Source organism: Luteimonas sp. YGD11-2 (genome assembly GCF_004118975.1).
Taxonomy (GTDB): Bacteria; Pseudomonadota; Gammaproteobacteria; order Xanthomonadales; family Xanthomonadaceae; genus Luteimonas; species Luteimonas muca.
On sequence record NZ_CP035376.1, the window covers coordinates 1,359,649 to 1,586,225 of the forward strand.

A 226,577-nucleotide genomic window follows, 5' to 3' on the forward strand; every position below is an offset into this window, starting at 1 on the left:
CGGGCATTCGCCGGCTCCGGCACGAACATCACAGTGGTTGTGTCGGCGTCGCCTACCGCTGAACGTGCCTGCGTTCGCAGGTCCGGCATGGGAGGTCGGCAGGTTGCGGCAACAGTGACAGCGACGGCAGGCCGGGAGTCGCCGCCACGACGGCCTACGTTCTTTGCAGTGGACCTCCCGGATCCCACGACGGTTCGGGGGCCCGCCGCGGCCACAGGGGGATGTCCAGAGCCGGCCATGGATGGCCGGCGGCCGGATGTGGTAGCAGGACGCGGAGATATCCGGCTGGGCATCCCCCTGTGGCCGTGGTGGGCCGCCCGCGGCCCAACCTGACCCGGCCGTGCTCTGGCTCTTGCTCGGCTCGGCTCCGAACTTACGAACTTCCGGAACCTCCGGGCTTCCGGGCGCGAGGCTCCGCGCTTGCATGGACGCCCCTCTATCGGGAGGAGAACCTCCTTCGAGCCGCAGTCCCGCGGCCTGCACACCTGACGACCGCCCGTTGCCTCAACGCTTCCCGACGCGGGCCTGCAGCGCCTGCTCCATCGTCAGCCGCCGGGCGAGGTCATCCGCCGACAGCCCTGGTGCGAACAGGAAACCCTGGCCGACCGGCACGCCGAGTTCCAGCAGGAAGCGCCGCTGCGCTTCCGACTCCACACCTTCGGCGACCAGCCCGAGGCCAAGACTCCGTGCGATGCCGGCGATCGCCTGGCAGACCGCGACGTCGGAATGGTTGTCCGGCACGCCCGCCACGAACAGCTGGCTGAGCTTGAGCCCGTGGATCGGCAACCGGCGCAGGTAGTTCAGGGCGCTGTAGCCCTCGCCGAAGTCGTCGATGCTCAGCATCACCCCGAGGTCGCGCAGGCCCGCGAAGGTGCGCAGGGTGTCGGGCGCGTCCTCGATCAGCGCGCGCTCGGTGAATTCCAGTTCCAGCGCGGAACCCGGCAGGGCGTGCTCGGCGAGCATCGCGCGCACGGCATCCGCGAGGTCGTCACCGATGAACTGCCGGTACGACACGTTGACCGCAACGCGTACGATCCCGTGGCCGGCGGCGCGCCATGCCGCGACCTGCGCACAGGCCTGCTGCAGCACCCAGCGGCCGATGCGCACGATGTCGCCGGTGTTTTCGGCGTGGGCGATGAAGTGGTCGGGGCGCATCTCGCCCTGCTGGCTGCGCCAGCGGATCAGCGCCTCGGCGGCGACGATGCGGCCATGGTGCAGGTCCACCTGCGGCTGGTACACCAGCCGGAACTCCTCGTTCTCCACCGCGCGGCGCAACTGCGTCTCCATGCGCAGGCGGTCCTCGCGCAGCTGCCCGAGCTCGGCGGTGTAGGCCTGCCAGTTGTTGCGCAGCCGCCGCTTGCTGTCGTACATCGCCGCATCCGCGTTCTGGATCAGCGTCTGCGGGCGGTCGCCGTCCTGCGGCGCGCGCGCGATGCCGATGCTGGCGCTGATGTCGAACTCCTCGCCGTCGAAACGGAAGTTCTCCGCCAGCGCCGAGAGGATGCGTTCGGCAAGACGCTCGGGCGTACCGGCATCGTCGCGGATGCCGCACACGACCAGGAACTCGTCGCCCCCAACGCGGGCGATCAGCCCCTCGGTGCCGACCGCGTCGGCGATGCGACGTGCGGCGAAGTGCAGCAGCTGGTCGCCCGCCGCGTGGCCCAGCACGTCGTTGACGGTCTTGAAGCGGTCGAGGTCGATATAGAGCACCGCCAGCCGTGACTGGGTGGGGTCGCACAAGCGGCCGTCGAGTTCGGCCAGAATCGCATCGCGGTTCAGCAGGCCGGTCAGCGGATCGGTGCGCGCCTGCACGCGCAGGGTTTCCTCGGACTGCTTGCGTTCGCTGATGTCCTGCAGCGTGCCGGTGATGTTGATGGCGCCGGACTCGTCGTGCTCGCGCTCGCCGATGATGCGCACCCACAGGGCGCGACCATCGTCGCGGCGCCCGCGCAGCTCGAGGTCGAGCGGCTGGCCACGATCCACGGCCGAGTGCAGCGCCTGTTCCAGCCGGTGCGCATCGTCCTCGCGCAGGCTTTCCAGCATGCCCGCCATGTTCACCGGCAGCGGCAGGTGGTCGAGGATGCGCGCGCCCTCGGCGGTGAGGTAGAGCGCGTCGCGGCCGACCTCCCACTCCCAGCCGCCGATGCGTGCCAGCGCCTGGGCGCGGGCGAACAGCGCATGGTCGCGCTTGAGGCTGGTGATGTCGTTGAAGAACGAGATCACCTGGTGCGGCTGCTGCGCGCCCGGCGCGAACACCGGCACGGTGGCATAGGACATCCAGCGCAGGCGCCGTTCCGGCTTGTGGTAGAAGCCGAGCACGCGGGTGCCGGTGGGGCGGCCGCTGCGCAGGGTCTGCGCGAACGGCGAGGCGTCGGGCGGAATCCTGCGGCCGCTTTCGTCGAGCAGCGTCCAGTCCTCCGGCACCAGGTGCTCGCCCAGGCTGTGGTCGGCATTGATGCCGAGGATGCGCATGGCCGCGGCGTTGGCCTGCAGCGGGCGGCCGGCGGCATCCTGCACCAGCACGCCCTTGTCGATGACCTCCAGCAGCTGCCCGTAGCGCGCTTCGGCCTCGCGGCGGGCGCTGAGGTCGCGTGCCACCGCCACCACGCAGGGGCGCCCATCGAGGCTGAAACCCGCCGAGTGCACCTCCACCGGGAAGCGGGTGCCGTCGGCGCGCATGTTGTAGACCTCGATCACATAGGTGCCGCCGCGGTGCAGGGTTTCGAGCACCGGTTGCATGTGGTCGGTGGGGAGGTCGGGATTGAGCACCTCGATCGGCTGGCCGACGATCTCCTCGCGCGGGCGCCGGTAGGCGCGTTCCCCGGCGCGGTTGAGGTCGAGCACGATGCCGCGCTCGTCGAGGATGCTGACCGGGTCGGGCACCGCGTCGAACAGCGCGGCGTAGCGCAGGCGTGCGCGCTCGGCATCGACGCAGCTGTGGCGCAGGGCATCGGCGGCGCGGGTGAGCAGTCGGCGGGTCTCTGCCGGAATGCCGGGATCGCCTGCAGCGGCGTCGAGCGATGCGGCGATCCGCTCCGGGTCGGTCCCGGGCGAGGCGTCGTCGGCATCCGCTCGACGCGGCGGATTCATGACACCGCCGGATCCGGTGCCGCGGGTGCGGTGGCCTGGCCGACCCTGCTGCCGGTTCCGCGCCCCAGGCACGCCGCCAGCCAGCGCCCGGTGTCGGCGAGCGCCTCGAGGTCGATGCCGGTCTGCATGCCCATGCCATGCAGCATATACACGACATCCTCGCTGGCGACATTGCCGCTGGCCCCATGTGCATAGGGGCAGCCGCCGGTGCCGGCCACCGCGGCGTCTATCACCCGCGCGCCCTGCTCCAGGCAGGCGAGCACATTGGCCAGCGCCTGCCCGTAGGTATCGTGGAAGTGCAGGGCGAGCGCCGGCACCGGCACCTCGGTGGCCACCGCGCGCAGCATGGCCGCGGCCTTCGCCGGCGTCCCCACGCCGATGGTGTCGCCGAGCGAGACCTCGTAGCAGCCCATGTCATGCAGCGCACGCGCGACGCGCACCACGTCGGCCAGCGGCACCTCGCCCTGGTAGGGGCAGCCCAGTACCGTCGAGACATAGCCGCGCACCCGCACGCCATCCGCGCGCGCCCGTTCCATCACCGGCGCGAAGCGCTGCAGCGACTCGTCGATGCCGGCGTTGATGTTCCTGCGGTTGAACGCTTCCGATGCCGCGGTGAACACCGCGATCTCCTCCACGCCGACTGCGCGTGCACGCTCGTAACCGGTTTCGTTGGGTACCAGCACCGGATAGGCGATGCCCGGGCGGCGCGCGATGGCGGCGAACACCTCGGCGGCATCGGCCAGCTGCGGCACCCACGTCGGGCTGACGAAGCTGGTGGCCTCGATGGTGCGCAGGCCGGTGCGGCCAAGCCGGTCGATCAGCTCGACCTTGACCGCCGCCGGCACCAGTGCCTTCTCGTTCTGCAGTCCGTCACGCGGCGATACCTCGACGATGCGTACCTGGTCGTTCATTGCCTCTCCCGCTGGGATGTACGTCGCCTGCGCCCGGTTCAGGCCAGGCGGGCGAGGGTGGCGTCGGCCTCGACGAATTCGCCCTCGGTGACCGGCAGTTCCGCGAGCTCGCCATCGCGCGGCGCCTTGATGGAGATCTCCATCTTCATCGCCTCCATCACCAGCAGTTCCTGGCCGGCGGTCACCGCGTCGCCCGCGGCTGCGCGCACCACCACGATGCGGCCCGGCATCGGCGCACGCAGGCGGCTGTCGCTGCCTGCGGCGGCGCCGGCGGCGCGCTGTTCGCGGCGCAGGAAGCGCAGCGCGCGACGGCTGTCGCCGTCGTGGATCAGCAGATGGTCGCGGTCCCCGCCGATGCGGAAGGCACGCGCACTGCCGTCGGCCTGCAGCCACAGGCGGTCGCCCTCGCGGCGCGCGGCGGTGACGTCCACCGGCGCGGCATCGCCGACGGTGATCGTCCAGCGCCCGCCACGGCCACTGGCATGCACGTCGAGCACGTCGTCGCCATCACTCAGCCGCAGGCGCGTGGCGGCGCCACCGGCACCATGCCAGCCGTCGCCGGCAGACCATGGCGAATGCGGATCCCCGGGCTGCGCGCCGGTCGCCTGTTCGAGGGCGAGCAGCTCCGCCACGACTGCGGCCACGCGCTGCATCGCCATGGCCTGCGGGCGCTCGGGCTGGCGCAGCGCATCCGGCTGGCGGTCCAGGTAGCCGGTATCGATGGTGGCATCCACCACCGCCGGGTCGCGCACCAGGCGTTCGAGGAAGCCCACGTTGGACTTCGGTCCTTCGATCTCGCACGCCGCCAGCGCCTCGCGCAGGCGCGCCAGCGCACGCGGGCGATCGGCGTCGTGGACGATCAGCTTGGCGATCATCGGGTCGTAGAAGATGGTGACGGTGTCGCCCTCGACCACGCCGCTGTCCACGCGCACATGCGCATCGGCGTCCGGCAGGCGCAGCCGGGTCAGCGCGCCGGAGCCGGGCAGGAAGCCGGCATCCGGGTCCTCGGCGTACAACCGCACCTCGATGGCATGGCCCTGCTGGGTGATCGCGTCCTGCGCCATCGGCAGCGGCTCACCGGCGGCGACGCGCAGCTGCCATTCCACGAGATCGAGGCCGGTCACCAGTTCGGTCACCGGGTGCTCCACCTGCAGGCGGGTGTTGATCTCCATGAAATAGAAGGCGCCTGCCGGGTCGACGATGAATTCCACCGTGCCGGCATTGGCGTAGCCGATCGCGCGCGCGGCGAGCACTGCGGCTTCGCCCATGCGCGTGCGCAGGTCATCGGTCAGGAACGGCGAGGGCGATTCCTCCAGCACCTTCTGGTAACGGCGCTGCGCGGAGCACTCGCGCTCGAACAGGTGGATGGTGTTGCCGACGTGGTCGCCGAACACCTGGATCTCGATATGCCGCGGCTGCTCGATATAGCGCTCCAGCAGTACGCGGTCACGACCGAAGGCGTTGGCGGCCTCGCGCTGGCAGCTCTCCAGCGCGGCCGCGAACTCGTCCGCAGCGCGCACGATGCGCATGCCCTTGCCGCCGCCGCCGTGCGCGGCCTTGATCATCAGCGGGAAGCCGATGCGCTGTGCCTCGCGTGCCAGCGTCGCGCCGGACTGGTCCTCGCCGGTATAGCCGGGCACCACCGGCACGCCGGCCGCCGCCATCAGGTCCTTGGCGCCGGCCTTGCTACCCATTTTCCGCATTGATGCCGCCGAGGGCCCGATGAAGCGGATACCCGCGGCGTCCACCGCGTCGGCGAAGTCCGCGTTCTCGCTGAGGAAGCCGTAGCCGGGATGGATCGCCTGCGCGCCGCGTTCGCGGGCCACCGCGAGGATCGCATCGCCGCGCAGGTAGCTGTCCTGCGGACGCGGCCCACCGATCGGCCACGCCTCGTCGGCCATGCGCACATGCAGCGCCTGCGCATCGGCCTCGGAATACACGGCGATGGTGCGGATGCCCAGCCGGCGGCAGGTGCGGATCACCCGGCAGGCGATCTCGCCGCGGTTGGCGATGAGTACGGAATCGAACATGGGTTCAGCCTTCTCCTCCGGATGGAGGGGTGGATGCGGATGCATGGAACGGCGAAGCGACGGGCTCAGCGCTGCACCCATGCCGGCGGGCGCTTGTCCAGGAACGCGGACAGGCCTTCCTGGCCTTCGGTGGAGACACGCAGCGCGGCGATCAGGGTGGCGTTGTCGTGGTCGCGGCGGTCGCGGTCGGGCTCGGCAAGCACTTCGCGCACCAGACGCTTGGCGTCGGCGGCGGCGAACGGGCCCGCCTTGAGCAGCAGGCCGATCTGCCGGTCGACCGCGGCGTCGAGCTCGGCTGCGGGTACCACCTCGTGCAGCAGGCCCATGCGATGTGCCTGCTCCGCATCGAAGATCTCGGCGGTTGCGAACCAGCGGCGCGCCTGGCGCGGACCGATCGCGGCGATGACGTACGGCGAGATCACCGCCGGCAACAGGCCGAGGCGGCTTTCGGTGAGACCGAACTTCGCCTCCGGCACGCCGATGGCGATGTCGCAGCAGGCCACCAGGCCGACGCCGCCGCCGAAAGCCGCGCCGTGCACGCGGGCGATGGTCGGCTTCGGGAGTTCATCGAGCGTGCGCATCAGGCGCGCGAGCGCCATCGCGTCATCGCGGTTCTCGACCTCGCTGGCGCCAGCCATCGCGCGCATCCAGTTGAGGTCGGCACCGGCGGAGAACGAGGCGCCGGCGCCCTCGATCACCACCGCACGCACGTCGGCGTCGCGGGCCACCTGCTCCACCGCGGCGGTGAGCGCGGCGATCAGGCCGGCATCGAAGGCGTTGTGCAGGTCGGGGCGATCCAGGCGCAGCCGGGCCACCGGGCCGTGGGTGACGAAGGTCAGGGCATCGGACATCGATACGGACTCGCGGAAACCGACCGGCATGATACCCGCGTCGTCCACGCCGGCCGGCGCAACGGCAGGCGTCGACCTGTGGCGGCGTCCACGACGTCGACTGGACGATTCCCGGTGCGCCCGGGGCGCGCGGTTGCCTGCAGGCCTATCTAATGGCGCATCCCGCGCTTGCCCGGACGCCGCGTGTCATGGGTGGGGGTGACCTCGACGGCGAGGCTGAAACTGCGCTCGTCACTGCCGAAGAGCGCGCCGACGCCCACCACCTGGCGGTTGAGCTCCTTGCCGTCGCCATCGCGCACGACCAGTACCACCGAATATTCCCAGGCGCCGCCTTCGGCGGGGTGGCGGATGGTGCCTTCAACCTGCAGTGCATTGGTGGATGCACCGGCCACGCTGGCCGGCGCATCGAAGCGCAGGTAATGCCGGCACGACGGGCAGATCGTCGCGCTCTGCAGGATGGTGGTCTTGCAGTGCGGGCAGATGCGGGTCGCGCCGGCCTCGCCGGGCCGGCTGTTGCTCACGGGGTGGCGGGTTCGAGGTCGGCCCTGTCGGTCTTCTCGACGCGTGCGCCCTTGGCCGCTGCCGGGCTCTCCCAGCCGCACTCGACATGCCCGCGGATCTTGGACCCGGCCGCCACGGTGAGCGTGCCGGCCTTGAGGTCGCCGCTCATCACCGCGGTGTCGAGCAGTTCCACGCGCTGGGCGGATTCGATATTGCCCTCCAGCTCGCCGGCGACGATGACCTTGTCCGCGCGCACGCCACCATCGAGTTTGGCGCCGCGCTCCAGGGTGACATCGCCCTGCACGTTGACGTCGCCCTTGAAGCGGCCGGCGATGCGCACGTGCCCGGTGCCCTCGATCTTGCCCTCGATGGTGAGGTTCGAGGCGATCAGCGATTCCTTGGCTTCCGGCTGGCTACTGCGCGGTGGCGCGCTCTGGGTCGGACGGAAGTCGGCCGCAGCGGGCGCAGGCGGCGGGTTGTCGCGCACGGCGGCAGGGGCGGGTTCATTGGCGAAGGACGGCACGTCCTTCCTGGTTTGACCGGGCGGGTTGAAGATGGCCATGGAGTTCCTCGGCAGGACGGTGGCGTGCGGGCCGGACAGGGAAACGCGCGGATGCCGCGCGACGGCGAAGCCGCTGCCCGAGACTAGCACGCAGCCCGCACCGCCCCGTTGTGACCGGCTGCCCCGAATGACCAGCGCAGTCAACACCTTACGCGTCGGTATTCACTCGGGACCTGCGCTGTATACACATGTCATCTACGCCAGTACCCGCGCCCTGTTACATCCGGAACACGCCGAACTGGGCCGGCTCCACCGGGGCATTGAGGGCGGTGGACAGGCCCAGGCCGAGCACGCGGCGGGTGTCGGCCGGATCGATGATGCCGTCATCCCACAGCCGGGCAGTCGCGTACCACGGGCTGCCCTGGTGTTCGTACTGCTCGCGGATCGGCTGCTTGAAGGCGTCTTCCTCGTCCGCGCTCCAGCTGCCGCCCTTGCCCTCGATGCCATCGCGCTTCACGGTCGCCAGCACGCTCGCGGCCTGCTCGCCGCCCATCACGCTGATGCGCGCGTTGGGCCACATCCACAGGAAGCGCGCGCCATAGGCGCGGCCGCACATCGCGTAGTTCCCGGCGCCGAAGCTGCCGCCGATGACCACGGTGAACTTCGGCACGCTCGAGCAGGCGACCGCCGTGACCATCTTCGCCCCGTCCTTGGCGATCCCCGCGTTCTCGTATTTGCGCCCGACCATGAAGCCGGTGATGTTCTGCAGGAACACCAGCGGAATGCCGCGCTGGTTGCACAGCTGGATGAAGTGCGCGCCCTTGAGCGCGCTCTCGCCGAACAGGATGCCGTTGTTGGCAACGATGCCGACCGGGTAGCCATGCAGATGGGCGAAGCCGGTCACCAGGGTCTTGCCGTAGCGTGCCTTGAACTCCTGGAACTCGCTGCCATCGACCACGCGTGCGATCACCTCGCGGATGTCGAACGGCCGCCGCGTGTCCTTGGGCACGATGCCGTACAGCTCGTCGGCCGGGTAGAGCGGTTCGACCGGCGCACGCACCGCCACCGGCACGTGCTTGGCGCGGTTGAAGCCGGCGACGATGTCGCGTGCGATCTGCAGCGCATGGCGGTCGTCCTCGGCGAAATGATCGGCGACGCCCGACACGCTGGTGTGCACGTCGGCACCGCCCAGCGATTCGGCGTCCACCACCTCGCCGGTCGCGGCCTTCACCAGCGGCGGGCCGCCGAGGAAGATCGTGCCCTGTTCCTTGACGATGACGCTCTCGTCGCACATCGCCGGCACGTACGCACCACCGGCGGTGCAACTGCCCATCACCACGGCGACCTGCGGGATGTTCTCCGCCGACAGCCGCGCCTGGTTGTAGAAGATGCGGCCGAAATGCTCCCTGTCCGGGAACACCTCGTCCTGCAGCGGCAGGAACGCGCCGCCGGAGTCCACCAGATAGACGCAGGGCAGGCGGTTCTCGCGGGCGATCTCCTGCGCTCGCAGGTGCTTCTTCACCGTCATCGGGAAGTAGGTGCCGCCCTTGACGGTGGCATCGTTGGCAACGATCACCACTTCCTGGCCCATCACCCGGCCGATGCCGCAGATCATGCCGGCGGCGGGCGCGGCGCCGTCGTACATCTCTTCGGCAGCCAGTGGTGCGATCTCGAGGAACGGCGACCCCGGATCCAGCAGAGCGAGCACGCGCTCGCGCGGCGGCAGCTTGCCGCGCGCCGCATGCCGCTGCTGCGCCGCCTCGCCGCCGCCGGCCGCCGCCCGCCGCAGGCGCTGCCTCAGCTCGTCGGCAAGCGCACGGTGGTAGTCCGCGTTTTCGCGGAAGTCGGCGGAACGCGGGTCGATTTCGGTCGCGAGAACGGGCATGGCATCGGGGCGGTGTGCGAAAGGCCGACAAGGATACCCGTTGCCCGGTCCGCGCCTGCCGGACGGTGCAGACGGACCTGGAGGATGTCGGCACACGACCGGTCACGGCGAGGTGCTCGGAAGGGCTGATCGCTCACCGCGCGTGGGACGTGGCCGCCCATCGCGGCCACAGGGGGATGCCCGGCCGGGTATCCCGCGTGTTGCTCCCGAATCACCGGCCATCCACCGCCGGCTCCGGGAGAACAAAAGAAAGGCCCACACGAGGTGGGCCCTGAAGGACGTCAGCCGGACTCCGGCTGCGAACCGGAGGCTCAATCGCCGTCGGTGCGCGCGTCGCGCGCGGCGGCGTCGGCGTTCTCAGCCGCACGATCGAGTGCGTCGGAGGTGTTGCGTGCAGCGGCAGCGGCACCCTCGGACACGTCGGCTGCCGCCTCGCGGGTGGCGGCCTCGGTACGGGCGGCAGCTTCACGGCTGGCCTCGCGTGCGTCGGCGGCGGCTTCGCGCGACTGCGCGGCGGCAGCGTCGGCACCGGCGGAGATCGCGTTGCCCGTTTCGTCGAGCGCCTGCGCCGCGTTGGCCCGCGCGCGCTCGGCGGCGGCGTCAGCCTCGGCGGCGTTGGCGCGCGCCTCCGGCGAGTCGCTGTTCTGGCAGGCCGACAGGGCCAGGGTCGATGCAATGGCGAGCACGATCAGTTTGCTGTTGAGCATGGTCTTCTCCGCGCCGGTGGCGCTTGGTGGTAGGCGGGCGCAGTGTTTGCGGCCTGCGGTGAAGAGTGCGTTGAAGGCGGCTTCGCGTGTTCAGCAAAGGCCGCGGACAGAAAAAAAGAGACCGCCCTTGCGGGCGGTCTCCTGTACTACCAGCTGCAGACTGCGGATCCGGGGATCCGCGGCAAGCGGCTTACTGGCCGTCGGCAGCCTGCTCGGCGTTGTCGGCAGCGTCCTCGGCCACGTCGGCCGCGGTCTCGGCAACGTCGGCAGCAGCGTCGGCAGCGTCGTTGGTCGCGGCAGCGGTGGCGTCGGTCGCGGCGTTGGCAGCAACGTCGGCGGCGACAGCGGCGGTGTCAGCGGACTCCTGGGCGGCGTCAGCGAACGGCGCAGCAGCGGCGTCGGCCTGGGCCTGGGCTTCGGCAGCGGCGTCAGCGGCGTCGGCAGCGGAGTCCTGGGCGGAGTTCTGGTTCGAGCACGCGGCCAGGGCGAAGCCCATGGCGAGGGCGAGCAGAGCCTTGTTGATGGACATGGTGAATTTCCTCGTCGTTGTTGAAACAAACGCGCTCGATGCGCGCCGGGCAACATGATGACAAGCCGATGATGGCTGTCAAGCAGGCGTTTGGAAACTTTCGTAAAGAGCGCGTTAACCCTGTTGCGGCAACTCGATCGCAATGGCCGTGGCCTCGCCGCCGCCGATGCACAGGGAAGCGATTCCACGGCGCAGATTGCGCGACTTCAGCGCGTGCACCAGGGTCACCACGACGCGTGCGCCGGAGGCTCCGATGGGGTGGCCGAGGGCGCAAGCGCCACCATTCACATTCAGCTTCTGGTGGGGAATCCCGAGGTCCTTCATGGGCGCCATGGCCACGCTTGCGAAGGCCTCGTTGACTTCGAACAGGTCGACGTCGTCCACCGTCCAGCCGGCCTTCTCCATGACCGCACGGATCGCCGCCACCGGGGCGGTGGTGAACCATTCCGGCGCCTGCGCATGGCCTGCGTGCGCGACGATGCGCGCCAGCGGCTCCAGCCCGCGCTTCGCCGCCTCGTCGGCCGACATCAGCACGGTGGCGGCGGCGCCGTCGGAGATCTTCGACGACGACGCGGCGGTTAGCCGGCCTTCCTTGCCGAACGCCGGGCGCAGGCCGGGGATGCGCGAGGGGTCGATCTTCCCGGGCTCCTCGTCGGTGTCGACCACGGTGTCGCCCTTGCGGCCCTTGACCGTGACCGGGACGATCTCCGCCTTGAAGGCACCGTTGCCGGTGGCTTCCTGGGCGCGGCGCACGCTCTCGGTGGAGAACCCGTCCAGCGCCTCGCGGCTGAAGTCGTAGGCCTCGCACATGGCATCACCGAACACGCCCATGGCCTTGCCGTCGTAGGGGTTGGTCAGGCCGTCCCAGGCCATGTGGTCGAGCATCTCGGCACTGCCGTAGCGCACGCCGGTGCGCGAGCCGTTGAGCAGGTGCGGCGCATTGGTCATCGACTCCATGCCACCCGCGACGACCACCGACGACGAGCCGGCCTTGATGAGGTCGTGGGCGAACATGATCGCCTTCATGCCCGAACCGCAGACCTTGTTGATGGTGGTGGCACCGGCGGCATCGGGAATGCCGGCCGCGCGCGAGGCCTGGCGCGCGGGCGCCTGGCCGAGGCCTGCGGGCAGCACGCAGCCCATGATCACTTCCTCGACCTGGTCGGCCGCGAGGCCGGCGTGGGTCAGTGCGCCCTCGATCGCCGCGGCACCCAGGGTGGGCGTCGGCACGCCGGTGAACTGGCCGAGGAAGGAACCGATGGCCGTGCGCTTGGCGCCGACGATGACGACATCTTGCATGGAGAACTCCGGAAGCGGGCCGCGTGGGGCGGACTGATGGCGCCATTATCCGGGCCGCGCCGGAGCCCGGCAAACCTGAAGGGGTCATCTGCACCGCGAATGCGCGGCACGGTTCAGCCGCGCGGCGCTGGCGGCCGCGCGTGGCGACGGTATAGATTCGCGTGATCGCGCGCGGCGCGGCACATCAGGAAGGGAAGGGGACCATGACGAAGCACAACGGAATGCATGCATGGCGCGCGCTGCGCCGCTCGGCGCTGGCCGCCGCGGTGGTGGCGACGCTTTCGGCCTGTGGCGGAGGCGGTGGCGACACGATCCGGCCGGAAGTCCCGCCGCCGGTGAGCCCGCCGCCCACCACGCCGCCGCCCACGCCGCCGCCGACCGTGGTGCAGCCGCCGAACCCCGCCTACAGCCGCCACCTCGAGCTCACCAATGCCTATCCGGCACTGGGCGCCGGGCTGACCGGCGAGGGCATCGTGATCGGGGTGATCGACAGCGGCGTCAACCGCAACCATCCTTCGCTGCGCGGCCGGGTCGTCGACAACCTGGTCTACGTCAACCGCAACATCAATGACATGTCGGTGGACGACAAGGACGGGCATGGCACCGCGGTGGCACAGGTGATCGCCGGCGGCCCGTTCGGCGAATGGCCGGGTGGCCTGGCGCAGGGCGCGAGCATCGTGTCGGCGCGGATCATCAATGACGAGCCGCCGGAGGACGACGGCTCCGGCGACGGCAACCCGGTCAGCGGCGCGCTCGGTCTGGAGCCCATCCACAACGACCTGATCGCGCGCGGCATGCGGATCATGAACAACTCCTGGGGCGGCCTGTACTGGAACGACGCCAATGCGACCGCGCCGATCGCGGCCGAATACCGTCGCTTCATCACCCAGACCGACGGCCTGGTGGTGTTCGCCGCCGGCAACCGCGATCCCGACTCCAACGATTCGATGGCACTCACCGACATGGCCGGGCTGCCGAGCCAGGCCGGGCCGAACGACAGCAGGCCGGCCGCGGACCTCGAGCGTGGCTGGCTGGCGGTGGTGGCGGTGGATACCGACAACCCCTCGCAGCTGGCGTCGTTCTCCCGCACCTGCGCCTATGCCCGCAGCTACTGTCTGGCCGCGCCCGGAACGGTCATCGTCACCGGTACCAACGATGCCCCGGACGATCCGGAGTACTGGCGCTGGCGCGGCACCTCGTTCGCCGCTCCGCAGGTCTCCGGCGCGGCCGCACTGGTATGGGAAGCGTTCCCGTACTTCAACAACGACCTGGTCCGGCAGACCCTGCTGGGCACCGCCACCGACATCGGCGAAGCCGGCGTGGACGACGTGTTCGGCTACGGCCTGCTCGATGTCGGCAAGGCGATCCAGGGGCCGGGCCGCTTCGACTGGGGGCGCGTCACCGTCGACTTCGACGGGCTGGAGTCCGACTGGTCCAACGACATCGCCGGCGCCGGCGGCCTGACCAAGCGCGGCGACGGCAGGCTGGTACTAACCGGCGACAACACCTACCGCGGCGATACCCGTGTCGAGGAAGGCACGCTGTGGGTCGGAGGTGCGCTGCGCGACTCCGACGTGGCCATTGCCAGCGCGGGCACCCTCGGCGGCGGTGGCCGCGTGGACGGCAACGTCGACAACCAGGGCACGATGGCGCTCGACGCAGGCAACGGCTTCAGCATCGGCGGCAACTACGTGCAGGGCGCGAATGCACGGCTGGCGGTCACGCTGGGTCATGGCGCGCTGCAGGTGCAGGGCAATGCCAGTCTCGACGGCACCGTGCACGTGGCCGGCGCACGCCAGGGCTACGTGACCCGTGACCGCGAGGAGATCCTGCGCGTCGCCGGCACCCGCAGCGGGTTCTTCGAAGGCGTGACCTACGACGCCAACCGCGTATTCTTCCAGGGTTCGGTGAGCTACGACTTCGAGAGCGTGTGGCTCAACATCACCCGTCTCGACGTGCAGGCCGCGGCCTCCGCGATGGGCAACATGACCCCGGCCGCGCTCTCGGCGGCCGAACGCGTGGAAGGCGCGTTCCGGCAGATCGACGGGCAGCTGGATGCCGGTGGCCGCGGCCCGATCGCCGACGGCTTCATCCGCACCGCGGGCGACTTCCAGTCGCTGGCCGACGCCAACACCGCGCGCACCGCACTGTCGAGCCTTTCCGGCGAACTGCATGCGCTGGCCTCCAGCGCGACCTTCGACCATGTCGACATCGGCCGGCGGGCGCTGTCGTCGCAGCTGTCGGGGAGCCTGGAGCGCCCGCAGGCCGTTGGCGGCTGGCAGAAGCGCCTGGGTGCGGGCGGCGAGGGTGGCTTCGCGGCCGGGCAGTCGTCGTTCGACGGCTGGCTGCTCGGGCAGGATTTCCGCCTCGCCGACGGCACGATTGCCGGTTTCGCGTTCGGCGAGATGCAGGCCGACAGCCGCCGCGCCGACAGCCGTGACCGTGGGCAGGATCGCCAGGTGCAGGCGCAGATGTTTGCCGGCAAGGCGTTCGGCAATGCGCACGTGCTCGGCCAGGCCGGCGTCGGCCGCTTCGACCGCGAGCTTCGCCGCGACCTCTACACCGGTGCGCAGTGGTCGGGCGTGCACAGCAACTACGCCGGCGACATCACCACCGCGGCCATCGAGGGCGGCTACCGTTTCGATCTCGGTGCCGATGGGCGGCTCACCCCGTACCTCGGTGCCGAATACACCCGCATCGACAGCGACGGCTTCCGCGAACTGGGCGCCGAGGGCTTCGGCCTGCGCACCGATGCCTGGACCTCGAGCCGCAGCCAGGCGGTCGCGGGCCTGCGCGGGGCGTGGGAGCTGTCGCGCTTCAGCGTGCATGGCTATGCCGAATGGCAGCACACGCTGTCGGCGCAGGGCCTCGATATCGACGCCAGCTTCGTCGGCGTGGACGCGTGGTCGGCACTGCGCGGCCTGCAGCCGGGTCGGTCCGGCGGGCTGTTCGGCATCGGCATCGATGCCTGGGCCGGTCGCGACGCACGGGTGAACTTCGGCTACGACCAGCGCTTCGGCCCACGCGGCGACGACCGCATGCTGTCGATGCGTTACGTCAAGGGTTTCTGGTAACCACAGGGCGCTTCGGCGTAACCCCTCTCCCGCGTGCGGGAGAGGGTGCCCCGAAGGGGCGGGTGAGGGCCGTTGCCGGCCTCATCGCAGTGGTGGGCCCGGATAAGCGACGCGCGTTCGGGCATCAGGTCGCTAGCTGCGGTCTTCGAACAGCTCGCGGCCGATCAGCATGCGGCGGATCTCGTTGGTGCCGGCGCCGATGGCGTACAGCTTGGCATCGCGGAGGATCCGGCCGGTGGCGAACTCGTTGATGTAGCCGTTGCCGCCCAGTGCCTGGATGCCTTCCAGCGCCACCTGCACCGCGGCTTCCGATGCATGCAGCAGGCAGCTGGCGGCGTCGACGCGGCTCCTGTAGCCGGCGTCGTAATCGCGCGCGACCTGGTACGCGAACGCGCGGCTGGACTGCAGCGCGGTGTACATGTCGGCGATCTTGGCCTGCATGATCCCGAACGTGCCGATCGCCTGGCCGAACTGGCGGCGCTCGCGCACGTAGGGCAGGGCGATGTCGAGCGCGGCCTGCATCAGGCCGAGCGGGCCGCCGCTGAGCACCACGCGCTCGGTGTTGAGTCCGCTCATCAGCACGCGCACGCCGTTGTTGACGTCGCCAAGCACGTTTTCGGCGGGAATCTCGCAGTCCTCGAACACCAGCTCGCAGGTGTTGGACCCGCGCATGCCGAGCTTGTCGAGCTTCTGCGCGGTGCGGAACCCCTTCATGCCGCGCTCGACGATGAAGGCGGTCATGCACTTCGAGCCCAGTTCGCGGCTCGCGGTGCGCATGTAGACGATCAGCACATCGGCCTCGGGGCCGTTGGTGATCCACATCTTGTTGCCGTTGGCGACCCAGGTGTCGCCGCGCAGCTCGGCGCGGCAGCCCATCGAGCCGACGACGTCGGAGCCGGCGCCCGGCTCGCTCATCGCCAGCGCGCCCTTCCACTCGCCGCTGCACAGTTTCGGCAGGTACTTCGCGCGCTGCGCGTCGTTGCCGTTGACGTGGAGGTTGGACACGCACAGGTTGGAATGCGCGCCGTACGAAAGACCCACGGAACCGGACGCACGCGAGATCTCCTCCATCGCCACCAGGTGGGCGAGGTAGCCCATCCCGCTGCCGCCGAACTCGCCGGGCACGGTCATGCCGAGCAGGCCCATCTCGCCGAGCTTCGGCCACAGCTCCTGCGGGAAGGCGTTGTCGTGGTCGATGGCCTCGGCACGCGGCGCGATCTCGGCTTCGGCGAAGCGCCTCACCGCATCGCGCAGCGCATCGATGTCCTCACCCAGCGGAAACGTACGCATGCAGCACCTCGTGGAATTCGATCGGAAGGAAACCTGCAACCGGCATTGCGCAGCGCGCTGCCCTCATCCGGCCCTGCGGGCCACCTGGACTCGCAACATCCATGTGGCTCGCCCTGCGGGCGGCTGCGCCGTCCAAATCGGCAGTCCATGCCGATTTGTCTCCCGCACGCGGGAGAAGGGTCGAGATTGTGCCAGCCTGTGCCGTTACGAGCCCCATGCCCCCTTGAGTCAAGGGGGCGGCGCCGCAGAGCGGCGCGGGGGATGTGGAAACACCAGGTGGGGCCCGAAGTCCGCGCAAGGCGCGGACTTTGGGATTGAGAGCCGGCAAGACCGGCGCTCAATCCGAGTCAAGGGGGTGCCGCCGCGGCAGCGGCGGCGGGGGATGTGGAGATCAGGCTGGGGCCCACGTTCTGCGCGTCGCGCAGAACGTGGGATTGATCACCGGCAAAGCCGGTTGATCAATGCCCGCCGCGCACCCGGCCCTGGAAGCGCGGCTGGGCACGGCCCAGCGGCAGCTTCAGCTTGCCGATGACTTCGATGCGCTCCTCGGCCAGGCGGTCGGCGGCCTTGTAGGTCGGGATGCTGTCGCGCTCGGAGATCTCGAAGATGCGCGTCAGGTTGTGGTAGATCGTGCGCATCATGCGCATCGCGCGCTCGCGGTTGTAGCCGTCGATCTCGAGCGACACGTTCATCACGCCGCCGGCGTTCACCGCGTAGTCCGGCGCATACAGGATGCCGCGCTTCTCGAGCTCGTCGCCGATCGCATTGGTGGCCAGCTGGTTGTTGGCCGCACCGCAGATCACCTTGGCCTTGAGGCGGGGCAGGGTGTCGTCGTTGAGGGTGCCGCCCAGCGCGCAGGGCGAGTACACGTCGGCATCGACGTCGTAGATCTCGTCCAGGCCCACGGCCTCGGCGCCGTACTCGCTGACCACGCGGTCGACGCGGTCCTTGTTGATGTCGGTCACGAACACCTTCGCGCCACGCTCGGACAGCAGCTTCACGAACTCGCTGCCGACATGGCCCAGGCCCTGCACGGCGTAGCTGTAGTTGCCGACTTCCTCGTTGCCGAACTTGCGCTGCAGCGTGGCCAGCAGGCCCTGCATCGTGCCGTAGGCGGTGAACGGCGAGGGGTCGCCCGAGCCGCCATGCACCTGGTGCACGCCGGTGACGAACTGGGTCTCGCGGTACACGAATTCCATGTCGTTGACGTCGATGCCGACGTCCTCGGCGGTGATGTAGCGGCCGCCCAGCGATTCCACGAACTGCCCGAACGAGCGGAACAGCGCCTCGGACTTGTCGGTGGCCGGGTCGCCGATGATCACCGCCTTGCCGCCGCCCAGGTTCAGGCCGGCCACGGCGTTCTTGTAGGTCATGCCGCGCGACAGGCGCAGCACGTCGTTCAGCGCTTCCTGCTCGCTCTTGTACGGCCACATGCGGGTGCCGCCCAGCGCCGGGCCCAGCACGGTGTTGTGGATCGCGATGATGGCCTTCAGGCCTGCGTCCTTGTTGTGGCAGAAGACGACCTGTTCATGGCCGTAGGTATCGAGATGTTCGAAGATCATCGCAAACTCCGCTGCGGCGCGATTCGCGGGCGAACCGGGCCGGTCGCTGTGGGTGATGGGATTACTGCGGGGGCGCGGCGGCCGCGAACGGCTGCCGATGGGGGCCGCATTCTACGCGCCTGCCCCGGCAATTGCCTGCACGCCCACCGTGCGGCCCCGTATGCGGTACAGGGGTTACAGCTGGGATTCGATCGGCAGCCAGGTCATGAACCACACCAGCAGGCGCTGCAGGCGGGTGGATTCCGGCTCGTTGTCCAGCACCTCGGGGGGCGTGGCCGCGGCGTCCAGCCAGCGCAGCCGGCCCTCGTCGTTGATGTACACCCAGTACGCCAGTTCCGGGCTGGACAGGTGCACGTACAGCTCGCGCAGCGCCGCGCCGAGCGCCGGGTCGTCGAAGAACAGCCCCATCTCGGTGTTGAGGTCGATCGAGCGCGGGTCGACGTTGAACGAGCCGACGAAGCCACGGCGGTCGTCGACGATGTAGGCCTTGGTGTGCAGGCTGGCGCCGCTGCTGCCGAACATGCTGGATTCGGTGGCCACGCCGGGCCTGGTCTCGTACAGCGCCACGCCGTGGCGCAGCATCTGTTTGCGGTAGCGGCTGTAGCCGCTGTGCACCGCCAGCACGTCGTTTGCGGCCAGCGAGTTGGTCACCACGCCCACGTGCACGCCGGCGCGCACCGACTGCGCCATCTGCGCCACGCCTTCCGGGCCTGGCACGAAGTAGGGCGACACCACCAGCGCCTTGCCGCGCGCGCTGCGCAGGTCGTCGAGGATCGGGGTGATCAGCCAGCCGTCGCGGCGGTCGCCGTTGGCCTTCACCGGCGGGTCTGACATGATCCTGAGGCTGCTGATCCAGTACGGCTCCAGCGTCTGCAGGAAGTAGCGGCGCACGCTGTCGGAGGTATCCACCCGGTCCAGGAAACGCCTGGCCGCGGCGCTCTGCACTTCCTGGCGGATGCCCGCCATCACCTCGTCCAGGCGCCGGGCCGACTTGCTGTTGAGGGCGCTGATCGGCACCACCGCCTCGCTGTTCCAGAAGTCGTCGAAGATCGCGTTGGCCGATGCCACCTCCGGCCCGAACACGACCGCGTCGAGGTCGATGAAGTTCACGTCCTCGGCGGCGTCGAAATACTCCAGCCCCACGTTGCGTCCGCCGACCACCGCCACCCGGCCATCGGCGATCCACGCTTTGTTGTGCATGCGGTGGGTGATGCTCCAGGCGCGCTGCACCATTTCCAGCAGGCGGCCGAGACCATCGCGGTTGCGAAACGGGTTGTAGACGCGGATCTCGATGTTCGGGTGCTGGTCGAACGCCAGCAGCGCGCCGTCCTTGCCGCGGGTGCTGATGTCGTCGAGCAGCAGGCGCACGCGCACGCCGCGCTCGGCGGCCTGCCACAGCTCGTTGAGCAGCAGGTGCCCGGCGAGGTCGTCCTTCCAGATGTAGTACTGCACGTCGAGGCTGCGCCCGGCCTGGCGTGCGCTGATCGCGCGCGAGGCGAAGGCATCCAGGCCATCGGGCACCAGGATCACCCCGCTCATGCCGGGGTTGCGGTCGAGCAGTGGCATCAGCTCGCGGTCGATGGCGGTGGCGTCGCGCTCCAGCGGCAGCGTCCACGAGGGCGCGCCGGTGGCCTGCGGCGTCAGGTGGTCGGCCAGCAGCAGGCCGCTGGCGATCAGGGCCACCAGCCCCACCAGGCCCCAGGCGAAGATCTTCTTCAGGCGCTTGCGCATGTCGTCCCCGTATTCACGGCCCATTGTAGGGGCAGCGGCATGCCGGCAATGGGCAGCCCCGATCGGTGGCACGCGTCGCGGACCGCGCGACGCCGCACGCGCATGCTCGGTGCCGGGCGCGGTGGCCTGTCCCGGCGCCGCCGCCCAGCGCGTTGCCTGTTTCCGATTCGCCCGCTTCACCGCACCCGTTGCCCGGAGGGATCCGCAATGTCCGCACGCACCGCACGCCAGCCCGAGCGCCTGCTCGATGCCCGCCCCGACACCGCCGATTTCCGCGACCGCATGTTCGAACCCACGCTGGTCGACGTGCCGCCGACGACGCCGCTCGACCGCCATCTGAAACGCCGGGTGCCGGTGCTCGACCAGGGCGGCGAGGGTGCCTGCACCGCGTTCGCGCTGGTCACCGTCGCCCACACCCTGCTGCGCAGCCGCCGCCCGCGGCCGGTGGCCACCCGGCTCAGCCCGCGCATGGCCTACGACATGGCGCGCCGCTACGACGAATGGGAAGGCGAGGACTACGCCGGCTCCAGCTGCCGCGGTGCGATGAAGGGCTGGCACCGCCATGGTCTCGCCACCGAGGCGGTGTGGCCGTGGAGCGATACCCACGAGCCCGACGCCTACACCGAGCGCCGCGCGCGCGATGCGCAGCGCCATCCGCTCGGCGCCTATGCGCGGGTCAACCACCGCGACCTCGTCGCCATGCACGTGGCGATCGCCGAGACCGGCGTGCTGTACGCCTCGGCCGCGGTGCACGAGGGCTGGCTGAAGCCCCCGGCCAGCGGCGTCATCGCCTGGCGCCAGCAGCCGGTCAGCGGCTACCACGCGTTCGCCATCGTCGGTTACGACGCGCGCGGGTTCTGGATCCAGAACAGCTGGGGCACCCGCTGGGGCCGGGCCGGGCATGCGCATGTCAGCTACGACGAATGGCTCGAGCGCGGCACCGACACCTGGGTCGGCCGGCTGGCGGTGCCGGTGGAGGTGCGGCGCCCGGCCACCACCGCGGTGTTCAATTCCGCGCTGGCCGCGCAGTCCACCGGCTATTCGCAGGCCGACCTGCGCCCGCATATCGTCAGCCTCGGCAATGACGGCCGCCTGCGCAGCGGCGGCCGCTTCGGCAACAGCCAGGACGACATCCGCAACCTGGTACGCAACGACCTGCCACGCATCACCCGCGGCTGGGCGCGCAAGCGCATCCTGCTGTACGCCCATGGCGGGCTGGTGCCGGAGCAGGGCGCGGTGCAGCGCATCGCCGACTACCGGCAGAACCTGCTGGGGCAGGAAATCTACCCGCTGGCCTTCGTCTGGAAAACCGACTTCTGGACCACGCTCGGCAACCTGCTGCGCGACGCCGCGCGCCCGCGCACCGAAGGCCTGCTCGACCGTGCGCGCGACCTGCTGCTGGATCGTCTCGACGACACCCTCGAACCGCTGGCGCGCGTGCTCGGCGGCCGCGTGCTGTGGGAGGAGATGAAGGAGAACGCACTGCTCGCCACCACCGCGGTGTCGCGCGACCCGCAGGGCGGCCTGCAGGAGGCCGGCGGTGCCGCGCAGGTGGCGCGCCTGCTGCACGAGTGGCAGCAGCGCGACCCGACGGTGGAGATCCACGTCGCCGCGCACAGTGCCGGCTCGATCCTGATGGCGCCGCTGGTGCAGCTGCTGACCACGCCGGGCCAGATCGCCAGTGGCCCGGCCGCCGGCATGCTGGGCCTGGGCGCGAAGATCGAAAGCGCGCACCTGTGGGCGCCGGCACTGACCACCGAGCTGTTCCTGCAGACCTTCGGCACCGCGCTGCGCGAACGCCGTATCGACCACGCCAGCCTGTTCACCCTGACCGACCGCGCCGAACGCGACGACCACTGCGCACGGGTCTACAACAAGTCGCTGCTGTACCTGGTCGCGCACGCCTTCGAGGCCACCGCCCGCAACTGGATCGACCGCAGCCGCCGCCACGGCACCCCGCTGGCGGGCATGGCGCTTTTCATCGAGCACGCCGAGTTCGGCAGCCCGGAAATGCGCGCGCTGATCCGCGACGGCCTGCTCGACTGGATCCAGGCGCCCACCGTCGACGAACCCGCCGGTTCCGCGGATGCCTCGGAGGCCAGCAACCACGGCGCCTTCGACGATGATGCCGCGACCCTGTGCGCCACCGTCACCCGCATCCTCGACATCCCGCGCACCGGGAGCGGCGCCGTCGACATCCACCGCTCCAGCGCCGGCCTCGACGAACGCCGCCGCAGACTCTACCGCGCGATCTGCGAGACGCCGTAGCCCGACCGGCGCTTTTCCGCGTCCTATTCACGCACCCCGCACGACGCCCCCGACACCATGCAACCCAACCGGTTCATGCAGCGCGCAGGGTCCACCCGGGTGGAACACGCGCCGCGCAACCGGTCCCTCTTCAAACAAGGAGCCGCCATGATCAAGTGGGCCATCATCTTCGCCGTCATCGGCCTCATCGCAGGCGCGCTCGGCTTCTCCGGCGCCGCGGGCGCCATGATGGGCATCGCCCAATTCCTGTTCTGGGCCGGCATCATCGTCGCCGTGATCCTCTTCATCCTCGGCATGACGGTGTACAGAAAGGTCACGAAGTAGCCGTTTGGCGGTTGTGGCAGGATTGCCCACCACCCGCATGGAGCGCAGCAAGTGTCCGCAGTCAGAGTCCTGTTCGCCGGTATCACCATTCTTGGCGCCATGGCGACCGTGTTCTTCGTCGCCCTGTATTCCAGCGGGATTGCCGGCGCCGCGACGAATATCGCCCTGATCCTTGCTGCCTTCTTCGGCATCTGCAGCGTAGCGGCCGCCATCGGCTGGAAAAGGTCGCCGCGTCGCCCGGACCCGGCAGGGGTCACTCAACGCTGACGCCTTCTTTCCTGATGTGTACCCGAAGCCGCCGGCCCTCCGGCGGCTTCGTCGTTTCCGTACCGGCGACGTGGCAGCACCGCGTAATGCCAACAGCACGGAAGCGCCGCCACACCGCGCACCATCCGCACCCGCACGGATCAACCACCCACGCGCCGGCCGCACCATTGCGCGGCTTTCCCCGCGCGCGATCCCTGTACAGGGCCGCGCAGCGGCGCGCTTCTCTACAATGGCGGGCATCGTTTTGACGCTTCCAGGGAGCGCGCCATGAGCACGCCAGCCAGCAACGCCCTCGACCAGACCCCCGCCGCCCAGCCCGACGCCACCCCGCTGCGCTTCGTCACCGCCGCCAGCCTGTTCGATGGCCACGACGCCGCCATCAACATCATGCGCCGGCTGATCCAGGGCCAGGGCGCCGAGGTCATCCACCTCGGCCACAACCGCTCGGTGGAGGACGTGGTGCGCGCCGCGCTGCAGGAAGACGCCGATGGCATCGCCCTGTCGAGCTACCAGGGCGGCCACGTCGAATACATGAAGTACATGGTCGACATGCTGCGCGAGCGCGGCGCCGGCCATATCCGCGTGGTCGGCGGCGGTGGCGGCACCATCACCCCGGAAGAGATCCGCGAACTCGAGGCCTATGGCGTCGAGCGCATCTACCACCCCAACGACGGCATGAAGATGGGGCTGGTGGAGATGATCGAGGACGTGGTGAGCCGCGTCTCCAACGCGCGCAATGCACGCAGCGACGAGGCGCAGGCACTCGCCACCACCCGCCCGTCGCTGGACGACGAGATCGCCATCGGCCGCGTGCTCTCGGCCATCGAGGATGGCGCGCACTCCGAAGCGGAGCTCGCCATGCTGCGCAAGCAGTGGGCCTCGCAGGGCCAGGCCGCGCCGGTCATCGGCATCACCGGCACCGGTGGTGCCGGCAAGTCGTCGGTCACCGATGAACTGCTGAACCGCTTCCTCGCCAGCTTCCCGCAGATGCGCATCGCCGTGGTCTCGGTGGACCCGACCCGCCGCCGCACCGGTGGCGCGCTGCTGGGCGATCGCATCCGCATGAACTCGCTTAGATCCCACCGCGTGTACATGCGCTCGATGGCCACCCGCCGCCAGAACGTGGCCACCAACGCCGTGCTCAAGGACTGCGTCGGCTTCCTGAAGGGCCTGGGCTACGACCTGGTGATCGTGGAGACCGCCGGCATCGGCCAGTCGGACTCGGAGATCGTCGATCTCGTCGACTTCCCGATGTACGTGATGACCAGCGACTACGGCGCCGCCAGCCAGCTGGAGAAGATCGACATGATCGACTTCGCCGAGCTGATCGTGCTCAACAAGTACGACAAGCGCGGCGCCGAGGACGCCCTGCGCGACGTGCGCAAGCAGTGGAAACGCAACCGCGTGGCCTTCCAGATGGCCGACGAGGACGTGCCGGTCTACCCGACCATCGCGTCGCAGTTCAACGACCCCGGCATCAGCTGGATGTTCGCCAACCTGTGCCGCCTTCTGCGCGAGAAGATCAACGCCGAAGCCCCCGGCTGCGATTTCCAGCCGCAGATCGACACCAGCCTCAAGGAACCGCGCGCCACCGTGCTGATCCCGGGCAGCCGTGTGCGTTACCTCGCCGAGATCGCCGAACAGGGCCGGGCGATCAACGCCTCCATCGAAAAGCAGGCCGAAGCCGCCGACCGCGCGCAGTCCTTCTGGCAGGCGCTGAAGGAACTCGACGACCCGAAGCTGCCCAAGCAACTGGATCTCTACGACGGCGCAGATCTGCACCCCAGCGCGCAGAACACCCTTCTCCCGCCTGCGGGAGAAGGTGCCCGCAGGGCGGATGAGGGCGCCTTTGAACCCGACCGCACCCTGCTGACCCTGCGCCAGCGCTACAACGACGCCGTGCAGTCCCTCACCAGCGAGAACCTGCGCAACCTGCGCGAATGGCCGGCGCGCCTGAAGTCGATCACCGACGAAGTCACCGAATACCAGGTGCGCGGCAAGGCCATCCGCGTCGAGAACTACCGCGAAAGCTTGAGCCACCAGAAGATCCCCAAGATCGCCGCGCCTTCCTACAAGAGCTGGGGCGAACTGCTGACCTTCCTCGGCAAGGAGAACCTGCCGGGCTACTACCCCTACACCGGCGGCGTGTACCCGTACCGCCGCACCGGCGAGGACCCGATCCGCATGTTCGCCGGCGAGGGCACGCCCGAGCGCACCAATCGCCGCTTCCATTACCTCTCGGTCGGCCAGCCGGCCGCGCGCCTGTCCACCGCGTTCGACTCCGTCACCCTGTACGGCGAGGACCCGGCGCCGCGCCCGGACATCTACGGAAAGATCGGCAACTCCGGCGTCAACATCCCCACGCTGGATGACATGAAGAAGCTCTATTCCGGCTTCGACCTGTGCGCGCCCACCACCAGCGTGTCGATGACCATCAACGGCCCGGCGCCGATCATCCTCGCGCTGTTCATGAACTGCGCCGTCGACCAGCAGATCGAGAAGTACCTCAAGTCCGATCCTGATCGCTGGTCAGAGGCGCAGAAGAGGATCGATGCGTTCTTCGAAGGCCGCGAGCGCCCGCGCTACCACGGCGAACTGCCGCCCACCAACGACGGCCTCGGCCTGGCGCTGCTGGGCATGACCGGCGACCAGCTGGTGGACGCCGAGACCTACGCGCGCATCAGGGCGGAAACGCTGGCCACCGTGCGCGGCACCGTGCAGGCCGACATCCTGAAAGAAGACCAGGCGCAGAACACCTGCATTTTCAGCACCGAATTCGCGCTGCGGATGATGGGCGACATCCAGCAGTTCTTCGTTGACAACCGGGTGCGCAACTTCTATTCGGTGTCGATAAGCGGCTACCACATTGCCGAAGCCGGGGCGAACCCGATCAGCCAGCTCGCCTTTACGCTTTCGAACGGCTTCACCATCGTCGAGTACTACCTGGCGCGCGGGATGAAGATCGACGACTTCGCGCCCAACCTGTCGTTCTTCTTCTCCAACGGCATGGACCCGGAATACACCGTCATCGGCCGCGTGGCCCGCCGCATCTGGGCGCGCGCCATGCGCGAGCGCTACGGCGCCAACGAGCGCAGCCAGATGATGAAGTACCACATCCAGACCAGCGGCCGCAGCCTGCACGCGCAGGAGATCCAGTTCAACGACATCCGCACCACGCTGCAGGCGCTGTACGCGCTGTTCGACAACTGCAACAGCCTGCACACCAACGCCTACGACGAAGCCATCACCACGCCCACCGAAGAGAGCGTGCGCCGTGCCGTGGCCATCCAGATGATCATCAACAAGGAGCTGGGGCTGAACTTCTGCGAGAACCCCTGGCAGGGCAGCTTCATCGTCGACCAGCTGACCGACCTGGTGGAGGAAGCCGTGTACAAGGAGTTCGAGGCCATCAGCGAGCGCGGCGGCGTGCTGGGCGCCATGGACACCATGTACCAGCGCGGCAAGATCCAGGAAGAAAGCCTGTACTACGAACACAAGAAGCACGACGGCAGCCTGCCGCTGGTGGGCGTGAACACCTTCCTGCCTAAAGAACATGCAGGCGAAGTCGCTACCGAGATCGAACTGATCCGCTCAACGGAAGAGGAAAAGGGCCAGCAGATCGAGAACGTGCGCCTGTGGCAGCAATCCCGCAACGTGCTGGCGCCGGTGGGCGAGACCGAACACGCCCATGTGGTGGAAGACGATGCCGCCGCGGCCACCGAGCCGCACGACGGCCACGGCCTGGGCTACCTGCAGAAGACCGCCCGCGAGCGCCGCAATGTGTTCGAGGCGCTGATGGAAGCGGTGAAGACGCACAGCCTGGGGCAGATCAGCCACGCGCTGTATGACGTGGGTGGGGAATATCGGCGGAATATGTAGAATCTAGTCAAGACGCATGATGCAAAGGGAGTTGCTTGATGAAAAAACATAACGCCGAAGCATTTCTTCGATCGCTGAGCGCCAAGCTGGCCCCACGCTCCCGGCACGTGTGCGTTTTTTTGGGTGCGGGTTCCTCAAGGGCCTGCGGACTGCCTGATATAGATCAGCTCAAGGCGCGTGTCTTAGAAAAGTTGGAGGCCCCACACAAGGAGCTTTTTTCAGCTCAGCTAGAGTGTAGAAATGTCGAAGAGGCGCTAAGTCGCGTCCGTCGAATCGCTGCGCTGCTGGAGGATGATCAGCAGATCGAGGGGCTGACTGCGCCGGCTGCGGAAGCGCTTGATCGCGCCGTCTGCGCGAAGATCGTTGCCGAGTTGGACGTATCACTCGCGAACCTAGTGCCCGCGCGCAATTTCGCCGTCTGGGCTGGTAGATCTAGATATTCGAGGCCAATTGAGGTTTTCACCGTCAACTATGACTTGCTCATCGAGTCGGCGTTCGATCGGCACAAGGTTGCCTATTTTGACGGTTTTTTGGGAAATCTTCGAGCCCAGTTTCAAAATGATTTAGTCGAGAGCGCGTGGGGAGCAGTTTCGGAAGCGATTCCGCATTTCTTTGTGCGGCTTTGGAAATTGCATGGTTCTGTGAACTGGGCGTGGGAGGGCAGCAAGAAAGTCGTTCGGATCGGTGCGCCAGTCGTTGAGGGGCAGCCCGCTGCTATATATCCCTCCGACATGAAGTACGAGGAGTCTCGACGCGTACCCTTCCTTGTGCTTCAAGACAGATTTCGTCGCGCGCTCAATGAGCCTGAGACTTTTGTGATGGTTTGTGGATACTCATTCGGCGATGAGCATCTGAATGAGCTGATCTTTGACGCAGTCGAACGACATGAGCGTACTGAAATAGTCGCGTTCTGCTACGCGGAGATCCCTGACGTACTTAGTGAGAAAGCAGCTACCACGCCAAACCTGCAAGTGGTCGGACGCCAGGAGGCCATTTTGGGTGGGTTGCGGCTTGAATGGTCGTTCCCTGAGGATCAGGACAGCGAGTTTTGGGGCGAAGATAAACTTAATCTGCCTGATTTTACGATTTTTGCACGCTTTCTCGCGAAAAGTACTGGCAACATGAGTGAAAAGGACCCAACGCTGAAGGATCTTTTGGCCGCTGCGGTTGTGGCAGCTGAGTCAGGTGGCTGAGCATGAACTCACCGACTCAGATTGGGACGGTCAAGCACGTCCTTGGTTCCACCGTAACTGTTTCGCTCGATCCAAGTATGGCCGGTGTAGCACCTTTATATCGAGGAGAAGTATTGGGCGTCGGTCAAATTGGGTCGCTTGTACGTATTCCTCAGGGCGCGGTTGATCTGGTTGCTAGCGTGACCTTGGTGGGGATTGCCGAGCTTACGGGGCCGATCAAACCTGCAGAGCTGATTCAGACTGGCGAACGCTGGCTTCAGGTGCAATTGCTTGGCGAGATTGATCGAGTTTCTTCCGTGTTTAGACGTGGTGTGGGTTCGTATCCGGCGCTTGACGACCTTGTGCATTTCGCCACCGCAGACGACCTTCGCTGCATATTTCCTCCAGCAGACTCGAGCTCCGTCAGAGTCGGCTGCCTAGCGGCGAGCGAGGCACTACCGGTATCGATGAACTTAGAAAAGTTTGTAGTTAGGCATGCGGCGGTGGTTGGGTCGACCGGTTCTGGAAAAACGAGTGCGGTGGCTTCGATTCTGCAGAATATCGTCCGGGGTGGGTGGCGCGCCGCGAACATCGTTGTAATCGATCCTCATGGTGAGTATGCCCATGCGTTGGAAGAGCACGCCTCTGTAAGGAGTGTTCTTGGAGGGGGTGACAATAAACTACGAGTGCCTTACTGGGCTTTGCCCTCGCTCGATGTGCTTCGTGTTTTCTGCGGCGCTACGGGGGGAGCAACGTTCGCGAATCGGTTCTCGGAGTTGGTAACTTTGGAGCGGAGGGCGTTCGTCGAAGCATGTGATTGGCTTGAAATGGAGGCTTCAGCTATTACATGCGACACGCCTGTTCCTTTTGATATAAAGAGGGTCTGGCATCGACTAGATTCAGAGAATCGGGAAACACGGATGGTTAAATCCGATCCGGCGACTGCGCAGATGATTGAGCCTGGCGATCCCGCAACGTTAACATCCGCGGTTTTTGCGCCCTATGCCGCTGGGGGGGGAGCACCTCACCAATCTCCTACGTTCAACCTATACGGCACCATGCCGGCGTTGTTAAGACTGGGATTGCTGGATCCGCGGCTCGCTTTTTTTCTAGAGCCCACTGGCGATGGTGTCGATGCAGATCCACTGCTTGAGGTTGTGCAAGAGTGGGTCGGAAAGCTGCGTCCAATTTCGGTTCTGAATTTTAGTGGGGTTCCCCATGTGGCTGCCGATCTCGCGATCGGCGTAGTGTTGAACCTGCTGTTCGAGCTCTCTTTGAGGAGCACCAAGGGCGGCCAAGGGATTGGGCGTCCGTCGCCTGTGTTTATTGTGCTTGAAGAGGCACATCGCTACTTATCAGATACTGCCTGCGACATGACGAGGGCTTCCGTCAATAAGATTGCTAGAGAGGGCCGCAAGTATGGAATCGGCCTGCTACTTGTTACGCAGCGTCCGACTGAACTTCCGGATACTGCGTTGGCTCAGTGCGGAACGATAGTTGCTCTCAGACTGACCAATGCCGCAGATCAGGGGGCCATACGATCGGCGCTACCTGACAATGTGTCTGGCTTGGCTTCAGTGCTGCCGTCACTCAGAACCGGCGAGGCCGTGATAAGTGGAGAGGGTGTGATCCTCCCGTTGCGTGCGCTGTTGGATTTGCCGAGACCGATGCCGCTTGCGGAAGACCCCTCGTTAAAAGTCTGGAGAGATAGTCCTGCGTTAGTCAACGTCGAGTCGGCTATCGCAGCGTGGCGAGGTATCAAAACGGAGGGTTTAGGGTGATTGAATGGATTGCTGTGGAAGGGTCTAGTTGGGTCGCTGCTGAAGCATATGTGCCTGAAGAAGAAGCCATCTTGGTTAAGTTTGCTGATGGTGGCGCTTGGAAATATCTCGCTTGCCCGCCGCACGTGTGGGCGGAGTTTACTGCCCCCGGGCAGTCACGGGGGCAGTACATTCATAAGGTTCTCAAGGTGAAGCCTGGAGGGAAGTTCATCGAGTAGGTAAGAGCGGAATAAAGGCCTGGAAGACTGACGAGCGACAAATGGGGTCAGGTTCAATTGACTAGGATGACGCCGTCGCGGCGAAGCACGGCAGCGTAGGTCCGTCAGGGGGGACGGCATGCGATATGGACTGAAAGGGGTCTCGCGTCGGCGTGATGACGTATTGACGCGAGTGCGGTGGGATCGGCTTGAGCATCTGCTCGCCGATTGGTACCGCGATGCGGGTTATGCGGTTGAGCATGTGGGCACGGGCGCCACGTCCTCTGCGTTCGACGGCGGCATCGATCTCAAGCTGCGGCGCGGCGACGAGTACCTGCTGGTGCAGGTGAAGCACTGGAACGCCTACAAGGTTCCGCACAACGACGTGCATCAGTTGATCGGGCTGATGGTCAACGAAGGTGCGAGCGGAGCGATCCTTGCGACGAGCGGCGAGTTCACCCGCGCTGCTATCGAAGCGGCGACACGACACGGCCATGTGCGGCTGATCGATGGCGATGAGCTGCGCACGATGCTGGGCCGCTTGCCCGAGGCGGGTGGCAACGCGGTCGCCGGCTCAAGGGGTGAGCGGATCGCCGCCGCAGTGGGCGAGCACCTCCTGCATTCCGCGATGGATCGCTTGGTCCCGGGAACGCGACGCCGAGGGAGTGATGGCATCAAGGTCACGCTGGGCCTGATGGCCGCGAAGGCTGTCTTCTCTCTCATCGTGCTGGCAGGTGCTTTCTTCCTGCTCAGGTCGGCGATCGAATCCTTCACGACAGGCGTGACACAAGCGGCCGGCTCACCGCGCCCCAGCGTTCCGTCTACGGGATCAAACGTTCCGCTATCCCCACAGCGGGCGGTAACGGTCGCCGGGCCACGCCCGACGGATGCTGCCCACACCGGCCCCGCCTCCAACCCCTGCCACGAAGTGATCGATCACTTCTCCGGCACCTATATCGACCGTTGCGCGAAGAACGCGCCGCGCAGACCTCTCTCCGAGGCGGAGGCGCGCGGGGCGCGCCGCAAGGCGGATGCGGCGATCGAGCTTCTGCGGGATTCCACGCCGGAGATGTAAGGCCAGACACCACACGGCGTTTGCCGATATCCACATCGAACAGGGGAAAAAGATGAGTACACCATTAGATCAGGGCGCCACTCCGGCACCATCCATCGCGAAGCAGGGCGCCATCGGCGCGTTCTTCGACACGGTTCTCGGCGTCATCATGGTCACGTTGCTGGCTGCCGGCCTGATCGCGCTGACATTGACGTGGCGTTCCAGTGACCTTGAGTTCCTGGGCGACAACGAAGTAAAGGTCACCAAAGCCACCTGGTGGGGACTGATGGAAACAGTGACCAGGCTTGAGGTCTCGCCGCAGGGCGGTTGGATGGTGATCGGCGACGATGGTGTACGGGTTCCACTCCGGAACCGCGCGATGCGGTTGGAAGAGTGATTGAAAGGGCGATGCGGGGGCGACTCAAGCACCAATGGTACCCTCGATTGCGCTGTGGCGAATTCCCGGGTTGATAGATTCTGAGTATAAGGGGGTAGATTTTGGCTCATTGGCAGTTTCGCCCGCTGAACCCCAACGAGACATCGGGGTCGAGCATATCCGACGATAACTTCGCGGATGAGGAGCGCACTAGCGTTGAAATTCTGGTCCGCGAGACGCTTCAGAACCCACTCGATGCCCGCGCTGGGGAGGGCGTCGTCCATGTCCAATACAGGCTGGTAACCGTTGACCTAGAAGCCAGCAGCTTTGTGCGATCAATATTTTCGGACAACTGGCTGGCACACTTCAGGGCTGGTGATCTCATTGAGGGCGCCGAACGCCCAAAGACGATGACATTCCTCCTCGTAGAAGATTTTGGGACTACCGGTCTCGAGGGCTGTTACACGGACTCCTCGCGCGAGGGCTCAACGGAGAATTGGAATGCTTTCTGGTTCAGGGAAGGTGAAGGGGCCAAAACCACGAAATCCAATGGAGGCGCCGGGCAGGGTAAGATCACTCTCTATTTGGCCAGCCACTTGCGCAGCGTTTTTGCGCTTACGCGCAGGAGGTCTGACGGCAAAGATCTGCTGTTCGGCTGCTGCCGATTCAAGCGCAACTATAAGCTGCCTGGTGATGACAATAGGTGGGCCAAAGAGGCTCGATGGGGAGCGACCTCGGACTACACGCAACTCGCAGTTCCGATCACGGACGATTCAATCATTGCTGGATTCAAATCAGAACTGGGCCTCAGGAAGACTTCCGATCCCGGGACGACATTTGTGGTTCCGATGCCCACGGATGAGATGACGGAAACGAGTCTGCGGAATGCGGTCGTCAACGAATTCTACTTCGCAATAAGCCGCGGCCGCCTCGTCGTGGATGTCGGGGATACACGGATCGAGGCGGCGAGTATCGCTGGCGTCGCTGATCAGATGGGCGCAGCGTTCCGTCTCTCGAAGCGTTATCGGGAGTTTCTTGAGCTGGCCGCTAGGAATATTGATGGACCAGCCACAAGCTCAGTGAGACCCGGTTGGGATAAAGAGAGCGCTTTGGCAGTGGCGCGCTTTGACCAGATGGAGCTGACGGAACTGAAGGAGAAATTCAGTAAATCAGAAATCGTCTCCGTAGACTTCCCCGTCACCGTCAAACGTAGGCCACGGGAGGACGTAGCAGCTACCTTCCGGGTCTTCCTTCAGCTGGATGAGAGTGCGGAACAAAGCCAAGAACTGTTTGTGAGGCAGGATCTTGGTATCGATGGGGAAAAAAGGCTCAAAGCGATACGGACCCTGGTGCCTGTAATGGCGCTTACGTTTGTACAGGATGCGCATCTTTCGGATTTTCTGGTGGCGGCAGAAGAGCCGACTCATCGGAATTGGAATGCGCGACGACCCAAGCTGGTAGCCCAGTACCGGTCGCCGAATGACCTGCTCAACGCCGTCCGTAACGCTGCCCTGCGGTTGGTAAAGTTGATCTCGCCCGAGGGCAGTCGAGATGAAACCGCGCTGGCAATGTACTTCGCGGATCCGGCTTCTGAGCTAGTCAAGCGCCAAGGGGGCGATGGTACGACGGAGGCTCCCCACGGTGATCCCCGACCGCCTCTAGACATTCCGAAGCCGCGTCCAAAGCCCGTCTCCATTCGGGCGAAGGCTGATGGCTTCGAAGTCATAGCCCGGCCAGTAGAAAGTGTAGTTTTTCCTCTTGAGTGCGAGGTCACGCTCGCATACGCCACCGTTGTAGGTGACCCTTTCAAGTCCTGGGATGCGGCCGACTTCTGGGTCGCGGATACGCAATCCTATCCCCGGGAGGAGGTCGGCATCTCCGAGGTGTCTACGAATCTGAATCGGTTGAAATTTAGATTGGAGACGGAAACCTCATCGCTGTCCATGTCCGGGTTCGCCCAGGATCGGCAGTTGCAACTCCGCGTAAAGTACAAGGAGGTGTCCGATGGGACAGATCACGAGGACAACTAACCCCACTGGCCTGGCGAAAATAGATAAGAAGCACTTCGTGGTTCGCGTCGCAGTATCGGACACAGCCAGAGAGTTCTGGCTGGAGAGCTTTGACTATTCGGCGGCTCAGCTGAGTGCCGATGTGGATATGGCATGTATCGCTCATGCCGGCAATACCGAACAGTATTTCGATCTGGGGCCTGTCTCGGGATTTAATGGTCAGCGCCTCAGTCTCCGTGATCTTGCTACGGACAGGCCGCTGCGGTTCCGGTTCGTCTTCAACAACCCGGGTGAGGCTCGACTGATCGGTTACACGGATGGCGTCCGGGCATTGGACGAGGCTGGCCAGCTGGGGTCAAGTCTGGTCGACATCGAACCTGCCGATTTGCAAGGCATTGCGTGGCACTTGGTTCTCCCTGAAGGGGCTGGTGCCGGGGAGAAGCCGAACGTGCTTGTTGAAAGGTCTTTGTTCCAGACAGCAATATCGGCCGCGAGACATCCCTGGTTCGGTGTGCTGGTAATGCCTGAAGTGATGCGCCAGATCGCAATGGAAATTGCTAGTAAGCCAGCCGCTCTGGACGACACGGAAACTTGGATCGCTCCTTGGGCTGAATTCCTCGCGGCGCTCGGGATAGAAGTGCCTCCGGAGACCGAGGATGACGATGACGCCGCTCGGCAGGACTGGGCCAGTCAGGTCGTCACGCGCTTTGCTGCCAAAGGCGTTTTCCGCCAGCACATGAACAAAGCAATGGACGAGCTTGAGGGTAAGCCTGCATGAAGACGGAAATCCGTTCGCTTAATAATACCGGCCTCGCCACGTTCTCATCTTGGCTGGAGGATCCCTCCGGGCGTGCCCCGATCCAGATTCTCAACGACGTTGCATTCACCGAGGCGGTGGATGGCGGCTACATGGTAGACCTGTCTCGAACGTTCGCGACAAGCTACCATTTTGGCGAGTATCTTGCGATGGAAGTGTTTCCTTCGGACGTGGACAGGTTTTCCTTACTCGCGAACGCTGGAATGTGGTCATGGCTCTCACTGGCCTTCATCAACAGCTTGTTGAAGAAAGGTGGCGTGGGGGCCGGCAAGCCATTGGCGAAGCCGCATTATATTTTGCAATCGCCACGCCTGGCGTACCGGCTGATTGGCCGTACTGCGTGGGACCTGGTGAACCTTCACGGGGAGGCCGCCAAGATCGCACTCGGGTCGTTGAGGTCACCTTGGGGAGAGATGGCGGAGCAGATGACGGCACGGCAGGAAATCTATGCACATCGGAGTTTCTGGCCCGTAGCCAATGCCCTGTATTCCGCGCCAAACGGGATTCCCAAGAGAGGGGCGACCTCGCAGCGAACAACGAAGGCGCGGCAGGACCCTAGAAACCAGGCGGGCCTAGGAGGGGTCCGGCGTCTACCGCTTACGTTCAAGCAGTTCGAGAGAACATACAATCTGCGAAAGATGACGGATGAGCAGATTCTGGCTCTTCTGCCCAAGGAGTATCAGCGCTGGCTGGCGAGCTGAGTGAAAGTAAGAGGCCGCGGATTGGCGCCTTCAAGGTTTCACTGGTTGTCGGCTTCAGCGCGGGATCTGCTCGACCAGTGCCGGCCGTTCATCGCGGATCGCTCGGTCAAAGAATTCCCTGAAGGAAAGTACGCTCTCCTGCCCCTTATAGAACGCCTCGTCGCTGTTCTTCAGCATTTCGGGAACCACGAGGCGGATCCCCAGCCCGGCCATTTCCCGGATGGAAGCTGCGGTGACGCGATCGTCCACCGTTGCCAGGTAGACATCGCAGTTGAGCTGTTCGCTCGACACCTGCTTCCAGCGCTCGCGGAGCGTCGTTTTAGCGGCGAGCACCAGAGCTGCGGAGCGCTCCCGCTTTTTCTGCCTGAGGGTCGCGAGATCGGGCAGTACAAAGTCCGGGCGTCGCCCGCCGGTGACCGCCTGTTCTTGGAAGCGCACATTTCCCGCGGTCAGGGCGGCGGCAATGTGGTGCTCGAAGGATCTACCTGCGCGGGTCTTCCGCTGCTGACTCGCGCTCAGTAGTACAGCGTCGATATCAGGGTATCTGCGTACGACGGTCGAGGCGAGGTCGGCCCCTCCGACGAGGATGGTCAGCAACTCTGAGGCACGGCGCTTTAACTCGTGTGCCCGATAGAGCTGGTACTCGATCTCCCGGCTGATCTTCATGATGGCGTCGCCCGGCGTGCTGATCTGCCATGGGTCGAACGACTCACGACCGTTGGCCTGCAGCCATTCGTTGCGCGCCTGGGTTGCGATCGTGGCCGGATCCGGGATGAGCGAATACGTTGCCGCCAGCTCATGAAGCGTCCCGTTCCTGATGGCGGACCGGAACTGTTCGATCAGACGCTCCAGCTCGTCCTGGTCGGCGCGGTGCGCAGCGGCGAATCTGTCCGCCGCGAAAATCGCGTGGTGGAAGTCGACGCCAAGGTCCAGCACGGTTTCGAGCAGCTCCGCCTCTTCACCGGCCGAGTCAAGGATCACCGCCCACCATCTGCAGGATCCGACCGGGCGAACGAGCCTTCCTGCCAGGAAGAGCGAGGCGGGCGTCAGCTCGCGAAATAGAGGCCTGGGGAGTCTGGTGAGATGGGTCTCGGCGCCCTTGTTGCTGTAATGCCGGAGGTTGGACCGGGTCACCTCACCGGTCTGCGGCCACAGTACGTCCAGTCCGGCAACGAAGATATGGGGCTTTTCGGAGTTGGTCGCCTCAAGCGGGGGGAAGAATCCCGACTGCCTGAGCTCGGTCGGGATGTACAACCCGGCCTGGTGCATTCCGCGATCATCCGCCCACGATGTGTCGTTACGCGACAGCTTCTTGACCAGCAACTGGTCGCTGTCATTCACAAGCGCCTGGATCTTCCACCAGAGGGGAGAGCCATCCGCGGCCTCTTCAGCCACGCGACCTGTCTCCCCCAGCTCAAGCATCCCCTGCTGTGTCATTCGAATCCCCGTTCCGAATGCGATCTGCCAGCGCGATGATGGCGGCACTGCGCACTTCCGTCGAGAGACCGCGTAGCTGGCACTCCCAGATCGTTTCCACGCGCCAGCCCATCGCGATCAGTTCCGATTCCTTCCGTCTATCCCGCGCCACGTTGGCGTTGATCTTCGCTTCCCAGAATTCCGGCCGGGTCTTCGGCAGCCGGAAGAGGTGACAGCTGTGGCGATGCCAGAAGCAGCCATGCACAAAGACCACGGTGCGATAGCGGGGCAGAACGATGTCCGGCCGTCCCGGCAGGCCCGCGCCACCGAGGCGGTAGCGGAAGCCAAGAGCGTGCAGGCCGCGTCGGACCTCCAGTTCGATCTTTGTGTCCTTGCCCTTGATGCGTGACATCAAAGCGGAGCGTTGCTCCGGGCCGATGATGTCCGCCAACGTCAGGCCACCCGACGCGTGGGACAGTCCTCGGCGATCGCGTCCAGCCGCGGAACGATCAGCTCGGCCACTGCGCCGATCACCGGCACGACCACCGAGTTGCCGAACTGCTTGTACGCACGGGTGTCCGAGACCGGAATACGGAACGTGTCGTCATATCCCATCAGACGTGCGCATTCGCGCGGCGTCAGCCGACGCGGGTTCTTCCGCGCGCCCTGGTCCACAAGGATCTCGGAACCATCCTTGTAGTAGCGTGCCGACAGGGTGCGTGCCGTGTCCTTCTTGGTGACGAGGCCGAAGCCGAAGCCGTTGCCCTTCTCGCGATGCTTCATCGCGTAGTTCTGCAGGTAGGCCCACAGCTTGTCCGAGAGCGTGTAGCAGTCGCGCACCTTGCCCTTGGCACCTTCGATGTATGGAGTGCCGTCGGTTTCCGAACCATCCTGCGGATGGAGGATCGAGGCGAGCTTCGGCCCCTCTGCCAGCGGCGGGAGTTCGAGTTCGTCCCAGCTGAAAGGCACCGGCTCACGGAAGCCGACGATGATGATGCGCTCGCGATGCTGCGGGACGAAGTGCTTGCCGTTGATCACCCGGGTGTGGACGGTGTAGCCCAACTCGTTCTGCAGCACGTCGATGATGGTGGAGAACGTGCGGCCCTTGTCGTGGCTGACCAGGTTCTTGACGTTCTCGAGCAGGAAGGCCTTCGGTCGCTTCTCGGCGATGATCCGGGCCACGTCGAAGAACAGTGTGCCCTGTGTCTTGTCAGCGAACCCGTGCGGTCGCCCGAGCGCGTTCTTCTTGGAGACGCCAGCGATCGAGAACGGCTGGCAGGGGAAGCCGGCAAGCAGCACGTCATGGTCCGGCACGTCCTTCTCGTCCACCTGGGTGATGTCACCGGCGAACATGTGATCCGGGCCGTCATGGAAGTTGGCCGCGTAGGTCTTCTGCGCGTAGGCATCCCATTCGCTGGTGAACACGCAACGCCCGCCCAGCTTCTCGAACGGGATGCGGATGCCGCCGATCCCGGCGAACAGGTCGATGAAGCGGAAGGTCGCCGGTTCCGTCGAAGGCTCGCCCAGCGGCAGCAGCCGCTGCCGGATGGCATCGGCGATGTAGGGCTTGGGTTCCGTCTCGCGGACCTGCCACCGCCGGACGGTCTTGGGGTCCACGCCGAGCGCCAGAGCGACCTCCTTGTGACTGAACTGCCTGAGGGCGCGGTCGAGCAGGGCGTAGACGTCCATGGAGCACTCCGGGAAAAGTCGGGACATTCTGTCTGGAAGTGTCCCGTGGGGGAAGGGCCCGAAAAAAGAGCGCCTACATGCGGCGCCTCGAGCGGGAAGATCGTGCCGGTCGTTCGTCGCAGGCCCTGCGATCAGGTCCGCCCGAAGCGTTCTCGTGCGCGAAGGGACAGACAGCATCGGACGGATCCCCACCCATCTTTCAGAAAAATCCGACACCCCATCCCGGCATTTCAGTGCCCCCCGTCGCCGAAATCCCCCTTGACCCTCTGCAATACTCCCTCCCGCTCCGTCGCCTCTGGCACGGATGTACGCCACGGACCGGCGGGGCAGGGATGCGCGGGCGGGCGCCCGCGTGACGACCACACGGAAGCATAGGGAGATGGATGTGTCGCAGAACCTGATTTCACTGGATGTCACGGACGAGCAGGTGCAGGCGTCCGAATGTATGGGGGCTTCGGCACCTGCGGTCTCTCGCCCCATGCCGTTGCTGCGCTCCCACCGCATCGCCTTGCTCGCCCTTACCGCAATCGCGCTTATCGGGTGCAATAGACCCGCTCCGGTGGAGCCTCCAACGAGACTGGAGCCGCACAGCCACTTCGAGGTCAGCCACCGACCCTCGATGAACAGTGCCCATGTCGTGGCGAATCTGCTGCAGGGCAGCGGTCTTGGCCTCGAAGGTATGCAGGTGCCGGGCTACGCCGACCTCGAATTCTTCCCGATTACCCGGCCGCACATGTTCGAGCTGTCGCCGGCAACGCGGCGGCTGCGCCGCCACGAGCAGCCACCCGATCTCGACGGCATCGACTTCGGCACGCAGTTCCCCTTCCTGGTGGCGCACCCGGATGGGAATTCCTCCGCCGCCCTGCGCAGCGGCTGGACGGCGCAGTTCTTCTCCGACGTGGCGGTGTCCTATACCGACGAGGCCGTCGTGCTGCACCTCGAGGCCAGCCGGCTCGGCGGGCTCGATCCAATGGCGGCGATATCCGCCGGCTGGAAGGGGGACATCTATGCGGTGCCGCGGCGCGACCGCGACCAGGTCGAAGTGCATCTGGACGGCCAGGTGTATCGCTATTCGTTGCTCGACGATTCCGGCGACACTGATGCGGATACAGATGCAGATACAGATACACGTGGCGACAGCGGCTCGGCCCACACCGCCGGCTGATGAAGCCTCGTCGGCATGCCTTGCGCGTGTGTGAATGAGCCGCGTCCCGCTGGCCCAGCGCGCCACGATGCATGCCTGGGTCGGCCCGCAGGATGCAGAAGTGGCGGTTGCAGCTGCGGGTGAGCGCGGACAACAGTTCGGGCCGATCCTGTCGGGCCGCCGCACAGGGCAAGGCCCTGTGGCGGGCGCAGCATGGTGCGCTGTTCGCGCAGTTCTCGCGCGGCACCCACCGGTACCTGGACACCGGCCACAACCTGCATCACGAGGACCCGGCGGCCGTGGTCGACGCGATCCGGGACGTGGCGGCGACGAGGTTGGCGGCCGACTGAGGAACGCGCCTGGCCGCGGGTCGGCCGGTCGATCCTTGGCCCATCAGGCAACGCGGGTTGTCCTGGCGGGAACAGCCGCGCCGGCGTGTAGGAAAAGGCCGCCTCCGGGCGGTCTTTTTGTACCCGCCGGCTCGTCGGGCATGTGCCCGGCGCTGCGCGGCATGTCCGGGACCTCCCGCGTGAGGTCGCGGACGCCATCGATGAGGTCGCCGACGTCATCCACGAGGTCGCGGACCTCATCGTTGATATCGCAGACCTCATGCATGACGTCGCGGACTTCATGCATCAGGTCGCGGACGTCATCGATGAGGTTCCGGACGTCATCGATGAGCTCTTGGACGTCATCAATGAGGTCGCAGACGTCACGCATGAGGTCCGCGACTTGAACGATGACGTTGCTGACGTCATCGATGAGGTCTTTGACCCAATCAGTGGAACGTATTGCCAGCTTCCGGTGACGGGAGCCGCTTCATTCGATCGTTGCGGCCCGGCCTCCAGGATGGGGCTCCCTTGTTTAGGAGCGTCATCCATGGGCCTGTTCTCCAAAATCTCCGACCGCATCTTCAACCGCAGAAAGGCGTCCGCACCGGCCGCCGCGCCCGCCTCCGGCACGCCGGCGCCGGTCATCTTCACCGGCAGCAAGAACGACCCCAAAGTCTCGCCGCCTGCACGCAATCCCGCGCCGGCCGCCACGCCGGCACCCGCGCAGCCCGCTGAGCCGGTCGACGTCGAGGCCGTGCTCGGCGGCATCGCCGAAGAAAAGGGCGGCACGAGCGACTGGCGCAATTCCATCGTCGACCTGCTGAAGCTGCTCGACCTCGATTCCAGCCTCGACGCGCGCAAGGAACTTGCCGCCGAACTCGGCGTCAACGCCGGCGCGCACGGCAGCGCCGAGCAGAACATCGCGCTGCACAGGGCGGTGATGCGCAAGCTGGCCGAGAACGGCGGCAAGGTGCCGGACGAACTGAAGGACTGACGGCTGCGGCGGTTGCGGCGACGCTCAGTCGCCGCGATCCCCCGTGGCGTCCCGGGCCAGCTTCGGGATGCCGGCGATATCCGCGGGCCCATCGCACTGTCTTCCTGCAGCGACGATCCCGCCGTGCGTCAGTCCGTAAACGCCTGCAGCAGCGCGTCCGCGGCCATCGGCCGCCCGGTGAAATAGCCCTGCACCTCGTCGCAGCCCCAGGCGCGCAGCACGTCGAGCGTGGCCTGGTTCTCCACGCCTTCGGCCACCACGCGCAGGCCGAGGTCGTGGGCGATGCCGATCATCGCGCGCGCCAGCGGGCGGGCGTCGGGGTCGGGGCCGAGGTCGCTGACGAAGCTGCGGTCCAGCTTCACCGCGCGCGCCGGCAGTTTGCGCAGGTAGTCGAAGTTGCTGTAGCCGGTGCCGAAATCGTCGATGGCGATGGTCACGCCCATGTCGCGCAGGCCCTCGAGCTGCACCAGCACCTGTTCGGCGTTGCGGATCAGCGCGGTCTCGGTGAGTTCGAGTTCCAGGCCTTCGGCCGGCAGCCCGCGGCGGGCGAGGTGTGCGGCCAGCCGCGGCAGGAAATCGGCTTCCTCGAGGTTGCGCGCCGACACGTTGATCGACACCACGACCGACGCGCCCCGGGCACGCCAGGCCAGCTGCTGGTCCAGCGCCGCGCCCAGCACCCATTCGGTCATCGGCCGTGCCAGCGCGGTCTGTTCGACCAGCGGCACGAATTCCGCCGGCGGGATGTCGCCCAGCGTGGGGTGGCGCCAGCGCAGCAGCGCCTCGGCGCCGGCATGGCGGCCGCTGCGCAGGTCGATGCGTGGCTGGTAGACCAGTGACAGCCCGCCGGGCCGTGCCAGCGCATCGCCGAAATCGGCCAGCAGGGTGAGCCGGCGGCGGTTGGCGGTGTCGCTGGCGGGGCTGTAGACCGCGGAGTCCAGCCCGGTGGCACGGGCGTCGTTGGCCACGCTGATGCCGGTGCGCAGGGCATCCTCGGCCGCGGCCGCGCCCACCTCGAACGGCGAGACCCCGAACGCCGGCATCATCTGCACGGGGATGCCGCTGCTGGTCACCGGCACCGCCAGCGCGCTGGCCAGTTCCGCCATCACCGTGGGCGACGGGCCGGCTTCGGCCTCGTCGAGCAGCAGCGCGTAGGACACCACGTCGACGTGGTAGGCGCTCGAGCCCGGGCCCAGCCGGTCCTTGAGGATGCGGCTGCTGGCCTGCACGAGGTCGTCGATGCAGCGGGTGCCCATCACGCTCACCAGTTCCTGCAGGCGGGCGGGGTCGAGCAGGCTGACCAGCAGCAGCACGCGCGGCACGCCGGGGCGGGCGCGGGCGAGGTCGGCCACGTCGTTGGCGAACTGGTTGCGGTTGGGCAGGCCGCTCAGGGGGTCGCGCCGGCCGTAGTCGTGTTCGAGCTCGACCTGCGCCATCACCATGGCGGCGAAATCGCGCAGCGAGGCGCGTTCTTCCGGGGTGGTCTCGCGCGGCTTGCTGTCGAGCACGCACATCGCGCCCAGGGTGTGGCCGTCGCGGGTGACCAGCGGCGCGCCGGCGTAGAAGCGGATGCCCGAGCGCGCCAGCACGCTGTCGGAAAAGCGCGGGTCCTGCTGCAGGTCGGACACCACCACCGTGCCGGCCTGCGCGGTGACTTCCGCGCACGGCGCCTTGTCGCGCGGAATCTCGCGGCCGGCGGTGCCGACGTGCGACTTGAACCACTGGCGGTGGGCATCGGTCAGCGACACCGCGGCGATCGGCACCCCGAACAGCCGGCTGGCCATGCGGGTGATGCGGTCGTAGCTGTCGCTCTCGGGCGTGTCGAGCAGGTCGAGGTCGCGCAGCGCGGCCAGGCGCGCGGCTTCGGCGGCGTCGTCGGTGCTGTCGGCGGCCATTGGCGGGGAGGCAGGTGCCGGGCCGGCATCGGGGGCGGGGGGCTGGGGCAGGCGGGGGTCGGTCATGACGGGCCAGCCGCCGCCGTGGGCGGCGAACGGGTGGCGGGCCAGTATCCCCCGATCCGCCGGCCGGCGCGCAGGGGCCGCCCGTGCGTCCTGTCACCTGCCGCGGCCCGGCGTGCCGTAAGATCGGCCTCCCTCCGCTACCAGCCTTTTATATGGAATGGCTTTCCGACCCGACCATCTGGATGGGTCTCGCGACCCTGGTGATCCTCGAGATCATCCTGGGCATCGACAACCTGGTCTTCATCGCGATCCTGGCGGACAAGCTGCCGCCGCATCAGCGCGACAAGGCCCGCATCATCGGCCTCTCCCTCGCGCTGCTCATGCGCCTGGTGCTGCTGGCGGCGCTGTCCTGGATCATGCGGCTGACCGCGCCGCTGTTCTCGATCTTCGACCACCCCTTCTCCGGCCGTGACCTGATCCTGCTGGGTGGCGGCCTGTTCCTGCTGTTCAAGGCCACGATGGAGCTGCACGAGCGGCTCGAGGGCACCAGCCACGTCAACACCGGCAACAAGGCCTACGCGGCCTTCGGCGTGGTGGTCACCCAGATCGTCATCCTCGATGCGGTGTTCTCGCTGGACTCGGTGATCACCGCGGTCGGCATGGTCGACAACCTGGGCGTGATGTACGCCGCGGTCACCATCGCGATGGCGGTGATGCTGCTGGCGAGCAAGCCGCTGACGGCGTTCGTCAACCGCCATCCTACGGTGGTGGTGCTGTGTCTGGCGTTCCTGCTGATGATCGGTTTCAGCCTGGTCGCCGAAGGCCTGGGCTTCAAGATCCCGAAGGGCTACCTGTACGCGGCCATCGTGTTCTCGATCCTGATCGAGGGCTTCAACCAGTTCTCGCGCTTCAAGCGCGAGAAGAAGGACCTGGCGCTGCCGTTCCGCCAGCGCACGGCCGAGGCGCTGACCCGCATGCTGGGTGCGCGCACCGGGGACCAGGAGGCCGCCACCGAGAGCACGGGCAATGGCCACGGTTCCATCGAGGAGCGGCTGGCGCCGGCCGAGCACGACATGATCCGCAGCGTGCTGACGCTGGCCGAGCGCTCGGTGGCCAGCGTGATGACGGTGCGCACCGACCTGGAATGGATCGATGCCGCGCGCGGCGGCGAGCACGCCACCCAGCGGCTGATGGCATCGCCGCACACCCGCCTGCTGGTGAGCGATGGCGAGCTCGACAACCTGCAGGGCGTGGTGCAGAGCCGCGACGTGCTGGCCGGGCTGCTGGCCGGCAAGCCGCTGGCCCTGGCCGACTACCTGCGCGAGCCGCTGATCCTGCCCGAGGGCACCTCGGCGCTCACCGCGCTGGAGCGCATCCGCGAGCACCCGATCCCGCTGGCGGTGGTGGTGGACGAATACGGTGGCGTGACCGGCCTGGTGACGGCCAACGACCTGCTGGCGGCGATCGCCGGCGATCTCGCCGACACCCGCGATGCGGAATACGGCGCCGAGCGCCGTGCCGATGGCACCTGGCTGGTGGACGCCTCGATGTCGATGGAGGACCTGCAACGCGCCACCGGCATCGCGCTGCCGCGCGACTCCACCTACGTCACCCTGTCCGGGCTGTTCCTGCACATCCTCGGCCGCCTGCCGATGCAGGGCGACACCGTCGATGTCGCCGGCTGGACGATCCAGGTCGAGTCGCTGGAACGCCGCCGCGTCGGCAAGGCCCTGTTGGCACGCCAGGAGCCGCAGGCGGCGACGTGACACGCGGCCGGGCTGCACCGCCCGCCTGACGGGAGCGGCGCAGCGGCAGTACGCAACACGGAAGGGCGGCCTGCGGGCCGCCTTTTCCGTTGTGGTGTGCGGCACGTGCGCGGGGGCTGCCAGCCGCTGCCCGCGGCCACGGGTCAAGCTTCCGGGGTTGCGGCCGATACCCTGCCAATGCCGCGCCTTCCGCGCGCGCACCACGGGTTCCGGGCCATGCAGTCAGTCGACATGCTCTTTGCCTACGTCATCGGCGGTGTCGGTGCATGGGCGGCTGCGCTGATGATGCTGGTCGCTGTGCAGGGCGACCGCCTGCATCGCGGCGTGCTGTCGCGCTGCGCGCTGGGGTTCGCGCTGCTGGGCGTGGGCATGGTGCTGAGCGGCGTGATCGATCGCGCCGCGCGGTGGCCGATCCTCACCCTCGCGATGGCGGCACTGGTGGCAACGCTGGTGATCTACCGCGCATTGCGCGAGCTGGTGGGTGCACCCGCGGTGGGCCTGCCGCGGCGGATGGCCGAGATCGCCGCGCTGTGCGTCGTGCTACTGCTGGCCTGGGCCGCGGGGGCGCGTAGCTTCGCGCTCGTATTCCACCTCGTCTGCCTGGCGGTTTCGCTGGGCATCGTCTTGGCCGTGCGCCGGGCACTGGTGGCGCCGCGCAATGCGGCCGAGGCGGCGATGGCGGTCACGCTGCTGTTCTATGCCGGCACCTGGGTCTTCGCTCTGTACGCCGCGGTCCGCCATGACGGGCCCGAGCACCGCCACCTGCTCTATGTCGAGCCGCCGTTCCTGGCCGCCTATGGCGTGATCTATGCGCTGGTGCCGCTGCTGGTGGGCGCACACGTGCTCAACCTCGCCAATGCGCGCCTGGACCGGCGCCTGCGCCAGCAGGCCAGCACCGACGAACTCACCGGCCTGCTGACGCGCCGTGCCCTCAACGAGCGCGCTACGGCGTGGCATGCCGACGTGCTCGAACGCGAACGCCTGCCGGCGGTGCTGCTGCTGGACGTCGACCACTTCAAGCCGATCAACGACACCCACGGCCACGAGCGCGGCGACGACGTTCTGCGCGCGGTCTCGGGGCGCCTGCGCGGCACGCTGCGCGAGGGCACGCCGCTGGCACGCTGGGGCGGCGAGGAATTCCTGGTGCTGCTGGACGCGGCCAACCTCGACGAGGCGGGCGCCACCGCCGAGCGCATGCGTACGGCGGTGGGCGCAACACCATTCGCCTTCGGCGAGGAGCGACTGCCGGTCACGATCAGCATCGGCGTGTCGGCATGGCCCGCCGGCGGCGTGTTCGCGCGCGCGGTCGCCGAGGCCGATGCCGCGCTCTACACCGCCAAGCGCGAAGGCCGCGACCGGGCACGGGTGGCCGGGGCGGAGCAGGGGCGGCAGTGAGAGCTGGCGCTGGATCCGCGCATCACTGAAAAGGTGAAGTGGAACGCGCCCAGCTTCCGCGTCGGCGACCACTTCGCCACCTTCCGCCTGCACCCGCCCAGGGGCATCCAGCTGGTGCTGCACACCGGCGCGAAGGCCAGGAGCGACACCCGCGCGTTCGCGATCGATGACCCGGCCGGCCTGCTCAGGTGGCAGGCCAGCGACCGCTGCGTGCTGATGCTGGCGTCGGCCGAGGCGCTTGCGACCCATGAGGCCGCGGTGATGCGGATCCTGCGCCAGTGGATTGCGCAGCTTTGAGGTGGTGGCTGCTTCGACGTGCCGCCGCTGTTGGGCGCCACTGCAGCGCCTGGCAGCGGCATTGCCGCCGCGTCGACGCCCGCCGCATAAGCTCGGCGTCCATCTCCCACGTCGAGCCGCCGATGCGCATCCGCGTACACCACGCTGTCCTGCCCCTGTCGATGTCCATGGCCATCGCGCTGGCCGCCACCTCCTGCGCCGCGCCTCACGAAACGTCGCCCGCACCCGTTGGCGACGTCGCCGTCGAAGGCCGCGTCGCCTCCATCGACACCCGGCCGTGGATGTATGACGGCCATGCGGTGGTGGAGGTCGATGTCGATGGCCGCGGCCGCATGGCGGTGCAGCTGCCGGCGCGCTGGAACCTCTGCCAGGCCATGCCCGTCGACGTGGAAGCGCTGGCGGTTGGCATGCGCGTGCAGGCGGTCGGTGCAGCCGAGGGCGATGACCGGTTGACGGTCTGCAGCGACGCCGGGCACCGGTTGGCGCCGCTTGCAACCGACGGCGATGCCACCCGTGGCGGAGATGGCTCGGCCATCGAGCTTGGGCCGCTGTCCAGGCAGGAGATCGAGGCCGCCGCGCTTGCGGGCGAACTCGGCTGCAGCTTCTCTGTCGAGGCAGGGAAGCCACCTCTGCTGCTGGCGATGGGCAACGTCGCTTCGAAGGAGCCTGCGCGTGGCGTGGTGAAAGTCGGCGACTACGTGGAGCCGGTGGCGGCGCCCGGCGGCTTCGATGGCATGTTGCGCGGCGCGCGTTTCTCCGGTGCCGGCAAGACGGTCGATATCGAGGTCACCGGCGCGGCGAGCGGTGGCGCTGAGTCGCCCGCGCAGCCCGCAACACTCACCTACCACCGCGCCGACGGCGCGCAGCGCAGCTGGACCGGCTGGTGGCAGTGCGGGCCCTGAGGCGGACGCGCGCATCACCTGCACGTCGGACGCCATTACGATGGCGCGATGAAAACCACGACCCTGCTGTTCCTCCTCCTGGCGTCCGCTGCCTCCACCGCAGCGGAGCCGCAACATTCCTATGCCGGCCAGCAGACACGGCCGATCAAGGCGCTCGACGCGGAGCAGGTCGCCGGCCTGCTGGCCGGGCGCGGCCTGGGCTATGCGAAGGCCGCCGAACTCAACCGCTATCCGGGTCCGATGCACGTGCTCGAGCTGGCACAGCCGCTGGCGCTCACCGATGCGCAGCTTGAATCCACCCGCGCGATCCGTGCCCGTGTGGAAGCACGCGCCAGGGCGCTGGGCGCACAGCTCGTGGCGGCGGAGTCGGAACTCGACGTGCTCTTCCAGTCCGGCGCTGCGGATACGGACAACGTGGCGGCCGCACTGGAAGCCATCGGCCAGCTGCAGGCGCAGCTGCGCGGCGTGCATCTCAACGCCCATATCGAACAGCGCGAGGTGCTGACACCGGAACAGGTGGAGCGCTACGTGCAGCTGCGTGGCTACGGCGGCGATGGGCATGGCGCGCATGGGCACGGCCATGGGCATTGAGCGAGCGCGCCGGGTACGGTGATCGCCTTGTTGCCTGGTGCCGTGGCGTTGGGCCTGCAGCTTGGTAAGCCGGACAAGGCGGAAGGTCGCATCCGGGACGCGGCGTGACGTGCCGTCATGCGTGGAACGCGCCTGGATTCCCGGGCGATGTGTCAGCGACACCCGGCCACCTGCCAGTACGGCGACCGCGGTTGTAACCTGCGGTTTCTTCTCCCGGTCATGGATGCCCTGCGATGAGTGTTGCGATCGAGCTGCGTGCGGTCGACAAATCCTTTGGCGGGCACGCCGTGTTACGTCAGCTCGATCTGCAGGTGCCCGAGCGCAGCGTATTCGCGTTCCTCGGCAACAACGGCCATGGCAAGTCGACGACCATACGTGTGATCGCCGGGCTCGCTGCCGCCGACGCGGGCAGCGTGCAGGTGCTGGGCCGCGACATCCGGCGCGAGCGGCGGCAGGCGCTTGCCGGGATGGGCTGCCTGATCGAGGCCCCGAGCCTTTATCCGAACCTCACCGCGCCCGAGTTCCTGTCGATCGCCACGCGCCTCAAGCGGTTGCCCGGTACCGAAGCCTCGCGCGTGCTCGAACTGGTGGGGCTGCGTTGCGACCGGCGGCGCCGCATCGAGCATTACTCGCTCGGCATGAAGCAGCGGCTGGCACTCGCCTTCGCGCTGGTCGGCAGGCCGCGGCTGCTGCTGCTCGACGAACCCACCAACGGGCTCGACCCCGACGGCATGCAGGACGTCCGCCAGCTGCTCTGCGCGCTGCCGGAACGCGCGGACTGCACGATCTTCTTCGCAAGCCACCTGCTCGACGAGGTGGAGAAGACCGCCACGCATTTCGCGGTGCTGCGCGATGGATCGACCCGGCTGCAGGCCTCGGTGCGTGAACTGATGCAGGCGCTGCCGAGCGTGCTGTCGCTCGACGTCGATGCGCCCGACCGGGCCGCCAGCCTGCTGCAGGCCAGCGGTCATGCCGCCGAGGTGGATGGGGCGGGGCGCGTCACCATTGCGCTTGTCACGCGCGAAGCGGCCGGGCGGCTGCATCAGCTGCTCGTGGATGCCGGCGTGACGCTGTTCGAGTCGGTGCACCGCAAGCCCAGCCTCGAGCAATGGTTTCTGCGCACCGCGTTCGGCGACGGTGACGCGCGATGATCGGGCAGCTGCTGGTCGTGGAAATGCTGAAGATGCGCCGCTCGCTGGTGCTGGGGATGACACTGGCCTGTCCGCTGGCGGTGGTGGCGCTGGTCTTCGTGGTGACGCTGCACCAGACGCCGGTCGAGGACATGACAGGCGCGCGCATGTCGCAGCTGTGGGTGGCGGTCTCGGCGATGTGGACAGCCTTCATGTTGCCGCTGTACATCGCCTTGGCCACCAGCCTCATCAATGGCAGCGAGCACCGCAACCACACGTGGCGGTTGATGCTCAGCCTGCCGGTCCGCATCGAGGAGCTCTACCTCGCAAAGACGCTGGCTGCCGCCGGGTTGATGCTGTGCGCGCACTTCGTGCTGCTCGCCGCTACCGCGGTCGGCGTGGCGGCATTGGGGCTGTTCGGCTATGAACTCGCCGGCGCGTTCGACCTGCACTCGTCGCGACTGCTGTGGGCCGCGCCGGTCGCGGCGCTGCCTGTGCTGGTGATCCAGCACGGCCTCGCCTGGCATCACCGCTCGATCGTGCTGCCATTGTCGGTGGCGGTGATCGCGACCTTCATCGGGCTGCAGGTGGGCAACTCGCAGCACTGGCCATGGCTGCCCTGGGCCTATCCGCTGGTATCCACTAACGCGACGGCCGTGGAGACACAGGTCCTCGCAGTGCTGATCGCCCCGGTGCTGGGCGTAGTGCTGTTGGTGGCGAGCCTGCAGCTGCTGCGGCGACAGGAGATCGTGTAACCACTTGCCAGTGGACGGCGGGTTTGCGCACTGCCGTGCTCGATAGCGCAGGCGCATACACCGCGCTTGTCCGCGAGGATGGCCGCCACGCCGGTCACGGGGCACAATCCACCCCGGGGAACACGCGGGTCTGCATGGCGATGGCGGCTTTCGGCGCGTCGTCAGCGCTGTTGTGCACGCGTGTGGAGCCCCACGCGAACCACTTTCCAACGTGTCCATGGAGTGACTTCAGAATGAAACATGCGTTCCGTGTCGTGATTGCAGCCGTCGTCACCACGCTCCTGTCCGGCTGCTACGCCGTGCAGAAATCCGACAACTATTACGGCGTCAGGACGGCCAACCAGAACGTCGTGTTCCTGCTCGACCGCTCCGGCAGCATGGAGGGCAAGGACGAAGGCGTCGCGAGCGCGGCCGTCCAGGCCCAGGTGCTGAACCGCTCGGCCGACACCGTGCAGCGGAAGATGGGCGGCGTGGTCGGCAACTTCCTCGGCAACCAGATCCGCAGCGAGGGCAGCAAGATGGGGGCGGCCAAGCGCGCGCTCATTCCAGCCGTGCGCGGGTTGGAGCCCCCGAGCCGCTATGCCGTGGTGACGTTCGGCGGCCAGGTCGACACCTGGCATGACCAGATGGTTCCAGCAGCACCCGCCCAGCAGAACATCGACATGGTGCGCATCAACCAGGTCGCCGCCAGCGGCGGCACCCCGATGCTGGGGGCACTCGAGCGCGGATTCCTGTATCCCGAAGCCACCGCCATCTTTCTGCTGACCGACGGGCAGCCCACCGATGCGGGCAATGCCGCCATCCTGTCGAGGGTTGCGGCGCTCAACAGCAACCGCCGCGTGGCGATCTACACCATCGGCTTCGGCGATGACAAGGACATCGCGTTCCTCCAGCGTCTGGCGCAGGAGAACGGCGGCGAATACATCGACCAGACCAACGCAGGCAACTGGCTGCCGTTCTGAGGGTCGAGCGCGTGTCCAGGTGCGGTGCACCGGCGACAGCTGATCGACAGCGAAAAGGGCGGCCCGGCGTGATGCCGGGCCGCCCTTCGATTGCAGTGCTCAGCCGACCTGGATCGAGCCGCGCATCACCGCCCAGTGGCCGGGGAAGCTGCAGAAGAACTCGTACGGGCCGCCGCCCTGCAGGGCGCTGACCGGGAAGGTGACCGAGGTGGTCTGGCCGCCGCCGATCAGTTCGGTTGCGGCGATCACGCGGTCGTCGCCTTCCGGCACATAGCCGCCGTCGAGGCCCGCGGCCATACCGTCGGTGGCGATGCCCTGGCGGTCGGAGGCCTGCGAGATCACGACGTTGTGGCCCATCGCGGCCACCGGCAGCTGGCCGGTGTGCTCGAGGTTGATGGTGAACTCGCTGCACGAGGACGGCACGGTGATCGAGCCGACGCTGAACTGCATGGCGTCGTCACCCTGGATGGTGGTGGCGCAGTTGGAGACGGTGGCCTCCGGCTTGTTGCTGGCCGGCGATGCGGTGTCGGCGCCGGCGGTTGCGGCCGGGTCCTGACTGGTGCTCATGCCCGTGCCGGTGCCCATGCCGTCGCCGCGCTCGAGGCCGGTGTTGGCGTCGGTGCCGGTATCCGTTGCGGGTGCGGTGGCGGGGGCGGGCGTGGTCGCAGCGGTCCTGTCCTGCTGGCCGTTGTTGTCGCCGCCGCAGGCGGCAAGCGCCAACGCGCAGGTGAGGCTGAGGGTGGTCAGCTTGAGATGCATCGCGTTCTCCTTCGTCAATGACGCGCCCATGATGGCGAGCGGCCGATAGCATCGGGTGAAGACGGCCGGAAAAGTCTGGTCCCGGCCGAGGAAAAAGACATCCGGCGTTGCATGAAAGCCCGCTGAATGTCAGAGTCGGCCACTCGCGAATCCTCTCGACCCATCCGGGGAGCAGTCGAATGAAGGCGAGCAAGCTGATTTCACCCGTGCGCTGGCTCGGGATCGTGGTGTTGCTGCTGATGGCGGTGGCGGTGATCTACGCCGGTTACACGGCGATTTCCTACTGGCCCGCGATCGCTGTCTGAGGACCCATCCCATGAACAAACGGCAATCGCGCATCTTCGCCATCGTCGCCACCGGCATTGCCGCGCTGGCGTTCATCGGCCTTACGCTGCACAGCCACACGCGGTTCGACGAGCTGACCAACGCCGCCGACATCACGCCCGAGATCACCCACGGCAAGGATGTCTGGCACAAGTACAACTGCATCAACTGCCACACGCTGTTCGGCGAAGGCGCCTATTACGCGCCAGACCTGACCAAGATCGCGCAGCACCGCGGCGAGGCCTATCTGACGGCCTATATGCGCGACCCCTCGCAGTTCTACGACGAGCAGCGCCATCGGCGCCTGATGCCGACGCAGAACCTGAGCGAGGAGGAGATCGCCAACCTCATCAAGTTCCTCGACTGGGTATCCAAGGTCGACAACCAGGGCTGGCCGCCGCGGCCGATCCTGGTGGCCGGCGGCACCATGAACGTGGCCGCGCAGGGCGCCGGACAGGGTGCAGCCACCTCGCAGGACGTGCGACCGGTAGCGGCGGGCAACGACCCGCGTGCACTCGGCGAGCACCTGTTCCGCACGGTCCAGCCGGTATGCACCGCCTGCCACTCGCTGCAGCCCGGCGTGACCCTGGCCGGCCCGTCGATGGCGGGCATGGCGGAACGCGCGGCACTCACGCTGGCCTCGCCGGAATACACCGGCACCGCCACCGACGTGGAGGGCTACATCCGCGAATCGATCGTGGCACCCAGCGCGCACCTGGTGCCGGGTGCGATGTTCTCGGCTGAGGGCGTGTCGTTCATGCCTACCACCTATACGGAAAGCCTGACCGACGAGCAGGTCGAGCAGCTCGTGGCCTTCCTCGGAACGCTCAAGTAAGACAACGCTCAGCAGAAAGCACGCTCAGCCAAAGCACGCCGGCGCGCTGCGCCGAACGGGGAGATCGTCCATGCGTTACAAGTCGCAATCGGTGGCCTGGTGGTACTTCGCGGTGGCCATGGTGCTGTTCGGGCTGCAGATCGTGTTCGGGCTGCTGTCGGCCACCAAGTATCTCGGCCCCGACCCGCTGCTCTACATCCTGCCGTTCGACGTCACCAAGACCATCCACACCAACCTGCTGATCGTGTGGGTGCTGACCGGCTTCATGGGTGCCACCTACTGGCTGGTGCCGGAGGAGTCGCGCACCGAGCTGCACAGTACGAAGCTGGCCTACATCCAGCTGATCCTGTGGACGCTGATGGGCGTGACCGCGGTGATCGGCTACCTGTTCCGCTACGGCACCGGCAACAAGCTGCTGGAGCAGCCGCTGCCGCACAAGATCGTCATCGTGATCTGCATGCTGATCTTCCTCTACAACATCGGCATGACGATCAAGAGGTCGGGGCGGCTGACCACGACCGAGGGCGTGCTGCTGCTGGGACTGGCGCTGTCGGCGGTGCTCTACATCCCGGCGCTGCTGCACTACGAGAACTACACCGTCTCGATCTTCTACCGCTGGTGGACGATCCACCTGTGGGTGGAAGGCGTGTGGATGATGATCATGGCCGGCTTCCTCGCCTACCTGCTGATCCGCCTGTCGGGCGTGGACCGCGAGGTGATGGAGAAGTGGCTGTACGTGATCGTCGGCCTGGTGTTCTTCGCCGGCATCCTCGGCACCGCGCACCACTACTACTGGGTGGGCGTGCCGCAGTACTGGCTGCCGATCGGCGGTTTCTTCAGCGCTCTCGAACCGCTGGCGCTCGCCGCGATGGCGATCTACGCCTATGCCGCGATGCGCCGCGGCGGCGTCAGGCATCCCAATATGCTGGCGCTGCACTGGACCATCGGCAGCGCGATCTTCGCGCTGTTCGGCGCCGGCCTGCTGGGCCTGGCCCATACCTGGCCGAGCGTGAACAAGTGGACGCACGGCACGCTGATCACCGCGATGCACGCGCACTCGGCGTTCTACGGGGCCTACGCGATGATCATCATGGCGATGATCACCTACGCGCTGCCAGGGCTCACCAACCGCCCGCAGAACCGCTATTCGCCGCTGGGCTACTGGGCGTTCTGGCTGCAGGTGTCGGGCATGTTCGGGATGACCCTGTCGTTCGGCACCGCCGGCATCGCCCAGGTGTACCTGGAGCGCATCATGGGCATGGGCTACCTGGATGCGCAGCTCAAGATCCAGGTGCACTTCCTGATGCTGATCCTCACCGCGACGGTGTTCGCCACCGGCGTGGCGATGTTCATCTACGACTTCTTCCGCTACCGGCCGCAGTTCGTGGTGACCGACGACGCGGTGCTCGCCGACGATGCGGTCGAGGCGGACCTGCGCGCACAGGCGGGGCGCTGACCGGTGGATGCACGCACGGGCCCTGCGGACGCGGGGCCGTACTACCTGCCCACCGGCAACGAGGTGGGGATCGTCGAGCAGTGCCATGCCGGCGGGCTGGCGGTGATGCTCAAGGGGCCGACCGGCTGCGGCAAGACACGCTTCGTCGAACACATGGCCTGGCGGCTGGGTCGGCCGCTGATCACCGTGTCCTGCCATGACGACCTGACCGCCAGCGACCTCATCGGCCGCTTCCTGATCCGTCATGACGACACCGTCTGGCAGGACGGCCCGCTCACCCGGGCCGTGCGCGAAGGCGCGATCTGCTATCTCGACGAGGTGGTGGAGGCGCGCCAAGACACCATCGTGGTGCTGCATCCGCTCACCGACTACCGCCGCATCCTGCCGATCGACCGCACCGGTGAGACCCTCGAGGCCGCGCCGGGTTTCCAGCTGGTGATCTCCTACAACCCCGGCTACCAGCGCATGCTCAAGGACCTGAAGCCGAGCACGCGCCAGCGCTTCGTCGCCATCGAACTGGGCTTTCCCGAGCCGGCGGCCGAAGCCGCGATCGTCGCGCGCGAAAGCGGGGTGGAACGGGGCACGGCGGTTGCACTGGTGGAACTGGCGGGGCGGCTGCGCTCGCTGCGCGACCGCGGGCTGGCGGAAGTGCCGAGCACGCGACTGCTGATTGCCGCGGGACGGCTGGTGGCCAGCGGCATCGGCGTGCGTGATGCCTGCAACGCCGCGGTGATCGCGCCGCTGAGCGACGATCCGACCCTGCTCGGTGCGATGCGCGAACTCGTCGACGCGATGTTTCCATAGGCGGATGCCGGGGTGGCCGAAGCCGAAGACCTGGTCGTCGATGCCGCGCGGCACGCGACCGTTTTCATCCGTGATACCTGGCGACGCCACTACGCAACCGAGCCCGATGCACCGGTCGCGCTCGCCTCGCTGGCGCGCCGTCTCGACCTGCTGATCTCCGCGGCCTGCGGCATCAGCCTGCCCATGCGTTCGGCGCTGCCGCCGGCGCGGCCGACCCTGCTGCACCGGGTGTTCCATCCGCGCGCCTATCCGCGACACCGCCAGGCGGTGCCCGCGACCAGCGGTGACACCCTGTGGCTGCCGGCGCATCTGGGCACCTGCGACACGGCGGAAGCCTCGGCGCTCTACCGCGCCATGGCGTTGCAGCAGGCGCGCCGGGCGATGCGCGGTACCGCGCAGGCGCTGCTCGGCGAACCGGATCCGCTGCTGCGCGATACCGCGCTGGTGCTGGAGGCACGGGCCGCGGAGTTCGAGATCGCACAGGGCTTTCCCGGGCTGCTGCCGGACCTGTACCGCCTGCGGCGGCTGGCGCTTGCAGCGCGGCCGTCGCTGGAGGGCTTCGCGCCGGCGCGACAGCCGCTGGAACGCCTGCTGCGCGCGATCCTGGAGCGCGACATCGGGGCCGACGTGGCCACCACGTCCGCCGGCAGCGTTGGCGATTCGCTCGCACGTGCAAGGCAGCTGCTGGCGGAGTGGGCGATCGATGCCGACGATGTGCGCCGGCTCGGCCCGATGCCGCTGTATCGCGACTGGTGGACAGGCGAACTGCGTGCAGGCGGCGGCACCGCGCGGCTCGTGGACGGCACGGCTGCAACCACCGCCGATGACAACGAAGGCAAGGTGCGCAGCGCCCGCATGGAGCGCCGGCCCGACGAGCGCGACGCGAACGAGGACGAGGACAGGCCCGGCGAGCCCGGCGTGTGGATGATCCAGCAGGACGCCCCGCACGAAGTTGCCGAGGACCCCTTCGGCCTGCAGCGCCCGGTGGACCGCGACGACGAGACCAGCGCCGACGAATACGGCGACATGCTGTCCGAGCTCGCGTCCACGCGTATGGTGGCCGCGCCCGACCCGCCGCGCGAAGTGCTGCTGTCCGACGACCCGCCCGCCAGCCGCGCGCAGCTGGAGTTCGACGCGCAGGACGAGGCCGGCACCTCCTTCCGTTACCCCGAGTGGGACCACGCCGACGCGTCATACATCGAACACGGCACCACCGTGCGCATGCTGCCGCCGGTGCACGGCAACCCGGCGTGGATCGACGCCACGCTGGCGCGGCACCGTTCGCACCTCGACGGCATCCGCCGACAGTTCGAAGCGCTGCGCCCCGAACGCGTGCGCCTGCGCAGGCAGAGCGACGGCGAGGACATCGACATCGATGCCTGCGTGGAGGGTCGCGCCGACATGCTGGCCGGTGGCTTCCTGCGCGAGGGCCTGTACGAGACGCGCCGCCCGGGCCGCCGCAGCATCGCGGTGACCTTGCTGGTGGACGCCAGCGGTTCCACCGACGGCTTCATCGGCAGCGCCCGCCGCGTGATCGACGTCGAGCGCGAAGCACTGCTGCTGGTGTGCATGGCGCTGCAGGGACTGGGCGAACCGTTCTCGGTGATGGCGTTTTCCGGAGAGGGCCCGCACGGCGTGACCATGCGCCTGCTCAAGGGCTTCGACGAGGCGTATGGGCAGGAGGTCGCCCTGCGCATCGCCGGCCTGGAACCGGAGAACTACACCCGCGCCGGCGCCGCGATCCGCCATGCCACCGCGCTGCTGATGCGCCAGCCCGCCGAACACCGCCTGCTGCTGATGCTGTCCGACGGCAAGCCCAACGACGCCGACCGCTACGACGGCCTGTTCGGCGTCGAGGACATGCGCCAGTCGGTGACCGAAGCGCGCCTGCAGGGCATCTTTCCGTTCTGCCTCACCGTCGACCTGCAGGCGCCCGGTTACCTGCCCAAGGTGTTCGGCCCCGGGCATTACGCGCTGCTGTCGACCCCGGAACGCCTGCCGCTGGTGCTGCTGGACTGGACCCGGCGGTTGCTGGCGCGCTAGCAGCACGGGATCGAGGGTGATCCAGGTGCGACAGGTGCTGGACGTGCCTGCTCCGGGCTGGCGCCGGATGGCCCCGATCCGCAGGCGGTCGATTACCCTGTGGCGCCTTTCCAGCGAGTGGTGTCCATGAAGCTGCAGTTGTCGCTCGAGTGGTTCCTCAATCCCGATCACCTGCCGATGATTGCCGGCATCGAACTCGGCTGGTACCGCGATGCCGGGCTGGAGCTCGAACTGCTGGTGCCCGACGACCACTACGACGGGCTGGCGGCGACGGTCAGCGGCGATATCGCCTTCGCCTGCAACGAGCCGCTGCACATGATCGATGCGCATCGCCCGGGGCTGAAGGCGCTGGGCTGCTTCTTCGAGACCGACGGCGGCATCCTGCTGCAGCGTTCTGCCGGCCAGCGGCTGCTCGAAGGCGGCACGGTGCGGCTGGCATCACCGGTGGCCGGTGGGGTGACCGATGCGATCGCGGTCGAGATCCTGTCGCGCTGGTGCCAGCGCCAGGGCGTCGCGTTCGATGCCGGGCAGGTGCGGATCGAGGAGGCGGGCTTCGCCCATCTCGACAACCTGCGGGCTGGTTACGACGGCGCGTGGCTGTGCTTTGCCAACTTCGAGGGCGTGGAAGCGCGGCTGGCGGGGATGGACGCGCACTTCATCGCCACCCACGACGTCGGCATGCACAACTTCTCGGCGTTGGAGCTGTTCACGTCCGAACGCTTCCTCGCCGAGCATGCGGACGTGGTGGCGACGGTGGCCGGGCTGATCGGGCAGGGCGCACAGCTGTGCCGCGACGATCCGGCGCAGGCCGCCGCGATCTGGTACCGCTACAGCGGCACCGAAGCCACGGCGCTGATGGACGCGATCATCGCCGACACCTGCCCGCGCCTGGTCGCTCCGGTGCAGCGCGACGCCGCGCGCTGGCACGGCATGTGGGAGCAGTTCGACCGCCTCGGCCTGAGCCAGGTGGATCGCGAGGGCTACGCGGCGCTGTATCGCTGATCCACCGGGCGGCCAGGCGCAGGCGGTATGGCTGCGGCGGGTCCAAAGTCGACACCACGCGGCTCCCTCCGGATCGCCCTGCGGTGATCAGCGTTTCGCCCGCGCCAGGGCCAGCACGCCGGCGGCGGCCGCGATCCCGAGGCCGAGCGTGACGCCCGGGTAGAGCCGTGCCCTGGTGGTGAGGCTGGTGCGGATGCCCTTGTGGTCATCGTCGAGATAGACCCGGCCATCCTCGCCGGCCGAATGCAGGTTGTCGGTGGGCATGGGGGGGTTGCCGGTGGACTGTGCCTTGGGGAGCGCCCAACCGACCACGCGGCTCATGATCGACGGCACCGTATTCCAGGCCAGGGTGGATGCCTTGCCGGTTTCGCCGATGGTCACGGCGCGCACGTAGCGCTGCGCGGCGTTGAGGATGGTCGCCGCCACCAGTTCCGGGTCGTAGAGCGGAGGCATGACCTTGCCGCGTTCGCCCATATGGGTACGGCCGTGCTCGGAGATGGGCGTGGCGATGCCGGACGGTTTGATCACCGTGAGCCGTACCGGCGCGCCCTCGTTGGCGAGTTCCATCCGCAGTACGTCGGAGAACGCCTTGACGGCGGCCTTGCTCGCCGAATAGGCGCCCAGGATCGGCACCGGCATCTCCGCGTTGATCGATGCCACGTTGATGAGCGTGCCGCCATCCGGGCGTTGGCGGAAATGGCGCACGGCCGCATGCGAGCCGTACACCACGCCCCAGTAATTGGTCTGGAACAGGCGCTGGTGATCCTCGGTGGGAAGATCCTTGAGTTCCGAGAACACCACCACGCCGGCGTTGTTGATCCAGGTATCGAAGCCGCCGAACTCGCGTACCGCGGTGTCGACGATCCGCTCGACATCGGCTTCCTCGCCGACGTCGGCCACGACACTGACGGCCCTGGTGCCGCATGCCGTCGCTTCGTCGCAGACCTGTCGCAGCATCTCCTCGTTGCGGGCAGCCAGCACGAGGCGGGCCCCGGATTTCATTGCGCGTCGCGCGGTGGCGAGGCCGATGCCCGAGGTGGCGCCGGTGATCACCAGCGTCTGTTCGTCGAGCTTTCTGTAACGATGCCTGTGCATTGTCGTCCTCCCGGACTGTCGGTAGGACAGTCCATTCTGGCCGCCGCGCCCGCATCGCAACGTGAAAAACAGGCGCGGTCCTTGTCGCATCCGGCGGCTGCCGCGACCATGTGCGCTCCAGGCGACCGCGGGTCGCGCGTGATACGGCGAAACCCGATGTCATCGAGAGCCCGTGCGCTGATGCTGATGCTGGCAGTGGCCGCGATCGCAGCCGGTTGCGCCGGTGTGTCCGGCCCGGGGGCCGGGATGTCGCCGCGCGGTACCGTGCACCAGCGCATGCTCCACCCCATGCCGCGCACGGTGGTGCGCGCACGCCAGCCCGTCGCAGGGCAGGGCGCACCCGCGGCGCCGGCATTCGAGTACGCGTACATGCCACCGCGCAGCCCTGCGCTGCAGCAGATCCAAGAGCGCGTGCGCGATGCCGACATGTGGCGTCGCCTGCCCGAACTGCAGGCGATCGACGGCATGTTCGCGCTGCCGCGGCGGCTGCGCTACGTCACCGCCGAGTGCGGCGAATTCGGCGCGTTCTACCTCCCGGCCGAGGCCGAGGTGGTGCTGTGTTACGAGACCCTGCGCACCCTGTACGAGCGTGGCCAGGAGCAGCAGCACGACCTCGGGCTGGATGCCGGTTATCCGCAGCGCTATGTGCTGGCCAACGTGCGTTTCATCGTGCTGCACGAGACCGGGCACGCACTGGTGCACCTGCTGGACCTCCCGGTTACCGGGCGCCAGGAGGATGCGGTGGACCAGCTGGCGGCGATCCTGATGCTGCGGTTCGCGGGCCTGGATGAAACCCCGGCGCAGGTGATCGCCAACCTGCAGATGGCCGCCAACTGGCTGCTGTCGCGCAGTACCGGTGCCTACAACCTGTTCGCCTACGCCGCCGAGCATGCGCTGGGCGAGCAGCGCTACTTCAACCTGCAGTGCCTGATCTACGGCACCGACCCGGAGGAGTTCGCCGGCATGGTGGACGCCGGCGACCTCACCGCGGCACGTGCCGCCAGCTGCCCGCGCGAGACGCGCATGGCGAGCCGCGCATGGGTGCGCCTGCTGCTGCCGCACCTGGCGCCGGGCTACGAGGTGTACGGGGAAGAGGCGGAGCGCTGGTTGGGCGAGGGCGACTGACGGCAGCCGTCCGTCATGCATGCGCGGGAACGGCCCCGCCAGGTGGCGTGTCGCCACGGCAGCGGCGTCCGGATTTGACGTCCCCTTCCCGCGCGTCGGTCCAGACTGCGTCGCCGACCTGGCCTGCAACGGCCGCCACTTCTACTGGAAGGTGCAATGGAAGGCTCTGGACTGACCGTCGACCTGTTCCGCTGGCTTCTGGCTTTGCTGCCGATCGTGGTGCTGCTGGTGCTCATGGTGCAGCTGCGCTGGACCGCGCCGCAGGCCGGGCCGATGGGAATGTTCGTCGCTGCGGCGGTGGCATTGTTCGCATTCGCCACGCCCTGGGAAACCGTGGCCGTCGCCGGCGCCAAGGGCGTGTGGGACGCGGTGTTCATCCTCTACGTGGTGTGGCCGGCGCTGCTGTTGTACCGGGTGACCGACCAGGCCGGTGGTTACGAGGCCCTGCGCCAGGGCATCACCCGCTTCAGCCGCAACGAGTTGTTCCTGGTGGTGGCGCTCGGCTGGGTGTTCTCCTCCTTCCTGCAGGGCATCGCGGGCTTCGGCACGCCGATCGCGGTGGTGGCGCCGCTGCTGGTCGCGTTCGGCGTGAGGCCGGTGTATGCCGTGGTGATCCCGCTGATCGGACACCTTTGGGCCAAGTTTTTCGGCACGCTCGGCGTGAGCTGGTTCGCGACCCTGCAGGTGGTGGATCTCGCCGATCCGGTGGCCACGGCGTTCCAGTCCGGCCTGCTGCTGATCATCCCGTGCGTGCTCGGCGGCTTCATGGTGGTGTGGATGTACGGGCGCTGGCAGGCGCTGCGCCATGGCTGGCCGCTGGTGCTGGTGATCGCGGCCATCCAGGGCGGCGGGCAGGCGTTGTTTGCCCTGTGGGATCCGGTGCTGTGTACCTTCCTCGCGGCGGCCGCGTCGGTGCTGGCGCTGTATCCACTGTCGCGCTGGAAGCGCTATGCCGAGCCGGCCGAAGGCATCACCGAACGCCCGGCGATGCGCGACGACAGCCAGAAGGAGGACATCGCGCGCGAAGCGCCGATGGGCCTGGCGATGTCGTTCGTGCCCTACATCGTGCTCAGTGCGGTGGCGGTGGGTACGCTGGCCATCGACCCGCTGAAGGACGCACTGGGAGCCTTCACCATCGGCATGCCGTTCCCGGCGGTCACCACCGGCTTCGGCATCGACAACGCAGCGGTCGAGCCGTACTCGCCATTCGCGCCGCTGACCCATCCGGGCACCTTCCTGCTGCTGACCTCGATCGTGACCTGGCTGGTGTTCTCCGCCCGCGGCTACTACCGCACGTGGGCTTCGGGCGAAGGACCAACGGTGCTCAGGGCCACCTTCAAGGACGCGGTGCCGGCGTCGGTACCGGTGATCGCGTTCCTGGTGATGGCGCGGCTGATGGATCACTCCGGACAGAACGAGATGCTGGCGCTCGGCATCGCCGAAGTGGCCCCGGCGTACGTGTTCGCCGCCCTGTCGGCCAGCATCGGCGCACTGGGCGCGTTCATGACGTCGAGCAGCACCTCGTCGAACGTCCTGTTCTCCGACCTGCAGCACACGGTCGCACGCCTGAAGGGCCTGCCGGAGGCGGCCATCATCGCCGCGCAGAGTGCGGGTGGTTCGATCGGCAACGCGATCGCACCGGCCAACGTGGTGCTGGGTGCCAGTACCGCGGGCATCGCCGGCAGGGAAGGCGAGATCCTGCGCAAGGTGATTCCGTGGACGATCGTCGCGCTGCTGGTCACCGGCGCGGCAACCGTACTGCTGGTGCTGGCGACCGGTGGCCTGGCCATGGGGGGGCAGTCATGAGCAATCTCGCCGCGCTGACGCTTTCGCTGGTGCTGCTGCTGGTGGCGTTTCCGCTGATCAGCCTTGGCACCTGGAACGACAACCCCGCGCTGTGGTGGGCGGGCCTGCTGGCGCTTGCCGCCGGGGGCCTGCTGCCGCCGCTGCGGCGCTTCATTGGTCGCCTGCGCGCCGACCCCCCGACCGCGGTGGGCCTGTGCGAGGACGAGCGCGTTTCCTGAAAACGCGTTCCTGCAAATAGGAGGATCACGATGAGCCATCCCGACGGGCCCCGGACAGGCCGCCCCCCTACCTACGCTTCGCGCGGCATGGTGAGTACGCCGCATGTGCTGGCCAGCTCGGCCGGGCTGGAGGCGCTGCAACGCGGCGGCAGCGCGGTGGACGCGGCGATCGCCGCCAATGCGGTGCTGTGCGTGGTGTATCCGCACATGGCCGGGCTCGGCGGCGACGGCTTCTGGCTGATCGGCGGTGGCGGAAGCGACGGCGTCGCGGCGCTGCATGCCAGCGGCCCGGCCGCGCGCGCGGCGACACCGGAGTTCTACCGCGAGCGTGGCTGCACCGACGCGATCCCGATGCGCGGCGCGATGGCCGCGCTGACCGTGCCCGGCGCGGTCGACGGCTGGCGGCTGGCACATGAGCGCCATGGCCGGCTGCCATGGGCGGACCTGTTCACTGCGGCGATCCACTACGCGCGCGAGGGCATGCCGGTCAGCCGCTCGCTGGCGGACTGGCTGGTGACCGATGCGGCGCTGCTGCGCGACTACCCGCGGACCGCCAGCATCTTCCTGCCCGAGGGCGATCCCCAGCGCGAGGGCGCCAGGCTGGTGCAGCAGGCGTTGGCGCGCACGCTCGAGACCATCGCGCAGGGCGGCGCACGCGCGCTTTACGAGGGCGAGCTGCCCGCGCGGATCTGCGCCGGCCTGCGCGAGGCGGGTTCGCCGCTGGAGGCCGGCGACTTCGCCGCGTACCACGCGCGCTGGGTGGACCCGATCCGCTCCAGCTACCGCGGCTACGACGTGGTGCAGATGCCGCCCAATACCCAGGGCTTCGCCGCGCTGCAGATCCTCAACCTGCTGGAAGGCTTCGACGTGGCCGCATGGGGCGAGGGCACCGCGGACTATTACCACCACATGGCGGAAGTGGTGAAGGTGGCCTTCGCCGACCGCGACGAATGGCTGACCGACCCCGCGCACGTGGACATCCCGCTCGAACGCCTGCTGTCGAAGGAATACGCCGACGAGCGCCGCCGGCTGATCGACCCCCGGCGCGCGCTGGGCAAGGTCGAGCCCGGCGTCCGCTTCGGCGGCCATGCGCAACGCGAGGCGCCCGGTGGCGACACCTGCTATTTCTGCGCCGTGGACGACGACGGGCTGGTGGTTTCGCTGATCCAGTCGATCTACCACGACTTCGGCTCATGCGTGACCGGCGGCGATACCGGCGTGATCCTGCAGAACCGCGGCTCGTTCTTCTCGCTCGATGCCGCGCATCCCAACTGCCTTGCACCGGGCAAGCAGACCTTCCATACCCTGGTGCCGGCGATGCTGCTCGACGACGGCGCGCCGGTGCTTGCCTTCGGCACCATGGGCGGCGAAGGCCAGCCGCAGACCCAGGCCGCCATGCTGACCCGGCTGATCGATTTCGGTTATGACGTGCAGCAGGCCATCGAGGCGCCACGCTGGCTGATGGGCCGCACCTGGGGCACCGCGACCAGTGCGCTGTCGCTGGAGGCGCGCATTCCCGAGCAGGCGATCCGCGAACTCACCCTGCGCGGGCAGCCGGTGCAGGTGGTCGCCGGCTGGAGCGGCACCATGGGGCATGCGCAGGCGATCCGCATCCATCGCGACACCGGGTTCCTCGAAGGCGGCGCCGACCCCCGTGGAGACGGCGCGGCTCTGGGATGGTGAGCCCGTCCGGGCTGCCACTGACCCTGCCGCTGTGGCTGGCGGCGATCGCCCCGCTGGGCCTGGTGCTGGTGCTGTTGATCTGGCGTCGGTGGAAGGCGCCCAGTGCGGCCGCGGTGGGCTGGTTTCTCGCAGCGGCGCTGGCGCTTTGGGTATTCGAGGCGGCGCCGGCGATCATTGCGTTGCAGTCGGTCAAGGGCGTCTGGGACGCGTTGTTCATCGCCTACGTGATCCTGCCGGCGCTGCTGCTCTACGAGATCTGCGACGAGGCCGGCGCCTTCCGCGCGATCCGCAGCGGGATCGAGGTGATCACGCCGAACCGCCTGCTGCACGTGCTGGCGTTCGCGTGGGTATTTCCCTCGTTCCTGCAGGGCATCACCGGCTTCAGTGCGCCGATCGCGGTGGCGGCGCCGTTGCTGCTCGCCATCGGCGTGCGGCCGGTCTGGGCGGTGGTGCTGCCGATCATCGGCCATGCCTGGGGCAAGACCTTCGGCACCCTGGGCATCGCCTGGGAGGCGCTGGTGCGGGTGGCCGACACCGCCGATCCGGCGCTGCTGGTGCTGGTGACCGGCATCATGCTGGGGCTGGCCGCGGTGCTTGGCGGCGTGGCCATTGCGTGGCTGTTCGGGCGCTGGCGGGCGATTGCCGAAAGCTGGCCGGTGCTGGTGGTGTGCGGGCTGCTGATGGCGGGCGGGCAGCTGGCGATCGCCTACGTGGCCCCCAACCTGTCGGCGCTGGTACCGAGTGCCGCGGCGCTGCTGGCGATCCTGGTGTTCGCACGGCTGCGCTACCGTAGCCCCACCAGGATCGATTCCGGCCTGCTGGCCGAAGACGGCGGGCAGGCGCGGCACGAGGCGACGGCGCACCCCACGCCATCGCGACACCCGCCGATGCCGCTCTGGCTGGCATTCGGCCCGTACCTGCTGCTCACCGTGCTGATGATGGTGGTGGAACTGGTTCCGGCGATCCGTGACCCGCTGGCGTCGCTGCGTTTCGGGCTGCCGTTTCCCGGCTATGCCACCGGCTACGACGTCGAAACGGCGCCCACCCCGGCCTACCGGGCGTTCTCGCCGCTGGTGCATCCGGGCACGGTGCTGCTGCTCACCAGCGTGCTGGCCTTTGCGTATTTCCGTATCCGCGGCTACATCCCGGGCCGGCGCATCGACGACATCACCGTGGACGCGCTGCGCACCTCGATCCCCACGGTGATGGCGCTGGCGGCGTTCGTGCCGCTGGCACTGGTGATGGAAGGCGCGGGCATGACCCTGCAACTGGCCGCCGGCCTGGGCGAGGTGGCGACGCCGCCGGTGTACGTGCTGCTGTCACCGCTGGTGGGTGCACTGGGCGGCTTCCTGATGGGCAGCAACCTGTCGGCCAATATCCTGTTCGGGCCTTTGCAGGAACAGGCCGCGCAGGCACTGGGCGTCGAGCCCGCGTTCGTGCTGGCAGCGCAGACCGCCGGCGCGGCGATCGGCTCGTCGCTGGCGCTGCCGGCGGTGCTGATGGGGCTCGGCGTGGTGGGTGCGCACGGGCAGGTGGCCGATGCGCTCAAGCGCATGTTTCCGTTCGTGGCGGTGACCCTGGCGCTGCTGGCCCTGGTCGCGCTGGCGGGCACGATGCTCCATCCGGTGGGAGGCTGACATGGCGTGGTGGAAGGACCCGGTGTGGGAGCAGGGCATCGCGCTGGTGCTGGTGATTATCGGCGCGGGGTTGATCTGGTCGGGTGCGTCCCAGTCTGGAAAGCTGGATGTCCACGCCTTCTGGGGCGCGGTGCTGTTCTCGATCGGCCTCGCCCTGCCCATCGCGGCGCAACTTGGCCTGCGCCAGCGTCTGCGTCCGGACCGTACGGACGACATCTGACCGCGATGATGCCGCGGGGCAGGACGGCCGCTGAGCTCTACGCCCTGGGCGGCCTATGCTGGCGTCATGAAGGAGCCGGCCAAAAACGTTCTGGAATCTCCGCGGGTGCACCGGATAGGCTGCTCGTCCCTGTACGCCTCGGACGCCGCATGCGCAGACCACCGCACAATCCCTACGACCTCAGCCGCGTGGACCTCGACGATATCCTCGGCACCATCAATGACGAGGTCCGCAAGCGCTTCGGCGAAGGCAGGGTGGCCGATTACATTCCCTCGCTTGCCGACGTGCCCAAGGACCGCTTCGGCATGGCGCTGGCGCTGCTGGACGGCACGGTGCATGAGGTGGGGCACGCGCGCGAGCGGTTCTCGATCCAGAGCGTGTCGAAGGTCTACACGCTGACGCTTGCACTGGAGGCCATCGGCGGCCGGCTGTGGGAGCGCGTGGACCGCGAGCCTTCCGGCGACTCGTTCAATTCGCTGATTCAGCTCGAGCACGAGAAGGGCATCCCCCGGAATCCCTTCATGAATGCCGGCGCCCTGGTGACCGCCGACGTGGTGCTGTCGAGCTACGACGACGCCGAAGCCACGCTGCTGGACTTCATGCGTGCACGCTCGGGCAACCCCGACGTGGGCACCGACGAGGTGGTGGCGAAGTCCGAGCGCGAGAGCGGCTACCGCAACGTGGCGCTCGCCAACTTCATCCGCAGCTACGACAACCTGCACAACGACGTGCAGGACGTGCTGGATTTCTATTACCTGCAGTGCTCGCTGCGGATGGACTGCGTGGACCTTGCGCGCAGCGTGCAGTACCTGGCCGATGGTGGCCGTTGCGGACCGTCGGGTGCGCAGGTGACCACCAGCGAAGGGGCCACCCGCATCAACTCGGTGATGATGACGGCGGGCACCTACGATGCAGCCGGGGATTTCGCCTACTACGTGGGGCTGCCGGCCAAGAGCGGGGTCGGCGGCGGCATCGTCGCGGTGGTGCCGCACGTGATGGGCCTGTGCGTGTGGTCGCCGGCGCTGGACGACAAGGGCAACTCGCTGCTCGGCCGCTATGCGTTGCACCGTTTCACGCGGATGACGGGCTTGTCGGTGTTCTGAGCGCTGCCGGTGCTGCCCGCATCTGCGACTGGCGCCATTGCCGGGCGCGTTGCCGCTTCCAGGCCGGTCTGATCCATGCGTGGATCGCGCGGAGGGGGGAGGCGTAAAGCATCGGGGGGCCGGGCCGATAGAGAACTGGCGTTCGCACACCGACATGGACGAACAGAAGGAAGGGGCAGGGACGATGGGACTGGATGGATACCGGTACGCAGCGGCGATTACGGCGTCGGGCGTGTTGGCCGGGCGGATGCTGGCGATCGGCCTCTCGCTGATGATTGCGGCGTGCGCACCGCGCGACGCCGAGACCACCGGGGAGCGTCCGCCACGTGCCGGCGAACCACTGAATCCGCTGCGAACGGCCGCACAGGTGGCCAGCATCCGCAGCTCGGCCCTGCTCGGTGATCGCGACGGTGTGCAGGCGGGTATGGAGGCGCTCAACGACGACTTCCGACGGTCCATCCGGCTCGCCGATGTGTCCAGGCCCGTGGATCGCGAAGCCGCGCGCGCGGCCGCCCGCGAGGTGCCGGGTGTGCGTTCGGTGGCATGGATCGATCGCGAAAACATTTTCGCGATCGTGTCCCATGATGCCGCGCGCAGTCACGACACCATCGATGCGATCTGCGTAGCGCTCGATCCGTTGGGAGACACGCTGGGCGTGGTGGTCAATCTCCAGAGTGGCGCGGCCACCACCGGCGACGCACTGGAGATCCTGAGCCGGAACTGCCAGCTCGAGCCGGGGGAGCGCGCGATGTTCCAGCGCAACCGCCAGGTGGACGTCATCGCGCCGGAGTTGCGGGCGCTGCACAAGCGCAACAACGCCAGTGCGGAGCCGGACCTGCATGCACTTCGCCGCAGGCAGGCCGAGGCCATGAAAGTGATCGAAGACACGACGCCGACGTTCTGACCCGCCCGGCATCGCGGCTTCACGCCTGGCGCCTATGCTTGCGCGATGAAGCAGCTGGCCGAAACGTTCTGGAATCTCCGCGGGGTGTACCGGGTGGGCGGCGTGCTCGATATCGGCACGCATATGTCGATCGTGCGGCGGCCGGACGGCCGATACGTGGTGATCGATGGCTGCGCACTCGATGAGCCGCAACGCAGGGCGCTGATGGCACTGACCGGCGACGGCGCGCTGGTGGGTGCGGTGGTGCATGTGCACCCGTTCCACACCCTGCATGTGGAAGCCACGCACCGGCTGTTCCCGGCGGCAGCCCTGTATGGCACCGCGCGGCATCGCCGCAAGGCACCGTCGCTGCCGTGGGCCGGCACGCCGGTGGAGGAATGGGGTGGCGACCACCCGCTGGCGGACGTGTTCGATCTTTCAGTGCCCGATGGCGTCGACTTCGTCTGCCCGGACGAGCGCGTGCACGTGGCCTCGGTGCTGGTGCGACACCGAAGCGAAGGCCTCGTCCATGTCGACGACACCTTCAATGTGGTGGCAGCGCCGGGAATCCTGCGCGGTGTGCTTCCACAGTCGTCGCTACGCATGCACCCGATGCTTGCGCGTGGGCTGAAGCAGACCGCGGGCGCCGCGGATGCCTACGCGGCGTGGGCCCGGCGCGTGGCGGTGGAGTGGGCCGATACCCGGATCGTGTGCGCCGCGCACTCGGCCGTGCGGACACTTCCAGCGGGCGGCTTCAGGGAGGAAGTGCATGCGGCGCTGGCGCGCGTGTCCCGCACGCTGGAGCGCCATCGCGCCCGACACGGGTAACCGGCAAGGTGCGCGGCAGGCGCGCGTACGGCGCGCCCGCGGGTATCGGCAAGCGTGGTGCCTCAGTAACCGCGTTCCTTCTCGATGCGCGAATCCAGCAGCCCCTTGAGCTTGTCGCAGGCGCCGCGCACGGCACGGTCGATGTCCTGCTCTTCGTGGCTGGCCGCTATCGGGTCGTCATTCTGCATACGCACTTCGATCGCACAGCGCTTGTCCTGGCCGCCCTTGATCGAATTGGTGTCGGAGATGAACACCTCGATCCGGCTCAGGCGCGGGAAGAACCGCCCGAGATGCTGCTCGAGCATGCCGTTGATATGCGTCTCCAGCGCATCGGTGCCGTCGATATGGTTGTCGGTGTTCAACTGGATGATCACTGGGCGGCTCCTCTGGTTGCGAAGGTTTCCGCCACCATCGCATCCGCCGCGCGGGCCTTACGTGAAGCGTGCACCGCGCGCCGCCACCGGAAAAACGTGCATCGCCCGGTTCCCATGCGCATGGCACGCGCGGCTCACGCGGCGTCGCCGTCGCACAGGGCAGGTTGCGATCCTTGCCGGCCGCACCCATCAAGGGTCCGTCCCCACGCTCACGGAGTTGTCATGCATTCGCACCTGCTGTCGCCGGTCCAGGCCGGTTCGCTCACCCTTCCCAACCGCGTGGTCATGGCGCCACTGACGCGTTCGCGCGCGGGCCAGCCCGGCGACGTGCCCACGCCACTCAACGCCACGTACTACGCGCAGCGCGCCAGCGCCGGGCTGATCGTCTCGGAAGCGACGCAGATCTCCCCACAGGGCCAGGGCTATGCGTGGACGCCGGGCATCTACAGCGACGCGCAGGAAGCCGGCTGGAAGCAGGTGACGGATGCCGTGCATGCCAGGGGCGGACGCATCGCCGCGCAGCTGTGGCACGTCGGTCGCATCTCGCACCCGCTGGCGCAGGTGGATGGCGCGACGCCGGTTGCGCCGTCGGCGATCGCCGCGGAAGGCGCGAGTGCCTTCGTGGTGCAGGAGGACGGCACCCCGGGCAACGTGCCCACGGCGGTGCCACGTGCGCTGGAAACCGACGAGATCGCCGGTGTCGTGGCCGATTATGCGAGCGCCGCGCAACGCGCCGACCGTGCCGGTTTCGACATGGTGGAGGTGCATGCCGCCAACGGCTATCTGCTGCAGCAGTTCCTGTCGACCAACAGCAACACCCGCAGTGATCGTTACGGCGGATCGCTCGAGAACCGTGCGCGGATCGTGCTGGAGGTGGTGGATGCGGTGGTGGACGCGCTCGGTGCGGGCCGCGTGGGCGTGCGCCTGTCGCCGCATTTCAGCGGGCATGGCATCGCCGACGCGGAGCCGGAGCAAAGCGCGCTGTACCTGGCGCGGGAGTTCAGCCGCCGCGGCATCGCCTACCTGCATATCGCCGAGCCGGACTGGGCCGGTGGCCCGAAGCTGGACGAGGCGTTCCGCCGCGCATTGCGCGAGGCTTTCCAGGGTGTGCTGGTCTTCTGCGGCGGCTATACGGCCCGGACCGCGGATGCGCTGATCGCATCGGGCATCGCCGATGCCGTGGCGTTCGGGCGGCCATTCATTGCCAATCCGGACCTGATCGAACGCTTCCGCGCCGGTGCCACGCTCAACGAGCCGGACCCCTCGACCTTCTACGGCGGCGCCGAGCGCGGTTATACCGATTACCCGACGATGGAGCAGGGCTGAGCGCCCCCCGCACAGGTTCCAGGCGCAGGCATTCCCGAAGCGGGGTGCCTGCGTCGGCCAGGTCGTTACCGGATGCTGCTCAGAAGCGCTCGCCCACCGGCAGGTAGCGCCACGTGCCGACGGGCATCTTCGCCAGCGCGATCCTGCCGATGCGGATGCGGCGGATCGCCACCACCTCCAGGCCGACCTCCGCGCACATGTGGCGCAGCTGCCCGCCCTGCACGCCCTTGAGCGCGAAACGCAGGCGGATCTCGTTCTGCCAGCTCACCTTGCAGCGCGGGATCGCGCGGCCGCCGTACTCCAGGCCGTGGTTGAGGCGTGCGAGGCCCCATGGCGGCAGTTCGCCGCTGACCTCGACGATGTATTCCTGCTCGATCCCGTCGCGGTCCTCGGTGAGGCGGCGCCACACGCGGCCGTCCTGGGTAAGCACCATCAGCCCGCTGGCTTCGGCATCCAGCGGCACCAGTGGGGTCAGGCGGTGGAAGTGGCGCTGCAGCATGCGCACGCCGGATGGATCCTCCGGCCAGCGCGTGTCAGGCTGCACCAGCGGAGCGGCGGGCTGCGGGCCGCTGATGGTGTCGTAGCCGGCCGGCTTGTGCAGCAGGATGGTCGCCGGCTCCGCCGCGGCCAGTTGCGCGGCGGGGTCGACCTCGATGGCTTCGGTGGTCACCCGGAACGCCGGATCCTCGACCACTGCACCGTCGACCGAGACCCAGCCGCCCTTGATGTACTGCTCGGCATCGGCGCGGGAACACCCGGTCAGTTCGATGACGCGTCTGGCCAGGCGTACGGGGTCGGACATGGAAGGCTGCCGTGGATCGGGCCGCGCAGTGTACCGGCCGTCCCCTTGCGGGGTCGTGGTGCCGCACCCGTGCGGCTATCCTGCGCCGATGGCCGGGTCACCTCCGATACTGGAATTCGCGCATCCGGTGTTCCTGGCCGGCCGCAACACCACGGTGCGGCGCGGCACCCGCTGGCATGGCGTGCCGTTCGCCCGTCTGCGGCTGGGCGACGGCAGCCTGTCGCCGCCGGTGTGCCTCGAGACCGCGGTGCGGCTGTTGCGCGACATCGATGCGGACGCGCTGAGGTTCGAGCACGACCCCGCCTGCCGCACGCCGGCAGGTCTGCTCGCGGTGCTGCGGATCCACTACCCGGGAATCCGCGAGGACGAGGCGGTGACGCTCTGCCACTTCGATCTCTGACCGGCCACCGGCGCACCGGCAGCGGTAGCCGCCTGTCTCAACGCCGGAACCAGCTGTGCAGGCGCGCCAGCAGCAGTTCCACGTCGCCCAGGGCTGCGCGCCCGGCACGCACGCGCACCGCTTCTGCCGGGACGTCGGTGCTGATGTCGTTGACGCCCAGGTCCATGTAGCGGGCCATGCGTTCCGGGTCGTTCACCGTCCATGCCTGCAGCAGGTAGCCGTGGCGGCGGGCATCGGCCACCGCGGCGGTATCGATCTGCAGGTGGTTGAGGCCGAGCATGTCGAAGTCGGTGCGGCGCGAGGCGCCCGGCAGCGCGGCCGTGGCGAACAGAGCGAGCTGCACTTCCGGAGATGTCTCGCGGGCCGCGCGCACGAGCTCCGGCGACAGCGAGGCCAGCATGACCACGTCGTCCCGGCCGCCATGCCCGATTTCCCGCAGGGTCGCATCGAGCAGCGCCTGCGCGTTGTGCGCGTCGGGCTTCAGCTCGACCAGGGCCAGCGCACGGCCGTCGATGAAGGCGAGCGCTTCGCCAAGCGTCGCGATGCGTTCACCGTGGAAAGCCGGGTCGAACCAGCTGCCGATGTCGATGTCGCGCATTGCGGCCAGTGGCAGGTCCTCCACCGCACGCGGGTCGTTGGCCACGCGGCGGAAGTCGCTGTCGTGGAACACCACCACCTCGCCATCCGCACTCAGGCGCACGTCGAACTCGATCGCATCGGCGCCGGCATCGACCGCCGCCTGGAATGCGGCGAGGGTGTTCTCCGGCGCCACGGTGGATGCACCGCGGTGCGCGGTCACGGTCACCTCGTTGCGCAGGTTCATGCTGGCCACCGCCAGCGACGCCTGCACCAGCGCCACCACCAGGAACGCCGCTTCCGCGCCCCATACGAAACGCCCGGGGTGGGCGGGCGTGGCATCGACGGCGCGGCCGCCCCGGGCACCGCCAAGGCGGTGGAACAGGGCACGCACCAGCAACGTGTTGAGGGTGGTGCCCAGCAGCAGCACGCCGAGCGCGGTGGCGGCATACAGCGTCAGGTAGACCACCATGCCGATGTTGGCGAGCACGCGATGGGGTGGGATCCAGTCCAGCAACGGTGTCGCCGTGCGGTCGTACAGCGCGGTCACCAGCAGCGGCAGCGCAGCGACGGTGAGCGCCACGCCCACCACCAGCGCCGCGATGCGCAGGTGCCGGCCGCGGGTGAGGTCGCGGCTGCGCACCAGCGCAGCCACCGGTGAACGGCCTTCCAGCACCAGCGCGGGCGTGGCCAGCAGCCAGCGGAAGTACAGCGTGGCGTGCAGCAACAGCCCGGCGACCAGGACCGGCAGGAAACCGGCAAGAAAACCCCAGAGTGCCGGCGGCCGTGTAGCCACCACGAAGTAGGGGTCGTATCCGCCCAGCAGCAGCCAGTACAGGGTGCCGCCAACCACCAGCCAGGGCACGGCAAGCAGCGCGTGGGCGGACACCTGCAGGGCGGCCAGCACCGCCAGCGGCAGTGCGCGGCGCAGCATGCCCAGCAGTGCCGCGGCGGCGGTGCGGTAGCGGCAGCCGCGGCTGGCGGAGACCAGCAGCATGCCGGCCTGCTGCAGCATCACCACGTACCACGACAGCGCACCGGCCAGTGCCAGCCACGCCAGCGCCAGAAGGTCGCGGGCAAGGTCGTTGAGCTCGCCTGCCAGCGGCCCCTCGACCCAGTGCAGCAGCGCTGCCAGCGACCAGGTGGTCAGTGGTGCCGCGGCGATGGTCGCGAACGCGGTGAACAGCAGGTACCAGGCCAGCATCGGCCGGAGGTGGCGGCGCAGGTCGCGGCGGATGTCGTGGACGAGGATGCCGCGCAACAGCCGGCGGTCATCGGTGATGACGGCGGTCGCGCGGCCGCCGCCGTCGTGTCCGCCACCCTGCATGTCCCGGCCGTTGCGCATCGCCGGAAGTGTAGTCACCGCGCGCGAAGCCGGAGTGGGTAGACTGCGCGCCCCACCTCCCTGCCGGTCCGATGATCAACAACGACGTCCTGCGCAGCATCCGCTACATGCTCGACCTGGGCGACCAGAAGCTCATCGACATCGCCCGGCTCGCCGACCCCGCCTTCGACGTCGACCGCGACACGGTGCGCGCGATGCTGCTCAGGGAGGACGAGCCCGGCCATGTCGCCTGTAGCGACGAGGTGCTGGCGCACGTGCTCGATGGCCTGATCGTGCACCTGCGCGGGCGCGAGGAAGGCAGGCCGCCGCGGCCGGTGGAGAAGCGCATCACCAACAACGTGGTGCTGAAGAAGCTGCGGGTGGCGTTCGAACTGACCGATGCCGACATGCATGCGATCTTCGACGCTGCCGGCTTCCCGGTGACCAAGCCGGAACTTTCCGCGCTGTTCCGCCAGGCCGGGCACCGCAACTTCCGCGCCTGTGGCGACCAGCTGCTGCGCAACTTCCTCAAGGGCCTGACCCTGCGCGTGCGCGGCGGCCAGGCCAGCGGCTGAGGCCGGTCGTCAGCGCTGGTCCAGTTCGTAGTGGATCAGCACCACGCACTGCGATGCGAACAGCATCCTCGGTCCGAGCGCCAGTTTCCGCGCGCCCATGCGTTCCAGGCCGGGAATGACCTTCTTCGGCATCGGGATGTGGTCGGTCAGCAGGAAACAGGGGTTGTCGGCGAACACCTGCCCGCGGATCGGCGTGCCCTTCGGGTCCATCAGGAACAGCTGGTGGTCCACCGACAGCGCCTGTACCAGCCGCTCGAAGCTGGTGGTGCTGACGGTGACGCCGGGCTCCACCGGGCGGGTCTCCTCCTTGGCCATGCCGCGCGAGACATCCAGCGCATGGGCGATGCGGCCGAGCAGCGTGCGCTCGTCGAAGCCGCCGATGTCCTGCATGGCGTTGGCCTCGAAGCGGATGCTGCGCGAGTAGTCGCGGGTGCTTTCGAGCACCAGGTGGACGATGACGTCGGCGCGGTGCGATTGCGCGACGAACACGGCGTTCATCAGCGTGTGCGCGAGGATCTCGCTGTGCGCGTCGCGGCCGACCGAGGCCAGCAGTGCCTGGCTGTCGGTCGGCGCCGCGCGCGCTCTGAGTACGAAGGTTCGCATCCGGGTCCTGGTGGTGTGGCCGTTCGCACCGCAGCGGCGCGCCGGCTGCCATTGTCCCCGTAAATCCGTCCGACCGTTCCACCACCAGAGCCCATGCATGCTGCGTCAACTGCTGCCCCGTGATCTCGGCTTCGAAGTGCAGCCGCGCGACGAGACGTCGCTGTTCCGCTGGTTCCTGGCCAGCTTCCTGTTCGGCAACCGCATCTCCCAGGCGGTGGCGGCGCAGACCTGGCGCGTGCTGGTGGTCACGCATGGTCTCGATACGCCCGACAGGCTGTGTGCCTGCAGCCACCGCGAACTGGTGCGCATGCTGGGCGAGGGCGGCTACCGGCGCTACGACGAATCCACCGCCGAACGCCTGACGCTGCTGTGCCGGACGCTGATCGACCAGTACGGCGGGCGCATCCTCGGCATTGCCGAGGCGGCGACGGACCGCGAGGATTTCGAGCGTCGGGTGCTTGCGTTCAAGGGCGTCGGCCCGGTGACGCTGGGCATCTTCATGCGCGAGGCGGGGCCGGCGCTGTTCGACGACCCGGGGTGATGCCTACCGGCGCGTCGCCCGCCATTGCGCGCGCGCGTCGGCCTCGAGGAAGGTCCACGCCACGAACCGGCTCTGCTTGTTGCCCTGGGCCATCGCGACCTCGCGCACCTCGACCGCACCCGCCTCGCGCAGCTGCCGGCGCACGCCGGGCAGGTGGGCGGACTTCGCGACCAGGCTGCTGAACCACAGCACCTGCGCGCCGTAGGCGCGGCTTTCGCGCACCATCCGGCGCAGGAACTCCGCTTCGCCGCCCTCGAACCACAGCTCGTGGTCATGGCCGCCGAAGTTCAGTGCCGCTGTCGTCGAAGGCCGCTCCGGCGTGGCCAGCTGGTGCCGCTTGCGCTGGTTGGCCTGCGCGGCCTCCTTCGCGGAGGCGTGGAACGGCGGATTGCACAGGGTCAGGTCGAAGCGGTCGTCGTCGTGCATCACCCCGCGGAACACCTGCCCGCGGCGCGGCTGGTGGCGCAGCGTGATCGCCCGGTCCAGGCGGTTGGAATGGACGATCGCCGCGGCCACCTGCAGCGAGGTGGCATCGATGTCGGTGCCGACGAAGCGCCAGCCGTACCCGGCATGGCCCAGCAGCGGATAGATGCAGCTGGCGCCGACGCCGATGTCGAGTACGCGGACCCCGGCGCCGCGCGGAACCGTGCCGTCGCCGGTGTCGGCCAGCAGGTCGGCGAGGCCGTGCAGGTAATCGGCGCGACCGGGGATCGGTGGGCACAACGCACCGTCGGGCAGGTCCCAGTGGGCGATGCCGTAGTCGACGTGGAGCAGCGCGCGGTTGAGTTCGCGCACGGCCGCCGGATCGCTGAAATCGAGGCTGGTGTCTCCGCGCGGGGTGGTGACCAGGTGCGGGGCCAATGCGGGCCACGCCTGCAGCAGCCGCGCGAAGTCGTAGCGCCCCTGGTGGCGGTTGCGCGGGTGGAACCTGCGGGCCGGCCGCTGCGATCCGGGTGTCTTCGCCGTCATGCCGCGATCAGTTCTCGTCCTGCGCCTCGCGCCCCTGCTGGCGGATCAGTGCCAGCTCGCGTGCGTCGTTGATGGCGTCGCGCACGCCGTCGAGATCGATGGTGCCTTCGTCGAACGTGAACTCGCCGGTGAGCACGGTGTCGGGCTGCAGCGCACCGGCCTCGAACAGCGCCCACATTTCCTCGCCGTACCAGGTGTCGAGCAGTTCCGGCGCCCAGCGACCGAGGGTGGCGGTGAGGTTGTTGACGTCGCGCAGCAGCATCGTGCGCGCGGCGTTGTTGCCGGCGGCGCTGACCACCTGCGGGAAGTCGATCACCACCGGGCCATCGGGCCCGACCAGCACGTTGTAGGCCGACAGGTCCCCATGGATCAGGCCGCAGCACAGCATCCGCACCACCTGGCGCACCAGCACCGCGTGGAACTCGCGCGCCTGCTCCGCGGTGAGCTCGACTTCGCCCAGGCGGGGCGCGGAGAAGCCGGCGGCATCGGTGACGAGCTCCATGACCAGCACGCCGTGGAAGAAGCCGTGCGGCTCGGGCACCCGCACGCCGGCGGCGCGCAGCTGGTACAGCGCATCCACCTCGGCGTTCTTCCACTCCGCCTCCTGCTGCCGGCGGCCGTAACGGCTGCCGGTGGCGACGGCGCGCGATTCGCGGCTGCCGCGCGACTTGCGGCCTTCCTGGTACTGCACGCGCTTCTGGAAACTGCGGTGCGCCATGTCCTTGTAGACCTTGGCGCACCGCACCTCGCCGCCGGAGCGGACAACGTAGACGGCGGCTTCCTTGCCGCTCTTGAGCGGTCGCACCACTTCATCGATGACGCCTTCTTCGATCAGCGTCAGCAGGCTTGCAGGAGTTTTCACGGGGTCCCGGGGCTGGGTCGCGCGGGCAGGGCCCCGCGACGGGCGTGCAGTGTCGCCGAAAGCGCGCCCGAACGCGCCGGGTGCGTGCGGCGGGAGTTCACGTTCCGCCGGTCCGACGGCACGTCGCGCAAGGTTCATCTCCTGACACCGGGGGAATTGACACGGTTGGAGTGCGGCGTGCGCGTCGTGCGCCCCATGGCGCACAGCGTGGCCTCGTCCGCGCTCGTCTCCATGCGGCGGCGGCGCAAGCCCGGGTGCCGGGTTCCGGTGCCGGGTCGCGGGTGGCGGTGAGGTGCTTCGTTCCGGGCGGCGCTGCCCGTCGCGCGCACCGGGGGGTGTGCTCCCCCGGCCGGAGTCCGCGTCCAGCTACCACGGCCGGCCGCCGGCCATCCATGGCCGGCTGGGAGCACACCCCCCGGTGCACGCGACGGGCCCGGGCATTCGCCGGCTCCGGTACGAAAATCCACAGCCGTTGTACCGGCGTCGCCGGCGCGCTGACACGCACGTGCATTCGGCAGCTTTGGCATTCGAGGTCACGAGCAGCGGTTGCTGCGCTCGCCTGCAACCGGCCACGCGTGCGTTCCTCGTCCTGACGTTCTTCGTCCGGACCCAGCGACGGTTCGGGCCCGCCGTGGACGCAGGGGGATGTCCAGAGCCGGCCATGGACGGCCGGCGGCCGGATGTGGGAGCAGGACGCGGAGATATCCGGCTGGGCATCCCCCTGTGGCCGCGGCGGGCCGCCGGCGCCGCCATCCGGCCCGCGCTCCGGCTCTGGCCCCGGCTCTGCTCTGGCGCCTGGCTCGGCTCCGGCTCTAGCCCTGGCTCCGGCTCTAGCCCTGGCTCCGGCTCTGGCTCTGGCCTGGTCCGGTTCAAAGCTTCCGCACGCGAGCCTCCGCGCTGGGATGGAATCCCTCGATCGGAGACGACCAAAGAAAAAGGCCCGGACATGCCGGGCCTCGCGAGCGTCGCTGGAGCGCGGTCAGACCGGGGCGAAGCCCTTGGTCGCGGTCTTCTCGCGCTTCTCGGCCTTCTTCTCCTTCATGGTCTTGGCCGGTTTCTTCTTCTGCTCTTTCTTCTGGTTGAGGCCCTTGCTCATTTCGTCTCTCCTCGGCGCATCGGCGCTGGACTGCGGCGCAGTCGGCCCGCCCAGTATGCGCCCGCGGTGCCACAACGGCGCGACAACGCCAGCGCGGACCGGCCCGTCAGACCAGGTCTTCACCGGTGCGCCGCGCGCGCCGGATGTCCATCAGCACGCCGCGGCCGATCACCACCATCATGATCGCCACCAGCAGCGGCCACAGCAGCACGTAGAGGGTCATCAGATACACGTTCATGGGGTGGTCTCCGGTTGCTGGAACGCACGCACGCGTTCGCCAATGAGGTCGAAGTCGAAGGAATCCCGGTTGCGCAGGCTCATCAGGGTGCACACCACGGTGCTGATGCCGTAGGCATTGAGCGAGCTCAGCAGCACCACGTAGTCGCGCAGGAAGCCGACCATAAATGGAGCCAGCACGATCGCGGCGATGGCGCCCACCAGCAGGCCCACGCGCCTGCCGCAGAAGCCGAATGCCATGAGCCCGAGCACCACCCCGGCACCGACGGCCGCGAACAGTTCGAACACCACCACCGGCAGCCCGTCCAGTGGCAGCAGTTCGAAGCGCAGCAGGGTGAACACCACCAGCGACACCAGCACCGACGAGGTGAACGCACGGTTGTCGATGCGACCCCAGTAGAAGCTTGCGATCACCGGGAACACGATCGAGCCCCACAGTGCGCCCACGAATACCAGCAGCGAGAGGATGTCCACGCGCATGCTCGCGAAGACCAGCCCCGCGGTGGTGGCCACGATCATGGTGGTACGCCCGACCAGCAGCATCGTCGCCGGGTTGACCCGCCCCTTGCGCGCGAGGTTCTTGCCGTAGACGTCGGTCATCATGATCGCCGACAGCGCCGAAAGATCGGAGTCCGCGGTCGACGACAGCGAGCCGATGACCATGATGAAGAACACGCCGATCATCACCGGGCCGAGATAGCTCGAGGCCATCTGCGGGATCAGGTTGTTGTGGTCGCCACCGTTTGGCTCCATGCCCACCAGCAGGGCGATCACCCCGAGCATGCCCAGCCCGATCACGGTGGCGCCGTAGGTGAGGGTGGCCGCCAGGAACGTCGGCCTGATCAGGTCCTCGCGCACCGCGAACAGGCGCTGGGCAATGGTCTGGTTGCCGATGGCATAGGCCAGCACCGCGACGAAATAGGGCGCGCCCTGTTCGAGGAAGGCGGTCTTCGAGAAGAAGGACGCCTGCTCACTGCTCAGGCGTTCCCAGCCCTGCGCGATCACGTCGCTGCCGCCGGCGTTGAAGAACACCAGCGGGATGATCAGCGCGGCGGCGCCGAGCAGTGCGGCAACCTGGGCGACATCCGTCATCACCGATGCGCGGAAGCCCGACCACAGCGAGTAGGACAGCGTGCCGAGGCCCGCGATCAGCACGCCGTGCACGAAATCCAGCGGCGACAGCATCGCCACCAGGGCACCGGCGGCGGTGAAGTTGGCCATCAGGCTGATGATGCTGCCGACGATGTTGGAGCCGGCCAGGATCATCTGGCTGCCACGCCCGTGGCGTGCGTGCATGATCTCGGCCAGGGTGTGCGCGCGCGGGGCGACTTCGCGGAAGCGGCGCCCGAAGGGATAGATGAAGAGGATCATCAGCGCGCCCCACAGGCCATAGTGGATCGGCCCGGAAATGCCGTACTTGTAGCCGGAGGTGGCCGCCGCGTAGAACGAGGCCGCCCAGATCCATGTCGCGGTCATGCTGGCGGCGGAGATGCCGAAGCCCACGGCGCCGTTCGCGTTCATGTAGCCATCGACGTTCTCGTGCCGGCGGCCGATGCGCGTGGACATGAGGAACGTGCCGCCATAGAACGCGAACAACAGCAGCAGGGCGGTGGAAGTCTGCAATTGATAGAACGGGACGTCGTCCACAGGCGGGCGGTTCCTCCGTGCACGCGCCCGGAAGGCGCGCGATGACGGCGCAGGAACGGCTGACGCCGGACGTGCAGGTCGCACATCCTCGTAAGGCATCGACGGGGCGGACACGGTCCGCGAAGTTCGACTGCGCCGGAAATGCGGCCCCGGGTGCGACCGTGACGGTCGCTCGCGCATGGGTCGCGGCGATGCGGTGGAGTCTACCAGCTGGGGGCAGGGACTTCACCCCGTCTTCATGTCGGCAACGCGGCGAGCGGCGCGCACGCGCAGCGAAAAACAGCGGAAATCGCCGGCGTTTCCTGTCTTGTCGTGCAGCCGGGGGCGGGCGCGCGGCGCCCGGCAGGACCTCAGCCGTCGCGCTTGAGCAGGGCACCCAGTGCGGCGAACGGCTGCGTCGTCGCGGCGGCCACTGCATCCTCGGCACGGCCCGCGGCAACGCCGGTGTGATCGTTGTAGCGTGAGTGCTCGTTGTCGTGGCAGTACACGCACAGCAGTTCCCAGTTGCTGCCGTCGGGCGGGTTGTCGTCGTGGTTATGGTTGCGGTGGTGGACGGTGAGTTCCGACAGGTTGGCGCGGGTGAACCCGCGTGCGCAGCGGCCGCAGACCCACGGATACATGCCGAGCGCGCGTTCGCGGTAACCCCTGGCGCGCTGTTCGGCATCACGGCGTGCCTCGGCGACGATGCGGTCGAGGCGGGCGTTGTCGGGCTGGCGCGGGGGCGTGGCCATCGGGGTTGCGGGTGGTGGGCAGGCGTCGAGCATAAGCCGGGGGGCGCGACGCCGCACAGGCTGCACATGCGGCAGCCCGGCCATATCCTCGCCGGATGACGAAACCATCGATCCGGTCCCAGACCGCACGGGCGACCCGCGACGGAGTCCCGGCCAGTCGCCTGCAGCTGCCACCCGGCCCGTGGGCGACCGTGCTCGATGCGCTGTGCGCGCGGTTCCCGCAGGTGGGGCGCGATACCTGGCGGGAGCGTTTCGCGCGCGGCCGCGTGCTCGATGCCGATGGTGCGTGTCTCGACGTGACCGCGCCCTACCGCGTCGGTGCCGACGTCCAGTACTTCCGCGAGGTACCCGACGAGCCGGCGATCCCGTTCGTCGAGACGCTGCTGCATGCCGATGCGCACCTGGTGGTGGTGGACAAGCCGCATTTCCTGCCGGTCGCGCCCACGGGTGCGTACGTGCGCGAAACCCTGCTGACCCGCCTCGTGCAGCGCCTCGGCAATTCCGCGCTGGTGCCCCTGCACCGCATCGACCGTGACACTGCCGGGCTGGTGCTATTCTCCGCGGACCCGGCAAGCCGGGCCGCCTACCAGGCACTGTTCCGCGAGCGCCGGATCCACAAGGAGTACCGGGCGTTCGCAGCGCCGCTGCCTGCGCTGCGGTTTCCGCATGTGCACCGCAGCCGACTGGAGCGCGGCGAACCGTTCTTCCGCATGCGCGAGGCCGACGGAGTGCCCAACAGCGAGACGCGCGTCGACGTCCACGCGCGTGGCGGCGATGCATGGTGCTATCGCCTGGAGCCGGTGACCGGGCGCAAGCACCAGCTGCGCGTGCACATGGCCGCACTTGGCGCACCGATCGTGGGCGACCGCTTCTACCCCGTGCTCGATGACCGCGGCGACGACCATGCCCGGCCGCTGCAGCTGTTCGCGCACGCGCTGGAATTCGACGATCCGTTGAGCGGTGAGCGCAGGCGCTTCTCGCGCGGTGCGCACGCCGCCACGATGAACGCGGCCACCGCGGGGATGCGGTAATTCACGTCTGCGGGACGCCGGCACGCAAATGATTCGGCATCGCGACCAGAGGCCTGCCGCATGTCCAATCATCCGCTCACCGGAGAAGTCTCCAACAGCAAGCTGGCCGCCGTGTTCGACACCGCGGCCGCCGCACGCGAGGCCGCTGAAGGGCTGGTGCAGGCACTCGCCCTGCATCCCACGCAGGTCAAGGTGGTCACCCCGGACGAGCCCGATGCCGCCATCAAGCTCGAGCCGGAAGGGGGCGGCATCTGGCGCACGATCGTCGTGGCCCACATCCGCATGGGCCTGTTCGGCGCCGCCGCCGGCGCCATCGCGTTCGCGATCATGATGTGGGCCGCGTTGCCCTTCGTCGTGCAGTCGCCGGTGGCCGCAGCGCTGGTGACGATCGCCTTCGGTGGCGTGGGCGGGCTGATGCTGGGCGGGCTGATCGCGATGCGTCCCGACCACGACCGCTACGTCGACGCCGCGCGGTCGGCCATTGACGCGCATCGGACCACCGTGCTCGTGCACGCGCGCTCGAAGGATGAACAGCAGCGCGCACGGGAGCTGCTGACCGCGCGCGGCGGCGCGGTCACCGGAACGCTGTAAGGCGTCGACCCACGCCGGGGGAGGGGCGTGATGGCGCACTCATCTCCATGAATCCGCGCCGCTGTTCGCACCGGGACATGTTGCTGAATATACATCGCGGTCGCTACCGCCTGCCTAACCTCGGTTGCATGCCAATCCGGCGAAAGCAGAGCCAGTCCCCGCATGACCTCCTGTCCCCGCGCCACCCGCGGCACCGCCCGTGCAGCGGCAGTTCCGGTACCCGTGACCATCGAAGCGACGGGTACGATCGCCGCCCGCTTTCTCGACTTCGTGGCCGATCCCACGTTTCCCTGCGTCGGTGCCAAGGCAGCGCTGGCACGGGGTGCGATCGAGACCGGCGAGTTCGGCCGGCTCGGTGACCGCGGCAACGATGTGGCGCTGCTCCAGAGCCTTGCGGTGTTCGCCCGTCGCGTGGACGCAATGGACCCCGGCGACAGCACCATCCATTCCTTCGTCGCCCTCTTCGACGGGCCGCCGGACACCGACGAGCGCCGTTTCGAGGCACTGCTGTGGTCGCAGCTGCAGCGCCTGCACGAGATCGACGCCCGCCGTGGCACGCCGTGGGCGGCCGATGTCAGCCGGGACCCCGATGACCCGCGTTTCAGTCTCAGCCTCGCCGGGCACCCGTTCTTCGTGATCGGCCTGCACCCGGGAGCCTCGCGGCTGGCGCGGCGGTTCGAGTGGCCCGCGCTGGTCTTCAACTCGCACCGCCAGTTCGAGCGGCTGCGCGCGGACGGGCGCTACCCGAAGATGCAGGCCGCGACCCGTGCGCGCGATATCGCGCTGCAGGGCTCGATCAACCCGAACCTGGCCGATTTCGGCACCGCAGCCGAAACCCGCCAGTACAGCGGACGCGCCGTCGACGATGGCTGGACCTGCCCGTTCCGCGTGAGGAGCCGGGCATGACCGCGGCCGGATGGCATCTGGATGCGCAGGTGCAGCGGATCCCGCCGTGCTCCGGCCACGCCGTGGAGCTGGACGCCGGTGACGAACTGATCGTCATCGACCCGATGGGCCAGCAGGTCAGCGACCTCACCGCCTTCGCACGCGAGGACCTCGCGGAGTACCTTTCGTCGGGCCGGTCGATCGACTATGCATCCAGGCTCTGGCTCAGCACCGGCGACGTGCTGTACTCCAACCGCAGCCGCCCGATGTTCACCATCCTCGAAGACACCTGCGGACGCCACGACTTCACCCTGACCCCGTGTTCGAAGCGGATGTTCGAGATCATCTACGGCGAAACCGAGGGCCGGCCTGGTTGCGAAGGAAACCTGGCGGCCGCGCTGGCGCCGTATGGCATCGGCATCGACCGCATCCCGGTGGCGTTCAACATTTTCATGAACGTCACCGTGGACGGTACGAGCGGTGAGGTGGCGGTGCTGCCGCCCCTGAGCCAGCCGGGCGATTTCATCCGCCTGCGCGCGGAGATGCCGATGGTGGTTGCGATGACTGCGTGCTCGGCCGGGCAATCCAACAATTTCAGCTATAAACCGATCGACTATGTGCTGGAGCGCCGCTCGCGCGGATAAGCAGGAGCCCCAATGACCATGACCTTCCAGTGCAGCTGCGGGCAGTTGCAGGGAACGCTCGAGCCGCGCGACGCCTATGCCCGTGTCGTGTGCTACTGCCGTGACTGCCAGGCCTATGCGCGGCTGCTCGCACGCGAGGACGTGCTGGATGCGCGCGGCGGCAGCGACATCGTGGCGATGCAGCCGGCAGGCCTGCGGGTCACCACGGGCCGTGAGCAGCTCACCTGCCTGACGCTCAGCCCGCGCGGGCCGCTGCGCTGGCATTCGGCGTGCTGCAACACGCCACTGGTCAATACCCCGCGTGATCCGCGCCTGCCCTATGCGGGCGTGCTGGTGGGCTGTGTCGCGGCGGATCCATCGGTCGTGGACGGCAGTCTTGGTCCGGCGCAGGCGGCAGTGAATACCGGTTCCGCGACGGGTATCGTGCCGCGGAGCCGGTTGCGCACGGCGCTGACCGTCGCCCGCATCGTGGCCGGCGTACTGGCGGCGAAGCTGCCGGGCCGGCAGCGCGACAACCCGTTCTTCGTCGCGGATACCCCGCGGCCCGTCGTCGAGCCGCGGGTGGTGTCCAAAGCCGAGCGCGAGGCGGCCACGCCGGCACCCCGGGGGAACCCGGCGGACTGAAACGGGTCATCCACCGGATCGGGCGCGGGCGGCCGGGCCGCCCGCGAACACGTCAGCGCAGCGGCACGTCGCCGACCTTGTCGTCGTAGTCCTTCTTCGGATCCACGCCAAGCAGCATTTTCACGCCCGCCAGCAGGCTGTTCTCGTTGAGCCATACGTGCGCTTCCGCCGCGTCCATGCGCAGCAGGCGCAGCTTGGGGTCGTCCTTGCCGTCCTCGTACCAGGCGGCGACGAAGGGGTTCCACAGGCGGTCGATCACCGCGCGGTCGTTGTCGATCATCACCTGGCCGGTGATGGTGGCGAACAGGTCGTGGTCCTTCGACACGAACGAAGCGCTGGCTGCGTGGCCGGCGCCAGTGCCTTCCAGCGACTGCGCAAGCTCGGTATCGATCGAGGTGAAGAACCACAGTGGCGCGTGCTGGTCCTCGGCCATCGCGGTCATCGGCCGCGGCTCGACGCCGGATGCGCCGAGCATCACGGTGCGGTCCTTGTCGAGCGCCTTCCAGAACTTCTTCTCGAGGTCGCGGGTATCGGTCATGGGTGTCTCCATCGGTCACAAGGCCCCACAGGGTCCGGCCCGCGCCGTGACGGGGCCGCCAAATGCGCAGCGGAGCCTGCGCACAACACGGCGGGTGCAGCAACGTCCCCCGTGTAGCACGATGGCCGCATGCACGAATCAAGCCCCAGACCCCACCCACCCGCCTGCGAGCGCAATCGCGAGCCGATCCTCGGCGTGTTGCGCGAACACTTTGCCGGTCGCAGGCACGTGCTGGAGATCGGCAGCGGCACCGGCCAGCACGCAGTGCATTTCGCGGCCGCGATGCCATGGCTGGTCTGGCAGGCATCGGACGTCGCCGACAACCTGCCGGGGATCCGCGCCTGGCTCGATCATGCCGGCCTGCCCAACACGCCGCCACCGCTGGCGCTGGACGTGCTGCAGCCGTCGTGGCCAGCCGTGGCGGCGGATGCGGTGTTCACTGCCAATTCGCTGCACATCATGGGCATCGACGCGGTGGACGCGTTCTTCCGCGGCGTGGGCCGGGTGCTTGCCGACAGGCCGGGCGGGGTACTGGTGGCCTACGGTCCATTCAACTACGACGGACGCTGGACCAGCGACAGCAATCGCGAGTTCGACGCATGGTTGAAGGCGCGCGACCCGCGCTCCGGCATCCGCGATTTCGAGGATTGCGACGCGCTCGCCGCGCGTGAAGGCCTGCAGTTGTTGGCCGACCTGGCGATGCCGGCCAACAACCGCTGCCTGGTCTGGCAACGTGCCCACGTGTGACCGGCGCGGCTCGCGATCACGGCCCCGACGCAGCAGGTTTCGCTAGGCTGGCCCGCCTGCGGGCAACGGGTGGCGGATACGCGGCATGGTTCCAGTGAAGCGAGGCAGGGCCGGTAGGGGGTGGTTGCGGTCGCACGTTCCGGCGCTGGTGAGGCGGCTCGTACAGGTGGCGGTGCTGTGTGCCGCGGGTGCATCCGCTGCGTGCAACGGAGCCGATCCGCCGTCGCCTGCGGGTGGGACGCAGGTGCCTGTGCAGGCGGCGATGCCAGCCGTCCCGCCCGCAGCGGATCCGGCGGCGGTGCGGGCCGCGCTCGATGTCCTGCTGGACGAAGCCGCCGCGATCGAACCGCTGAAGGCGGTGGCCATCGCGCACGAGGGCGACGTGATTGCCGAGCGCGGTTATCGCGGCTCCACCCCGGCCACGCCGACCAATATCAAATCCGCATCGAAGTCGGTGATGTCGGCACTGGTCGGCGTCGCCATCGACAGGGGCGTGCTCGAAGGCACCCACCAGCCGATCGCGCCCCTGCTGCGCGACGACCTGCCGGCGGATCCCGACCCGCGGCTGGCGCAGGTGACCATCGGGCACCTGCTGTCGATGCAGGCGGGGCTGGGCCGCACCTCCGGCGCGAACTACGGGCGCTGGGTATCGAGCCGCAACTGGGTGCGTTCGGCGCTGGCGCAGCCGTTCGTGGACGAGCCGGGCGGCGCGATGCTGTATTCCACCGGCTCCACGCACCTGCTGTCGGCGATCCTTGCCGGCGCGACCGGCCGCAGCACGCTGGATCTCGCGCGCGAGTGGCTGGGCCCACAGCAGGGCTTCGCGATCACCGCGTGGGACCGTGACCCGCAGGGCATCCATCTCGGCGGCAACAACATGGCGATGAGCACCCGCTCGCTGCTGGCCTTCGGCGAGCTGTACCGCAATGGCGGCCGCAGCAGGGACGGGCAGCAACTGGTCCCGCCGGAGTGGATCGAGGCCTCGTGGCAGCCGCGCACCGCATCGCGCTTCACCGGTGATGCCTACGGCTACGGCTGGTTCCTGCGCGATATCGCCGGCGAACCGGTGCGCTACGCCTGGGGCTACGGCGGGCAGATGCTCTACATCGTGCCGTCGCTGCGGCTCACGGTGGCAATGACGTCCGACGACAGCGAAGCGTCCGCGCGCAGCGGCCACCGCGATGCGCTGCACCAACTGATGGGCAGGATCCTCACCACCGTGCGCGACGGGCCATTGGCGGAGTAGGGAGGCAGCGGCACGGTGTGCGGTGCCTACCGGTCAGCCGCCCAGTGAGCGGCCCAGCCTGTCCTCGGCCTCGCGGACCTGGTCGAGCAGCGTGTCGCGATCATCCAGGCCGGGCATGCCCTCCAGCAGCGTCCGCAATACGTCGAGGTCCTGGCGGCGGCCGAGCCGGTCGCTCAGCGCGTGCAGCCGCTCGGCCTGGTCCGCGTGCCGCTCGCCACCCAGGCTGGCGACCAGTGCCGGTTTGATCGTGGCCACCGCTTCCACCTGCATGCGCAACTTGCGCACACGGCGGCGCCAGCGGTGCAGCGCATCGGCATCGGCGTCGCGGCGCGCGCGCTTGCGTGCCTTGTCGGCGCGGCGCCGGCCACGTTCCAGTGCACGGCGCAGGTCGGCGGCCTTGAGCCTGTGCCAGGGCGCCGCCTCGATCCGCGCCAGCGCGCGCCGTACCCAGCTGCGTCGCCGTTCGAAACCCGGGTCCTGCACCAGTGCCGTGGCAAGCAATGCGTCGCGGCGCTGCGCCAGCGTCACCACGACCGGCTGCCAGCGCTCGTGATCGCGGCGCGCGAAGCGCTCGGCAGTGCCGATGGTGGCGTGGGCATCGCGCAGCGCGGACAGGCTGTCCCCGGTGCGTTGCAGGATGCGGTCGGCGATGCCCACGTCCAGCCGCTGGTCCACCAGCTGCAGCAGTGCGCGCAGCCGGCGGATCGCCTTGCGCGCCTCGTGGATCGAGCCGTGCACATCCGCGGTGGGCACCAGTCCCGCAAGCACGGCGTCGGCTTCCTCGCGGGCACGCGCGAGGGCGCGCGCGGCGGTGCCGGTGGGGGCGAGGGGCGCAGGGTCGTTCACGGCTGTTTTCGCACCCGGCGGTTGGAAGGTGGGGGTGGCAGCGCGGCGTCGGTTGCGACGGCTTCGCCGTACAGGCGCTGGCAGGTGTCGCACCAGAATGCGCGCCGCTGCGCCTGGCCGAGGTGCTTGCGGTAGCTGAGCGGCGTGCCGTCGCGCGGACAGCTGGTCTTCGCATGCACCTGCCAGTGCTTCTTCAGCACGAAGGCCTTTTTCCAGTTGTAGAAGTCGAAGCTGTACTCGCGTGCCTGCGCGACCAGTTCCGACAGCTTGCGCGGTGGCAGTGCGCCGACGCGGCTCTCCGGATGCACGCGGATGCGGTGCAGCACCTCGTTCTTGATGATGTTGCCGACCCCGGCGAACACGTCCTGGTCGAGCAGCGCGTCGGCGGCGAGGCTCTCCGGCTGCAGCCGCAGTTTGCGCCGCGCGGCCGCAGCATCCCAGTCGTCGTTCATCACGTCGGCGGTCCAGTCATAGGTGTCGTCGAGCTCGCCCTCGATGAAGCGCACCGAGCAGGCGTAGAAGTTCAGCACCTCGCCCTTGCTGAAGCCCAGCGACAGCAAGGGCGCGGTGGCCTTCTCCTCGTTGATCCGGTAGCTGCCGAACAGCAGCAAGTGGATGCGCAGGCCGAAGCCGTCGAACTGCAGCAGGAAGTGCTTGCCCCAGGTGCGCACCGCCAGCACCTTGCGACCGCGCATGCGCTCGATGTCCTGGGTGCTGTTGCCCGAGACCCGCAGCACCTTGCGCCCGGCGAAACGGGCCGCGGCTTCGCGGAGGATGACCAGCGATGGACCTTCAGGCATGCGCGGCAGTATCGCCATGCCCGATGAGGCAGGCGTCAACGGTGCCGACGCCGTGGCATCCGCCGGCAGGATCCGCACCGTGGGCCGGCGGTGGCCGCCACCATCACCGATCCACGTTGGCCCGGCTGCGCCGTGCCCCGGCACGCCCAGGCTCCCGCCAGCGGGAGGCCCCACACAGGAGAGCACCACGATGAGCTACCACACGGGGTCGATCGCGGCCGTACCCACCGCGAACCGCCAGCAGTACCTCGACCACGCGCGCGAGTGCTGGTCGCTGTTCCAGCGCCACGGCGCGACACGGATGGTCGAGACCTGGGGCGAGGACGTGCCGCACGGCACGCTCACCGACTTCCATCGCGCGGTGGACGCCCAGGACGACGAGACGGTCACCTTCGGCTGGATCACCTGGCCCGACCGTGCCAGCGCCGACGCCGCATGGCAGGCGATGAGCGTCGACCCGGCGATGCGCGACATGCAGATGCCGTTCGACGGCAGCCGCATGATCTGGGGCGGGTTCGCCACGGTCTACGAGCAGGGCGACGCGGTGGGCGGCGGGTACTACCAGGGGTTCGCACTGGCGGTGCCGGCGGCCAACCGGGACGCGTATGTCGACATGGCCGGCAAGGGCTGGGAGATGTTCCGCAAGTGCGGTGCACTGGGCGTGGTGGAGGCCTGGGGCGAGGACGTGCCGCACGGCAAACGCACCGACTTCCATCGCGCGACACAGGCACGCGACGACGAGGTCATCGTGTTCTCCTGGATCAACTGGCCCGATCGCGCCACCTGTGATGCGGCCGCCCGGGCGATGGAACAGGACGCCGGCGACACGGCGCAGTGGGAGATGCCGTTCGACGGCAAACGCATGTTCTGGGGCGGCTTCGTACCGCTGTTCGATTCCGCGTCGCCAGTGCGTTGACGCGCGCCGAGGTATGCAGGGGGCCCGTCCTGGAATGACCGTCCCATGCCTGCACGTATCCGCACCTCCGGCTGTCTGGTCAGCATCATCGCCTCGGTGGTGCTGACCGTGGTGCTGAACCTGCTGCTGCGCGCGTGCATGGCATGACGGCGGCGGAACGTCGCGGCGGTCGGTTACTGGTGGGCTGCGCGGGGTGGTCGATCCCGTCGCAGCACATGCACCTGTTCGGCCCGGGCGACAGCCACCTGGCGCGTTATGCCACGCGTTTTTCCATCGTCGAGATCAACTCCACGTTCTATCGCCCGCACCAGCCGCGCACCTTCGAACGCTGGGCCGCCAGCGTGCCGAAGGAGTTCCGCTTCTCGGTCAAGGTGCCACAGGCGATCACCCACCACGCGCGCCTGCATGGGGTGGGGGATGCGCTCAGCGCCTTCCTCGACTCGATCGCCGGGCTGGGCCCGAAGCTCGGCGGCCTGCTGGTGCAGCTGCCGCCGGGCCTGGTCTTCGACGCGCGCACCGCCGGTACCTTCTTCACCATGCTGCGGCGTCGCACCGACGTGCCGGTGGCCTGCGAACCCCGCCATGCCAGCTGGTTCGAACCGGCGGTGGACGTACTGTGGCAGCGCCACGGGGTGGCACGTGTGGCCGCCGATCCGGCGCGGTTGCCATCCGCCGCACAGGCCGGAGGCTCGCAGCGGGACTGGCGCTACTGGCGCTGGCACGGCTCGCCGCGCATCTACTACAGCCCCTACGACGATGCCGCGCTGGGCGCGCTGGCTGCGGCGATGCGTGCGGGCACGCGTGGCGCTCCGGCCGGCTGGTGCATCCTCGACAACACCGCGGGCGGGCATGCGATGGGCGACGCGGCACGCCTGCAGGCAATGCTTGCAGGGAAATGAAGGCGGTGCCGGGCCTCAGAGCCGTGGCGTTGCGAAGCCCTCCGCCGGAATGCCCGCGGAGCGGCCGCTGAGCTGCTCGAACTCGGCGATGTCGTGCGAGCAGAAGATGTCGACGTCACGGCTCCCGCGCGCCAGCGCCCGCAGGCGGTCCTGGTTGTGCAGCCGTGCGTCGCGGTCGAGCTCCATCATCCACTGGTAGAAGCGCAGTCCGGGCGGGCAGACGGGGGTGGAGGCCATCTCCCCGGCATGGAAGTAGGCATCGGCGGCGAGGAACTTCCAGCGGCCACCGGAATACACCGCGATGCCCGCATGCCCGTGGGTGTGCCCGGGCAGCGGGACCATGAGGATCTCCGGTGGCAGCCCGTCGGGGGTCCGCACCCCCTCGAAGCCGTTCCATCTGCTGCCGCCTTCGGTGCCATAGGTGCGCCAGCTCGGCTGCGTCGACCACTGCTGGGGCCGGAAGCGCTGGCGATCGAGCCAGCTGCGCTGCCGCACTGCATGTTCGCGTTCGCTGGCCAGCATGTGCACGGTGGCATTCGGGAAGTCATCGAGTCCGCCGGCGTGGTCGAAATCCAGGTGGCTGAGCAGGATGTGGCGGACGTCGGCCGGGTCGAAGCCCAGGCGCTCGACCTGGCGCACCGCGGTCATCTGTTCGCGGAATTCGGGCCGCAGCAGGGTGAGGAAGAACCGGCTCAGGCGTGACTGCGGGTCGGCCACGTCGCGCAACCCCAGGCCGGTGTCGACGAGCACCAGCGAGTCGGGCGTTTCGATCAACAGGCAATGGCAGGCGAGGTGGCCACGCTCGAGCAGCGACCGCGAGCGGCCGTCCATCAGCCGGCCCCCCAGCGGACAGGTCGAGATGCAGTTGAGGTGATGCACGCGCATGGACATCGGTTCGGCTCCACGGGCAAAGCGCGAGGGTGCGATGGCCGCGGTGGGCTCGCGGTGAATCCGGCGCCCCGCGCACCGCGCTGGACGGCCGTCGTCGCGGGCCGGGGAACGCGTGGCATGCGCCATCTCGGACCGTTCACGCCTGCGGCGGGAAAGTGCCGTCCCCCCCCCTTTCCAGGAGATGCACCGATGACGACCGAAGCGCGTGAACACCTGCTCGACTGGCTGCGCGATGCGCACGCGATGGAGCTGCAGGCCGAGAGCATGCTCAAGGCGCAGGCCGGGCGGATCGAGAACTACCCGAAGCTGAAGATGCGCATCGAGGAGCACCTGCAGGAAACCCTCGGCCAGCAGCGTCTGCTCGAGGAATGCATCGAGCGCCTCGGCGGGTCGACCTCGGCGGTCAAGGACACGATGGGCAAGATCGCGGCAATGGGCCAGGCGATCGGCGGGATGACCGCGTCCGACGAGATCGTCAAGGGTTCGATGGCCAGCTACGTGTTCGAGAACATGGAGATCGCCTCGTACACCACCCTGATCGCCGCCGCGGGCGCGATCGGCGACACCCAGACGCAGCGCGCCTGCGAGCAGATCCTCGAGCAGGAGATCGCGATGTCGAAGTGGCTGCTCGAGCACCTGCCGGAAACCACCCGCGAGTTCCTTGCCCGCTCGGAAATGCCGGGCGAAACCGCGAAGAAGTGATCGACGCCGGGGCGCCATGCCCCGGTGCGTGCGCCCGCAACAATCCGCGCGCGGCTCAGGCCACGGACGCGGCCGGTGCCCAGTTTGGCTGGGTCCGGTCGCGGCCCGCGGCCTTGGCGAGATACAGGCAGCGGTCGGCCTCCGCGATCAGGCGGCTCAGGCTGCTGTCCGCCGACACCATCGTCATGCCGATGCTGACGGTCACGCGCAGCTCCTCCGCCCCCACCGGGATCCGCAGCCCCGCGATGCGCTGCCGCAGGGCCTCGAAGTAGCCATAGGCCCCGTCCTGCGGCAGCCCGGGAACCAGCATGCAGAATTCCTCGCCGCCGAAGCGCGCGACGAGATCCTGCGGTCGCGCATGGCCGGCCACCGCGGCGGCGATCGCACGCAATGCGTGGTCGCCGGCCTCGTGTCCCCAGGTGTCGTTGATGTGCTTGAAGTGGTCGATGTCGAGCATCGCCACGGTCGCGGTTTCGCGCCCGGCCTGCAGCCGCGCCAATGCGTGCTCGCCCTGTTCGAGGAAGTGGCGGCGGTTGGCCAGCCCGGTGAGGAAGTCGCGGGTGGCGAGGTCCTGCAGGCTGCCGATCAGTTCCAGCTGGTCGATGTTCTGCGACACCCGGCAGAAGAACTCCTCGCGCGAGAACGGCTTGCGCAGGAAGTCGTTGGCGCCGTTCTTGAGGAAATGCGCCACCAGCCCCGGGTCCTCGGTGCCGGAGACGCCGATGACGGCAAGCCGGTCACGGCTGCGCACGCTGCGCATGCGACGCGCCAGCTCGATGCCCTGCATGCCCGGCATCTCCTGGTCGACCACCGCGAGCCTGATCGTGGAATCCGCCTCCAGGGCGGCGAGCGCGGCATCGCCATCGGCGGCCTGCACCACGGTGTAGCCGTAGAGTTCCAGCAGGGCAGCGGCATAACCGCGCGCGGATGAGGAATCGTCCACCACCAGCGCCGACACCCGGCGGTTGCGGTCCAGCCGCTGCACCAGCCACAGCAGGTAGTCGAGGCTTCCCGGTGCGTTCTTCAGCACGAAATCGATGATCTGCCGGCGCAGCACCCGGCGGCGCAGGTCCTCGTCGTAGACGCCGCTGACCACCACGGTGGGCAGGCCGCGGTCGAGGAAGAAGTCCACCACCGCGTCGCGGTTGCCGTCGGCCAGCACCAGCCCGGTGAGCGCGAGGAACCAGTCGTCATGCGCCCGCAACGCATCGCGCGCCTCTGCCAGGTTGGCCGCCACCGTGACCGGAAGCTCGAGCTTCTGCTCGATGGCCCCGGCCACCATCTGCGTATAGCTGCGCGAGTTCTCCACCAGCAGGATGCGTTGCGGCAGCGCGGCCGACGGCGAACGCAGTGGAAGGACGTGCATGCCGAGGCATCCGGATCGTTGCGAGGGTCGCAGCCCTTATCGGCCCGGTGGCCGCCGACTTGAGCCTGCCCGCGGCGTATGCCGGGCGTATCCTGTGCGCCCTGATCACATCGAGGACGTGGCATGCGGCATTCGGAGCGGTTTCTGGTGGTCTATTCCGGCGTGCTGACGGTGGCACTGGCGGTCGTCCTGTTGACCGGCGCGCGCGACACCCGCACCGCAACGTTCGACGAGATCGACGTGCAGCGGATTAACCTGCGCGAGCCGGACGGGACCCTGCGGATGGTCGTGGCCGGCCGCGATCGCTTTCCCGGCGGCATCGTCAAGGGGCGCGAGTACCCGTTCGAGCGCGGCGTGGCCGGGATGATCTTCTACAACGACGAGGGCACCGAGACCGGTGGGCTGGTGTTCCGCGGCAAGGTGGGCGAGGACGGCCGGCCGGTGACCAGCGGGCACCTGAGTTTCGATCCCTACCATCGCGACCAGGCGCTGGGACTGAGCATGCAGCAGGTCCGCGGCGGCTACGAATCCGGACTGACCGTCAACGACGTCGGTGATACCCCGATCGAGGAACTCTTGCAGGCCATGGAGCGCATCCGCGCGCTGCCGGAGGCGGAGCGCGCAGCAGCGCAGCAGGCATTTGCCGACAATGCGCAACCGCTGGTGCCGCGCCTGTTCGTCGGGCGCACACGTGACGGCATCGCCGCCCTGCAGCTGCGCGATGGCAGCGGAAAGACGCGCCTGCAGTTCCGTGTCGAGGAGGACGGTGCTGCGCGCATCGACTTCCTGGATGCGGACGGCAACGTGCAGCGCACGCTGGGTGCGGATGGGAGCGAAGCGGGCGGCGGGTAACCGCGCCATGCGGGGTGTCGCCGAAGGCGCCGCGGCGCTGTGGGGGCAGGGCGTGACGCGGTTGCGTCAGCGCCCCTGCCGGCGGCGGAAGTCCGCCAGCACCCGCCTCGCTGGCAGGTGGCGCAGCCAGGCCGGGGTCATCCAGTAGAGCCTGGGCGCGATGCGGCGGAACTGCTGCCAGCGCCGTTCGTCGCGCGCGGACCATGGCAGCCCGTAGGCCTCGCGCAACGCGGGCGGCAGCAGCCCGCGGGTGGCGAAGCGCTGCAATGGCAGGGCCGTGCGCAGGTACCAGGGCGTGCGCCCGCCGCGCAGCACCGCCTGCATGTAGTCGCGCACCTCCGGCTCCACCCGCAGCGTGCCGAGACGTGCGTTCCACCAGTGCTCGAACGCATCGGCATCCGCCGGCCACTGGTCGTCGGTCACCTGCAGCGTGCGCCCGAATGCGTGCGCCTGCCGGTACAGGTGCTCGCGGGCTGGCCCGCTGAGCGGGCCGACGAACAGCTGGTACATGTCCAGCGCCCCGCGATAGAGCGTGGCGGCCACCCACAGCTGCAGGTCGCGGTCGAAGGCGTTGTAGCCGGGGCCGCGCACCGGTGCGTGCGCGCGGTCGACCATGCGCCGCACCGCACGCCGGTCCTCGTCGTCGCCGAGGCTCACCGCGTAGATATAGGTCATCGTCGCCCGCAGCCGGTCCAGCGGCCGCTCCAGGGTGGTGCTGTGACGCGCCACGCCGCGGCCCACGCCGGGGTCGGCCATCTGCCAGGCCACCGCGGCGCCGGCACCGAAATAGAGATAGGCCTCGCGGTTGATGTCAGCCAGGCCCGGGCTGACGGTCGGCGAGCCTGTCATCGGGCCGCGGCGGTGCCCTGCGGCGTGTCGATCAGGTCGGTGAGGTCGAAGCCGCGTTCGCGCGCGGTTGCGAGGTAGTCCTCGCGGGTGACGGCATCGATCGTGGGCTCACGCGCCAGCAGCCACAGGTACCTGCGGTCCGGGCTGCCGACCAGGCTGATGCAGTAGTCTGGATCCAGCCGCAGGATCCAGTAGTCGCCTTTGGTGAAGGGGATCCAGCGCAGCCCGTCGGGCAGGAAGCTCACCTTGAGCCTGCTGTTGCTGTCGTCGACGGGCGTCGCCTCGCCGATCGCTTCCTGCGGCTCGCCGTTGCCATCGATCGCGCGGTTGGCCACGCGCACCTTGCCGTCGTCCTGCAGGCTGTAGGTGGCGGTGATGTCGCGGTAATCCTCGGGCTCATGGCGCATCGGCAGCCGGGCGATCTCGTACCAGGTGCCGAGATAGCGCTGCAGGTCGACCGAGGGCACGGTCGCGGGTTCGTCGTGATGGCTCATCGAAGATGTCCTCGTTCGGGGACTCCCTGTGTAGGCAGGCACCGGTGAACCCGTCGCATACGCCGCGGGCCACCATTCAGGCGTGCGATGTGAGGGCCACGGCAACGGTCCGCGCATGTCCCCGCGTTACCTTCGCCGCATCGGGCGCAGGCCCAGGATTGAAGAGGATGTGCGATGAAGATCTGGATCCATGCGCTGGCCGCGGGCGTGATCCTGACCGGCTGCTCGGCCGAGCGCTGGGCCGAGCGCGATGCGGTGGTGGCCTGCGAGCGAATGCTGGGGCAGCTGCTGGCCGATTCCGGCTCGGCGGTGATTCCGGAGCCGCAGGCCCGGGCCGCCGAAGGCGACAACGGCTTCCTGGTGTCGTGGGATGCGGGCAGCGGCCTGCAGGTCGCAGGCGCCGAGGGCGGTGCACTGCGCGAAGCCACCGCGCGCTGCCATTTCGGCCTGCAGGGCGACGTGGAGTGGATCGAGCTGGATGGCGCGCGGATCTTCGACCCGTTGACGCGGTCGGATGCCGCGCGCGACCAGCGGCAGGGTGCCAGCGACGGGGATGACGCCCGCCCGTAACCCGCCAACACGCGGAGCCTGAACGCCTTCAGCCCCGCTCCTCGTCCGCTGCGATCGCGGGGTCGGTGCCGTCGTCGATGGCCGACAATAGGCGGATGATGGAATCCGCCGCCGCCGCTTCTCCCACCGACGCAACGCCCACGCCCAGCGACGCGCCCGCCCGCACGCTCACCGAGGGCATGAAGGACGCGGTGCGCGAGGCCTACCAGCGGCTGCAGGAGAACACGCCAGGGTTCAGCCCGCGCCGCGCCCAGCGGCAGATGATCGGCGTCGCCTCGCGCGCGCTGGCCACCAGTGGCGGCGTGGCGGCGATCCAGGCGCCCACCGGCGTCGGCAAGAGCCTCGGCTACCTCAGCGCCGGGGTGCCGATCGCATTGGCCAGCCAGCGCAAGCTGGTGATCAGTACCGGTACCGTGGCACTGCAGTCTCAGCTGGTCGATCGCGATATCCCGGCGTTCCTCAAGGCCACCGGGCTCGATGCGCGGGTGGCGCTGGCCAAGGGCCGCACCCGCTACCTGTGCCCGCGCAATGCGCTGGAGCTGCATGCCGGGCCGGGGCAGGCGTCGATGTTCGGCGACATGCCGGCGGAGGAGGGCGAACGCCTCTACGACCGCCCGCCGACGGTGCTGGAGATCGAGGCCGCCGGCCGCCTGCTCGAGGCGCTGTCCGACCGTTCGTGGGACGGCGACCTCGACGATGCGCCGACGCCGGTGTCGCCTGCGTTGCGCGGCCACATCACCACGCCCGCATCCGGCTGCGCCGGCCGCCGTTGCAGCCATGCCGCGCAGTGCCCGGTGCTGCGCGCACGCCAGACCGTGCGCGAGGCGCAGATCGTGGTCACCAACCATGCGCTGCTGCTGTCGTCGCTGACCATGGGCGAGCTCGAAAACGGCCAGCCGTTGCTGGCGCCGCCCGGCGAGATGCTGCTGGTGCTCGACGAGGCGCACCATCTGCCGGGGGTGGCCATCGACCAGGGCGCCGCCCGCATCGGCCTGGGCGAGGCCGCGCGCCAGGTCCGGCGCATGGAGGGACTGGTTGCCAGCGCCTACCGCACCCTGGACAAGGACACCATCGGCCGCATGCTGCCGGGCGACGTGGTGGAGCTGGCCGCACGCCTGGCCAATGCGCTCAAGACCTTCCGTGGCGAACTCGAACAGGCGTGGACGCCGGACCCGTCGGAGCGTGAGGCGGTCTGGCGCGCGCCGATGGGGCGGCTTCCGGATGCGTGGATGCCGACGATCGAGGCGCTCGCCGACGACACCCGCGAGCTCTACAACTGGGTGCATGCCGCCCAGCAGGCCGCCTCGAAGGGGAAACCCGACGAGCCGCTGCGCGAACGCCTGCTGCGCACGCTGGGCCCGGTGGTCGAAGCGATGGCCCAGCAGGACGCATTGTGGGCCGGCTGGCGTCGCGAGGACCACGAAGGCCAACCACCGATGGCGCGCTGGATCGCGATGGACCGCGACGGTGAACTGCACTGCCACGCATCGCCGGTATCGGCGGCGCAGGTGCTGCGCTCGCTGGTGTGGCGCGAGGTGGACGCGGTGGTGATGACCAGCGCCACGCTGGCGGCGGGTCATGACTTCCGTGCGTTCGCCGCCGAGAACGGCATCCCGTCCCACGCCGAGATGGTGTCGCTGGACTCGCCGTTCGACCTGCAGCGCCAGGCGCAACTGGTGGTTCCGCGGTTCCCCGTGCCGCCCGACGACCGCGAAGGCCACCCGCGCGAAGTCGCGCGCTGGCTCGATCGCGAGCTCGACTGGGGCCGCGGCAGCATGGTGCTGTTCACCTCGCGCTGGAAGATGGAGAAGGTGGCCGAACTGCTGCCCGCCGCGCGGCGGGCGTCGGTGCTGGTGCAGGCGCATGGCAACAAGAGCCGGCTGGTGGCCGAGCATCTGGAACGCGTGGCCGCGGGCAGGGGTTCGGTGCTCTTCGGGCTGAACTCGTTCGGCGAAGGACTCGACCTGCCGGGCGAGGCCTGCACCACGGTGGTGATCACCCAGGTGCCGTTCGCCGTGCCCACCGATCCGCAGACGGCGACGCTCGGCGAATGGCTGGAAAGCCGCGGGCACAACCCGTTCAACCTGATCGCGGTGCCGCAGGCGCTGCGCACCCTGACCCAGTTCGCCGGGCGGCTGATCCGCACCGGCGAGGACACCGGCCGCGTGGTCATCCTCGACTCGCGCCTGCTCACGCGCCAGTACGGCCAGCGCATCCTCGATGCGCTGCCGCCGTTCGAACGGGTGATCGGTTAGCGCGGCACGCGTTGGTCAGCACCCGTGGGAGGCGGGCGCGCGTGGACCGCGATGCTAGAGTCCGGTCCCCCTCATGCCACGGTGCTGCCATGTCCACGACTCCCGCGTTCTATCCCATCGGCACTCCCGGCGTGGCCTGGGGCGCGGCGGAGCGCGCGCAATGGCTGTCGCGCCAGCGCCGCCTGCGCAGCCATGCCGACGACGTGGTGCAGGCCATCGAGCGGCTGCGCGGCGACTGGGACGTGGTCGAATACGGCAGGGTGGAATACCCGCCGGACGGCTATCCGCTGCTGGCACTGCGCAGCCGCGACTGGGACGTGGAACGACCGCTGGCGCTGGTGACCGGTGGCGTGCACGGCTACGAGACCAGCGGCGTGCGCGGCGCGCTCGCCTTCGCGCGTGCGCACGGCCACGAATACGCCGGGCGCATCGACCTGCTGGTGGTGCCGTGCGTCAGCCCGTGGGCCTACGAGCGCATCCATCGCTGGAACGCCGATGCGGTCGATCCGAACCGCTCCTTCCGTGCCGGCAGCCCGGCTGCGGAATCCGCCGCGCTGATGGCGCTGGTGGCACCACTGCGCGACCGGATGCTGGTGCATGTGGACCTGCACGAGACCACCGACACCGATGAATCGGAGTTCCGCCCGGCACTTGCCGCGCGCGACGGCGCCGAGTGGGTGCCGGGCAGTATTCCGGACGGGTTCTACCTGGTCGACGACAGCGAGCGTCCGCAGCCCGGCTTCCAGGCGGCGGTGATCGAGGCAGTCGCGCGGGTCACCCATATCGCACCGGCCGACGAACGCGGCGAGATCATCGGCTCGCCGGTGGTCGCGCCCGGGGTGATCGAGTATCCCGTCCAGCGCCTGGGCCTGTGTGCCGGCATCACCGGTGCGCCCTACGTCACCACCACCGAGGTCTATCCGGACAGCGCCGATGCCACGCCCGCGCAGTGCGACGCCGCGCAGGTCGCCGCCATCCGCGCCGCACTCGACTACGCGCTGGCGCATCCGGTCGCGCGCTGAGTCGCGCGCCGCGCGGCGAAGGCGCCGCGTGAAGGCGCTGGAGTACCATGCGCGCCGGGGAACGGAAGGCGGTGCGCAACGGATGGATGCAATCGTGGCAACGGGGCTGACGGGGGCCGCGCTGGCGGCGCTGGCATGGTGGTGGTCGCGACGCCGTCGCCCGCTGCGCACGGGCGCGGATGCGCGTGTCCCGGAGGGTGATGCCCCATCGCCGACGGAAGTCGCGCAGCCCGCCGCGGACTGGGCGCACGCGCTGCTGGAGCTGTCACTCGGTGCGGTGACGGCCGAGGGCGCGGCGCCAGCGCACGACGATGCCATCGCGGCGGCCGCGCGCTCGCTGGAGCGCTTCGCGTCGGAACCCGGACGCCTGCCGCGACGACCGCAGCTGCTGCCGCAGCTGCTTGGCGCGCTCAACGACGACGCCTCGTCCGCGGCGCAGCTGGCCGCGCTCGTGGGCCGCGACCCGGCGCTCGGCGCCAATCTGCTGAAGCTCGCCAACAGCGCGCTGTACCGCGTCTACCCGGCGCCGGTGGAGAGCCTCGAACGTGCGGTCACGCTGATCGGCATGCAGGGCATGCGCCAGCTCGTGGCGCTTGCGCTGATGCAGCCGGTGATGCGTGCCGAGGGCGGGGCATTCGGTCGCCTGCCGGACCTGGTCTGGGAGCACACCCAGTACGCCACCCTCGCGGTGCGCGACCATGCGCGCAGGCCGGGCGTCGATGCCTTCGCCGCGCAGCTGCTGGTGCTGCTGCAGGGGCTGGGCGCGATCGTGGTGGTGCAGGCGCTGCGCGATGAACATGCTCGCCGCGGCCTGGCGGCGTTGCCGCTGCCGGCGGTCGCGGAGCTCCTGCAGGCATGGGCGCCGCGCATCGGCCGGCTGGTGGCCCGCAACTGGGACCTGCCGGCACGCACCTGGCAATCGCTGGAGGACTCCGGCGCCGGCAGCGAACTCGCGCGCGTGGTCGACACCGCATGCGCTGCCGGGGCGCGGGCGCTGGGTGCGATGCGCGAAGCGGACGCGCCAGGGAATGGGGCGCCGCTGGCGCTGGCGGCGTCGTAACCCGCGGTTTACGCACACGAAAGCGCCGCCCGTGGGCGGCGCTCCACATCGCGTGACGGCACGTATCAGGAATCGCGCTGCCCGCCCCCGCCGCCGGTGGACGGCGACGCGTCGGCCGGCAGTGTGCCGATCGAGTGGCGCTGGTCATCGCCGGCGCGGCCGCCCACGCGGATGCGGTTCTCGACATCCTTCACGCCGCTGCAGGCTTCGGCCAGGTCCTCGGCACGGTGCTTCATCCAGCGGTGCGACACGGTGCCGGTGAGGGTGGCGACGCCGTCGCGCACCTCGACGGAGATGTCCGAGGCGTCGACATCGTCGTCGTCGGCCAGGCGCTCGCACAGGGTTTCCATGATCCGCTCGTCCGAGCGCGTATAGCCCTTCGGGCCGCGGCCGCGGAAGCCCCCGCGCAGCGTGGGATCGTCGCTGCCGCCTCGCCAGGGCTCGCCGCCGTTGCGGTGCCCACCGATGCGTCGCGGCTCGTCCTCGCCACCCTGGTACATCGTGGAGATGTCGTCGCCGCGGCCGCGCCCGAGCGACGAGGTGTCGTACTGCTCGAGGCGCGGATGGGAGCGGTAGCGCCCTTCGCGCGACTCCTCGACCGGGGGGCCGGACATGCCGTAACCGAAGCCGCCCTGGCGGGGTCCGTTGCCGCCGTATCCACCCTGCGCATAGGCCTCGCGGTTGTAGCCGCCTTCGCCGTGGCCATAGCGCTCCGACAGTTGCCGGGTGTAGTCGCCATCGTCGCGCCCTTCGGGGCGCCCGTCCTCGCCGCGGCGACCACCCGAGTGGCGTTCGTGGTCGCGGGCACGATGCTGCTGGTCGCCGGCATCGGGACGGCCGCGGGCGGCCCAGTCGTCAGGGCGGCTGAACTGGCGGTCCTCGTTTTCCTGCCACTGCCCGCGATGGCGCTGGTCGTGTCGATCGTGGTCGCGCTTCATTGGCTGTCTCCTGTCGGCGCTGTGCGCCGTATCCGAACGGGGGAACGTGCCCGACTATCGACGCAGCGGCGTGCAGCCCGTGCATCGGTGGTGTCGAGAAATCGTTCAGCGCGACGGCCTGCGGGCATCAGGGGTGCGGATACCGGATACCGGATACGGCTGCAGTCACTCCCACTTCCGGCAGGGGCCGTGCCGGACCCGGCGGATGCAGACTCGCCGCACACCCTGCCGCGGAGCCCGCCATGCCGACGTCCCGTCGTGACCTGCTGAAGTTCACCGCACTGGCCGCAGCGGCCGGCGCATTCCCCGCGTTGGCCGCGTCGAGCGTGGCCAGGGCCGAGCGCCCGTTGCGCATCCTGATCCTCGGTGGCACCGGCTTCACCGGCCCGTTCCAGGTCGACTACGCGCTCGCCCGCGGGCACCGGGTGACCCTGTTCAACCGCGGCAAGCGGCCGACACCCGGGTGGCCGGGCGCGGTCGAACAGGTGCATGGCGACCGCAACACCGGCGATCTCGCCGCCCTCGACGGCCGGGAATGGGACGTCTGCATCGACAACCCGACCACGCTGCCGTTCTGGGTGCGCGACGCCGGCGCGGCCCTGCGCGGGCGGGTCGGGCATTACGTCTTCATCTCGACCATCTCGGTGTATGCCGATGGCAGCCGCCCCGGCATCGGCGAGGACGCCCCGCTGGCCGCCTACACCGGCGCCGACCCGCTGGCCGAGACCATGGACACCTTCCGCGCCGACATGGCCGGCCTGTACGGACCGCTCAAGGCCGCCAGCGAGGCCGAAGCGCGCAGGCAGTTCGGTGATGCGGTGACCGTGGTGCGACCCGGTTACATCGTCGGCCCGCGCGACGACACCGGCCGCTTCACCTACTGGCCCCTGCGCGTGGCGGAAGGCGGCGAGGTGCTGGTGCCCGGCGATGGGCGCGACCCGGTGCAGTTCATCGACGGCCGCGACCTCGGCGAATGGGTGATCCGGCTGGCCGAGGCGCGCACGTCCGGCACCTTCAACGCGGTCGGCCCGGCACGGCGCATGGACACCGACACCTTCCTCGCCGGCATCAGGGCGGCGACCGGTGGCGATGCCCGCTTCACCCACGTGCCGGCGGAATTCCTTGCCGCGCGCGAAGTGAGGTTCGGAGCCGACCTGCCGATCTGGTTCCCGCAGGACCACGAGTACGGCGGCTATGGCCAGGTGGACAACCGCCGCGCGATCGCGGCGGGACTCACGTTCCGGCCGCTGGCCACGACCGTCACCGACCTGCTGGAGTGGCACCGCGCGCTGCCTGCCGAGCGCCAGGCCGAACAGCGTGCCGGCCTGTCGCGCGAGCGCGAGGCCGAACTGCTGCGCGAGTGGCACGCGCGGGACGGGGCGGCCGCCACCTGAGCCCGCAGCGCCCCGGAACCCGGCCGCCGCGACAGGGCGGCGAGCCGCGCTAAGATCGGCCGATCGTGGCTGGGGGAGGATCGGATGCGCGGATCGCGATACGGACGGGGCCTGGGCTGTCTGCTGGCGGTCGCAGGCCTGGCATGGGCTCCGCTGCAGGCCTCGCCGCGACCGCAGTGGGCGTTCTCCACCGATGCGGTGTTCGATGCCTCCGCGGTGCCGGCCTATGCCCAGCGGCGCGACGACGTGTACGCGCGCATCGATGCGGACCTCGACAGCCACGTGGAGCACCTGCAGCGCTGGGTGCGCCAGCGCTCGATCAGTGCCGTCGACGACGGCATCGACGCCATGGCGCAGATGCTCGCCGACGATCTGCGCACGATCGGCTTCCAGGAGGTCGAGCTGGTGGAGACGCGCGGGCATCCCGGCGTGCTGGCCCATTACGACGCCGGCGCGGCGCGCACGCTGGTGGTCTACATGATGTACGACGTGCAGCCGGTGGAGCCCAACTGGCGCATCGATGATCCGTTTGCCGGCGAGCTGGTGGAGCACGAACTGGGCACCGTGCTGATGGCGCGCGGTGCAACCAACCAGAAGGGTCCGCAGCGCGCATTCCTCAATGCGGTGGACGCGATGCTCAGGACCCGCGGCACCCTGCCGGTGAACCTGTACGTGGTCGCCGAAGGCGAGGAGGAACTCGGTTCGCCCAACTTCGGGGCGGTGCTTGCGCCATGGCAGGAGCGCCTGCGCCGGGCGGACGGCGCGTTCTTTCCGATGAACATCCAGGCCGCGGACGGCAGCGTCGCGCTCAACCTGGGGGTCAAGGGCCTGGTGTACTTCGAGCTGGAGTCCCGTGGCGGCGGGCACGGCGGCCCGCTGCGTTCGGAGGTGCACGGGTCGCTGAAGTCGCTGGTGGATTCGCCGGCGCTGCGGCTGGTGCAGGCGATCGCCTCGCTGACCAGCACCGATGGCAACACCATCGCGATTCCCGGCTACTACGACGCGGTGCGCGGGCCGACCCCGGACGAGCAGCGGCTGGTCAATACGCTCGCCCGCGACGCCGACGATGCCGCCCAGCAGCGGCTGTACGGGGTCGCACGCTGGATCGATGGCATGACCGGGCGCGACGCCATCGTCCGCAACCTCTACGACCCGACCCTCAACCTCAACGGCATCTGGAGCGGCTATACCGGCGAGGGGGTCAAGACCGTGCTGCCGCACGTGGCGACCGCGAAGCTGGACTCCCGACTGCCGCCGGGGCTGGAGCCGGACGAGGCCTACCGGATGATCCGCGCGCATCTCGATGCCGGCGGCTTCGGCGACATCGAGCTGCGCCCGCTTGCGGGTTATCCCGCCGCCGCCACCGGCGTGGACACGCCGCTGGTGCAGGCCGCGATCGGCGTGTTCAACAGGTACGGGGCGACGCCGCGGGTCTCGCCGTGGCTGGCGGGCAGCGCGCCGTTCTACCAGTTCACGCGCACGCTCGGGCTTCCGTTCGTGTTCGGCGGGCTGGGCCACGGCTCCGGTGCGCACGCGCCCGACGAGTACATGCTGATCCATCCGGCCGCCGGGGTGCGCGCCGCCGGCCTTGCCGATATCGAGAAGTCCTACGTCGACCTGCTGCACGCCTTCGCGGACGCGCCGGCGCCGTGAGCGCGGTCGCGCCGGCGGTGCCATGGCCCGCCGGCTACCGCACCCGGCGCGTGCTGGTGCGCCCGCTGCATGGCGACGACCTGGACTTCCTGACCGCGCTGCATGCCGACCCGGGCGTGATGCGCCACGTGGGTGATGCGCTGGGGCTGGACGCGGCGGCCGCCGTTGCCCGCCGCCTGCTGCGCGCCGCGCAGCGCACACCGCCGTCGATGTACGCGTGGATGCTGCAGACACTCGATGCCGCAGTGCCGATCGGCCTGATGACGGTGGCGCCCACAGCGGACCCCGCGCGCGGCGAGCTCGGGCTGATGTTCGATCCGCGGCAGTCCGGCTGCGGATACGCGACGGAAGTCGTGGCAGCGCTGCAGCAGCAGGTCCATGCTCTGGGCGGAGTACTCGACGCCAGGCACCGCCCGGGCAACGTGGCGGTACGCCAGCTGATGCTGCGGCTGGGTTTTCTGCCCCGCGCCGGGGAGGGCGGCTACGTCGGCTGGTGCAGCCTTCCAGCGACGCGGCTGCCGGTGCTGTCGCCCGGCGTCAAAGGGTGATCTAATTCACATTCGCGAGTGTCGGGGGACACCTGGGATGGGCAGTCGGGGGCGACTTTCCTGCGTGGGGCTGGGGATGATGCTGGGGGCGCATCTGGCACCGCGTGCGCGCAGTGAGATCTCCAGTGCCGACGTGGTGTTCGTGGCCGCCGCGGACCCGATCGTCGAGCGCTGGGTGCAGGGCATGCATGCCGACGTGCGCAGCCTGCAGCCGTGCTATGGCGAGGGGCGTTCGCGGCACGCCGCGTACCGCGACATGGTGTCGATGATGATGGCCGAGGTGCGCCACGGTGCGCGCGTCTGCGGGGCGTTCTACGGCCACCCCGGCGTATTCGCCACCGTCCCGCACCGCGCGATCGCGCAGGCGCGCGCGGAAGGCTTCGACGCGTGGATGGAGCCGGCGGTGTCCGCGGAGGACTGCCTCTATGCGGATCTCGGCATCGATCCCGGCCGCGTCGGTTGCCTGCATCTGGAAGCCAGCCAGTACCTCGCCTACGTGCGGCGCATCGACCCGTCCGCCTACCTCGTGCTGTGGCAGATCGGCGTGGTCGGCGACCTCGGCGTCAGCCGCCGCAGCACCGGCGCGGTCGAACGCGCGCTCCTGGTGGGCAAGCTGCTGGCCGACGGCTATCCGCCTGACCACGAGGTGATCCTCTACGAGGCCGCGACGCTGCCGGTCGATCGTGCGCTGATGGCGCCGATCGCGCTGGATGCGCTGGTGGATGCCAGCCCGTCGATGCAGGCGACACTGGTGATCCCGCCGGCGCGGCCGATGCGGCGCGACGAGGCCATGATCGAACGCCTGCGCCAGGCCGGCCGGTGGTCGACGCGAGATGCGTTTGCCGGGGGCAGGGGTACGACTGCGGAACATCGCGAGGCGGCGCCGGCCTGAGCACCGGCGGGCGTGCGACGGGTGTGCGTCTGTTGTCGGGTATGCGGTATCAACCACACAGAGGGGAAGGCGGATGTTTGACGAGGACCTGGGCAGGCTCGAGGCGCTGGGAGAGCTGCCACGTGGCAGCGTTGTCGACGACATGGCGACGCTGGTCGCGTCCGTCGCCAGCGAGCGCGCGCGGCACGATGCGCTGATGTGCATGATCATCGCGCCGGATGAGGGCGAAACGGAGTTTCCCGAGGAGCGGACCGATGAAGGACATGACGACGGCCAACCGGAACCGGCCGAGCGCGGGGACCGCGCGCCGGAGTAGCTGGCCCACGCGCGGGCGGTGGCTGTCCGCGCTGTGCCTGTTGCTCGCGATGCCGATGGTGGCTGTGGCCGCGGGTGCGGCGGCCGCCGGTGTCGACGAGGTCGAGGCGCTGCTCGTCGAGGCGGGCAGCGTCAAGACGTCGGACGTGGCGCGTTTCCAGCAGCTGCTGGCCGAGCTCGACGCGCGTGCGCACGACGCCACGCCGCAGCAGCGGCAGCGGCTGCAGATCCTGCGCGCGTATCGGCATGCCCTGCTGGGCGAGTCCGGTGCGGCCGTGGCGTTGCTCGAGGAGGTGCTCGGGGAAAGCCGCGACGCCGATATCCGCTTCGAGGGCGGTGGTCTGCTGTCGAACATCCACGCCGCCAACCGCCGCTTCGAGGACTCGCTGCGCATCCTCGAGGAGATCCTGCCGCTGCGCGATCACATCCAGGACCTGGAGATCCGGCATCGCGGATTGCTCAATGCGGGCGTGGTCTACAACCAGGTCGGCGAGTACCGGCTCGGCCTGCAGCTGGCGCAGGCGGTGCTGGATTCCCGGCCCGAGCCGCGCAACACCTGCGCCGCGGAGAACCTGGTGGCGGAAGCCGCGCTGGGGCTGGAGGAGGATCTCGACGAGGCGCGGCTGCGCGCCAACATCGCCCACTGCGATTCGATCAACGAACGTGTGTTCGCCGCGTTCGCGCGCGCCCACCTTGCGCGCTGGCTTGCGGCGAGCGATCGCGTGGACCAGGCGATCAGGCTGCTGGAAAGCTACCTGCCGACCGTCGAGGACATCCGCTATCCGTTCCTGCAGGGCGTCTACCACGCGCTGCTTGCGGAGTACCGCCTGCGCGACGGCGCGCGGGCGCAGGCGGAGGCCCACGCCGCGGTCGCCGTGCAGCGCACGCGCGGGATCGGCAATATCGAGCCGCTGGTATCGGCATACGGTACGCTCTATCGCATTGCCAGCGAGCGCGGCGACGCCGAGGCCACGCTGGAGGCCTACAAGGCGTTCGTGGACGCCGAGCGCCGCCACCTCAACGACATCAAGTCGCGCGAGATGGCCTACCAGATCGTGCGTCACCAGTCGCAGCAGCAGGCGCAGCAGATCGAACTGCTCAACCAGAAGAACGCGCTGCTGCAACTCGACCAGAGCACCACGAAACAGCGCGCGCGGCTGTGGCTGGTCGTGGCGGGCCTGCTGTCGTTCCTGCTGGCCACCACCGCGTACTGGGCGTTCAAGACCAAGCGCCTGCAGATGCGCCTGCGACGGCTGGCCGAGCTCGATGCGCTGACCGGCGTCAGCAATCGCCACCATTTCACCGAAAAGGCCGGCAAGTTGCTGGCGGCATGCCGGCAGGACCACCGGGTGGTCGCCCTGCTGACCTTCGACCTGGACCACTTCAAGCAGGTCAACGACCGCTTCGGCCACGAGGCCGGCGACTGGGTGCTGCAGCAGGTGGCGAAGGCGTGCGCGGAGCTGTGCGGGCCCGGCGACTGCATCGGCCGGCTGGGCGGCGAGGAATTCGCGATGCTGCTGCCCGGCTGCGACGCCGCCACCGGGCGGCGGGTGGCCGAGGATGCGCTGGCACAGCTGGCCGCGGTCGATACCGGCCAGCGCGGTTATGACCTGTGCATCGCCGCGAGTTTCGGCATCACCGACACCACACTGTCGGGGTATGACCTGACCCGGCTGATGTCGCATGCCGATCGCGCGATGTATGCCGCCAAGCGCGCCGGCCGCGCGCGCGTGGCGGTGTTCGACGAGGACAATGTGCGTGCGCTGACGCCGCGATCCGGCACCGGCGACGGGCCCGTGGACCTGCGCCTGTCCGGCGGCGAGCGGCGCGTGCTGCCGGTGTAGCGGACAGGTCTCAGAACGTGATGTGCACCGATGGCGCGCTGCGGTGCGCGTCGCCATGGTGGACGGCTTCGATGTTGTTGCCGTCCGGGTCGAGCACGAACGCCGCGTAATAGCCCGGGTGGTAGGGGCGCTCGCCCGGCGCGCCGTTGTCGCGCCCGCCCGCGGCGAGCGCGACTCGATGGAACGTGTCGACGGCGGCGCGGTCGCGGGCCTGGAAGGCGATGTGCTGTCGGCCGGTCAGTTGTCCCTGCGCCGCCCCGCTGACGGCCGTGCAGACGAACAGCTCGTCGGCCCAGAACCAGCCTTCGCCGGAGCCGCCGACCCGTACGCCCAGCGCATCCAGCACCGCCGTATAGAAGCGCCGGCTGGCGTCGAGATCGCGCACCACCAGCTGCGTGGTCGATGAGCCGTCCGCGGTGCAGTTCGCTGGTTTCCATGCGTCGCCTTCCTGTGGCGACATCCTACCCCGGGCCGTGGCCGGGGCGACCGGGACTTTTGGCCCACGGCGCACCCCCGGCCTGCGGGTACTCTGGGTGGCTGGGGCAATCCGTGCGCCCCGCTTACACGACCGGAGAACCCGATGAAGAAGTCCCTGCTGTCCCTTGCCACCGCGCTGGCACTCGCCGGTGTCGCGCCGCTGGCCGCGGCCCATGACAACCATGCCTGCATCGACGCGTCCTGCGACATGGTGGCCCTCTTCCAGGCCACCCCCGAAGGGCAGGATGGTGGCAGCGAGGTGATCGAGGCCCGGCGCTTCGGCAGCTGGGGCATCGACACCGCCGGCATGAACACCGGGGTCAAACCGGGCGAGGACTTCTTCGCCTACGTCAGCGGCAACTGGGCCGAGAACACCGAGATCCCGGCCGACCAGTCGATGTACGGCTCGTTTCTGATCCTGCGTGACCTGTCCGAAGCGCGCGTGCACCGCATGCTGGACGGCTACCAGCTCGGCAACCCGGCCGGCACCGACAACGCTGCCAAGCTGGCCGCGCTGTACCAGGGCTTCATGGACGAGGCGGCGGTCGAGGCGCTGGGCGCCAAGCCGCTGCAGCCCAAGCTCGACGCCATCCGCGCCGTCGACGGCAAGGACGGCATGGCGCGCCTGATGGGCGAGCGCAACGCGACCTTCGGTGGCAGCTTCTTCGGCCACTATGTCGGTGACGACCAGCGCAACCCCGATGTCTACACCCTCTACCTGAGCCAGTCGGGTCTCGGCCTGGGCGACCGCCAGATGTACCTGGACGAGAAGTTCGCGCCGCAGCGCGAGCGCTACGTCGCCTACATCGCCGAGCTGCTGCAGCTTGCCGGCTGGGACGACCCGCAGGGCAATGCGCAGAAGATCATGGCGCTGGAAACGCAGATCGCAGAGGCCCACTGGACCCGCGCCGAGAGCCGCGACCGCGACAAGACCTACAACCCGGTGAAGTTCGCCGAACTCGATACCGTCGCGCCCGGCTTCCCGTGGCAGACCTACCTCGCCGCCGCTGAGGTCGATTACGCCGATGCCGGCGTGATCCGCCAGGACACCGCGTTCCCGAAGATCGCGAAGATCTTCGCCGATGCCGACCTCGACACCCTCAAGGCCTGGCAGGCATTCCACACCACCGACAACGCCGCGCCGCTGCTGTCGAGCGACTTCGCTGACGCGCACTTCGAGTTCCGTTCGAAGTTCCTGTCCGGCCAGCCAGAGCAGCGTGCACGCTGGAAGCGCGCCGTTGCCTACACCTCGTCGGCGATGGGCGAGGCGATCGGCGAGGACTACGTGAAGCTCTATTTCCCGCCGGATGCCAAGGCGAAGATGGACGAGCTGGTCGCCAACGTGAAGGTGGCGATGGGTGCGCGCCTCGACCAGCTGGACTGGATGAGCCCGGCGACCAAGGCCGAGGCACGGTCGAAGCTCGCAGGCTTCGGCCTGAAGATCGGCCACCCGGACGAGTGGCGTGACTACAGCGGCCTGCAGCTCGCCAATGGCGACGTGTTCGGCAATGCCGAGCGCGCGATGGCGTTCGAATGGGATTACCGCAAGGGCCGCATCGGCAAGCCGGTGGACAAGGGCGAGTGGGGCATGACCCCGCAGACGGTCAACGCCTACTACAACTCGGTCAAGAACGAGATCGTGTTCCCGGCCGCCATCCTGCAGCCGCCGTTCTTCGATCCGGATGCCGACCCGGCGGTCAACTACGGCGCCATCGGCGGCGTGATCGGCCACGAGATCATCCACGGCTTCGACGACCAGGGCCGCAAGTCCGATGGCGCCGGCCTGCTGCGTGACTGGTGGACGGCCGACGACGCGGCGAAGTTCGAGGCGCAGGCGGCCAAGCTCGGCGCGCAGTACGAGGCGTTCGAGTTCCCGCAGCTGCCCGGCATGCACATCAACGGCCGCGTGGCGATGGGCGAGAACATCGGTGACCTCGGTGGCCTGACCATCGCGCTGGAAGCCTACCGCCGCTCGCTCGACGGCAAGCCGGCGCCGGTGATCGACGGTTTCACCGGCGAGCAGCGCCTGTTCATGGGCTGGGCGCAGGTGTGGCGCACGCTGTGGCGCGATGACGCTCTGCGCCAGCAGCTGGTCAACGGCACGCATTCGCCGGGCCACATCCGGGCGTTCGCGCCGCTGCGCAACATCGATGCGTGGTACGAGGCCTTCAACGTGACCGAGAGCGACCCGCTCTACATCGCGCCGGAAGATCGCGTGCGGATCTGGTGATCCTCCGCGCGATGCACTGAAAGAAGGGCCGGGATCATCCCGGCCCTTCTTTTTGGTCCATCTCCCGACTCCGGGGATGCCGCGGCTGAAGTGCCTCCGTGCGCGCGTGGCTCCACTGGGCGCCGCTGGCCACGTGCACACGGGGGTGGGTCTCCGTTCTTCCCCATGCTGCGGCTTTGGCGCATGCCGGGGTGCCGGGCGTTGCCGAGGTGCTTCGTTGGGCTTCGCGCCGCCCGTCGCGCGCACCGGGGGGTGTGCTCCCCCGGCCGGAGTCCGCGTCCAGCTACCACGGCCGGCCGCCGGCCATCCATGGCCGGCTGGGAGCACACCCCCCGGTGCACGCGACGGGCCCGGGCATCCGCCGGCTCCGGTGCGGGCATCAACAGCGGTTGGGCGGGCGTCGCCTGCAACCGGGACACGCGGGCGTTCGCAGTCCCGGCGTGGAGGTCAGCAGCGGCAGCGGGAAGTCGTCGACTGCCACGACGGCCTACGTTCTTCGCCGTTGACCTCGGGACGCGACGACGGTTCGGTGCCCGCCGTGGACGCAGGGGGATGTCCAGAGCCGGCCATGGATGGCCGGCGGCCGGATGTGGGAGCAGGACGCGGAGATATCCGGCTGGGCATCCCCCTGTGGCCGCGGCGGGCTGCCGCGCCACAGCCAGCCGTGCCCTGGCTGTGGCTTGGCCGTGAGCTTCAGGACCCACGGCTTCGCGCTCGAATGGAAATCCCTCAATGGGGAGAACAACCTTCTTCTTGCTTACGGAGTGCGCTTGCACGCGATGGTTCCCGCCGTGCGGCGTCGCGCGTCAGCGCGCCCAACGGGAGTCAGCCGGGTGTGTAGTAGGTCGGTGCGCCCGGCCCCACCGGCAGCCCCAGTCCGAACACCCACAGGAAGAAGACCAGCGTCCAGCCGACGAAGAAGACCACGGAGTAGGGCAGCATCATCGCGATCATGGTGCCCACGCCGACGTCGCGCTTGTAGCGGGCGGCGAAGGCGAGGATCAGGCCGAAGTAGCTCATCATCGGGGTGATCAGGTTGGTCACCGAATCGCCGATGCGATAGGCCGCCTGGATGACCTCGGGGCTGTAGCCGACCAGCATCAGCATCGGCACGAAGATCGGCGCGGTGACCGCCCATTGCGCCGAGGCCGAGCCCAGCGACAGGTTGATCAGCCCGCACAGGGCGATGAAGGCCAGGAACACCAGGGGCCCGGTCAGCCCGATCGACTGCAGCAGGTTCGAGCCCAGCACCGCCATCACCTGGCCGAGCTGGGTCCAGTTGAAGAACGCGACGAACTGCGCGGCGAAGAACACCAGCACGATGTACAGGCTGAGCGTGCCCATCGATTTCGCCATCGCGTCGATGACGTCGCGATCGTTGCGGATCGATCCGGTCAACGCGCCGTAGACGATGCCCGCCACCGCGAAGAACAGCGCCACGAGCACGACGATGCCGGTGAGGAAGGGCCGCAGGCTGCCCAGCGTGTCCTCGACGCCGGGCAGGCGCAGGGCGCCGCTCGTGGGCACGGTGAGCAGCGCGATGCCGCCCGCCACCAGCAGCGCGGCGACGCCGGCCCATGCCAGTGCGCGGCGCTCGCGCCCCGACATGGGCTCCATGCTGACCGGCTCCGCATCCGGGTCGAGCTGGGCAGGATCGTAGGCGCCGAGCTTGGGCTCGACGATGTAGGTGGTGACGAACCAGCCCAGCCCGGTGACCACGAACGTGCTCACGATCATGAAGTACCAGTTGACCGCGGCGTGCACCTCGTAGGTCGGGTCGATCAGGCGCGCGGCTTCCTGGGTGATGCCGGCCAGCAGCGGGTCGACGGTGCCGATCAGCAGGTTGGCGCTGTAGCCGCCGGAGACGCCGGCGAACGCGGCCGCCAGCCCGGCCAGCGGATGTCGCCCGAGTGCATGGAAGATCGCCGCGGCCAGCGGGATCACCACCACGTAGCCCATTTCCGATGCGGTATTCGACAGCACCGCGGCGAACACGACGACCACCGTCACCAGGTTCTTCGGTGCGCCGAGCACCAGGGTCTTGATCGCGGCGGTCAGCAGGCCCGACCGTTCGGCGATGCCCACGCCGAGCATCGCCACGAGCACGGTGCCCAGCGGTACGAACGCGGTGAAGTTGGTCACCAGTCCGGTGACGATCCGCCGCAGCCCTTCCGCATCGAGCAGGCTGATCACGCGGATGATCCCGTCGTCGGCGCGACCTGCCGATCCCGGCGGGCGCGGATCCGGCACCGAGACCCCGTAGGCAGCCAGTACCCCCGACAGCAGCACGATCAGCACGGCAAGCATCGCGAACAGCGTCACCGGGTGCGGCAGCAGGTTGCCGAGGAACTCGACGGTGTTGAGCAGGCGCGTGATCGCGCCGCGCGGTCCGGGTGCAGGCGCCGCGGCCTTGCCTTGGGTCATCGTGTGGTCCGGTGGGAGTGCCGGGCCAGTCTAGCGCGGGCGTCGGGCCCGGTTGCCCGGTGGCCGGCACCGTAACGGCCACGAAGGACATGCCCCCCGTGGCCGTCGCGGCGTCGTGTTACGTGGTTCTCAGCGTGCCGCGGCCTTCGCGATGTAGTCGTCCACCTCGCGCTCCAGCAGTTCCAGCGGCACCACGCCGGTCAGCAGCACGCGGTTGTGGAACTCGCGCGGGTCGAAGCGCTCGCCCAGGGCGTCGCGGGCCTTGTCGCGCAGGCGCACGATCTCGAGCTGGCCGATCATGTACGAGGTCGCCTGGCCCGGCATCACCACGTAGCGGTCGACCTCCGACGGCGGGATGCCGTAGTCGATCGCCTGCTGGCGGGTCCAGCGCATTGCGTGCAGGCCGGTGTCGGCGACCAGGCGCCGGGCGCGGAACAGCGCGGCATCGAGCTGACCGAGCCGGCCTTCCGGATCGTTCTCGTACCAGCCTTCCTCGGCGGCCAGGCGCTCGGCGTACAGCGCCCAGCCTTCGCTGAAGGCGGAGATGCCGCCCAGCGCACGGGTCTGCCGGAACTTCGGCAGGTCGCGGTTCTCGACCGACAGCGCCACCTGGAAGTGATGGCCCGGCACCGCCTCGTGGTAGACCAGCGTGCGCAGGCCGAAGCGGGTCAGCCGGTCGGGGCGCAGCGGCATCTGGTACACGCCGGGTCGCGAGCCGTCCAGCGGCGGGGCGGTGTAGCTTGCCGCGGCGCTTGCCCAGCGGTACTCCGGATAGGGCTGGGCGATCACCGCGGTCTTCGGGCGGATGTCGAACAGCGCATCGGCACGGCGTTCGGCGTCGCGCATCATGGTTTCGATGTCGTCCATGATCGCCTTGCGGCCGGCGTCGTCGTTGCTGTAGGCGAGGTCCTTGCGCAGTGCGTCGATACGCTCGCGCACGCTGCCGTCGGTGCGGCCGATCGAACGCAGGATGGTGTCCATCTCGCCTTCGATGCGTGCCACCTCGCGCCTGCCGATCTCGTGGATCTCCTCGGCACTGAGCGAGGTGGAGGTGAACCGGCGCAGATGATGCGCGTACGCCTCGGCGCCACCGTCGAAACGCCACAGCCCGGCATCGTCGGTGGCGGCGGGCAGCTGCGCTTCCAGAACCGCGATGGCGCGCTGCCATGCCGGATACACGCTGTCGCGCACGACTGCTGTGGCGTCGGCCACGTGCGCCTGGCGGGTGCCGGCGTCGATCGCCTCCGCCGATGCCAGGCGGTCGTCGAACGTGGTCACCAGCGGGTTGGCCCCCGGTGCGGGGCTGATGAACTGGCGCATCTGCGCGATGGTCGCTTCGAGGATGAAGCGCGGTGGCAGGATGTCGCGCGCGGCGAGCTCGCGCGAGCGCTCGGTCGCTTCGTCCATCCGTGCCTCGAACTGGCGCAGCCGGGACAGGTAGTTCGCCGCATCCTGGGCGTTGCGCACCGGGTGCACGACGGTCATCAGGTTGGGCAGGCCGACATTGGCGCCGCTGAACTGCTGCAACGGGAAATCGAAATCGGCGTGCTGTTCGCCGTCAACGATGCTCTGCAGCTGCCAGGCCATCAGTTCGGCGGACACGCGTTCGGTCGGATCCATCTTCGCGCGGTCGAAACGCGCAAGTCCGGCCAGGCCCTGCCGTGCCAGTGCCACCGTTTCGCGGCGGAACTCCCGTGTCTGCGGGGTGAGCTGGCGGTCCATCTCCGCCTGCACGGCGGGATCGTCGAAATAGCCGCTGGCGGTGGCCGACGACGGCTGGCGACGCATCCATGTGTCGGTAAAGGACTCGAAGAACGCGGCGACGCCGCGCTCGTCCTGCGTGGTCGCCGCTACGGGTGACGTACCCGCCGGGGTGACCGGCGTGGAGCAGGCGGCGAGCATGAGCGCGGTGGCGAGCGCGATCCCCAGCGGGGCGGGACGGAACCTGATGGGCACGGCAACTCCTGGAAGACAGTGGTCGCACGATTCTAGCCATGCGGCGCTGGCTGTCCGGGTGCCGTTCGGCCTGGACGGGGTGTCGTGGGCACGGTGCGGAGCGGGCGTCGTGGCGATTACCCTGTCGATCCCCGACCTGGAGGACGACACCATGCACCGGTTCCGGTACCTGATCGCTGCAGGGTTGTGCACGCTGCTGGGCGGATGCGGTGAGCCGACGCGGAACGTCGGCGACGCGCCGCCGCCGCAGCTGCCTCCGGCCGTTGCGGTGGGCGACGGGTCCGTGCTGCAGCAGGATCTGGTCATCGCCACCAACGAGCCGTTCCTGCAGGCGCGGGTCGACGGTCGCGAACTGGTGTTGACCGGCGTCGACGTCGGTGAGCGCCGGCTGGCGGTGGAGCGCTCCACCGTGGAGGGGGACACGCGCACGATTATCGCCCGTGACACCGCGGGCAGCGTCGAGGCGGTGGTGCGGGTCTCGCCCTGCGAGGACAGCATGTCCGGCGCGGCGTTTCCGTTCTCGGGCGAGCTGACCGTCAACGGCGACGGGCCGCATCCAGGGTGCGCGCGCCCGGCGTCGATGCCGGCGCCGGGTGAGCCGGATGAGCAGCGCGACATGCCGACGTTGCCGGCCGCGTTCACCGGCCGCTGGGCGCCGGATGTGGCCGCCTGCACCGAGCCGGCCAGCATCGAGGGCATCACGATCGCCGCGGATGCAATCCACTTCCACGAGAGCGTGGGAACCCCGCGCGCGGTGCATCCCGAAGGCGAGGATATCGCGACCGTGGTGTTCGCCTATGTGGGCGAGGGCGAGCAGTGGGAAGCCGAACAGCGCCTGCGCCTGCGCGACGCCGATACGCTCGAAATCACCGGCCCCGACGGACTGCAGCTGCAGCGGGTGCGTTGCGCGAGGTGATGGGGGCGGAGTCGTTACGACGCCGCGTCCCCGGTGCTGAGGCGGCGCAGGCGTGCGGCGGTTCCGCCGACGTTGGCGCGAATCACCGCCAGTTCGTCGGCCAATGCAGTCGGCAGCATCGCCTGCGCACGTGCGTGCAGGTCGCCGGACCGTTCGCTCCGTGCGGAATCGAGCGCCGCCGCCCGTTCGCCGGCGACCGTCAGCTCCTCCGCCTGCGGCAGTCCATAGCCCGGCACCCGGGCCAGCAGCATCGCCGGGCGCACCAGCACGCCCTCGGCCGCGAGGACCTCCTCGGCCAGGTCGCGGGCGGCGGCTGCGTCCGCGTCGCCGGCGCGCAGCAGCCGGTGTTTCAGGGCGTCACGCGCGCGCAGTTCCGCGCGGCGCAGCGCCGCCTCCTCCAGCACCAGCAACGCGGCGGTGCTGCGCAGGTCGCCACGCTGCAGCCACGGCGTACGCGTACCGGCTTCAAGTGCCAGCCATGCACGGGCGTCGCGTGCGGGCAGGTCGAGCATGCCATCGGCCACGTCGAACAGCGCCTGGTAGTGGGCGTCCGCAGCGGGGAAGAGATGGCCGTGCCGGATGGCTTTGTCCGTGTCGGCAAGCACCGAGGCATCGGCGATGCCGCGATGTTCCAGCTTGCGCAGCAACCCGCTCGGCGTGATCGCCGCCAGTCGCGCGGACGCCAGGCGTGGCACGGCGTCATGCAGCAGCTTGAAGGTCTCGGTCGCGCAGTTGTTGCCCAGGAAGCTGTAGCGCCCGTCGTAGTTCCAGTGCAGCTGCGCCGCACGTTCGATCAAGGCCGCGATTTCCGCCTGCTGCAGCCGCAGCGGCACCGCGCGCAGGCCGCGCAGCTCGACCTGCGTGTATTCCTCGACCACCTGCGACAACGGCAGCACGAACAATCGCGACGGATAGTGCCCGGTGAGCCCGCGCCAGCTGGAGATCTGCACGTCGTCGACGAACGCGCGGAACGACAGCACGCGGTGGTGCGCAAGGTCGAAACGGCAGTCCGGCCCGGGCGTGCGGCCGGGCGCGCACACCACCAGCCGCAACATGCTGTGGCCCCAGCGGCTCATCGGCGCATGCGTGGGCTCGGCGAACAGGTACTCGACCGCGTGCACGCGCGCCGGGTCGAGCGCGTCCAGCGGCGGGTGATCGCCGTGTTCGCTCGCGGTCACGAACGGCAGTGCATCCGCACACGGCCGTAGTGGTGCGTGTTCACTGTCGACCCCGAGCCGCATGGCGAGATGGCGATGCAGCGCCGGCCGACGGCAGCGGTAGTCCGGATCCAGAAGGAAGTGCTCGAAGTTGACCGCGACGAATTCCGCCGGGCTGTGCAGCTCGTACGGATCGGGGCTGCGGTCGCGCAGCGGGTTGTCTGCGTTGCGCAGGCCGAACCGCCGCGGCCGCAGCTGCCAGCCGGCGAGATCGAGCAGCCGCGGATCGCGTGACAGCCGCAGCCGGGCGTCGAGCACATGCGCGATCTCGTGCAGCAGCGCCGCCAGTGCGGGATCGGCGTCGCCGTCGGCCGCGGGTGCGAGGACCAGCCGTCGTGGCAGCCGGATCCGGTGCGCGTGCTGCCGGCCCTGCACATGTGCGGGCAGGGTATCGACCACCTCCAGGCGCAATGGCGGCAACTGCGCCTGCAGCGCGGACGGCAGTACGTCCCCGGCGCGTTCGAGCAGTGCGCCGACGGCGGCGTGAGTGGCGGCATCGGTGGGTGCCGGCGTGATCGGCAACGCCGCGGCGTGTACCTGGACGGCCAGCAACAGCGCGAGTATGGACAGCACCCTGCAGCCCGCACCCGTGCGGCGAACACGGCTCACAGCGCGAGGATGCTCCTCGCGAGCGCGAGGTCACTGGCGTCGCGTGCGGCGTCGGATTGTGCACGCAGGTGGCGCAGCGCCGCTTCCAGGCGCACGCCACGGATGCGGCCGTCGGTGGCCACGAAGCTGGCGGCGTCGCTGCGCGCTTCCACCAGCACCTTGTCGTTGCCGGAGGTGCTGCCGCTCGAGGCCGACACGCCGCCCGATGTGGCGCCGGCCGAGGTGCCGGCGAAGCTCGACGCCGCGGCGGGAGCCGCGAGGATGGCCAGGAGAAGGGCGGGCGTGACGGCAATGCGGCGCATGATGAGGTCCGGGAACGTGCAGGAGTGGCGGCGGCAGCCTAGCGCATTGCCGTGTCGGCGCCGCGGGCCGGGGTCGCGGTTCCATGATCTGCCAGCCAGGCGAGCATGCCTTCGGCGGCAACCACGCCGCTGGCGAAGCAGGCGGTCAGCAGGTAGCCGCCGGTCGGGGCTTCCCAGTCGAGCATCTCGCCAGCCAGAAACACGCCTGGCCGGGCCTGCGCCATCAGTGCGGCGTCGAGCGCTTCCAGTCGCACGCCGCCTGCCGTGCTGATCGCCTCGGCCACCGGCCGCGCGCGAAGCAGGCGCACCGGCAGGCGCTTGAGCAGCGTCGCCCGCGCATGCGGATCGTCGGGCAATGCCGCGCCCGCGACTTCGCGCAGCAGGCCGGCGCGCACGCCATCGATGCCGGCGTTGCGGCGCAGGTGCTCGCTGGCGCTGCGCTTGCCGCGCGGACGCGCGAGGTCGGCCGCCAGCCGCGCAGCGTCGCGGCCGGGTACCAGGTCCAGCCACAGGGTGGTTTCGCCGTCGCGGGCGATGGCGTCGCGCAGGTCGGCGGCGATCGCGTAGATCGCGCTGCCTTCGATGCCGGTCGCGGTCACCACGCACTCGCCCTGCAGCTGCCGTGCGCTGCCGTGGAGGTCGGTCCAGTGCAGCACCACCGGTTTCAGCGGGGCGCCGGCGTGGCGTTCGGCGAAGTGCGTGCTCCAGCCGGCATCGAAGCCGCAGTTGGCCGGTTCCAGCGGAGCGACGGCGATGCCGGCCTGCTGCAGCGGTGCCACCCACGCGCCGTCGGAGCCCAGCTGTGGCCAGCTGGCGCCGCCCAGGGCGAGCAGGGTGGCGCGCGCCTGCAGGCGGCGCTCGCCCTGCGCGGTCTGGAAGCGCAGTGCGCCGTCTTCGTCCCAGCCCAGCCAGCGGTGCTGCACGTGGAAGCGCACGCCGGATTCGCGCAGGCGCCGCACCCAGCCGCGCAGCAGCGGGGCGGCCTTGAGATCGCTTGGAAACACCCGCCCGGAACTGCCGACGAAGGTCTCGACGCCGTGCCCGCGGGCCCACTCGCGCAACGCGTCGGCATCGAAGCGCTGCAGCCAGCCGGCCACCGCCGCACGGCGCGCGCCATAGCGCGCCACGAATGCATCGAACGGCTCGGAATGGGTGAGGTTGAGACCGCCCTTGCCGGCGATCAGGAACTTGCGGCCGACCGAGCCCCTGGCTTCGAACAGGTCGACCTCGACCCCGGCGGCTCGCAGGACTTCGGCAGCGATCAGGCCGGCCGGGCCGCCACCGACGATGGCGACGCCGGGCAGGGCGGACGGGTGGCTTTCGGACATGGCGCCATTATCGGCGCGCGACGGCGATCAGGACACCGTCACGTGCCGGGTCTGACGCTCCGCTTCCAGGGCGTCGAGATGTTCGGTCAGCGTACGCGCGTGCGCTGCGGCCTCGTCGGCCGCCGCCGCGCGCAACTGCGGCGAGCAGCGCAGCTGCAGTCCGGCCTCGCCCGCGGCGTGCCGACGGGCGATATGGCGCAGCATCGCCAGCACCATCGCCGCGCTGTCGGTACGCGCCGCGGTGCGGCCGTCGAGCAGCAGCAGCCACTCGCCATCGCGCAAGGCAGCGGCGGCGACGGTCTCGCCACCCGGTTCGGCCAGGCGGGCCTGCAGGCGCAGCGGATCGCCGAGGCGGCGGATCGGTCGCGCGGGTTCGTCCTTGCGCCGGGCATCGCGACGCGCCTTGGAGAATCGGGACATGCAGGGTGGATCCGCTGGCAGCGCCATCTGGCCGGCACCCATCGTAACGGGGCGATGGCAGGGCCGCAGCTGAACGTCGTAGCGGAATCACGTTGCCGGCGTCACGGGCGGCCCCATATGGTGGGGTTCCCGAGCGATGCGGAGGCTGGGACATGGCAACCGGATGGGCCGGCGATGGCGCCGTGCAGGAGCAGATCGACGCCACCGTCGAGGATGCGATCAAGCGTGCGCGCAGCCAGCTGCGCCAAGGGCCGGGCCTGACCCACTGCGAGGAGTGCGAGGCGCCGATCCCGGAAGCGCGCCGGAAGGCCGTGCCCGGCGTGCGCCTGTGCGTGCGCTGCCAGGAAGCCGAAGACCGCGAGCAACTCGCGGCCAGCGGCTACAACCGGCGTGGCAGCAAGGACAGCCAGCTGCGGTAGGGCGGGATGCGTTCCGGACAGGCCGGTGTGCGCTGGATGGAATCGCGCCGGACGTGGCCTGCGAAGCCGGCCGACATGCCCGGCCGGATCGGAACCGCACGTCGCCAGGGGTCATGCTCAATCGTCGAGGTCGAGTGCGCCGCCGCGTGCGGTTGCGGCACGGGCATCGGCGCCGTCCGCCTGCAGGCCCGGCAGGCGCGGCAGTGCCGGCGGCGGCCCGCGCCAGCGCCGCACCGTGCGCTGGAAGAACAGGTTGTTCGGCACCAGCAGGATGGTCCCCGCACCCTCGGCGCCGGTCTCGTGCAGCGTGGTGTAGACGAGGTTGATGTCGACCACGCGCCCGCGGAGCCCGGGCTTCTCACCGTTCTCCAGCAGTTCGACGTGGTCGAACAGGCGGAACGGGCGTGTGGTGAAGATCAGGATGGTGCAGAAGATGTTCGACAGCACGCTCCAGGCCGCGAAGAACGCAACCGCTGCCACCGCCGCGAAACCGGTGAACGCCGTCCACAGCACGGTCCCGGACACGCCGAGCCGCTCGAGGATCAGCATGATGGCCGCGGCATAGATGACGAAGCCGAGCACCCGGCGGGTACCCACCGCGAGCTGCGGCGGCAGGTCGTAGCGTGCGTTGACGCGCAGCACGACGCGGTGGACCAGCCGCTGCAGCAGCCACGCCACCAGCAGCACCAGCGCCACCTGGGCGAGGGGCACGATCACGCCCAGCCAGCCTGTCCACCAGCCGGGCAGCAGTGTGTGGCGCATTCGGGGGTTCCGTCGTCAGGGACCGGCCATTGTAGAAGGCGCATGCCGGCAACGGCCGTTGTCCGCGACATGATCCACGTCGACGGGCAGTACGGCGGTCGTCGTCGCCGAGGCACGGCGACCACGTGGTCCGTGTCGATCGACGTGCCGTCGTCGCGCGATCGCATAATGCCGGTTCGTTTCCATTGCACGACTCGCGATGCGCACACCGATCCTGTCCGTTCTCCTGCTGTCCGCGATCAGCGGCAACGTCGCCGCCAGTTGCATGGAGGGTCGCGTCGTCGATCCGGACGGCGATGGCATCGCCGCGGTCCGGGTCTCGGATGGAAGACAGCTCGTCACGACCGGCGACGATGGGCGCTTCGCGTTCGCCGCGGCGCCGCAGGCTCCGGTATTCGTCATCAAGCCGGCGGGCCACGTGGCACCCGCAAACGGAGAGGGCCTGCCCGATTTCTGGCGACAGCCCGACGCCACGGACTGCAGCTTCGTGCTGCGTCCGGAGCCGGTGACGCGCGACGCGCTGGAAGTGCTGGTGTTCTCGGATCCGCAGACCAGCGACCTGCGTGAGGTCGGCTACTACCGTGACGACGTGGTCGCACCGCTGGTCGGGCGTCATACGGCTGCGCTGGGGGTGACCCTCGGCGATGTCGCCAACGACGACCTGTCGCTGTATCCCGCGATCAACGCGGTGACCACCATGCTCGGGCTTCCATGGCTGCACGTGGCCGGCAACCACGATCTCGATCCCGCCGATGACGCCCGCTCGCTGCACAGCTTCCAGGCGGTCTACGGCCCGGACACCTTCGCCTGGGAGGAGCCGGAAGCGGTCTTCGTGGGCCTGGACAACGTCATTGCACAGCCCGCCGGCAGCTCCGGCTACACCGGCGGCCTGCGGCCCGACCAGTTCGATTTCCTCAAGGCCTACCTGCCGACCGTGGCGCGCGACCGCCTGCTGGTGGTGCTGATGCACGTGCCGCTGTTCGATGCCCCGGCCGGACGCGAGACCTTCCGGCCCGCCGATCGCCAGCGCCTGTACGACCTGTTGGCCACGCACCCGCGGGTGCTGGTGCTGAGTGGCCATCGCCACACGCTGCAGCATGTGTTCCACGACGCTGCCAGCGGATGGTCCGGCGCGAAGCCGCTGCACGAGTTCAACGTCGGCGCGGTCAGCGGTGCGTTCTGGAGCGGGGCGCCGGATGCCGCCGGCATTCCGGACGCCACCATGGCCGACGGCACGCCCAACGGCCATGCGACGCTGCTGGTTCACAGCGGTGGCGACTACGCGCTTGCCTGGCATCCGGCGCGCGTGGGCGACGGCGGCGATGCCACCACCGCGATGGGCCTGCATGCGCCGCGTGTCCTGCGCCGCGGGGCCTATCCGGCCTGGGGCGTGTACGCCAACGTCTACATGGGGCTGCCGGACACGCGGGTCGAGTTCCGCGTGGGCGAAGGCGATTGGCAGCCGATGCGTCGCGTCGAGGCAGCGGACCCGCGGCTGACCATCGAGAACGCCCGCGACGACCTGGCCGACGCCCTGCGCGGGCGCGACCGCTCGCCCGAGGCGGTGCCATCGACCCATCTGTGGCGAGGCGCACTGCCGACCGGTCTGCCGGCCGGCGAGCACCGCGTCGAGGTCCGGGCATTCGACCGCTGGCAGGGCGAACAGCGCGCAAGTACGTCCTATCGGCTGGATGAGTGGGTCGACTGAGGCCGACGCCGAGGCGTTTGATTCGTTCTGACCGCGGCCGTCCGGAGCTGGAGCAACTGCGCTCGGGGGCGGGGCACGCACATCGCGCGTCGCCTGCGGTGGCTACGGCTGTGTTGCGGGTGCCATGAACGGTACCGGCGGCCCGGGTTCCCTCGTCGCCTGCCAGCGTTGAAGGCGCGCGGTGATGCGTGAGCCGACCGAGATCTGCGGCAGCGAAGGCTCGAAGCCGGCTTCGCGTTCGCGCCTGGCGATCGCCCGGGTGGCCACGTCGTAGGCCGCGATGGGGTCAGGAGTGGCGTTGAGGCCGTCCACCAGCCAGGCACGCCCGAAGTAGGTCAGCTCGGCCTCGGCACCGCAGCCGAACGACGGGCGGTCCGCACTGGCTGCGGTGACCAGCAGCGTGTCGGGGCCCTGCAGGTTGTCGATGAAGCCGCCGGAGAAGCACGCCGACACCACCAGTACGCGATGGCGGATGCCGGAGTCGTCGAGTGCGGCGCGCAGGTCCGCCGGGCCGATGCCCTCGTCGATCATCGGCGGCAGCACCATCGCGAGTTCATGGTCCTCGCTGCCGTGCGTGGTGACGAACAGCAGCAGGATGTCTTCCCCGGGGTCCATTGCCCGGCCCAGCCCGGCAAGCGCGTGGCGCAGGCTGGCAGCGGTCGCCAACGGCTGCGGCGCGGCCTCGTCGAGGCTGTCGGGATGGTTCACCAGTGCAAGCGTGCGCCCGCCATTGCCCAGGCGCGTCGCCGCCACCTGCTGCAGGTGCTCGACCTCATTGCGGAACACGTCCTCCTGCCCGTCACCGGCAACACCCAGCACGTACAGGTCGGTGATGCCGGGCCGCTGCGGCGGCAGCGCGGCCAGGGCCGCGTCGATCAGTTCGCGGTCGCGCGCCGCCCATCCGTCGTCGACCGGCTGCGCACAGGCGGGCAGTGCCACCAGCGCGCACAGCAGCAGCGCGGGCAGGGACCATCGCCGGCGCACGGGCCGCGCGCTCACCCGGCGTCGATTTCGTCGAAACGCTCGACCCGGCGATGACCGCCGGTGGCGTCGCCGGTACGCGGCTGCGGGTAGTCCTCGTGGCGGTCCAGCAGCACGGTCTGCAGCCCCGCTTCGCGGGCGGCGTCGAGTTCCTCGACCACGTCGGAGAGGAACAGGATGGTGTCCGGCGCGGCATCGAGTGCCCCGGCGATGCGCGCATAGCTCGCGGCCTCGCGCTTGCCGCCGGTTTCGGTGTCGAACCAGGCCGACACCAGCGCGCCGAGGTCGCCGGCATCGCTGTGGCCGAAGAAGAGCTTCTGCGCCGGGACCGAGCCCGAGGAGTACACCGCGATCCGATGGCCTGCCGCATGCCAGGCGCGCAGCTTCTCCGCCGCATCGGGGTAGACATGCGCGGTGAAGTCGCCGCCGCGGTAACCCTCGGCCCACAGCAGGCCCTGCAGCGCCTTGAGCGCGGTGTGCTTGCGGTCGGTGTCGATCCACTGCTCGAGGATCGCCACCACTTCGGCGTCGCTGGACACGCCGGCCTCGCCGGCCACGGCATCGACCCAGCGCCGCACCTCGCGGTCTTCGGCGTTGGCGGCGATGAAGTCCGCCAGCCGCGTGCGCGCGTACGGGAACAGCACCTCCTTGACGAAGGAAATGCTGCTGGTGGTGCCCTCGATGTCGGTGAGGATGGTGTGCGGAAGCATGGCCATGGCGGGCTCAGTCGCGCTGGTAGCGCGGGAATTTCCGGGCGATGTCGGTGCCGGTGAAATGGCCGATCCAGCCGTCGGGCTGCTGGAAGAAACGGATCGCCACGAAGTTCGGCTCCGGGCCCATGTCGAACCAGTGCGTGGTGCCGTCCGGCACCGCGATCAGGTCGTCCTTGACGCACTCGATCTCGTAGACGCGGTCATCCACGTGCAGCGTGAACAGCCCCGAGCCTGCCACGAAGAAGCGCACCTCGTCCTCCTTGTGGAAGTGCTCGTCGAGGAACTTCTCGCGCATTTCCTCGCGCTTCGGGTTGTCGGGGGCGATGCTGATGACGTCGACGCTGTTGAAGCCGCGCTCGGCGACCAGACGGTCGATGTCGTCACGGTAGGCGGCAATGACTTCCTCCTGCGAAGCCCCCGGCGCCACCGGCTGGCTGGCCTGCCAGCGCTCGAAGGTCACGCCGATGCGGGCCAGCTCGCGGGCGATCTCGTCGCCGTCGTGGCTGGTCAGCAGCGGAACATCGGGGGCATCGTCGGCGAAGATGCGCAGTCGGCTCATCGGGGCTCCTTTGGCCGCGGAGAGGGCGGCACAGGTTGTGCATTGAAGTCCGGCGTGGGGGTGCGGCCGGCGGAACACAAGGCGACACGCCGCGCAACGGCCGGGGTGTTCAGCCGCGCACGCCCAGCCGTCGCAGGTCGAGTTCGCAACCGATCAGGAACTCGAACGCGTCCAGGTGGCGGCGCGCTTCCGCCATGTCGCGGCCCCAGGCGTACAGGCCATGGCCATCGATCAGATAGCCCCACATCGGTGTCTGGTCGAGCAGGGTGTCGACCAGCGCCGCAAGCGTCGGCATGTGCTGGCTATTGGGCAGCACCGGCAGGTCGATCGCGGCTTCGTGGGTGGCGTTGCCACGGAACGCCTTCAGCAGTTCGTAGCCCTCGAGACGGACGCGGCCTTCGCCGGCGAACAGGCGCGAGGCGACGGTCTGGTTGTGCGAATGCGTGTGCAGCACGCAACCGATCTCCGCATCGCGGCGGTAGAGCCGGGTGTGCAGCAGGGTCTCGGCAGACGGGCGGTGCTGGCTGCCGACGGCCTGGCCGTCGAGGTCGACCACCATGATGTCGGCCTCGGTGAGGCGACCCTTGTCGCGCCCGGATATGGTGATCGCAGCGTGCCCGGCATCCAGGCGCTGCGAGAAGTTGCTGCTGGTGGCCGGCGTCCACCCGAGCGCCGCCAGTTCGCGGACGTTGACGATGATCTCGCCGGCGGCATCGGCCAGCTGCTTGGTGTCGTATGGAACGGCGCTCATGGCAGGACTTCCTCGAACAGCCGCCACTATACCGTTGCCCGGCAGGACTGGCGTGGGTGCCGCGGCCTGCCTAAGCTGCCGCGTCCCGGGGAGAGATGGCCATGGTGTCGTCGTCAGCGTCAGCAGCAGCGCCAGCACCACGTCGCAGGCTCCCGCTGCACTGGAAGATGCTCATCGGCTTCGTCGCCGGCCTCGTGGCCTATCTGACCAGCGCGGATGCGGAGTGGGTGCAGGCGGTCACGCGCTACGTGACCACGCCGTTCTCCACGATCTTCCTCAACCTGATCTTCATGCTGATCGTCCCGCTGCTGTTCTCGGCGCTGGTGGCGGGCATCGCCGAGATGGGCGACGTGCGCTCGCTCGGCCGGATTGGCTGGAGGACACTGGCCTACACGGTTGCGCTGTCCACGGTTGCGGTGCTGATCGGGCTGGTGGCCACCAACTGGCTGCGCCCGGGCGCGGCGTGGACCCGGTGCTTGCGAATTCACTGATCGCCGAGAACACCGAGCGCACGCAGCAGATCGTCGCCAGTGTCGATGACACTCCGCGCGGCATGGACATGCTGCTGTCGATCGTGCCCAGCAACGTGATCGACGCCGCGTCCAGCAACGCCTCGATCCTTGCGCTGATGTTCTTCGCGGTGATGTTCGGCATCGGCATCGTGCTGACCGACGCGGAAAAGACGGCGCCCTTGCGGCGGGTGATCGAGGCGGTGTTCGAGGTCTCGATGACGCTGATCGGGCTGGTCATCCGGCTGGCGCCGTACGCGGTGTTCTGTTTCATGTTCAACCTGGCCGCGATCTTCGGCTTCGAGTTGCTGATCCGCCTCGGTGCGTACGTCGGCGTGGTCGTCGGCGCGCTCGCGCTGCACATGTTCGTCAGCTATTCGATCGCGCTGAAGCTTGCCGGCCATTCGCCGCTGGCGTTCTTCCGCAACATCCAGGAAGCGATGCTGATGGCGTTCTCCACCGCGTCGAGCAACGCGACGTTGCCGACCGCGCTGCGGGTGGCGGAGGAGAACCTGCACCTTCCACCGCGGGTCTCGCGTTTCGTGCTCACCGTCGGGGCGACCGCCAACCAGAACGGCACTGCGCTGTTCGAGGGCGTGACGGTGCTGTTCCTGGCGCAGTTCTTCGGCGTGGAGCTGACGCTGGGCCAGCAGTTCATGGTGATGCTGGTGTGCATCCTCGGCGGCATCGGCACCGCCGGCGTACCCTCGGGCTCGCTGCCGGTGATCGCGTTGATCTGCGCGATGGTGGGCGTCAACCCGATCGGGATCGGCCTGATCCTGGGCGTGAACCATTTTCTCGACATGTGCCGGACCACGCTCAACGTGACCGGCGATCTTGCGCTGGCGGCGATCGTGTCCATGGGCGAGCCGGTGGATGCGGGGCCAGTGGTGGCGTTGGAACAGAGCGTGGAGCGGGTCTAGAAGGCCGTCGCGGCGTCGTGAGTTGGAGGCCGCAGCATTTGCGGCTCCGGACGGCGCCTCACCGCCTCGGGTGGTGCGTCCCGCAGCGGGCCAGCTTCAGCGCACGTCCGGGCTGCGCCGCGCAAAGCCGCGGTAGGCGGCCCAGGCGAGCAGGGCGATGACCAGCGAGCCGATCAGGGTGTCGACCGGGGTCGACCACACCAGCAGGCCGCAGGCCACCAGTGCGCCCATGCCCAGCATGCGCTCGCGACGGCCCGACGGACGCTCGCGGGTGCCCAGCAGTAGCGCCAGACCGGCGGTGGCATAGGCCATCACCACCAGCATCACCACCATCTCGATGATGACCTCGAACTGGGCACCGACCGTGGAGGCCATGGTCAGCACCGCGATCGCGCTCATCGACAGCGCGACGATGAAGAGCCCCCAGCCGGCGGAGCCGTTTGCGCGCAGGCGGCCGAAGATCGCCGGCAGGTAACCACGCTGTGCCGCACGGGCGCCGGTCTCGCCCGACACCAGCATCCAGCCGCCCAGCGTGCCGGTGGCCTTGATCGCCGCGGCCGCGGCAATCACCGGGATCGCCCAGGCGCCGAACATCTCGCCGGCAACCAGCGCGAACGGAGCGCTCGAATCGGCCAGGACGTCGGCCGGCACGATGCCCATCATCAGCACCGACGACACCAGGTACACGGTGCCGGCGATGAGCACGCCGCCGATGGTGGCGCGCGGCACGTTGCGGTCGGGGTCGTCCACCACGCCGGCCACCATCGCACCGGTTTCCAGGCCGATGAAGGCCCAGAAGATCGGCGCCAGCGAGCCGAACACCACCGCCGCATCCGATTCGCCGGAGACATTCCAGGCCGCGCGGTAGATGCCCTGGTCGAAGCTTGCCCAGCCGGCGATCAGCACGGCTGCCACCGGCAGCAGCCCGAACACCACGCAGAACGACTGGAAGCGGGCAATCGGCCGCGGACCCATCATGTTGAGCGCGAACATCAGCCAGATCAGCAGGAGCTGACCGGCCAGGCGCACGCCGTAGCCATCCTCGATCGGCAGCAGCAGGATCAGGTATCCGAACGCCGCCACCGCGATGGCGTTGTTGCCGATCCACGACGACACCCAGTACAGGGTGCTGGTGAGGAAGCCGAAGTCGCGACCCAGGACCGGGCGCACGTAGTCGTCTGGCGAATTCATCTCGGGGTATTGCCGTGCCAGGCGGGCGAAGGCCGCGCCCAGCACCACCGCCAGGCAGGTCGCCAGCAGCCAGCTCAGCGCGGTGATTGCACCGGAGCGGGCCAGCGTGGCCGGCAGCAGGAAGAACCCCGAGCCGATCATGTTGTTGGCGACCATGAAGGTCGCAAGCACGGGGCCGATCTTCTTGGCCGTGGAGACGGTGGACATCCGCGCATCCAGCTGGAGAGGCGCACCCTTCGGGTGCGGGAAACACATTCCGGCCCGCACGCGGCGGGCCGGGATGGTCATGCATCAACGGGTGTTGAGCTTGCTGTTGCGGCGCCCGTAGAAGAAGTAGATCAGCAGGCCGACGACCGTCCACGCCGTGAACAGGTGCCAGTGTTCCAGGAAGGACTGGAAGAACAGGAACATGCAGGCCAGGAAGCCGAGCGGGCAGATGATCGATGCCGCCGGAACGCGGAACGGCCGGTGCAGTTCGGGGCGCGTACGGCGCAGCACCAGCACGCCCAGGCACACAGTGGCGAACGCGACCAGGGTGCCCATCGACACCAGTTCGCCGAGCACGCTCAGCGGCATCAGGCCCGCCAGCAGGCACGCGGCGATGCCGACGATGATCGTGCCGACGTAGGGGGTATGGTGCTTCGGGTGCACCTTGCCGAAGATCCCCGGCAGCAGGCCGTCGCGCGACATCGTGTAGAAGATGCGCGGCTGCGCCATCAGCATCACCAGGATCACCGACGACAGGCCGGCGATGGCGCCGATCTCGACGGCGGTCTTCAGCCACGCGAGCTCCGCATACGGCTCGAGTGCGGTCGCGACCGGCTTGGCGGTGTTGAGTTCGGTGAAGGGTGTCATGCCGGTCAGCACCGCGCAGACCGCGATGTAGATCACCGTGCACAGCGCCAGCGAACCGAGGATGCCGATCGGCATGTCGCGCTGCGGGTTCTTGGCCTCGCCGGCCGCGGTCGAGACCGCGTCGAAGCCGATATAGGCGAAGAACACCACGGTGGCCGCGCGGAACACGCCGTCCATGCCGAACTGGCCCGGGCCGGTGTTCTCCGGGATGAAGGGCGTCCAGTTGGCGGGATCGACGTAGAAGATGCCGACACCGAGGAATGCGGCGATGACCGTGACCTTGATCGCCACGACGATGCCGTTGACGAACGCGGACTGGGTGATGCCGACATAGCACAGCCCGCTCACCGCGGCGACGATGACGACCGCGGGCAGGTTGAAGATGTTGGCGGTACGCACGAAGCCACCGTTCTCCCAGGCGATCGGCGCACCGGCAAGCTCCGCCGGGAAGGGTATGCCCAGCGTCGACGTGAGGAAGCTCACGAGATACCCGGACCAGCCGACCGCCACCGTGGAGGAGGCGAACAGGTATTCGAGCACCAGGCACCAGCCGATGAACCAGGCGACGAATTCGCCCAGCGTGGCATAGGAATACGAATACGCACTGCCCGAGACCGGCAGCAGCGCCGCGAACTCGGCATAGCACAGGCCGGCCAGGGCGCAGGCGATGCCGGCGATGACGAAGCTCAGCATGATCGCCGGGCCGGCGTGGTTGGCCGCGGCCTGGCCGGTCAGCACGAAGATGCCGGCGCCGATGACCGCGCCCAGCCCGAGCAGCACGAGGTGCTTCGCGGTGAGGGTGCGCTTGAGTTGGGCTTCGCCCTGGAGACTCCCTTCGACTGGTTCACCCGCGTCCACGCGCGGTGCGGCTTCGACCGGTTTGACCCTGAAGAGGTCTCTGAGCATGTTGTTCCCCAGCATTGAGTACGAGCGGGACGTCGGCAGCCGACGCCTGCGGTGCGCGCTCCCCCCGGGAACGCAACCGCCGTACCTTGCCAAAGCTGCAACGGGATCACAAGCGCGTGAAGCCATGGATAATCGTGCGCTTTCCGCCACTCCGTATGCCATTCGTCATGCCTGTCGACACACCGTCGCGGACGCTGCTCGCGGCCTTCGCCGATTACGCGCGCCGCTGGCCGGAAGAAGCCGATGTGGCCGGCGCATTCATCGCACTGGTCGACGACGTCGACGATCCCTTCGTGCGCGAACGCCTCGCCGGCCACTTCACGGCGTCGGCGTGGCTGGTCAGCATGGATGGCACGCGCACCCTGCTCACCCACCACCGCAAGCTCGACCGCTGGCTGCAGCCGGGCGGGCATGCCGACGGCGATCGCGACCTTGCGGCCTCGGCGCTGCGCGAAGCCTGCGAGGAAACCGGGCTGAGCGGGTTGACGGTGGAGCCGGCCATCTTCGACCTCGACCGGCACTGGATCCCGGCGCGCACCGACGTGCCCGGGCACTGGCACCACGACGTGCGTTACGTCGTGCGGGCGGGTACAGACGAGAACTTCGTGGTCAGCGAGGAGTCGCATGCGCTTGCATGGCGACCGATCGATCGCGTTGCGACAGACAACGCGGCCGACCCCTCACTCCGGCGGATGGCGCGCAAGTGGCTTGCGCGGAAGGAGAGGGAAGCGGTATCGCTCACGTCGTGACGCGGCGGGATGGACGCGCGTCCAGGGCCGCGTACCCGCTCGCTCCAGGACGAACTTCTCGCCTCAACCCACGGTGTTGGTCGTATCGCGCTTCTCGCGCGGCGGCAGGCTGTCGTCGCCATGCACCAGGAACCACACGTTCTCGGCGATGTTGGTGGCGTGGTCGCCAATACGCTCGAGGTTCTTGGCGATGAACAGCAGGTGCGTGCACGGTGTGATCGAGCGTGCGTCTTCCATCATGTAGGTCAGCAGCTCGCGGAACAGACCGGTGTAGCGCGCGTCCAGTTCGGCGTCGGATTCCCGCACCCGCTGCGCGGCGTCGGCGTCCAGGTCGCGATAGGCCACCAGCACCTCGCGCAGCTGGCGCACGGCAAGCTCGGCCAGCCCGTTGAGGCCGCGGGTCAGCGGCAGCGGCGGTGACTGGTTGAGTGCCACCGACCGCTTGGCGGCATTGGCCGCGTAGTCGCCGATCCGCTCGATGTCCGACGACACCCGCAGGGCCGCGAGGATCTCGCGCAGGTCGCGCGCCAGCGGGCCGCGCAGCGCCAGGCGCATGACGTCATGGCTGATCTCCTTCTCCAGCGCATCGATCGCCTCGTCGTTGGCGACGACGCGCGCCGCGGCGCTGTCGTCACGACGCTCGATCACGTCGAGTGCCGCTTCCAGCTGCGACGCAGCCATTTCGCCCATCCGCAGGATCTCCGCCAGCAGGCGCTGGCGTTCGTCGTCGTAGCTCTTGACGATATGGTTGTGGGGCTGCGTGGTCATGGGAGGTTCCCGAGAGGGGTGGTCCGGGCGGCTGCGAAGCGTGCGGGCACGAATGGCAACGTCAGCCGAACCGGCCGGTGATGTAGTCCTCGGTCTGCTGCTTCGAGGGGTTGGAGAAGATCGCCTGCGTGGTGTCGTGCTCGATCATGTCCCCGAGGTACATGAAGGCGGTGAAGTCCGAGACGCGCGCGGCCTGTTGCATGTTGTGGGTGACGATGACGATCGTGTAGTCGCGCTTGAGCTCCTCCACCAGTTGCTCGATGCGGCTGGTGGAGATCGGGTCCAGCGCGGACGTCGGCTCGTCGAGGAGCAGCACGTCGGGCCGCAGCGCCACGGCGCGTGCGATGCACAGGCGCTGCTGCTGGCCACCGGACAGGCCGAGCGCGTTCTGGCCGAGCTTGTCCTTCACCTCGTCCCACAGCGCCGCCTGCCGCAGGGCGAGTTCGACGCGCTCGTGCATCTGCGCCCTGGACAGCTTCTCGTGGTGGCGGATCGCGTAGGCGATGTTCTCGTAGATCGTCATCGGGAACGGCACCGGCTTCTGGAACACCATGCCGACCTTGCTGCGCAGGCGGTTGAGCGGATACTTCGGCGCGAGCACGTTCTCGCCGTCCAGCAGCACCTCGCCGCTGGCCTGCATGCCGGGATAGAGGGCGTAGATTCGGTTGAAGACGCGAAGCAGGGTGGATTTGCCGCAGCCCGACGGCCCGATCATCGCCGTGACCCGCTTCTCCGGAATCTCGATGTTGATGCCCTTGAGCGCGTGGAACTTGCCGTAATGGAAGTCCAGGTTGCGTGCGGCGATCTTCACCGGAGCATCGGCCTGCGTCGCGCGTTCGGGCGTCGCGAGCTGGATCCGCTGCGGCGCGTGGGCGGTGGATTCGTTCATGGACAGGTCCGTCGCGAGGAAGGTCATGGCGGGTCAGTCGTTGGTGATGCGGTTGCGCAGCAGCAGCACGCGTGCGAGCAGGCTGACAACCAGCACGAACGCGGTCAGCACCAGTGCGCCGGCCCACGCAAGCTGCTGCCAGGATTCATACGGGCTGCCGGCGTACTGGTACATCACCACCGGAACGCTCGCCATCGGACGCATGATGTCGCTGTTCCAGTACTGGTTGCCGAAGGCGGTGAACAGCAGTGGCGCGGTTTCGCCCGAAATGCGGGCCAGGGCCAGCAGCACGCCGGTCACGATACCTGCCATCGCGCTCCGGTACAGCACCTGCACGATGACCTTCCACTGCGGAATGCCCAACGACAGTGCGGCCTCGCGCATCTGCGTCGGGACCAGGCGCAGCATTTCGTCGGTGGTGCGTACCACCACCGGCAATACGATGAAGGCCAGGGCGATCGCGCCGGCGAGTCCCGAGAAGCGGCCCCCGGTCTGCATCACGAACAGGGTGTAGACGAACAGTCCGAGCACGATCGACGGTGCCGACAGCAGGATGTCGTTGACGAAACGCACCACGATGCCGATCTTGCGTGCGCCGCCGTACTCGGCGAGCCACGTTCCCGCGGCCACGCCCAGCGGCGTGCCGATGCCGATCGCCAGGGCGCACATCACCGCACTTCCGAAGAACGCGTTGAGCAGGCCGCCTTCGACCATCGGCGGCGGCGTCATCTGCGTGAAGAGCTCGATGTTGATGCCGCCGGCCGCCTTGGCCACCAGCGTCCAGAGGATCCAGCCGAGGAAGAACAGGCCGAAGCATGCGGTGAGCACGGACAGCACGATGGCGATGACGTTGCGGATGCGCCGGCGCAGGTAGAGCGCATCGGATCCGCGCGCGACGTGGCTCCCGTTCGCGGCCATCATGTGCCCTCCCGGCGCGACAGTTGCATGAGCATGAACCGGGCGATCGCGAGCACCACGAACGTCACCAGGAACAGCACGAAGCCGAGCAGCAGCAGCGCCGAGCGGTAGGTCTCCGTAGCCTCGCCGAAGTCATTGGCGATCAGCGCCGCGATCGTGGTGCCCGGCTCGAGGAGGGACGGCGTCAGGCGGACCGAATTGCCGATGACGAACGCCACCGCCATCGTCTCGCCCAGCGCACGACCCAGGCCGAGGAACACGCCGCCGATCACCGCGGACCGGGTGTAGGGCAGCACGATGTCCCAGCTGACTTCCCACTTCGTCGCACCGAGCGCATAGGCGGATTCCTTGAGCCGCGTGGGGACCGTCAGGAACACCTCGCGCATCACCGACGAGATGAACGGGATGATCATGATTGCCAGGACGAAGCCGGCGGTGAGCATGCCGATGCCCAGCGGCGGGCCCCGGAACAGCACGCCGATGCCGGGCACGGTGCCGAGGTGGTCGTTGAGCCAGGGAGTGACGTACTCGGTCATCACCGGCACCAGCACGAACAGACCCCACATGCCGTAGATGATCGAGGGAATGCCGGCGAGCAGTTCGATCGCGGTGCCGACCGGGCCACGCATCCAGCGCGGCGCCACCTCGGTGAGGAAGAACGCGATCCCGAAACTCACCGGCACGCCGATCAACATGGCGATCATCGCGGTGACGATCGTGCCGTAGATCGGCACGAGGGCGCCGTACCTGTTCTCGACGGGGTTCCAGTCGGCCGAGTAGAAAAAGCTCAGCCCCTGGCTGGCCAGTACGTCACGCCCGCCCCACAGCATCGAAAGCGCGGCACTGGCCAGCGCCACCAGCACGAACACCACGGTGCCGGTGAGTACCCAGCGGAACAGGCGGTCCGCACGTGCATCGCGGATGTCGCGACCGGTGGGGGCCGGCCGCGACTCGGGGATGGAAATCGCGTTCATGCGCAGGCTGTCGGCCGGTCCTTACTGCTGCGGCTGGAAGCCGAACTCGCTCTGCCAGTACGCCTGCACCTGCTGCACAAGCGGCTCGGGCAACGGCACGTAGTGGAGCTCGGCGGCCTGGGTCTTGCCGTTGGCGAACGCCCACTGGAAGAACTCGAGCGTCGCGCGCGCGCGCTCCGCATCGCGCGGCTGCTTGTGCATCAGCATGAAGTTGGTGGCGGTGATCGGCCAGGCCTCGGCGCCCGGGGCGTCGGTGATCACCAGGTTGAAGTCCTGCGCGTTCGCCCAGTCCGCGGTCTCGGCGGCCGCGGCGAAGCTTGCTTCACTGGGTTCCACCCAGTTGCCGGCGGCATTGCGCAGCGAGGCGTAGGGCATGCTGTTCTGCAGCGCGTAGGCCAGTTCCACGTAGCCGATCGAGCCGCGGATCTGCTGCACGTACGAGGCCACGCCTTCATTGCCCTTGCCGCCCACGCCGGTCGACCACTGGACCGTAGTGCCTTCGCCGACCCTGGACTTCCATTCCGGGCTGACCTTGGACAGGTAGTTGGTGAAGTTGAACGTGGTGCCGGAGCCGTCGGAGCGGTGGACGATGCTGATCTTGCCGCTGGGCAGCGAGGTGCCCCCGTTGAGCGCCACGATCGCCGGATCGTTCCACGTGGTGATCTCGCCCAGGAAAATGCGCGCAAGGGTCGGGCCGTCCAGGCGCAACTGGCCGGGTGCGAGGCCTTCGATGTTCACCACGGGGACCACGCCGCCGATCGCGGACGGAAACTGGCCCAGGCCCGCCTGCGAAAGCTCATTGCTGTCGAGCGGACGGTCCGAGGAACCGAAGTCGACCGTGCCGGCCTTGATCTGGGCGATACCACCACCCGATCCGATCGACTGGTAATTGACGCGGTGGCCGGTAGCGGCGTTGTAGTCCGCCGACCACTTGGACACCAGCGGGAAGATGAAGGAAGCGCCGGCGCCGGAAATCTCGGCCACCACGCGATTACCGCTGCCCCGGGTGGCGGTGCCGTCCGCGGAGGGTGCACCGGTTGCGTTCCCGGCGTTGTCGGAAGGCTGGCAGGCAGCCAGGCCGATGGTGATCGACAGGGCCAGGGTCGCCAGACCGGCTCGGGAGAGGTTCATGAGCACTCCGGATTCATGGAAGGCCGGCTGACCGGCGGATGCGCATATAAAATGATGTTTTTGTTTCAGCTTGATTACATTGCCGGGCGCGGACCGCCGACCATGCGGCTCCGGCGCACCGGCCATGGCCGGTGCGCCGGACCATCTACCGCCCCTGGCGCAAAAAAAAACGGGCCCGGAGGCCCGCCAAGGGAGGGGAGAGAGAAGAACGCTGTCGATTGCCTGCCTGCTGGCGCAACGGACGTCCAACGCCCGCCACGTGGTGCCGGGCGTGCGGGCAGGTCTGACAGGCGAAACGCAGCCGCCGCGAACCGGGCGTAGTGCTTCATGGACACGACGTGCTCTGGTGCGGCGGGCCGATTCCGCTCGCGGCACATTCAATCGCGGGCTGATGATCGGACCATGGCAGCAGGATGACCAGGCCGTGACACCGCCTGGGCGATGCCGTAGCCGGTCGTCAGTAGCTCCGGCACTGCCGGAACCGCACCTGCGCGGCGCTGCCCGGGGGAGGCGTCAGCTGGATCCGGGACGAGGAGATCGCCGAGTGACGGACGATCAGCGGGCATAGCGCCTCGAACGCCTGGTCGGCGTCGGTATCGAGCAGATGGACCTCCAGCGTGGACTGGGTGGTCCAGAGGGCGCGGTCGACCATCGGCAGCGTCGCGATCGCGGTGATGGCGGCCTGGCGTTGCTGCTCCGGCGACAGATCCGTCGCTTCGGCCTCGAGGGTATCGCCGGATGGTGCAGTGGGCGGACCCGATGCAGGCACCGACACCGTCGGCGCCGCGGACGCTTCCGTGCGCGGCGGGAGCAGGGTGGGCACCACCATGAACGTCGCGATGCCGGCCAGCAGCGCCGCCAACCAGACCATCAGCGTGCGCTGGCGGGCGCGCTGGGCGGCGCCTGCGCAGATCGCCTCCAGCTGGGCAGGCTTGACCAGCTCGCGCACTTCCGGCCACAGGGTGGCGCCATCAAGCAGTTCGATGCGCTGGTTGGCAGAAGCCGCGCGCGCGTTGTCGTCGATCCGCCCCTGGGTGACCAGCAGTCCACCGGTCGCATTGGCCATGTGCACGTCGCTGACCAGCTCGTTGACCGTCAGTTTGCCGATCACGTAGGCGCTGCCGTGCTTGCACGCCAGTAGCCAGCGTTCCTGACCGCGGCCCAGGGTGTACTCGCTGTCGCCCGAAGCGACCTCCCTGTCCAGAACGCGGGTGAATCCGCGACGGGCCATGGCCTCCAGCACCAGGTGCAGGAATTCCCGCCAGGACATCGCCGCAAGCGCACGGATGCCCGCGGCGGTCTCGTCGCGGCGCATCAGCACGCCGCGCACATAGACGGTTCCCAGGATCCCCACCGCCGCCATCACCGCCAGTGTGACGACCCACTGCAGTACTGCACTCACGACAACCCCTTTTCGAGGCCGGTCCCCTGCGGCCGGCGGTCGGCAGGATAGACGGATTCGCGCTGGGGGTTAAAGGCGCCGCCTGCGGCGGCACCTGCCCGGACATCCCGGCGTTGGTGGTCAGGCGCCAGTGTCCGGCCCCCTGGAAGTCGCCGGCAGCGGGGTGGTGGATGTGCCAGCAGAGCCTGTCGTGCCGGCGCCCGTCGGTTTCGCGGCCGCGGTCGATGACGATGAGCTGGCGGCGCCAGGTGCGACTGCAGACGTCGCGGTGCCGCCCGATGCCGAACGGGCACCGGTCGCGCCGGACCGGCTGCGGCGTGTGCCCGGGGCGCGCGGCTTGGTGGCGGCGTCGTCGCCGTCGGCCCGGCGTGCCTTCTCGCGGCGTGCTGCGGCGTCGCGCGCGCGCAGCTCGGCCGTCAACGCCTCGATGCGCGCATTGAGCTCGGTGACATCGCGACGGGTCGGAACGCCCATGCGGGTGAGGGTGCGCTGCAGACCGCCGTCGAACAGGCGTTCGAGGCGCTCCCAGCCGGCGGTGACCTGTTCCCGGGCGTCATCGATGGTGGACCCGAGACCATCGCGCACATCATCGGCATGTGGACCGGAATCACCGCGGGCACTGCGGTCGACCTCACGGCCCTCGCGTACCAGGGTTTCGAACAACCGGCCGCCTTCCTCCTGCGCGCGCCCGAGCGCGCCGAGTCCGGCGAGCCAGATCTGCTGCGCCGATTCGCCGAGGGCGCGCTGGAACGAGGTTTCGGGCGGCGGTGGCGGCGGGGTCGCGGTGCGGGTGTCGTCGGCTTTCTTGTACGTCGCCATGCTGGTCTCCAGCGTCGTGTGACCAGCCGATCGTGTCGTACCCGGCATTAGCGCGGCGTCTAGAGGCGTCGTCGATGCCCGTATGCCGGCAGGTCCGGTGACGGCATGGGCCGGAGGGCGGGGAGGATCCCCGCCCGGGTGCCTCAGGCGCTGAATTCCTTTTCCAGCACGCGGCGGATCTCGGCTTCGATCGGGCCGCGCATCGCCGACAGCAGGAAGCCGAGTCTGGCAGTGACGCGCACCTCGTCGCCGGCCAGCGCGATCGCGCCGTCGACGCCCGAGCGCTGGAAGTTCAGTACGTCGCCATTCCATGCACAGCGCACGTCGAACTTCTGCGCCAACTTCGCGGAGATCTCCTCGACCGCTGCACGTGCCTGCGGCAACGGCAGCGAATGGGGATGGCGGATGTCGATATCGGACATGGTGCACCTGGTGGCAGGACGGGCACCCATTCTGCGTGCAGCCGGAAGCCGACTCCAGCGATGCGCGTGCTAGATTCGCCGCGCATGGAAATCCTCAGACTCCGCTTCGTCGGCGGCGATCAGCCTGACCTGCCGCTCGATGTCGGCATGCACCGCATCGGCCAGCTTTCCGGCGGCGGCATCGGTCGCATCGAGGGGGGCGATGCCATCGCCCTGTTGTGCGTGGACCGGCGCGGCGTGTGGCTCACGGTCGGTGAAGGCCGGCGCGGGGTGCATGTCAACGGGCGTCCGGTGCAGCGGCTGGCGATGCTGCGCCGGGGCGACACCCTGCATCTCGAAGGCGCCGAACTGCGGCTGCTGGGCGGGGCGCCCGTGCGCAGGCCGGGCGTGGGTGAACTGGCCACCGCGGCGGACGCCGCAGCGGGGCTGCACATCGTGCTGCGCGCGATCGGCGGGCGCCACCACGGGCGCAGCTTCACCCTCGATCGTCCGCGGCTGGTCGGCAGCCACGCCGAGGCCGACATCCATATCGACGACCCGGCATTCGCCGAGCGCCACGCACGCGTGGAACTGGTCCGCGGGGACGTGCTGCTGCGCGACCTGGGTTCCGCGGATGGCAGCATCGTCAACGGTGAGAGCGTGCGCGACGCACTGCTGCAGCCGGGTGACCAGGTGGTCTTCGATGCCTACCACCGCTTCGTGGTCGAGGCGCCGCTGGGCGGCGGATCGCATGCGCCGGCGTTGCCCGAGGTGGAGCTGCCATCCGACGAGGACGAATCGCCAGGGCGGCGCCCGTGGCCGCTGCCGTGGCTGCTGCTGACGGCGTTGCTGATCGCCGGCCTGCTCAGCCTGTTGCTGCTCTACGGCGCGGACTGACGGTGCGCGGCGGGGCCGGTGATCAGCCGGCGCGGCGCGCGCGCGCTGCCGGAGGGCGCAGCCTGCGCCACAGCCTCCAGCCCAGCAGCAGTGCCAGCAGCACCGCGTACAGCAGCGGTTCGCGGATGTCTGACTTCACCACCCACCAGAAGTGCAGCACCGCCAGTGCGGCGATCGCATAGATGAGCCGATGCAGGCGCTGCCACGCACCGGCCAGGCGGCGCATCCAGCCACGGGTGGAGGTGATGGCAAGCGGCACCAGCAACAGCCACGCGAGGAAACCCACGGTGATGAACGGCCGGCGTGCGATCTCGGTGGCGACGCCGGCCCAGTCCATGCGCAGGTCCAGCACCAGCCACGCGGCGAAGTGCAGGCTGGCATAGAGGAACGCGTACAGCCCCAGCATGCGCCGGAAGCGCAGCAGCTGCGGCTGGCCGGTCAACTGTCTGAGCGGGGTCACCGCCAGGGTCAGCAGCAGCAGGCGCAGCGCCCACAGCCCGAGCGTGTGTTCGATCATCGCCACGGGGTCGGGGCCCAGCGCGTCGATGTCGGTGCCGGTCTGTACCCGCCACGCACGCCATGCCAGCAGCGTGACCGGTGCGAGTGCCAGCGCATGCACGGCGGCCTTGGCGGCGATCAGCCCGCGCGGCGCGGCCCTGCGGTTCGGGGATGCCGGCACGCGCGGTCAGTACCAGCGCCGCAGGTCCATGCCTGCATACATCGACGCCACCTGGTCCGCATAGCCGTTGAACGGCCGGGTGGCGATGCGGTTGGCGAACAGCTTGCCCTCCGTGCCACTGATGCGCCGTTCGCTGCCCTGGCTCCAGCGCGGATGGTCGACGTCCGGATTGACGTTGGCGAAGAACCCGTATTCGCGCGGCTGCAGGTCGTTCCATGCGGTGGGCGGCATGCGTTCGACGAAGCGGATGGCCACGATCGACTTGATGCTCTTGAACCCGTACTTCCACGGCACCACCAGCCGCAGTGGGGCGCCGTTCTGCTGCGGCAGCGGCTTGCCGTACATCCCCGTGGCCAGCAGCGCCAGCGGATGCATCGCCTCGTCGATACGCAGCCCCTCGCGATAGGGCCAGTCGATCGAGCGGTAGCGCATCCCCGGCATCTGCGCGCGGTCGGCCAGCGTGGTGAATGCCACGTACTTCGCCTTCGACGTCGGCTCGAAGCGTCGCAGCACGTCGCCCAGCGGAACGCCCAGCCACGGGATCACCATCGACCAGCCTTCCACGCAGCGCAGCCGGTAGATGCGTTCCTCGGGCAGGAAGCCGCGCAACAGGTCGTTGAGTTCGAGCGTGCCGGGCCGCGCGCATTCGCCGCCGACCTCCACCTGCCACGGCGAGGTGCGCAGCGTGCGCGCGGCGCGCGAGGGATCCGCCTTGCCGGTGCCGAACTCGTAGAAGTTGTTGTAGGTGGTGGCGTCGGTCTCGCGGGTCAGCACCTCGTCGGTGGAGAAGCCGGCCTCCACCGAGGCAGCTGACGGGGGCGGTCCCGCGGGTGCCGGAGGCGCTTCGGCCCCGGCGCAGGCCGACAGCCCGAGCGCGGGAAATGCACCGAACGCGGCGAGCAGCCGGCGGCGCTGCCGCCAGACGGCCTCGTCGGTGACGTCGTCTTCGCGGATGCGCAGCGCCTCGCGCAAGATCCTGCGGTCGCCTGCCATGATCCGGCTCCAGTCGGGTGGGGCACCCGGTCGACGGCAGTGTGCGCCCGTGGGTGTTGCATGCGCGCGAACGCGCGTCCTGCCTGCGCAACGCTGCGGCATACTAGGCCACCGGCAGGCGCACAGCCGGCCGGCCTCCCACAGATGGATGTCGCCACCATGTCGCGTGCCTACAACTTCAGCGCCGGCCCGGCCGCGCTGCCCGAGCCCGTCCTCGAGCGGGCTCGCGAGGAGATGCTCGAATACGGCCACGCCGGCGCATCGATCGTCGAGCTGAGCCATCGCGGCGAGGAATTCATCGAAGTCGCACGCCGCGCCGAAGCGGACCTGCGGACGCTGGTCGGGATTCCCGACGACTACGCGGTGCTGTTCCTCGGCGGCGGTGCCACCACCCAGCAGGCGCTGATCGCACTGAACTTCGCCGCTCCGGGGCAGCCTGCCGATTACGTGGTCACCGGCCACTGGGGGCGCACAGCGCTGAAGCAGGTGGCGCCGTACGTCGACCTGCGCATCGCCGCCAGCAGCGAGGCCGACGGCTTTCGCAGCATCCCGGAGCGCGCGCAGTGGGCGCTGTCGGCGGATGCGGCCTACGTACACATCACCGCCAACGAAACCATCCATGGCGTCGAATTCCGCGAGGTGCCCGACACCGGCGCGGTGCCGCTGTTCGCGGACTTCAGCTCATCGATCGCCTCCGAGCCGATCGATGTCGGCCGTTACGGGCTCATCTATGCCGGTGCGCAGAAGAACCTCGGCCCGGTCGGCATCGGTGTCGTGGTGGTCGATCGTGAACTGCTGGCGCGCGCGGGCCAGCCGCGTGCGGAGATCTTCGACTACCGCGCGCACCTTGCCGCGGAATCCATGCTCAACACGCCGCCCAGCTGGAACTGGTACATGCTCGGGCTCACCGTGCGCTGGATGCTCGACGAGGGCGGGGTGGAGGAATTCGCCCGTCGCAGCGCCGCGAAGGCGCACGTGCTCTACGCGGCCATCGACGGCTCCGGCGGTTTCTACCGCAACGACGTCGATGCGGCGGTGCGTTCGCGCATGAACGTACCGTTCTTCCTGCACGACGCCGCGCTGGACGAGGACTTCCTCGCCGGCGCCCGAGAGGCGGGCCTGATCGGGCTGCGCGGCCATCGCGTGCTCGGCGGCATGCGCGCATCGATCTACAACGCGATGCCGGTTGCCGGCGCGGAGGCGCTCGCGGCCTACATGCGCGACTTCCAGCAGCGTCGGGGCTGAGCGATGACGATCGACGACAGGCCGCCTGGCATCGGGACGGGCGACGACGCGCCATCGGCCGTGCCCGACCTTGCCGCGGTGCGCGCGCAGATCGACGGCATCGACCGCGAGATCCAGTCGCTGATCGCCGAGCGTGCGCAGTGGGCACGCCAGGTCGGCCGCGCCAAGGGCCCGCTGGCCGCCGCGGTGGACTACTACCGGCCCGAGCGCGAAGCCCAGGTGCTGCGCCGAGTGGTGGACCGCAACCAGGGCCCGCTGTCGGACGAGGTGCTGGTGCGGCTGTTCCGCGAGATCATGTCGGCGTGCCTTGCCCAGCAGGAGCCGCTCAAGGTCGGTTACCTCGGGCCGGAGGGCACCTTCTCCCAGCAGGCCGTGCACCGGCACTTCGGCCATTCCGCGCGGGGCATTCCGCTGGCGAGCGTGGAGGAGGTGTTCGACGAGGTTGCCAGCGGTACCGCCGACTTCGGCGTGGTGCCGGTGGAGAATTCAGGGCAGGGCACGATCCAGTCGACCCTGGACCTCTTCCTGACCTCGCCGCTGATGATCTGCGGTGAGGTCGAGTTGCGGGTGCATCAGTACCTGCTGTCGCGCACCGGCCGCCTCGCGGACATCGAGCGCGTGTACTCGCACGGTCTCTCCCTCGCGCAATGCCGCAATTGGTTGCGCCAGCACCTCGCCACCGCCGAGAAGCATCCGGTGGCGAGCAATGCCGAGGGCGTGCGCCGCGCCCGCAATGCCGACGACGCAGCGGCGATCGCCGGCGAAAACGCCGCCCATGTCTACGGCATGCAGGTGGTGGCCGGCCCGATCGAGGACCGCGACGACAACACCACACGCTTCCTGGTGATCGGCCGCGCGGCCTTCCCGCCGTCGGGCAATGACCGCACCTCGCTGCTGGTATTCATCCGCGACCAGCCGGGTGCCCTGTATTCGATCCTCGATCCGCTGGCGCGGCGTGGCATCAGCATGAACCGCATCGAATCGCGCCCGGCCCATGGCGGGCTCTGGCAGTACGCGTTCTTCATCGAGGTGTCGGGACACGCGGAGGAATCACCGCTGCGCGACGCACTGGACGAACTCAACGCCTTCGCCGGGGACGTGCGGGTGCTGGGGTCGTTCCCGGTGGCGGTGCCATGAGCGCCCCCCTGGTGTCATGGAATGCCATGCCGGGCTCCGCCCTGCGCGGCACGCTGGAAATTCCGGGCGACAAGTCGGTTTCGCACCGCGCGATCATGCTGGCATCGCTGGCCGATGGGGTGTCGCGCATCGACGGCTTCCTCGAGGGCGAGGACGCCCGCGCCACCGAGTCGATCTTCCGCCGGTTGGGCGTGCGGATCGACACGCCGCAGGCCGGCAGCCGCATCGTGCATGGCGTGGGCATCGATGGCCTGCGTGCGCCATCGACGCCGCTCGACTGCGGCAACGCCGGCACCGCGATGCGCCTGCTCGCCGGTCTTCTGGCCGGTCAGCCGTTCGACAGCGTGCTGGTCGGCGATGCCTCGTTGTCGAAGCGGCCGATGCACCGCGTCACCGTGCCGCTGGCGCGCATGGGTGCGCGCATCGACACCGCCGATGGCGGGCTGCCGCCGCTGCAGGTGCATGGCGCTACGCGGCTGCAGGGCATCGAGTTCATCGCCGACGTCGCCAGTGCGCAGGTGAAGTCCGCGGTGCTGCTGGCAGGTCTGTTTACCGAGGGCAGCACCACCGTCATCGAACCGCAGCCCACGCGCGACTACACCGAGCGCATGCTGGCGGCCTTCGGCTGGCCGCTCACGTTTTCACCGGGCCGCGCCATCGTCCCTGGCGGTCATCGGCTGCGCGCGACCGACGTGCACATACCAGCGGATTTCTCCTCGGCGGCGTTCTTCATCGTCGCCGCCACCCTGGTGCCGGGTTCGGGATTGCGCCTGCGCCGGGTCGGCATGAACCCGCGGCGCATCGGACTGCTGCACGTGCTGCGGCTGATGGGTGCGGATATCACAGTGGAGACCGCGGACGAGCAGGGAGGCGAGCCGGTTGCCGACCTCGTCGTCCGGCATGCGCCGCTGCATGGCATCGAGGTGCCGGTGGAGCATGTGGCCGACATGATCGACGAGTTCCCGGCACTGTTCGTGGCCGCCGCCTGCGCGCAGGGCGTGACCACCGTGCGCGGCGCCGCCGAGCTGCGCGTCAAGGAATCCGATCGCATCGCCACGGTCGCCGCGGGGCTGCGCACCCTGGGCATCGGGGTGGACGAATCACCGGACGGGGCGCGCATCCATGGCGGCGAACTGCGGGGCGGCCGCGTCGACAGCCACGGCGACCATCGCGTGGCGATGGCGTTCGCGGTGGCCGCGCAGTGCGCGCGCGATGCGGTGATCATCGAGGACGTGGCCAACGTCGCCACGTCGTTTCCGGGATTCGTGGAACTCGGCCAGGCCGCAGGCTTCGGCCTGGCACGGGAGGGCGGCCTCCCTGCCGCACTCGCCGTGGATCGGACTTCCTGAAGTCGCGCGTGCTCAGCGCTGCGCGGACGCGTTGGCCTCGAGGCGGAAGTCCACCGGCACCTGCACGGTGGAGGCGATCGGCTCGCCATCGCGCATGGCCGGGGAGAAACGTGCATCGCGTACCGCCGCAAGCGCGGCACGGTCGAGTTCCCGCGAACGGCTGGACTCGATGATCTCGATGTCGCCGGTCCGGCCCTCGCTGTCGACGCTGGCGCTCAGCATGACAAGGCCCTCCTCACGTGCCCGCAGGGCGGCGGCCGGGTAGCCGGGGTCGATCGGGGTCACCGGGCTGGCATCGCGGGTCACGCCGACGGCCGGCGCGGGTGCGGGCTCGGGGCGTGGGCGCTCGCTGGCCGGGGGCGGGGCGGTGCCGTCGCCGATCTCCGGGCTGGTGCCGATCGGCGTGGGCGGCGCCTCCGGCGCGTTGACGGGGCCGCGCTGGCTGTAGAAGTACCAGCCAACCGCGATCAGCGCGATCAGCAGGAGGATCCACAGCAGGGGGCTGGAGCTCTTGCGCGGCAGCGACTCGCGCGGCGGCTCGCCAGCGGGTTGGCGGACATCGTCCGTGCGGCGTGGATCGTTCATGGGTGACCCCTGTTCAGGTGGGGCGTCGAGCGTTCCACAGCGGATGTGCGGGCCGCGTTACGGGTGCGCACGCGTACTTATCCGCGCCCGCTGACGAACTCCACCGGAACCTGCACCTCGTCATCCACCGGCTGGCCGTCACGCCGCGCCGGCTCGAAACGCCAGCGCTCGACCGCCCGAACCGCCGCACGGTCGAGTGCCGGGTGGCCACTGCTGCGGGCCACGCCAACGTCGCGCGGACGGCCATCGGTGCCCACCCGTGCGCGCACGAGCACCTCGCCGCTTTCCCCACGCCGCAACGACGTGCGCGGGTAGCTCGGCTGCTGCCGGCGGACTGCGACCGGTCGGGTGGTGGGCGCCGTCGCGGCGGCAGCGGAGGGTGGTGCGTCGGCGGCCGCGCCGGGTACCTGCGGCGCCGGCGTTACCGCCGCTGCGGGCCGCGCCATACCGGCGATGCCCGGATCCACGGGCGCAGGCCCGTACAGGCCGGGCATGTCGGGATCCGCGCTGGCCGGCTGCGGCGCCGGCAGTGCACCCGACGCGCGCGGCTGCACGGGTGCTGCACGGTCGACGTCCGCGCCCGGCAGCACCGGCGCACGGTTGCCGAAATAGACCAGGGCGAACAGCAGCAGGCCGACGGCGAAGGCGATGCCCATCGCGATCGCGATGCGGGCAGGCAACGGCAAACGGGCAAGTCGCAAGGCGGGGTTCTTCCAGTGACGGTCGACGTCGCCGCATTCTTGCACACGCTGCGGATGCGGCCGCTGGCCCCACGGGCGATAATCGCCGGCCATTGCCTTTCGCCTGGACGTTCCGATGCTCGATCCCGCCCTGCTGCGCGCCCGCCCCGATGAGATCGCCCGACGCCTGCGCGAGACGCGGGGCTTCGAGTTCGATGCGGGTGCACTCGAGCGTCTGGAGGCCGAGCGCAAGCAGATCCAGGTGCGCACGCAGGAGTTGCAGAACCTGCGCAATACCCGCAGCAAGGCGATCGGCCAGGCCAAGGCGAAGGGCGAGGATGTCGCCGCGCTGCTGGCGGAAGTGGCCGGGTTCGGCGACGAGCTCAAGGCCAGCGAGGGCCGGCTGGAGGCCATCCGTGGCGAGATCGACGCCATCGTGCGCACGCTGCCCAACCTGCCCGACGACGGCGTGCCGCTGGGCGCGGACGAGTCGGCCAACGTCGAACAGCACCGCCGGGGTGCGATCCCGCAGTTCGATTTCGATGTGCGCGACCACGTGGAACTGGGCACGCGCCACGGCTGGCTGGATGCCGATGCCGGCGCCAAGCTCAGCGGCGCACGCTTCACCGTACTGCGCGGCAGCCTTGCGCGACTGCATCGCGCGCTCGCGCAGTTCATGCTCGACCTGCATGTCAACGAGCACGGCTACGAGGAAACCAGCGTGCCGCTGATCGTCAATGCCGAGACCATGGAAGGCACCGCCCAGCTCGGCAAGTTCGTCGACGACATGTTCGCCACCCGGGTGGGCGACAGCACGCGCTACCTGATTCCCACCGCCGAGGTGCCGCTCACCAACATCGTGCGCGACGAAATCGTCGAAGCCGCGGACCTGCCACTGCGCATGACCGCGCACTCGATGTGCTTCCGCGCCGAGGCCGGCAGCCATGGCCGCGACACCCGCGGCATGATCCGCCAGCACCAGTTCGAGAAGGTGGAAATGGTGTCGGTGACGCGCCCGGACGACAGCGATGCCGAGCACGAGCGGATGACCCGCTGCGCCGAGACCGTGCTCGAGCGCCTCGGCCTGCCATATCGCCGCATGCTGCTGTGCACCGGCGACATGGGCTTCTCGGCACGCAGGACCTACGACCTCGAAGTGTGGCTGCCGTCGCAGCAGACCTTCCGCGAGATCTCCTCGTGCTCCAACGTCGGCGACTTCCAGGCCCGGCGCATGCAGGCGCGCTGGCGCAACCCGGACACCGGCAAGCCCGAACTCGTGCACACGCTCAACGGCTCGGGCCTCGCGGTGGGGCGCACGCTGATCGCGGTGATGGAGAACTACCAGCGCGCCGACGGCAGCATCGCGATTCCCGAGGCCCTGCGCCCGTGGATGGGGGGCGCGGACGTCATCGAATGACCGTCGCCCGGCGAACGCTCGCCCAGCACTTGGCGAATGCGCCATTGCTGTCGCCGGTGCTGTTCTTCGGCGTGATCTGGATGCTTGATGGCGACCTGGCGCGCGGCGCGACGTGGTTCGCCATCGGCATCCTGCTCGCCGGGCTGGACTGGCTGCTGCGGCACAGGCTGCCGCTGCGGGTGCTGCTGCAGCTTGCGGTATGGGGAACGCTGGTGGTGCTGGTACTGCGCGCCACACCGGAAGTCGGCTGGCTGGTCGGGATCATGGCTGCGTGGCTTGGCCTGATCGCCGGATTGGTGTGGATGGCGGCGAAGGCACCACGGCCAGCATCCTGATCGCGGCCAGTGTTGTGCAATCGGGACGGACGTGATTCGATTGCGCCCATCGTTCCATCAGGCGTCGCGCATGCAGGACCTCAACGACCTCTACTATTTCGCCGTGGTGGTCGATCACGGCGGTTTCGCTGCGGCCGAACGTGCGCTCGGCATTCCGAAATCGCGACTGAGCCGGCGCATCAGCCAGCTCGAGAACGAGCTCGGCGTGCGCCTGCTGCAACGGTCCACGCGCCGCTTCGCCGTGACCGACGTCGGCCAGAGCGTGTACCGCCACGCGCAGTCGATGCTGGCCGAGGCCACCGCCGCACGCGAGGTGGTCGATCGCCTCAGTGCCGAACCGCGGGGGCTGGTGCGCGTCAGCGTGCCGGTATCGATCGCGCAGCAGTCGATGCCCAAGCTGCTGCCGGACTTCCTCGCCCGCTATCCGCAGGTGCGGGTGCAGCTGCATGTGAACAACCGCCGCGTGGACGTCATCAACGAAGGGTTCGACATCGCGGTGCGCGTGCGTTCCAGGCTCGACGACGACGGCAGCCTGGTCATGCGCAGTTTCGGGCATATCCAGGAACTGCTGGTCGCCAGCCCGGAGTATCTGAAGCGGGCCGGGCGGCCGCGCGAGCCCGAGGACCTGCGCGAGCACGTCACCATGACGATGGGCGAGGACGAGGTGAAGCAGCGCTGGGAACTGCACGGCGGCGACGGCCAGGTGCAGCGCATCGAACTGAAGCCGCGGGTGGCGGGTTTCGACTTCCCGATGCTGATGTCGCTGGCCCGCCAGGGGCTCGGCATCACCATGCTGCCCGAGACCATCTGCGCCGACGCGGTGCGCAGCGGAGAACTCGAAGTGGTGCTGCCCGACTGGACGTTGCCGCAGGGCATCGCACATGCGGTGTTTCCGTCGCGTCGTGGCCTGCTGCCAGCGGTGCGGGTGTTCATCGACTACCTCGCCGAACGGCTGCCACCGCTGCTCGAGGAATCGAGCCTGGACTGCAAGCATCGCGCGAAGACCGGCGAGCCGCGCGCGCGTGGTACATCCGCGCCGGCCACGCATGCGACAATATCCTGACCGGTACAGTCCGGGAAAATGGCCGAGTGGTTGAAGGCACCGGTCTTGACCCGGAGGCCGGAGGCCGGAGGGAACAGCGGCACAGCCGCTGGTCGAACCGGCAGTGAGCGATATCGGAGAGATGGCCGAGTGGTTCAAGGCAGCGGTCTTGACCCGGAGGCGCAAGCCGGAGGGAACAGTGGCGCAGCCACTGGTCAAACCGCCCTGATGGACAGGAAGTTTCGGAAGCGTGGCCGAGTGGTTGAAGGCACCGGTCTTGACCCGGAGGCCGGAGGCCGCAGGGAACAGCGGCACAGCCGCTGGTCAAACCGGCAGTGAGCGATATCGGAGAGATGGCCGAGTGGTTTAAGGCAGCGGTCTTGAAAACCGCCGAAGGGTCAAACCTTCCGTGGGTTCGAATCCCACTCTCTCCGCCACTCGGGAATACCGGCCACGCCGACGCCTTGCGATCCCCCCGCTGCCTCGCTAGCCTCGTGCGCGGGGAAAGCAGAGGGAGGGGCCAAGGATGACCATCCGTGTCTTTCTGGTAGACGACCATGCGCTTGTCCGTACCGGCATGCGCATGATCCTGGCCAGCGAAGTCGACATCGAAGTGGTGGGTGAGGCGGAGACCGGCGAGGCCGCGCTGCCGGAGATCCGGCGCCTGACGCCGGACGTGGTGCTGTGCGACCTGCACCTGCCGGGCCTGAGCGGGCTGGAGGTGACCGAGCGGATCGTGCGCGGCAAATACGGGCCCCGGGTAATCGTGGTGTCGGTGCTCGAGGACGGCCCGATGCCCAAACGTCTGATCGATGCTGGCGCGTCCGGCTACGTCGGCAAGGCCGGCGATGCCAGCGAGTTGCTGCGCGCGGTGCGCGTGGTCGCTGCCGGCAAGCGCTATCTGGCCACCAGCATCGCCCAGAACATGGCGCTGTCCGCGCTGGCCGGCGACGACAGCCCGTTCGACCAGCTGTCCGCGCGTGAACTCGAGATCGCCATGCTGCTGATCCAGGGCCTGCGGCAGGAGGAAATCGCGCGCCGGCTCAGCCTCAGTGCGAAGACCGTCAACACCCACAAGACGCGGATGTTCGTCAAGCTGCAACTGCAGGACACCATCGCGCTGGCGCGTCTCGCCGGCCAGTACGGTCTGGCGGACCCGACGCACGCGCTCTAGCCGATTGGACGGAACGAAAAAGGGCGGCCCGAAGGCCGCCCTTTTCGTGTTGCCTTGCCGATGATCAGGCGTCGCGCGGCGGACGTGTATCGGCGCCGGTCTCCTGCACGGTCGCGGCATGCCCGCTGCCGTCGCCGTCGACACCGGCCTGTTCCCCGGCCTGTTCCCCGGCCTGCACGCCGTCTGCAGTGGCCTCGGCTTCGGCGTCGCGAGCGCTGCTGCCGAGCGGGTCCGGCGCATTACCGGTCTTCGCGTCGAACAGGCCGGGCATCACCGGATCGGTCGCCGGCGCGGAAGGCATCGCCGGTGCTGCAGGCTGCTCCGCGGCTGCGGGTGCCGTGGCAATCTCCGGCGCGGCTTCGCTGCCGGCCACCGCGTCATCGGCAGGCGTCGGATTGACGACCGCAACCGGAACCGCAGCGTCGACCGGCGGCTCGGTGGCATCAGCCACTTCGGCCACCTCGGTCATGGGCTCCGGCTGGAGCCGCGCCGGTTCACCGACCGCAGGCTCCGTCTGCGCGGCGACCTGCTGCACAGTCGAGGCGTCGGCCGGCGACGCCGTCCCGGTCTGCGTGGTGCCGGCCGGCAACGGTGCGGCCCCGGCATCGGCGACGTCCACGGGCTGGGCGTGGGCAGGCGCGGGTGCGTCGGCCGGCGCTGCGGTGGCAGGCTCGCTGGCCACCGGCTCCGCCAGCGAGGGCAGCTCGGCGTCCGTGGTGGCCTCCACGGCTTCTGGCTCGACCTCGGGGCCACCGCGGTCATGGTTGGACCTGTAGCGATCCTGCGAGGCAGGCGGTGCCGGCTGCGGGTTCGCCTTCGCGGTTTCCGCTTCGGGCGCCGTTGCCTGCTGCGGTGCCGAGGCTGCAGCCGCGGCGGTCATCGCCACGGCGGAGGCGGCCACGCGGGCGGCAGCACGTTGCGCAGGTTCGGTGCCGGACGCGATGTCCTGCATCGGCGCGGCGGCACGCTCGGGGGTCGCTGCCGGCATGTCGTCGAAGTCGAACTCGGGCTGCGAGCCATCGACGGCGGCCGTCGGGCCATCGGACGCGGCATCGTCGTCCTGCATCGCACCGTCCTCGCCAGCTGCGGCCTGTTCGCCGTTGCCGCGACGACGGCGGCGGCCACCGCGACGTCCGCGACGGCGACGGCTGCCACCATCACCCTCGCCATTGCCGTCATCCGGTGCCGACCCGGCGTCGCTGCCGGTCGTGCCCGGGGCCGCCTCGGCGACGTCCGCTGCGAGCTGCACATTGGTATCGACTGCAGGCGATGCGGTGCTGGTCTCGACGGTTTCGACCGGGCTTGCGGCCATCGGCCTGGTGGCCTCGGTCGCCGCGGCGGTCACCGCGACGTCGTCGCGACGCGGCTCCTCGACCTGCCCACGCGGTGCCCCCGCGTCGGCCGCCTCGGACCTGCGTCCGCCCTGCTGCGGTGCGGGCTTCGGCTGCTTCGGCGGGCGCGGCTGCTTCTGCTGTCCGTTCTGCTGCGCTTGGGCGGCCGCCTGCTGTGCGCCCTGCGCACCCCTGGCGGCCTTCTCGCCCTTTTCAGGACGCTGCTCGGACTGCGCGTTGCGCGCATCACGGCCACCCTGCTGCATGTTGCGCTCGGCCTGCGCCGGCTTGGGACCGCGGCGCTCGTCGCGGCGTCCGTTGCCACCACCGCCGTCACGGCCCTGGCGGCGGTCACCGCGGCGAGCGCCGCGGCCATTGCGATCGGCCGAGGCGTCGTCGCGGTCCGCCTGTGGGCGGTTGCCGCGATTGCCGCCAGTGGCAGGTGCCGCCGGCTCGGAAGCGAACAGCCGCTTGAACCAGCCCACCAGGCCCGCGGCGGGCGCAGGTTGCGGTGCCGCGACAGGCGCCGCGGGCGCGGCAGCCGCCACCGGTGCAGGCGTCTCCTCACGCGGCTCGCGCACCGGCGCCGGCTGCGCCGGACGCACGTTGGTGACGGCCGGCGGCGGCACGTTGAGGTTGTTCTTGTTCAGCGCGATGGTCGCGAGCTTGCGCGGGGTGCCGCGCTGGTAGCTCGGCTTGCTGGTTTCCTCGCCGAGTTCGTTCTCGCGGATGCGGGTGACCTCGTAATGCGGGGTGTGCAGCTGCTCGTCGGCGACGATCACGATCGGCGCGGCATGGCGCTTCTCGATCTCGGCCAGCGCGCCGCGCTTCTCGTTGAGCAGGTAGTTGGCGATCTCCACCGGCGCCTGCACCAGCACCTGGCCGGTGTTGTCCTTCATCGCGTGCTCTTCGGCCACGCGGATGATCGACAGCGACAGTGATTCGATGCTGCGCATGCGGCCGTGGCCATCACAGCGCGGGCAGACGATCTGGCTGGACTCGCCCAGGCTTGCACGCAGGCGCTGGCGGCTCATCTCCAGCAGGCCGAACTTCGAGATCCGGCCCAGCTGCACGCGCGCGCGGTCGTACTTGAGCGCGTTCTGCAGGCGGTTCTCGACCTCGCGCTGGTGCTTGGAGGACGACATGTCGATGAAGTCGATCACCACCAGGCCGCCCAGATCACGCAGGCGCAGCTGGCGGGCCACTTCGTCGGCGGCTTCCAGGTTGGTGTGGAACGCGGTTTCCTCGATGTCGCCGCCACGGGTGGCGCGCGCCGAGTTCACGTCCACCGCGGTCAGCGCCTCGGTCTGGTCGATCACCAGTGCGCCGCCCGACGGCAGGCGGATGGTGCGCTCGTAGGCGTTCTCGATCTGCGATTCGATCTGGAAACGGTTGAACAGCGGGGTGTCGTCGGTGTAGTGCTTGAGTTTGCGCAGGTTGTGCGGCATCACCTGCTCGACGAACTCCTTCGCCTCCTCGTACATCTCCGGGGTGTCGACGAGGATCTCGCCGATGTCGGCGCGCATGTAGTCGCGCAGCGCGCGGGTGATCAGGCGCGATTCCTGGTAGATCAGGAACGAGGCCGGCTTCGACAGCGCGGCGTCGCAGATCGCCTTCCAGATGCTGAGCAGGTAGTCGAGGTCCCACTGCAGCTCTTCGGCGTCACGGCCGACGCCGGCGGTGCGGATGATCACCCCCATCTCGTCGGGGATGTTGAGCTTGTCCATCGCCTCTTTCAGCGCCGCGCGGTCCTCGCCCTCGATGCGGCGCGACACGCCACCGGCAGTGGGCGAGTTCGGCATCAGCACCATGTAGCGGCCGGCCAGCGAGATGAACGTGGTCAGGGCGGCACCCTTGTTGCCGCGCTCCTCCTTCTCGACCTGGACCACGACCTCCTGGCCTTCACGCAGCAGCTCGCGGATCCCGGCGTTGCGATGGTCGACGCCCGCCTGGTAGTAGTCGCGCGAGATTTCCTTCAGCGGCAGGAAGCCCTGGCGGTCCGCGCCGTAATCGACGAAGGCGGCTTCCAGCGAAGGTTCGAGCCGGGTGATGCGGCCCTTGTAGATGTTGGACTTGCGCTGTTCCTGGGACGGCTGCTCGATGTCGATGTCGTAGAGCGTCTGTCCGTCAACGGTGGCCACGCGCAGTTCTTCAGCCTGCGTGGCGTTGATCAGCATGCGTTTCATGGGTGCGTTCCTCGCGCGCTACACCGCGCGGAACGCCGGGGGCGTCTCGCCTCTGGAGACTTGGACCGCGTCACCCGGGACAAGCCCGGGGGGCAGGGCAATGGGATGCCCCGGCGCCTGGCGGCGCGGCCTTGGGTATTCCAGCGCTGCGACACCACGGCGTACCGCGGGAGCGCTTGTTCTTCGTTGTCTGTTTGAAGGCCGGAGGCGGGTCGGCTGGGCCGTCCGCCACGCGGGTCATGTTCATTACACCGGAACCTCGCGGGCCGGACGATGGCCGGGTCTGCCAATGAGCCGCTAACATGTCCGCCCCGGGGGCGGTGGCCGCGCACTGCATCGGAATCGAAGGAAGGTGGGCTTTCGGCCCCCGCGCGCGGCGCCGGCCATCTCGGCCGCACAGCTCGCAACTCCCTGCGAAATCAAACCCTTATCTCGCGCGGCGAGTGTAGCAGATCAAAATCGCCGATGTCCCATTCAGAACCGCCCCAACGCGCCGGTGGCGCCCGCACTGTCCGGGTGCCCGACGACCGTGACGGCCAGCGTCTCGACAACTTCCTGCTCGGCCAGCTGAAAGGCGCACCGCGCAGCCTTGTCTACAAGCTCGTGCGCTCCGGGCAGGTGCGCGTGAATGGCGGCCGTGCCAAGGCCGAGCGCAAGCTCGCCGGCGGCGACGAGGTGCGGATCCCGCCGGTGCGGCTGGAGGAGGCAGGCGCCAGCGGTCGCCCGGCGAAGGGGCTGCTGCAGGCGATCGAATCGGCGGTCGTGTATGAGGATGCCCGCCTGCTGGCCCTGAACAAGCCGTCGGGGATTGCCAGCCACGGCGGCAGCGGGATCAGCTTCGGGGTGATCGAGACCCTGCGCGCCTTGCGGCCGGACGAACCCTTCGAACTGGTCCATCGCCTCGACCGCGATACCTCCGGCCTGCTGGTCATCGCGAAGAAACGCTCGGCACTGACCACCCTGCAGGCGCTCATGCGCGAGGATGACGGGGGCATCGCCAAGCGCTACCTCGCGTTGCTGGTCGGGCGGATGCCGGACGGCACCATGACGGTCGATGCGCCGCTGCATGTCGGCCTGCGCCAGGGCGGCGAGCGCCATGTGCAGGTCAACGACGCCGGCAAGCCGTCGGTCAGCCACTTCCGCGTGCTGGAACGTCGTGGCGGCCACTCCTGGTGCGAGGTACGCATCGAGACCGGCCGCACCCACCAGATCCGCGTGCATGCCCAGCACATCGGCCATCCGGTGGCCGGCGACGACAAGTACGGCGATCCCGAGGTGAACCGCCGGCTGCGCGAGCAGATCGGGCTCAAGCGCCTGGCCCTGCATGCCGCATCGATGGAGTTCGCGCTCGAGGGCGGCAGCGTGCCCTATGTATTGCATGCGCCGCTGGCGCCGGAGCTCGCGACCGCACTGGATGCGCTGGGCGGCTGAGCCGGCCGCCGCGGGTTGACGCGGATGAACGCGGGTCACGGCAACGCGTGGCGGGTGGCCACAATGAAGCGGGGGTCGATACGCCCCTCGCGCGCCCGGCGTTATCGGTCCAGGTTACGGCGCGCAGATCGGCCATGGAGCGACCGTGCGGGAAGGCGCATCCGGATGGCGAGCCACCGTTTCGCGTGATCCGTGCCCCCTTGGGCCGATCCGCGGCGGAGCCGCTGTCAGCCCAGCAGCGCGTCGGCCTTTGCCGCGCAGATGAAGTCGTTCTCGGACAGGCCGCCGACATCGTGGGTCGACCAGCGCACCACGCAGCGGTCGTAGTGCACGCCGAGGTCGGGGTGGTGGTCCTCGCGATGGGCGATGAAGGCCAGTGCGTTCACGAAGGCCATGGTGCGGTGGTAGTCGTCGAAGCGGAACGTGCGCACCAGTGCGTGGCCGTTCTCGGCGAGTGCCCATTCCGGCAGTTCCGGCAAAAGTTCGCGCAGGCGCGCTTCGGGAAGCCGGTGTTCGACACCCCTGCGGGGGATGCAATGGGCCTGTGCAAGCGGCACGAGATCGGACATGGCGGGCTCCTCGGTAATCCAACCGCAGGCCAACGGCGCAGTGCCGCGCACGTCGGCGTTCCGGAAAAGGTGTGACGGGAGGGCTAGAATACGCCGATGATCCAGATCTCCGACAGCGCGCAGACCCACTTCCGTACCCTGATCGAACGCGAAGGCCTTCCCGGCCTGGGCGTCCGCCTGGCCGCCATGCACGCGGGCACCTCGCGCGCCGATGTGCGCCTCGAGTTCGCCGAACCCGGCGACCTGCAGGGCGACGAGTGGGCCGTCGACTGCGAGGGCTTCACGCTGTGGTTGGAAGCCGCGAGCGTGCGCTGGCTCGACGGCGCCGAGATCGACTACGCGACGCAGGCCACCGGTGGCCAGCTGCAGATCCGCGCCCCGAAGATCAAGGGCGAGGTGCCGGCGGATTCGGCGTCGCTGGTCGAGCGCGTCCGCTGGCTTGTGGAGCACGAGATCAACCCGCAGCTGGCCCAGCATCGCGGCCATGTATCGGTGGTGGAAGTGACCGGCGACGGCGTGGTGGTGCTGCGTTTCGGTGGCGGCTGCCACGGCTGCGGCATGGCCGACGTGACCCTCAAGCAGGGCATCGAGAAGACCCTGATGGAGAAGGTGCCGGGGGTGACCGCCGTGCGCGACGCCACCGACCACGACACCGGCGACGCGCCGTACGTGCCGCGCGACGTCGCCTGACAGGGCCCCGGCGCGAGTGTTCTCCTCCGCCGAACTGATTTCCGCGCTGCACAGGCGCCAGCGCCGCTCCATCCGTCCACCCTTGCCGGCCGGCGTGTTCCCGCCCGGCTGGCAGACATGGCTGGACACGCTGCGCGCGCGTCCCGGCCAGGTGCGCGGCGCGGCGGCTGCCGACATCGTCGCGCTGCTGGCGGCGCGCGAGCCGCGCCCGCTGCCGCCGGGGGAGGTGCTGGCGAACCGCTGGCAGGTGTTCACCACCCTGTGGCGGCAACACTGGGAACCGGCTCCCGATGATGAGCGCGGCACGCGGCGGCTGTCCGGCGCGGTCTCCGGCGTGCTGCATCTGCTCGGGCTGTTCCTGCTCGGCTGGCTGTTGATCGTGCCGCCGTGGGCCGGCCCGAGCCAGGTCGGTGACGACAGCGTCATCGAGGTGACGTGGATCGGCGAAGGCACTCCACGCGACGAGGGGGGCGGCCCACCCGCGTCGGCCGACGCCGAGGACACTTCCGAACCGCAGCGGTCGTCGTCGGCTCCACCCCCGCCGCCGACGGCCCGGCCGGAACCCGCTGCGGCGAGCGTCGCGCAGGAGTCGCCGCCGCCGACGCCACAGCCCGCGCCAGCGGTCGCGGAGCAGCCGCTCGTGGTCACCGAGACCCCGACGCCCGATACCACCTTCCTGATTCCGCCACCGCCGGAGGTTCCGGTACTGCAGCCGACGCTGCGCGAGCGCACCGTGGAGTTGCGTGACCGCGAGATCCCGGTGCAGGAGCCGGTGGAACTGGCCCAGCCCACGCCTCCCGAGCTGCGGCCGGTGGAAATGGCCGCCGCGCCGCGTATCGAGCAACCGGTGGTGGAGCTGGCCGAACGCGAGGTGGTGGTTCCGATCCGCCGTGCCGAGGTGCCGCGGATCGCGGCGCCATCCGTGGAGGCCCCCGTCGTCGAACGCGATGCGCCGGCGGCTCCGGTGCGCGAGATCGCGCTGCGCGACACATCGCAAGGGCAGGGGACCGCCAGTGTTGACGCCGCGGCGTCGACGCCCTCGTCCTCCGCAAGCGCCAGTGCGGGCGCGACCCGGTCCAGCGATGCGGGCACCCGGCCGGATGCAACCGCCGCCGGGGCCGGCGCGACCGCGTCACCGGCGCCCGGAGCGATCCCGTCAGCGCGCCCCGGCGACGACTGGGATACCGCGGCGCAGGATCGCCCGGGTGGACAGGCCGGCACTGCTGGGCTGTTCAACCGCGACGGACGTCCACAGCTGCCGCCGGGGGCCGGCGGGCGCGTTGGTGGCGGACTGCCCCCGGGCACGATCACCGAGGACTACGAGAAGATCGACCGCATGGGCACCTGGCTGCGCCGTCCATCCTCGGATTTCGAACCGACCTCGCTCGACCCCTTCTGGGTGCCCCACGAGAACCTGCTCGAGGAATGGGTGCGCCGCAGCGTGCGCACGGTGCTGATCCCGATCCCCGGTACCAGCAAGTCCATCCGCTGCGACGTGTCGCTGCTGGCCCTGGGGGGGCGCTGCGGGGTCACCGACCCCAACATGCAGGACGTCGAAGCGGAGGCGCGACCGCCACCGGACATCCCCTGGAAGCCGGAACTGCAGGAAGGCAACGACGCCTGGTAAGCCCCCAACGAACGACGGAGCCTTGCGGCTCCGTCGGTGTCGTTGCGGCGTGTTGTCCCTCAGCGCTGCGAGTGCGCCGCTTCCAGGGTGACGATCTGCGACGGGCGCGAACCGAAGTACGCCGCGAGATCGGCGATCTCCTGGTCGTTGAGGCCGGAAGCCTGGTTGGCCATCAGCGCGTTCGAGCGCTCGCCGGCACGGTAGGCCATCAGCGCGTGCGCGAGGTAATCGGCGTACTGGCCGCCCAGCTTCGGGTAGGTGGGGTCGAGCGGCTCGTTGCCGTCGGGGCCGTGGCAGTCGATGCAGGACTGGCCGGTGGCCTCGCCCTTGGTGTGCGCCAGCGCTTCGCCCTGTTCCACGCGGCCCTTGGGCAGGCCAGCGGACGAGGAACGGTTCTGGGCGGTGGCGGCATGCTCGCTGTCGTTGCTGCCGGAGCAGGCCGACAGCAGCAGGGCGGTGGCGATCGGAAAGGCGATGAGATGCAGACGGGTCATGGCGCGGCTCACTGCTGCAGGCTGGACAGGAACGCCGCGATATCCGCGATGTCCTGGTCGGAGAAGCTCTTTGCCTGCACTTCCATGGTCGGGTGCCGGCGACCGCTGTTGCGGTATTCGGTCAGCGCGTTGACCAGGTAGGGCTCGGGCTGGCCGCCGATCTTCGGCACGCGATAGTTGGGATACGCGTTCTTGTAGTTCGGGATGCCGTGGCAGCCGTGGCACGTGTAGGTCAGCATGCGACCGTTTTCGAGGTCGGGTGTGCCGGTGGCCGGCTGCGGCTGCTGCGCATGGGCCGCGCTGGCGGCGGCAAGGGCAATACAGGCGGCAAGTAGCGGTCGCATCATGTTGTTCCGCATTCCTGTTGGCTGGGTTCGCGTGGCGTGGGCCGGAAGGGATCGGGCACCCGCTTCCCCTGGCGCGCAATCGCCCGAGTATAGCCTGCGTTCACCGTGCATCCCAAGATGCGCGGCCATCGATGTCCGGGGCCACCATCCCGCTGCGGGCATGGCCAGGCGCGGCACGTGGCGGCGTTGGTGGCGCCATGGAGATGCGTCGGCCCGGGCGTGATGGCTTACGATGCGCGCCCGGCATCACGGGACCGGAGCGGGGGTGCCGCTGGTCACCCACGATGCCGGATGGGGAACCGGAACTTCGGGCGCATCGGGCGGACCAACAGGTCGTCGCCTGCGGCGGCGGGTGGCTCGCCACGAGTCACCATGACCTTCGGCGGATGGTGTCGCCGGGTCCTGGTGATATACATAACTACAACACCAATCACACGTTTTCGGGGATCCACGGACATGCGTTCGTATCGTGTAGCGGCCACGCGCCGGCGCCAGGGCCTGACGGCCATCGGAATGGTCTTCCTGTTCGCCCTGCTCGCGGGCTGCGGCAAGGGGTCGGGCGATGCCGCGGCAAAGGAACAGGCCGATCCGGCCGCCACCGCGGTGCCGGTGGAAACGGCGGAAGCCTCGCGGCGTGCGATCGCGGCGAGCTACACCGGCACGGCGCCACTGGAAGCGCAGGCCGAAGCCCAGGTGGTCGCTAAGACCTCCGGCGTCGCGTTGCAGGTGCTGGTGGAGGAAGGCGATGTCGTCCGCGCGGGGCAACCGCTGGTGCGGCTCGACCCCGACCGCGCGCGCCTCAACCTGGCGCAGCTGCAGGCGCAGCTGAGCAAGCTCGAGAGCAACTTCAACCGCTCCGACCGGCTGGCTTCGCAGCAGCTCATCAGCGCCGGTGACCACGAGCAGCTCAAGTACGACCTCGAGAATGTGCGGGCGGCCTACCGGCTCGCGCAGCTCGAGCTGTCGTACACCAACGTCGTCGCACCGATCTCCGGCGTGGTGGCCTCGCGGTCGATCAAGACCGGCAATTTCGTGCAGATCAACACGCCGATCCTGCGCATCATCGACAACTCGCGCCTCGAGGCCACGCTCAACGTGCCCGAGCGTGAACTCGCCACCCTGCGCGCCGGTCTGCCGGTGCGCCTGCAGGTGGACGCGCTGCCCGGCCGCGAGTTCGTCGGCACGGTCGACCGCGTGGCGCCGGTGGTGGATGCGGGCAGCGGCACGTTCCGGGTGATCTGCGCGTTCGCCGGCGACAACCTGCAGCCGGGTATGTTCGGCCGCATCCGCATCGACTACGACGAGCGCGCCGACGCGCTCACGATCCCGCGCCTGGCATTGCTCGACGACGAGGGCGAGCCCTCGGTGTACGTGGTGCGCGAAGGCAAGGCGGTGCGCACGCCGATCGAGCTCGGCTATATCGACGGCAACTTCGTCGAGGTCCGCAAGGGTCTCGAGCCAGGCGACGCGGTGGTGACCGCCGGCAAGGTGGCCCTGCGCGACGGCGGCCTGGTGCAGGTGATCGGCCCGCGCATGGCGGCAGCGGCGGCCGACGCATCCAACGACAGCAGCGGCGAACGTCAATGAACCGGATCGATGACGACATGGCTGGCGCCCCAGCAGGCACCGGCCCGGGGCCGCACGCCCGCGGCGGGGTGATCGAGTTCTCAACCCGGCGCCGGGTGACCGTGGCGATGGTGACGGTCAGCCTGCTGCTGTTCGGCCTGCTGGCCCTGGGCAACCTCAAGGTCAACCTGCTGCCCGACCTGAGCTTCCCGACGCTGACGGTGCGCACCGAATACACCGGTGCCGCGCCGTCGGAGATCGAGACGCTGGTCAGCCAGCCGGTGGAGGAAGCGCTGGGCGTGGTGAAAGGGCTGCGCAAGATGAAGTCGGTCTCGCGTACCGGGCAGAGCGATGTCGTGCTCGAGTTCGCCTGGGGCACCGACATGGACCAGGCCGGCCTCGAGGTGCGCGACAAGCTGGAGACCCTGCAGCTGCCGCTTGAAGTGGCACCGCCGGTGGTGCTGCGATTCAATCCCTCGACCGAGCCGATCCTGCGCGTGGCGCTGAGCGCGACCGGCGAGGGCGACGCCGTGCGCCAGCTCACCGGCCTGCGCCGCTATGCCGATGACGACCTGAAGAAGAAGCTGGAGCCGGTAACGGGCGTGGCCGCGGTACGCGTGGGCGGGGGCCTCGAGGACGAGATCCAGGTCGAACTCGACACCCAGATGCTTGCGCGCATCGGCCTGCCGATCGACAACGTGATCCAGCGGCTCAAGCAGGAGAACGTGAATCTCTCCGGCGGGCGCCTGGAGCAGGGCACCCAGCGCTACCTCGTACGCACGGTCAACCAGTTCGCCGACGTCGAGGAAATCCGCGGAATGCTGGTCGCCACGCAGTCGGCCGCTTCAAGCGGCGGCGGCGGCGCCGACGAGGTCGCACGGATCGCCGCGGCGTCCGGCGATGCCGCGGTCATGGCGGCCGCAATGCAGGCGCAGAGCGCCGGCAGCGGTGGCAGTCGTGCGGTGGCCGATGGCCGCCCGGTGCGCCTGCGCGACATCGCCGAGGTGCGCCAGGGCTGGCGCGAGCGCGAATCCATCATCCGCCTGGACGGGCGCGAGGCGGTGGAGCTGGCGATCTACAAGGAGGGCGACGCCAACACCGTCGCCACTGCCGACGCCATACATGCGCGCCTCGAACGGCTGCGCAAGGAGGTACCGCCCGGCATCGAACTCACGGTGGTCGACGACCAGGCGAAGTTCATCCGCGCGGCGATTTCCGACGTCAAGTTCGACGCCGTGCTGGGCGGCACGCTGGCGGTCCTGATCATCTTCCTGTTCCTGCGCAGCGGCTGGAGCACGTTCGTCATCGGGCTGTCGCTGCCGGTGTCGATCATCACCACGTTCTTCTTCATGGACCAGATGGGCCTGAGCCTCAACGTCATGTCGCTCAGCGGCCTGGCGCTGGCCACCGGCCTGGTGGTGGACGATTCGATCGTGGTGCTGGAGTCGATCGCCAAGGCGCGCGAGCGCGGACTGGGCGTGCTTGCCGCCGCGATCGAGGGCACCCGCGAGGTCAGCATGGCGGTGGTGGCCTCGACGCTGACGCTGGTGGCGGTGTTCCTGCCGCTGGTGTTCGTCGAAGGCATCGCCGGCGAGCTGTTCCGCGACCAGGCCATCACCATCGCGCTGGCGGTATCCATCTCGCTGGTGGTGGCGATGACGCTCATCCCGATGCTGAGCGCGCTCGGCGCGAAGTCGCCGATGCAGTTCCCCGATGAGGCGCCGCATCCGCAGTGGCGGCCGGAGCGCCGCTGGCAGAAGCCGGTGGCGGCCACGGGGCGTGGCATCGGCGCATCGGTGCGCGGGCTGTGGTTTGGCATTGCGTGGCTGGTGGTGCGTGCCTGGCGCGGCGCGGTCGCTGTGGTCGGCCCGGTCATGCGCAAGGCCAGTGACGTCGCCATGGCGCCGTACGAGCGCGCCGAGCGCGGCTATCTGCGCCTGCTGCCTGCCGCGCTGGCGCGGCCGGTGCTGGTGCTGGGGGTTGCAGCGGTGGCATTCCTCGCCAGCCTTGCGGTGGTGCCGATGCTCGGCACCGACCTGATCCCGCAGCTGGCCCAGGACCGCTTCGAGATGACCATGAAGCTGCCGCCCGGCACGCCGCTGCGCGAGACCGACCGGGTGATGGCCGACATCCAGCGTGCGCACGCCGACGACGATGGCGTGGACGTGCTGTTCGGTTACAGCGGCTCGGGCACCCGCCTGGACGCCAGCCCCACCGACAGCGGCGAGAACGTCGGCAAGCTCACCGTGGTCATGGCCGATGGCGGCAGCCGCGCGCTCGAAAGCACGCTCAGCGACGCCCTGCGCGCGACGATGGCGCGCTATCCCGGTGTGCAGGTGGACTTCAGCCGGCCGGCGCTCTTCAGTTTCTCGACGCCGCTGGAGATCGAACTGCGTGGCCAGGACCTCGACAGCCTGGCCGTCGCCGGGCAGCGGATGGCGGAGCTGTTGCGGGCCAGTCCGAACTACGACGACGTCAAGTCGACGGTCGAGCAGGGTGCGCCCGAGATCCAGATCGTGTTCGACCAGGCACGTGCAGGCGCGCTGGGCCTGACCACCCGGCAGATCGCCGATGCGGTGGTACGCTCGGTGCGTGGCGAGGTGGCGACGCGCTACAACTTCCGCGACCGCAAGATCGACGTGCTGGTGCGCGCGCAGCAGGACCAGCGCGGCTCGGTGGAAGCGATCCGCAACCTGGTGGTGAACCCGGAGGCCGCACGACCGGTGCGGTTGTCGGCGGTCGCCGACGTGGTCTCGACCACCGGCCCGGCGGAGATCCGTCGTGCCGACCAGGTGCGCGTGGCGGTGGTGTCGGCCAACCTGCGCGGCATCGACCTCGGCACTGCGGTGTCGGACGTGCAGCGGCTGGTGGCGGACGCCAACGCGGCCGGTACCGGCCTCGGCGCAGGCGTGTCGATGCATATCGGCGGCCAGGGCGAGGAGCTCGCGAGTTCGCTGCGTTCGCTGCTGTTCGCGTTCGCGCTGGCCATCTTCCTGGTCTACCTGGTGATGGCCTCGCAGTTCGAATCGCTGCTGCACCCGTTCGTCATCCTGTTCACCATTCCGCTGGCGGTGGTCGGTGCGGTGCTGGCACTGCTGGTGACCGGCAACACGATCTCGGTGGTGGTGTTCATCGGCCTGATCCTGCTGGTCGGCCTGGTGGTCAAGAACGCGATCATCCTGATCGACAAGGTCAACCAGCTGCGCGAGGAGGGCGTGCCCAAGCGCGAGGCGATGGTGGAGGGCGCGCGTTCGCGCCTGCGGCCGATCGTGATGACCACGATGTGCACGGTGTTCGGCTTCCTGCCGCTGGCACTGGCGCTGGGCGAGGGCGCCGAGGTGCGTTCGCCGATGGCGATCACCGTGATCGGCGGGACCATCGTGTCCACGCTGCTGACGCTGCTGGTCATCCCCGTGGTCTACGACCTGATGGACCGTCGCGGTGATGCCTGGTATCGCGCGCGTGGCCTGCGTGCACGTGGTGCCACCGACGCCGCGCTGGTTGCCTCGGCGGAGGCGCAGCACGCATGAGCGTCGCCGAACTCAGCCTGCGCCGCCCGGTCACCACGGTGATGCTGTTCGTGTCGCTGTTCGTGGTCGGGCTGATCGCGTCGTTCCGGCTGCCGCTGGAGGCGCTGCCCGATGTCTCCGCGCCGTTCCTGTTCGTGCAGTTGCCGTATGCCGGCTCCACGCCGGAAGAGGTCGAGCGCAACGTGTTGCGGCCGGCCGAGGAGACGCTGGCGACGATGACCGGCATCAAGCGGCTGCGCGGTCGCGCCGACTCCGAGGGCGCGTCGGTCATCATGGAGTTCTCCGACTGGGAGCGCGACGTGGCCATCACCGCGTCCGAGGCGCGCGAGCGCATCGACGCCATCCGCAGCGAACTCCCCGACGACTTCAGGCGCTACTTCGTCTTCAAGTTCTCGACCTCGGACCAGCCGGTGCTGCGCGTACGCCTTGCCGGCGATACCGACCTCACCGGTGCCTACGACCTGATCGACCGCCAGCTCAAGCGGCGGATCGAGCGCGTGCCCGGCGTCGCCCGCGTGGACATCAGCGGTGCACCGCCCAACGAGGTCGAGATTGCGATCGACCCGGAGCGGCTGGGCGCGCACGGGGTCGAACTCAATGCACTCGCGCAGCGGCTGCAAGCGGCCAACTTCTCGGTCTCCGCCGGGCTGATCGAGGACGGCGGCCAGCGGCTGCGCGTGCAGCCGGTCGGCGAGATCGATGATCTCGAACAGCTGCGCGAGATGTCGATCAACAACAGTGGCCTGCGCCTGCGTGATGTCGCCGACGTGCGGCTGCGCCCGCAGCGCATGGACTACGGGCGCCGGCTGGACGGGCGCACCGCGGTGGGAATCGACATCTTCAAGGAACGCGACGCCAACCTGGTCGAGGTGTCGCGCGAGGCACTGGCCGAGATCGACCGCGCGCGCAGCGAGCCCGGGCTGGAGGGCATCGACGTCAAGGTCATCCAGAACATGGGCGAGGAGGTCACCGGCTCGCTGCTGGAACTCGCCGAGGCCGGCGCGATCGGCCTGCTGCTGTCGATCATCGTGCTGTTCTTCTTCCTCAGGCACTGGCCGTCCACGCTGATGGTCACGCTGGCGATCCCGATCTGCTTCGTGATGACGCTGGGCTTCATGCACTTCTTCGGCGTCACCCTCAACGTGCTGACGCTGATGGGCCTGCTGCTGGCCGTCGGCATGCTGGTCGACAATGCGGTGGTGGTGGTGGAGAGCATCTACCAGGAGCGCGAACGCTACCCCGACCGCCCGGCGCATGCCTCGATCGTGGGCACCCGCAACGTGGCCATCGCGCTGTCGGCCGGCACGCTGTGCCACTGCATCGTGTTCCTGCCGAACCTGCTGGGCGAGACCAACCAGATCAGCATCTTCATGGCGCAGCTCGCGATCACCATTTCAGTGTCGCTGCTGGCCTCGTGGCTGGTCGCCGTGAGCCTGATCCCGATGCTGTCGGCGCGCATGCGCACGCCACCGGCGGTCGCCAGCCCCCACGGGTTCATTCCGCGCCTGCAGCGTCGTTACGCGGGCTTCCTGCGCTGGACGCTCGAGCACCGTGGCTGGACCGTCGCGGGCATCGTGCTGGTCGTGGCCGTCAGCATCGTGCCGATGGTCAAGACCCAGATGAACATGTTCGGCGACTCGCAGGGTGGCAACGAGGTCACCGTCTACTACCAGTGGAAGGGCAGCTACAACCGGGAGCAGCGTTCGCAGGAAGTGGCGCGCGTCGAGAACTTCCTCGACGACAACCGCGAGCGGATGGGCATCACCCAGATCTATTCCTGGTACGGCGAGCAGGGCGACGCCGGCACAGTGGTCACGTTCGGCGATGGCAAGGTCGACCTGCGCGCCAAGAGCGACCAGCTCAGCAGGGAACTTCCGAAGTCCGCGCGGGCGGATATCGGCATCCAGGGCGCGGGCGATGGCGGCCAGGGCGGTGGCGCCGGGCAGAACGTGCAGGTGCTGCTGGTCGGCGACTCGGCGCAGGCGCTGCGCGAACTTGCGGTCGACATCCTGCCGGTGCTCGAAAGCAGGCGCGAGCTGCGAGACGTGCGCGTCGACGCCGGCGACACCAACCAGGAGCTCACCGTGCGGGTGGACCGTGACCGCGCTGCCGCCTACGGGTTCAGCGCCGAACAGGTGTCGAGCTTCGTCGGCATGGCGCTGCGCGGGATCCAGCTGCGCGAGTTCCGCCGCGGCGAGACCGAGGTGCCGGTATGGGCGCGATTCGCCGGCGCCGAGAGCTTCTCGGCCGAGGACATCGCCACCTTCACGGTGCGTTCGCCGGATGGCCGCACCGTGCCGCTGATGAGCATGGTCGACGTGACGCTGGTGCCCAGTGCCAGCCAGATCAGCCGCACCGACCGCCAGACGACGCTGGCGATCCAGGCCAACCTGGAAGGCAAGGCGACCATGCAGGACGCGCGCAGGGCAATGGAGCAGACGCTGTCGGCGATGTCGTTCCCGGCCGGCTACAGCTACAGCTTCTCCGGCAGCGGGTTCGAGGAGGACCAGCAGGCGATGAAGCAGATGCTGTTCAACTTCGTGCTGGCACTGGTGATGATCTACGTGGTCATGGCGGCGGTGTTCGAGTCGCTGCTGTTTCCGTCCGCGATCATGAGCTGCGTGCTGTTCTCGATCTTCGGCGTGTTCTGGCTGTTCTGGATCACCGGAACATCGTTCACGGTGATGGCCTTCATCGGCGTGCTGGTGCTGATGGGGGTGGTGGTCAACAACGGCATCATCATGGTCGAGCACATCAACAACCTGCGCCGCCGCGGCATGTGCCGTACCGATGCACTGGTGGAAGGCAGCCGCGAACGCCTGCGCCCGATCCTGATGACGATGGGCACCGCGATCCTGGCGATGATCCCGATCTCGCTCAGCGACACCGTGGTGCTCGGCGGCCTCGCGTACTCGCCGATGGCACGTGCGGTGGCGGGCGGGCTGGCGTTCTCCACCGTGGTCAGCCTGCTGTTCCTGCCGACCATCTACGCGCTGCTGGACGATCTCGCCGGCGGCACGACCCGGGTGCTGCAGCGCGCACGCCGGCGTCGCGGCGAGGGCGTGGCGCCACCTCTGGCGGCGGATGCGGGCTGAGGTCCGGTGGAGCGGACGGCGACGTCCGCTCCACGGTCACGGACAGACGATCCGATTTGCGCCCACGATCGGCGTCAGGCCCTGGCGACAGTGGCGCCAGGCCTGCCGGCAGGTCAGCTGAACATCTGCCGCGCGATGCGCAGGCCCGCCACCCACACGCCAATGCTCGAGCCGACATTGGTCAGGATGAAGTTGAGGATCGTCCGCGACACCCGGTTGCGGTACCAGCCGCGCAGGGTCACCGCGTCATCGCGCAGCGCCAGGAAGTCGCCGTACGCGGGCTTGCGCAGCCGCGCCTCGATCAGGGCACTGAACAGGCCCGGCGAGACCCCGGGTGGGCGGAACGGCTTCAGTGGCGCGGCAATGGCGGCGGCCAGCACCCCCAGCGGATGTGCCGCCGCGGCGATCGCGCCCAGCGCCGCGAAGCCCGCGGTGATCACCACCCAGTCGGTGACCATCTGCCGGCCGAGTTCGGCGCCGCCATGCCAGAACCCCCAGCCGATCATCGCCAGGATCAACACCATGACCGCCGTGGTGATCCAGCGCATGCTGCGTTTCGGCGGCACGTGTTCGAGCTGCGCACGCAGGTCGCCGGGGCGGTCGGCGTCCTCGGCGAGATGGCGCGCGAGCCCGGCCAGATGCCCGGCACCGACGACGGCCAGGACCTCACGTGCACCGTCCGGCACCTCGCGCAGGCGCGCGGCCATGTAGCGGTCGCGCTCGGCGATCACGCTCTCGTACAACGCCGGGCTGGTCTGCGCGAACTCGCCGAAGCTCGACTCCAGCATGTCGCCCTGTTTGAGCTTCTCGATCTCGTCCTCGCCCATCTCCTCGCTGCTCATCAGCCCGGCGAGCAGGCTGGAGGCGAGCTTGAGCTTGCCGAAGAAGCCGAGGCGGCTCGACGCACGGCGGAACGTGAGGCCGACCTCGCGGTCGATCAGTTCCACCGCCAGCCCGCGCTCGCGCGCCACCGCCACCGCGCGCTTGAGCTCGGCACCGGGCTCGATACCCAGTTGTTCCGCCAGCCGGCGCTGGTACGCGGCCAGGGCGAGGTTGGCGGCGAACATCGCCACGCGACCCTTGCGGATGACGTCGACCAGGTTGAGGCTGGCCAGCGTGTCGGGGTCGGTCAGTGCCTGCAGGCGGCCTGCATCGAGTTCCACCGCGACGGTATCGAACCCGCCGCTGTCGATGGCGTCCTCGACCGCGTCGACGCTGGCGCGCGAAACATGCGCGGTGCCGAGGAGGGTATAGCGCACGCCGTCGCGTTCGACGATGGCGTGCGGCTGGCTGTGCCACAGCCGGGACACGGCTTCGGTCATCAAGGGTGTTCCGTTCCCGGGAGCGGGTCAGTCGATGTAGCGCTTGAGCAGGTCGCCGTAGGCGTCGATGCGGCGGTCGCGCAGGAACGGCCAGATCCGGCGCACGTCCTCGCTGCGCTTCATGTCCACCTCTGCGAGCAGGATCTCCGGGCCGGTGCCGGCCTGGGCGAGGAATTCGCCCTGCGGACCGAGCACATGGCTGTGGCCCCAGAAATCGATGCCGGATGCGCCGAGCGGCGACGGCTCGTGGCCGACGCGATTGCACGACAGCACCGGCAGGCCATTGGCCACGGCGTGGCCACGGTGGCTGAGGATCCACGCGTCGCGCTGGCGATCCTTTTCGGCCTGCCCGTCACCCGGGTCCCAGCCGATCGCGGTGGGATACAGCAGCAGTTCCGCGCCGGCCAGCGCCATCAGGCGGGCGGCTTCCGGGTACCACTGGTCCCAGCACACCAGCACGCCGAGGCGGCCCACCGCGGTATCGACCGGCTGGAAACCAAGGTCGCCCGGGGTGAAATAGAACTTCTCGTAGAAGCCCGGGTCGTCGGGGATGTGCATCTTGCGGTACTTGCCGGCGATGCTGCCGTCGGCGTCGAACACCACCGCGGTGTTGTGGTACAGACCCGCCGCACGACGCTCGAACAACGAGCTGACCAGCACGACGCCATGCTGCTTCGCCAACGCGGACAGCCGGTCCGTGCTGGGCCCGGGGATCGGCTCGGCCAGGTCGAATTCGTCCACGCACTCGTGCTGGCAGAAGTACGAACCGTTGTGCAGTTCCTGCAGCAACACCAGGCGCGCACCGGCGGCCGCAGCTTCCGCCACGCGCTGCTCGATAACGGCGAGGTTGGCGGCGGCGTCGCCGTGGTTGCGCTCCTGGATGAGCGCGACGGAAAGAGTGTTGGTCTTCATGCGGACAGTCTAATCCCCGAGGGCTGTACGCCCCTTGATCGACGCCATGGCAACAGTACGTGCGCGAGTGCAGGCGCGCGGCGCGCGGATGGCCGAACCGGTGTCAGCCGAGAAGCCCCGCCGGCAGCTGCATCGTCAGGCAGTGCAGGCTGCCGTTCTGCCAGATCAGCGGGCGGCAGTCGATCTGCACGACCTCGCGGCCCGGGAACGCGGCGGCCACCACCTCACGCGCGCGCGTGTCGGCCGCATCGCCATACCCCGGCATCAGCACCGCGTCGTTGAGGATCAGGAAATTGGCGTACGAGGCGGCCAGGCGGCGGTCACCATCATGGATCGGCCGCGGCCACGGCAGCGGAAACGTGCGGTACGCGCTGCCATCGCGGGTGCGCAGCGCGGCGATCTCCTCGCCCATCGCGCGCAGTTCTTCGTAATGACTGGCGTCGGTCGCGTCGTCGCAGGCCTGGTAGACGATGGCATCGGGCGCTGCAAAGCGGGCGAGGGTGTCGACATGGGCATCGGTGTCGTCGCCTTCGAGATACCCGTGGCGCAGCCACAGCACGCGGTCCTGGGCCAGCGGCTCCATCAGCCGTGCATCCAGCTCCTGCTGCGACAGGCCGGGGTGGCGCTCGCGCAGGCACTTCCAGGTCGTCAACAGGGTGCCCTGGCCATCGGTTTCGATGGCGCCGCCCTCGAGTGCGAAGTCGATCGTGTGCACCTCGTTGCCGGCGAACACGCCCAGCGCCGCCAGCCGCCGCACCAGCGCATCGTCGTCGCCGGCCTCGAACTTGCCGCCCCAGCCGGTGAAGCGGAAATCCAGCAGGCGGAAGCCTTCACCGGTGCGCAGGGTGATCGGTCCGGAATCGCGCAGCCAGGTGTCGTTGTAGGGCACCGTCAGGAAGCGCACGCGCGCCATGTCGATGCGCGCCGACGCCAGCCGTGCCCGCGCATAGGCCTCCACGTCGTCATCGGCTACGCACAGCAGCACCGGCTGGAAGCGGGTGATCGCGGCGACCAGCGCGATATAGGTCTCCTCGACCTCGGCCAGGCGATCGGCCCAGTCGGTGGCGGCATGCGGCCAGGCCAGCAGGATTGCATCCTGCGGTTCCCATTCGGCGGGGAAGCGGGTGGTGTCGGTCATTTCGGATCCTGCAAACGAAAGAGCCGGCCGCTGGGGCCGGCTCGGGAAGCACGCGCGCGGTCAGCGGATGGCGGGCTTGGGCCCGATCTCGTTGGACGCGGCCTTGTTCAGTACCGCGTTGACTACGCGGTCGCGCTCGAAATACACGGTGAAGCCCGGATACACCCAGCGGTTGATCGTCGGCCAGTCGCGCTTCTGGCCACCACGCGGGTCCAGGCGTTCCGCCGGCGCGCCGTAACGCGCCTCGACCTCGGCCATGCGCATGCCCTGGGTCGGCAGGGCGATCTGCGATTGCGCCTGCACACGTTCGATCAGCAGCACGTCCGCGGATGCGGGACCTGCCATGAGGAGGAGAAGGCACGACACGGCTGCGATGCTGCGGACTTGCATGGCACGGCTCCTGAACGGGACGGCCGATTGTAGGGTGCAACACCGGCCGCGTGGCGTTGCGGGCGCACAAAAGACGCGGGCCGCAACAGGGCGGCCCGATCGTCAACCCATCGGCGCCTGGAGCGCCGACGCACGCCTCAGCGCTGGCGGGCCTTGAAGCGCGGGTTGGACTTGCAGATCACGAAGACCTTGCCACGACGACGAACGACCTTGCAGTCACGGTGGCGGGTCTTCGCCGACTTCAGGGAGGACAGGACCTTCATGATGGAACCTCAGGGAAAGTGATGACGACAGGAAACCCGCGATTCTAGCGGACATTCCGCAGCTGCGGCAACAGTCGATGATGCCGGGCGGGCATTGCCGGGCGCGGCATTAGAATGGCGCCATTCTACAGCCGAGCCCGACCATGCCCCTGTCCGATCCCACCGCGCCCGTTCTTGCCATCGATGGCCCCTCCGGGTCGGGCAAGGGCACGATCAGCCGCGCGGTGGCCGGGGAGCTCGGCTGGCACTACCTCGATTCGGGCGCGCTGTATCGCGGCGTGGGCGTGGCGGCCGGCTGGAGCGATATCGACCTGGCCGACCCGGCGGCGCTGGTGCGCTGCACCTTCGACACCCGGATCTCGTTCCGTGACGCACCCGGCGGCGAGCCGCGGGTGCTGATCAACGACGTCGATGCCACCGACGAACTGCGCACCGAAACCGCGGGCGCCGCGGCCTCGGCGATCGCCGCGATCCCGGAGGTCCGGTCCGCGCTCAAGGAGCGGCAACGCGCGTTCAGGCAGCAACCGGGGCTGGTGGCGGACGGCCGCGACATGGGCACGGTGATCTTTCCCGATGCGCGCTGGAAGGTATTCCTGACCGCGAGCGCCGAAGAGCGTGCCGGGAGGCGCTATAAACAGTTGATCGGCAAGGGGGTTTCCGTTACATTGGACGGTCTGTTGCGCGAGATCCTCGCACGTGACGCCCGCGACGCGAACCGTCCGGTGGCGCCGCTGCGGCCGGCCGATGACGCCGTCCGCATCGATACCACCGGCGTCGGCATCGACGAGGTGGTCGCGCGCGTGCTGGCGGTGGTGCGGGGATAGATTCCGCCCACGCCGTCCCGCACGGCAGAACAGCCCGTCCGGTGCATCCGCGCCGCGACGGAAATCCACCAACTGCAACGGCCACCGCATCCCGCACCGGCCGACCTACGGGTGGACCGTGGTCCGCAGGCGGAGTTCCCGCCGGCACCGCGTGTCCGTGTCCTCACCGAGTAACTCCAATGACCGAATCATTCGCAGAACTGTTCGAGCAGAGCCAGGCCAACCTCGCCAAGCTCAAGCCCGGCGCCATCGTCACCGGTACCGTCGTCGACGTGCGTACCGACGTGGTCGTGATCAACGCCGGCCTGAAGTCCGAGGGCATCGTGCCCATCGAGCAGTTCCGTAACGACGACGGCGAGATCGACATCGCCGTGGGCGACACCGTCAAGGTGGCGCTGGACTCCCTGGAAAACGGCTTCGGCGAGACCGTGCTGTCGCGCGAGAAGGCCAAGCGCGCGATGGTGTGGGACGAGCTGGAAGAAGCGCTCGAGAAGAACGAGACCATCACCGGCAAGATCAGCGGCAAGGTCAAGGGCGGTTTCACCGTCGACATCAAGGACGTCCGCGCGTTCCTGCCGGGCTCGCTGGTCGACGTGCGCCCGGTCCGCGACCCGGTGTACCTCGAGGGCAAGGAACTCGAGTTCAAGCTGATCAAGCTCGATCGCAAGCGCAACAACGTCGTCGTCTCCCGCCGTGCGGTGGTCGAGAGCGAGCACTCCGAGGAGCGCGAGGCGCTGATGGAGAAGCTGGTCGAGGGCGCCGTGCTCAAGGGCGTGGTCAAGAACCTCACCGACTACGGCGCGTTCGTCGACCTCGGCGGCATCGACGGCCTGCTGCACATCACCGACATGGCCTGGAAGCGCGTGCGCCATCCGTCCGAAGTCGTGGAAGTGGGCCAGGAACTCGACGTGCGCGTGCTCAAGTACGACCGCGAGCGCAACCGCGTCAGCCTGGGCCTCAAGCAGCTGGGCGAGGATCCGTGGGACAACATCGCCCGCCGTTACCCGTCCAACACCCGCGTGTTCGGCAAGGTCTCCAACGTCACCGATTACGGCGCGTTCGTCGAGATCGAGCCGGGCGTCGAGGGTCTGGTGCACGTGTCCGAGATGGACTGGACCAACAAGAACGTCAACCCGCAGAAGGTCGTGCAGGTCGGTGACGAGCTCGAGGTCATGGTGCTCGACGTCGACGAGGAGCGCCGCCGCATCTCGCTGGGCATCAAGCAGGTCACGTCCAATCCGTGGGAGACCTTTGCGGCCATCCACAAGAAGGGCGACAAGGTCGAGGGCCAGATCAAGTCGATCACCGACTTCGGCATCTTCATCGGCCTGGACGGCGGCATCGACGGCCTGATCCACCTGTCCGACATGAGCTGGAACACCAGCGGCGACGACGTGGCCCGCAACCTCAAGAAGGGCGACACCGTGCAGGCGGTGGTGCTGGCGGTCGACCCGGAGCGCGAGCGCATCAGCCTCGGCGTCAAGCAGCTCGAGCAGGATCCGTTCGGCCAGTTCATGGCCTCGCATCCGAAGGGTTCGAAGGTCAGCGGCACCGTGCGTGAAGTCGATGCCAAGGGTGCACTGGTCGACCTCGCCGAGGGCGTGGAAGGCTACGTGATGGCCCGTGACATCAGCGACCAGCGCGTCGATGACGCGTCGCAGGTGCTCAAGGTCGGCGACCAGATCGAAGCCAAGTTCGTGGGCATGGACCGCAAGGGCCGCACCCTCCAGCTGTCGATCAAGGCCAAGGACGAGGCGGAAACCGCCGAGAGCCTGGCCGAGTACAACCGCAACGCCGCGGAAGCGTCGAGCGGCACCACCAAGCTCGGTGCACTGCTGCGCGAGCAGCTGCAGGGCAAGGGCGAGTAAGTCGAAGCACGCGAACGGCGGCCCGGGTGTCCGGGCCGCCGTTTCGCATCCAGCGTCAGACCGGGGATATGACCAAGTCGGAACTCATCGAGATCCTCGCGGGGCGGCAGGCCCACCTCAAGGCCGACGACGTCGATCTGGCGGTGAAGTCGCTGCTCGAGATGATGGGGGCCTCGCTGGCGCAGGGCGAGCGGATCGAGATCCGCGGGTTTGGCAGCTTCTCGCTGCATTACCGGCCGCCGCGTACCGGCCGCAATCCCAAGACCGGCGACGCCGTGGCGCTGCCCGGCAAGCACGTGCCGCATTTCAAGCCAGGCAAGGAATTGCGCGAGCGCGTCAGCGGCGTGATCCCGTTGCCCGGCGAGGGCTGACCGGCCCGGGTCGTCCTGCCGGTAATGGCAGGTGCCCATTCACGTCATACTTCGGCGCGACGTTCGCAGAACGCGTGGCGCCCGACCGCGCCCGGCGCGTGGACTGAAAGGAGTCGATCCGATGGCCTTCATCAGCGAGTGGTTCCTGTTCTTCCTGCTGTTGCCGCTGGCTGCGCTGAGCGGCTGGATCATTGGCAGGCGCGGTGGGGAACGCCACAGCGACACCCAGGTCAGCCGCCTGTCCACCACCTATTTCCGTGGCCTGAACTACCTGCTCAACGAGCAGCCGGACAAGGCGATCGAGCTGTTCCTGCATATCGCGGAGCTCGACAAGGACACCTTCGAGACCCAGGTCGCACTGGGGCACCTGTTCCGCCGTCGTGGCGAGGTCGACCGTGCGATCCGCCTGCACCAGGGGCTGGTGGAGCGTGCCGACCTCAGCGACCAGCAGCGCGTGCAGGCACTGCTCGCGCTGGGCGAGGACTATATGCGCTCGGGGCTGCTCGATCGCGCGGAGACGGTGTTCACCGAGCTCGCCGCACTCGATGACCGTGCACCGCAGGCGCTCAAACACCTGATCTCGATCTACCAGGCCGAGCGTGACTGGCCAAAGGCCATCGAGAACGCGACCCGCTACGAGGCGGTGACGGGCGAGCCGATGGGCCGGCTGATCGCGCACTTCGAATGCGAGCTGGCCGAGCGGCTGCGCTCGAGCGGTGATTTCGACGGTGCGCGCGCGGCGGTGGCACGGGCATATGCGGCGGACTCCAAGTCCGTGCGTGCCGGCATCCTGTCGGGGCGCCTGGAATTCGATGCCGCCAACTACGCCGCCGCCATCAAGGCTTTCGAGCGCGCGGGGCGCCACGATACCGAGTTCCTCCCGGAGATCATGCCGCAGCTGATGACCGCCTATGAGCGGATCGGTGATGCCCCGGGCGCGAAATCCTTCCTGAGCGAGATGGCCGAGCATTACCGCGGCATCGCTCCGGTGCTGGCGCTGACACGGCTGATCGAGGCCGATCAGGGCGTGGACGTCGCGCGCGAGTATCTGGCCGACCAGTTGAAGGACCGGCCTTCGGTGCGAGGCGAGGCGGCGCTGATCGATCTCACCCTGGCGGGCGAGGGCGGCAACCCTGCGCACACGCTGCGCGACCTCAAGCACATCACCGACCAGTTGCTGGTGCGCAATCCCAGCTACCGCTGCAACCGGTGCGGCTTCGGTGCACGCAGCCACCACTGGCAGTGCCCGAGCTGCAAGGAATGGGGCACCATCAAGCCGCTGCTCAACTACGCCGTCGTCTGACGTTTTGACCGCAATCGCGCTCATTGGCTGCGCGGCATTGCTGGCCGCGGCCCTGACCTGGCTTGCGCGCCGGTATGCGCTGGCACGGCACCTGGTCGACCAGCCCGGCGAGCGGCGCAGCCACCAGGCCGCGACTCCCAGGGGGGGCGGCGTCGCGATCGTGGTGGTGATGCTTGTGGCTCTGCTGTGGCCCGGGAAACACGGGTTGCAGGCGGCGGTCGCGCTGCCGATGGCGCTGGGCCTGGCCCTCGTCGCGGGAATCGGCTGGTGGGACGATCACCGTCCGCTGTCGGCGCGGTTGCGGCTTGCGGCACACGTGGTCGCGGGAATGCTGTTGGCCGCTGGCCTCCATGGCACCGGGTTGGATGTGCCCACGTGCGTGGTCCTCGGTGTCACCGCGGTGGTGCTGGTCAACGTCTGGAACTTCATGGACGGCATCAATGGTCTGGCGGCGAGCCAGGCCGCGCTGGTGGCCGCGACGGCCGCCGTCCTCGCGGGGCCGGGTGCCCAGGGGTGGATGCCGGGCTGGCTGCTGATGGCCGCCTGCATCGGCTTCATTCCCTTCAACTTTCCGCGTGCGCGCATCTTCCTTGGCGATGTCGGAAGCGGCGCGCTGGGCTATCTGCTGGCACTGCTGGCCGGACTTGTCGCACTGGGTGGCGCCGACGGGCCCGGGCGCGGCGATGCGATGCTGTTGCTGCTGCCCGCCAGTGCGTTCCTCGTTGATGCGTCACTCACGCTGGCAAGGCGCATCCTCCGACGCGAGCGATGGTGGGAGCCCCATGTCCAGCATGCCTATCAGGCATCGGCCCGGCGTCATGGCCATACCGTCACCACACTTGCATACGGCCTATGGAGTGCGGGTGGAGCGTGGCTTGCGTGGATGCTCGGGGGGAATGATCGCGCAGTTGGGTTTATGATGTGCGCCGCCGTTGCAGCGTGGCAGGGAATGGGGGCCTGCTGGTGGTGGTACCTGCAGGACTTTGAGCGCCGGATGACAGCACGAGGCCCCCGCACATGATCTCCTGGCACGAACGCGCCGGCGCATGGCTGCCCCGCGCGGGCATCATTGCCCATGACCTCTTCATGGTCTGGCTGTGCTGGATCGTCCTGCACCAGTTCCGCCTGTCGATGCAGCCGGTGCCGATGGAGACGCCGCTGTGGTCGACCGCCACGCTGATCGTGGTGGCGGCACAGGGCCTGGTGCTGTGGCGCGTCGGCCTGTACCGCGGGGTATGGCGATTCGCCAGCGTCCCCGACCTCGTCAACATCCTCAAGGCCAGCGTCTTCGGCCTGCTCGCGATCCTCATCGCGCTGTTTCTCTACAACCGCCTCGAGCTGGTGCCGCGGACGGTGCTGGTGCTCTATCCGGTCGCGCTGACGGCGCTGCTCGGCATGCCGCGTCTTCTGTACCGGAGCTGGAAGGACCACAGCCTGGCGCGTACCGACCAGAGTGCCGTGCGCGTGCTGATCCTCGGTGCCGGCCAGGCCGGCGAGGCCCTGTTGCGCGACCTGCGCCGGACCGGCGCCTACCAGGCGGTTGGATTCCTGGACGATGCCGCCAAGCTGCGTGGCAGCTATCTGCAGGGCGTGCCGGTGCTGGGACGGGTGGAGGATGTGGCCCGCATCGCCCCGGAGACGGCGGCGCGGCTGCTGATCATCGCCATGCCGTCGCTCGACGCGGCGAACATGCGTCGCGTCGTCGCCCTGTGCGAGGAAACCGGACTCCCGTTCCGCACCGTGCCGCGGCTCGACGACCTGCTCGAAGGGCAGTCGCTGCCCGGCGAGCTCAAGGAGGTCGCGATCGAGGACCTGCTCGGGCGCCAGCCGGTGCTGCCCGACTGGCAGGCCATCCGCAGCTGGCTCGGTGGTCGCAGCGTGCTGGTGACCGGCGGCGGTGGCTCGATCGGTGCGGAACTGTGCCGGCAGTGCGCGCGCAATGGTGCACGCCAGATCACCGTCGTCGACGTGGACGAACTTGCGCTGGCGACCATCCAGGCGCGACTGGGCCGTGATTTCCCGCATATCGAGTGCCTGCCGGTGCTGGGCGACTGCGGCGATCCTGCGGTGATGCGCCACGCGCTTTCGCTGTCCACGCCCGAGGCGGTCTTCCACGCCGCCGCGTACAAGCAGGTCCCGGTGCTCGAGGGCCAGTTGCGCGAGGCGGTACGCAACAACGTGCTGGCCACCGAGACCGTCGCCCGCGAAGCGTCGGCGGCGGGAGTCGGGTCGTTCGTGCTGATCTCGACCGACAAGGCCGTCGATCCCGCCAATGTGCTCGGTGCCACCAAGCGGCTGGCGGAAACCGTGTGCCAGTCGCTCGCGGAATCGACGCAGACGCGTTTCGTGACCGTGCGATTCGGCAACGTGCTGGACTCCGCAGGCAGCGTCGTCCCGCTGTTCCGTGAGCAGATCCGCACGGGTGGGCCGGTGACCGTCACCGACCCGGATGTCACCCGGTACTTCATGACCATCCCGGAAGCCTGTCTGCTGATCCTGCAGGCGGCAGCGATCGGCTCCAGGCACGCCGTGTACACGCTGGACATGGGCGAGCCGGTTTCGATCCGCCTGCTGGCCGAGCAGATGATCCGCCTTGCGGGCAAGCATCCGCAGCGCGACATCGCCATTGTCTATACCGGCCTGCGGCCCGGCGAGAAGCTGCATGAGACGCTGTTCCACGCCGACGAGCGCTATCGACCGACCTCGCATCCGAAGATCCTGCAGGCCGAGGCCCGCGCGGTGCGCAGCGAGGACGTGCTTGCCGCGACCCAACGCCTCCGTCACGCGTCGGAACGCTACGATCTCGCGGAGCTCGCCGTGACCCTGCGCGCGTCGGTCCCGGAATTCATCCCGGCGAACATCCCCGACACGCACAAGTCCCGCACGGTGGTCGAATTCCCCGCCAGACACGCACGCAGGACATGACCCAGCGCATCCGAAAGGCCGTATTTCCCGTCGCCGGACTCGGCACCCGCTTCCTTCCTGCCACCAAGACCGTTCCCAAGGAGATGCTGCCGATCGTCGACCGGCCGCTGATCCAGTACGCGGTCGATGAAGCGATCGAAGCGGGCTGTGACACCCTGATCTTCGTCACCAACCGCTACAAGCACGCGGTGGCCGATTACTTCGACAAGGCCTACGAGCTCGAACAGAAGCTCGAGCGTGCCGGCAAGCTGGAACAGCTGGAACTGATCCGCCATGTGCTGCCCAGGGGTGTACGTGCGGTGTTCGTGACCCAGGCCGAGGCACTCGGGCTCGGGCACGCGGTGCTCCAGGCCAGGCCGATCGTCGGCGACGAGCCGTTCGCCGTGCTGCTGCCCGACGATCTGATCTGGAACCGCAACGGCCATGGCGCACTGCGCCAGATGGCCGACCTTGCCGAGCGCGAGTCCGCTAGCGTCATCGCGGTGGAGGATGTCCCGCGCAGTGCCACCGGCAGCTACGGCATCGTGGCGACCGGGGACTTCGCGGATCGCTCGGGGAGGATCTCGGAGATCGTGGAGAAGCCGTCGCCCGACGTCGCGCCATCGACGCTGGCCGTGGTCGGTCGCTACGTGCTCGACGGCAGCATCTTCGAACTGCTGGAAAGCACGACACCCGGTGCGGGCGGGGAGATCCAGCTCACCGACGCGATCGCCGCACTGCTCCAGAAGAAGCCGGCACTGGCCTACCGGTTCGAGGGGACGCGCTTCGACTGCGGCCAGCACCAGGGGGTCGTGGAAGCCAATATGCGTTTCGCGCTCGACAACCCGAAGTTGCGCGAATCCACCCTGGCCGCGATGCGCAAGGCGCTGGCCGACGCGGAGACCGGCGACGCCTGACCCGCGCCTGCCGACCCGATGAAAAAGGCGCCGTTGCGGCGCCTTTTTCGTGACCGCCAGTGTGCGGATCAGAGCGCTTCGAAAATCCCCGCCGCGCCCATGCCAGTGCCGATGCACATCGTCACCATGCCGTACTTCTGCTGGCGACGACGCAAACCGTGCAGCAGCGTCGCCGTGCGGATGGCACCGGTGGCGCCCAGCGGATGGCCCAGCGCGATGGCGCCACCCAGCGGATTGACCTTGTCCGGGTCCAGTTCGGAATCGCGGATGACCGCCAGCGCCTGCGCGGCGAACGCTTCGTTGAGTTCGATCCAGTCCAGCTGGTCCTTGGTGAGACCGGCCTGCCTGAGCGCCTTGGGGATCGCCGCGATGGGGCCGATGCCCATCACCTCCGGGCGCACGCCTGCCACCGAGAAGCTCACGAAGCGGGCGAGGGGCGTCAGGCCGTAGTCCTTGATGGCCTGTTCCGACGCCAGCAGCACCGCGCCGGCGCCGTCGCTCATCTGCGACGAGTTGCCGGCGGTGACGGTGCCGCCGAACTGGCCGTTGCGGAACACCGGCCGCAGTTTCGCCAGGCCTTCGCTCGAGGTGTCCGGGCGCGGGCCTTCATCGTGCTCGACGAGCAGCTGTTTCACACGAACCGCATTGCCGGCCAGGTCGGCCTGGCGCGAGACCACTTCCAGCGCCGAGATCTCGTCGCGGAATTCGCCGGCCTTCTGCGCGGCCAGCGCCTTCTGGTGCGAGGCGAGGGCGAAGGTGTCCTGGTCCTCGCGCGAGACCTTCCATTCCTCGGCGACCTTCTCGGCGGTGATGCCCATGCCGTAGGCGATCGCCACATGGTCGTCCTTGAACACCGACGGCGACAGCGCGACCTTGTTGCCCATCATCGGCACCATCGACATCGATTCGGTGCCGCCGGCCAACATCAGGTCGGCATTGCCAAGACGGATCTGGTCCGCCGCCAGCGCAACCGCCTGCAGGCCCGACGAACAGAAGCGGTTGATGGTCTGCGCGGCGATGGTGTCGGGCAGGCCGGCCAGCAGCAGGCCGATGCGCGCCACGTTCATGCCCTGCTCGCCCTCGGGCATGGCGCAGCCGATGATCGCGTCGTCGATGCGGTTGACGTCGATGCCCGGCGCCTGCGCGATCACGGCACGCAGTACGTGGGCCAGCATGTCGTCGGGACGGGTATTGCGGAACACGCCCTTGGGCGCCTTGCCCACCGGGGTGCGGGTGGCGGCGACGATGTAGGCGTCCTGGATCTGCTTGCTCATAGGGTTCTCCGGAATCTGTGGTCGGCGATGCGATCGTGCCGGCGCGCCTGGCGCGCCGGGCCCGATCAGTTCCGCAACGGCTTGCCCGTCTTGAGCATGTGGCCGATGCGCGCCTGGGTCTTTTCCTGCTGGGCCAGCTCGACGAAGTGGGTCCGCTCGAGCCGCAGCAGCCACTCCTCGTCCACCAGTGCGCCACGGTCGATGTCGCCGCCGCTGAGCACCGTGGCGATGCGGGTCGCGATCTCGTCGTCGTAGGGGCTGATGAAGCGGCCTTCGAGCATGTTGACCAGCAGCATCCGGAAGGTGCTGATGCCAACGTCGCCGGCGGCCTGGATGCGGCGGGCCGGCATTGGTGGCCGGTAGCCGCCTTCCGCCAGCGCGCGCGCCTCGGCCTTTGCCACGTGCAGCAGCTCGTGGGCATGGAACACGATGCGGTCATTGGCGCGTAGCAGGCCCAGTTCCTTCGCCTCGAGCGCCGAGGTCGACACCTTGGCCATCGCCACGGTCTCGAAGGTCTTCTTCAGCTCCGCGAACACATCGCCACCCGGCCCCGCGGCCTGCGACGCGCGCACGGCCAGTTCCTTCAGGCCACCGCCGGCCGGCAGCAGGCCGACGCCGGCTTCCACCAGCCCGATGTAGCTCTCGAGGTGCGCGACCGTGCGCGCCGAGTGCATCTGGAATTCGCAGCCACCGCCCAGCGCCAGGCCACGCACTGCCGCGACCACCGGCACCAGCGCGTACTTGATCCGCTGGCTGGTCGCCTGGAAGTTCGCCACCATCGCCTCGAACGCGTCGACCTTGCCGGCTTGCAGCAGGCCCAGCGCACCGGCCAGATCGGCGCCGGCCGAGAACGGTTCCTTCGGCTGCCAGATCACCAGCCCCTGGAAGTCACGTTCGGCGATCGCCACCGCTTCCTGCAGGCCGTCGAGCACCTGGTCGGAGACCGTGTGCATCTTGGTCTTGAACGACACCACCGCAATGCCGTCGCCGTCGTGCCACATGCGCACACCGTCGTTCTCGAACACGGTCGTGCCCTGGTCGAACGACTCGCCAAGCACCGGATCCGGGAAACGCTGGCGTCCGTAGACGGCGAGCGTCGAACGTGGCACCACCGCGTCCCGGCCCGGGCTGTAGCTGCCCTCGGCCGAATGCACGCCTTCGCGCCCGTCCAGCACCCACGCCGGCAGCGGGGCATCACTCATGGCCCTGCCGGCGGCGATGTCGTCGGCGATCCACTGCGCGACCTGCGTCCAACCCGCGGCCTGCCAGGTCTCGAACGGCCCGAGCGACCAGCCGTAGCCCCAGCGGATCGCCAGGTCGACGTCACGCGCGGTCTCGGCAATATCGGCCAGGTGGTAGGCGCTGTAGTGGAACAGGTCGCGGAACACCGCCCACAGGAAGCGCGCCTGCGGGTGCTGGCTTTCGCGCAGCTTCGCGAACTTCTCCGCGGGGTTCCGGGTCTTCAGGATCTCGACCACCTCGTCGGCCGCCTTGCGGTCGGCCGGGCGGTAGTCCTGTTGCCCGAGGTCCAGGACGTGGATGTCCTTGCCGATCTTGCGGAAGATGCCGGCACCGGCCTTCTGGCCCAGCGCACCCTTTCCGATCAGTGCCTGCAGCCAGTCCGGCGCCTGGAAATAGCGGTGCCACGGGTCGTCCGGCAGGGTGTCGGCCATGGTCCGGATCACGTGGGCCATGGTGTCGAGGCCGACCACGTCGGAGGTGCGGTAGGTCGCCGACTTCGGGCGGCCGACCAGCGGTCCCGTCAGCGCGTCCACCTCGTCGAAGCCGAGGCCGGCTTCGCGGGTGTGGTGGATCGTCGCCAGGATCGAGAACACGCCGATCCGGTTGCCGATGAAGTTCGGCGTGTCCTTGGCATACACCACGCCCTTGCCGAGCTGGGTCGTCAGGAAGGTTTCCAGGCCTTCCAGCACCGAGGCGTCGGTGGTGTTCGCCGGGATCAGTTCGGCCAGGTGCATGTAGCGCGGCGGGTTGAAGAAGTGCACGCCGCAGAAGCGGTGGCGAAGCTGCTCCGGCAGCACATCGGCCAGCGCGTTGATGCCCAGGCCCGAGGTGTTGGACGCCAGCACCGCGTGGTCGGCCACGAACGGCGCGATCTTCCGGTACAGGTCCTGCTTCCAGTCCATCCGTTCCGCGATCGCTTCGATCACCAGGTCGCACCCGCGCAGTTGCTCAAGCCCGGTGTCGTAGTTGGCCGGCGTGATCGCCGCAGCCAGTGCCTTGCTCGCGAGCGGGGCAGGGCTGAGCTTGCCGAGGTTGGCGATCGCCTTCAGCACCACGCCGTCGGCAGGACCTTCCTTGGCTGGCAGGTCGAACAGCACCGTATCGATGCCCGCGTTGGTCAGGTGGGCGGCGATCTGGGCGCCCATGACGCCGGCACCCAGCACCGCTGCGCGACGGACAAGCAGTTTCTCAGACATTGTTCCCAACTCCTTGATATGTAACGGTAGCGACGCACGGTGGAGACCGGGCGCCGGTGCGGTCAGCTGCGAAAACCTGCGGCGGCGAAGCAGATCAGCTCCGCGGCGGCGCGGCGTCGATGGGTGTCCTCGTCCACCCCGGGCGGGCGGCGGATCAGGCCGAAGTCGGCCATGGCATAGGTGAGCGCGCCGCCGAGGAAGTCCAGTCGCCAGTAGAGCTGCGCCTTGGCCAGTCCCGGCACGCACTCGGCAATCGCACGGGCGAATTCGCGCTGTACATGCCCGTAGCGCTCGGACAGGAAGCCGCGCAGCCCATCGTTCTGCTCGGCGTATGCCCGGGCGATCACCCGGATGAACGCACCACCCCCGTTGCGGCCGGCCGCCAGGGCCAACGCTGGTTCGACGAATGCGGCAAGGATCGCCTCCAGCTCGCCGGGGCGGTCGCGCCGCGCGTCTTCGAGCATCGACAGGCGATGGCCGCTCATCTCGTCCATCCGGCGGCGGAAGACCTCGTTGACGAGGTTCTCCTTGCTCCCGAAGTGGTAGTTCACCGCCGCAATATTGACGTCGGCGCGGCTGGTGACCTGGCGGAGGGAGGTCGCGCCAAACCCTTGCTGGGCGAAGAGTTCTTCCGCCGCGCCGAGGATGCGTTCCTTGGTCGAGAACTGGGTGGACATGGGCTCACATGATCAAACGCTTGTTTGGATGTTAGGTGCCAGCCTGTCCAGCGGTCAAACGCGGGGCGCCGACGCGGCAGGGCAGCTACTAATGCAGGTGCTTTTCGGCTAGAATCCGCCACAGCCAGATCGGCTAAACCCGCGCGCTGACGCGGGTTTTTCCATGAAACCCAATTTACGGTCGCCGTTCGCGCGACCCTTATCCCCGGAGATCGTCCATGGCGCTGGAGCGCACCCTGTCCATCATCAAGCCCGATGCCGTCGCCAAGAACGTCATCGGCGAGATCTACAGCCGTTTCGAGAAGGCCGGCCTCAAGGTCATCGCCTCGCGCATGACCCAGCTGTCGCGCAAGGAAGCCGAGGGCTTCTACGCCGTGCACCGCGAGCGCCCGTTCTTCAACGCGCTGGTGGAGTTCATGATCTCCGGCCCGGTGATGATCCAGGTGCTCGAGGGCGAGGGCGCGATCGCCAGGAACCGAGAGCTGATGGGCGCGACCAACCCGAAGGAAGCCGCAGCCGGCACGATCCGCGCCGACTTCGCCGACTCCATCGACGCCAACGCCGTGCACGGTTCGGATGCCGCGGAGACCGCGGCGGTCGAGATCGCCTACTTCTTCGCATCGACCGACGTCCACGCGCGTTGAGTTGCACCGCCACGGACTGCGCGGCCTCCAGCCGCATGGTCCGTGGCAACACCCCGCTTACGAATTCTGGAATCCAGTGACCGACTCCGCCACCAGGCAGAACCTCCTCGAGCTCGACCGCGAAGGGCTCGAGCTCTTCTTCGTCGAGACCCTCGGCGAGAAGCGCTTCCGTGCGCATCAGGTCATGAAGTGGATCCACCACCGGCACGTGACCACGTTCGAGGAGATGACCGACCTCGGCAAGGCGCTGCGCACCAAGCTCGAGACGCATTCCGAGATCCGCGTACCGGCGATCCAGTTCGACAAGCCGTCGGTCGATGGCACCCACAAGTGGCTGGTCGGCATGGATGGCAGCAATGCCATCGAGACGGTGTTCATTCCCGACAAGGGCCGCGGCACGCTGTGCGTCTCCTCGCAGGTGGGCTGCGCGCTGAACTGCCAGTTCTGTTCCACGGCCACCCAGGGCTTCAATCGCAACCTGTCGACGGCGGAGATCATCGGCCAGGTGTGGATCGCGGCGCGCCATCTCGGCAACGTGCCGCACAGGCAGCGCAAGCTCACCAACGTCGTGATGATGGGGATGGGCGAGCCGCTGATGAATTTCGACAACGTCGTACGCGCGATGAGCGTGATGCGCGACGACCTCGGCTATGGCCTGGCCAACAAGCGGGTGACGCTGTCCACCGCCGGCCTGGTGCCGATGATCGACCGGCTCGGCGAGGTGAGCGACGTCTCGCTCGCGGTGTCCTTGCACGCGCCCAACGACGAACTGCGCACCCGGCTGGTTCCGCTCAACAAGAAATATCCGATCGCCGAACTGATGGATGCCTGCGTGCGCTACGCGCTGCGCAGGAAGGGTGAGTCGGTCACCTTCGAATACACGCTGATGAAGGGCGTCAACGACCAGCCCGAGCACGCGCGCGAACTGGTGGCGCTGCTGCGCGCGTTCGATCGCGCGGTGCAGATGAAGGACGCGGCGAAGATCAACCTGATCCCGTTCAATCCGTTCCCGGGCACGCGTTACGCGCGGCCGGACGACGAGGTGATCCGCGCGTTCCAGAAGCAGCTCAACAACGCCGGCATGATCGCGCCGGTGCGCCGCACCCGTGGCGACGACATCGATGCCGCGTGTGGCCAGCTCAAGGGCCAGGTCGCGGACCGCACCCGCCGCCAGGCCGAATTCAGGAAGCAGCTGGAAGCACAGGGAAATGCCGATGCGGCCGCCTGAGGCAGTCGTACGCATTTTCTTCCTTGCGGCCGCGGTCGCGCTTGTCGCCACCGGTTGCTCCCGCCTCACCTTCATCAAGGCCGATGCCAGCCGCGGCAAGACCCACCAGGTGGCACCCGACTACAGCTTCCGCACCACCGCCGACGACCGCCGTCGCACCGAGGCCGCCGCGCACGTGGGTCGCGCCGACCGCGCGCTGGTTGCAGGGGAGTTCGACGCCGCCGTGGGTCATGCGCGCGACGCCCTGCGGGTGGATCCGAAGTCCGCCGATGCGCTGACGCTGCTGGCGCTTGTGGAGTCTCGCAGGGGACAGGCCGGCGCCGCGGGGGAGTACTACCGCCGCGCCGCGGACGCGGCGCCCGACAACGGGCTGGTGCTCAACAACTACGGCGCGTGGCTGTGCGGGAACGCACGGGCCGCCGAGGCGATGGTGTATTTCGACCGCGCGATCGCGGACCCGCGTTATGGCCGGGTGGCCGACGCGCTGGCCAACTCCGGCGCCTGCGCGGAGGCCGGCGGGCAACCGGGCAGGGTGGAGCGCGACCTGCGGGTCGCCCTGGATCTGGACCCGGCCAACAGCGTGGCATTGTCAGCAATGGCCGAATACCAGTACCGTAGTGGCCGTTTTCTCGAAGCACGGGCGTTTTCCGAGCGCCGCCTCGCGGCAGCGCCTCCAACACCCGGTGCGCTTCTACTTGCGTCACAGATTGAAACAAGCCTCGGCGACATGGCCGCCGCCGAACGCTATCGTCAGCGCCTGGAAACGGAATTTCCGCGCGCGCTGTCCGAATCATCCGGGGAAAGCAGTCAGCTATGACATCTGCAGCGAATCCAGGCCACTCTGATGGCCACGGGGACCGCCTGCGGGACGCCCGCCAACGTGCCGGCCTGAGCGTGGCCGACGTCGCGTCAAGGATGCGTGTACCCGCACGGGTGGTGGAATCGCTCGAATCGTCCGACTGGAGCAGGCTGGGGGCGCCTGTCTTCATTCGTGGCCAGATCCGCAGCTATGCGCGCGTGCTCGGGGTGCCGGCCGACAGCCTGCTGCCGCCGGAGGCGCAGCAGCCGCTGGAGCCCTCGCGGCTGCAACCGCGCACCTATACCTCCCCGCTGCAGCGCTATGTCGAGCAGGCGGCGCGCAAGGTGGTGTACGTGGTGATCACCGCCGCGATCGCGGTGCCGGTGTGGATGGTCACCCGCCAGCACGTCGACAGCGGTGGCCAGGCCGTGATCGCGCTGGACGTCGATCCGTCGAGCATGGGCGACGGCACCGGTACGCCGTCGCCGGCGGCCACCGCACGCACGCCGCAGCGCCCACTGGTGGCGTCGATGGCACCTCCGGTGCAGCGCGGCGCGCCGGCCCTGCCGGCCACGCCGCAGTCGCTCTCGCTGGAGTTCCGCGGCGACAGCTGGGTGCAGGTGATCGGCCCGGATGGCCGCGAAATCGAGCAGGCGCTGTTGCGCGCCGGTGATTCCCGCAGTTACGAGCCCGGCCAGGTCGGCCGCGTGGTGCTCGGCAACGCGGGTGGCGTCGAGGTCCGCCGCAACGGCGAGATCCAGGATCTCGACGGATTCAAGCGGGCGAACGTGGCCCGCTTTGAGGTATCCTCCGACGGCTCGCTCACGCCGGTCACGGAGTGATCCGCACGCCCGCGGGGCGTATCCCACCGGCCCGCGTGCACATGCGGGCCCCATAGAAGAACAACAGGTCGCACGTCCCGCGTGCGGCGAGAGACAGCATGGCGATCGACGATCTTCCGGACGAACACGAACAGGGTGAACGCGTCCGTACCTGGCTGCGCGAAAACGGCTTCGGCATCCTCGCAGGCATCGTGGTGGCATTCGCGCTGGTGGGCGGCTGGCGCTGGTGGCAGGGCAACCAGCACGCCAAGCGCGTGGACGCCGGCATGACCTACCAGCGCATGGTCGCCGATCTGGCGGGTGGCGATCTCGCCGACGCCCAGCGCCAGGTCGCGGCATTGCAGGGCGGCAGTTACGGCGTGCTCGCCGCGCTGGACCTCGCACGTGCGCAGGTGGAGGCCGGGCAGCACGAGGCGGCCATCCAGACGCTGCAGGGCGCGGATGCGAACGACCCCGCACTCGAACCCATCCGCCGCCAGCGACTCGGCCTGTTGCTGATCGACGCCGGGCGCGCCGAAGAGGCTGTTGCCCTGCTGCGCGATGCAAGCGATGCCACCGGGCTGGAAACACTGGGCGATGCCCACGCCGCGCTCGACCAGGACGCCGAGGCCCGCACGGCGTATACGCGCGCCCTCGCGCAGACCGACGTCGCCTCTCCCGGCCGCGGCCTGATCGAAATCAAGCTCGCTGCCGCAGGCGGCGAACCGACCCCCGACGAGGCCTCTTGATGAAGTCTGCCAAGCGTTCTGCCGCGTTGCGTGGCGCGATCCTCCTTCTGGGCGCCGTTGCGCTGAGCGGCTGCGGCACCGTCCGCGGCTGGTTCAGCGACGACGACGACAAGCCCAACACCACCGATCCGGCGCCGCTGGTCGAGTTCACCGCCACTGCCACGCCCACCCGGATCTGGACCGCGAACGCGGGCAAGGGCGAGGGCCGCATCGGCGTGCGCCAGGCGCCCACAGTCGGCGATGGCCGCGTGTACGCCGCGGCCGTGCGCGGTGGCGTGCGCGCGATCGACCTGCAGAGCGGGTCGCAGGTGTGGCATTACCCGTCCGACATGCGGCTGTCCGGCGGCCCCGGACATGGCGAAGGCCTGGTCGTGGTGGGCGGGCTGGATGGCGAAGTCATCGCGCTGGACGCGGCCACCGGTGCCGAGCGCTGGCAGGCCCAGGTCGGCAACGAGGTGCTGGCCGCACCGGTGATCGGGCAGGGCACGGTGATCGTGCGCTCCAACGATGGCCGGGTGACCGCGTTCGACGCCGCCACCGGCGCGCGGCGCTGGTTCTGGGTGCGCGAGCTGCCGACGCTGACCGTGCGCGGCCACGGCTCCGCGCTGCTGGGCCCGGGTGTGGTGTTCGTCGGCAACGATGACGGCACCATGGTCGCACTGAGCATCGCCGACGGCCGGGTGCTGTGGGAGCAGCTGGTCGGCCCGCCCGACGGGCGCACGGAGCTCGAGCGCATGGCCGACATCGACGGCACGCCGGTGCTCGACGGCACCGCGGTCTTCGCCACCAGCTACAAGCGCACCACCATGGCCATCGACGGTCCGACCGGTCGCCCGCTGTGGGTGAGCGATCGCGGCGGCTCCGGCCGCGTCGGCCTGGCGCCGAACCTGCTGGCGGTGTCCGACCCGGCCGGTACGGTGTGGGGTCTCGACAAGCGCAGCGGATCGGCGATGTGGCAGCAGGACGGGCTCGCCCGTCGTGACCTCGGCTCCGCGGTGGTCCATGGCGACTACGTCGTGGTCGGCGATTACGACGGTTACCTGCACTGGCTGCAGCTCGACAGCGGGCAGTTCGCCGCCCGCGCCCGGGCCGGCCGTGATGCCCTGCGTGGCACACCGGTGGTGGCCGACGGGATCCTCGTGGTCCAGAACGTCGACGGCGACCTGAGCGCCTGGCGCATCGGGCAGTAACCCCGCCTCGCGCCCCTCCGGATCCTGCGCGCGAGCGTCAGGATCCCTAAGATGGTCATCGGCCGCATCGCTGCGGCCGATGCCGTTTCCATCTCCCGTCTTTTTCGCGGATTGCCCACATGCTGCCTCTCGTCGCCCTGGTCGGGCGCCCCAACGTCGGCAAGTCGACGCTGTTCAACGCGCTCACGCGGACCCGCGATGCGCTCGTGCACGACGAGCCGGGGGTCACCCGCGACCGCAACTACGGCATCTGCCGGCTGATGCCGGAGCGTCCGTTCGTGCTGGTCGACACCGGCGGTATCGGTGGCGAGGAGGAAGGCCTTGCCGGCGCCACCGCGCGGCAGTCACGTGCCGCGGCCGAGGAAGCCGACCTGGTGCTGTTCGTGGTCGATGGCCGCGAAGGCCCGTCGTCGCTCGACGACGAACTGATGCAGTGGCTGCGCCGGCATTCGCGGCCGACCCTGCTGGTGGTCAACAAGACCGACGGCATCGATGCGCGCCAGGCCATCGCCGAGTTCTCGCGCTACGGCTTCGAAGACGCCACCGCGGTGTCGTCCGCGCACCGGCTCGGCCTGGACGACCTGCTCGACGACGTGCTCGAGCGCTTGCCGGAGGAGGGTAGCGGCGAGGTCCTGGACCAGGATCCGGAGCGCGTGCGCATCGCCTTCATCGGCCGTCCGAACGTCGGCAAGTCGACCCTGGTCAACCGCCTGCTGGGCGAGGAGCGGATGATCGCTTCCGACGTGCCCGGCACCACCCGCGACTCGATCGCCGTGGACATGGAACGCGACGGCCGCCTGTACCGGCTGATCGATACCGCCGGCATCCGCCGCAAGGGCCGGGTCGAGGAGGCGGTCGAGAAGTTCTCGGTGATCAAGACGCTGCAGGCGATCGAGGAATGCCAGGTCGCGGTGGTGATGCTCGACGCCAACGAAGGTGTCACCGACCAGGACGCCACCGTGCTGGGTGCGGTGCTCGATGCCGGCCGTGCGCTGGTGGTCGCCGTCAACAAATGGGACGGCCTGACCAGCTACCAGCGCGAGCAGGTGGAAGCGCTGCTGTCGCGCAAGCTGACCTTCGCGCCCTGGGCCGAAAACGTGCGCATCAGCGCGGTACACGGCTCCGGGTTGCGTGAACTGTTCAAGGCGATCCACCGCGCGCACCTGTCGGCCACGCGCGAACTCGGCACCTCCGAGGTCACCAAGGCGCTGGAGGCGGCCTATACCGCGAACCCGCCCCCCACCGTGCGTGGCCACGTGCCGAAGCTGCGCTTCGCGCACCCCGGCGGCACCAATCCGCCGACCGTGGTGATCCACGGCAGCCGCCTGAAAACACTGCCGCAGAGCTACCACCGTTACCTGGAAAACTTCTTCCGCAAGCGCTTCAAGCTGGTGGGTACGCCGGTGCGGTTCGTGTTCAAGGAAGGCGACAACCCCTACAAGGACCGCAAGAACGAACTGAGCGATCGCCAGGTCGCCCAGCGCCGGCGCCTGATGCGCCACGTCAAGCGGAAGTGACCGCGGCACGATGATGTCCGCGCGCGACGAGTTCCCGACCCGCGTGGCGTACGGCGAGGCCTGCCGGCTGATCGACGCGGTCGCGGCGACGTATCGCCTGCCCGTCGGGCGGCTGCCGCTGGCGCGCGCGCATGGTCACGTCGTCGCCGAAGACGTGCATGCGGTGCTGCCGCAGCCGCCATTCGACAACGCGGCGATGGACGGCTTCGCCTACCGGCGTGCGGACATCGCTCTCGCGGCCGATACGGGCCTGCTGCTGGTCGGCGACCGGTTCGCCGGGCCGGTGTCGCAGCTGGCGGTGGCGCCGGGCGAGTGCGTGCGCATCACCACCGGCGCTCCGCTGCCGCCCGGCGCCGACAGCGTGGTGATGAAGGAGGACGTGTCGCTGGTGGACGGCCACGTGCGGATTCCACGCGGCGAAACCGCGGGTCGCTACGTCCGCCGCGCCGGGGAGGACTGCAGCGTCGGTGACCTGCTGGTGGCCCAGGGTGACGTGCTGACCGCCACGCGCCTGACCCTGTGCGCCGCCCAGGGCATGACCGGCGTCGCGGTGCGCCGGCGCCCGACGGTTGCCGTCTTCACCACCGGTGACGAACTGACCGAGCCGGGCATGCCGCTCGAGCCGGGGATGATCTACAACGCCAATCGCGTGCAGCTGATGGCGCTGCTGCGCGAAGCCGGTCTCGAGCCGACCGCGTGGCCGACGCTGCCGGACGATCCCGGCCAGACGTACTCGGCGCTGTTGCATGCAGGCCACGCCTTCGATCTGGTGCTGACCTGCGGCGGCGTATCCGCCGGCGAGAAGGACCACCTGCCGCGCCTGCTGCGCGAGCGGGCGCGCATCGTGTTCTGGAAAGCGCGCCTGAAACCCGGCATGCCGGTGCTGCTGGCGGAAGGCGGGTCGCTCGGCAACGCGCTCTTCCTGTGCCTGCCGGGCAATCCGGTTTCGGTGCTGGCCACCTGGCTCATGCTGGGGCGTCGGCTTACCGACGGCCTGCAGGGCCGGGTGGCGCGCCCGCTGCGCAGTGCGCGGCTGTCGCGCGACTGGGACAAGCAGCACGAGCGCCTGGAGTTCCTGCGCGGCCGCCTGCGCGATGACGGCGACGGCCTGCTCCATGTCGAGCCGAACCCGGCCGATGCCTCGCACCGGATGCGCGCGGCGGCGGATTCCGACGCGCTGATCGTGCTCGACGAGGGCGCCCGGCACTACCCGGCGGGCACGCCGGTCGGCGTCATCGCGTATTGAGCCGCGGCGGGTCCGCCCGGCAGGGGCCCGTGTCGCTTACCGGTGGTTGCGGCGGCGCGGGCGATAATCGGGCAATGAGCATCGAGGAAATCACTCCGCGCGAGGCGCTGCGCCGCCAGCGCGCCGGCGCGCGGCTTGTCGACGTGCGTGAACAGCACGAGCGCGAGCTGGGAATGGCGGATGGCGCCACCGGCATCGCCCTGGGCGAGCTGGCTGCGCGCATCGCCGGGGCAGCACCGGACGCCGGTGACGAACTGCTGCTGATCTGCCAGTCCGGTGCGCGCTCGCTGCAGGGTGCGCAACGGCTGCAGGCGCTGGGTTACCGCCGGATTGCGTCGGTCGCCGGGGGCACCAGCCGCTGGCAGGCCGAAGGGCTGCCGATGGCGGCGCCGGCCGCGCATGTCGACCCCGATTTCCACGAGCGCTATGCGCGCCACCTGCGCCTGCCCGAGGTGGGCGTGGAGGGGCAGCGACGGCTCGAACGCGCGCACGTGATGATGGTCGGCGCCGGCGGCCTGGGCTCGCCGGCGGCGTACTACCTGATCGCCGCCGGTGTGGGCCGGCTGCGTATCGTCGACGACGACGTGGTGGACCGCAGCAACCTGCAGCGGCAGATCCTGCATACCGACGCGCGCATCGGCCATGCCAAGGTCGCATCGGCCGCGGCCGCCCTGTCGGCGCTCAACCCGCGCGCACGCATCGAACCGGTGGCCGAGCGCGTCACCAGCACCAATGTCGAAGCGCTTCTCGAAGGTGTCGACGTGGTGATCGACGGTGCCGACAACTTCCCGGTGCGCTATCTGGTCAACGATGCCTGCGTGAAACTCGGCAAGCCGCTGGTCTACGGCGCGGTGCACCGCTTCGAAGGCCAGACCAGCGTGTTCGACACCGGCGGCCGCCGCGGCGAGGCACCGTGCTATCGCTGCCTGTTCCCGGAGCCGCCGCCGCCCGAAGCCGCGCCCAACTGTTCCGAGGCCGGCGTGCTGGGGGTGCTGCCCGGCGTGATCGGCCTGCTGCAGGCAACCGAGACGCTGAAGCTGCTGCTGGGCATCGGTGAGCCGTTGCGCGGGCGATTGCTGCACTTCGATGCGCTGGCGATGCGTTTCCGCGAGACGCGGCTTGCTGCCGACCCCGACTGTCCGCTATGCGCGCCGGGGCGCGCGTTCCCGGGTTATATCGATTACGCGGCGTTCTGCGCCGGCGGGAGCTGAGCGCCAGCGCCTGTCGGCGTTCTTCACGACGGCATCGGCAGGATCGGGTTCCGCTCCGATCCATCGAGGTGTTCCGCATGTCGTCGCGCTGGTGGTTGTTGTTGCTGCTGCAGGCCTGCCTGCTGGTGCCGGGCACTGCCAGTGCCGCGGATCCCTGTCCGCTGTTGCGTGCGCAGACCGGGGCTGTCGATGTCGCCACGCGGGTCGCGGCGATCGCCTGCGACGAACACCAGCTCTGGTACCGGCCGTTCATCGATGCCGATGGCCGCGTGGGCGGTTCCAGCGTGCGCGAAGCCGAGGTCAGCCAGCTGGCCAATGGCGAGCAGGCCTGGCGCCGCGTGGCCGGCTACTGGCGTGGCAGTGGCCTGCTTGCTGCCGTGGCGCATCGATCCGGAGCGGCGGAGTGCGAATACGCAGGCATGGGCGATGCAGCACTGCCGGCGTGCCGGACCTTCCTCATCGACACGCCGTGGTCGGCGGCGTTCGTGTCCTGGGTGGTGCGCCAGGCCGGGGTGCCGGGCTTCAATGTATCGGCCAGCCACGTGTCGTATGTGCGCGATGCCTATCGCCAGCCGGAGGCCAACGCATACCGCGTGGTCGCGCCCGAGGCGGCGCGCCCCGCGCGTGGTGACCTGCTGTGCTATGCGCGCTCCGCCGATCGGACCTTCGGCTTCGCCGGCCTTGCGCAGTTGCTGGCCGCGAGCGACGAAGGGCTGGGGATGCACTGCGACATCGTGGTCGATGCACAGCCGCACCGTGGGCTGGCGTGGCTGGTGGGTGGCAACGTGTTCGACGGCGTCACCATGCGCATGCTGCCGTTGACCCCGGGCGGCCAATTCCGCGACCTCCCGGTGCGCCAGCCTGCCGACCTGCCGTGCAGCCCGGACCACCCCGCGCACTGCAACGCCAACCGGCAGGACTGGACCGTGCTGCTGCAACTCAGGCCCGGGGAGGCGCTGGCAGCGCTGGTGCCGCCGCCCCCGCCGACGCCGGCCGCGCCCGCCCGGGCCCTGCCGGCCGGATTCCCGGTGCAGCCGGCGGGGACGCCTGCCGGGTGCTGCGTCTACTGCGTCGCCGGCGATACCCGGGTTCCGCGCTGCCCGCGTGCGGCAGCGGGCGGCGCGGACTGATCCATCCCGGCCGGGTCCGCTGCGGCTCCCGGATGTCGCAGAAAACGCGAGATCGCGTCGCCGTAGCCCGGATCGAGGTGGATGTCGTTGTGGCCCGCCTGCGGGAAGTCGAGCACCTGCGTGTGCTGCGGGCGCGACGCCACCAGGCGGTCCGCGTGCACCGCCGGCACCACGGTGTCGGCCCCCGCGCGCAGGACCAGCGCCGGGCCCGCATAGCCTGGCAGGGCGGAGGCGGACTCGTAGTGGTCGCGCATCAACAGGCGCACCGGCAACCACGGATAGTGGGTCGCGGCGACCGCGGCGAGGCTGTCGAACGGCGTCACCAGCACCAGCCGGTCCACCCCGCGCTGCGCCGCCAGCTGCACGGCGACGCCACCGCCCAGGCTGCGCCCGATCACCGCGATCCGCCCTTGCGGATGGCGGCGGCGAACCTCGTCGAACAGCGCGAGTGCATCGCCGACGAGGGCCGGCTCGTCCGGGCTGCCATCGCTGGCGCCGTAGCCGCGGTACGCCAGCAGATACACGCTGTGCGCCGGCAGCCACGCGGCGAAGTCGCGGCGGTTGTGCTCGACGCGTTCGGCGTTGCCGCCGAAGTACAGCACCGCGTCCTCCCGCCCGGGATTGACGATCCAGCCGCGCAGGGTGGCATCGCCGCGATCGAGGGCGAAATCCGTTGTGGCAGCGCTGGAGCGCGTGGCCTGCGGGAAGTAGATGAAGCTGCGCTGCTGCGCGTACATCAACAGGCACACGCCGATGTAGAGCAGCGCGAGCAATGCGGCCAGGGAGAGGGCGGTACGCATGTGTGGATCAAGGATGCGCCTGCCGGGCAGCCTCGAACGCGGCCAACTGCTCCGGCGTCGCTTCGCGCTGGTGGCGCGCCTTCCACTCGGCGAACGGCATGCCGTAGACGCGTTCGCGGGCGGCCTCCCTGCCGAGCGCGATGCCGCGCGCGTCCGCCGCCTCGCGGTACCAGTCGGCCAGGCAGTTGCGGCAGAAGCCGGCGAGGATCATCAGGTCGATGTTCTGCACGTCCGGCCGGTCCTGGTTGAGGTGCTGCAGCAGGTGGCGGAACGCCGCGGCTTCGATTTCGATGGTGGTATCGGTCATCGCGAGGGCGCTTCGGGGTGGAACGCCAGCATCGCGCGCGTACGCGGCGCCTGCAAACCGCGGCCACCATCGGCGACAATGCGCCACCGCGTATCCGACCTGCCCGATGACTCCAGCGCCCGACCAGACCGCCCGTATCCTCGATGGCCGCCGCATCGCCGACTCGCTGCTCGACGAGTTGCGGCTGCGGGTGGACGCCCGGGTCGCCGCGGGAAGGCCGCGGCCGACGCTTGCCGTTGTGCTGGTGGGGCAGGACCCGGCGTCGCAGTCCTACGTGCGCAACAAGCGCCGCGCCGCGCAGAAGGTCGGCATCGGCGCCATCGACATCGACCTGCCGGCGGGCACCAGCGAGGCCGAACTCGAGGCGCTGATCGACCGGCTCAACGCCGATACCGATGTCGACGGCATCCTCGTGCAACTGCCGTTGCCGGGCATTGCCGATGCCAGCCGCCTGATCCAGCGCATCGACCCGCTGAAGGACGTCGACGGCTTCCACCCGGAGAACGTCGGCCGGCTGGCGCTGCGCCAGTTCGGCCTGCGCCCATGCACGCCGCGCGGCATCACCACGCTGCTGGCCTATACCGACCGCGCGGTGCGTGGGCAAAGCGCGACGATCGTCGGCGTGTCCAACCATGTCGGCCGGCCGATGGCGCTGGAACTGCTGATCGCAGGCTGCACGGTGACCAGCTGCCACAAGTTCACCCCGGCCGGGGTGCTCGAGCGCCACGTGGGCGAAGCCGACATCCTGGTGGTCGCGGTGGGGCGGCCCGGCATCGTGCCCGGGGAATGGGTGAAGCCGGGTGCCGTGGTGATCGATGTCGGCATCAACCGTCTCGATGACGGCCGCCTGGTCGGCGACGTCGGTTTCGCTGCCGCTGCCCGCCGCGCCAGCTGGATCACCCCGGTGCCCGGCGGCGTGGGGCCGATGACGGTGGCCACGCTGATGCAGAACACGCTCGAGGCCGCGGAGGCGTCGGACGCCTGAGTGTCCCGCCGCGGATCGACGCGGATGAAGGCGGATCGGGCGGGAGTTTCGGCACGGGATCCGGGCGGTTCGGCTTCGTTCCGGCACAGGCCCGCACGGCCGACCGCTTCATTCGTGTATGTCCGTGTAATCCGTGGCCGCAGCACCTTCCGGCGCCCTGCGTAGCCGCCGCCGACGCGGTACAATGGCGCGCTTCCTCTCCTGCGGAACGCCCATGCTGCGCATCCAGGCCGAAGCACTGACCTACGACGACGTCTCGCTGGTCCCGGCGCATTCCACCGTCCTGCCCAAGGACGTCTCGCTCGCCACCCGTCTCACCCGCGACCTGCGCCTGAACATGCCGATCGTGTCCGCCGCCATGGATACGGTCACCGAGGCGCGCCTGGCCATCGCCATGGCCCAGCTGGGTGGCATCGGCATCGTCCACAAGAACATGTCTCCCGAGCGCCAGGCGGCGCAGGTGCTGCAGGTCAAGAATTTCGAAGCCGGCGTCATCCGCGAACCGTTCACCGTCGGCCCGCAGACCTCGATCGGCGAAGTGCTCAAGCTGACCCGCGCGCGCAACATCTCCGGCGTGCCGGTGGTCGACGGCGACCAGCTGGTGGGCATCGTCACCGGCCGCGACATGCGCTTCGAGAAGAAGCTCGACGACCCGGTGCGCAACATCATGACCCGCAAGGAGAAGCTGGTCACGGTGAAGGAAGGCGCCAGCGATGACGAGGTCATCGAGCTGCTGCACCGCCACCGCATCGAGAAGGTGCTGGTGGTCAACGACGACTTCCAGCTGCGCGGGCTGATCACCGTCAAGGACATCCAGAAGGCGCAGGACAACCCGAACGCCGCCAAGGACCTCTCGGAAAGCCTGCTGGTCGGCGCCGCGGTCGGCGTGGGCGGTGATACCGAGGAACGCATCGAGCGGCTGGCCGCCGCGGGCGTCGACGTGATCATCGTCGATACCGCGCATGGCCACTCGCAGGGCGTGCTCGACCGCGTGGCCTGGGTGAAGAAGCGCTACCCGCAACTGCAGGTGATCGGCGGCAACATCGTCACCGGCGATGCCGCGCTGGCGCTGATGGACGCCGGTGCCGACGCGGTCAAGGTCGGCGTGGGCCCGGGTTCGATCTGCACCACGCGCATCGTCGCCGGCGTGGGCGTGCCGCAGATCACCGCGATCGACATGGTGGCCTCCGCGCTGCAGGACAGCATCCCGCTGATCGCCGATGGCGGCATCCGCTATTCGGGCGACATCGGCAAGGCGCTGGCCGCCGGGGCGTCGACGGTGATGATCGGCGGCCTGTTCGCCGGCACCGAGGAAACCCCGGGCGAGACCGAGCTCTACCAGGGCCGCAGCTACAAGAGCTACCGCGGCATGGGCAGCCTGGGCGCGATGGAGAAGGGTTCGAGCGACCGTTATTTCCAGGACACGTCGTCCGCCGAGAAGCTGGTGCCGGAAGGCATCGAAGGCCGCGTGCCGTACCGCGGGCCGCTGTCGGGCGTGATCCACCAGCTGATCGGTGGGCTGCGCGCGACCATGGGCTACGTCGGCTGCGCAAGCATCGACGAGATGCGCACGAAGCCGCAGTTCGTGCAGATCACCGGCGCCGGCCAGCGCGAGAGCCACGTCCACGACGTGCAGATCACCAAGGAACCGCCGAACTACCGGATGGGCTGAGATGGCCCGCCCCGACCGCTCCTCCAGACCCGCTCCGCCCTCCACGCCGCGCCCGCCGCGCAAACGCCGGCTCGGCACCGGCATGGCCGTGCTGGCGCTGGTCGCCCTCGTGCTGGTCGCGTTCCAGTGGTATCGCGGCCACGAGGTCGTGCGCTCGTGCACCGGCAATGGCGGCAGCTGGGACGCCGAGCGCCAGGCCTGCACCTTCGGCGGCTCCGGCCAGTCGCCATCCTCTTCCACGCCCGCACCTCCCGAGCCCGACCCGCAATGACCGATCTGCACTCAGACAGGATCCTCATCATCGATTTCGGCGCGCAGTACACGCAGCTGATCGCCCGCCGGATCCGCGAGATCGGCGTCTACTGCGAGGTCTGGGCCTGGGACCACGATCCGTCGGAGATCGCGGGCTTCGGTGCGAAGGGCATCATCCTGTCGGGCGGGCCGGAATCGACCACGGTCGACGGCTGCCCGGCCGCGCCGCAGGAGGTCTTCGACAGCGGCCTGCCGCTGCTGGGCATCTGCTACGGCATGCAGACGATGGCCAAGCAGCTCGGTGGCGCCACCGAGGCCGCCGATGCGCGCGAATACGGCCATGCCGAAGTCACGATCGTTGGCCAGGACCGCCTGTTCGAAGGCCTGTACGACCATCCGGGCAACCCGCGCCGGCTCGATGTGTGGATGAGCCATGGCGACCACGTCTCGCAGGCGCCGCCCGGCTTCACCATCACAGCCACCACCGAACGCGTGCCTGTGGCCGCGTTCGCGCATGACGAAAAGCCGTGGTACGGCGTGCAGTTCCACCCGGAGGTCACGCATACCAGGCAGGGGCGGGCGCTGCTGGAGCGCTTCGTGGTCGACATCTGCGGCTGCCGCACGCTGTGGACCGCGGCCAACATCATCGACGACCAGATTGCGCGCGTGCGCGAGCAGGTCGGCAGCGACGAGGTGATCCTCGGGCTGTCGGGTGGCGTGGACTCCTCGGTGGTCGCGGCGCTGCTGCACAAGGCGATCGGCGACCAGCTGACCTGCGTGTTCGTCGATACCGGCCTCCTGCGCTTCCAGGAAGGCGACCAGGTGATGGCCACCTTTGCCGAGCACCTGGGCGTGCGCGTGGTGCGCGTCGATGCGCACGAGCGCTATTTCCAGGCGCTGGCCGGCGTCGCCGACCCGGAGGCCAAGCGCAAGGTGATCGGCAACCTGTTCGTCGAGATCTTCGACGAGGAGGCCGGCAGGCTCACCAACGCCAAGTGGCTCGCGCAGGGTACGATCTATCCGGACGTGATCGAGTCGGCCGGCAGCAAGACCGGCAAGTCGCACGTCATCAAGAGCCACCACAACGTCGGCGGCCTGCCCGAGCACATGAAGATGGGCCTGGTGGAACCGCTGCGCGAGCTGTTCAAGGACGAGGTGCGCCGGCTGGGCGTGGAACTCGGCCTGCCGCACAAGATGGTCTACCGGCATCCGTTCCCCGGTCCCGGCCTGGGCGTGCGCATCCTGGGCGAAGTGCGCCAGGAGTACGCCGAGCTGCTGGCACGTGCCGATGCGATCTTCATCGAGGAGCTGATGCGCTCGGGCCTGTACGACCAGGTCAGCCAGGCGTTCGCGGTGTTCCTGCCGGTGAAGTCGGTGGGCGTGGTGGGCGATGCGCGCGCCTACGAATGGGTCATCGCGCTGCGCGCGGTGGAAACCATCGACTTCATGACCGCGCACTGGGCACACCTGCCGTACGACTTCCTCGGCCGGGTGTCGAACCGCATCATCAACGAGGTGCGTGGCGTCTCGCGCGTGGTCTACGACATCAGCGGCAAGCCGCCGGCGACGATCGAGTGGGAGTGACGGCTGGCGCAGGCGTGCGCGGCTGACCGCCGCGCGACGGTCCACATGCCGTCGACGCCGGGATGGACCACCATCGCCGGCACCACCGATGAGCGACGTCCACATGCCTTCCGCACCCGACACCCTGCTGCTGGCCCCGACGGACCGGGTCCCGAACAATCCGCGGCTGCCGGTGCTGCTGTACCGCTCGGTGGCACGTGGTGCCGACGGGGAGGGGACGGCCTCGGCGTTCGAGCGGCTGTTCGCCGCCAACGGCTGGCCGGCACAGTGGCGCGCGGGCATCTTCGACTACCACCACTACCACGCCACCTCGCACGAGGTGCTGGGCGTGGCGCGTGGCAGCGCGACGGTGCTGCTGGGCGGTCCCGATCGCGAGCGGGTGGAGATCGCTGCCGGTGACGTGGTCGTCCTGCCGGCGGGCACCGGTCATTGCCGGGTGCGCTGCAGCCCCGATTTCCTGGTCATCGGCGGCTATCCCGAAGGGCAGCAGGACTACGACCTGCAGACCGCGCCGCCGACGGACGGAATCCGCGCACGCATCGCCGCGGTGCCGGTGCCCCCGCAGGATCCGGTGCAGGGACGGGACGGCTCGCTGGTGCGCCTGTGGGCTGCCGGCTGAGGCTCGACACGCGCCACCACATCCGTCGAGGCCGCGAGGAGCAACTGCGGCAGGCGGCGCAGGCGTGGGCTCTGCCGTGCCCTATGCGATCGTCGCGGATGCGCGCTCAGGATGACGTGTAACGGCATGTACCTGCGAGGCTTCGTTGTAGTGCGCGCTGCCCGTCGCGCGCACCGGGGCGTGTGCTCCCCCGGCCGGAGTCCGCGTCCGGCTACCACGGCCGGCCGCCGGCCATCCATGGCCGGCTGGGAGCACACGCCCCGGTGCACGCGACGGGCTATTGCCTGGGCACGCTTCGGTACGAAGAGCAGGGCGGTCACCGCGGGATCGTCTGCGTGTGCAGCTCGGGTGCTCTTCGCTTTTGATCTTCTTCCCCATGCCACGACAGTTCGGAGCCCGCCGCGGCCACAGGGGGATGTCCGGAGCCGGCCATGGATGGCCGGCGGCCGGATGTGGGAGCAGGACGCGGAGATATCCGGCTGGGCATCCCCCTGTGGCCGCGGCGGGCCGCCAGGACTCTCAGCAAGCGCGCCGGGATCCAGAGAAGAACCTAGAATTCCACTCACCTCCGTCGCCGCGGCGCTGTCTTGAACAACGAACCCCGGATCACCGCAGCAGCAACCGCACACACGGTCGACGACGAGCGCTGGATGCGCCATGCGCTGGTGCTGGCCGAACGCGCCGAGCGCGAGCACGACGAGATCCCGGTGGGCGCGGTGCTGGTGTCGGCGCAGGGCGAGGTGCTGGGCGAAGGCTGGAACCTCAACATCAGCCAGCGCGATCCCACCGCGCATGCCGAGATCGTGGCACTACGCGAAGCCGGCCGTCGGCTCGACAACCATCGGCTGCTCGGCACCACGCTGTACGTGACGCTGGAACCCTGCGCGATGTGTGCGATGGCGATGGTGCATGCGCGCGTGGCGCGCGTCGTGTACGCCGCCACCGATCCGAAGACCGGTGCCGCCGGCAGCGTGTTCGACCTGCTCGCCGATCCGCGCCACAACCACCGCATCGACGTCACCGGCGGCGTGCTGGCCGGGGAGGCGGGGATCCGGCTGACGAACTATTTCCGCCGCAAGCGCGGCAAGCCGCCGCTCTGAGGCGCTGCGGGCGCCGGGTCAGGGGGCCGGTGGTGGACGACGCAGGCGATGCGCGCGCGCGTGGGCATCGTCCATTTCGTGGTTCACCGCCGCCACCGCCAGCGAGGCCTCGCGGGCCAGCACCACGCTTGCGGTGAGCATGGCAAGCACCCCGAGCACGGCCAGCAGCGTGGGCAGCTGCGTGAGCCTGTGCCCGAGTAGTGCATCGCCGGCCACGCTCAGGCTGGTGCCGACGAAGCAGCTGATCGCGACGTAGAAGAGCTGGCTTGCGCGCAGCAGCATCCGGCTGCGGGTGCGCTGCAGGGTGATGCGTTCCTCGATCACCACCCGCTCGGCGGCGTCGTCGTTGTCGGCGAGCTCGCGCATCAGCCCGCGCGCGCGGTCGATCACCCGCGCAAGGCGCGAGTTGGCGGTGGTCAGCAGCGCCGCGGTGGCGGTCAGGAACAACGCCGGCGCCAGCATCGAGGTCAGGATGGCGTAGTGGCTGAGTGGCAGTGGTGGCATCGGCATGGGGAGCGGAAGCGGTGGGATATGATGCGCCGTCGTTCAATGACACGCGAAAAAGGATGGCGATGGACCAGGCGGGTGAGGGCAGGTTGATCTGGATCGACCTGGAAATGACCGGGCTCGATACCGACCGGGACGCGATCCTCGAGATCGCCACCATCGTCACCGATGCGCAGCTCAACGTGCTGGCCGAAGGCCCGGATTGCGCGATCGCGCAGCCGCTGACGGTGCTCGAGGGCATGGACGAGTGGAACCGCACACAGCACGGGCGCTCCGGCCTGTGGCGCCGGGTGCTCGAGGAGGGCGTGCCGCTGCCCGAGGCCGAAGCTCGCACGCTGGCATTCCTGCGCGAGTGGGTGCCCGAGCGCGCGTCGCCGATGTGCGGCAACTCGATCTGCCAGGACCGCCGCTTCCTGCACCGGCTGATGCCGTCGCTGGAACGCCACTTCCACTACCGCAACCTCGACGTCAGCACGGTCAAGGAACTGGCCCGGCGCTGGGCGCCATCGGTGCTGCACGGGGTGCGCAAGCAGGCCGCGCATACCGCGATGAGCGACGTGAAGGATTCAATCGCCGAGTTGCGCCACTACCGCGCGCACATGGGCATCTTCGCCGCCTGCTGACGCCGCGGAGTCAGGCCTGCGCCTGGCCCGCCAGGGCCAGCAGGCGCGCGGCGATCGCATCCAGCGGCACGGTCTCGCTGGCCGCGCCGAGCTTCACCGCCGCGCCCGGCATCCCCCAGACCACGCTGGTCGCCTCGTCCTGCACCAGGGTCGCGGCGCCGGCCTCGCGCATCTCCAGCAGGCCGCGCGCGCCGTCGTCGCCCATGCCGGTGAGCAGCGCGCCGATCGCATTCGCGCCCGCCGCACGTGCCACCGAGCGGAACAGCACGTCGACCGCCGGCTTGTGGCGGTTGACCGGTTCGCCGTCATCGATGCGCAGGCGCCAGCCGGCGCCATTGCGCAGCACGGCCAGATGCCGGCCTCCGGGCGGCAGGTAGGCGTGGCCGCGCAGCACCGGCTCGCCGTCGCGGGCTTCGCGCACGGTCATCGCGGAGTGCCGGTCGAGGCGTTCGGCGAACGCCGCGCTGAAACTGGCCGGCAGGTGCTGGGCCAGCACCACGGCCGGCGCGTCGGCGGGCAGCTGTTCGAGCACCACGCGCAGCGCCTCGGTGCCACCGGCGGAGGCGCCCAGCGCGATCAGGCGCTCGTTGCTGCGCACCGGCAGCGGCCGTACCGCCCGCGGCGCCGGAGTCGCCACCGTGGGCAACGGCCGCGCCGGTGGACGCACCCGTGCGCGCGCCGCCTGCCTGACCTTGTCGACGATCTCCTCGGCATAGCGCTGCAGGCCCCGGGCGACATCGAGGCGCGGCTTGGACACCACGTCCACCGCACCCAGTGCCAGCGCCTGCAGGGTGGTCTGCGCGCCACGCTCGGTGAGCGACGACACCATCACCACCGGCATCGGCCGCACGCGCATCAGCTGTTCGAGGAACTCGAGGCCGTTCATGCGCGGCATCTCGATGTCCAGGGTGATGACATCGGGTTGCAGGCGCTGGATCTTGTCGCGCGCGATCAAGGGGTCAGCGGCGGTGCCCACCACCTCGATCCCGGGATCGGCGGCGAGGATCTCCGACAGCATCTGGCGTACCACCGCGGAATCGTCGACCACCAGCACCCGCGCCCGCGCCGCGCTCATTCGAACAGCTCCACGCCACCGCTGGTCGGGGTGCCGGACAGGCGCGCGCGCACCGCGGTTTCGGTCGCGGCCACTTCGGCCTCGTGCGCGTGCGGCAGGCGCTGCACCATCACCCGCCCGCTGTCGGGGAAGAACCACACCTTGCGCGGATGGATGCCGCGCAGGTCGGAGGCGACCACGGGGATATGTTCGGCGGCAAGGTAGGTGCCGACGAAGTCCGCATTGCGGCTGCCCACCGGGTTGCTGGTGAAGCCGCGCAGCACGTTGGCTCCGCCGAACACCTTGGCTTCCAGCCGGCGCCGGTTGGCGCCGCGCTTGAGCAGGTCGTTGATCAGCAGTTCCATCGCGTGGCTGCCGTAGCGCGCGGGCGCGCCGTCGTCGGCGCTGCCGTCGGGCAGCATGAAGTGGTTCATGCCGCCGATGCCCAGCAGCGGATCGCGCAGGCACGCAGCCACGCACGAGCCCAGCACCGTGACCAGCGCGGTGCCGTCGTCCACCACCAGGTACTGGGTGGGCAGCAGCTTGGCCGCCTGCACCTGGAAGCGCGTGTCGCGGTAACGCAGCACGTCCTCGGCGGCGACGCTCATCGCGCCGTCTCCGCGCGCCGGTACAGGGTGCGGCCGCAGGGGCGGATGAGGTCGGCGGCGTGCAGGTAGTTCTCGGAGTGACCGGTGTAGAGCAGGCCTTCGGGCGCCAGGTGCGTGACCAGCCGCGACAGGATGGCGCGCTGGGTCGGCTTGTCGAAATAGATCATCACGTTGCGGCAGAACAGCGCCACCACGTCGCCGTCGATCGCGTAGCGCGGATCGAGCAGGTTGAGCGGCTCGAAACGCACCAGCGCCTGCAGCTCCGGGCGCACCCGGCAACGCCCGGCCTGCGGGCCCTTGCCGCGCAGGAAGTAGCGGCGCAGCAGTGCCGGTTCCAGCGAGGCCACGCGCTCCAGCGGATAGACGCCTGCGGCTGCGGTGGCCAGCACCTGGGTGTCGATGTCGGTGGCGATGATGCGTACCGGCGGGCTGAGCGTACCGAAGGCTTCGCACGCCGCGATCGCCATCGAATACGGTTCCTCGCCGGTGGAGGCCGCGCATGACCACAGGCGCAGCGGACGTCGGGTGGCGGGCGCGGCCGCGTGTGCCAGCAGTTCTTCCTTCAGGCGCTCGAAATGGTGCGGCTCGCGGAAGAACGCGGTGAGGTTGGTGGTCAGCGCATTGATGAAACCCTGCAGTTCGTCATCGTCGCCGCCGTCGATGCGGTCGAGGTATTCGCGGAAGCTGTCGATGCCGAGCGTGCGCAGCCGCCGCGACAGGCGGCCGTACACCATGTCGCGCTTGGCCGGGCCGAGCGCGATCCCGGCATGGCGATGGATGAGTTCGCAGACGCGGCGGAAGTCGCGGTCATGGAACTCGAACTCGCGCGCCTCGGGGGGCGCGGGCAGAAGGGAACTGGCCGACATCGGTCCGTCTCGGATGGCACCACGTTATCGGCCGCCGGCATGCGACCTGAAGCACGCCGGCTGGCCGGCGCGGGGTCGCGTCCGCACAGCAGAACGCCGGCCCGGGGCCGGCGTTCCGCGTACGACGTGTGCGGCAGGTCAGAACTCCTGCCAGTCCTCGCCGGCGGTGGCCAGTGCGGGCTCGACGCGCTTGCGCGGCGCGGCGGCACGGCCCTGGCCGCGCGCGGCCTGCGGGTTCGCGGCCGCGCGGGTTGCGGCAGCGACCGGGTCGACCTGTGCATCCGACGCATGCATCTGGAACACCGAGACCACGTCGGCCAGCTGGCCGGCCTGTTCCTCCATGCTGCGTGCGGCCGCCGAGGCTTCCTCCACCAGCGCGGCGTTCTGCTGGGTGGTCTCGTCCATCTGGGTGATGGTCTGGTTGACCTGTTCGATGCCCGAGGCCTGCTCCTGCGAGGCCGCGGAGATCTCCGCCATGATGTCGGTCACGCGCTGCACCGAGGCGACCATCTCGACCATGGTCTTGCCGGCTTCCGACGCCAGTGCGGAACCGTTGCCGACCTTGCTGACCGAATCCTCGATCAGGCCCTTGATCTCCTTGGCCGCAGTGGCCGAACGCTGTGCCAGCGAGCGCACCTCGGCGGCGACCACCGCGAAGCCGCGGCCCTGTTCGCCTGCACGGGCCGCCTCGACCGCGGCATTGAGCGCCAGGATGTTGGTCTGGAAGGCGATGCCGTCGATGACCGAGATGATCTCGGCGATGCGCCGCGAGGACTGCTCGATCTCGCGCATCGTGCCGACCACCTGGCCGACCACGTCGCCGCCGCGGGTGGCGACACCGGCCGCGCCGATCGCCAGCTGGTTGGCCTGGTGGGCGTGTTCGGCGTTCTGCTTGACGGTGGAGGTGAGCTCCTCCATCGAGGCGGCGGTTTCCTCGAGGTTCGCGGCCTGCTGCTCGGTGCGGCGCGACAGGTCGTTGTTGCCCGACACGATCTCGCTGGAGGCGGTGTTGATGGCACGCGAGGCGCGCTGGATGCTGCCGACCAGGCTGGTCAGCTGGGTCACGGTGCGATTGGCGTCGTCGCGCATCTGTGCGAACACGCCCTGGTAGTCGCCTTCCATGCGCGCGGTGAGGTCGCCCTCGGCCAGCGCCTGCAGCACGTTGGAGATGCCTTCCAGGCTCTTGCCGTTGGCATCGAGCAGGCGGTTGAGCTGGCCGGCAAGCTGCAGGTAGAAGCCCTGCTTGCCTTCCAGGCCGATGCGCTGCGACAGGTCGCCGGCAGCCGCGGCCTGCAGCACGCCGGCGAGCTCGGCTTCCACGCGCACCTGTGGGGTGCGGTCGCGCCACTCCACCACGTAGCCCAGCAGGGTGCCGTCGGCGTCGTCCACGCGGGCGACGGTCTGCACGAAGTGCGCGTCGCCCATCGAGATCTCGCCCTGGTGGGTGCCCTGCAGGCGCTCCAGCATCCCGGCGATCGTGCCGGCATCGCGGTGGAAACCGTCGATATTCGTGCCGATGAGGTTGTTGAAGTCGAAGTGCGGCAGGTCCTTGTGGATCTCCGCCTCGTACTGGCCGAGCAGGGTGGTCACCGCCTGGTTGGCGTAGATGATGCGGCGCTCGGGGTCGGCGATCATGACGCTGGTGCCGGAGCTGTCGAGCGCGGTGCGGATGCGCAGGTTCTCGCCGGCGACCTGCTGGTCGCGTTCGATGCGGGCACGCAGGTCGCCCTGCATGTGCTGCATGGCCTTGAGCAGGTCGCCGATCTCATCGGCGCGGTCGACGTCGATCTCGTTGTCGAGCTGGCCGCCGGCCACGTTGTTGGCGACCTCCACCGCGCGGCGCAGGCTGCGGGTCAGGGCTGCCGCCACGAACCAGGCGATCGCCAGGCCGCCGGCCACGCCGGCCAGCAGCATGATCAGCGTCAGGGTGATGGCGGTGGCGTAGGTGCGTTCGGCGCTGGCCTGCGCGGCCTCGGCCAGCACGCTCTCGTGCGCCACCAGTGCGTCGACCGCGGCCACGGAGGCGTTGTGCAGGCGCTGGGTGTCGCCCAGGAAGGTGTCGAGTGCGTCCTCGGGCAGGTCGAGGTCGATCATCTCGTTGACGTCGCTGTAGGACTGGCGGGCCTCGGCCCAGCTTGCGGTCGCGGCCTCGTACAGGCCGCGCTCCTCGGACTCGCCAGCGGGCAGTGCCGCTTCGTAGCGCTGGAAGGTGCCCTCGATGCGCTGGTCGAATTCCTGCGTGCGCTCGCGCGCCTGCGCCTTGACCGCATCGCTGGCGCGGATCAGGCCGCGGTAGGCGTTGTTGCGGTACTCGGCCAGCAGCAGTTTGGCCTCGTTCGCGGTGGCGACCGAGGCCATGGTGTCGTTGACGAGCAGGTCGGTGTCGCGCGCGAGCGACGACATCCCGCCGTAGGCCACGATGCCCTGCACGACCATCAGGACCAGCACGATGCCGAAAGCCAGCATCAGCTTGAGGGAGAGCTTGAGGTTGTCGAGGCGCTGCATCATGGCGAGTGTGTCCGTTGGAGCGGGTGGCTGGCGCGTGGCACGCCTGTGCATGCCACGCAGCCTGCTTGCAGGTGGATCGGGATCAGCGGATGTCGGCGAGCTTGATGTTCGACGGCGAGCTCACCGCGATCTCGGCACGGCTGGCATCGCGCTGGATGTTGCCCACCACGCAGATGTCCTTGCCCTGCAGTTCCTCGGGCGACGGGCGGAAATTGCCGCGGATGCTGCCGGGGATGCGTGCGGAGAAGGTGTGGCGCGGGAAGCTGCCGCCCATGTACAGGAAGGTGGGCTCGCCTTCGGTGTTCTGCGCGTGGCGGGCGCGGTCGACGCGGCCACAGACCATGCCGGTCTTGCCGACGTGGCGCACGGCCTGTTCGGCGGGAATCATGTCCTGGGCGGCGACCGGGACGGCGGCAAGGGCGATGAGCGCGCCGACGGCAGCGGCGAGCAGGCTCTGGGTGTTCATGCAACGGCTCCTGGGGAGTGGATCTGGGTGGGGGACCGGCGGCACGTGGCCACCGTTGCCCCCACTATCGGCTGGCGGCGGCGCGGCTTTAGCGCCGGGTCACGCCGCGGCGTCCTCGAGCGCGTCCGCGCCGATGTCGGCCCAGTCGATCAGCGACTGGATGTCGAGCAGGATCACCATGTGTTCGTCGGTGGTGCCGATCGCGGAAATGAAACGGGTATCGACCGCGGCGCCGAGTTCCGGCGTGGCACGGATCTGGTCGACACCCAGCTGCACGACGTCGGACACCGCATCGACCACGATGCCCGCGGTGCGGCCGTCGAAGTTCAGCACGATCATCACCGTGAAGGCGTCGTAGCGCGCCTCCTTCAGCCCGAGCTTCATGCGCAGGTCGAGCACCGGCACGATCGCGCCGCGCAGGTTGACCACGCCGCGGATGTAGTCCGGCGTGTCCGGGACACGGGTGACCGAGTCGTAGCCACGGATCTCCTGCACCTTGAGGATGTCGAGCGCGTAGTGCTCGTCGCCCAGGGTGAAACCGAGATATTCGCCGGGCCCGGGAAGGGTGTCCGTAGTGCTCACATGCCGCTCCTGCAGTTGCATGGCCGCCGGTTGCCGGCCTGTGCCTGCGTGATCGGCCGCGGCGGGTGGAACTTGAGCCCGCGCTCCGCTAGACCGCGCGGCGCTCGCGGGCGCTGCGTTGGCGTTCCACCCGGAAGATGTAGTTCTGGATCGCGCGCTCGGCGGGCGGCGGCAGGCGTTCGAAACGGCAGCCGATGCGCAGGCGCGGGGTGCCGTTGCGGGTGTGTTCGATATAGCTGTGCGCCACCGAAAGTTCGAGCACGATCGGCGCGGCGTCGGGCAGCAGCAGCGTGCACGTCCCCAGCCGGCTGGTGCCCGGCAGCACGAAGCCTTCGGCCGCGGCCAGCGCCAGGCCGCCGGCGCTGAGGTCGAGTACGCGCAGCTCCACGCCATCGCTGCCGTCCTCCGCGTCCGGCAGGCGGCAGTGCACCGGCTGCATCGGCGGGATCTGCAGGCGATAGGTCTCGCGGCGCTGCAGTTCGATCACCGCGGTCGGCAACGGCGCGACGAACGCGGTGTAGCCGTCGTTCTCGACGCGCGTGAGCCGCTGCACCCTGAAGCGGATCTGCACCCGGTCGAGCTGCGAGGTGCACACCAGGTGGTGCGCCTGCAGCAGCCGCTGGTTGAGCGGTTCCTGCGGGTGTCCGTCGAGAAGCACCGATCCGGTGTCCACCGCCAGCACCGCGGTGGGGCAGCTGATGCTGCCCGGCACGATCTGCGCGGTGACCAGCGCCCGGGCCGACACCAGCGCACCGAGCAGGCGGCGCACGTCGGCCGGATCGCGCTTCTCGTAGCGCAGCTCACCGCCATCGCCATCGGCGGCGGCATCGACGGGCCCGTTCTCGCGGAAGGGATCCATGCGGGCGTCCGGCCGCGCGGCTCAGGCCGCCTGCGGCAGGCGGCGACTGCGGGCAAGGCCACCCACGTCGACGATCAGCGCCACCCGGCCGTCGCCGAGGATGGTCGCGCCGGAAATGCCTTCCACCCGGCGGTAGTTGCGCTCCAGGCTCTTGACCACGACCTGCTGCTGGCCGAGCAGCGCATCCACCTCGACCGCGAGGCGGCAGCCATCGCCCTCCACGACGACTGCGACGGGTGCATCGGTTCCGGCGCGCCCGTAACCGTAGGTGTCGCCAAGCGACAGCAGCGGCAGGAATTCGTCGCGCACCTTGAGCATGCGGCCCTGGCCCTTGACGGTGCGCACGTCGCCGGGCCCCGGCTGCAGTGCCTCGCGCACATGGGTGAGCGGCAGCACCAGCGTCTCGTTGCCCACCGCCACGGTCATGCCGTCGAGGATGGCGAGCGTCAGCGGCAGGCGGATGGTCACCCGGGTGCCACGGCCGAGATGGCTTTCCAGCTGCACGCTGCCGCCCAGCTGGCGGATGTTGCTGCGCACGACATCCATGCCCACGCCACGGCCGGACAGGTCGGTGACGGCATCGGCGGTGGAGAAGCCGGCCTGGAAGATCAGGTCCCACACCTGCGCGTCGGTGGGCTGCTCGGGCACCGCGAGCCCGCGCTCGCGCGCCTTGGCGAGGATGCGGTTGCGGTCGAGGCCGCGGCCATCGTCGCCGACCTCGATGACGATATGGCCGTCCTGGTGCGAGGCGGCGAGGGTGATCGTGCCGGTGGGCTCCTTGCCGGCGCCGCTGCGCGTGGCCGGGTCCTCGAGGCCGTGGTCGATCGCGTTGCGCACCAGGTGCACCAGCGGATCGGCGATCTTCTCGATCAGGCCCTTGTCGAGTTCGGTCGCCTCGCCACTGGTCTGCAGGCGCACGAGCTTGCCGAGGCGCCCGGACAGGTCGCGCACCAGGCGCGGGAAACGGCGGAACACCGCGTCCACCGGCAGCATGCGCACGCCGATCACGGCGTCCTGCAGGTCGCGCGTGTTGCGCTCGAGCTGCTCGAGCGCGGCCTGCATGCGCTCGGCCAGCGCGCCCTCGAGCCCGGCGCCCAGCGCCTGCAGCATCGACTGGGTGATGACCAGTTCACCGACCAGGTTGATCAGCCCGTCGATCTTGTCGACGCCGACGCGGATCGAACTTTCGGCTTCCGCGCCGGTTGTCTTGTTGGCCCCGGCGGCGGGGCCGGTATCGACCACCTGCTCCTGGATCGCCTCGATCTCCAGCCGGCATTCGTCGGCGACCCAGGCGAACACGTCGTCGATCGCGGCGCGCTTGACCGGCGCGCCCAGTTCCAGCGTCCAGCCGATATGCGCCTGCAGCGGATCCAGCGCATCGAACGCGGGCAGGGCGTCGAGCCTGGCCTCCACCTTCAGCGGGCCGAGTTCCTCGAGCTCGCGCAGGATCCGCAGGGGGTCGTTGCCGCTCATGAACAGCGACGGTTCGGGCTGGAAGCCGATCCGCCAGCCGATCAGGCGCGCGCCGGCGTCGGCGGCAACGGGTGCATCGGCGACCACGGGCACGGCCTCGCCTCCGAGCACCGCCGCAAGCCGCTGGTGGACCGCACGCACCTGCGCCGGGTCGGCCGGGCGCTGGTGCTCCGCCTCGTCGAGCAGTGCACGCAGCACGTCGACCGACCCCAGCATCGCGTCGAGCGCGGCGGCTTCCACCGCGCGCTCGCCGGCGCGGATCTGGTCGAGCAGCGTTTCCAGCACATGGGTCAGTTCGGCCGTCGCGGCGAAGCCGAAGGTGGCCGCGCCCCCCTTGATCGAGTGCGCCGCGCGGAACACCGAGTTGATGAGCTCGGCACCGCGTTCACCGGCGTCGAGCGCGAGCAGGCCGGCCTCCATCGCATCGAGCCCTTCGCGGCTCTCCTCGAAGTAGGTGGCGTGGAACCGCTGCAGGTCGATGCTCAAGGTCGCGCTCCGGTGTGGCGTGGATCAGCTGACCACGCGGCGCACGGTCGCCACGAGCTGGTCCGGGTCGAACGGCTTGACCAGCCAGCCGGTGGCGCCGGCGGCGCGGCCATCGGCCTTCTTGTCGGCCGACGACTCGGTGGTCAGCATCAGCAGCGGGGTGAACTTGTAGTCCGGCAGCTGGCGCAGCTCGCGGATCAGCGAGATGCCGTCCATGTTGGGCATGTTGACGTCGGTGATCACGGCGTTGAAGCGCGCGCCGCGGGCGCGGCCCAGCGCGACCTGGCCGTCTTCGGCCTCCTCCACGGCATAGCCGGCCGAGGTGAGGGCGAACGAGACCATCTGGCGCATCGAGGCGGAATCGTCGACGACGAGGATACGGGCGCTCATGGGGTTCTCTCCATGGGGGAAGTGGGGTGTGCCGGGGCGTCCGCGATCGCGAGTGCGGGCTCCAGGCTGAGGGTCCGGGCGGCTGCACGCAACGGCTCGCCGATATCGGCCCAGCGCGTTTCGCGGGCGTGCAGCGTGCGTGCCTGCCACCAGGCCGCAAGCACCTGCAGGCTGGCGGTGTGCACGCGTTGCACGCCGGCACCGTCGACCACGATGGGCGCATCGACGGCCACGTGTGCGGCGAGCATGTCCTTGAGCCCGGCACTGCTCTCGATGCCGAGGTCGGATTGCAAGGTCACCGTGTCCAAAGATCAGCCCCCGGGGTTGCGGACGGTTCGCAGCGGTAACGGCCGGATCGCGGCGATCTTTAGCGCCGTGACGTCGCTCATTGCGGCCGCAGCGGCATGTCCATCAGGCGGGTGGCATCGAGCAGCAGCATGACGTCGCGGCCGATGCGGGCGATGCCGTGGATACGGCGGTCGCCGACCGGTGCCAGCCGCGAGGCGTGGGCATCCTCGATCTGCGCGTCATTGATGATCACCACGTCCTCGACCCCGCACACGCGCAGCCCGAGCACCTCGCCGCGTTCCTCCAGCACGATGATGCGGGTGCCGGCGGAATCCGGCGCCGGGCTTTCGCCGAGCTGTACGCCGAGGTCGATCACCGGCACCACCTGGCCGCGCAGGTTCATCACCCCGGCGACGCTGGGCACCGCGCCGCGCAGCGAGAGCAGCGGCATCGGCCGCACCACCTCGCGGATCTTCAGCAGTTCCAGCGCGTAGGCCTGGCCGCCGCAACGCAGCCGCAGCCAGCGTGCGGTGCGCTCGCCACGCCGGCGGCGGCGCTCGCCGTGGGCGGCTGCCTCCGCAGGCGCCGTCGTGTCCGTGCGTGTCGACGGAGAAGCGACAGCAGCAGGCGAAGGAACCGGGGCCGCAGGCGACGCTTCGGCGATCGTGGGCGTCGCGGCAGTGGGAGCGGGAGGCTCGCTGGCGACCGCGGCCAGTACCGGGGTGCCGGTACCCAGCAGCAGGTCCACGTAGTCGTCCACCTCGCGCAGCGCGTTCATGCCGCGCGCTCCAGCTGCTGCTGCTCGCTGGCCAGCAGCCAGTCGAGTGCGCGGGCATAGGCGGTCATCGCGCGGCCGCCCGGCTCGCCATGGAAGACCTGCTGTGCCAGCGCGTCGGCGTTGGCGAGCTGGGTGTCGACCGGGATCGCCTCGTCCCAGGCCAGTGCGCGGTATTCCTGCTGCAGCTGGGCGAGGGTGTCGCGGCCGGCGCGGGTACGGCGGTCGAACAGGGTCGGCAGCACCGACACCGGCAGCGGCCGCTGGCGCGAGCGTTCCACCATCGCGCCGGTGCGCACCATGCCGGCCAGGCCGTGCAGCGCCAGCGGTTCGCACTGGGTCGGCACGATCAGCCGGTCGGCCGCGGCCAGCGCGTTGACCATCAGCAGGCCGAGCGTGGGCGGGCAGTCGAGCAGCACCACGTCGTGCCCGCCGGTGTGGCGGGTGATCGCCTGCGACAGCGCCAGGCCCAGGCCCGGCTGGTTGGCGCTGCGCCGCTCCAGGGTGGCCAGCGCGGTCTGCGCGCAGACGAAATCCAGGCCTTCGACGGGAGCCGGGCGCATCACCCCGGCCAGGGTGGCCGGCGGGGCGCCGAACAGGTCCACCACGCCCGCGGGCTGCGGGTCGCTGGGGATGCCGAAGGCACGGGTCAGCGAGGCATGCGGGTCGAGGTCGACCAGCAATACGCTGAGCCCGCGCAGCACCAGGCTGCGGCCGAGCGCGAGCGACGTGGTGGTCTTGCCCACGCCTCCTTTCTGGTTGGCGATCGCCCACACGCGCATCAGCTGTCTCCTCGCATCGTCATCGTGGCCGCACGGGGTGGGGCACTGGCCACTGCGGCCTGGTTGGAACCGGCCGGCTGTGGGTGGTCGACCGCACGCGCGCCGGCCGCATCGGGTGCGGCCAGCACCATCAGCACCACGCGGCGGTTGGCATTGCGGCCGGCATCGGTGGCGTTGTCGGCCTTCGGGCGGTGTTCGCCGTAGCCGACCATCACCAGCCGCTCCGGGGCCAGCTGCTCGCGCACGAACAGGTGCACGACGCTGGCCGCGCGCGCGGCCGACAGCTCCCAGTTGGACGGGAACTGCAGCGTGCGGATCGGCCGGTCGTCGGTATAGCCCTCGACGCGGATCGGGTTCGGTGCATCGCGCAGCAGCGCGGCAAGTTTCGTCATCAGGCCCTGGGCGGCTGGATCCAGCGACGCCGAACCGGTCGGGAACAGGATGTCGCTGTTGATCTCCACCTCCAGCCACAGGTCGGTGCGGTGGATGGTGATCATGCGTGCGCGCACCATCTCCGACAGCGCGTCCTCCAGCTGCAGGGCGATGCGCGACAGCTGCCTGCGCGAGGCTTCCAGCGCCGCCGCATCCAGGCCTTCACCGGTGCGATCGCTGCGCAGCTTCGATTCCAGCATCGGCTGCAGGGGCGAATCCAGTACCGGGGACACCGCCTGCGGGCCGCGGCGCGCACCGCTGGGAATCGGCGTGGGGCGGCCGAAGTCGGACTCGCGGCGATCGCTTTCGCCGATCTGCACCGGGTCGATGGTGCGCGGGGTGCCGTTGAAGGCATTGGCCAGCGACTGCGACATCACCCGGTACTTGCCTTCGTTGAGCGAGGAGATCGCGTACATGACCACGAAGAAGGCGAGCAGCAGCGTCATCAGGTCGGCGTAGGGGATTGCCCACGCCTCGTGATTGGTGTGCTCCTCGTGGTGCTTGCGGCGTGCCATGGCGTCAGTGCAGGAAGCCGGCAAGCCGCGCTTCGATATTGCGCGGGTTCTCGCCCTGGGCAATCGCGATCAGGCCTTCGATCACCAGTTCGCGCTCGCCGCTGCGGCGGCCGACCACGCTCTTGAGCTTGGCCGCCATCGGCAGGAACAGCAGGTTCGCCGAGGCGATGCCGTAGATGGTCGCGGTGAAGGCGGCGGCGATGCCCTGGCCGAGCTTGCTGGGGTCGGCGAGGTTCTGCATCACCGCCATCAGGCCGAGCACGGCGCCGACGATGCCCAGGGTGGGCGCATAGATACCCATGCTCTCGTAGATCTTCGCGGCGGCGAGGTCGTGGTGTTCCTCGCCACCGAGCTCGATCTCGAGCATGTGGCGGATCGCCTCGGGCTCGAGGCCGTCGACCAGCATCTGCAGGCCCTTGCGCAGGAACGGATCGGTCTGCGCCTCGACGTGGCTTTCCAGCCCGAGCAGGCCCTGGCGGCGGGCGACGTTGCTCCACTCCAGCAGCTGCGCGATCAGCGCCTGGCGGTCGGCCACCGGCGGCTTGATCACCCAGCGCGAGATCTTCATGGCGCGGGTGAGCACCGGGCGCGGTGCGTGCAGCAGGATGGCGGCGACGGTGCCGATGATCACGATCACGAACGCCGCGGGCGACCACAGGCCGGCAAGCCCGGCGCCCTTGAGGACGCTGCCGCCGATCAGCGCGACGATCGCGAGGACGAGCCCGACGAGACTGAAGATATCCATGGTGGCGATATCGGCGAAGGTGCGCGCGACTTGAGTTGCGCGGTGCCGATCAGACCGTGCGCAACGCGTCCACGTCGAGGATCAGCGCCAGGCGGCCGTCGCCGATCAGGGTGGCGCCGGCGTAGCCGGGCAGGCCACGCAGGGCGCGTGGCAGCGGCTTGATCACCACCTCCTCGCGGCCGCGCACCTCGTCGACCACCAGGCCGAAGCGGGCGTCGCCGCGCTGCAGGACCACGATGGTGAGCAGCGGCGTCTCCGGTGCCGGTTGCCGCAGCCAGTGCCGCAGGTCCAGCAGCGGCAGCGTGTGCGAGCGGCGGTCGAGCGCGGCGCGGCCGTCGAACCAGTTCACCGCATGGGTGGGTGCATGCAGCACTTCCTGCACCCGCGCCAACGGCAAGGCATAGGCATCGCCGGCCGCCTGCACCAGCAGCGTCGGCAGGATCGCCAGCGTCAGCGGCACGCGCAGCGAGAACCGGCTGCCGCGCCCGAGTTCGGAGTGCACCTGGATCTGCCCGCTGAGCTCGCGGATGCGCGACTGCACCACGTCCATGCCGACGCCACGGCCGGAAATGTCGCTGACCTCGCTGCGCGTCGAGAAGCCGGGCATGAACACCAGGTGCAGGCATTCCTCCACGCTCAGCCGCGCCGCGGTCTCGGCATCGATCAGACCCTTCTCGCGCGCCTTGGTGCGCAGGCGCTCGGGGTCGATGCCGGCACCGTCGTCCTGCACCTCGATGCCGACATAGTCGCCCTGCTGCTGGGCGATCAGCCTCACCTTGCCGGCGCGCGGCTTGCCGGTGGCCTCGCGCAGGGCCGGTGCTTCGATGCCGTGGTCGATGGCGTTGCGCACCAGGTGCACCAGCGGATCCGCCAGCGCCTCGACCAGGTTGCGGTCGAGCTCGGTCTCGGCGCCGACGAGCTCGAGGTCCACTTCCTTGTCGAGTGCGCGCGCGACGTCACGCGCGAGCTTGGGGAAGCGCGCGAACACCTTGCCCACCGGCTGCATGCGGGTGTGCATCACCGCGCCCTGCAGGCGCGCGGTGGCGTTGTCGAGCGTGCTCACGGCACGGTCGAGCTCCTCGTCGCGCAGCCGCGCGCGCAGGGTCTTGAGGCGGTTGCGCGCCAGTACCAGCTCGCCGACGAGATCGACGATGGCGTCCAGGCGGCGGGTGTCCACGCGTACGGTGTGTTCGCGCTCGGCAGTGGCCGCTCCATTGGCGGCCTGCGGGGCTGCCGGCTTCGGCGCGGCGGCGGCAGGCGGCGCAGGTGCGGGCGTCGGCGTGCGCGGGGCGGCCGGCGGAGTCACCTGGGCTGCGGCAGCTCCGGGCGGGGCCGACCCGTGCAACTGGTCGAGCAGCGCCTCGAATTCGTCGTCGCTGATCGCCCCGCCGTTTCCGGCTGCACCGACCGGGCCCGGCGCCGCGTTGCCGTGCAGCTGGTCGAGCAGTGCCTCGAATTCGTCGTCGCCGATCATGTCGCCATTGGCGGCGGCGGCGGCGGGCGTGGCGGTCGTGGCCGGCGGCGCAAGCGAGAAGCCGTTGACGACCGCGGCGGGCGCGCGCGGCACCTCGCTGCCGGAGTCGATCGCGTCCACCATCGCCTGCAGCCAGTCCAATGACTGCTGCGCGGCATCGAAATGCCGCGCCTCCAGCGTCGCCTGGCCGCTGCGTGCAGCGCCCAGGGTTTCCTCGGCCGCGTGGCAGAGCTCCACCAGCGGGGTCACGCCGAGAAAGCCGGCGCCGCCCTTGAGCGTGTGGAACGCGCGGAAGACCGCGTTCAACTGTTCGCGGTCGCCGGGCGTCTGCTCCAGCGCCACCAGCTGCCCGCCGAGGTCGTCGAGCAGCTCGCGTGCCTCGATCACGAAGTCGGCGGCGATTTCCGGCGAGGCGTTCACGGTGTCAGAGCCCGAGGTTCGACAGCAGGTCGTCGGCGTCGCTCTGGCCCACGGTGCCGCGATCCAGCCCCCCGACCGCCGGGCCGTGGCCACGGTTCGGGCACGCCGGCTCGTCCTTCGGCGGCAGGCCGAGTTCGCCGAAACCCTCGTGCACGCCACGCACGATCGATGCGACGCGGCGGATGATCTGCCCGCCGAGGTCCTGGTGGCTCTGTGCCAGCGCCATCTCGCGCAGGTTGTCGCGCAGCGCCTCGACGGTACCGGCCTGGCTGTCGTCGAGCGGGCCGTCCTTGAGGCGGGCGACCAGCGCACGGCTGTCGTCGATCAGGTCGAGGGTGCGATGGGTGGCCTCCTCGGTCATCGCCACCACGTGGTCGAGGCGGGCGCAGGCGTCGTCGAGGTTGCCGCCCGACGGTGCCGGGGGCAGGGCATCGAGCGCCTGTTCGAGCTCGCGCGCCAGCCGGCCGAGGCCGCTGACCAGCGTATGCGCGCGCGATGCGGCGATCGCATCGACGTGGCGGCGCCAGGCGTCCTCGTCGCCGCGCTCCAGCGCGTCGAGTGCATCCTGCAGCAGGCGCGCGACCGGGACGTCGTCCGCCACCGCCGCGTTCAAGCGCCGCCCCCGAGGCGTTCGAACACCTTGTTGAGCTTCTCTTCCAGGGTCTGCGCGGTGAACGGCTTGATGATGTAGCCGTTCACGCCGTTCTGCGCGGCCTCGATGATCTGTTCGCGCTTGGCCTCGGCGGTCACCATCAGCACCGGCAGGGTGCGGAACTTGGCATCGGCGCGGATCTCGCGCAGCAGCTCGATGCCGGTCATGCCGGGCATGTTCCAGTCGGTGATCACCAGTTCCACCGCGTCCTGCCGCAGCACGGCCAGCGCGCTGTGGCCGTCCTCGGCCTCGACGGTGTTGTTGAAGCCGAGGTCGGTCAGCAGGTTCTTGATGATCCGCCGCATCGTCGAGAAGTCATCGACGATCAGCACGCGCATGTTCTTGTTCAAAGGGGGCTCCAGTAAAACGATGGCATCAGTCGTCGTCGCCGATGCCGGTATCGGCGAGTTCGAACGCGGTCAGCCGCCCGCGCAGCCGCACCACCGCCTGGCCATGGATCTGGCACACGCGTGATTCGCTGACGCCGAGCACCGCGCCGATCTCCTTGAGGTTGAGTTCCTGCTGGTAGTACAGCGACAGCACCAGCTGCTCGCGTTCGGGCAGCAGGCCGATCGCGGCGGCAAGCTCGCGGCCGAATTCGCCACGCACCAGCGCCTCCTGCGGGGTGGGCCCGCCGCGACGCGCGGGCTCGACCTCGCCGTGGTCCTCCACGTGCGAGTCCAGGCTCAGCACCTGGCCGCGCGCGGCGTCTTCCAGCAGGCGCATGTAGTCGGCCAGCGGCAGCCCGAGCTTGTCGGCGACTTCCTGCGCCGCGGCGGCGCGGCCGGTGGCCTGCTCGATCGAACGGATCGCGGCGGCGGCTTCGCGCGCGCGGCGGTGCACGGAACGCGGCACCCAGTCGCCACGGCGGATCTCGTCGATCATCGAACCGCGGATGCGGATCGAGGCATAGGTCTCGAACGAGGCGCCCTGGTCGGCGTCGTAGCTGCGCGAGGCTTCGAGCAGGCCGATCATGCCGGCCTGGACGAGATCGTCGATCTCCACGCTGGCCGGCAGCCGCGCCGCCAGGTGATGGGCGATGCGGCGCACCAGTTCGGCATGCTGGACGATCGGATCCGGCGCGCTGCTGCGCTGGATGTCCTGGTAGTGGCGGGCGGCCATGCTCATGCCGGCACCCCCTGGCGCAGCATCCGCTCGACGAAGAACTCGACATGCCCGCGCGGCGCGGTCGGTGCCTGCCAGCGGGCGGTGCGGCGGGCGATCTCGGCCAGCGCACGCGCCGACGGGCTGGACGGGTAGGCGCGCACCACCGCCTGCTGGCGCTGCACCGACATCCGCAGCCATTCGCACTGCGGCACCGCGCCGAGATAGTTCAGCGACACGTCGCCGATGAAGCGCTCGCACACGCGCGACAGCTTCTCGTACAGGCCGCGTCCTTCCTGCGGGCTGCGCACCATGTTGGCCACCACCTGCACCTGGCCGACGCCGCGCTCGCGTGCCAGCACCTTGATCAGCGCATACGCATCGGTGATCGACGCCGGCTCGTCGCAGACCACCACCAGGGTGTCCTGCGCGGCCTGGCAGAAGGTCAGCACCGAATCGGTGATGCCGGCGGCGGTGTCCACCACCAGCATGTCGAGATCGCGCTGCAGGTCGTTGAAGACGTTGACCAGCCCGGCATGTTCGGCGGGGCGCAGTTCCGCCATGTGCCGGCGGCCGGAGGCGGCGGGGACGATCATCACGCCCGACGGGCCGTCGAGGATCACCTCGTCGAGGCTGCAGCGCCCGGCCACCAGGTCGGCCAGCGTGTAGCGCGGCGACAGCCCCAGCAGCACGTCGACGTTCGCCAGGCCGAGGTCGGCATCCAGCAGCAGGGTGCGCTTGCCGAGCTCCGACAGCGCGATCGCCAGGTTCGCCGACACATTGGTCTTGCCCACGCCGCCCTTGCCACCGGTGACGGCGAGGGTGCGCACGGGGGCGGGCACGGGCGGAACGGCGACGGACATCGGCGGCAGGGTCTCAGGCGACAGCATGGGTGTGCTCCGGGGCGGAATGCTCGGATGCCATGGGCTTATCGGCATCGCGGCGGAGATCTTCAAGGCGAAGTACCAGGTGGGCCGCATTGGCCCGGCTCAGGTCTTCAGGGATGCGCTGGCCGTCGGTGGTCCAGGTCAGCGGCAGCTGGTGGTCGACCACCACCGACAGCGCGCTGCCGAGTCGGCTGGTCTCGTCGAGCTTGGTCAGCACCACGCCCTGCGGGCGCGCGTGCTCGAAGCGGCGGACGACTTCATCGAGGTCGGCGAAGTGGGTGTTGGCCGGCAGTACCAGCAGGGTGCGCACCTGGCGCGCGGCGCGCAGCCAGTTCAGCTGGCCGGCGAGGGCACGGTCGCGCTGGCTCAGGCCGGCGGTGTCCACCAGCACCAGCCGGTAGTCCTGCAGCTTCTGCAGCAGCTGCAGCAGGCCGGCCTCGCTGTCGGCCTCGTGCACGGCGATGCCGAGCTGGCGGCCGTAGCTGTGCAGCTGCTCGCGGCCACCGACGCGCGCGGTGTCGGTGGTCACCAGGGCGACGTCGCGCGGCTGGTACTGCGACGCATAGAGTGCGGCCAGCTTTGCAATCGTGGTGGTCTTGCCGGCACCGGTCGGGCCGACCAGGGCGATCACCCCGGCCTCGTGCAGCGGATCGACCGGGCAGATCGGCAGCCTGCGCGAGATCAGGCCGAGCATCAGCCCGCGCGCGCGGTGGGCCGGGGTGTCGGCGGGAATCTGCAGCACCACGTCGCGGGTGATGCCGGCATCGAAACCGTAGTCCTCCAGCAGTTCCATCGCCTGCGCGCGCACCGGCGAGCCGCGCAGGCGCTCGTCGGTGAGCCGCGCCATCTCGCGTTCGATCATCGTGCGCATCTGCGCCAGTTCGTCGCGCATGCGCGCCAGTTCGCCGTCGCTTGCAGGCGCGGGTGGCGTGGGCACCGCGGCGAGCGCCGGGGCCGGCGGAGCCGGTGGTTCCGGCAGCGGCTCGATCATCGGCGCAACCGGCGGACGGGTGCGCGCCAGCAGTTCGGCGAAGGCGGGGCCGTCGAATTCGTCGGCGACGTCGAGTGCATTGGCCACCGCGGTCGGCTCCGTCGCTACTTCGATCGCGCGCGGTGCGACCGGGATGGAGACAGGCGCAGGTGGGGTAAGAGGTGCGGGCGCGACCGGTGCGGCGGCAACCGCTGCCGGCGCGGCGGGCGGGGCGAGGTCGCGCAGCCAGCGCTCGGCCGGGGCCAGCGGGCGTTCCGGGGCGGCCACCAGCGGGGCCGGGGCTTCGGCCGCGGCGCGCGGCTGCGCCTCGAGGGCGCGCTGCAGGCAGGCTTCGTCGTAGTTGCTGGCCGCCACGATCTCCACGCCCTCGTCGGTGCGGCGGTTGGAGAGGATCACGGCATCGGGTCCATGGGCATCGCGCACCATCTGCAGTGCGGTGCGCATGTCGGCGGCGACGAAGCGGCGGATGTTCATGGTTGTTGCCCGTGTTGCGAAAGGGGTGATGCGTTGCTCAATTGATCGTGCCCACCAGCTTCAGGCGCCGGTCCTCCGGGACTTCCGTGTAGGCCAGCACCGACAGTCCGGGCACGCTGTGGCGGACCAGGCGCGCCAGCGCAGCGCGCACCTGGCTGGGCACCAGCACCACCGCCGGTTCGTTCCTGGCCTCCTGCTGGCCCGCGCAGTCGGCGAGGCTCTGCTGCAGGCGTTCGGCCAGGCCCGGTTCCAGTGCGGCACCGGCGCCCTGCGCGGAATCCTGCAAGACCCGTTCCAGCGTCGGCGCCAGCGTGTACACCGGCAGTTCGATGGCGGGCCCGGCGATTTCCTGGACGATGAAGCGGCCCAGCGCGGTGCGCACCGCGGCGGTCAGCTGGGTCGGGTCCTGGGTATGCGCGGCATGCTCGACCAGTGACTCGGCGATGCGCCGCAGCTGGCGCACCGGGATGCGTTCGATCAGCAGGTTCTGCAGCACCCGTACGACGACCGACAGCGGCAGCGACTTCGGCGTCAGGTCCTCGGCGAGCTTCGGCGTGCTGCGCGCAAGCGTCGCCAGCAGCTGCTGCACTTCCTCGTGGCCCAGCAGTTCCGGCGCCTGCTCGCGCACCAGGTGCGAGAGGTGGGTGGCGACCACGGTGGCGGGGTCGACCACCGTGTAACCGGCGGCCTCAGCCTGGGCGCGCTGCAGCGGCAGGATCCACAGGGCGTCGAGCCCGAACGCCGGGTCCTTGCCGGGGATGCCCTCGATCGGATGCAGGGTGCCGCCGGGGTCGAGTGCGAGCAGGCGGTCGGGATGGATGTCGGCGGTGGCCACCGGCACGCCATGCACCAGCAGGCGGTAGGCGGTGGGTGCGAGCTCGAGGTTGTCGCGGATATGCACCGGCGGGATCAGGAAGCCGATGTCCTGGGTGAGCTTGCGGCGCACCGCCTTGATCCGCGCCATCAGCTCGCCCCCCTGGGCCTTGTCGACCAGCGGGATCAGCCGGTAGCCCACTTCCAGCCCGAGCGGATCGACCGGTCGCAGGTCGTCCCAGCCGAGCTCGGCGGTGGCGGCCTGTTCGGGCGAGGGCAGGGCGGGATCGGGATTGGCCGCGGCCTGCTCGGCCTCGATGCTGCGCTTGCGCATGTGCCAGGCCGCGTAGCCCACCACGGCCGCCAGGCTCAGGAAGGCCAGGTTCGGCATGCCCGGCACCAGGCCCACGACCAGCAGGATCGAGGCGGCGATGGTCAGCGCCTTGTACTGGCCGAACACCTGGCCGGTGACCGCACCGCCCATGTCCTGCGAGCGCGAGGCGCGGGTCACCAGCAGGGCGACCGCCGACGACACCAGCAGGGCGGGGATCTGCGAGACCAGGCCGTCGCCGATCGACAGCAGGGTGTAGGTCGCCGCTGCATCGCCGGCGCCCATCCCGTGCTGGAGCACGCCGATGGCAAGCCCGCCGATCACCGTCACGAACAGGATCAGCAGGCCGGCGATCGCATCGCCGCGGATGAACTTGCTGGCACCGTCCATCGCGCCGTAGAAGTCGGCTTCCTGCCGGACCTCCTCGCGACGGGCCTTGGCTTCCTCGCGCGTCAGCAGGCCGGCATTGAGGTCGGCGTCGATCGCCATCTGCTTGCCGGGCATGGCGTCGAGGATGAAGCGCGCGGTCACTTCGGAGACGCGGCCGGCGCCCTTGGTGACGACCACGAAGTTGATGATGGTGAGGATCGCGAAGGCGACGATGCCGACGGCGAAGTTGCCGCCGATCACGAACTCGCCGAACGATTCGATCACCTTGCCGGCAGCACCCGGGCCGTTCTGGCCGTGCAGCAGGATGACGCGGGTGGAAGCGACGTTGAGCGCGAGGCGCAGCATCGTGGTGATCAGCAACACGATCGGGAAGATGCTGAAGTCCAGCGGGCGCTGCACGTAGATCACCGCCAGCAGCACCACCAGCGAGATCGCGATGTTGAAGCTGAAAAGGATGTCGAGGATGGTCGGCGGCAGCGGCACCACCACCATCGCCAGCAGCGCCAGCACCACCAGCGGTGCGCCGAGGCCGTTGCGCAGCATGTCGAAGAAGCGCTTCGGCCCGGGCTGCATCAGCGCGGCGCTCATCGCGGTGCCCCGCGTGCGCCGTCAGCCTCGTCGACCTCGATATCGGCCAGCTGCGGCTGCGGCGTGCCCGCCCGCCAGTTGCGCAACTGGTAGACGTAGGAGAGCACCTGGGCAACGGCTGCGTAGAGTTTCACCGGGATTTCCTGGCCGATCTCCCCTTCCCGATACAAGACCCGTGCCAGAGGCGGTGCTTCGACCAGCGCGACCCGGTGCAGGGTGGCGACTTCGCGGATACGCAGCGCCAGTTCGTCGACGCCCTTGGCGACCACCTTCGGCGCGCGCATGTTGCCGCCGTCGTACTTCAGCGCCACCGCGTAGTGGGTGGGGTTGACCACGATCACGTCGGCGGTGGGCACGTCCTCCATCATCCGGCGCTGCGACATCTCCTGCTGCAGCTGGCGGATACGGCCCTTGACCTCGGGGCGGCCCTCCGACTCCTTCATTTCCTCGCGCAGCTCCTGCCGCGTCATCATCAGCTTCCGGCGCCAGTTCCACTTCTGGTAGGGCGCATCCATCAATGCCAGGAGCAGCAGTGCCGCTGCGGTGGCCAGCAGCATCCACAGCGCGAAGTGCAGACCGCCGCGCGCGGCATCCTCCAGCGGCTGGTTGAGCATCGAGCGCAGCCGGTTGAGCCCGGGCCACAGGAACAGCGTGGCCGCACCGCCAACCAGGGCCACGCGCAGCAGCGACTTCAGCAGTTCCGCGAAGCCTTCGGGTCCGTAGATGCGCTTGAGCCCGGCCAGCGGGTCGAGCTTCTTGAGGTCGGGCACCAGGCCCTTGGTGGCGAAATTGAAGCCGCCCATCGCCGCCGGGGCGATGAAGCACGCGGCCAGGGTGACCAGCAGCAGCGGCGCCAGGATCCACAGGAAGCCCAGCATCAGCTTCGCGGCATGGCCGAACAGCAGATGCGGCGATTCCAGCAGGGCCAGGTCGGGGGTCAGCGCCGTGCGCATCCAGTCGAGCGCGCGCGCGGCGAATCCGCCGCCCATCGCCAGCAGCGCGACCACGCCCGCACCGAACACCGCCACCGTCGACAGCTCGCGCGAGCGCGGGACATTGCCTTTCTCCCGTGCCTCGCGCAGCCGTTTTTCACTGGGCTGTTCGGTTTTTTCCTGACCGTCTTCGTTTTCCGCCATCGCTCACGGCCGCTGGTACCTGCCCGGGGTGGTGCAAGGCGCGTGCCGCGAAGCGGACCCTCACCCGAGGGCAGGGCGTGGACCGCCGGAGATTCCCACGGCCTGCCTACCCGCCGGTCGGAACCCGTCCGGCCGCATCGAACGCGGCGTCGTACAGCCGCTGCACCGGCGGGCCCATCTCCCCGGCCAGCATCGCGATCAGGAACAGGCCGACCAGCACCGAGACCGGCAGGCCGAGCTGGATCGGGTTGAGTGCCGGCGCCGCCCGCGACAGCACGCCGAAGGCCAGGTTGATGGCCAGCATCGCCACCATCACCGGCAGCGCCAGCGTGACCGCCCCGCGCAGCACCAGCGAGAAGAACTGCGGGGCGATCTCCAGCGTGGCGCGCACATCGGGCAGGGCGGTGCCGATCGGCAGTGCCTCGTAGCTGTGCACCAGCAGCGCGATCAGCGCCAGATGGCCGTTGGCGGCGAAGAACAGCAACCCGAACGCGAGGTAGAACCACTGCGAGATGACACCGGAGTTCACCCCGCGCAGGGGATCGCTCATCTGCGCGAACGACAGGCCCGTGCCCTGCGAGATCAGCTCGCCAGCCAGTGCCCCGGCCTCGAACACCAGCCGCAGCATGAAGCCCATCGCCGCGCCGACCGCCAGCTCACGGGCGACCGACAGCACGGTGGCGGCATCGAAGCCGGAGAACGCCGGCGGCGCCGGCAGCAGCGGGGCGAGCGCCAGGCTGATCACCAGCGCGGCCATCACCCGGATGCGCGCCGGGATCGCGCGGGTGCCGATCAGCGGGATCGCCATCAGCAGCGCGCCCACGCGCAGCGCGGTCCACAGCAGGGTCCCGATCATGCCGAAGGCCTGCTGGCCATCGATCGCCATCTGGGTGGCGGGGTCCATCCTCCGTCCCGCCTAGCCGATGAGGTGGGGAATGCGGTGGAACAGGGTGATCGTGTAGTCGACCAGGTAGCTCAGCAGAAACGCGCCGAGCGCGAACAGCGCCGCGGTCAGCGCCGCCGCCTTGGCCACGAAGGCGATGGTCGGCTCGTTGATCTGGGTGGCGGCCTGCACCACGCCGACCACCACGCCGACGATCAGCACGGTCACAAGCAGCGGGCCACCGACCCACAGTGCCACCTGCAGGCCCAGGCGCAGTTCGGTGAGGGCGAGTTCGGGCGTCATCGGCTCAGACCGCGTTGAAGCTGGCGGCGAGCGTGCCGACGGTGAGCACCCAGCCGTCGACCAGCACGAACAGCAGGATCTTGAACGGCGCCGAGACCAGCATCGGCGACAGCATCATCATGCCCATCGACATCAGCACGCTGGCCACCACCAGGTCGATGATGATGAAGGGGATGAACACCAGGAAGCCGATCTCGAACGCGGTCTTGAGCTCGCTGGTGACGAACGAGGCGACCAGCACCTGGAACGGCACCTCGTCCGGCCCGGCATAGCCGCTGTGGCCGGCGAGGCCGGCGAACGTCATCAGGTCGGTCTCGCGCACCTGCGCCAGCATGAACGCACGCAGCGGCGCGCTGCCGAGGTCCCAGGCGGCGCGGAATTCGAGTTCGCCGTTGAGCCACGGGCCGAAGCCATTGGTCCATGCGGCCTCCCACACCGGCGTCATCACCAGCGCGGTCAGGAACAGCGCCAGCCCGACCAGCACCTGGTTGGACGGCGTCTGCCCGGTGCCCATCGCCTGGCGCAGCAGCGCCAGCACCACGATGATCCGGGTGAACGCGGTCAGCACCAGCAGCATCGACGGGATCAGGGTGATCGCCGTCATCAGCAGCAGGGTCTGCAGCGGCAGGCTCACCGGCGCATCGCCGATCTGGCCCACGGTCACGCCCGGCAGCGAGGGCAACTGCGGCGTGGCCCAGGCCAGCGACGGCAGCAGCAGGCAGGCGATCGCCACCAGCGCCGCGACGCGGCGCACCCAGCGGGAGGTCATGTCAGGAATCCTTGCGCAGGCGTTGCGCGAGCAGTTGCTTGAAATCGGGAAGCTGCTTCAGCGACGGCAGCCGGGCGGGCGTCGCCTCCGGCAGGTGCTCGGGCAACAGGTGCAGCGTGCGCACGCCACCGGCGCCGATGCCGATCAGCAGCTGCTCGCCGCCCACCTGCACGACCGCCGCACGTTCGCGCGCACCCAGCGGAATGTTCGCGACCACGCGCAGGCCCTCGGCCTGGCGGAAGCTGCTGCCCGGCATGCGCTTGAGCACCCAGGCCAGGCCGAGGATCAGCCCGACCACCAGCAGCAGCGCGATCACCGCGCCGCCCAGGCCGGGGGCCTGCGGTGCGTGCGCGCCGATCGCGACGGGTTTTGCCGGGATGGCGACTTCGGCGTGCAGCTGCGGCGGCGACGCCACCGGCAGGGCGGCGGTGCCGGTATCCATCGCCGTGTCGTTGGCGGATGCAGGCGCGGCCGGCGTGACCGCCGCCGCGGTGGTGGCGATCGTCGCGGCCTGCGCGCTCGCCTGCACGATGCCGAGGCTGCCGGCAAGGATCACCGCAGTCTCCGGATCCGCTCGCTCGGGCTGACCACGTCGGTCAGGCGCACGCCGAAGCGGTCGTTGATCACCACCACCTCGCCATGCGCGATGAGGGTGCCGTTGACGTAGACATCGAGCGGCTCGCCGGCGCCGCGCTCGAGCTCGATCACCGAGCCGCGGTTGAGCTGCAGCAGGTTGCGGATCGGCATGCGCGTGCGCCCGACTTCCAGCGAGAGCGCCACCGGCACGTCGAGGATGACGTCGAGGTTGAGATCGCTCGCATCGTCGGGGTTGTCGGCGCGCAGGTCGTCGAAACGGGCCGGCTCGGCGGTGGGAAAGACGGTGTCCTGGGTGTTCATGCGGGCAGGTCCTGGGGGTCGGTGCGGCGCTGCGGCTGCGTGCCGGGCGGATGGGTCCGGGTGATCTTCAC

Annotated in this window: 209 protein-coding genes, 1 tRNA gene and 4 pseudogenes (1 of these 214 running past the window's edge); 109 read left to right on the forward strand and 105 right to left on the reverse strand. The window is 69.2% G+C overall.

The features are described 5' to 3' along the window. Positions 1-504 precede the first annotated feature (504 nt). From ERL55_RS06160 to ERL55_RS06205, 10 genes are all read right to left on the reverse strand, one after another. Positions 505-3,090, reverse strand: coding sequence for an EAL domain-containing protein (locus ERL55_RS06160; protein ID WP_129135649.1), 2,586 nt, complete (start codon positions 3,088-3,090; stop codon positions 505-507). After that, positions 3,087-4,001 (reverse strand): hydroxymethylglutaryl-CoA lyase, encoded by a 915-nt coding sequence (locus ERL55_RS06165; protein WP_129135650.1) that lies wholly within the window; start codon positions 3,999-4,001, stop codon positions 3,087-3,089. The genes ERL55_RS06160 and ERL55_RS06165 overlap by 4 nt, the downstream gene beginning before the upstream one ends. Before the next feature lie 38 nt (positions 4,002-4,039). After that, positions 4,040-6,031: an acetyl-CoA carboxylase biotin carboxylase subunit gene (locus ERL55_RS06170; protein WP_129135651.1), complete on the reverse strand. Its 1,992-nt coding sequence runs from the start codon at positions 6,029-6,031 to the stop codon at positions 4,040-4,042. Between the two features lie 65 nt (positions 6,032-6,096). Then, on the reverse strand, positions 6,097-6,882 hold the full coding sequence (locus ERL55_RS06175; RefSeq protein ID WP_129135652.1) for an enoyl-CoA hydratase/isomerase family protein: 786 nt from the start codon (positions 6,880-6,882) through the stop codon (positions 6,097-6,099). Between the two features lie 149 nt (positions 6,883-7,031). Beyond that, the gene (locus ERL55_RS06180; protein WP_129135653.1) at positions 7,032-7,403 is read right to left on the reverse strand and encodes a hypothetical protein; all 372 of its coding nucleotides are present in this window, start codon (positions 7,401-7,403) and stop codon (positions 7,032-7,034) included. Continuing rightward, positions 7,400-7,945 (reverse strand): polymer-forming cytoskeletal protein, encoded by a 546-nt coding sequence (locus ERL55_RS06185; protein ID WP_129135654.1) that lies wholly within the window; start codon positions 7,943-7,945, stop codon positions 7,400-7,402. The genes ERL55_RS06180 and ERL55_RS06185 overlap by 4 nt, the downstream gene beginning before the upstream one ends. Positions 7,946-8,162: 217 nt before the next feature. Next, positions 8,163-9,770 (reverse strand): carboxyl transferase domain-containing protein, encoded by a 1,608-nt coding sequence (locus ERL55_RS06190; protein ID WP_129135655.1) that lies wholly within the window; start codon positions 9,768-9,770, stop codon positions 8,163-8,165. 311 nt (positions 9,771-10,081) lie between these two features. Then, entirely contained in the window at positions 10,082-10,477 is a 396-nt protein-coding gene (locus ERL55_RS06195; protein WP_129135656.1) for a hypothetical protein, read from the reverse strand. Positions 10,478-10,667: 190 nt separating this feature from the next. Then, positions 10,668-11,006 carry a hypothetical protein gene (locus ERL55_RS06200; protein WP_129135657.1) on the reverse strand — a complete coding sequence of 113 codons (339 nt, stop codon included), beginning with the start codon at positions 11,004-11,006 and terminating at the stop codon, positions 10,668-10,670. Between the two features lie 114 nt (positions 11,007-11,120). Continuing rightward, positions 11,121-12,305 carry an acetyl-CoA C-acyltransferase gene (locus tag ERL55_RS06205; protein ID WP_129135658.1) on the reverse strand — a complete coding sequence of 395 codons (1,185 nt, stop codon included), beginning with the start codon at positions 12,303-12,305 and terminating at the stop codon, positions 11,121-11,123. A 203-nt stretch (positions 12,306-12,508) separates the two neighbouring features. On the opposite strand from ERL55_RS06205, the gene ERL55_RS06210 reads away from it, so the two are divergent. Continuing rightward, a complete protein-coding gene (locus ERL55_RS06210; protein WP_241685856.1) occupies positions 12,509-15,379 on the forward strand; it encodes an autotransporter serine protease in 2,871 nt (956 codons plus the stop codon). Between the two features lie 132 nt (positions 15,380-15,511). On the opposite strand, the gene ERL55_RS06215 is transcribed toward ERL55_RS06210, so the two are convergent. The 3 genes from ERL55_RS06215 to ERL55_RS06225 all read right to left on the reverse strand — a co-directional run bounded on the left by ERL55_RS06215 (position 15,512) and on the right by ERL55_RS06225 (position 19,962). Beyond that, on the reverse strand, positions 15,512-16,669 hold the full coding sequence (locus ERL55_RS06215) for an isovaleryl-CoA dehydrogenase (RefSeq protein WP_129135659.1): 1,158 nt from the start codon (positions 16,667-16,669) through the stop codon (positions 15,512-15,514). 458 nt (positions 16,670-17,127) lie between these two features. Next, positions 17,128-18,231: a Glu/Leu/Phe/Val dehydrogenase dimerization domain-containing protein gene (locus ERL55_RS06220; protein ID WP_129135660.1), complete on the reverse strand. Its 1,104-nt coding sequence runs from the start codon at positions 18,229-18,231 to the stop codon at positions 17,128-17,130. Between the two features lie 174 nt (positions 18,232-18,405). Beyond that, entirely contained in the window at positions 18,406-19,962 is a 1,557-nt protein-coding gene (locus ERL55_RS06225; RefSeq protein ID WP_241685857.1) for a phospholipase D family protein, read from the reverse strand. Between the two features lie 207 nt (positions 19,963-20,169). Here ERL55_RS06225 and ERL55_RS06230 point away from each other — a divergent pair, with 207 nt between their 5' ends. From ERL55_RS06230 to ERL55_RS06285, 11 genes are all read left to right on the forward strand, one after another. Then, entirely contained in the window at positions 20,170-22,230 is a 2,061-nt protein-coding gene (locus ERL55_RS06230) for a C1 family peptidase (protein WP_129135662.1), read from the forward strand. A 147-nt stretch (positions 22,231-22,377) separates the two neighbouring features. Beyond that, the gene (locus tag ERL55_RS06235) at positions 22,378-22,554 is read left to right on the forward strand and encodes a DUF1328 domain-containing protein (RefSeq protein WP_129135663.1); all 177 of its coding nucleotides are present in this window, start codon (positions 22,378-22,380) and stop codon (positions 22,552-22,554) included. Positions 22,555-22,605: 51 nt separating this feature from the next. Further along, positions 22,606-22,821 (forward strand): hypothetical protein, encoded by a 216-nt coding sequence (locus ERL55_RS06240; RefSeq protein ID WP_129135664.1) that lies wholly within the window; start codon positions 22,606-22,608, stop codon positions 22,819-22,821. 267 nt (positions 22,822-23,088) lie between these two features. After that, positions 23,089-26,700 carry a methylmalonyl-CoA mutase family protein gene (locus tag ERL55_RS06245; RefSeq protein WP_129135665.1) on the forward strand — a complete coding sequence of 1,204 codons (3,612 nt, stop codon included), beginning with the start codon at positions 23,089-23,091 and terminating at the stop codon, positions 26,698-26,700. A gap of 38 nt (positions 26,701-26,738) precedes the next feature. Then, positions 26,739-27,893: an SIR2 family protein gene (locus ERL55_RS06250; RefSeq protein ID WP_129135666.1), complete on the forward strand. Its 1,155-nt coding sequence runs from the start codon at positions 26,739-26,741 to the stop codon at positions 27,891-27,893. 2 nt (positions 27,894-27,895) lie between these two features. After that, entirely contained in the window at positions 27,896-29,653 is a 1,758-nt protein-coding gene (locus ERL55_RS06255; protein WP_206733374.1) for an ATP-binding protein, read from the forward strand. Positions 29,654-29,989: 336 nt separating this feature from the next. Next, positions 29,990-30,925, forward strand: coding sequence for a restriction endonuclease (locus ERL55_RS06265; RefSeq protein ID WP_129135668.1), 936 nt, complete (start codon positions 29,990-29,992; stop codon positions 30,923-30,925). A 52-nt stretch (positions 30,926-30,977) separates the two neighbouring features. Continuing rightward, a complete protein-coding gene (locus ERL55_RS06270) occupies positions 30,978-31,301 on the forward strand; it encodes a hypothetical protein (RefSeq protein ID WP_129135669.1) in 324 nt (107 codons plus the stop codon). A 101-nt stretch (positions 31,302-31,402) separates the two neighbouring features. Next, the gene (locus ERL55_RS06275) at positions 31,403-33,310 is read left to right on the forward strand and encodes a hypothetical protein (protein WP_129135670.1); all 1,908 of its coding nucleotides are present in this window, start codon (positions 31,403-31,405) and stop codon (positions 33,308-33,310) included. Further along, positions 33,285-34,067 carry a hypothetical protein gene (locus tag ERL55_RS06280; RefSeq protein WP_129135671.1) on the forward strand — a complete coding sequence of 261 codons (783 nt, stop codon included), beginning with the start codon at positions 33,285-33,287 and terminating at the stop codon, positions 34,065-34,067. The genes ERL55_RS06275 and ERL55_RS06280 overlap by 26 nt, the downstream gene beginning before the upstream one ends. Next, on the forward strand, positions 34,064-34,807 hold the full coding sequence (locus tag ERL55_RS06285; protein WP_129135672.1) for a hypothetical protein: 744 nt from the start codon (positions 34,064-34,066) through the stop codon (positions 34,805-34,807). Before ERL55_RS06280 ends, ERL55_RS06285 begins: the two co-directional genes overlap by 4 nt. A gap of 54 nt (positions 34,808-34,861) precedes the next feature. Here ERL55_RS06285 and ERL55_RS06290 read toward each other — a convergent pair whose 3' ends face one another. From ERL55_RS06290 to dcm, 3 genes are read right to left on the reverse strand one after another with little or no spacing between them, the layout of a single operon-like run. Beyond that, complete coding sequence (locus ERL55_RS06290) at positions 34,862-36,202, reverse strand: type II restriction endonuclease (RefSeq protein WP_206733375.1); 1,341 nt, start codon at positions 36,200-36,202, stop codon at positions 34,862-34,864. Positions 36,203-36,221: 19 nt separating this feature from the next. After that, entirely contained in the window at positions 36,222-36,674 is a 453-nt protein-coding gene (locus ERL55_RS06295; protein ID WP_129135673.1) for a very short patch repair endonuclease, read from the reverse strand. Positions 36,675-36,676: 2 nt separating this feature from the next. Continuing rightward, positions 36,677-37,912 (reverse strand): DNA (cytosine-5-)-methyltransferase, encoded by a 1,236-nt coding sequence (dcm, locus tag ERL55_RS06300; protein WP_305791902.1) that lies wholly within the window; start codon positions 37,910-37,912, stop codon positions 36,677-36,679. A gap of 385 nt (positions 37,913-38,297) precedes the next feature. Between dcm and ERL55_RS06305 the strand changes: the two genes are divergently transcribed. The 3 genes from ERL55_RS06305 to ERL55_RS15030 all read left to right on the forward strand — a co-directional run bounded on the left by ERL55_RS06305 (position 38,298) and on the right by ERL55_RS15030 (position 40,382). Then, complete coding sequence (locus ERL55_RS06305; RefSeq protein WP_129135675.1) at positions 38,298-39,077, forward strand: hypothetical protein; 780 nt, start codon at positions 38,298-38,300, stop codon at positions 39,075-39,077. 92 nt (positions 39,078-39,169) lie between these two features. Beyond that, positions 39,170-39,406, forward strand: a complete 237-nt coding sequence (locus ERL55_RS06310) for a hypothetical protein (protein WP_129135676.1) — start codon at positions 39,170-39,172, stop codon at positions 39,404-39,406. 142 nt (positions 39,407-39,548) lie between these two features. Next, positions 39,549-40,382 (forward strand): DUF3597 family protein, encoded by an 834-nt coding sequence (locus ERL55_RS15030; RefSeq protein ID WP_206733376.1) that lies wholly within the window; start codon positions 39,549-39,551, stop codon positions 40,380-40,382. Between the two features lie 128 nt (positions 40,383-40,510). Here the strand turns inward: ERL55_RS15030 and ERL55_RS06320 are convergent, their stop codons facing one another. Next, complete coding sequence (locus tag ERL55_RS06320) at positions 40,511-42,340, reverse strand: EAL domain-containing protein (RefSeq protein WP_206733377.1); 1,830 nt, start codon at positions 42,338-42,340, stop codon at positions 40,511-40,513. Between the two features lie 152 nt (positions 42,341-42,492). On the opposite strand from ERL55_RS06320, the gene ERL55_RS06325 reads away from it, so the two are divergent. From ERL55_RS06325 to ERL55_RS06360, 8 genes are all read left to right on the forward strand, one after another. Beyond that, positions 42,493-44,046: a TerC family protein gene (locus ERL55_RS06325; protein WP_129135678.1), complete on the forward strand. Its 1,554-nt coding sequence runs from the start codon at positions 42,493-42,495 to the stop codon at positions 44,044-44,046. A 216-nt stretch (positions 44,047-44,262) separates the two neighbouring features. Then, complete coding sequence (locus ERL55_RS06330; RefSeq protein ID WP_164972128.1) at positions 44,263-45,441, forward strand: GGDEF domain-containing protein; 1,179 nt, start codon at positions 44,263-44,265, stop codon at positions 45,439-45,441. 21 nt (positions 45,442-45,462) lie between these two features. Beyond that, the gene (locus ERL55_RS06335; RefSeq protein WP_256386146.1) at positions 45,463-45,738 is read left to right on the forward strand and encodes a DUF1801 domain-containing protein; all 276 of its coding nucleotides are present in this window, start codon (positions 45,463-45,465) and stop codon (positions 45,736-45,738) included. Between the two features lie 161 nt (positions 45,739-45,899). After that, entirely contained in the window at positions 45,900-46,640 is a 741-nt protein-coding gene (locus ERL55_RS15035; protein WP_206733378.1) for a hypothetical protein, read from the forward strand. Between the two features lie 48 nt (positions 46,641-46,688). Beyond that, positions 46,689-47,231 carry a periplasmic heavy metal sensor gene (locus ERL55_RS06345; RefSeq protein ID WP_129135681.1) on the forward strand — a complete coding sequence of 181 codons (543 nt, stop codon included), beginning with the start codon at positions 46,689-46,691 and terminating at the stop codon, positions 47,229-47,231. 233 nt (positions 47,232-47,464) lie between these two features. Then, the gene (locus tag ERL55_RS06350) at positions 47,465-48,382 is read left to right on the forward strand and encodes an ATP-binding cassette domain-containing protein (RefSeq protein WP_129135682.1); all 918 of its coding nucleotides are present in this window, start codon (positions 47,465-47,467) and stop codon (positions 48,380-48,382) included. Then, entirely contained in the window at positions 48,379-49,116 is a 738-nt protein-coding gene (locus tag ERL55_RS06355; protein ID WP_129135683.1) for an ABC transporter permease, read from the forward strand. Before ERL55_RS06350 ends, ERL55_RS06355 begins: the two co-directional genes overlap by 4 nt. Before the next feature lie 233 nt (positions 49,117-49,349). Then, positions 49,350-50,078: a VWA domain-containing protein gene (locus ERL55_RS06360; protein WP_206733379.1), complete on the forward strand. Its 729-nt coding sequence runs from the start codon at positions 49,350-49,352 to the stop codon at positions 50,076-50,078. Between the two features lie 99 nt (positions 50,079-50,177). On the opposite strand, the gene azu is transcribed toward ERL55_RS06360, so the two are convergent. Further along, positions 50,178-50,837 (reverse strand): azurin, encoded by a 660-nt coding sequence (azu, locus tag ERL55_RS06365; RefSeq protein WP_232140113.1) that lies wholly within the window; start codon positions 50,835-50,837, stop codon positions 50,178-50,180. Positions 50,838-51,016: 179 nt separating this feature from the next. Here azu and ERL55_RS15240 point away from each other — a divergent pair, with 179 nt between their 5' ends. The 6 genes from ERL55_RS15240 to ERL55_RS06390 all read left to right on the forward strand — a co-directional run bounded on the left by ERL55_RS15240 (position 51,017) and on the right by ERL55_RS06390 (position 57,301). Beyond that, positions 51,017-51,142, forward strand: coding sequence for a hypothetical protein (locus tag ERL55_RS15240; RefSeq protein ID WP_256386139.1), 126 nt, complete (start codon positions 51,017-51,019; stop codon positions 51,140-51,142). 11 nt (positions 51,143-51,153) lie between these two features. Then, a complete protein-coding gene (locus ERL55_RS06370; protein ID WP_129135685.1) occupies positions 51,154-51,996 on the forward strand; it encodes a c-type cytochrome in 843 nt (280 codons plus the stop codon). 70 nt (positions 51,997-52,066) lie between these two features. Continuing rightward, positions 52,067-53,452 carry a cbb3-type cytochrome c oxidase subunit I gene (locus tag ERL55_RS06375; protein ID WP_129135686.1) on the forward strand — a complete coding sequence of 462 codons (1,386 nt, stop codon included), beginning with the start codon at positions 52,067-52,069 and terminating at the stop codon, positions 53,450-53,452. A gap of 3 nt (positions 53,453-53,455) precedes the next feature. Next, a complete protein-coding gene (locus tag ERL55_RS06380; RefSeq protein WP_129135687.1) occupies positions 53,456-54,256 on the forward strand; it encodes a CbbQ/NirQ/NorQ/GpvN family protein in 801 nt (266 codons plus the stop codon). Positions 54,257-54,268: 12 nt separating this feature from the next. Then, positions 54,269-56,299, forward strand: coding sequence for a hypothetical protein (locus tag ERL55_RS06385; RefSeq protein ID WP_129135688.1), 2,031 nt, complete (start codon positions 54,269-54,271; stop codon positions 56,297-56,299). A 126-nt stretch (positions 56,300-56,425) separates the two neighbouring features. Then, positions 56,426-57,301 (forward strand): ABC transporter substrate-binding protein, encoded by an 876-nt coding sequence (locus tag ERL55_RS06390; RefSeq protein WP_129135689.1) that lies wholly within the window; start codon positions 56,426-56,428, stop codon positions 57,299-57,301. A gap of 87 nt (positions 57,302-57,388) precedes the next feature. On the opposite strand, the gene ERL55_RS06395 is transcribed toward ERL55_RS06390, so the two are convergent. Further along, on the reverse strand, positions 57,389-58,396 hold the full coding sequence (locus tag ERL55_RS06395) for an SDR family oxidoreductase (RefSeq protein WP_164972130.1): 1,008 nt from the start codon (positions 58,394-58,396) through the stop codon (positions 57,389-57,391). Between the two features lie 156 nt (positions 58,397-58,552). Here ERL55_RS06395 and ERL55_RS06400 point away from each other — a divergent pair, with 156 nt between their 5' ends. The 9 genes from ERL55_RS06400 to ERL55_RS06440 all read left to right on the forward strand — a co-directional run bounded on the left by ERL55_RS06400 (position 58,553) and on the right by ERL55_RS06440 (position 67,899). Next, positions 58,553-59,521 (forward strand): DUF4344 domain-containing metallopeptidase, encoded by a 969-nt coding sequence (locus ERL55_RS06400; RefSeq protein WP_241685858.1) that lies wholly within the window; start codon positions 58,553-58,555, stop codon positions 59,519-59,521. Positions 59,522-59,677: 156 nt separating this feature from the next. After that, positions 59,678-61,327 (forward strand): L-lactate permease, encoded by a 1,650-nt coding sequence (locus ERL55_RS06405; protein ID WP_129135691.1) that lies wholly within the window; start codon positions 59,678-59,680, stop codon positions 61,325-61,327. Next, positions 61,324-61,545, forward strand: a complete 222-nt coding sequence (locus ERL55_RS06410) for a hypothetical protein (RefSeq protein WP_129135692.1) — start codon at positions 61,324-61,326, stop codon at positions 61,543-61,545. Before ERL55_RS06405 ends, ERL55_RS06410 begins: the two co-directional genes overlap by 4 nt. An 87-nt stretch (positions 61,546-61,632) precedes the next feature. Then, a complete protein-coding gene (gene ggt / locus ERL55_RS06415) occupies positions 61,633-63,228 on the forward strand; it encodes a gamma-glutamyltransferase (protein WP_206733380.1) in 1,596 nt (531 codons plus the stop codon). After that, positions 63,222-64,865: an L-lactate permease gene (locus tag ERL55_RS06420; protein ID WP_129135694.1), complete on the forward strand. Its 1,644-nt coding sequence runs from the start codon at positions 63,222-63,224 to the stop codon at positions 64,863-64,865. The genes ggt and ERL55_RS06420 overlap by 7 nt, the downstream gene beginning before the upstream one ends. 1 nt (position 64,866) lies before the next feature. Beyond that, positions 64,867-65,085: a hypothetical protein gene (locus ERL55_RS06425; RefSeq protein WP_129135695.1), complete on the forward strand. Its 219-nt coding sequence runs from the start codon at positions 64,867-64,869 to the stop codon at positions 65,083-65,085. Between the two features lie 149 nt (positions 65,086-65,234). After that, on the forward strand, positions 65,235-66,188 hold the full coding sequence (locus ERL55_RS06430) for a glutaminase (RefSeq protein ID WP_129135696.1): 954 nt from the start codon (positions 65,235-65,237) through the stop codon (positions 66,186-66,188). A gap of 154 nt (positions 66,189-66,342) precedes the next feature. Then, complete coding sequence (locus ERL55_RS06435; RefSeq protein WP_129135697.1) at positions 66,343-67,092, forward strand: hypothetical protein; 750 nt, start codon at positions 66,343-66,345, stop codon at positions 67,090-67,092. Between the two features lie 45 nt (positions 67,093-67,137). Continuing rightward, positions 67,138-67,899: a hypothetical protein gene (locus ERL55_RS06440; RefSeq protein ID WP_129135698.1), complete on the forward strand. Its 762-nt coding sequence runs from the start codon at positions 67,138-67,140 to the stop codon at positions 67,897-67,899. A 62-nt stretch (positions 67,900-67,961) separates the two neighbouring features. Here the strand turns inward: ERL55_RS06440 and ERL55_RS06445 are convergent, their stop codons facing one another. Further along, positions 67,962-68,273, reverse strand: a complete 312-nt coding sequence (locus ERL55_RS06445) for an HPF/RaiA family ribosome-associated protein (RefSeq protein ID WP_129135699.1) — start codon at positions 68,271-68,273, stop codon at positions 67,962-67,964. A 222-nt stretch (positions 68,274-68,495) separates the two neighbouring features. Between ERL55_RS06445 and ERL55_RS06450 the strand changes: the two genes are divergently transcribed. Further along, the gene (locus tag ERL55_RS06450) at positions 68,496-69,599 is read left to right on the forward strand and encodes an alkene reductase (RefSeq protein ID WP_129135700.1); all 1,104 of its coding nucleotides are present in this window, start codon (positions 68,496-68,498) and stop codon (positions 69,597-69,599) included. Between the two features lie 79 nt (positions 69,600-69,678). Here ERL55_RS06450 and ERL55_RS06455 read toward each other — a convergent pair whose 3' ends face one another. After that, positions 69,679-70,401 carry an rRNA pseudouridine synthase gene (locus tag ERL55_RS06455; RefSeq protein ID WP_129135701.1) on the reverse strand — a complete coding sequence of 241 codons (723 nt, stop codon included), beginning with the start codon at positions 70,399-70,401 and terminating at the stop codon, positions 69,679-69,681. 88 nt (positions 70,402-70,489) lie between these two features. Between ERL55_RS06455 and ERL55_RS06460 the strand changes: the two genes are divergently transcribed. Then, positions 70,490-70,801, forward strand: a complete 312-nt coding sequence (locus tag ERL55_RS06460; protein WP_129135702.1) for a hypothetical protein — start codon at positions 70,490-70,492, stop codon at positions 70,799-70,801. 37 nt (positions 70,802-70,838) lie between these two features. On the opposite strand, the gene ERL55_RS06465 is transcribed toward ERL55_RS06460, so the two are convergent. Beyond that, positions 70,839-72,722, reverse strand: a complete 1,884-nt coding sequence (locus ERL55_RS06465) for a glycerophosphodiester phosphodiesterase family protein (RefSeq protein WP_129135703.1) — start codon at positions 72,720-72,722, stop codon at positions 70,839-70,841. A gap of 71 nt (positions 72,723-72,793) precedes the next feature. Here ERL55_RS06465 and ERL55_RS06470 point away from each other — a divergent pair, with 71 nt between their 5' ends. Beyond that, positions 72,794-73,276 (forward strand): DUF1456 family protein, encoded by a 483-nt coding sequence (locus tag ERL55_RS06470; RefSeq protein WP_129135704.1) that lies wholly within the window; start codon positions 72,794-72,796, stop codon positions 73,274-73,276. 9 nt (positions 73,277-73,285) lie between these two features. On the opposite strand, the gene trmY is transcribed toward ERL55_RS06470, so the two are convergent. Next, positions 73,286-73,879: a tRNA (pseudouridine(54)-N(1))-methyltransferase TrmY gene (gene trmY, locus ERL55_RS06475; RefSeq protein WP_129135705.1), complete on the reverse strand. Its 594-nt coding sequence runs from the start codon at positions 73,877-73,879 to the stop codon at positions 73,286-73,288. Between the two features lie 97 nt (positions 73,880-73,976). Here trmY and ERL55_RS06480 point away from each other — a divergent pair, with 97 nt between their 5' ends. Beyond that, complete coding sequence (locus ERL55_RS06480) at positions 73,977-74,420, forward strand: DNA methylase (protein ID WP_129135706.1); 444 nt, start codon at positions 73,977-73,979, stop codon at positions 74,418-74,420. A gap of 3 nt (positions 74,421-74,423) precedes the next feature. Here the strand turns inward: ERL55_RS06480 and rlmF are convergent, their stop codons facing one another. The 5 genes from rlmF to ERL55_RS06500 form a co-directional block, all read right to left on the reverse strand. Then, complete coding sequence (gene rlmF / locus ERL55_RS06485; RefSeq protein WP_129135707.1) at positions 74,424-75,389, reverse strand: 23S rRNA (adenine(1618)-N(6))-methyltransferase RlmF; 966 nt, start codon at positions 75,387-75,389, stop codon at positions 74,424-74,426. 7 nt (positions 75,390-75,396) lie between these two features. Next, positions 75,397-76,251 (reverse strand): PA4780 family RIO1-like protein kinase, encoded by an 855-nt coding sequence (locus tag ERL55_RS06490; RefSeq protein ID WP_129135708.1) that lies wholly within the window; start codon positions 76,249-76,251, stop codon positions 75,397-75,399. Positions 76,252-77,453: 1,202 nt separating this feature from the next. Beyond that, positions 77,454-77,585, reverse strand: coding sequence for a putative transporter small subunit (locus ERL55_RS15115; RefSeq protein WP_241685859.1), 132 nt, complete (start codon positions 77,583-77,585; stop codon positions 77,454-77,456). After that, positions 77,582-79,231: a sodium:solute symporter family protein gene (locus tag ERL55_RS06495; RefSeq protein ID WP_206733381.1), complete on the reverse strand. Its 1,650-nt coding sequence runs from the start codon at positions 79,229-79,231 to the stop codon at positions 77,582-77,584. Before ERL55_RS06495 ends, ERL55_RS15115 begins: the two co-directional genes overlap by 4 nt. Before the next feature lie 350 nt (positions 79,232-79,581). Beyond that, on the reverse strand, positions 79,582-79,962 hold the full coding sequence (locus ERL55_RS06500) for a YajD family HNH nuclease (protein WP_129135710.1): 381 nt from the start codon (positions 79,960-79,962) through the stop codon (positions 79,582-79,584). Between the two features lie 95 nt (positions 79,963-80,057). Here ERL55_RS06500 and ERL55_RS06505 point away from each other — a divergent pair, with 95 nt between their 5' ends. The 5 genes from ERL55_RS06505 (at position 80,058) to ERL55_RS06525 (ending at position 83,737) form a co-directional block, all read left to right on the forward strand. Then, positions 80,058-80,993 (forward strand): pseudouridine synthase, encoded by a 936-nt coding sequence (locus ERL55_RS06505; RefSeq protein ID WP_129135711.1) that lies wholly within the window; start codon positions 80,058-80,060, stop codon positions 80,991-80,993. Positions 80,994-81,053: 60 nt separating this feature from the next. Then, positions 81,054-81,584 carry a hypothetical protein gene (locus ERL55_RS06510; RefSeq protein ID WP_129135712.1) on the forward strand — a complete coding sequence of 177 codons (531 nt, stop codon included), beginning with the start codon at positions 81,054-81,056 and terminating at the stop codon, positions 81,582-81,584. A gap of 162 nt (positions 81,585-81,746) precedes the next feature. Next, positions 81,747-82,490 carry a guanitoxin biosynthesis heme-dependent pre-guanitoxin N-hydroxylase GntA gene (gene gntA, locus ERL55_RS06515; protein WP_129135713.1) on the forward strand — a complete coding sequence of 248 codons (744 nt, stop codon included), beginning with the start codon at positions 81,747-81,749 and terminating at the stop codon, positions 82,488-82,490. Continuing rightward, positions 82,487-83,113 carry an urea carboxylase-associated family protein gene (locus ERL55_RS06520; RefSeq protein WP_129135714.1) on the forward strand — a complete coding sequence of 209 codons (627 nt, stop codon included), beginning with the start codon at positions 82,487-82,489 and terminating at the stop codon, positions 83,111-83,113. Before gntA ends, ERL55_RS06520 begins: the two co-directional genes overlap by 4 nt. A 12-nt stretch (positions 83,114-83,125) precedes the next feature. Continuing rightward, entirely contained in the window at positions 83,126-83,737 is a 612-nt protein-coding gene (locus ERL55_RS06525) for a DUF6151 family protein (RefSeq protein WP_129135715.1), read from the forward strand. 52 nt (positions 83,738-83,789) lie between these two features. Here ERL55_RS06525 and ERL55_RS06530 read toward each other — a convergent pair whose 3' ends face one another. Further along, positions 83,790-84,275: a pyridoxamine 5'-phosphate oxidase family protein gene (locus ERL55_RS06530; protein WP_129135716.1), complete on the reverse strand. Its 486-nt coding sequence runs from the start codon at positions 84,273-84,275 to the stop codon at positions 83,790-83,792. A gap of 129 nt (positions 84,276-84,404) precedes the next feature. Between ERL55_RS06530 and ERL55_RS06535 the strand changes: the two genes are divergently transcribed. Together ERL55_RS06535 and ERL55_RS06540 are read left to right on the forward strand one after the other, a co-directional pair. After that, the gene (locus ERL55_RS06535) at positions 84,405-85,022 is read left to right on the forward strand and encodes a DUF938 domain-containing protein (RefSeq protein ID WP_129135717.1); all 618 of its coding nucleotides are present in this window, start codon (positions 84,405-84,407) and stop codon (positions 85,020-85,022) included. Between the two features lie 262 nt (positions 85,023-85,284). Then, positions 85,285-86,268 carry a serine hydrolase gene (locus tag ERL55_RS06540; protein ID WP_206733382.1) on the forward strand — a complete coding sequence of 328 codons (984 nt, stop codon included), beginning with the start codon at positions 85,285-85,287 and terminating at the stop codon, positions 86,266-86,268. A gap of 33 nt (positions 86,269-86,301) precedes the next feature. Here the strand turns inward: ERL55_RS06540 and ERL55_RS06545 are convergent, their stop codons facing one another. Both ERL55_RS06545 and ERL55_RS06550 read right to left on the reverse strand, forming a co-directional pair. Further along, entirely contained in the window at positions 86,302-87,114 is an 813-nt protein-coding gene (locus tag ERL55_RS06545; RefSeq protein ID WP_164972131.1) for a CHAD domain-containing protein, read from the reverse strand. Further along, positions 87,111-87,914, reverse strand: coding sequence for a DNA-formamidopyrimidine glycosylase family protein (locus tag ERL55_RS06550; protein ID WP_129135720.1), 804 nt, complete (start codon positions 87,912-87,914; stop codon positions 87,111-87,113). The genes ERL55_RS06545 and ERL55_RS06550 overlap by 4 nt, the downstream gene beginning before the upstream one ends. A gap of 190 nt (positions 87,915-88,104) precedes the next feature. On the opposite strand from ERL55_RS06550, the pseudogene ERL55_RS15040 reads away from it, so the two are divergent. The 3 genes and pseudogenes from ERL55_RS15040 to ERL55_RS06560 form a co-directional block, all read left to right on the forward strand. After that, positions 88,105-88,431, forward strand: a pseudogene (locus ERL55_RS15040) (DUF1428 domain-containing protein); the annotation flags it as partial. A 27-nt stretch (positions 88,432-88,458) separates the two neighbouring features. Further along, positions 88,459-88,830 carry a DUF1428 domain-containing protein gene (locus tag ERL55_RS15045; RefSeq protein WP_241685881.1) on the forward strand — a complete coding sequence of 124 codons (372 nt, stop codon included), beginning with the start codon at positions 88,459-88,461 and terminating at the stop codon, positions 88,828-88,830. A 143-nt stretch (positions 88,831-88,973) separates the two neighbouring features. Beyond that, positions 88,974-89,729 carry a DUF72 domain-containing protein gene (locus tag ERL55_RS06560; RefSeq protein WP_129135722.1) on the forward strand — a complete coding sequence of 252 codons (756 nt, stop codon included), beginning with the start codon at positions 88,974-88,976 and terminating at the stop codon, positions 89,727-89,729. Positions 89,730-89,744: 15 nt separating this feature from the next. On the opposite strand, the gene ERL55_RS06565 is transcribed toward ERL55_RS06560, so the two are convergent. Then, positions 89,745-90,614, reverse strand: a complete 870-nt coding sequence (locus ERL55_RS06565) for an MBL fold metallo-hydrolase (protein ID WP_129137240.1) — start codon at positions 90,612-90,614, stop codon at positions 89,745-89,747. 195 nt (positions 90,615-90,809) lie between these two features. Here ERL55_RS06565 and ERL55_RS06570 point away from each other — a divergent pair, with 195 nt between their 5' ends. Then, on the forward strand, positions 90,810-91,322 hold the full coding sequence (locus ERL55_RS06570) for a ferritin-like domain-containing protein (protein WP_129135723.1): 513 nt from the start codon (positions 90,810-90,812) through the stop codon (positions 91,320-91,322). A 55-nt stretch (positions 91,323-91,377) separates the two neighbouring features. Here the strand turns inward: ERL55_RS06570 and ERL55_RS06575 are convergent, their stop codons facing one another. Further along, complete coding sequence (locus ERL55_RS06575) at positions 91,378-92,688, reverse strand: diguanylate cyclase (RefSeq protein ID WP_129135724.1); 1,311 nt, start codon at positions 92,686-92,688, stop codon at positions 91,378-91,380. A 123-nt stretch (positions 92,689-92,811) separates the two neighbouring features. On the opposite strand from ERL55_RS06575, the gene ERL55_RS06580 reads away from it, so the two are divergent. Next, a complete protein-coding gene (locus tag ERL55_RS06580) occupies positions 92,812-93,540 on the forward strand; it encodes a hypothetical protein (protein ID WP_129135725.1) in 729 nt (242 codons plus the stop codon). A 66-nt stretch (positions 93,541-93,606) separates the two neighbouring features. On the opposite strand, the gene ERL55_RS06585 is transcribed toward ERL55_RS06580, so the two are convergent. Together ERL55_RS06585 and ERL55_RS06590 are read right to left on the reverse strand one after the other, a co-directional pair. Further along, positions 93,607-94,389, reverse strand: coding sequence for an oxygenase MpaB family protein (locus ERL55_RS06585; protein ID WP_129135726.1), 783 nt, complete (start codon positions 94,387-94,389; stop codon positions 93,607-93,609). Beyond that, positions 94,386-94,883, reverse strand: coding sequence for a lipocalin family protein (locus ERL55_RS06590; protein WP_129135727.1), 498 nt, complete (start codon positions 94,881-94,883; stop codon positions 94,386-94,388). Before ERL55_RS06590 ends, ERL55_RS06585 begins: the two co-directional genes overlap by 4 nt. Before the next feature lie 174 nt (positions 94,884-95,057). Here ERL55_RS06590 and ERL55_RS06595 point away from each other — a divergent pair, with 174 nt between their 5' ends. The 4 genes from ERL55_RS06595 to ERL55_RS06610 all read left to right on the forward strand — a co-directional run bounded on the left by ERL55_RS06595 (position 95,058) and on the right by ERL55_RS06610 (position 99,790). Beyond that, positions 95,058-95,453 (forward strand): hypothetical protein, encoded by a 396-nt coding sequence (locus ERL55_RS06595; protein WP_129135728.1) that lies wholly within the window; start codon positions 95,058-95,060, stop codon positions 95,451-95,453. 95 nt (positions 95,454-95,548) lie between these two features. Further along, a complete protein-coding gene (dinG, locus tag ERL55_RS06600) occupies positions 95,549-97,708 on the forward strand; it encodes an ATP-dependent DNA helicase DinG (protein WP_129135729.1) in 2,160 nt (719 codons plus the stop codon). Between the two features lie 89 nt (positions 97,709-97,797). Continuing rightward, positions 97,798-98,730 carry a M14 family metallocarboxypeptidase gene (locus ERL55_RS06605; RefSeq protein ID WP_129135730.1) on the forward strand — a complete coding sequence of 311 codons (933 nt, stop codon included), beginning with the start codon at positions 97,798-97,800 and terminating at the stop codon, positions 98,728-98,730. Positions 98,731-98,812: 82 nt separating this feature from the next. Then, on the forward strand, positions 98,813-99,790 hold the full coding sequence (locus ERL55_RS06610) for an HDOD domain-containing protein (protein ID WP_129135731.1): 978 nt from the start codon (positions 98,813-98,815) through the stop codon (positions 99,788-99,790). A gap of 65 nt (positions 99,791-99,855) precedes the next feature. On the opposite strand, the gene ERL55_RS15050 is transcribed toward ERL55_RS06610, so the two are convergent. Further along, a complete protein-coding gene (locus ERL55_RS15050) occupies positions 99,856-100,728 on the reverse strand; it encodes a BON domain-containing protein (RefSeq protein WP_206733383.1) in 873 nt (290 codons plus the stop codon). Between the two features lie 242 nt (positions 100,729-100,970). Here ERL55_RS15050 and ERL55_RS06620 point away from each other — a divergent pair, with 242 nt between their 5' ends. The 6 genes from ERL55_RS06620 to ERL55_RS06645 all read left to right on the forward strand — a co-directional run bounded on the left by ERL55_RS06620 (position 100,971) and on the right by ERL55_RS06645 (position 107,374). After that, positions 100,971-102,122: an NAD-dependent epimerase/dehydratase family protein gene (locus ERL55_RS06620; protein WP_129135732.1), complete on the forward strand. Its 1,152-nt coding sequence runs from the start codon at positions 100,971-100,973 to the stop codon at positions 102,120-102,122. Between the two features lie 84 nt (positions 102,123-102,206). Beyond that, a complete protein-coding gene (locus ERL55_RS06625; RefSeq protein ID WP_129135733.1) occupies positions 102,207-103,775 on the forward strand; it encodes a M20/M25/M40 family metallo-hydrolase in 1,569 nt (522 codons plus the stop codon). Next, positions 103,772-104,323, forward strand: a complete 552-nt coding sequence (locus ERL55_RS06630) for a GNAT family N-acetyltransferase (protein WP_129135734.1) — start codon at positions 103,772-103,774, stop codon at positions 104,321-104,323. The genes ERL55_RS06625 and ERL55_RS06630 overlap by 4 nt, the downstream gene beginning before the upstream one ends. A gap of 37 nt (positions 104,324-104,360) precedes the next feature. Further along, the gene (locus tag ERL55_RS06635) at positions 104,361-105,215 is read left to right on the forward strand and encodes an SAM-dependent methyltransferase (protein ID WP_129135735.1); all 855 of its coding nucleotides are present in this window, start codon (positions 104,361-104,363) and stop codon (positions 105,213-105,215) included. A 73-nt stretch (positions 105,216-105,288) separates the two neighbouring features. Further along, positions 105,289-105,531, forward strand: a complete 243-nt coding sequence (locus tag ERL55_RS06640; protein WP_129135736.1) for a hypothetical protein — start codon at positions 105,289-105,291, stop codon at positions 105,529-105,531. A gap of 49 nt (positions 105,532-105,580) precedes the next feature. Next, positions 105,581-107,374, forward strand: coding sequence for a GGDEF domain-containing protein (locus tag ERL55_RS06645; RefSeq protein ID WP_164972132.1), 1,794 nt, complete (start codon positions 105,581-105,583; stop codon positions 107,372-107,374). A gap of 10 nt (positions 107,375-107,384) precedes the next feature. Here the strand turns inward: ERL55_RS06645 and ERL55_RS06650 are convergent. Further along, positions 107,385-107,811, reverse strand: a pseudogene (locus ERL55_RS06650) (VOC family protein). A 143-nt stretch (positions 107,812-107,954) separates the two neighbouring features. Between ERL55_RS06650 and ERL55_RS06655 the strand changes: the two are divergent. Next, a complete protein-coding gene (locus ERL55_RS06655) occupies positions 107,955-110,081 on the forward strand; it encodes a M13-type metalloendopeptidase (protein WP_129135738.1) in 2,127 nt (708 codons plus the stop codon). 825 nt (positions 110,082-110,906) lie between these two features. On the opposite strand, the gene ERL55_RS06660 is transcribed toward ERL55_RS06655, so the two are convergent. Continuing rightward, entirely contained in the window at positions 110,907-112,505 is a 1,599-nt protein-coding gene (locus ERL55_RS06660) for an AbgT family transporter (protein ID WP_129135739.1), read from the reverse strand. Positions 112,506-112,634: 129 nt separating this feature from the next. Continuing rightward, a complete protein-coding gene (locus ERL55_RS06665; protein ID WP_206733384.1) occupies positions 112,635-114,461 on the reverse strand; it encodes a DUF885 domain-containing protein in 1,827 nt (608 codons plus the stop codon). 109 nt (positions 114,462-114,570) lie between these two features. Between ERL55_RS06665 and ERL55_RS14905 the strand changes: the two genes are divergently transcribed. Continuing rightward, on the forward strand, positions 114,571-115,377 hold the full coding sequence (locus ERL55_RS14905; protein WP_206733385.1) for a hypothetical protein: 807 nt from the start codon (positions 114,571-114,573) through the stop codon (positions 115,375-115,377). 14 nt (positions 115,378-115,391) lie between these two features. Here the strand turns inward: ERL55_RS14905 and ERL55_RS06675 are convergent, their stop codons facing one another. The 4 genes from ERL55_RS06675 to ERL55_RS06690 are packed head-to-tail and all read right to left on the reverse strand — an operon-like array spanning position 115,392 to position 119,253. Further along, entirely contained in the window at positions 115,392-117,167 is a 1,776-nt protein-coding gene (locus ERL55_RS06675) for a DUF4105 domain-containing protein (protein WP_129135742.1), read from the reverse strand. 32 nt (positions 117,168-117,199) lie between these two features. After that, positions 117,200-117,505, reverse strand: coding sequence for a DUF2388 domain-containing protein (locus tag ERL55_RS06680; RefSeq protein WP_129135743.1), 306 nt, complete (start codon positions 117,503-117,505; stop codon positions 117,200-117,202). Between the two features lie 38 nt (positions 117,506-117,543). Next, complete coding sequence (locus tag ERL55_RS06685; RefSeq protein ID WP_129135744.1) at positions 117,544-118,833, reverse strand: TIGR03862 family flavoprotein; 1,290 nt, start codon at positions 118,831-118,833, stop codon at positions 117,544-117,546. Positions 118,834-118,860: 27 nt separating this feature from the next. After that, positions 118,861-119,253, reverse strand: a complete 393-nt coding sequence (locus tag ERL55_RS06690) for a hypothetical protein (protein ID WP_129135745.1) — start codon at positions 119,251-119,253, stop codon at positions 118,861-118,863. Positions 119,254-119,405: 152 nt separating this feature from the next. Here ERL55_RS06690 and ERL55_RS06695 point away from each other — a divergent pair, with 152 nt between their 5' ends. Beyond that, on the forward strand, positions 119,406-119,672 hold the full coding sequence (locus ERL55_RS06695; protein WP_129135746.1) for a DksA/TraR family C4-type zinc finger protein: 267 nt from the start codon (positions 119,406-119,408) through the stop codon (positions 119,670-119,672). Positions 119,673-119,789: 117 nt separating this feature from the next. On the opposite strand, the gene ERL55_RS06700 is transcribed toward ERL55_RS06695, so the two are convergent. Continuing rightward, a complete protein-coding gene (locus tag ERL55_RS06700; RefSeq protein ID WP_129135747.1) occupies positions 119,790-120,434 on the reverse strand; it encodes a mechanosensitive ion channel family protein in 645 nt (214 codons plus the stop codon). A gap of 199 nt (positions 120,435-120,633) precedes the next feature. Here ERL55_RS06700 and ERL55_RS06705 point away from each other — a divergent pair, with 199 nt between their 5' ends. Continuing rightward, positions 120,634-122,142 carry a calcineurin-like phosphoesterase C-terminal domain-containing protein gene (locus tag ERL55_RS06705; RefSeq protein ID WP_129135748.1) on the forward strand — a complete coding sequence of 503 codons (1,509 nt, stop codon included), beginning with the start codon at positions 120,634-120,636 and terminating at the stop codon, positions 122,140-122,142. Between the two features lie 102 nt (positions 122,143-122,244). On the opposite strand, the gene ERL55_RS06710 is transcribed toward ERL55_RS06705, so the two are convergent. The 4 genes from ERL55_RS06710 to ERL55_RS06725 form a co-directional block, all read right to left on the reverse strand. After that, the gene (locus ERL55_RS06710; RefSeq protein ID WP_129135749.1) at positions 122,245-123,141 is read right to left on the reverse strand and encodes a C13 family peptidase; all 897 of its coding nucleotides are present in this window, start codon (positions 123,139-123,141) and stop codon (positions 122,245-122,247) included. Then, complete coding sequence (mtnC, locus tag ERL55_RS06715; RefSeq protein ID WP_206733403.1) at positions 123,138-123,833, reverse strand: acireductone synthase; 696 nt, start codon at positions 123,831-123,833, stop codon at positions 123,138-123,140. Before mtnC ends, ERL55_RS06710 begins: the two co-directional genes overlap by 4 nt. Before the next feature lie 13 nt (positions 123,834-123,846). Beyond that, entirely contained in the window at positions 123,847-124,395 is a 549-nt protein-coding gene (locus ERL55_RS06720; RefSeq protein WP_129135751.1) for an acireductone dioxygenase, read from the reverse strand. A 109-nt stretch (positions 124,396-124,504) separates the two neighbouring features. After that, the gene (locus ERL55_RS06725; protein WP_129135752.1) at positions 124,505-125,146 is read right to left on the reverse strand and encodes a methylthioribulose 1-phosphate dehydratase; all 642 of its coding nucleotides are present in this window, start codon (positions 125,144-125,146) and stop codon (positions 124,505-124,507) included. 101 nt (positions 125,147-125,247) lie between these two features. Here ERL55_RS06725 and ERL55_RS06730 point away from each other — a divergent pair. Next, positions 125,248-126,578: pseudogene (locus tag ERL55_RS06730) on the forward strand (dicarboxylate/amino acid:cation symporter). Positions 126,579-126,674: 96 nt separating this feature from the next. On the opposite strand, the gene ERL55_RS06735 reads toward ERL55_RS06730, so the two are convergent. Further along, a complete protein-coding gene (locus ERL55_RS06735) occupies positions 126,675-127,976 on the reverse strand; it encodes an amino acid permease (protein WP_164972135.1) in 1,302 nt (433 codons plus the stop codon). An 84-nt stretch (positions 127,977-128,060) separates the two neighbouring features. Next, complete coding sequence (locus ERL55_RS06740; protein WP_129135754.1) at positions 128,061-129,530, reverse strand: amino acid permease; 1,470 nt, start codon at positions 129,528-129,530, stop codon at positions 128,061-128,063. 167 nt (positions 129,531-129,697) lie between these two features. On the opposite strand from ERL55_RS06740, the gene ERL55_RS06745 reads away from it, so the two are divergent. After that, positions 129,698-130,279 carry an NUDIX hydrolase gene (locus ERL55_RS06745; RefSeq protein WP_129135755.1) on the forward strand — a complete coding sequence of 194 codons (582 nt, stop codon included), beginning with the start codon at positions 129,698-129,700 and terminating at the stop codon, positions 130,277-130,279. 63 nt (positions 130,280-130,342) lie between these two features. Here the strand turns inward: ERL55_RS06745 and phoU are convergent, their stop codons facing one another. From phoU to ERL55_RS06785, 8 genes are all read right to left on the reverse strand, one after another. Next, positions 130,343-131,047, reverse strand: coding sequence for a phosphate signaling complex protein PhoU (gene phoU / locus ERL55_RS06750; RefSeq protein ID WP_100323108.1), 705 nt, complete (start codon positions 131,045-131,047; stop codon positions 130,343-130,345). 61 nt (positions 131,048-131,108) lie between these two features. Continuing rightward, a complete protein-coding gene (gene pstB / locus ERL55_RS06755; RefSeq protein WP_241685862.1) occupies positions 131,109-131,963 on the reverse strand; it encodes a phosphate ABC transporter ATP-binding protein PstB in 855 nt (284 codons plus the stop codon). A gap of 6 nt (positions 131,964-131,969) precedes the next feature. Then, positions 131,970-132,854 carry a phosphate ABC transporter permease PstA gene (pstA, locus tag ERL55_RS06760; RefSeq protein ID WP_100323107.1) on the reverse strand — a complete coding sequence of 295 codons (885 nt, stop codon included), beginning with the start codon at positions 132,852-132,854 and terminating at the stop codon, positions 131,970-131,972. Beyond that, a complete protein-coding gene (pstC, locus tag ERL55_RS06765; protein ID WP_100323106.1) occupies positions 132,854-133,828 on the reverse strand; it encodes a phosphate ABC transporter permease subunit PstC in 975 nt (324 codons plus the stop codon). Before pstC ends, pstA begins: the two co-directional genes overlap by 1 nt. Before the next feature lie 21 nt (positions 133,829-133,849). Beyond that, positions 133,850-134,959, reverse strand: a complete 1,110-nt coding sequence (pstS, locus tag ERL55_RS06770) for a phosphate ABC transporter substrate-binding protein PstS (protein WP_100323105.1) — start codon at positions 134,957-134,959, stop codon at positions 133,850-133,852. 457 nt (positions 134,960-135,416) lie between these two features. Next, on the reverse strand, positions 135,417-136,361 hold the full coding sequence (locus tag ERL55_RS06775; protein ID WP_129135756.1) for a restriction endonuclease: 945 nt from the start codon (positions 136,359-136,361) through the stop codon (positions 135,417-135,419). 120 nt (positions 136,362-136,481) lie between these two features. After that, positions 136,482-137,180 (reverse strand): phasin family protein, encoded by a 699-nt coding sequence (locus tag ERL55_RS06780; RefSeq protein WP_164972136.1) that lies wholly within the window; start codon positions 137,178-137,180, stop codon positions 136,482-136,484. Positions 137,181-137,323: 143 nt separating this feature from the next. Then, the gene (locus ERL55_RS06785; protein WP_129135758.1) at positions 137,324-137,602 is read right to left on the reverse strand and encodes a polyhydroxyalkanoic acid system family protein; all 279 of its coding nucleotides are present in this window, start codon (positions 137,600-137,602) and stop codon (positions 137,324-137,326) included. Between the two features lie 84 nt (positions 137,603-137,686). Between ERL55_RS06785 and ERL55_RS06790 the strand changes: the two genes are divergently transcribed. Continuing rightward, the gene (locus tag ERL55_RS06790) at positions 137,687-138,478 is read left to right on the forward strand and encodes an FHA domain-containing protein (RefSeq protein ID WP_129135759.1); all 792 of its coding nucleotides are present in this window, start codon (positions 137,687-137,689) and stop codon (positions 138,476-138,478) included. 22 nt (positions 138,479-138,500) lie between these two features. Here ERL55_RS06790 and ERL55_RS06795 read toward each other — a convergent pair whose 3' ends face one another. Then, positions 138,501-139,118, reverse strand: a complete 618-nt coding sequence (locus ERL55_RS06795) for a protein-methionine-sulfoxide reductase heme-binding subunit MsrQ (RefSeq protein WP_129137242.1) — start codon at positions 139,116-139,118, stop codon at positions 138,501-138,503. A 45-nt stretch (positions 139,119-139,163) separates the two neighbouring features. Then, a complete protein-coding gene (gene msrP / locus ERL55_RS06800) occupies positions 139,164-140,150 on the reverse strand; it encodes a protein-methionine-sulfoxide reductase catalytic subunit MsrP (RefSeq protein ID WP_129135760.1) in 987 nt (328 codons plus the stop codon). 159 nt (positions 140,151-140,309) lie between these two features. On the opposite strand from msrP, the gene serC reads away from it, so the two are divergent. Genes serC through aroA form a run of 3 tightly spaced genes read left to right on the forward strand, consistent with a single transcriptional unit; the run spans position 140,310 to position 143,881 of the window. Then, a complete protein-coding gene (serC, locus tag ERL55_RS06805; RefSeq protein WP_129137243.1) occupies positions 140,310-141,395 on the forward strand; it encodes a 3-phosphoserine/phosphohydroxythreonine transaminase in 1,086 nt (361 codons plus the stop codon). A gap of 3 nt (positions 141,396-141,398) precedes the next feature. Further along, on the forward strand, positions 141,399-142,532 hold the full coding sequence (pheA, locus tag ERL55_RS06810; RefSeq protein WP_129135761.1) for a prephenate dehydratase: 1,134 nt from the start codon (positions 141,399-141,401) through the stop codon (positions 142,530-142,532). Further along, entirely contained in the window at positions 142,529-143,881 is a 1,353-nt protein-coding gene (gene aroA / locus ERL55_RS06815; RefSeq protein ID WP_129135762.1) for a 3-phosphoshikimate 1-carboxyvinyltransferase, read from the forward strand. Before pheA ends, aroA begins: the two co-directional genes overlap by 4 nt. Positions 143,882-143,893: 12 nt before the next feature. Here aroA and ERL55_RS06820 read toward each other — a convergent pair whose 3' ends face one another. Both ERL55_RS06820 and ERL55_RS06825 read right to left on the reverse strand, forming a co-directional pair. Then, the gene (locus ERL55_RS06820; protein WP_129135763.1) at positions 143,894-144,466 is read right to left on the reverse strand and encodes an energy transducer TonB; all 573 of its coding nucleotides are present in this window, start codon (positions 144,464-144,466) and stop codon (positions 143,894-143,896) included. A gap of 77 nt (positions 144,467-144,543) precedes the next feature. Continuing rightward, entirely contained in the window at positions 144,544-145,167 is a 624-nt protein-coding gene (locus ERL55_RS06825) for an energy transducer TonB (protein WP_164972137.1), read from the reverse strand. 115 nt (positions 145,168-145,282) lie between these two features. On the opposite strand from ERL55_RS06825, the gene serS reads away from it, so the two are divergent. The 5 genes and pseudogenes from serS to ERL55_RS06850 all read left to right on the forward strand — a co-directional run bounded on the left by serS (position 145,283) and on the right by ERL55_RS06850 (position 149,114). Then, a complete protein-coding gene (gene serS / locus ERL55_RS06830) occupies positions 145,283-146,563 on the forward strand; it encodes a serine--tRNA ligase (RefSeq protein WP_129135765.1) in 1,281 nt (426 codons plus the stop codon). After that, the gene (locus ERL55_RS06835) at positions 146,560-146,898 is read left to right on the forward strand and encodes a hypothetical protein (protein WP_129135766.1); all 339 of its coding nucleotides are present in this window, start codon (positions 146,560-146,562) and stop codon (positions 146,896-146,898) included. Before serS ends, ERL55_RS06835 begins: the two co-directional genes overlap by 4 nt. A gap of 70 nt (positions 146,899-146,968) precedes the next feature. Next, positions 146,969-147,886: pseudogene (locus ERL55_RS06840) on the forward strand (LysR family transcriptional regulator); the annotation flags it as partial. A 401-nt stretch (positions 147,887-148,287) separates the two neighbouring features. Then, positions 148,288-148,377, forward strand: a tRNA-Ser gene (locus ERL55_RS06845). A gap of 89 nt (positions 148,378-148,466) precedes the next feature. After that, positions 148,467-149,114, forward strand: a complete 648-nt coding sequence (locus ERL55_RS06850; protein WP_129135768.1) for a response regulator — start codon at positions 148,467-148,469, stop codon at positions 149,112-149,114. 64 nt (positions 149,115-149,178) lie between these two features. On the opposite strand, the gene ERL55_RS06855 is transcribed toward ERL55_RS06850, so the two are convergent. Continuing rightward, positions 149,179-152,622, reverse strand: coding sequence for an Rne/Rng family ribonuclease (locus ERL55_RS06855; RefSeq protein WP_129137244.1), 3,444 nt, complete (start codon positions 152,620-152,622; stop codon positions 149,179-149,181). A gap of 474 nt (positions 152,623-153,096) precedes the next feature. Here ERL55_RS06855 and ERL55_RS06860 point away from each other — a divergent pair, with 474 nt between their 5' ends. Then, complete coding sequence (locus ERL55_RS06860) at positions 153,097-154,062, forward strand: RluA family pseudouridine synthase (RefSeq protein WP_129135769.1); 966 nt, start codon at positions 153,097-153,099, stop codon at positions 154,060-154,062. A 227-nt stretch (positions 154,063-154,289) separates the two neighbouring features. Here the strand turns inward: ERL55_RS06860 and ERL55_RS06865 are convergent, their stop codons facing one another. Then, positions 154,290-154,631: a 4a-hydroxytetrahydrobiopterin dehydratase gene (locus ERL55_RS06865; protein ID WP_129135770.1), complete on the reverse strand. Its 342-nt coding sequence runs from the start codon at positions 154,629-154,631 to the stop codon at positions 154,290-154,292. A gap of 96 nt (positions 154,632-154,727) precedes the next feature. Here ERL55_RS06865 and ERL55_RS06870 point away from each other — a divergent pair, with 96 nt between their 5' ends. Together ERL55_RS06870 and ERL55_RS06875 are read left to right on the forward strand one after the other, a co-directional pair. After that, positions 154,728-155,321 carry an NfuA family Fe-S biogenesis protein gene (locus tag ERL55_RS06870; protein ID WP_129135771.1) on the forward strand — a complete coding sequence of 198 codons (594 nt, stop codon included), beginning with the start codon at positions 154,728-154,730 and terminating at the stop codon, positions 155,319-155,321. A 16-nt stretch (positions 155,322-155,337) separates the two neighbouring features. Next, on the forward strand, positions 155,338-156,948 hold the full coding sequence (locus ERL55_RS06875) for a hypothetical protein (RefSeq protein WP_129135772.1): 1,611 nt from the start codon (positions 155,338-155,340) through the stop codon (positions 156,946-156,948). Between the two features lie 59 nt (positions 156,949-157,007). Here the strand turns inward: ERL55_RS06875 and ERL55_RS06880 are convergent, their stop codons facing one another. Further along, on the reverse strand, positions 157,008-157,454 hold the full coding sequence (locus tag ERL55_RS06880; RefSeq protein ID WP_241685863.1) for a cytochrome c: 447 nt from the start codon (positions 157,452-157,454) through the stop codon (positions 157,008-157,010). Next, the gene (locus tag ERL55_RS06885) at positions 157,451-157,786 is read right to left on the reverse strand and encodes a cytochrome c (protein WP_129137245.1); all 336 of its coding nucleotides are present in this window, start codon (positions 157,784-157,786) and stop codon (positions 157,451-157,453) included. Before ERL55_RS06885 ends, ERL55_RS06880 begins: the two co-directional genes overlap by 4 nt. Before the next feature lie 516 nt (positions 157,787-158,302). Between ERL55_RS06885 and ERL55_RS06890 the strand changes: the two genes are divergently transcribed. Genes ERL55_RS06890 through ERL55_RS06900 form a run of 3 tightly spaced genes read left to right on the forward strand, consistent with a single transcriptional unit; the run spans position 158,303 to position 165,980 of the window. Next, entirely contained in the window at positions 158,303-159,376 is a 1,074-nt protein-coding gene (locus tag ERL55_RS06890; protein WP_241685882.1) for an efflux RND transporter periplasmic adaptor subunit, read from the forward strand. A gap of 17 nt (positions 159,377-159,393) precedes the next feature. Next, a complete protein-coding gene (locus ERL55_RS06895; protein ID WP_129135775.1) occupies positions 159,394-162,885 on the forward strand; it encodes an efflux RND transporter permease subunit in 3,492 nt (1,163 codons plus the stop codon). Continuing rightward, positions 162,882-165,980 carry an efflux RND transporter permease subunit gene (locus ERL55_RS06900; protein ID WP_129135776.1) on the forward strand — a complete coding sequence of 1,033 codons (3,099 nt, stop codon included), beginning with the start codon at positions 162,882-162,884 and terminating at the stop codon, positions 165,978-165,980. Before ERL55_RS06895 ends, ERL55_RS06900 begins: the two co-directional genes overlap by 4 nt. Before the next feature lie 113 nt (positions 165,981-166,093). On the opposite strand, the gene ERL55_RS06905 is transcribed toward ERL55_RS06900, so the two are convergent. The 5 genes from ERL55_RS06905 to ykgO all read right to left on the reverse strand — a co-directional run bounded on the left by ERL55_RS06905 (position 166,094) and on the right by ykgO (position 170,005). Further along, complete coding sequence (locus ERL55_RS06905) at positions 166,094-167,302, reverse strand: TraB/GumN family protein (RefSeq protein ID WP_129135777.1); 1,209 nt, start codon at positions 167,300-167,302, stop codon at positions 166,094-166,096. A gap of 27 nt (positions 167,303-167,329) precedes the next feature. Further along, positions 167,330-168,214, reverse strand: a complete 885-nt coding sequence (locus ERL55_RS06910; RefSeq protein ID WP_100323085.1) for a carbon-nitrogen hydrolase — start codon at positions 168,212-168,214, stop codon at positions 167,330-167,332. Between the two features lie 103 nt (positions 168,215-168,317). Beyond that, a complete protein-coding gene (locus ERL55_RS06915; protein ID WP_129135778.1) occupies positions 168,318-169,352 on the reverse strand; it encodes an agmatine deiminase family protein in 1,035 nt (344 codons plus the stop codon). A gap of 60 nt (positions 169,353-169,412) precedes the next feature. After that, positions 169,413-169,742 carry a hypothetical protein gene (locus ERL55_RS06920; RefSeq protein WP_129135779.1) on the reverse strand — a complete coding sequence of 110 codons (330 nt, stop codon included), beginning with the start codon at positions 169,740-169,742 and terminating at the stop codon, positions 169,413-169,415. A gap of 137 nt (positions 169,743-169,879) precedes the next feature. Continuing rightward, positions 169,880-170,005, reverse strand: coding sequence for a type B 50S ribosomal protein L36 (gene ykgO / locus ERL55_RS06925; protein ID WP_005913193.1), 126 nt, complete (start codon positions 170,003-170,005; stop codon positions 169,880-169,882). Between the two features lie 149 nt (positions 170,006-170,154). On the opposite strand from ykgO, the gene cmk reads away from it, so the two are divergent. From cmk to galU, 7 genes are all read left to right on the forward strand, one after another. After that, positions 170,155-170,829 carry a (d)CMP kinase gene (gene cmk / locus ERL55_RS06930; RefSeq protein ID WP_129137246.1) on the forward strand — a complete coding sequence of 225 codons (675 nt, stop codon included), beginning with the start codon at positions 170,155-170,157 and terminating at the stop codon, positions 170,827-170,829. Positions 170,830-171,008: 179 nt separating this feature from the next. Continuing rightward, positions 171,009-172,697, forward strand: a complete 1,689-nt coding sequence (gene rpsA / locus ERL55_RS06935; RefSeq protein ID WP_129135780.1) for a 30S ribosomal protein S1 — start codon at positions 171,009-171,011, stop codon at positions 172,695-172,697. Positions 172,698-172,765: 68 nt separating this feature from the next. Continuing rightward, a complete protein-coding gene (locus ERL55_RS06940; protein WP_129135781.1) occupies positions 172,766-173,068 on the forward strand; it encodes an integration host factor subunit beta in 303 nt (100 codons plus the stop codon). A 121-nt stretch (positions 173,069-173,189) separates the two neighbouring features. Next, positions 173,190-174,371: a lipopolysaccharide assembly protein LapB gene (gene lapB, locus ERL55_RS06945; protein ID WP_129135782.1), complete on the forward strand. Its 1,182-nt coding sequence runs from the start codon at positions 173,190-173,192 to the stop codon at positions 174,369-174,371. A gap of 4 nt (positions 174,372-174,375) precedes the next feature. Next, complete coding sequence (locus ERL55_RS06950; protein ID WP_129135783.1) at positions 174,376-175,392, forward strand: hypothetical protein; 1,017 nt, start codon at positions 174,376-174,378, stop codon at positions 175,390-175,392. Then, positions 175,389-177,296: a nucleoside-diphosphate sugar epimerase/dehydratase gene (locus tag ERL55_RS06955; protein WP_129135784.1), complete on the forward strand. Its 1,908-nt coding sequence runs from the start codon at positions 175,389-175,391 to the stop codon at positions 177,294-177,296. The genes ERL55_RS06950 and ERL55_RS06955 overlap by 4 nt, the downstream gene beginning before the upstream one ends. Beyond that, the gene (gene galU / locus ERL55_RS06960; protein WP_129135785.1) at positions 177,293-178,192 is read left to right on the forward strand and encodes a UTP--glucose-1-phosphate uridylyltransferase GalU; all 900 of its coding nucleotides are present in this window, start codon (positions 177,293-177,295) and stop codon (positions 178,190-178,192) included. The genes ERL55_RS06955 and galU overlap by 4 nt, the downstream gene beginning before the upstream one ends. A 68-nt stretch (positions 178,193-178,260) precedes the next feature. Here the strand turns inward: galU and ERL55_RS06965 are convergent, their stop codons facing one another. The 3 genes from ERL55_RS06965 to ERL55_RS06975 form a co-directional block, all read right to left on the reverse strand. Then, positions 178,261-179,466: an acetyl-CoA C-acyltransferase gene (locus ERL55_RS06965; protein WP_129135786.1), complete on the reverse strand. Its 1,206-nt coding sequence runs from the start codon at positions 179,464-179,466 to the stop codon at positions 178,261-178,263. A 65-nt stretch (positions 179,467-179,531) separates the two neighbouring features. Next, positions 179,532-181,904: a 3-hydroxyacyl-CoA dehydrogenase/enoyl-CoA hydratase family protein gene (locus ERL55_RS06970; RefSeq protein WP_129135787.1), complete on the reverse strand. Its 2,373-nt coding sequence runs from the start codon at positions 181,902-181,904 to the stop codon at positions 179,532-179,534. Between the two features lie 62 nt (positions 181,905-181,966). Then, complete coding sequence (locus tag ERL55_RS06975) at positions 181,967-182,581, reverse strand: TetR family transcriptional regulator (protein WP_129135788.1); 615 nt, start codon at positions 182,579-182,581, stop codon at positions 181,967-181,969. Between the two features lie 218 nt (positions 182,582-182,799). Between ERL55_RS06975 and ndk the strand changes: the two genes are divergently transcribed. The 10 genes from ndk to ERL55_RS07025 all read left to right on the forward strand — a co-directional run bounded on the left by ndk (position 182,800) and on the right by ERL55_RS07025 (position 193,116). Then, positions 182,800-183,225, forward strand: coding sequence for a nucleoside-diphosphate kinase (gene ndk, locus ERL55_RS06980; protein ID WP_129135789.1), 426 nt, complete (start codon positions 182,800-182,802; stop codon positions 183,223-183,225). 76 nt (positions 183,226-183,301) lie between these two features. Beyond that, positions 183,302-184,453, forward strand: coding sequence for a 23S rRNA (adenine(2503)-C(2))-methyltransferase RlmN (gene rlmN / locus ERL55_RS06985; protein WP_241685864.1), 1,152 nt, complete (start codon positions 183,302-183,304; stop codon positions 184,451-184,453). Continuing rightward, positions 184,440-185,270 (forward strand): type IV pilus biogenesis/stability protein PilW, encoded by an 831-nt coding sequence (gene pilW / locus ERL55_RS06990; protein WP_129135791.1) that lies wholly within the window; start codon positions 184,440-184,442, stop codon positions 185,268-185,270. Before rlmN ends, pilW begins: the two co-directional genes overlap by 14 nt. Beyond that, positions 185,267-186,094 carry a helix-turn-helix domain-containing protein gene (locus ERL55_RS06995; protein ID WP_129135792.1) on the forward strand — a complete coding sequence of 276 codons (828 nt, stop codon included), beginning with the start codon at positions 185,267-185,269 and terminating at the stop codon, positions 186,092-186,094. Before pilW ends, ERL55_RS06995 begins: the two co-directional genes overlap by 4 nt. 98 nt (positions 186,095-186,192) lie before the next feature. Next, positions 186,193-186,822, forward strand: a complete 630-nt coding sequence (locus ERL55_RS07000) for a tetratricopeptide repeat protein (protein ID WP_129135793.1) — start codon at positions 186,193-186,195, stop codon at positions 186,820-186,822. Further along, the gene (gene bamB, locus ERL55_RS07005) at positions 186,822-188,012 is read left to right on the forward strand and encodes an outer membrane protein assembly factor BamB (RefSeq protein ID WP_129135794.1); all 1,191 of its coding nucleotides are present in this window, start codon (positions 186,822-186,824) and stop codon (positions 188,010-188,012) included. The genes ERL55_RS07000 and bamB overlap by 1 nt, the downstream gene beginning before the upstream one ends. A gap of 119 nt (positions 188,013-188,131) precedes the next feature. Continuing rightward, positions 188,132-189,529 carry a ribosome biogenesis GTPase Der gene (gene der, locus ERL55_RS07010; protein WP_129135795.1) on the forward strand — a complete coding sequence of 466 codons (1,398 nt, stop codon included), beginning with the start codon at positions 188,132-188,134 and terminating at the stop codon, positions 189,527-189,529. 13 nt (positions 189,530-189,542) lie between these two features. Continuing rightward, positions 189,543-190,775, forward strand: a complete 1,233-nt coding sequence (gene glp, locus ERL55_RS07015; RefSeq protein WP_129137247.1) for a gephyrin-like molybdotransferase Glp — start codon at positions 189,543-189,545, stop codon at positions 190,773-190,775. A 74-nt stretch (positions 190,776-190,849) separates the two neighbouring features. Then, positions 190,850-191,986, forward strand: coding sequence for a molybdopterin-synthase adenylyltransferase MoeB (gene moeB / locus ERL55_RS07020; RefSeq protein WP_129135796.1), 1,137 nt, complete (start codon positions 190,850-190,852; stop codon positions 191,984-191,986). A gap of 77 nt (positions 191,987-192,063) precedes the next feature. Next, positions 192,064-193,116 (forward strand): DUF2272 domain-containing protein, encoded by a 1,053-nt coding sequence (locus tag ERL55_RS07025; RefSeq protein WP_164972138.1) that lies wholly within the window; start codon positions 192,064-192,066, stop codon positions 193,114-193,116. On the opposite strand, the gene ERL55_RS07030 is transcribed toward ERL55_RS07025, so the two are convergent. Together ERL55_RS07030 and ERL55_RS07035 are read right to left on the reverse strand one after the other, a co-directional pair. Beyond that, positions 193,050-193,916 (reverse strand): alpha/beta hydrolase, encoded by an 867-nt coding sequence (locus ERL55_RS07030; RefSeq protein WP_129135798.1) that lies wholly within the window; start codon positions 193,914-193,916, stop codon positions 193,050-193,052. The two genes, ERL55_RS07025 and ERL55_RS07030, sit on opposite strands and share 67 nt — an antisense overlap. 7 nt (positions 193,917-193,923) lie before the next feature. Next, positions 193,924-194,223: a DUF1244 domain-containing protein gene (locus ERL55_RS07035; protein WP_129135799.1), complete on the reverse strand. Its 300-nt coding sequence runs from the start codon at positions 194,221-194,223 to the stop codon at positions 193,924-193,926. A 106-nt stretch (positions 194,224-194,329) separates the two neighbouring features. Between ERL55_RS07035 and folD the strand changes: the two genes are divergently transcribed. The 6 genes from folD (at position 194,330) to tadA (ending at position 200,435) form a co-directional block, all read left to right on the forward strand. Continuing rightward, complete coding sequence (gene folD / locus ERL55_RS07040; RefSeq protein WP_129135800.1) at positions 194,330-195,208, forward strand: bifunctional methylenetetrahydrofolate dehydrogenase/methenyltetrahydrofolate cyclohydrolase FolD; 879 nt, start codon at positions 194,330-194,332, stop codon at positions 195,206-195,208. 214 nt (positions 195,209-195,422) lie between these two features. After that, entirely contained in the window at positions 195,423-196,880 is a 1,458-nt protein-coding gene (gene guaB, locus ERL55_RS07045; RefSeq protein WP_129135801.1) for an IMP dehydrogenase, read from the forward strand. A 1-nt stretch (position 196,881) separates the two neighbouring features. Next, complete coding sequence (locus tag ERL55_RS07050) at positions 196,882-197,151, forward strand: hypothetical protein (protein ID WP_129135802.1); 270 nt, start codon at positions 196,882-196,884, stop codon at positions 197,149-197,151. Then, positions 197,148-198,716: a glutamine-hydrolyzing GMP synthase gene (guaA, locus tag ERL55_RS07055; RefSeq protein ID WP_129135803.1), complete on the forward strand. Its 1,569-nt coding sequence runs from the start codon at positions 197,148-197,150 to the stop codon at positions 198,714-198,716. The genes ERL55_RS07050 and guaA overlap by 4 nt, the downstream gene beginning before the upstream one ends. An 88-nt stretch (positions 198,717-198,804) precedes the next feature. Further along, positions 198,805-199,335 carry a cupin gene (locus ERL55_RS07060; RefSeq protein WP_241685865.1) on the forward strand — a complete coding sequence of 177 codons (531 nt, stop codon included), beginning with the start codon at positions 198,805-198,807 and terminating at the stop codon, positions 199,333-199,335. A 605-nt stretch (positions 199,336-199,940) separates the two neighbouring features. Next, positions 199,941-200,435: a tRNA adenosine(34) deaminase TadA gene (tadA, locus tag ERL55_RS07065; protein ID WP_256386147.1), complete on the forward strand. Its 495-nt coding sequence runs from the start codon at positions 199,941-199,943 to the stop codon at positions 200,433-200,435. 18 nt (positions 200,436-200,453) lie between these two features. On the opposite strand, the gene ERL55_RS07070 is transcribed toward tadA, so the two are convergent. Continuing rightward, positions 200,454-200,939 carry a DUF2721 domain-containing protein gene (locus tag ERL55_RS07070; protein ID WP_129137250.1) on the reverse strand — a complete coding sequence of 162 codons (486 nt, stop codon included), beginning with the start codon at positions 200,937-200,939 and terminating at the stop codon, positions 200,454-200,456. 62 nt (positions 200,940-201,001) lie between these two features. On the opposite strand from ERL55_RS07070, the gene orn reads away from it, so the two are divergent. Next, entirely contained in the window at positions 201,002-201,565 is a 564-nt protein-coding gene (gene orn / locus ERL55_RS07075) for an oligoribonuclease (protein WP_129135804.1), read from the forward strand. Between the two features lie 10 nt (positions 201,566-201,575). Here orn and ERL55_RS07080 read toward each other — a convergent pair whose 3' ends face one another. The 28 genes from ERL55_RS07080 to fliM form a co-directional block, all read right to left on the reverse strand. Beyond that, on the reverse strand, positions 201,576-202,640 hold the full coding sequence (locus ERL55_RS07080) for a chemotaxis response regulator protein-glutamate methylesterase (RefSeq protein WP_129135805.1): 1,065 nt from the start codon (positions 202,638-202,640) through the stop codon (positions 201,576-201,578). Next, on the reverse strand, positions 202,637-203,227 hold the full coding sequence (cheD, locus tag ERL55_RS07085; protein WP_129135806.1) for a chemoreceptor glutamine deamidase CheD: 591 nt from the start codon (positions 203,225-203,227) through the stop codon (positions 202,637-202,639). Before cheD ends, ERL55_RS07080 begins: the two co-directional genes overlap by 4 nt. Then, positions 203,224-204,093: a CheR family methyltransferase gene (locus ERL55_RS07090; protein ID WP_129135807.1), complete on the reverse strand. Its 870-nt coding sequence runs from the start codon at positions 204,091-204,093 to the stop codon at positions 203,224-203,226. Before ERL55_RS07090 ends, cheD begins: the two co-directional genes overlap by 4 nt. Before the next feature lie 138 nt (positions 204,094-204,231). Next, a complete protein-coding gene (locus ERL55_RS15255; RefSeq protein ID WP_305791903.1) occupies positions 204,232-206,601 on the reverse strand; it encodes a methyl-accepting chemotaxis protein in 2,370 nt (789 codons plus the stop codon). 82 nt (positions 206,602-206,683) lie between these two features. Further along, a complete protein-coding gene (locus ERL55_RS07100) occupies positions 206,684-207,067 on the reverse strand; it encodes a hypothetical protein (RefSeq protein WP_164972139.1) in 384 nt (127 codons plus the stop codon). Positions 207,068-207,166: 99 nt separating this feature from the next. Further along, positions 207,167-207,649 carry a chemotaxis protein CheW gene (locus ERL55_RS07105; RefSeq protein WP_241685866.1) on the reverse strand — a complete coding sequence of 161 codons (483 nt, stop codon included), beginning with the start codon at positions 207,647-207,649 and terminating at the stop codon, positions 207,167-207,169. An 88-nt stretch (positions 207,650-207,737) separates the two neighbouring features. Next, positions 207,738-208,508 (reverse strand): flagellar brake protein, encoded by a 771-nt coding sequence (locus ERL55_RS07110; RefSeq protein ID WP_129135809.1) that lies wholly within the window; start codon positions 208,506-208,508, stop codon positions 207,738-207,740. A 21-nt stretch (positions 208,509-208,529) separates the two neighbouring features. Then, positions 208,530-210,467, reverse strand: a complete 1,938-nt coding sequence (locus ERL55_RS07115; protein ID WP_129135810.1) for a chemotaxis protein CheA — start codon at positions 210,465-210,467, stop codon at positions 208,530-208,532. Between the two features lie 24 nt (positions 210,468-210,491). After that, a complete protein-coding gene (locus tag ERL55_RS07120) occupies positions 210,492-210,857 on the reverse strand; it encodes a response regulator (RefSeq protein ID WP_129135811.1) in 366 nt (121 codons plus the stop codon). Further along, on the reverse strand, positions 210,854-211,156 hold the full coding sequence (locus tag ERL55_RS07125) for an STAS domain-containing protein (RefSeq protein ID WP_164972140.1): 303 nt from the start codon (positions 211,154-211,156) through the stop codon (positions 210,854-210,856). Before ERL55_RS07125 ends, ERL55_RS07120 begins: the two co-directional genes overlap by 4 nt. Before the next feature lie 86 nt (positions 211,157-211,242). Then, positions 211,243-211,923 (reverse strand): chemotaxis protein CheW, encoded by a 681-nt coding sequence (locus ERL55_RS07130; RefSeq protein ID WP_129135813.1) that lies wholly within the window; start codon positions 211,921-211,923, stop codon positions 211,243-211,245. After that, entirely contained in the window at positions 211,920-212,702 is a 783-nt protein-coding gene (locus ERL55_RS07135) for a ParA family protein (RefSeq protein ID WP_129135814.1), read from the reverse strand. The genes ERL55_RS07130 and ERL55_RS07135 overlap by 4 nt, the downstream gene beginning before the upstream one ends. Next, positions 212,702-213,649, reverse strand: a complete 948-nt coding sequence (motD, locus tag ERL55_RS07140; protein WP_129135815.1) for a flagellar motor protein MotD — start codon at positions 213,647-213,649, stop codon at positions 212,702-212,704. Before motD ends, ERL55_RS07135 begins: the two co-directional genes overlap by 1 nt. Positions 213,650-213,653: 4 nt before the next feature. Then, entirely contained in the window at positions 213,654-214,394 is a 741-nt protein-coding gene (locus ERL55_RS07145; RefSeq protein WP_129135816.1) for a flagellar motor protein, read from the reverse strand. A gap of 49 nt (positions 214,395-214,443) precedes the next feature. Then, positions 214,444-216,288, reverse strand: coding sequence for a chemotaxis protein CheA (locus tag ERL55_RS07150; RefSeq protein WP_129135817.1), 1,845 nt, complete (start codon positions 216,286-216,288; stop codon positions 214,444-214,446). A gap of 4 nt (positions 216,289-216,292) precedes the next feature. Beyond that, positions 216,293-216,889: a protein phosphatase CheZ gene (locus ERL55_RS07155; protein ID WP_129135818.1), complete on the reverse strand. Its 597-nt coding sequence runs from the start codon at positions 216,887-216,889 to the stop codon at positions 216,293-216,295. Between the two features lie 8 nt (positions 216,890-216,897). After that, complete coding sequence (cheY, locus tag ERL55_RS07160; RefSeq protein ID WP_164972141.1) at positions 216,898-217,290, reverse strand: chemotaxis response regulator CheY; 393 nt, start codon at positions 217,288-217,290, stop codon at positions 216,898-216,900. 25 nt (positions 217,291-217,315) lie between these two features. Further along, entirely contained in the window at positions 217,316-218,068 is a 753-nt protein-coding gene (locus ERL55_RS07165) for an RNA polymerase sigma factor FliA (RefSeq protein ID WP_100323045.1), read from the reverse strand. Next, positions 218,065-218,934 (reverse strand): P-loop NTPase, encoded by an 870-nt coding sequence (locus tag ERL55_RS07170; RefSeq protein WP_129135819.1) that lies wholly within the window; start codon positions 218,932-218,934, stop codon positions 218,065-218,067. Before ERL55_RS07170 ends, ERL55_RS07165 begins: the two co-directional genes overlap by 4 nt. Then, positions 218,921-220,396, reverse strand: a complete 1,476-nt coding sequence (flhF, locus tag ERL55_RS07175) for a flagellar biosynthesis protein FlhF (RefSeq protein WP_129135820.1) — start codon at positions 220,394-220,396, stop codon at positions 218,921-218,923. Before flhF ends, ERL55_RS07170 begins: the two co-directional genes overlap by 14 nt. Positions 220,397-220,433: 37 nt before the next feature. Continuing rightward, positions 220,434-222,518, reverse strand: coding sequence for a flagellar biosynthesis protein FlhA (gene flhA, locus ERL55_RS07180; protein ID WP_129135821.1), 2,085 nt, complete (start codon positions 222,516-222,518; stop codon positions 220,434-220,436). Then, on the reverse strand, positions 222,515-223,654 hold the full coding sequence (gene flhB / locus ERL55_RS07185; RefSeq protein WP_129135822.1) for a flagellar biosynthesis protein FlhB: 1,140 nt from the start codon (positions 223,652-223,654) through the stop codon (positions 222,515-222,517). Before flhB ends, flhA begins: the two co-directional genes overlap by 4 nt. 106 nt (positions 223,655-223,760) lie before the next feature. After that, positions 223,761-224,558: a flagellar biosynthetic protein FliR gene (gene fliR, locus ERL55_RS07190; protein WP_129135823.1), complete on the reverse strand. Its 798-nt coding sequence runs from the start codon at positions 224,556-224,558 to the stop codon at positions 223,761-223,763. A gap of 12 nt (positions 224,559-224,570) precedes the next feature. Next, a complete protein-coding gene (locus ERL55_RS07195) occupies positions 224,571-224,840 on the reverse strand; it encodes a flagellar biosynthetic protein FliQ (protein ID WP_129135824.1) in 270 nt (89 codons plus the stop codon). A gap of 4 nt (positions 224,841-224,844) precedes the next feature. Beyond that, positions 224,845-225,609 carry a flagellar type III secretion system pore protein FliP gene (fliP, locus tag ERL55_RS07200; RefSeq protein WP_129135825.1) on the reverse strand — a complete coding sequence of 255 codons (765 nt, stop codon included), beginning with the start codon at positions 225,607-225,609 and terminating at the stop codon, positions 224,845-224,847. Between the two features lies 1 nt (position 225,610). Further along, positions 225,611-226,051 (reverse strand): flagellar biosynthetic protein FliO, encoded by a 441-nt coding sequence (gene fliO, locus ERL55_RS07205; RefSeq protein WP_129137254.1) that lies wholly within the window; start codon positions 226,049-226,051, stop codon positions 225,611-225,613. A gap of 110 nt (positions 226,052-226,161) precedes the next feature. Next, positions 226,162-226,506, reverse strand: coding sequence for a flagellar motor switch protein FliN (gene fliN / locus ERL55_RS07210; RefSeq protein WP_100323036.1), 345 nt, complete (start codon positions 226,504-226,506; stop codon positions 226,162-226,164). Continuing rightward, positions 226,503-226,577, reverse strand: partial view of a flagellar motor switch protein FliM gene (fliM, locus tag ERL55_RS07215; RefSeq protein ID WP_129135826.1) — the 3' portion only. The gene runs 939 nt beyond the window's last position; 75 of the gene's 1,014 nt are visible here — the last part of the coding sequence; the start codon falls outside the window, past its right edge — the gene reads right to left on this strand; the stop codon is at positions 226,503-226,505. The genes fliN and fliM overlap by 4 nt, the downstream gene beginning before the upstream one ends.

Excerpts from the sequence above, each read along its gene's own strand:
- ERL55_RS06160 (WP_129135649.1), bottom strand. The coding sequence starts at position 3,090 with ATGAATCCGCCGCGTCGAGCGGATGCCGACGACGCCTCGCCCGGGACC.
- ERL55_RS06165 (WP_129135650.1), bottom strand. The coding sequence starts at position 4,001 with ATGAACGACCAGGTACGCATCGTCGAGGTATCGCCGCGTGACGGACTG.
- ERL55_RS06170 (WP_129135651.1), bottom strand. The coding sequence starts at position 6,031 with ATGTTCGATTCCGTACTCATCGCCAACCGCGGCGAGATCGCCTGCCGG.
- ERL55_RS06175 (WP_129135652.1), bottom strand. The coding sequence starts at position 6,882 with ATGTCCGATGCCCTGACCTTCGTCACCCACGGCCCGGTGGCCCGGCTG.
- ERL55_RS06185 (WP_129135654.1), bottom strand. The coding sequence starts at position 7,945 with ATGGCCATCTTCAACCCGCCCGGTCAAACCAGGAAGGACGTGCCGTCC.
- ERL55_RS06190 (WP_129135655.1), bottom strand. The coding sequence starts at position 9,770 with ATGCCCGTTCTCGCGACCGAAATCGACCCGCGTTCCGCCGACTTCCGC.
- ERL55_RS06195 (WP_129135656.1), bottom strand. The coding sequence starts at position 10,477 with ATGCTCAACAGCAAACTGATCGTGCTCGCCATTGCATCGACCCTGGCC.
- ERL55_RS06200 (WP_129135657.1), bottom strand. The coding sequence starts at position 11,006 with ATGTCCATCAACAAGGCTCTGCTCGCCCTCGCCATGGGCTTCGCCCTG.
- ERL55_RS06205 (WP_129135658.1), bottom strand. The coding sequence starts at position 12,305 with ATGCAAGATGTCGTCATCGTCGGCGCCAAGCGCACGGCCATCGGTTCC.
- ERL55_RS06210 (WP_241685856.1), top strand. The coding sequence starts at position 12,509 with ATGACGAAGCACAACGGAATGCATGCATGGCGCGCGCTGCGCCGCTCG.
- ERL55_RS06215 (WP_129135659.1), bottom strand. The coding sequence starts at position 16,669 with ATGCGTACGTTTCCGCTGGGTGAGGACATCGATGCGCTGCGCGATGCG.
- ERL55_RS06220 (WP_129135660.1), bottom strand. The coding sequence starts at position 18,231 with ATGATCTTCGAACATCTCGATACCTACGGCCATGAACAGGTCGTCTTC.
- ERL55_RS06225 (WP_241685857.1), bottom strand. The coding sequence starts at position 19,962 with ATGCGCAAGCGCCTGAAGAAGATCTTCGCCTGGGGCCTGGTGGGGCTG.
- ERL55_RS06230 (WP_129135662.1), top strand. The coding sequence starts at position 20,170 with ATGTCCGCACGCACCGCACGCCAGCCCGAGCGCCTGCTCGATGCCCGC.
- ERL55_RS06235 (WP_129135663.1), top strand. The coding sequence starts at position 22,378 with ATGATCAAGTGGGCCATCATCTTCGCCGTCATCGGCCTCATCGCAGGC.
- ERL55_RS06245 (WP_129135665.1), top strand. The coding sequence starts at position 23,089 with ATGAGCACGCCAGCCAGCAACGCCCTCGACCAGACCCCCGCCGCCCAG.
- ERL55_RS06250 (WP_129135666.1), top strand. The coding sequence starts at position 26,739 with ATGAAAAAACATAACGCCGAAGCATTTCTTCGATCGCTGAGCGCCAAG.
- ERL55_RS06255 (WP_206733374.1), top strand. The coding sequence starts at position 27,896 with ATGAACTCACCGACTCAGATTGGGACGGTCAAGCACGTCCTTGGTTCC.
- ERL55_RS06265 (WP_129135668.1), top strand. The coding sequence starts at position 29,990 with ATGCGATATGGACTGAAAGGGGTCTCGCGTCGGCGTGATGACGTATTG.
- ERL55_RS06270 (WP_129135669.1), top strand. The coding sequence starts at position 30,978 with ATGAGTACACCATTAGATCAGGGCGCCACTCCGGCACCATCCATCGCG.
- ERL55_RS06280 (WP_129135671.1), top strand. The coding sequence starts at position 33,285 with ATGGGACAGATCACGAGGACAACTAACCCCACTGGCCTGGCGAAAATA.
- ERL55_RS06285 (WP_129135672.1), top strand. The coding sequence starts at position 34,064 with ATGAAGACGGAAATCCGTTCGCTTAATAATACCGGCCTCGCCACGTTC.
- dcm (WP_305791902.1), bottom strand. The coding sequence starts at position 37,912 with ATGGACGTCTACGCCCTGCTCGACCGCGCCCTCAGGCAGTTCAGTCAC.
- ERL55_RS06310 (WP_129135676.1), top strand. The coding sequence starts at position 39,170 with ATGCAGAAGTGGCGGTTGCAGCTGCGGGTGAGCGCGGACAACAGTTCG.
- ERL55_RS06320 (WP_206733377.1), bottom strand. The coding sequence starts at position 42,340 with ATGACCGACCCCCGCCTGCCCCAGCCCCCCGCCCCCGATGCCGGCCCG.
- ERL55_RS06325 (WP_129135678.1), top strand. The coding sequence starts at position 42,493 with ATGGAATGGCTTTCCGACCCGACCATCTGGATGGGTCTCGCGACCCTG.
- ERL55_RS06330 (WP_164972128.1), top strand. The coding sequence starts at position 44,263 with ATGCAGTCAGTCGACATGCTCTTTGCCTACGTCATCGGCGGTGTCGGT.
- ERL55_RS15035 (WP_206733378.1), top strand. The coding sequence starts at position 45,900 with ATGTCCATGGCCATCGCGCTGGCCGCCACCTCCTGCGCCGCGCCTCAC.
- ERL55_RS06345 (WP_129135681.1), top strand. The coding sequence starts at position 46,689 with ATGAAAACCACGACCCTGCTGTTCCTCCTCCTGGCGTCCGCTGCCTCC.
- ERL55_RS06350 (WP_129135682.1), top strand. The coding sequence starts at position 47,465 with ATGAGTGTTGCGATCGAGCTGCGTGCGGTCGACAAATCCTTTGGCGGG.
- ERL55_RS06355 (WP_129135683.1), top strand. The coding sequence starts at position 48,379 with ATGATCGGGCAGCTGCTGGTCGTGGAAATGCTGAAGATGCGCCGCTCG.
- ERL55_RS06360 (WP_206733379.1), top strand. The coding sequence starts at position 49,350 with ATGAAACATGCGTTCCGTGTCGTGATTGCAGCCGTCGTCACCACGCTC.
- azu (WP_232140113.1), bottom strand. The coding sequence starts at position 50,837 with ATGCATCTCAAGCTGACCACCCTCAGCCTCACCTGCGCGTTGGCGCTT.
- ERL55_RS15240 (WP_256386139.1), top strand. The coding sequence starts at position 51,017 with ATGAAGGCGAGCAAGCTGATTTCACCCGTGCGCTGGCTCGGGATCGTG.
- ERL55_RS06370 (WP_129135685.1), top strand. The coding sequence starts at position 51,154 with ATGAACAAACGGCAATCGCGCATCTTCGCCATCGTCGCCACCGGCATT.
- ERL55_RS06375 (WP_129135686.1), top strand. The coding sequence starts at position 52,067 with ATGCGTTACAAGTCGCAATCGGTGGCCTGGTGGTACTTCGCGGTGGCC.
- ERL55_RS06390 (WP_129135689.1), top strand. The coding sequence starts at position 56,426 with ATGAAGCTGCAGTTGTCGCTCGAGTGGTTCCTCAATCCCGATCACCTG.
- ERL55_RS06395 (WP_164972130.1), bottom strand. The coding sequence starts at position 58,396 with ATGCACAGGCATCGTTACAGAAAGCTCGACGAACAGACGCTGGTGATC.
- ERL55_RS06400 (WP_241685858.1), top strand. The coding sequence starts at position 58,553 with ATGTCATCGAGAGCCCGTGCGCTGATGCTGATGCTGGCAGTGGCCGCG.
- ERL55_RS06405 (WP_129135691.1), top strand. The coding sequence starts at position 59,678 with ATGGAAGGCTCTGGACTGACCGTCGACCTGTTCCGCTGGCTTCTGGCT.
- ERL55_RS06410 (WP_129135692.1), top strand. The coding sequence starts at position 61,324 with ATGAGCAATCTCGCCGCGCTGACGCTTTCGCTGGTGCTGCTGCTGGTG.
- ggt (WP_206733380.1), top strand. The coding sequence starts at position 61,633 with ATGGTGAGTACGCCGCATGTGCTGGCCAGCTCGGCCGGGCTGGAGGCG.
- ERL55_RS06420 (WP_129135694.1), top strand. The coding sequence starts at position 63,222 with ATGGTGAGCCCGTCCGGGCTGCCACTGACCCTGCCGCTGTGGCTGGCG.
- ERL55_RS06425 (WP_129135695.1), top strand. The coding sequence starts at position 64,867 with ATGGCGTGGTGGAAGGACCCGGTGTGGGAGCAGGGCATCGCGCTGGTG.
- ERL55_RS06430 (WP_129135696.1), top strand. The coding sequence starts at position 65,235 with ATGCGCAGACCACCGCACAATCCCTACGACCTCAGCCGCGTGGACCTC.
- ERL55_RS06435 (WP_129135697.1), top strand. The coding sequence starts at position 66,343 with ATGGACGAACAGAAGGAAGGGGCAGGGACGATGGGACTGGATGGATAC.
- ERL55_RS06440 (WP_129135698.1), top strand. The coding sequence starts at position 67,138 with ATGAAGCAGCTGGCCGAAACGTTCTGGAATCTCCGCGGGGTGTACCGG.
- ERL55_RS06450 (WP_129135700.1), top strand. The coding sequence starts at position 68,496 with ATGCATTCGCACCTGCTGTCGCCGGTCCAGGCCGGTTCGCTCACCCTT.
- ERL55_RS06455 (WP_129135701.1), bottom strand. The coding sequence starts at position 70,401 with ATGTCCGACCCCGTACGCCTGGCCAGACGCGTCATCGAACTGACCGGG.
- ERL55_RS06460 (WP_129135702.1), top strand. The coding sequence starts at position 70,490 with ATGGCCGGGTCACCTCCGATACTGGAATTCGCGCATCCGGTGTTCCTG.
- ERL55_RS06465 (WP_129135703.1), bottom strand. The coding sequence starts at position 72,722 with ATGCGCAACGGCCGGGACATGCAGGGTGGCGGACACGACGGCGGCGGC.
- ERL55_RS06470 (WP_129135704.1), top strand. The coding sequence starts at position 72,794 with ATGATCAACAACGACGTCCTGCGCAGCATCCGCTACATGCTCGACCTG.
- trmY (WP_129135705.1), bottom strand. The coding sequence starts at position 73,879 with ATGCGAACCTTCGTACTCAGAGCGCGCGCGGCGCCGACCGACAGCCAG.
- ERL55_RS06480 (WP_129135706.1), top strand. The coding sequence starts at position 73,977 with ATGCTGCGTCAACTGCTGCCCCGTGATCTCGGCTTCGAAGTGCAGCCG.
- rlmF (WP_129135707.1), bottom strand. The coding sequence starts at position 75,389 with ATGACGGCGAAGACACCCGGATCGCAGCGGCCGGCCCGCAGGTTCCAC.
- ERL55_RS15115 (WP_241685859.1), bottom strand. The coding sequence starts at position 77,585 with ATGAACGTGTATCTGATGACCCTCTACGTGCTGCTGTGGCCGCTGCTG.
- ERL55_RS06500 (WP_129135710.1), bottom strand. The coding sequence starts at position 79,962 with ATGGCCACGCCCCCGCGCCAGCCCGACAACGCCCGCCTCGACCGCATC.
- ERL55_RS06505 (WP_129135711.1), top strand. The coding sequence starts at position 80,058 with ATGACGAAACCATCGATCCGGTCCCAGACCGCACGGGCGACCCGCGAC.
- ERL55_RS06510 (WP_129135712.1), top strand. The coding sequence starts at position 81,054 with ATGTCCAATCATCCGCTCACCGGAGAAGTCTCCAACAGCAAGCTGGCC.
- gntA (WP_129135713.1), top strand. The coding sequence starts at position 81,747 with ATGACCTCCTGTCCCCGCGCCACCCGCGGCACCGCCCGTGCAGCGGCA.
- ERL55_RS06520 (WP_129135714.1), top strand. The coding sequence starts at position 82,487 with ATGACCGCGGCCGGATGGCATCTGGATGCGCAGGTGCAGCGGATCCCG.
- ERL55_RS06525 (WP_129135715.1), top strand. The coding sequence starts at position 83,126 with ATGACCATGACCTTCCAGTGCAGCTGCGGGCAGTTGCAGGGAACGCTC.
- ERL55_RS06530 (WP_129135716.1), bottom strand. The coding sequence starts at position 84,275 with ATGACCGATACCCGCGACCTCGAGAAGAAGTTCTGGAAGGCGCTCGAC.
- ERL55_RS06535 (WP_129135717.1), top strand. The coding sequence starts at position 84,405 with ATGCACGAATCAAGCCCCAGACCCCACCCACCCGCCTGCGAGCGCAAT.
- ERL55_RS06540 (WP_206733382.1), top strand. The coding sequence starts at position 85,285 with ATGCCAGCCGTCCCGCCCGCAGCGGATCCGGCGGCGGTGCGGGCCGCG.
- ERL55_RS06550 (WP_129135720.1), bottom strand. The coding sequence starts at position 87,914 with ATGCCTGAAGGTCCATCGCTGGTCATCCTCCGCGAAGCCGCGGCCCGT.
- ERL55_RS06560 (WP_129135722.1), top strand. The coding sequence starts at position 88,974 with ATGACGGCGGCGGAACGTCGCGGCGGTCGGTTACTGGTGGGCTGCGCG.
- ERL55_RS06565 (WP_129137240.1), bottom strand. The coding sequence starts at position 90,614 with ATGCGCGTGCATCACCTCAACTGCATCTCGACCTGTCCGCTGGGGGGC.
- ERL55_RS06570 (WP_129135723.1), top strand. The coding sequence starts at position 90,810 with ATGACGACCGAAGCGCGTGAACACCTGCTCGACTGGCTGCGCGATGCG.
- ERL55_RS06575 (WP_129135724.1), bottom strand. The coding sequence starts at position 92,688 with ATGCACGTCCTTCCACTGCGTTCGCCGTCGGCCGCGCTGCCGCAACGC.
- ERL55_RS06580 (WP_129135725.1), top strand. The coding sequence starts at position 92,812 with ATGCGGCATTCGGAGCGGTTTCTGGTGGTCTATTCCGGCGTGCTGACG.
- ERL55_RS06585 (WP_129135726.1), bottom strand. The coding sequence starts at position 94,389 with ATGACAGGCTCGCCGACCGTCAGCCCGGGCCTGGCTGACATCAACCGC.
- ERL55_RS06590 (WP_129135727.1), bottom strand. The coding sequence starts at position 94,883 with ATGAGCCATCACGACGAACCCGCGACCGTGCCCTCGGTCGACCTGCAG.
- ERL55_RS06595 (WP_129135728.1), top strand. The coding sequence starts at position 95,058 with ATGAAGATCTGGATCCATGCGCTGGCCGCGGGCGTGATCCTGACCGGC.
- dinG (WP_129135729.1), top strand. The coding sequence starts at position 95,549 with ATGATGGAATCCGCCGCCGCCGCTTCTCCCACCGACGCAACGCCCACG.
- ERL55_RS06605 (WP_129135730.1), top strand. The coding sequence starts at position 97,798 with ATGTCCACGACTCCCGCGTTCTATCCCATCGGCACTCCCGGCGTGGCC.
- ERL55_RS06610 (WP_129135731.1), top strand. The coding sequence starts at position 98,813 with ATGGATGCAATCGTGGCAACGGGGCTGACGGGGGCCGCGCTGGCGGCG.
- ERL55_RS15050 (WP_206733383.1), bottom strand. The coding sequence starts at position 100,728 with ATGAAGCGCGACCACGATCGACACGACCAGCGCCATCGCGGGCAGTGG.
- ERL55_RS06620 (WP_129135732.1), top strand. The coding sequence starts at position 100,971 with ATGCCGACGTCCCGTCGTGACCTGCTGAAGTTCACCGCACTGGCCGCA.
- ERL55_RS06625 (WP_129135733.1), top strand. The coding sequence starts at position 102,207 with ATGCGCGGATCGCGATACGGACGGGGCCTGGGCTGTCTGCTGGCGGTC.
- ERL55_RS06635 (WP_129135735.1), top strand. The coding sequence starts at position 104,361 with ATGGGCAGTCGGGGGCGACTTTCCTGCGTGGGGCTGGGGATGATGCTG.
- ERL55_RS06640 (WP_129135736.1), top strand. The coding sequence starts at position 105,289 with ATGTTTGACGAGGACCTGGGCAGGCTCGAGGCGCTGGGAGAGCTGCCA.
- ERL55_RS06645 (WP_164972132.1), top strand. The coding sequence starts at position 105,581 with ATGCCGATGGTGGCTGTGGCCGCGGGTGCGGCGGCCGCCGGTGTCGAC.
- ERL55_RS06655 (WP_129135738.1), top strand. The coding sequence starts at position 107,955 with ATGAAGAAGTCCCTGCTGTCCCTTGCCACCGCGCTGGCACTCGCCGGT.
- ERL55_RS06660 (WP_129135739.1), bottom strand. The coding sequence starts at position 112,505 with ATGACCCAAGGCAAGGCCGCGGCGCCTGCACCCGGACCGCGCGGCGCG.
- ERL55_RS06680 (WP_129135743.1), bottom strand. The coding sequence starts at position 117,505 with ATGCGCCGCATTGCCGTCACGCCCGCCCTTCTCCTGGCCATCCTCGCG.
- ERL55_RS06685 (WP_129135744.1), bottom strand. The coding sequence starts at position 118,833 with ATGTCCGAAAGCCACCCGTCCGCCCTGCCCGGCGTCGCCATCGTCGGT.
- ERL55_RS06690 (WP_129135745.1), bottom strand. The coding sequence starts at position 119,253 with ATGTCCCGATTCTCCAAGGCGCGTCGCGATGCCCGGCGCAAGGACGAA.
- ERL55_RS06695 (WP_129135746.1), top strand. The coding sequence starts at position 119,406 with ATGGCAACCGGATGGGCCGGCGATGGCGCCGTGCAGGAGCAGATCGAC.
- ERL55_RS06700 (WP_129135747.1), bottom strand. The coding sequence starts at position 120,434 with ATGCGCCACACACTGCTGCCCGGCTGGTGGACAGGCTGGCTGGGCGTG.
- ERL55_RS06705 (WP_129135748.1), top strand. The coding sequence starts at position 120,634 with ATGCGCACACCGATCCTGTCCGTTCTCCTGCTGTCCGCGATCAGCGGC.
- mtnC (WP_206733403.1), bottom strand. The coding sequence starts at position 123,833 with ATGCTTCCGCACACCATCCTCACCGACATCGAGGGCACCACCAGCAGC.
- ERL55_RS06720 (WP_129135751.1), bottom strand. The coding sequence starts at position 124,395 with ATGAGCCGACTGCGCATCTTCGCCGACGATGCCCCCGATGTTCCGCTG.
- ERL55_RS06725 (WP_129135752.1), bottom strand. The coding sequence starts at position 125,146 with ATGAGCGCCGTTCCATACGACACCAAGCAGCTGGCCGATGCCGCCGGC.
- ERL55_RS06735 (WP_164972135.1), bottom strand. The coding sequence starts at position 127,976 with ATGTCCACCGTCTCCACGGCCAAGAAGATCGGCCCCGTGCTTGCGACC.
- ERL55_RS06740 (WP_129135754.1), bottom strand. The coding sequence starts at position 129,530 with ATGCTCAGAGACCTCTTCAGGGTCAAACCGGTCGAAGCCGCACCGCGC.
- ERL55_RS06745 (WP_129135755.1), top strand. The coding sequence starts at position 129,698 with ATGCCTGTCGACACACCGTCGCGGACGCTGCTCGCGGCCTTCGCCGAT.
- phoU (WP_100323108.1), bottom strand. The coding sequence starts at position 131,047 with ATGACCACGCAGCCCCACAACCATATCGTCAAGAGCTACGACGACGAA.
- pstB (WP_241685862.1), bottom strand. The coding sequence starts at position 131,963 with ATGACCTTCCTCGCGACGGACCTGTCCATGAACGAATCCACCGCCCAC.
- pstA (WP_100323107.1), bottom strand. The coding sequence starts at position 132,854 with ATGGCCGCGAACGGGAGCCACGTCGCGCGCGGATCCGATGCGCTCTAC.
- pstC (WP_100323106.1), bottom strand. The coding sequence starts at position 133,828 with ATGAACGCGATTTCCATCCCCGAGTCGCGGCCGGCCCCCACCGGTCGC.
- pstS (WP_100323105.1), bottom strand. The coding sequence starts at position 134,959 with ATGAACCTCTCCCGAGCCGGTCTGGCGACCCTGGCCCTGTCGATCACC.
- ERL55_RS06780 (WP_164972136.1), bottom strand. The coding sequence starts at position 137,180 with ATGGCGACGTACAAGAAAGCCGACGACACCCGCACCGCGACCCCGCCG.
- ERL55_RS06785 (WP_129135758.1), bottom strand. The coding sequence starts at position 137,602 with ATGTCCGATATCGACATCCGCCATCCCCATTCGCTGCCGTTGCCGCAG.
- ERL55_RS06790 (WP_129135759.1), top strand. The coding sequence starts at position 137,687 with ATGGAAATCCTCAGACTCCGCTTCGTCGGCGGCGATCAGCCTGACCTG.
- msrP (WP_129135760.1), bottom strand. The coding sequence starts at position 140,150 with ATGGCAGGCGACCGCAGGATCTTGCGCGAGGCGCTGCGCATCCGCGAA.
- serC (WP_129137243.1), top strand. The coding sequence starts at position 140,310 with ATGTCGCGTGCCTACAACTTCAGCGCCGGCCCGGCCGCGCTGCCCGAG.
- pheA (WP_129135761.1), top strand. The coding sequence starts at position 141,399 with ATGACGATCGACGACAGGCCGCCTGGCATCGGGACGGGCGACGACGCG.
- aroA (WP_129135762.1), top strand. The coding sequence starts at position 142,529 with ATGAGCGCCCCCCTGGTGTCATGGAATGCCATGCCGGGCTCCGCCCTG.
- ERL55_RS06820 (WP_129135763.1), bottom strand. The coding sequence starts at position 144,466 with ATGAACGATCCACGCCGCACGGACGATGTCCGCCAACCCGCTGGCGAG.
- serS (WP_129135765.1), top strand. The coding sequence starts at position 145,283 with ATGCTCGATCCCGCCCTGCTGCGCGCCCGCCCCGATGAGATCGCCCGA.
- ERL55_RS06835 (WP_129135766.1), top strand. The coding sequence starts at position 146,560 with ATGACCGTCGCCCGGCGAACGCTCGCCCAGCACTTGGCGAATGCGCCA.
- ERL55_RS06850 (WP_129135768.1), top strand. The coding sequence starts at position 148,467 with ATGACCATCCGTGTCTTTCTGGTAGACGACCATGCGCTTGTCCGTACC.
- ERL55_RS06855 (WP_129137244.1), bottom strand. The coding sequence starts at position 152,622 with ATGCTGATCAACGCCACGCAGGCTGAAGAACTGCGCGTGGCCACCGTT.
- ERL55_RS06860 (WP_129135769.1), top strand. The coding sequence starts at position 153,097 with ATGTCCCATTCAGAACCGCCCCAACGCGCCGGTGGCGCCCGCACTGTC.
- ERL55_RS06865 (WP_129135770.1), bottom strand. The coding sequence starts at position 154,631 with ATGTCCGATCTCGTGCCGCTTGCACAGGCCCATTGCATCCCCCGCAGG.
- ERL55_RS06870 (WP_129135771.1), top strand. The coding sequence starts at position 154,728 with ATGATCCAGATCTCCGACAGCGCGCAGACCCACTTCCGTACCCTGATC.
- ERL55_RS06885 (WP_129137245.1), bottom strand. The coding sequence starts at position 157,786 with ATGCGACCGCTACTTGCCGCCTGTATTGCCCTTGCCGCCGCCAGCGCG.
- ERL55_RS06890 (WP_241685882.1), top strand. The coding sequence starts at position 158,303 with ATGGTCTTCCTGTTCGCCCTGCTCGCGGGCTGCGGCAAGGGGTCGGGC.
- ERL55_RS06895 (WP_129135775.1), top strand. The coding sequence starts at position 159,394 with ATGGCTGGCGCCCCAGCAGGCACCGGCCCGGGGCCGCACGCCCGCGGC.
- ERL55_RS06900 (WP_129135776.1), top strand. The coding sequence starts at position 162,882 with ATGAGCGTCGCCGAACTCAGCCTGCGCCGCCCGGTCACCACGGTGATG.
- ERL55_RS06905 (WP_129135777.1), bottom strand. The coding sequence starts at position 167,302 with ATGACCGAAGCCGTGTCCCGGCTGTGGCACAGCCAGCCGCACGCCATC.
- ERL55_RS06910 (WP_100323085.1), bottom strand. The coding sequence starts at position 168,214 with ATGAAGACCAACACTCTTTCCGTCGCGCTCATCCAGGAGCGCAACCAC.
- ERL55_RS06915 (WP_129135778.1), bottom strand. The coding sequence starts at position 169,352 with ATGACCGACACCACCCGCTTCCCCGCCGAATGGGAACCGCAGGATGCA.
- ERL55_RS06920 (WP_129135779.1), bottom strand. The coding sequence starts at position 169,742 with ATGCAAGTCCGCAGCATCGCAGCCGTGTCGTGCCTTCTCCTCCTCATG.
- ykgO (WP_005913193.1), bottom strand. The coding sequence starts at position 170,005 with ATGAAGGTCCTGTCCTCCCTGAAGTCGGCGAAGACCCGCCACCGTGAC.
- rpsA (WP_129135780.1), top strand. The coding sequence starts at position 171,009 with ATGACCGAATCATTCGCAGAACTGTTCGAGCAGAGCCAGGCCAACCTC.
- ERL55_RS06940 (WP_129135781.1), top strand. The coding sequence starts at position 172,766 with ATGACCAAGTCGGAACTCATCGAGATCCTCGCGGGGCGGCAGGCCCAC.
- lapB (WP_129135782.1), top strand. The coding sequence starts at position 173,190 with ATGGCCTTCATCAGCGAGTGGTTCCTGTTCTTCCTGCTGTTGCCGCTG.
- ERL55_RS06955 (WP_129135784.1), top strand. The coding sequence starts at position 175,389 with ATGATCTCCTGGCACGAACGCGCCGGCGCATGGCTGCCCCGCGCGGGC.
- galU (WP_129135785.1), top strand. The coding sequence starts at position 177,293 with ATGACCCAGCGCATCCGAAAGGCCGTATTTCCCGTCGCCGGACTCGGC.
- ERL55_RS06965 (WP_129135786.1), bottom strand. The coding sequence starts at position 179,466 with ATGAGCAAGCAGATCCAGGACGCCTACATCGTCGCCGCCACCCGCACC.
- ERL55_RS06970 (WP_129135787.1), bottom strand. The coding sequence starts at position 181,904 with ATGTCTGAGAAACTGCTTGTCCGTCGCGCAGCGGTGCTGGGTGCCGGC.
- ERL55_RS06975 (WP_129135788.1), bottom strand. The coding sequence starts at position 182,581 with ATGTCCACCCAGTTCTCGACCAAGGAACGCATCCTCGGCGCGGCGGAA.
- ndk (WP_129135789.1), top strand. The coding sequence starts at position 182,800 with ATGGCGCTGGAGCGCACCCTGTCCATCATCAAGCCCGATGCCGTCGCC.
- pilW (WP_129135791.1), top strand. The coding sequence starts at position 184,440 with ATGCGGCCGCCTGAGGCAGTCGTACGCATTTTCTTCCTTGCGGCCGCG.
- ERL55_RS06995 (WP_129135792.1), top strand. The coding sequence starts at position 185,267 with ATGACATCTGCAGCGAATCCAGGCCACTCTGATGGCCACGGGGACCGC.
- ERL55_RS07000 (WP_129135793.1), top strand. The coding sequence starts at position 186,193 with ATGGCGATCGACGATCTTCCGGACGAACACGAACAGGGTGAACGCGTC.
- bamB (WP_129135794.1), top strand. The coding sequence starts at position 186,822 with ATGAAGTCTGCCAAGCGTTCTGCCGCGTTGCGTGGCGCGATCCTCCTT.
- der (WP_129135795.1), top strand. The coding sequence starts at position 188,132 with ATGCTGCCTCTCGTCGCCCTGGTCGGGCGCCCCAACGTCGGCAAGTCG.
- glp (WP_129137247.1), top strand. The coding sequence starts at position 189,543 with ATGTCCGCGCGCGACGAGTTCCCGACCCGCGTGGCGTACGGCGAGGCC.
- moeB (WP_129135796.1), top strand. The coding sequence starts at position 190,850 with ATGAGCATCGAGGAAATCACTCCGCGCGAGGCGCTGCGCCGCCAGCGC.
- ERL55_RS07025 (WP_164972138.1), top strand. The coding sequence starts at position 192,064 with ATGTCGTCGCGCTGGTGGTTGTTGTTGCTGCTGCAGGCCTGCCTGCTG.
- ERL55_RS07030 (WP_129135798.1), bottom strand. The coding sequence starts at position 193,916 with ATGCGTACCGCCCTCTCCCTGGCCGCATTGCTCGCGCTGCTCTACATC.
- ERL55_RS07035 (WP_129135799.1), bottom strand. The coding sequence starts at position 194,223 with ATGACCGATACCACCATCGAAATCGAAGCCGCGGCGTTCCGCCACCTG.
- folD (WP_129135800.1), top strand. The coding sequence starts at position 194,330 with ATGACTCCAGCGCCCGACCAGACCGCCCGTATCCTCGATGGCCGCCGC.
- guaB (WP_129135801.1), top strand. The coding sequence starts at position 195,423 with ATGCTGCGCATCCAGGCCGAAGCACTGACCTACGACGACGTCTCGCTG.
- ERL55_RS07050 (WP_129135802.1), top strand. The coding sequence starts at position 196,882 with ATGGCCCGCCCCGACCGCTCCTCCAGACCCGCTCCGCCCTCCACGCCG.
- guaA (WP_129135803.1), top strand. The coding sequence starts at position 197,148 with ATGACCGATCTGCACTCAGACAGGATCCTCATCATCGATTTCGGCGCG.
- ERL55_RS07060 (WP_241685865.1), top strand. The coding sequence starts at position 198,805 with ATGAGCGACGTCCACATGCCTTCCGCACCCGACACCCTGCTGCTGGCC.
- ERL55_RS07070 (WP_129137250.1), bottom strand. The coding sequence starts at position 200,939 with ATGCCACCACTGCCACTCAGCCACTACGCCATCCTGACCTCGATGCTG.
- orn (WP_129135804.1), top strand. The coding sequence starts at position 201,002 with ATGGCGATGGACCAGGCGGGTGAGGGCAGGTTGATCTGGATCGACCTG.
- ERL55_RS07080 (WP_129135805.1), bottom strand. The coding sequence starts at position 202,640 with ATGAGCGCGGCGCGGGCGCGGGTGCTGGTGGTCGACGATTCCGCGGTG.
- cheD (WP_129135806.1), bottom strand. The coding sequence starts at position 203,227 with ATGAGCGTCGCCGCCGAGGACGTGCTGCGTTACCGCGACACGCGCTTC.
- ERL55_RS07090 (WP_129135807.1), bottom strand. The coding sequence starts at position 204,093 with ATGTCGGCCAGTTCCCTTCTGCCCGCGCCCCCCGAGGCGCGCGAGTTC.
- ERL55_RS15255 (WP_305791903.1), bottom strand. The coding sequence starts at position 206,601 with ATGATGCAGCGCCTCGACAACCTCAAGCTCTCCCTCAAGCTGATGCTG.
- ERL55_RS07100 (WP_164972139.1), bottom strand. The coding sequence starts at position 207,067 with ATGAACACCCAGAGCCTGCTCGCCGCTGCCGTCGGCGCGCTCATCGCC.
- ERL55_RS07110 (WP_129135809.1), bottom strand. The coding sequence starts at position 208,508 with ATGGATCCCTTCCGCGAGAACGGGCCCGTCGATGCCGCCGCCGATGGC.
- ERL55_RS07120 (WP_129135811.1), bottom strand. The coding sequence starts at position 210,857 with ATGAGCGCCCGTATCCTCGTCGTCGACGATTCCGCCTCGATGCGCCAG.
- ERL55_RS07130 (WP_129135813.1), bottom strand. The coding sequence starts at position 211,923 with ATGAACGCGCTGCGCGAGGTGGACGACTACGTGGACCTGCTGCTGGGT.
- ERL55_RS07135 (WP_129135814.1), bottom strand. The coding sequence starts at position 212,702 with ATGCGCGTGTGGGCGATCGCCAACCAGAAAGGAGGCGTGGGCAAGACC.
- motD (WP_129135815.1), bottom strand. The coding sequence starts at position 213,649 with ATGGCACGCCGCAAGCACCACGAGGAGCACACCAATCACGAGGCGTGG.
- ERL55_RS07145 (WP_129135816.1), bottom strand. The coding sequence starts at position 214,394 with ATGGATATCTTCAGTCTCGTCGGGCTCGTCCTCGCGATCGTCGCGCTG.
- ERL55_RS07165 (WP_100323045.1), bottom strand. The coding sequence starts at position 218,068 with ATGAGCATGGCCGCCCGCCACTACCAGGACATCCAGCGCAGCAGCGCG.
- ERL55_RS07170 (WP_129135819.1), bottom strand. The coding sequence starts at position 218,934 with ATGCTGTCGCCTGAGACCCTGCCGCCGATGTCCGTCGCCGTTCCGCCC.
- flhF (WP_129135820.1), bottom strand. The coding sequence starts at position 220,396 with ATGAACATCCGCCGCTTCGTCGCCGCCGACATGCGCACCGCACTGCAG.
- flhA (WP_129135821.1), bottom strand. The coding sequence starts at position 222,518 with ATGAGCGCCGCGCTGATGCAGCCCGGGCCGAAGCGCTTCTTCGACATG.
- flhB (WP_129135822.1), bottom strand. The coding sequence starts at position 223,654 with ATGGCGGAAAACGAAGACGGTCAGGAAAAAACCGAACAGCCCAGTGAA.
- fliR (WP_129135823.1), bottom strand. The coding sequence starts at position 224,558 with ATGGACCCCGCCACCCAGATGGCGATCGATGGCCAGCAGGCCTTCGGC.
- ERL55_RS07195 (WP_129135824.1), bottom strand. The coding sequence starts at position 224,840 with ATGACGCCCGAACTCGCCCTCACCGAACTGCGCCTGGGCCTGCAGGTG.
- fliP (WP_129135825.1), bottom strand. The coding sequence starts at position 225,609 with ATGACCTCCCGCTGGGTGCGCCGCGTCGCGGCGCTGGTGGCGATCGCC.
- fliO (WP_129137254.1), bottom strand. The coding sequence starts at position 226,051 with ATGGATACCGGCACCGCCGCCCTGCCGGTGGCGTCGCCGCCGCAGCTG.
- fliN (WP_100323036.1), bottom strand. The coding sequence starts at position 226,506 with ATGAACACCCAGGACACCGTCTTTCCCACCGCCGAGCCGGCCCGTTTC.